Origin of the sequence: Archangium violaceum Cb vi76 (assembly GCF_000733295.1) — a bacterium.
Lineage (GTDB): Bacteria > Myxococcota > Myxococcia > Myxococcales > Myxococcaceae > Archangium > Archangium violaceum.
Genome location: NZ_JPMI01000423.1, coordinates 56,932 through 227,087 on the forward strand (window position 1 = coordinate 56,932; position 170,156 = coordinate 227,087).

Annotated in this window: 131 protein-coding genes, 2 pseudogenes and 1 riboswitch (1 of these 134 running past the window's edge); of the genes and pseudogenes, 69 read left to right on the forward strand and 64 right to left on the reverse strand. The window is 68.9% G+C overall.

What is annotated here, in order from left to right; translation table 11 throughout:
• The 3 genes from Q664_RS50035 to Q664_RS55930 all read left to right on the forward strand — a co-directional run.
• Window positions 1-2,342, forward strand: the 3' portion of a protein-coding gene (locus tag Q664_RS50035; protein ID WP_043414232.1) for a hypothetical protein. It extends 991 nt beyond the left edge of the window; 2,342 of the gene's 3,333 nt are visible here — the last part of the coding sequence; its start codon lies off the left edge, out of view; its stop codon occupies window positions 2,340-2,342.
• A 525-nt stretch (window positions 2,343-2,867) separates the two neighbouring features.
• Window positions 2,868-3,464, forward strand: coding sequence for a DUF6310 domain-containing protein (locus Q664_RS58720; RefSeq protein WP_152622826.1), 597 nt, complete (start codon window positions 2,868-2,870; stop codon window positions 3,462-3,464).
• Window position 3,465: 1 nt separating this feature from the next.
• On the forward strand, window positions 3,466-4,224 hold the full coding sequence (locus Q664_RS55930; protein ID WP_075207738.1) for a DUF5953 family protein: 759 nt from the start codon (window positions 3,466-3,468) through the stop codon (window positions 4,222-4,224).
• Between the two features lie 141 nt (window positions 4,225-4,365).
• Here the strand turns inward: Q664_RS55930 and Q664_RS55935 are convergent, their stop codons facing one another.
• The 8 genes and pseudogenes from Q664_RS55935 to Q664_RS50075 form a co-directional block, all read right to left on the reverse strand.
• Window positions 4,366-5,166: a toll/interleukin-1 receptor domain-containing protein gene (locus Q664_RS55935; protein WP_200883889.1), complete on the reverse strand. Its 801-nt coding sequence runs from the start codon at window positions 5,164-5,166 to the stop codon at window positions 4,366-4,368.
• Between the two features lie 433 nt (window positions 5,167-5,599).
• Window positions 5,600-5,779 (reverse strand): hypothetical protein, encoded by a 180-nt coding sequence (locus Q664_RS58725; RefSeq protein ID WP_152622827.1) that lies wholly within the window; start codon window positions 5,777-5,779, stop codon window positions 5,600-5,602.
• A 63-nt stretch (window positions 5,780-5,842) separates the two neighbouring features.
• Window positions 5,843-6,163, reverse strand: a complete 321-nt coding sequence (locus Q664_RS50050) for a DUF7668 domain-containing protein (protein WP_425117493.1) — start codon at window positions 6,161-6,163, stop codon at window positions 5,843-5,845.
• A 389-nt stretch (window positions 6,164-6,552) separates the two neighbouring features.
• Window positions 6,553-7,569, reverse strand: a pseudogene (gene sitA5, locus Q664_RS50055) (SitA5 family polymorphic toxin); the annotation flags it as partial.
• Window positions 7,570-7,719: 150 nt separating this feature from the next.
• Window positions 7,720-8,757 carry a serine/threonine-protein kinase gene (locus Q664_RS50060; RefSeq protein ID WP_084611005.1) on the reverse strand — a complete coding sequence of 346 codons (1,038 nt, stop codon included), beginning with the start codon at window positions 8,755-8,757 and terminating at the stop codon, window positions 7,720-7,722.
• A 27-nt stretch (window positions 8,758-8,784) separates the two neighbouring features.
• Window positions 8,785-9,972, reverse strand: coding sequence for an oxygen-binding di-iron domain-containing protein (locus tag Q664_RS50065; protein WP_052519705.1), 1,188 nt, complete (start codon window positions 9,970-9,972; stop codon window positions 8,785-8,787).
• Between the two features lie 199 nt (window positions 9,973-10,171).
• Window positions 10,172-11,401, reverse strand: a complete 1,230-nt coding sequence (locus Q664_RS50070; protein WP_235217187.1) for a hypothetical protein — start codon at window positions 11,399-11,401, stop codon at window positions 10,172-10,174.
• A 69-nt stretch (window positions 11,402-11,470) separates the two neighbouring features.
• Window positions 11,471-12,346, reverse strand: coding sequence for a hypothetical protein (locus Q664_RS50075; RefSeq protein ID WP_043414240.1), 876 nt, complete (start codon window positions 12,344-12,346; stop codon window positions 11,471-11,473).
• 313 nt (window positions 12,347-12,659) lie between these two features.
• On the opposite strand from Q664_RS50075, the gene Q664_RS50080 reads away from it, so the two are divergent.
• Together Q664_RS50080 and Q664_RS50085 are read left to right on the forward strand one after the other, a co-directional pair.
• Window positions 12,660-13,142: a TlpA family protein disulfide reductase gene (locus Q664_RS50080; protein ID WP_043414242.1), complete on the forward strand. Its 483-nt coding sequence runs from the start codon at window positions 12,660-12,662 to the stop codon at window positions 13,140-13,142.
• 22 nt (window positions 13,143-13,164) lie between these two features.
• Window positions 13,165-14,202, forward strand: coding sequence for an SDR family NAD(P)-dependent oxidoreductase (locus tag Q664_RS50085; RefSeq protein WP_043414243.1), 1,038 nt, complete (start codon window positions 13,165-13,167; stop codon window positions 14,200-14,202).
• A gap of 114 nt (window positions 14,203-14,316) precedes the next feature.
• Here the strand turns inward: Q664_RS50085 and Q664_RS50090 are convergent, their stop codons facing one another.
• The 3 genes from Q664_RS50090 to Q664_RS50100 all read right to left on the reverse strand — a co-directional run bounded on the left by Q664_RS50090 (window position 14,317) and on the right by Q664_RS50100 (window position 18,225).
• Window positions 14,317-15,402 (reverse strand): ATP-binding response regulator, encoded by a 1,086-nt coding sequence (locus tag Q664_RS50090; RefSeq protein WP_043414246.1) that lies wholly within the window; start codon window positions 15,400-15,402, stop codon window positions 14,317-14,319.
• The gene (locus Q664_RS50095; protein WP_200883891.1) at window positions 15,399-16,871 is read right to left on the reverse strand and encodes an ATPase domain-containing protein; all 1,473 of its coding nucleotides are present in this window, start codon (window positions 16,869-16,871) and stop codon (window positions 15,399-15,401) included. The genes Q664_RS50090 and Q664_RS50095 overlap by 4 nt, the downstream gene beginning before the upstream one ends.
• Before the next feature lie 241 nt (window positions 16,872-17,112).
• Complete coding sequence (locus tag Q664_RS50100; RefSeq protein ID WP_043414247.1) at window positions 17,113-18,225, reverse strand: MJ1255/VC2487 family glycosyltransferase; 1,113 nt, start codon at window positions 18,223-18,225, stop codon at window positions 17,113-17,115.
• A gap of 59 nt (window positions 18,226-18,284) precedes the next feature.
• On the opposite strand from Q664_RS50100, the gene Q664_RS50105 reads away from it, so the two are divergent.
• On the forward strand, window positions 18,285-18,599 hold the full coding sequence (locus tag Q664_RS50105; protein ID WP_235217188.1) for a hypothetical protein: 315 nt from the start codon (window positions 18,285-18,287) through the stop codon (window positions 18,597-18,599).
• A gap of 146 nt (window positions 18,600-18,745) precedes the next feature.
• Window positions 18,746-19,645, forward strand: a complete 900-nt coding sequence (locus Q664_RS50110) for a LysR family transcriptional regulator (RefSeq protein WP_043414250.1) — start codon at window positions 18,746-18,748, stop codon at window positions 19,643-19,645.
• Window positions 19,646-19,715: 70 nt separating this feature from the next.
• Here Q664_RS50110 and Q664_RS50115 read toward each other — a convergent pair whose 3' ends face one another.
• Together Q664_RS50115 and Q664_RS59845 are read right to left on the reverse strand one after the other, a co-directional pair.
• Window positions 19,716-20,474 carry an alpha/beta fold hydrolase gene (locus Q664_RS50115; protein ID WP_043414252.1) on the reverse strand — a complete coding sequence of 253 codons (759 nt, stop codon included), beginning with the start codon at window positions 20,472-20,474 and terminating at the stop codon, window positions 19,716-19,718.
• 68 nt (window positions 20,475-20,542) lie between these two features.
• Window positions 20,543-21,127 (reverse strand): TIGR02265 family protein, encoded by a 585-nt coding sequence (locus Q664_RS59845; protein WP_043414255.1) that lies wholly within the window; start codon window positions 21,125-21,127, stop codon window positions 20,543-20,545.
• A 256-nt stretch (window positions 21,128-21,383) separates the two neighbouring features.
• On the opposite strand from Q664_RS59845, the gene Q664_RS50125 reads away from it, so the two are divergent.
• A complete protein-coding gene (locus Q664_RS50125; RefSeq protein ID WP_043414256.1) occupies window positions 21,384-22,214 on the forward strand; it encodes a serine/threonine-protein kinase in 831 nt (276 codons plus the stop codon).
• A 3-nt stretch (window positions 22,215-22,217) separates the two neighbouring features.
• On the opposite strand, the gene rsmB is transcribed toward Q664_RS50125, so the two are convergent.
• The 7 genes from rsmB to Q664_RS50155 form a co-directional block, all read right to left on the reverse strand.
• Window positions 22,218-23,537 (reverse strand): 16S rRNA (cytosine(967)-C(5))-methyltransferase RsmB, encoded by a 1,320-nt coding sequence (gene rsmB, locus Q664_RS50130; RefSeq protein WP_043414258.1) that lies wholly within the window; start codon window positions 23,535-23,537, stop codon window positions 22,218-22,220.
• Window positions 23,538-23,577: 40 nt separating this feature from the next.
• Entirely contained in the window at window positions 23,578-23,700 is a 123-nt protein-coding gene (locus Q664_RS62545; RefSeq protein WP_268811470.1) for a hypothetical protein, read from the reverse strand.
• A gap of 30 nt (window positions 23,701-23,730) precedes the next feature.
• Window positions 23,731-24,396, reverse strand: coding sequence for a hypothetical protein (locus Q664_RS50135; protein WP_043414260.1), 666 nt, complete (start codon window positions 24,394-24,396; stop codon window positions 23,731-23,733).
• Window positions 24,397-24,409: 13 nt separating this feature from the next.
• Window positions 24,410-26,224, reverse strand: a complete 1,815-nt coding sequence (locus Q664_RS50140; protein WP_043414262.1) for a hypothetical protein — start codon at window positions 26,222-26,224, stop codon at window positions 24,410-24,412.
• A 322-nt stretch (window positions 26,225-26,546) separates the two neighbouring features.
• A complete protein-coding gene (locus Q664_RS62550) occupies window positions 26,547-27,587 on the reverse strand; it encodes a type II 3-dehydroquinate dehydratase (RefSeq protein ID WP_043414264.1) in 1,041 nt (346 codons plus the stop codon).
• 19 nt (window positions 27,588-27,606) lie between these two features.
• Window positions 27,607-28,542, reverse strand: coding sequence for a methionyl-tRNA formyltransferase (gene fmt / locus Q664_RS50150; RefSeq protein ID WP_043414267.1), 936 nt, complete (start codon window positions 28,540-28,542; stop codon window positions 27,607-27,609).
• 31 nt (window positions 28,543-28,573) lie between these two features.
• On the reverse strand, window positions 28,574-29,134 hold the full coding sequence (locus Q664_RS50155) for a signal protein (protein ID WP_326938821.1): 561 nt from the start codon (window positions 29,132-29,134) through the stop codon (window positions 28,574-28,576).
• Window positions 29,135-29,269: 135 nt separating this feature from the next.
• Here Q664_RS50155 and Q664_RS50160 point away from each other — a divergent pair, with 135 nt between their 5' ends.
• On the forward strand, window positions 29,270-30,865 hold the full coding sequence (locus Q664_RS50160) for a HEAT repeat domain-containing protein (protein ID WP_043414272.1): 1,596 nt from the start codon (window positions 29,270-29,272) through the stop codon (window positions 30,863-30,865).
• Between the two features lie 9 nt (window positions 30,866-30,874).
• Here the strand turns inward: Q664_RS50160 and Q664_RS50165 are convergent, their stop codons facing one another.
• From Q664_RS50165 to Q664_RS50180, 4 genes are all read right to left on the reverse strand, one after another.
• Complete coding sequence (locus Q664_RS50165; protein ID WP_043414274.1) at window positions 30,875-31,672, reverse strand: ribonuclease E inhibitor RraB; 798 nt, start codon at window positions 31,670-31,672, stop codon at window positions 30,875-30,877.
• 1 nt (window position 31,673) lies between these two features.
• Window positions 31,674-33,056 carry a SitA5 family polymorphic toxin gene (gene sitA5 / locus Q664_RS50170; protein WP_052519707.1) on the reverse strand — a complete coding sequence of 461 codons (1,383 nt, stop codon included), beginning with the start codon at window positions 33,054-33,056 and terminating at the stop codon, window positions 31,674-31,676.
• 88 nt (window positions 33,057-33,144) lie between these two features.
• A complete protein-coding gene (locus Q664_RS50175; protein ID WP_052519708.1) occupies window positions 33,145-34,548 on the reverse strand; it encodes an LETM1 domain-containing protein in 1,404 nt (467 codons plus the stop codon).
• Between the two features lie 111 nt (window positions 34,549-34,659).
• On the reverse strand, window positions 34,660-35,484 hold the full coding sequence (locus Q664_RS50180; RefSeq protein ID WP_043414278.1) for a metal-dependent hydrolase: 825 nt from the start codon (window positions 35,482-35,484) through the stop codon (window positions 34,660-34,662).
• A 186-nt stretch (window positions 35,485-35,670) separates the two neighbouring features.
• Here Q664_RS50180 and Q664_RS50185 point away from each other — a divergent pair, with 186 nt between their 5' ends.
• On the forward strand, window positions 35,671-37,500 hold the full coding sequence (locus Q664_RS50185) for an HSP90 family protein (protein ID WP_043414280.1): 1,830 nt from the start codon (window positions 35,671-35,673) through the stop codon (window positions 37,498-37,500).
• A complete protein-coding gene (locus Q664_RS50190; RefSeq protein WP_043414282.1) occupies window positions 37,500-38,627 on the forward strand; it encodes a hypothetical protein in 1,128 nt (375 codons plus the stop codon). The genes Q664_RS50185 and Q664_RS50190 overlap by 1 nt, the downstream gene beginning before the upstream one ends.
• Before the next feature lie 39 nt (window positions 38,628-38,666).
• Here Q664_RS50190 and Q664_RS53900 read toward each other — a convergent pair whose 3' ends face one another.
• The 6 genes from Q664_RS53900 to Q664_RS50220 all read right to left on the reverse strand — a co-directional run bounded on the left by Q664_RS53900 (window position 38,667) and on the right by Q664_RS50220 (window position 50,303).
• The gene (locus Q664_RS53900) at window positions 38,667-40,271 is read right to left on the reverse strand and encodes an ATP-binding response regulator (protein WP_152622831.1); all 1,605 of its coding nucleotides are present in this window, start codon (window positions 40,269-40,271) and stop codon (window positions 38,667-38,669) included.
• 8 nt (window positions 40,272-40,279) lie between these two features.
• The gene (locus Q664_RS53905) at window positions 40,280-42,421 is read right to left on the reverse strand and encodes a PAS domain-containing sensor histidine kinase (RefSeq protein ID WP_052519710.1); all 2,142 of its coding nucleotides are present in this window, start codon (window positions 42,419-42,421) and stop codon (window positions 40,280-40,282) included.
• Window positions 42,422-42,498: 77 nt separating this feature from the next.
• On the reverse strand, window positions 42,499-44,781 hold the full coding sequence (locus tag Q664_RS50205; protein ID WP_043414284.1) for a Tex family protein: 2,283 nt from the start codon (window positions 44,779-44,781) through the stop codon (window positions 42,499-42,501).
• A gap of 102 nt (window positions 44,782-44,883) precedes the next feature.
• A complete protein-coding gene (locus Q664_RS50210) occupies window positions 44,884-45,675 on the reverse strand; it encodes a hypothetical protein (RefSeq protein ID WP_043414287.1) in 792 nt (263 codons plus the stop codon).
• A gap of 23 nt (window positions 45,676-45,698) precedes the next feature.
• The gene (locus Q664_RS50215) at window positions 45,699-48,956 is read right to left on the reverse strand and encodes a TonB-dependent receptor (protein WP_043414288.1); all 3,258 of its coding nucleotides are present in this window, start codon (window positions 48,954-48,956) and stop codon (window positions 45,699-45,701) included.
• A 60-nt stretch (window positions 48,957-49,016) separates the two neighbouring features.
• A complete protein-coding gene (locus tag Q664_RS50220) occupies window positions 49,017-50,303 on the reverse strand; it encodes a M14 family metallopeptidase (protein ID WP_152622832.1) in 1,287 nt (428 codons plus the stop codon).
• 62 nt (window positions 50,304-50,365) lie between these two features.
• On the opposite strand from Q664_RS50220, the gene Q664_RS50225 reads away from it, so the two are divergent.
• From Q664_RS50225 to Q664_RS50240, 4 genes are read left to right on the forward strand one after another with little or no spacing between them, the layout of a single operon-like run.
• A complete protein-coding gene (locus Q664_RS50225; protein WP_043414293.1) occupies window positions 50,366-51,727 on the forward strand; it encodes an alanine/glycine:cation symporter family protein in 1,362 nt (453 codons plus the stop codon).
• A 32-nt stretch (window positions 51,728-51,759) separates the two neighbouring features.
• Complete coding sequence (gene sitA6, locus Q664_RS50230) at window positions 51,760-52,443, forward strand: SitA6 family polymorphic toxin lipoprotein (RefSeq protein ID WP_235217189.1); 684 nt, start codon at window positions 51,760-51,762, stop codon at window positions 52,441-52,443.
• 20 nt (window positions 52,444-52,463) lie between these two features.
• Complete coding sequence (sitI6, locus tag Q664_RS50235; protein WP_043414297.1) at window positions 52,464-53,186, forward strand: SitI6 family double-CXXCG motif immunity protein; 723 nt, start codon at window positions 52,464-52,466, stop codon at window positions 53,184-53,186.
• An 11-nt stretch (window positions 53,187-53,197) separates the two neighbouring features.
• Complete coding sequence (locus tag Q664_RS50240; RefSeq protein WP_043414299.1) at window positions 53,198-54,388, forward strand: glycosyltransferase; 1,191 nt, start codon at window positions 53,198-53,200, stop codon at window positions 54,386-54,388.
• On the opposite strand, the gene Q664_RS50245 is transcribed toward Q664_RS50240, so the two are convergent.
• Window positions 54,325-55,533: a glycosyltransferase family 4 protein gene (locus Q664_RS50245; RefSeq protein WP_043414302.1), complete on the reverse strand. Its 1,209-nt coding sequence runs from the start codon at window positions 55,531-55,533 to the stop codon at window positions 54,325-54,327. The genes Q664_RS50240 and Q664_RS50245 overlap by 64 nt on opposite strands.
• Window positions 55,534-55,638: 105 nt before the next feature.
• Between Q664_RS50245 and Q664_RS50250 the strand changes: the two genes are divergently transcribed.
• The 3 genes from Q664_RS50250 to Q664_RS50260 are packed head-to-tail and all read left to right on the forward strand — an operon-like array spanning window position 55,639 to window position 58,030.
• Entirely contained in the window at window positions 55,639-56,589 is a 951-nt protein-coding gene (locus tag Q664_RS50250; RefSeq protein ID WP_043414305.1) for a hypothetical protein, read from the forward strand.
• 34 nt (window positions 56,590-56,623) lie between these two features.
• Window positions 56,624-57,034, forward strand: coding sequence for a hypothetical protein (locus Q664_RS50255; RefSeq protein WP_152622833.1), 411 nt, complete (start codon window positions 56,624-56,626; stop codon window positions 57,032-57,034).
• A gap of 3 nt (window positions 57,035-57,037) precedes the next feature.
• Window positions 57,038-58,030 (forward strand): hypothetical protein, encoded by a 993-nt coding sequence (locus Q664_RS50260; RefSeq protein WP_043414311.1) that lies wholly within the window; start codon window positions 57,038-57,040, stop codon window positions 58,028-58,030.
• Here the strand turns inward: Q664_RS50260 and Q664_RS50265 are convergent.
• Both Q664_RS50265 and Q664_RS50270 read right to left on the reverse strand, forming a co-directional pair.
• Entirely contained in the window at window positions 58,020-59,222 is a 1,203-nt protein-coding gene (locus tag Q664_RS50265) for a DUF819 family protein (RefSeq protein ID WP_043414313.1), read from the reverse strand. The genes Q664_RS50260 and Q664_RS50265 overlap by 11 nt on opposite strands.
• The gene (locus tag Q664_RS50270) at window positions 59,219-60,244 is read right to left on the reverse strand and encodes a dipeptide epimerase (protein ID WP_043414316.1); all 1,026 of its coding nucleotides are present in this window, start codon (window positions 60,242-60,244) and stop codon (window positions 59,219-59,221) included. Before Q664_RS50270 ends, Q664_RS50265 begins: the two co-directional genes overlap by 4 nt.
• A gap of 46 nt (window positions 60,245-60,290) precedes the next feature.
• Between Q664_RS50270 and Q664_RS50275 the strand changes: the two genes are divergently transcribed.
• Together Q664_RS50275 and Q664_RS50280 are read left to right on the forward strand one after the other, a co-directional pair.
• Window positions 60,291-61,700: a M20/M25/M40 family metallo-hydrolase gene (locus Q664_RS50275; protein ID WP_043414319.1), complete on the forward strand. Its 1,410-nt coding sequence runs from the start codon at window positions 60,291-60,293 to the stop codon at window positions 61,698-61,700.
• Between the two features lie 148 nt (window positions 61,701-61,848).
• Window positions 61,849-62,997, forward strand: a complete 1,149-nt coding sequence (locus Q664_RS50280) for a peptidase C39 family protein (protein ID WP_043414322.1) — start codon at window positions 61,849-61,851, stop codon at window positions 62,995-62,997.
• A 48-nt stretch (window positions 62,998-63,045) separates the two neighbouring features.
• On the opposite strand, the gene Q664_RS50285 is transcribed toward Q664_RS50280, so the two are convergent.
• The 3 genes from Q664_RS50285 to Q664_RS50295 all read right to left on the reverse strand — a co-directional run bounded on the left by Q664_RS50285 (window position 63,046) and on the right by Q664_RS50295 (window position 67,319).
• On the reverse strand, window positions 63,046-64,476 hold the full coding sequence (locus Q664_RS50285; protein ID WP_084611011.1) for a glycosyltransferase family 39 protein: 1,431 nt from the start codon (window positions 64,474-64,476) through the stop codon (window positions 63,046-63,048).
• A 75-nt stretch (window positions 64,477-64,551) separates the two neighbouring features.
• Window positions 64,552-64,953 carry a hypothetical protein gene (locus tag Q664_RS50290; RefSeq protein ID WP_043414325.1) on the reverse strand — a complete coding sequence of 134 codons (402 nt, stop codon included), beginning with the start codon at window positions 64,951-64,953 and terminating at the stop codon, window positions 64,552-64,554.
• A 104-nt stretch (window positions 64,954-65,057) separates the two neighbouring features.
• Window positions 65,058-67,319: a di-heme oxidoreductase family protein gene (locus Q664_RS50295; protein WP_043414327.1), complete on the reverse strand. Its 2,262-nt coding sequence runs from the start codon at window positions 67,317-67,319 to the stop codon at window positions 65,058-65,060.
• A 743-nt stretch (window positions 67,320-68,062) separates the two neighbouring features.
• Between Q664_RS50295 and Q664_RS50305 the strand changes: the two genes are divergently transcribed.
• The 10 genes from Q664_RS50305 to Q664_RS50350 are packed head-to-tail and all read left to right on the forward strand — an operon-like array spanning window position 68,063 to window position 81,330.
• Window positions 68,063-69,295, forward strand: a complete 1,233-nt coding sequence (locus tag Q664_RS50305) for an ROK family transcriptional regulator (RefSeq protein ID WP_043414333.1) — start codon at window positions 68,063-68,065, stop codon at window positions 69,293-69,295.
• The gene (locus Q664_RS50310) at window positions 69,292-70,140 is read left to right on the forward strand and encodes a glycoside hydrolase family 16 protein (protein ID WP_043414335.1); all 849 of its coding nucleotides are present in this window, start codon (window positions 69,292-69,294) and stop codon (window positions 70,138-70,140) included. Before Q664_RS50305 ends, Q664_RS50310 begins: the two co-directional genes overlap by 4 nt.
• Window positions 70,137-71,804 carry an ABC transporter substrate-binding protein gene (locus Q664_RS50315; RefSeq protein WP_052519713.1) on the forward strand — a complete coding sequence of 556 codons (1,668 nt, stop codon included), beginning with the start codon at window positions 70,137-70,139 and terminating at the stop codon, window positions 71,802-71,804. The genes Q664_RS50310 and Q664_RS50315 overlap by 4 nt, the downstream gene beginning before the upstream one ends.
• A gap of 1 nt (window position 71,805) precedes the next feature.
• Window positions 71,806-72,786 (forward strand): ABC transporter permease, encoded by a 981-nt coding sequence (locus tag Q664_RS50320; protein ID WP_043414338.1) that lies wholly within the window; start codon window positions 71,806-71,808, stop codon window positions 72,784-72,786.
• Complete coding sequence (locus Q664_RS50325; RefSeq protein WP_043414340.1) at window positions 72,779-74,539, forward strand: dipeptide/oligopeptide/nickel ABC transporter permease/ATP-binding protein; 1,761 nt, start codon at window positions 72,779-72,781, stop codon at window positions 74,537-74,539. Before Q664_RS50320 ends, Q664_RS50325 begins: the two co-directional genes overlap by 8 nt.
• Window positions 74,536-75,531, forward strand: a complete 996-nt coding sequence (locus tag Q664_RS50330) for an ABC transporter ATP-binding protein (protein WP_043414343.1) — start codon at window positions 74,536-74,538, stop codon at window positions 75,529-75,531. The genes Q664_RS50325 and Q664_RS50330 overlap by 4 nt, the downstream gene beginning before the upstream one ends.
• Entirely contained in the window at window positions 75,512-76,885 is a 1,374-nt protein-coding gene (locus Q664_RS50335) for a GH1 family beta-glucosidase (RefSeq protein ID WP_043414345.1), read from the forward strand. The genes Q664_RS50330 and Q664_RS50335 overlap by 20 nt, the downstream gene beginning before the upstream one ends.
• Window positions 76,882-80,106 carry a glycoside hydrolase family 2 TIM barrel-domain containing protein gene (locus Q664_RS50340; protein WP_043414348.1) on the forward strand — a complete coding sequence of 1,075 codons (3,225 nt, stop codon included), beginning with the start codon at window positions 76,882-76,884 and terminating at the stop codon, window positions 80,104-80,106. Before Q664_RS50335 ends, Q664_RS50340 begins: the two co-directional genes overlap by 4 nt.
• A gap of 10 nt (window positions 80,107-80,116) precedes the next feature.
• The gene (locus tag Q664_RS50345) at window positions 80,117-80,671 is read left to right on the forward strand and encodes a hypothetical protein (protein WP_200883892.1); all 555 of its coding nucleotides are present in this window, start codon (window positions 80,117-80,119) and stop codon (window positions 80,669-80,671) included.
• Window positions 80,668-81,330, forward strand: coding sequence for a hypothetical protein (locus tag Q664_RS50350; protein WP_043414353.1), 663 nt, complete (start codon window positions 80,668-80,670; stop codon window positions 81,328-81,330). Before Q664_RS50345 ends, Q664_RS50350 begins: the two co-directional genes overlap by 4 nt.
• Window positions 81,331-81,351: 21 nt before the next feature.
• Here the strand turns inward: Q664_RS50350 and Q664_RS50355 are convergent, their stop codons facing one another.
• Window positions 81,352-82,596 carry a cytochrome P450 gene (locus Q664_RS50355; protein ID WP_052519714.1) on the reverse strand — a complete coding sequence of 415 codons (1,245 nt, stop codon included), beginning with the start codon at window positions 82,594-82,596 and terminating at the stop codon, window positions 81,352-81,354.
• Window positions 82,597-82,725: 129 nt separating this feature from the next.
• Between Q664_RS50355 and Q664_RS50360 the strand changes: the two genes are divergently transcribed.
• Together Q664_RS50360 and Q664_RS50365 are read left to right on the forward strand one after the other, a co-directional pair.
• The gene (locus Q664_RS50360; RefSeq protein ID WP_043414356.1) at window positions 82,726-84,681 is read left to right on the forward strand and encodes an alkaline phosphatase PhoX; all 1,956 of its coding nucleotides are present in this window, start codon (window positions 82,726-82,728) and stop codon (window positions 84,679-84,681) included.
• A 238-nt stretch (window positions 84,682-84,919) separates the two neighbouring features.
• Window positions 84,920-86,539 carry a hypothetical protein gene (locus Q664_RS50365; protein ID WP_235217190.1) on the forward strand — a complete coding sequence of 540 codons (1,620 nt, stop codon included), beginning with the start codon at window positions 84,920-84,922 and terminating at the stop codon, window positions 86,537-86,539.
• 30 nt (window positions 86,540-86,569) lie between these two features.
• On the opposite strand, the gene Q664_RS50370 is transcribed toward Q664_RS50365, so the two are convergent.
• The 6 genes from Q664_RS50370 to Q664_RS50395 all read right to left on the reverse strand — a co-directional run bounded on the left by Q664_RS50370 (window position 86,570) and on the right by Q664_RS50395 (window position 92,896).
• Window positions 86,570-87,262: a hypothetical protein gene (locus Q664_RS50370; RefSeq protein ID WP_152622834.1), complete on the reverse strand. Its 693-nt coding sequence runs from the start codon at window positions 87,260-87,262 to the stop codon at window positions 86,570-86,572.
• 205 nt (window positions 87,263-87,467) lie between these two features.
• On the reverse strand, window positions 87,468-88,619 hold the full coding sequence (locus tag Q664_RS57155) for a hypothetical protein (protein WP_052519715.1): 1,152 nt from the start codon (window positions 88,617-88,619) through the stop codon (window positions 87,468-87,470).
• Between the two features lie 2 nt (window positions 88,620-88,621).
• The gene (locus Q664_RS50380; protein ID WP_043414362.1) at window positions 88,622-89,539 is read right to left on the reverse strand and encodes a hypothetical protein; all 918 of its coding nucleotides are present in this window, start codon (window positions 89,537-89,539) and stop codon (window positions 88,622-88,624) included.
• A complete protein-coding gene (locus Q664_RS50385; RefSeq protein WP_043414367.1) occupies window positions 89,536-90,804 on the reverse strand; it encodes an AAA family ATPase in 1,269 nt (422 codons plus the stop codon). The genes Q664_RS50380 and Q664_RS50385 overlap by 4 nt, the downstream gene beginning before the upstream one ends.
• Before the next feature lie 138 nt (window positions 90,805-90,942).
• Window positions 90,943-92,034, reverse strand: a complete 1,092-nt coding sequence (gene recA / locus Q664_RS50390; RefSeq protein WP_043414369.1) for a recombinase RecA — start codon at window positions 92,032-92,034, stop codon at window positions 90,943-90,945.
• A 109-nt stretch (window positions 92,035-92,143) separates the two neighbouring features.
• The gene (locus tag Q664_RS50395; protein WP_043414371.1) at window positions 92,144-92,896 is read right to left on the reverse strand and encodes a hypothetical protein; all 753 of its coding nucleotides are present in this window, start codon (window positions 92,894-92,896) and stop codon (window positions 92,144-92,146) included.
• Between the two features lie 243 nt (window positions 92,897-93,139).
• On the opposite strand from Q664_RS50395, the gene Q664_RS50400 reads away from it, so the two are divergent.
• The 7 genes from Q664_RS50400 (at window position 93,140) to Q664_RS50430 (ending at window position 100,027) form a co-directional block, all read left to right on the forward strand.
• Window positions 93,140-93,742 carry an RNA polymerase sigma factor gene (locus Q664_RS50400; protein ID WP_235217191.1) on the forward strand — a complete coding sequence of 201 codons (603 nt, stop codon included), beginning with the start codon at window positions 93,140-93,142 and terminating at the stop codon, window positions 93,740-93,742.
• Window positions 93,739-94,209, forward strand: a complete 471-nt coding sequence (locus Q664_RS50405; RefSeq protein ID WP_043414378.1) for an anti-sigma factor family protein — start codon at window positions 93,739-93,741, stop codon at window positions 94,207-94,209. The genes Q664_RS50400 and Q664_RS50405 overlap by 4 nt, the downstream gene beginning before the upstream one ends.
• Complete coding sequence (locus Q664_RS50410) at window positions 94,209-94,733, forward strand: DUF3106 domain-containing protein (RefSeq protein ID WP_043414382.1); 525 nt, start codon at window positions 94,209-94,211, stop codon at window positions 94,731-94,733. The genes Q664_RS50405 and Q664_RS50410 overlap by 1 nt, the downstream gene beginning before the upstream one ends.
• Window positions 94,730-94,987, forward strand: a complete 258-nt coding sequence (locus Q664_RS50415; protein WP_043414385.1) for a hypothetical protein — start codon at window positions 94,730-94,732, stop codon at window positions 94,985-94,987. The genes Q664_RS50410 and Q664_RS50415 overlap by 4 nt, the downstream gene beginning before the upstream one ends.
• 20 nt (window positions 94,988-95,007) lie before the next feature.
• On the forward strand, window positions 95,008-95,973 hold the full coding sequence (locus tag Q664_RS50420) for a serine/threonine-protein kinase (protein ID WP_052519716.1): 966 nt from the start codon (window positions 95,008-95,010) through the stop codon (window positions 95,971-95,973).
• Between the two features lie 83 nt (window positions 95,974-96,056).
• Window positions 96,057-96,262: riboswitch (cobalamin riboswitch) on the forward strand.
• Window positions 96,263-96,488: 226 nt separating this feature from the next.
• A complete protein-coding gene (locus tag Q664_RS50425) occupies window positions 96,489-98,921 on the forward strand; it encodes a ribonucleoside-diphosphate reductase subunit alpha (RefSeq protein WP_152622835.1) in 2,433 nt (810 codons plus the stop codon).
• Between the two features lie 125 nt (window positions 98,922-99,046).
• Window positions 99,047-100,027, forward strand: coding sequence for a ribonucleotide-diphosphate reductase subunit beta (locus Q664_RS50430; RefSeq protein WP_052519717.1), 981 nt, complete (start codon window positions 99,047-99,049; stop codon window positions 100,025-100,027).
• A 91-nt stretch (window positions 100,028-100,118) separates the two neighbouring features.
• Here the strand turns inward: Q664_RS50430 and glmS are convergent, their stop codons facing one another.
• The 3 genes from glmS to Q664_RS50445 all read right to left on the reverse strand — a co-directional run bounded on the left by glmS (window position 100,119) and on the right by Q664_RS50445 (window position 103,734).
• Window positions 100,119-101,954: a glutamine--fructose-6-phosphate transaminase (isomerizing) gene (gene glmS, locus Q664_RS50435; protein WP_043414389.1), complete on the reverse strand. Its 1,836-nt coding sequence runs from the start codon at window positions 101,952-101,954 to the stop codon at window positions 100,119-100,121.
• A gap of 108 nt (window positions 101,955-102,062) precedes the next feature.
• Window positions 102,063-103,499: a bifunctional UDP-N-acetylglucosamine diphosphorylase/glucosamine-1-phosphate N-acetyltransferase GlmU gene (glmU, locus tag Q664_RS50440; protein ID WP_043414393.1), complete on the reverse strand. Its 1,437-nt coding sequence runs from the start codon at window positions 103,497-103,499 to the stop codon at window positions 102,063-102,065.
• 34 nt (window positions 103,500-103,533) lie between these two features.
• A complete protein-coding gene (locus Q664_RS50445; RefSeq protein WP_152622836.1) occupies window positions 103,534-103,734 on the reverse strand; it encodes a hypothetical protein in 201 nt (66 codons plus the stop codon).
• 235 nt (window positions 103,735-103,969) lie between these two features.
• Between Q664_RS50445 and ggt the strand changes: the two genes are divergently transcribed.
• Together ggt and Q664_RS50455 are read left to right on the forward strand one after the other, a co-directional pair.
• Window positions 103,970-105,685: a gamma-glutamyltransferase gene (gene ggt / locus Q664_RS50450; protein WP_235217192.1), complete on the forward strand. Its 1,716-nt coding sequence runs from the start codon at window positions 103,970-103,972 to the stop codon at window positions 105,683-105,685.
• Window positions 105,686-105,705: 20 nt separating this feature from the next.
• On the forward strand, window positions 105,706-106,488 hold the full coding sequence (locus Q664_RS50455; RefSeq protein ID WP_043414403.1) for a TatD family hydrolase: 783 nt from the start codon (window positions 105,706-105,708) through the stop codon (window positions 106,486-106,488).
• Here Q664_RS50455 and Q664_RS50460 read toward each other — a convergent pair.
• Window positions 106,485-106,754, reverse strand: a complete 270-nt coding sequence (locus Q664_RS50460) for a hypothetical protein (RefSeq protein ID WP_043414405.1) — start codon at window positions 106,752-106,754, stop codon at window positions 106,485-106,487. The two genes, Q664_RS50455 and Q664_RS50460, sit on opposite strands and share 4 nt — an antisense overlap.
• Window positions 106,755-107,129: 375 nt before the next feature.
• On the opposite strand from Q664_RS50460, the gene Q664_RS50465 reads away from it, so the two are divergent.
• The 5 genes from Q664_RS50465 to Q664_RS50485 all read left to right on the forward strand — a co-directional run bounded on the left by Q664_RS50465 (window position 107,130) and on the right by Q664_RS50485 (window position 111,383).
• Entirely contained in the window at window positions 107,130-107,366 is a 237-nt protein-coding gene (locus Q664_RS50465) for a hypothetical protein (RefSeq protein ID WP_043414407.1), read from the forward strand.
• 13 nt (window positions 107,367-107,379) lie between these two features.
• Entirely contained in the window at window positions 107,380-108,324 is a 945-nt protein-coding gene (locus Q664_RS50470; RefSeq protein WP_043414411.1) for an amidohydrolase family protein, read from the forward strand.
• Between the two features lie 96 nt (window positions 108,325-108,420).
• Entirely contained in the window at window positions 108,421-108,798 is a 378-nt protein-coding gene (locus tag Q664_RS50475; RefSeq protein WP_043414414.1) for a response regulator, read from the forward strand.
• A gap of 111 nt (window positions 108,799-108,909) precedes the next feature.
• On the forward strand, window positions 108,910-109,731 hold the full coding sequence (locus tag Q664_RS50480) for an ABC transporter ATP-binding protein (protein WP_043414417.1): 822 nt from the start codon (window positions 108,910-108,912) through the stop codon (window positions 109,729-109,731).
• Window positions 109,728-111,383: a hypothetical protein gene (locus Q664_RS50485; RefSeq protein ID WP_043414421.1), complete on the forward strand. Its 1,656-nt coding sequence runs from the start codon at window positions 109,728-109,730 to the stop codon at window positions 111,381-111,383. Before Q664_RS50480 ends, Q664_RS50485 begins: the two co-directional genes overlap by 4 nt.
• 28 nt (window positions 111,384-111,411) lie before the next feature.
• Here the strand turns inward: Q664_RS50485 and Q664_RS53915 are convergent, their stop codons facing one another.
• The gene (locus Q664_RS53915; RefSeq protein WP_052519718.1) at window positions 111,412-111,909 is read right to left on the reverse strand and encodes a hypothetical protein; all 498 of its coding nucleotides are present in this window, start codon (window positions 111,907-111,909) and stop codon (window positions 111,412-111,414) included.
• Window positions 111,910-112,179: 270 nt separating this feature from the next.
• On the opposite strand from Q664_RS53915, the gene Q664_RS62555 reads away from it, so the two are divergent.
• The 4 genes from Q664_RS62555 (at window position 112,180) to Q664_RS50505 (ending at window position 114,592) form a co-directional block, all read left to right on the forward strand.
• The gene (locus Q664_RS62555) at window positions 112,180-112,311 is read left to right on the forward strand and encodes a hypothetical protein (protein ID WP_268811471.1); all 132 of its coding nucleotides are present in this window, start codon (window positions 112,180-112,182) and stop codon (window positions 112,309-112,311) included.
• A gap of 141 nt (window positions 112,312-112,452) precedes the next feature.
• Window positions 112,453-113,196, forward strand: coding sequence for an AAA family ATPase (locus Q664_RS50495; RefSeq protein ID WP_043414423.1), 744 nt, complete (start codon window positions 112,453-112,455; stop codon window positions 113,194-113,196).
• Window positions 113,197-113,216: 20 nt separating this feature from the next.
• Window positions 113,217-114,002: an alpha/beta fold hydrolase gene (locus Q664_RS50500; RefSeq protein ID WP_043414425.1), complete on the forward strand. Its 786-nt coding sequence runs from the start codon at window positions 113,217-113,219 to the stop codon at window positions 114,000-114,002.
• A gap of 17 nt (window positions 114,003-114,019) precedes the next feature.
• Entirely contained in the window at window positions 114,020-114,592 is a 573-nt protein-coding gene (locus Q664_RS50505; RefSeq protein ID WP_043414428.1) for a hypothetical protein, read from the forward strand.
• 141 nt (window positions 114,593-114,733) lie between these two features.
• Here Q664_RS50505 and Q664_RS50510 read toward each other — a convergent pair whose 3' ends face one another.
• Entirely contained in the window at window positions 114,734-115,951 is a 1,218-nt protein-coding gene (locus tag Q664_RS50510; RefSeq protein ID WP_043414430.1) for a VWA domain-containing protein, read from the reverse strand.
• A 94-nt stretch (window positions 115,952-116,045) separates the two neighbouring features.
• On the opposite strand from Q664_RS50510, the gene Q664_RS50515 reads away from it, so the two are divergent.
• From Q664_RS50515 to Q664_RS50530, 4 genes are all read left to right on the forward strand, one after another.
• On the forward strand, window positions 116,046-116,945 hold the full coding sequence (locus Q664_RS50515) for a histone deacetylase family protein (protein ID WP_043414433.1): 900 nt from the start codon (window positions 116,046-116,048) through the stop codon (window positions 116,943-116,945).
• Between the two features lie 106 nt (window positions 116,946-117,051).
• Window positions 117,052-119,130 carry a sulfatase family protein gene (locus tag Q664_RS50520; RefSeq protein ID WP_160174678.1) on the forward strand — a complete coding sequence of 693 codons (2,079 nt, stop codon included), beginning with the start codon at window positions 117,052-117,054 and terminating at the stop codon, window positions 119,128-119,130.
• A complete protein-coding gene (locus Q664_RS50525; RefSeq protein WP_152622839.1) occupies window positions 119,127-121,361 on the forward strand; it encodes a sulfatase family protein in 2,235 nt (744 codons plus the stop codon). Before Q664_RS50520 ends, Q664_RS50525 begins: the two co-directional genes overlap by 4 nt.
• Before the next feature lie 46 nt (window positions 121,362-121,407).
• Window positions 121,408-122,202, forward strand: coding sequence for a hypothetical protein (locus Q664_RS50530; RefSeq protein WP_043414442.1), 795 nt, complete (start codon window positions 121,408-121,410; stop codon window positions 122,200-122,202).
• A gap of 79 nt (window positions 122,203-122,281) precedes the next feature.
• Here the strand turns inward: Q664_RS50530 and Q664_RS50535 are convergent, their stop codons facing one another.
• Window positions 122,282-123,691: a vWA domain-containing protein gene (locus Q664_RS50535; protein ID WP_043414445.1), complete on the reverse strand. Its 1,410-nt coding sequence runs from the start codon at window positions 123,689-123,691 to the stop codon at window positions 122,282-122,284.
• Between the two features lie 163 nt (window positions 123,692-123,854).
• Complete coding sequence (locus Q664_RS50540; protein ID WP_152622840.1) at window positions 123,855-125,186, reverse strand: hypothetical protein; 1,332 nt, start codon at window positions 125,184-125,186, stop codon at window positions 123,855-123,857.
• 425 nt (window positions 125,187-125,611) lie between these two features.
• Between Q664_RS50540 and Q664_RS53920 the strand changes: the two genes are divergently transcribed.
• From Q664_RS53920 to Q664_RS50575, 7 genes are all read left to right on the forward strand, one after another.
• A complete protein-coding gene (locus Q664_RS53920; protein WP_160174679.1) occupies window positions 125,612-127,282 on the forward strand; it encodes a B12-binding domain-containing radical SAM protein in 1,671 nt (556 codons plus the stop codon).
• Window positions 127,283-127,333: 51 nt separating this feature from the next.
• Entirely contained in the window at window positions 127,334-127,621 is a 288-nt protein-coding gene (locus Q664_RS50550; RefSeq protein ID WP_052519720.1) for a hypothetical protein, read from the forward strand.
• 102 nt (window positions 127,622-127,723) lie between these two features.
• The gene (locus Q664_RS50555) at window positions 127,724-129,586 is read left to right on the forward strand and encodes a RiPP maturation radical SAM C-methyltransferase (RefSeq protein WP_043414451.1); all 1,863 of its coding nucleotides are present in this window, start codon (window positions 127,724-127,726) and stop codon (window positions 129,584-129,586) included.
• Between the two features lie 4 nt (window positions 129,587-129,590).
• Entirely contained in the window at window positions 129,591-131,873 is a 2,283-nt protein-coding gene (locus tag Q664_RS50560; protein WP_043414453.1) for a TOMM precursor leader peptide-binding protein, read from the forward strand.
• A gap of 46 nt (window positions 131,874-131,919) precedes the next feature.
• Window positions 131,920-133,350 (forward strand): SagB/ThcOx family dehydrogenase, encoded by a 1,431-nt coding sequence (locus tag Q664_RS50565; RefSeq protein WP_043414457.1) that lies wholly within the window; start codon window positions 131,920-131,922, stop codon window positions 133,348-133,350.
• Between the two features lie 325 nt (window positions 133,351-133,675).
• Window positions 133,676-134,011 (forward strand): hypothetical protein, encoded by a 336-nt coding sequence (locus tag Q664_RS50570; RefSeq protein ID WP_043414461.1) that lies wholly within the window; start codon window positions 133,676-133,678, stop codon window positions 134,009-134,011.
• Between the two features lie 194 nt (window positions 134,012-134,205).
• Window positions 134,206-135,309, forward strand: coding sequence for a Kelch repeat-containing protein (locus Q664_RS50575; RefSeq protein WP_160174680.1), 1,104 nt, complete (start codon window positions 134,206-134,208; stop codon window positions 135,307-135,309).
• 23 nt (window positions 135,310-135,332) lie between these two features.
• On the opposite strand, the gene Q664_RS50580 is transcribed toward Q664_RS50575, so the two are convergent.
• The gene (locus Q664_RS50580) at window positions 135,333-140,999 is read right to left on the reverse strand and encodes an ATP-binding sensor histidine kinase (protein WP_043414599.1); all 5,667 of its coding nucleotides are present in this window, start codon (window positions 140,997-140,999) and stop codon (window positions 135,333-135,335) included.
• 228 nt (window positions 141,000-141,227) lie between these two features.
• Here Q664_RS50580 and Q664_RS50585 point away from each other — a divergent pair, with 228 nt between their 5' ends.
• A complete protein-coding gene (locus Q664_RS50585) occupies window positions 141,228-142,949 on the forward strand; it encodes a C1 family peptidase (protein ID WP_043414463.1) in 1,722 nt (573 codons plus the stop codon).
• Window positions 142,950-143,147: 198 nt separating this feature from the next.
• Here the strand turns inward: Q664_RS50585 and Q664_RS50590 are convergent, their stop codons facing one another.
• The 4 genes from Q664_RS50590 to Q664_RS50605 form a co-directional block, all read right to left on the reverse strand.
• The gene (locus tag Q664_RS50590) at window positions 143,148-143,996 is read right to left on the reverse strand and encodes an HNH endonuclease family protein (RefSeq protein ID WP_043414468.1); all 849 of its coding nucleotides are present in this window, start codon (window positions 143,994-143,996) and stop codon (window positions 143,148-143,150) included.
• A complete protein-coding gene (locus Q664_RS50595; RefSeq protein WP_043414470.1) occupies window positions 143,993-145,303 on the reverse strand; it encodes an AAA family ATPase in 1,311 nt (436 codons plus the stop codon). The genes Q664_RS50590 and Q664_RS50595 overlap by 4 nt, the downstream gene beginning before the upstream one ends.
• Window positions 145,304-145,706: 403 nt before the next feature.
• The gene (locus tag Q664_RS50600; RefSeq protein WP_043414474.1) at window positions 145,707-146,402 is read right to left on the reverse strand and encodes a pirin family protein; all 696 of its coding nucleotides are present in this window, start codon (window positions 146,400-146,402) and stop codon (window positions 145,707-145,709) included.
• 116 nt (window positions 146,403-146,518) lie between these two features.
• Window positions 146,519-147,067 carry a YceI family protein gene (locus Q664_RS50605; protein ID WP_043414476.1) on the reverse strand — a complete coding sequence of 183 codons (549 nt, stop codon included), beginning with the start codon at window positions 147,065-147,067 and terminating at the stop codon, window positions 146,519-146,521.
• Window positions 147,068-147,367: 300 nt separating this feature from the next.
• Here Q664_RS50605 and Q664_RS50610 point away from each other — a divergent pair, with 300 nt between their 5' ends.
• Complete coding sequence (locus tag Q664_RS50610; RefSeq protein WP_043414480.1) at window positions 147,368-147,769, forward strand: spore germination protein GerW family protein; 402 nt, start codon at window positions 147,368-147,370, stop codon at window positions 147,767-147,769.
• Window positions 147,770-147,787: 18 nt separating this feature from the next.
• Here the strand turns inward: Q664_RS50610 and Q664_RS50615 are convergent, their stop codons facing one another.
• Window positions 147,788-151,087, reverse strand: coding sequence for an RCC1 domain-containing protein (locus Q664_RS50615; protein WP_152622843.1), 3,300 nt, complete (start codon window positions 151,085-151,087; stop codon window positions 147,788-147,790).
• 326 nt (window positions 151,088-151,413) lie between these two features.
• On the opposite strand from Q664_RS50615, the gene Q664_RS50620 reads away from it, so the two are divergent.
• Together Q664_RS50620 and Q664_RS50625 are read left to right on the forward strand one after the other, a co-directional pair.
• Window positions 151,414-151,791, forward strand: coding sequence for a peptide chain release factor family protein (locus tag Q664_RS50620; protein WP_043414484.1), 378 nt, complete (start codon window positions 151,414-151,416; stop codon window positions 151,789-151,791).
• On the forward strand, window positions 151,788-152,216 hold the full coding sequence (locus Q664_RS50625) for an HD domain-containing protein (protein ID WP_043414604.1): 429 nt from the start codon (window positions 151,788-151,790) through the stop codon (window positions 152,214-152,216). Before Q664_RS50620 ends, Q664_RS50625 begins: the two co-directional genes overlap by 4 nt.
• A 21-nt stretch (window positions 152,217-152,237) precedes the next feature.
• On the opposite strand, the gene Q664_RS50630 is transcribed toward Q664_RS50625, so the two are convergent.
• From Q664_RS50630 to ligD, 4 genes are all read right to left on the reverse strand, one after another.
• Window positions 152,238-152,855 (reverse strand): DUF2378 family protein, encoded by a 618-nt coding sequence (locus Q664_RS50630; protein ID WP_043414486.1) that lies wholly within the window; start codon window positions 152,853-152,855, stop codon window positions 152,238-152,240.
• 203 nt (window positions 152,856-153,058) lie between these two features.
• The gene (acnA, locus tag Q664_RS50635) at window positions 153,059-155,791 is read right to left on the reverse strand and encodes an aconitate hydratase AcnA (protein WP_043414489.1); all 2,733 of its coding nucleotides are present in this window, start codon (window positions 155,789-155,791) and stop codon (window positions 153,059-153,061) included.
• 153 nt (window positions 155,792-155,944) lie between these two features.
• A complete protein-coding gene (locus Q664_RS50640; RefSeq protein WP_235217193.1) occupies window positions 155,945-157,102 on the reverse strand; it encodes a cyclic nucleotide-binding domain-containing protein in 1,158 nt (385 codons plus the stop codon).
• A 35-nt stretch (window positions 157,103-157,137) separates the two neighbouring features.
• Entirely contained in the window at window positions 157,138-159,753 is a 2,616-nt protein-coding gene (ligD, locus tag Q664_RS50645) for a DNA ligase D (RefSeq protein ID WP_052519722.1), read from the reverse strand.
• A 206-nt stretch (window positions 159,754-159,959) separates the two neighbouring features.
• Here ligD and Q664_RS50650 point away from each other — a divergent pair, with 206 nt between their 5' ends.
• Both Q664_RS50650 and Q664_RS50655 read left to right on the forward strand, forming a co-directional pair.
• On the forward strand, window positions 159,960-162,047 hold the full coding sequence (locus Q664_RS50650; protein ID WP_084611017.1) for a hypothetical protein: 2,088 nt from the start codon (window positions 159,960-159,962) through the stop codon (window positions 162,045-162,047).
• A 374-nt stretch (window positions 162,048-162,421) separates the two neighbouring features.
• The gene (locus Q664_RS50655) at window positions 162,422-163,408 is read left to right on the forward strand and encodes a hypothetical protein (RefSeq protein WP_326938822.1); all 987 of its coding nucleotides are present in this window, start codon (window positions 162,422-162,424) and stop codon (window positions 163,406-163,408) included.
• A 101-nt stretch (window positions 163,409-163,509) separates the two neighbouring features.
• On the opposite strand, the gene Q664_RS53925 is transcribed toward Q664_RS50655, so the two are convergent.
• Window positions 163,510-165,372: a serine/threonine protein kinase gene (locus Q664_RS53925; RefSeq protein WP_052519723.1), complete on the reverse strand. Its 1,863-nt coding sequence runs from the start codon at window positions 165,370-165,372 to the stop codon at window positions 163,510-163,512.
• On the reverse strand, window positions 165,369-166,184 hold the full coding sequence (locus Q664_RS50665) for a DUF2381 family protein (RefSeq protein ID WP_043414494.1): 816 nt from the start codon (window positions 166,182-166,184) through the stop codon (window positions 165,369-165,371). Before Q664_RS50665 ends, Q664_RS53925 begins: the two co-directional genes overlap by 4 nt.
• A gap of 137 nt (window positions 166,185-166,321) precedes the next feature.
• Between Q664_RS50665 and Q664_RS50670 the strand changes: the two genes are divergently transcribed.
• Window positions 166,322-167,374, forward strand: a complete 1,053-nt coding sequence (locus tag Q664_RS50670; protein ID WP_043414498.1) for a DUF2381 family protein — start codon at window positions 166,322-166,324, stop codon at window positions 167,372-167,374.
• 58 nt (window positions 167,375-167,432) lie between these two features.
• On the opposite strand, the gene acs is transcribed toward Q664_RS50670, so the two are convergent.
• Window positions 167,433-169,376, reverse strand: a complete 1,944-nt coding sequence (gene acs / locus Q664_RS50675; protein WP_043414501.1) for an acetate--CoA ligase — start codon at window positions 169,374-169,376, stop codon at window positions 167,433-167,435.
• A gap of 246 nt (window positions 169,377-169,622) precedes the next feature.
• Between acs and Q664_RS50680 the strand changes: the two are divergent.
• Window positions 169,623-170,156 (forward strand): annotated as a pseudogene (locus Q664_RS50680) (ABC transporter substrate-binding protein); the annotation flags it as partial.

Genomic DNA, 170,156 nt, shown 5'->3' on the forward strand with positions numbered 1-170,156 from the left:
AGGTCCTCCCCCATGAGCTACGGGACGCCGAGGCCGTGCGCCATCTCGGCCTGCGCGAGGTGCGGGAGAACCCGGAGCGGCGGCTCGCCATGCAGGCCCTGCGCACCATCGAGCACGCGCGCGAGCCCCTCCAGAAGGCGGCCTTCGCCAGCAAGGCGGAGGATCGGGCCCGGGCGCTCTCGCTGCTGGTGTCCTGCACGGGCCTGTCCCGCCGGGGCCTCGCGGAGACGCTCACGTACCTCTCCCGGCTGAAGAACGATCAGGATCCGGTGCGCCTGGAGGCCCTGACCGAGCTCTCCCGGGTGCCTCCGTCCCTCTTCGAGCCCGGGCACATCCCGGCCCTCGAGTCGCTGGTGACGTACGTCGTCGAGGCGCGGGACACCTCGCGCGGCACGCAGATGGCACTGCAGGAGCTGGCCTTCCGGCTCATCCGCGCCCACGCCACCGCGCCCGAGAATCCCCTGTTCCGCTTCGCGCTCGACACGCTGAAGCGGCTGGCCGGCCAGTCCGGCACGCTCGTCCTGCCCCCGCTGGAGCAGAATCTGCCGCGGGGCACCGAGCACCACCTCTTCGCGGCCCTGCTGCCGATGATCCGCTCGGCCGCGCAGCGCGAGAGCCATGGCCTCATCCTCACGCTCACCCAGGCCCTCGGCCGGCGTGCGTGGAACGTGGACATGCTCCAGGCGATGCTCGAGCCCCTCACCGAGGCCACACCCGACTGGGTCGCGCAGCAGGCCACCCAGCTGTGGCTCGCCCCGCCGCGCACGCGCGATGCGCGGGTGCGCAAGCTGCTCGACCGGGACGAGAGCACCATCACCCTGAGCATCGTCTTCGAGCACCTCCACCGGCGCCGGCAGGAGTGGTTGGACCCGTTCCTCCAGGGGCGGCGCCTGAAAGGACGCTTCAGCACGGGGAAGACGGGCTGGGTGCCCCCGGCCCGCCGCGGCTTCCAGCGCTGGCTGCCGCGCCAACAGCTCCGCTTCAGGGAGCTGCTGCTGCACATGGCCCGGGACACCTCTCGCAGCGCCTGGGAGCGGATGAGCGTGCTGCACATCCTCCCCCACCTGCCCGCGGTGGAAGTGGACACCCTCACGCCCTTCCTCGACTCGCCGGACGTGCCCACGGTGGAGGCCGCGCTCGGGGCGCTCGTGTGGCTGGACAGGCCGGAGCCGGCGCTCCCGATTCTGCTGGAGCACCTCGACGGAGACCGGGCCCGGGTGGCCATGTACGCGATCCCCCGCGTGGCGAAGCTCGTCTCTCCGGAGACGCTCGCCTCCACGCTGGGCGCGCTCCTCTCGCGCGAGAAGCTCAAGGTGACGGTGCACAAGGAGGCCCTGCGGCTGCTCGGCACCTTCCGCTCGGCGCGCAGCGTGGCCCTGCTGCGCCAGCAGTGGGACAGGCCCCAGTTGCACCGGGACGTGCGCATCGCCGTGGGCCACGCCGCGCGCCAGCTTCTCGACGACCCGGCGGCCTGGGAGCTGCTGGACGCCATGGCCCGGAGCCCGGACGAGTACGTGGCCACGAGCCTGCTCGACCCACATCCCTCGCAGTTGCCCCTGGAGGCGAGGCCTCGCTACGCGGCGCTCGTGATCCAGGTGTCGCGTCACCCGGAGCTCACCGTGCGCCGGAGGGCCTTCACGGTGCTCCCGGGCTGGGCGGCGGGGGTGGAGGAGCAGGTGGCCCGGGAGTCGGCCGCGAGGGTGTTGGACCTGTCCGGCGGGGCCGAGTGGCGGGAGGCGGCGTGGGCGCTGGTGGAAGTCACGCGTGAGGGCAAGGCATTCGAGCAGGTGGTGGCCTGCGCCGAGCAGCTCGCCTCCGCGCCGCTGACGCCCGATGCCACTCCCGAGCGGGACGTGCCCGCGCGCCAGCGGTTGAAGGGGCTCCACCAGACGCTGCTCGAGTTGCCACGGCCGGTGCGCCTGGGCCTGAGGGCGCGGCTCGACGAGGTGGCGCGAGTGCTCTCCCTGGATGCGTCGCTGTGGCCCGAGAGCGCCACGCTGCGGCTGGCCAGCGTGGAGTGGCGCGAAGCGCGGGCCGTCGCGGAGGTGCTGCGGGTGCTGGCGACGGAGGCACGGGAGGAGCCGCTCTTCGCCTGGAGCCTCTCGGCCGCGGTGGCCACGGAGGTGCAGGACGAGAGTGCCGGGTGGGAACCCGAGACATTGCTGGAGGTGGCGGACACGGTGGAGGCCGAATTGCCACTGACGGCGGTGGTGCTCGTCTCGGTGGCGGGGCAACGGCTGCACTGGCGGGAGGACGCGACCCGCCGGCTGAAGGCCCTACGCCAGCACCCGAGCGCTGTCGTCCGAGCGACGGCCTACAACACCGTCACCGCGAACGAGTAACCCGGGTTGACGGCACGTTCCGAGCGTCGTCGCTGTGAGAGCGTGCTGGCATACTCCAATGGACGTCAGGCCAGTCTTGACCCGCGCAGCACCCGCGCTTGACGAAAGGACGTGACGATGCGCTTCCGAACCTGGAGCGCTCTCCTGTTGCTGCTCACCGCCTGCGCGAGCGCGCCCGCCCCGCGGTCGCTCCTACGGCCCCACGCCTTGGCGTCGACTCCCACTTCGGGCCCGCGCATCCGGCTCGTTTCCGCGCCAATGGAGCCGGTGCCGGAACGGTCGTGGATTGGAAAGGCGGACCTGGACAAGGCCAGGGCACTGCTCTCTCGGGCGCGCAGGGACCTGGAGCCGCGTAAGTGGGAACAGCTGGACCGCAAGCTCACCGCAGCGGAACGGGCCTTCGATCGCTTCTCCCGCGCCGCGAGGACGAGCGGGCAAGCCGCTGGGGTGGCGAGGGGAGTCGAAGGCCTCGCTCAAGCTGGGCGCGCAAGCGAGGCCCCTTTAGCGCTCTCCAGGGTGGGCCCGATGCTCGTGACCCTCGTCCTGCTCTGGCCCTCCAGCACCGCCGGGCCGGAGTCTGACAGACGCCCGCCCTGGGTCGACGCTCAACTGGAGTTCGAGGCACGGCTGCGGGACGTCGCGGAGTCCTCGCGGCAGCTCATGGCGGAGCTTGAGGTCCAGCCTCGTCCGGCGAAAGCAGCGGCCCGGGAGCCCGCGCCGCAGAAGCAGCCTGCGTCCGCCCTCACGCAGGAAGACGACCCGAAATGCCAGCCCATCCCGGTGCCGCACCTTGGCAGTAATGGCCCACACAACAAGTGCGCCGACAGAATTCCGAACAACAGTTTCCCCGGCTGGGATGTGCTCGTCAATGGCAAGAACTTCGACGCACTGCAACTCGCCGCGCGCACGTTGTGGGAAGTCAAGACTGATGATTTCGACTTACACACCCTTCACTCCCAGAGGTTCTTTGCCAAAGTGAAACTGCCGGAAATACAGCGCGAGAAGAGACTCGCAGAAGCGTGTGGGTATAACTTTGTCGTTGGCGTGCGAAGCGCCGCACACAAAGCCGCACTGCTCGAGCTAGACCCTGAACTCACAGTCGTCGTCATGGATTGGTGCTGAAATGACAGCCGCGCCAAGGTCTCTCACCCTTACCGTTTACGCGCCCGCGCTTGTGGGCGACGATGGGCGCCCTCTCGCCATCGTCCATGGAATGGAGCGCGCGCTTCCCGGCTTGCGACTGGCGTGGACCCTTTCTGAAAAGGGAAGCTTCCTTGCATTGACTCACCGCGACGAGTGGGTTGCGGCAGACAGAACAGACGGCGGGTTTCCATTCCTTTGCAACGATGACGAAAGCCGCCCCGTGACGCTTACCGGGTGGGAAAACCCAAGCGGCCTTGCCGTAGGGAGTCCGCCGCGCTTTGAAGTCCATGCGACGCTGCCACTGGACGCAGTCGGCATCGCGGCGGCAGCGGATGTGCTGGATGCGATAGGAGAGGGCGCGCGCGCGGTTTGGGGGCATGCGTCACCGAGCGGACATGGCCAGATAGTGGCGCAGCAGTTTTGCCGCCCGGGTGATGAGCCGCATGTTCCTCCCCACGGATTGCCATCGCTCAAACTCCCTCGGTACAACCCCGCACCTGAGATTCCGCATTACCTCGGGTGGCTCAACTACTGGTCGGCCCCTGCCGCACGAGCCATCGGCTTTCCGGACCCCGCCCGCGACGCGGCTCTGCTCTCGCGCGCACGGCGTACCGCGACGAGCGGGTGGGTTGTCCGGCTCACCGATGCGCCGCTCGACCTGGACAACCCCGCCCACCTGGACGCTCTCAAGCGGGCCTACGAGCGCTTCCCGGAGATCGGCGGACGCTCCACCCATTGAGACCGGCACCGCTTGAAGTGGCCGTGCTCAAGGTTCCGCCTTCAGGTTCACCGGGAAAGTCACGTTCCCAAGGGTGACGGTGCGCGGCCCTCCTCCCACCGTGGCCGCCGTCGCGCCCTGAATGATTCGGAATGGATTTCGTCAGGTTCTATCAGCAGATCCCTGTCGAGACAGCATTTCCTCATAGGCCTCAAGCATGCGCTCTATATCGCCCCACCGATTTTCGATGCTCAAGAGAATAGCAAGTGGATGCGACCCCTCACGCTCCGACTTCGCAATGACCCACAGAGCATAATCAAGCGTAACCATAACGCTGCCAATCTGAAATGCATATGTCTTATTGATTGGCGCGTGCTGTGGGTGGTTCTTGTTTGCCTTGTTGATCGCTGCTTGGAGTTCCTTGCTCTTTGCTTTAAACGCTGCTTCTCCTGCTCGTCTCGCATCCGCCTCGTGCTGCGCTGCCAATCGTCGAGCGAGGGCGAGTTCCTTGCGGAGTTCCTTAAGCTCCTTCTCTCCGACGGGCGGGACCGCCGTAGAAGGACCAAGCGCGCGCAGAAGCAGGGCAAAAGTTTGCTCGTATGCGCTCTTGTCGCGGAAGTCTCCGTAAAGTTTCCCACGAAGGAAGCCAGGCAGCTCAACATCTTCGACAAGCAACGGTAAAACAACCACTCTCTTTTCGTCTATTTCTCTGGTTGATGCAATCTCAAGCTCCTTTTCAACCCAAGGGCTTTTTACCGAAGTAGCCGAGAGGATGGCAGCGACAAAGTCGACTTGATCCAAGCCTGCCCTGATCTTTCCGAGCAATGAATCGCCGATGTTTATCTCGGCCTCGTCTATCCACACGGAGTGGCCAGCATTCCGGAGATCGGCGGCGAGCCGCCGAGCGAAAGGCTTGTCATTATGAGAGTGGCTAAGGAACACATGGGCCATGTACGGCAGCATACCGTGATGTCTCCTCGTCCGTCATCTGTCTCGCAAGAAGCACAGGGGGATGCGGCCGGTCTGGAGGCGAGAAGGGGAGCAACGTCAGGTGATGGCTGGTGTGGCGCGGCGGACTTGGCCGGTGCCAGCGCATGGGTCACACGACGTGGGGACCAAGCATATGCCCCCGTCGAGCAGTTCGCCATCCCCAGTGCTGCCGCAGATCCGGCATCGCTCCACGCTCGTGGCGGCGGTCCTGCGGGCAAGGAAGAGCTCCCGCTCGAGCTGTGAGCGCATACCCCCGACGTCCACGCCGAGTAGCCGCGCCGATCGCCGAGGCTGGTGGCGTCCCGGTGCCGGAGGGCCCAGTCATTGTATGTGGCCTGGAGGAGCGTCGCCCGCCGCAGCTGGGCCTCAGCCGCGTCCAGTTGGGCCTGGATGGACGCCTGCTGCATCAGCCGTGAGCGCAGTGGCAAGGCAGCTCAACAATTGAGAGTTCGTTGATGGCCACATGCTGCGGACGCAAACCCGGCAACTGCGCTTGCGGCTCGTCCGGATCGGCACCACCGGCCAGCAGCGCCTTGACCCGGGATGCATCGTGCTGTTCGAGCGCCGCGAGGAGTTCTTTCGACATGGCTCACAGATCCGCCATCGGATGACCAGACGCGCAATTCTGGGCTGACGTTTGTTGGGCGTTCTAAAGAACGTGCAGATCGTCCACTTCAACGGTGTAGGCTTCGCCCTGTTTGATCGCCGTCACCGAAAGTGTCAGGTCGCTGCGGCCTTCCTCCCGGGTCCACAAAGGTACATCAAGGGTGACCGCATCCGGCTGAGATGTCTGCTCATGGATAGCTACAAGCCTCTCACCGTCAGATGGCATGGGAACAAGAGTCCGCCCATACTGCTCGACAGCAGTTCTCAACTCCGCTTCGGTCAGGCGCCCTGCTCGGCCATCCGCTGCGATCGCCGCATACCGTCCTGCCGCCAGATCCTCTATCAGGCGCCGAACCTGACCCATCAATTTCACGTCCACAGTGCAGCCTCCTACCGATTGCCGGGGATTCTGGTCGGTGTTGATGGCGTGACGCCGATCGATTTGAAGTAGTCATCGGCGCGGCCAATGAGCGTTTGTGCCTCCTCAGGAGACAGCCCTGCGCGTCGCAGGGCCTCATAGGCGATCCTGCGCTCGTCAGCGTAGGTCCCTCCCCCGGCCTGACGCTGAGCCTGAGTCGCCTCATAGTGTGCAGTGCCAACGCGCGTCGATGGACCATTCAGCTCAACGGCTGGAGCTGAACGACTGTCATATCCGGGCAGCTCTCGAACGGCGGCATCTTGAATCACATGGTGAGAGTCCTTGATGCCAGCATTCTTGAGCTCACCGTAGGTTCCTGCTCTGAATCTTCCTACGGCGCTGCTGCTCGAACTGTCGCGAGCCGCCATGGCGACTGCGTTGGGGGCCAGCGCGATGGTGACGCCCTCGGCAGTGATGGCGACCGACTCCACCTGAGCCAGCGCTGGGGCCGTGAAGCGGATGTTCATCTGCGTCTCGGCCAACACCTCAGCCTGCCCGGTCCCAGTCAACTTCGGCAGGGCCGCCGCCATCCCCGAAGCCGTGTTCCCCAGGGCCACCGTGCCCAGCATGACGAAGGCTCGTGCCGCCTTCTCCCCCATCGTGTTCCCAAACTTCTCTCCGGACGCGGAGATGCCCTCGAAAGTAGTGGCCTCATCCACTTCCTTCATAAGTACCAGCCACCCATCAATGAGGCGCCACACCGTGTCCCAGCCCAGGTAGGCCATGGCCCCCAGCGTCATCAGCGCGGCGATGCCCTTGCTCACCGGCTCGGGCAGTGCGAGCAAGATGGCGTACATCGTCAGGCCGCCCACGACCGTGGCCACCACCGCCTGGGGGTTCACCAGCCTGGCCAGTTCCTCCTTCATCGCCCTCAGTACCTCGCGGTGAGCAATCGCCATGGCCAGCGCATACCTGGCATCCCCATCCAGGAATGGCTTGTCCACCAGCAGGCGCAGGCAATCTCCACCCCCCCACGTGTGCTCACACCACAGCAGGTAGCAGCGCTTGAGTTCCTCGTCCTCGGGCAACAGGCGCAGGTTCCTGTTGTTCCCCGGCGCCGAGGCAATGAGGCGTTGGCTCCCGCCTTCGTACCGGTACCAGCCGCTGCGCTCGGGAATTCCAAACACCCGCCGAGCATTCTCCAGGGGCCGCTCGACTGAAGGCACAGCGGGGCCATGTTGCGCGACGGCCTTCTTGAACTCCTTTTCGCTCACCGCCACCGGCTCCGCGTTGCGGCGAGGCGTGTGGACAATGGGTTCGCCCAGGCCCGTGTCCAAGCGGACGACGGCCCTCGTTGAGGCGCTGCACCCCGAGAGCAACACGAACAGCAGCAGCACCCCAGAGCGCGGCATATGGAGCCTCCTGGCCAGGGCCATTACAGGGGAGCCAGGATATGCCCGTCAATCACGGGAGCTCGCGGACACCTGGCGCGGAGGGAATGGCAGCCCTTCGAGCCATCTGTCACTACCGAAGTGCAGGAGCGCCAGAAAACCGGAGCAGGCTCATCTCGACGTCGCCCTCGGTGGCAGCGCCAGGGGCCACAGCTGGGCCAGGTCACTCCGCAGCGCGGCGGCGCTCGGATAGCGCTGCTCCGGATGCTTCTGCATCAGCTTGAGCACCACGTGCTCGAAGGGCTCGGGCAGGCTCGGGGTGAGGGTGCGCGGAGGCACGGGCGGCTGTTGCACGTGCAGGAACATGAGCGGCACCGGCTGCGGGTGACGGAAGGGCAACTGCCCGGTGAGCAGCTCATACGCCACCACGCCCAGCGAATAGAGATCCGTCGCGGGTGTCACCGGGTGCGCGCCGGAGATCTGCTCGGGAGCCATGTACTCGGGAGTCCCGAGCACCGCGCCCTGCGCCGTCACTCCCGCCACGTGCGAGCTCTTCGCGAGCCCGAAGTCCATCAGCTTGAGGATGCCCGGCTTCGTGAGGAAGAGGTTGCCCGGCTTGACGTCTCGGTGCAGCACGCCGCGCCCGTGCGCATGCTCCAGCGCCGCCGCCGCGTGGGTGAGCCACCGCAGCGACTCGGCCAGCGTGGGCCGGGTGCCCATCAAGCGGCGCTTGAGATCCATCCCCACCAGCAACTCCGTGGTGAGGAAGTGCCGGTCCCCATCCATTCCCACGTCATACACCCGCACGATGTTGGGATGAGCCAACCCCCGCACGTGCTCCACCTCCTGGCGGAAGCGGGCGATCTGCGACGCGTCCGCGCCCGGCACGGCCAGCACCTTGAGCGCCAGGTGCGCTCCCGAGGTGAGCTCAATCACCTCGTGCACCATGGCGCTCCCTCCGGAGCCCAACCAACGCTCCACCTGGTAGCGCCCGGCCACCACCTGCCCCGGGATGAGCCCGCGCACCACCGGCTGCCCCTGTGGCTGCGCATCCACCGGATGCTCACTGCTACCGAGCAACAGCGTGCGCGCGGGTCCGCTCCCCCGCGACTCGCGCGAGGGCGGCGGTACGGCCACGGGAGGCGGCACCACCGCCCCCTCCTCGGGATTCAGGTACGCCACCCCGCTGTCGTGCTCCTCGTCCGTCACGGCAGCCTCCCCTCCCCTCGCGCGGCCTCAGCCCGCGAGCAGCGACACGTTGGAAGGCACGCCATTGCCCTCGATGTCCAGGTGGGGCGTGGGCAGGTTGTACTCGGCGGCGGCCGTGGTGGCCTCCATCATGATGGGACCGGCGATCTCCGGTGGCTCCCCGTGGCACAGCAGATCCACCACGTGCTCCACCGTCCAACGCCCCAGCCGCTGGATGGAGATCTGTCCGTTCTGTACCTTCGCCGTCTCGGCCAGCTCCGTGCTGCCCATCAGCTTCTCGTCCACCGACTGGCCCAGGTAGCCGCGCGCCAGCGTCATCACCCGCTCCAGCACCGCGTTCCACGCCTGCAGGTGCGAGCGATCCTGCGCCTCGTCCATGATGTCCAGGCCCACCGGCAGCTTCTCCATCCGGTCCAGGAACGTCTGGATGAGCGGCCCACGGATGAGGCGCCCGTGCTGCGGCGCGATGATCTCCACCGCCGGCTCCAGAGCGCGGATGACGGCCACCGCGCGCTGCAGTGCCAGGTTCACCGGCATATAGATTTGATGGAAGGCGCGGATGCCATTCCAATCCGACTCATCCGCCCACAGGCCCTGCGCGTTGACGTCCGTGACACCGCCGAACAGATCGCCCGTGAAGAGCACGCGGGTCTCCGGGTCGTACAGCATCACCGCGCCGCGGAAGTGGCAGAAGGGCGAGGGCACGGGCATCAGCCGGTGGCCGGTGGGCACGTTGAGCCCGTGGCTGAACTTCTCCGTGGCGATGAAGCGGCCGCGCGGCAGGTTCTGGTGGACGATGAGCCGCCAGGTGTCCTCCGAGCAGAGGATGCCGGCCTTGGGCGCGTAGCGCGCCGAGATGATGCTCGCCGACGAGCCCACGTCCGGATCCTGGTGGTTGATGAAGACGGCGCTGATCCGATCCAACCCGCCGATGAGCGACGTCACCTTGGTGGACACCTGGGCGAAGTCACTGCTCGAGCCCGGGTCGATGAGCAGGTTGAACTCGTTGGGGCGGCCCGTCTTCGGGTCCGTGCCCCGGAAGCGGCGCAGGTACGGGTTGGCGTAGAAGATGTTGCCGGGGTCGCGCTTGCCCACCCAGAAGGTGTCCGGAGCGATCTCCACGGGAACGAGCCGCAGGTCGTTGCTCTGGCTGTCGGAGGGACTGACGTTACTCGGCGGGGGATTGCGATTCGGGAACGCCTGGACGCTGCTCATACGGGCACTCGACTCGTGGGGATGTGGGGCCCCCGGGGAAGGGGCGGGAACACCCCTCCCGTAGCAAGGCGTGGGCCGCCCCGGCGTCGGAGTGCGCTGTCCTCCCGTGGACGCAACCGCTGCGCGGCCGCGCGGCACACGACCGCAAATCGTGCGCCGTCCCCATGCTCCGGGGAAACCCCTCCGAACAGTCCCGCTTCTACGGAGCCCTGGGGGCCGCCGGCTGTCCGGACAGGCCACCCAGGACCCCCTCGGCCTCGGCCACGTCCCGGGCGTACTCCTCCAGGTAGCGCCGGCGCTGCTCGCTGTCCCACTCGGCCTCGGAGAAACGCTCCAACGCGTATGGCTGGGTGGTGTGCACGGAACCGTAGAGCCCCTTCACCAGCTCGCGATCCGGATCTCCCTGCTCCCGGAGGAGGAAGCCCTCCACGTCGCGCAGCCGCAGGGGGAAGTCGGGCTTCTTGTCGTGGAGCAGCAACCCGAAGAGCTCGAAGCGCACCTCGCGGGCGCCGGCCTCCAACTCCTCGTTGAACTCCAGATAAGCCAAGGGAATGCCCGCCTCGTCATCCACGCGGCCCGCCATCACGTAGCGGCCGGGCTTGCGCACCTGCAGGCCCACGTAGAGCTGGAGCGAGCCCTTCTCGATGACCTCGCGCACCCGGCCGGTGAAGGTGGCGGGCGCGGCGGGGGTGAAGACGATGTCGAAGAAGGCGCCCCCCTCGGCACTGCCGTTGGCGCGCACGCGGAACTCGACGCGCAGCGTGCCCTCGAACATGGCGAAGCCCTGGCGCGAGGGCTGGAAGCTGCCCGTCCACATGCCGTCCCCGGCCACGTCGTCGCCATTGCGGCCGGTGTCGTTGAAGTCCAGGGGGACGGGGGTGGCCTGCCCGGCGCCCGCCATGTGCGGGGCCTCTCGGGCCACGGCGGAGTGCACCTCGCACGGCAGCGGCTGGCCGGAGCTCGCGTTCTCGCAGCCCACGAAGAAGCGCACCACCTCGTCGCCCACGACGTAGACCTTCTCCTGCTTCAACTTCAGCGCGATGTCTCCCTTGTCCTTGTCCAGGGGCTGCTTGCGCTCGGGCGACTGCGGATACACCAGGTCCGGGTGCTCCTCGATGGGCCGCGACTCATGCGGGTAGCGCGTGGACTTCCGGTAGGAGTCCAGGGTGAAGCGGGCCCGCTCCAGACGCTTCTCCCACAACTGCCGCTGCGCCTCGCGCTCGAGCTCCTCGGGCGACAGGGCGGGCTGGACAGGGCGCTGGGCGGAGACCGCGGACGGCCGTGCCGGCCCGCGCGACGGTGGCTCGGCCTGGGTACCGCTGGAGACCTCGGGACCGGGCGCGGACGAGTCCGCCGCACCCGGCCCGGGACGAATGAGCCCCACGGAGAGCAACACCCCCCCCACTCCCAGCACGAGAGGAACGAGCAAGAGGAGCCAACGGCCACGGCGGGAAGGGGGCTGATTCATGGGGATACATCCAATGCTGCCAGAAACGGCCTACTTGGCGTAGTTGACCATGTCGGTGCGCACGGGCCCGACGATGCCCGCCCAGTTGCCGGCGGCGTAGTGATCGTAGGACTCGCCGTCATCGCGCAGCTCGACCGTGTGGTAGCTCCACTTGGCCTTGCCGTTGCTGGTGGCCGTGGTGCCGGTGTTCAGCGTGCCGTCGCAGAACCAATCGCCCGGGTTGCAGAAGCCGCCGGTCGCGGAGACGCCGCCAGTGGAGTGGTACGACACGGCCTCGTCATCCTGGCCGGGGAGCACGCCGGAGTAGGCCGTGCCCCTGGCGCCGGCGAACATGTAGAACCAGATGGAGCGCGTGGTGTTGTGGTTGTACATGCCGCGCGCCGTGGAGGTGACCAGGTCGCTGGTGAGCGGCTCGCTCGTGGCCCAGTCGCCGTAGTTGGCCAGCTCGCTGCCGCCGCCGGCGCCCGAGGCCACGTCCACCCACTTGATGTTCCAGCCCACCTGGGTGCCACCGGCGTTACCGCACACGCCAGAGGAGTTGGGGACGGCGTTCTTCTTGTTGCGCGTGGAGCCGCCGTACATGGACAGCGCGTAGCCGATCTGCAGGTTGCCCGCGCTGTGCGCCGCGATGTAGCACCAGTTGCTGCCGGTGCAGAAGCAGTCGAGCGCGTCACGGACGCGGTAGTTCTCCACGGAGATCTTCTGCGTGCCGTTCCAGTTCACGGCCTTCTTGTTGATGCCGGCCGCGGTGCTGCTCGGGCCCCAGTAGCTGAAGTCGGTGTAGTTGCCCGCCTTCGTGCTGCCGCCGTTCCGGCCGTGGATCCACAGCGTGTAGTTGGTGGCCGACGCCTCCGCGCCCACCAGGGCGGTGGCGGCGATGATGGCCGTGCTCAAAAGCTTCTTCATGAGAGAGCGCCTCCTGCTCTTGCTTCCAAGGGGGTACCCGCCCGGCTGAGTGCCAGGCAGGCAAGGCCATTCTACTCGTGCATTCTCAAAAAACGAAAACCTTCCATTCCCATGAAACGAGAGATTCCTGACTCAACGAGTCAGAGCGGGATTCCTCGACACGCCGCGTCAATGAGGGAGGGGCGCCGGACAGGAGAGCGGGCGCCGTGTGTGCCGGGTGGGGAGGGGACGGGTGGGGGGGCAGGTCCGGGACGCGGGGCGCGGATGCCTAGCTTGAATCCCGTCCTCTCCACCCTTTGAGGAGGCCCTGCCCATGTCCTCGATGGATGTTCCCCTGACGCTGTTGGATCCCGAAGGCGGTTGGATCAATGCCCCCGTGCACGTGCACGACCTGAGGGGCCGGCCCACGCTGCTGTACTTCTGGTCCGAGCTGAGCAAGACGAACCAGGAGCAGTTGCCGCTGGTGAAGACGCTGCTGGACGAGTTCATCCCCAAGGGGCTCCAGGTGATTGGCGTCCACGTCCCGATGGAGGGCGAGGATCTGGGCCATGCGCTGGACACCAACGACATCGAGGCCATCGTGAAGCGGATGGGCTTCCGGCACCCGGTGGCGGTGGACGACGGCTCGATGGAGCAGGCGTACGGGGTGGAGGAAGTGCCCACGTTCCTGGTGTACGACGCCTTCGGCATCCTGCGCCTGCGGGTGGCGGGAGAGGCGGCGACGAACCCCGAGTTGAGGCGGCTGTTGGAGCGGCTCACCGGCCCCGAGGCCACCTCCGGCGCGTTCGCGCCCTGACCCCCCGCGCACGAGGAACGACATGGCAGGCCGGAACAAGAAGGAGGCCTCCCGTCTGTCGCTGGGGGCCCTGACCGCCGCGGGAATGGGGGCGGTGATGGGGCTGAGGGCGATGCTGCGGGAGAAGGTGAGCTTCGAGGGCCGCACCGTGTTGCTGACGGGCGGCTCGAGGGGCCTGGGATTGGTGATGGCCCGTCAGTTCCTGGCGGAGGGGGCGCGCGTCATCATCTGCGCCCGGGAGGAGGTGGAGCTGTCCCGGGCGCGCGACGAGCTGGAGGGCCAGGGCGGCGAGGTGCTGGCCATCCCCTGCGACGTGAGTGACCGGGTGCAGGTGGAGGCGATGGTGGCCCAGGTGCACGAGCGCTTTGGCGCGGTGGACGTGCTGGTGAACAACGCCGGTGGCATCCAGGTGGGTCCGCTCGAGTCGATGGCCGAGGAGGACTTCGTCGAGGCGATGAAGGTGCACTTCTGGGCGGCGCTCTACACGTCGCTGGCGGTGCTGCCGGAGATGAAGCGGCGGGGCTGGGGGCGCATCGTGAACGTCTCGTCCATTGGCGGGAGGGTGAGCATCCCGCACCTGGTGCCCTACAGCGCGAGCAAGTTCGCGCTGGTGGGCCTGTCGGACGGGATGAGGGCGGAGCTGGCGCAGGACGGCATCCTGGTGACAACGGTGTGCCCGGGGTTGATGCGCACGGGCAGCCCGCCCAACGCGTTCTTCAAGGGCGACCACGAGGCGGAGTACGCGTGGTTCATGCTGGGGGACTCGTTGCCGGGGATGTCGATGAAGGCGGAGAGGGCGGCGAGGAAGATCCTCGAGGCCTGCCGCCGGGGTGACGCGGAGGCGATGGTGGGCTGGCCGGCGAAGGTGGCGGCGCTGGCGAGGACGCTGGCGCCGGGCGTGACGGCGGCGGTGCTGGCCCAGGTGAACCGGATGATGCCGCAGGACGGCAGCACGGACCGGTACCGGGGCCGGGACAGCGAGACGCCGCTCACACGCTCCTGGGTGACGAAGCTGACGAGGCAGGCGGCGCAGAAGAACAACGAGGATCTGCTGCACTGAGCAGCAACCTGCCCTCCCGACCACTGCTCCACTGCTCCCCACTCTCCCCTCTCCCCTCGGGAGAGGGACGGGGTGAGGGTATCTCGGACCCCGGGTGGATACCAGGCCGTGACCCTAGGCCGGAAGGGGAAGCCGGAGGCTGAAGGTGGAGCCGTGGCCCAGCTCCGACTGCGCGGTGAGCGAGCCGCCGTGGAGCCTCGCGAGCGCCGCGGCGATGTACAGCCCCAGTCCATGCCCGTTGCCGCCCGCGCCGTCCGCGCGATGGAAGCGCTCGAAGATGTTGCGCAGCTCCGAGGCGGGGATGCCCACACCCCAGTCGCGCACCTGGACGAGGGCCAGGCCAGGCGTGCGCAAGAGCGACACCTCGACGCGCCGCTGCGCTCCGCCGTACTTCACCGCATTGGAGAGCAGGTTGTTGAGGATGTACCGCACGCGCTCGGCGTCGAAGGACAGCGCCACCCGCTGGACCGCTCCGCTCAGGGAGAAGTCCACCTGGGGCTGGAGCTCGCGCCATTCCTGGACCACCTCCTGGAGGAAGGCGGCGAGCTCGCCGGGCTCACGCCGCAGCGCCACCTTGCCCTCGGACAGGCGTGCCGCGTCGAGGATGGAGGTGACGAGTGCGTTCATCCGGTCGAGCTGACGGAGGATGGCCTCGGAGCACTTCCGCTCCTCGTCGGAGCCCCGCTCTCCCTGCTTGCGCAGCAACATCTGGGCGTTGAGCCGCGCGGAGCTCAAGGGTGTCTTGATCTCATGCGCCACCCAGTTGAGCATCTCCTCGCGCACGGCGCCGCTGGAGTGGCCCGCGCGCGCCTCCGCGGGCATGGCCTCCTCGCGTGGCTCCGGAGCAACGGGGCGCGAGCCCAGCACCTGCTGCACCGCGGCCTCGAAGGTGTCGAGGTCCACCGGCTTGGAGAGGAAGGCATCGGCCTCCTCCAATCCCTTGGGTTGCGCGGCGCTCAGCAGCAGGAAGGGGACCTTCTCGAGGCGAGGGTCGGCCCGCAGCATGCGCAGCAACTCCACGCCGGTGCGCCGGGGCATCATGTGGTCGCTCACCACCAGGTCCGGCCGCTCGGTCCGGGCCAGCATCAGGGCCTCTTCCCCGTTGTGCGCCCGCAGGGCCCTGTGCCCCAGCTCCTCCACCACCTGGGCGAAGATCTCGAGCATCGCCTCCTCGTCCTCCGCGATGAGGACGAGGCTCATTCCTCATCCCCACCGATGCGGGAACCGATGGGCTGGGCCTGGCCCGTCAGCAGTCCCACGGCCGAACGCAGGGGGTTGAGCACACGAATCCCCGAGTCGTTGATCTCGAACTCGCGCAGGTCTCCGTCGTACTTGCTGTCACGCATCTTGAGGATGGACATGACGCGGTGGATGCGCCCGCGCAGCTCCACGTAGCGCAGCAGCATCAGGTTCTCGCCGAGGATGGCGATGGGCGTGTCGTTGAAGTCCAGCTCGGTGCCGGCGACCTTCGACACCTCCTTGGTGAACAGGGACGTCACCCCCGCGGCCCGCAGGTGCACGCTGAAGGCGGCCAGGAAGGTCCGCCGCCGCTCCGGGTCCGCGATGGAGAGCTCGAGCTCCGTCAGCCCGTCGAGCACCAGCCTCCGGACGCCCAGCCGGGCCACCTCCGCCAGGATGCGGTCGGCCAGGACATCCGCCTCCCGCTCGGAGGGAGGCTGGTGCATCAACGTCAGCATCCCGCTCGCCAGCGCATCCCGCACGTCCAGACCGATGCGCTGGGCCCGGGCCAACAGCATCGAGGGAGGCTCGAAGAAGGAGACGAAGAGCGTCTTCTCCTCACGGCGGGCCCCCTCCGCCGCGAAGTGCGCGGCGAGCAGCGTCTTGCCAATCCCCATGCTGCCCGCCAGCAGGGTGGTGCTCCGCAGCGGCAGGCCTCCATCCATCAGTCCGTCGAACTCGGGCAGACCGAAGCTGGCCCGGGCAGGTGGTGGGACGAAGTCCTTGTCGGGGGGGATACGGGCCTCGAGCCGCGGGATGATCTCCACCCCCTCGGCACCAATCTGGAACAGGTGCGCCCCCGGCAGGTGGGGCCGGCCGCGCAGCTTGACGACCTCCACACGGCGATGACGGCGCCCCCCCTGCTGGCTCACCCACAGCGAGACGATGCCATCCACCGTCGTGGCCTCCGGCAGCGTCATCAGCTTCTCGATGGGGTACTCGGTGGTGAAGAGCCCGATGCAGTCCGTGGCGGACAGCCCGATGCCCAGCTCGTACAGGAACTCGCGCAGCCGGGCCTCGTCCTGCCACAGGTCACGAATGGAGCGCAGCCCGTCGAGGAAGAGCAGCTTCGCGCCGCGCTCGCGCACGGTGTGCAGGAGGGTGTCGCGCGCCTCCCTGGCGCCCTTCTTCAGCGAGGCGTAGGTGCTGACGAGGATGAGCTTGTCGCCCAACAGCTCACGGCGGAAGAAGGAGAAGCCGGAGAGCGCGTCCACCAGCTTGTCGTGAGGCTCGGAGGTGACGGTGGCGAGCACCACCGGCAACCCGCGCGAGGCGGCGAGGAAGGCCAGCTGGCTGCAGAGGATCGTCTTCCCGCTGCCGGGATTGCCCGCCACGATGAGCGTCTGGCGCCGGGGGATGCCACCGCCCAGCAGGAGATCGAAGCTCGGGATGCCGGTCGCGAACAACTTCGGGGTGTTGCGGCTGTCCATCAGGAGAAGCTCGGGCCAGAGTGAGGGGAAACCATGGACGGGCCCTGGAGAAGGCACGCCTACTGGAGAACAGGCCCCGGCCGCAGGTGCCGGAACGCGCCTCCTAACATGGGACCGCCCCCTCAGCTCGGCAGCCGGCGGAGCATTTTCCCGACGGGCTCCCGCCAGCCGCGCACTTCGATGACCAGCCAACGCTTCGCCGCCCGGCCGCCTGGTCTCCCGGCGGCCAGGGGGGCGAGGCTCACGCCTTGGAGGGCTCGGCGGGACCCCCCTCTTCCCACCAGCGGCCCTTGTACTCGGCGGCGCGGGCGAGCTGCTCGCGCAGAGCGGCGAGCATCTTCTCGTTGCCGTCCTGCTCATAGCCCTTCAGCGCCTCCTGGCAGCTGGGGACACGCTGGAGGAAGTCGCGCAGGCGCTCGAGGGTGAGCTCGGGCGCGTACATGCCGTAGCCGAGCTTCTCCAGGTAGAGGGCGTTGAGCACCTGCTCGAACTGGCCCTTCACGGGCAGGGAGAGCAGGGGCTTGTGGAGGTAGACGGCCTCGCTCATGAGCGTGTAGCCGCCACCGGCGATGACGGCGCGGGCGGTGCGCAGGTCGTCGATGAAGCCCTTCTCGCTGAAGGGGCGGTAGAGGAGGTTGCCGTCCTTCACGTCCTCGGTGATGTCGCGGCGCATGCCGTAGATGTGGCAGGGCAGCCCGCTCTGCTCGAGGATCTCCGGCAGCTGCGTGTTGGTGGTGGACGTCTGGTAGACGAGCAGGTGCTCCCCGGGCTCGGACTTCGCGGAGAGGATCTCCGGCCGCAGGATGGAGGGCAGCAGCGTGGTGCGCTCCTTGCGGACGGGCGGGTAGAAGAAGGTGGTGACGAGGTAGTGGAAGCACCCGGGCAGCTTGGACTTCACCAGGGCGCGGGTGGCCTCGAAGTCATCCTCGAAACCGGCGAGCAGCGACGCATCGTGCTTCGCGCGGTTGATGATCTGCATGTTGTCCACGCTGATGACGGGCAGGCGGTGGTTGCGGGCGAAGAGGTAGCTGAAGCTCTCGAAGTCGCTCACCACCACGTCCGGCTGGAACTCCTCCACCAGCTCGAAGTACTGGCGCACGTTCTGCGGCCAGCCCTTCACGGCCCCGGAGAGGTTCTGCAGCACCGTCTGCCACTTCTTCACCGAGTTGCCCTCGTAGGCGATGGTGAAGCCCCAGATGCCATGCACGTTCTCGAAGCGTTTGGCCAGGTAGTCCTTGGCGCGCCCCGAGACGACGATATGGACCTCGTGCTCCTTGGCCAGCTCCTCGAGGAGCACGCGGGAGCGGGTGGCGTGTCCCATGCCTTCGCCAACGACACCGTAGAGGATTCTCATGGGCTGGGAGCATACGCGGGATGTGGCGCACGAGCCCATGCGGCGGTAGCGTCCCCGTCATGCAACATGAGGGAACGGACACCAAGGCCCCGGAGAGCAAGGTCCAGAAGAGCGCGGAGGGATTGACCCGGGCGGCCCTGCTGGGGCTGTGTGGCGGCATCCTCCTGGGCGGCCTCTTCCTGTTGGGGGTGGGATTCAAGACGCGCCTGTCCCCAGCGGACTGCACCGGCCTGTCCGAGATGGAGTGCAGCTTCAAGCGGGACGCCGAGCAGGAGATGGGCCGCATGCAGGTCATCATGGGCTCCGGCCTGCTGGCACTCGGAGCGGCCGTGGTGGTGCTGATGCGCTCGCGGGTCCGCGCGGCCTCCAGCTGAGGGCCCTTCGACCTCCAAGGGTTCATCGCCTCCTCCGTCAAGCAGCCGGACGGTCGAGCGGGGTAAGCGCTTTTGCCGGTGCGGCGTAGACCGGCTAATTAGCTCTAGCCTCGACATTAGGCTTCGGTTAGGAGAGGCCCCCTCTTATGCAGCTTGAATCCCTGAAGATGTTTTGTGACGTGGTGGAGACGGGCTCCTTCTCGAGGGCCGCGCAGCTCAACCACGTGACGCAGTCCGCGGTGAGCCAGCAGATCCGCGCCCTGGAGAACCGCTACGAGCAGAAGCTCCTGTCGCGCAGCGCCCGCCAGGTGACGCCGACGCCGGCGGGCGAGCGCCTGTTCCGCGGGTGCAAGGAGATCCTCGCCCGGTTCGCCGAGGTGGAGAACGAGATCCGCGAGCAGTCCACCGAGGTGCAGGGCACCACGACGGTGTCCACCATCTACTCGGTGGGTCTGCACGAGCTGCGCAACGTGCAGAAGCAGCTCCTGAAGACGCACCCCAAGGTGAACATGCGCCTGAACTACCGGCGCAATGATCAGGTCTACGACGACGTGATCCTCGGGGCGGCGGAGATTGGAATCGTGGCGTACCCGCAGCCGCGCGCGGGCGTGGACATCCACCCGTTCCGGGACGACAAGCTGGCGGTGGTGTGCTCGCCCACCCACCCGTTCGCCACCAAGACGAAGGTGAGCCTCACGGCGCTCTCCGGCGTGCCCTTCATCGCCTTCGATCGCGAGGCACCCACGCGCAAGGCGCTGGACCGGCTCTTCCGCGAGAAGAACCTGGACCTCAACCCGGTGATGGAGATCGACAACGTCGAGACCATCAAGCGCGCGGTGGAGATGGGCATCGGCGTGGCCATCCTCCCCATGGCCACGGTGTCGGCCGAGGTGGCGCAGGGCTCGGTCGTCTCCAAGCCCTTCGCCGAGGGCCCGGTGTCGCGCCCCATCGGGCTGCTCATCCGCAAGGGCAAGTACCTGGACCGGGCGTCGGCCGCGGTGCTCGAGGCCTTCAAGCTGGCCGAGGCCACCAGCGAGGAGCACTGAGCGCGTCCCGGGTTGAAGCAGCTCCGGCCCCGTGCCACCCCGCGTGGGAGGCACGGGGTCTTTCGTTTGCTCAGGCGGCGGTCTCGACCCCCGTGGCGGGCGCCAGCGCGTGCAGCCAGGGCGTCAGCAGCCGGGCGCACTCCTCGGGGTGGGTGAAGTAGGGCACGTGGCCCGCGCCGCGCAGCAGGTGCTGCGGTGTGCCCGGAGGCAGCGAGGCCGCGAGCCGCGCCAGGGTGGACGCGGGCACCAGCACGTCCCGGTCCCCCTGGATGCACAGGCACGAGACGGGCAGTGGGCGCAGCTCGGGAGGAGGCGGCTCGCGGCGGCAGGCGAAGGCGCGGTGGAGCGTGGTCATCCGCTCCAGCGTCGTGGTGGGCACCACGTCCGCCACCCGTTCGGCCGGAACGCGCTTCCACGAGGCCACACAGGCGGTGAACGGACCGGGGCGGCCCAGGACGGCGATGGGTCCCATCAGGGGGATGAGGTGGCCGCGCAACCCCAGGTGCTCGGGCCGGGTGAAGGAGCCCATGAAGGCCACCCCGCGCACCGCACCCGCCGCCGCCAGGTGTCCGGCCACCATGCCCCCGTAGGAGCTGGCCACCACCGCGTCCATCCGCCCCGCCGCCGTCAGCACCTGACGCGCCAGCTCCCCTGCCCCACAGGCGGCGAGGCCGCCTTCCGGGTACTCGACGAGGACGGGCCGGGCCACGAAGGAGAGCCGCTCGGCCAGGGCCCGGAAGCCGGCGCCCCGCGCACCCAACCCGGGCAGCAACAGCACCCGGGGACCCGTGCCTCGACCCATCTCCGTCAGCTCAACGACCCGGCGCATGTGCCTCCTTCGCGAACGCGCTCCGAACACCGCTCGCACGCCGCTTCTGCCCGTGCCCGCCTCCCTGCCTACCAGGAGACCTCGACCTCCGTCTCGTTCAGGCTCACCTGCCGTCCGGTGGCCTTCACGTCCGCCACCCGCGCCGCCTCGAAGAGGCCCCGCACCGCGCCCACCAGGTAGTCGCACGGCAGGGTGCTGCCCTTGATGGAGACGATGCCGCTGCCCGGCCCGGTCCATTGCACCGAGCACTCGCCATGCCGAACGGACGTCCGCCACGCCGAGGGGAAGCCGTTGAGCATCCGCCTCGGCTCTCCCCCGGCCAGCATCAGCAGCACCCGCCCCGCCCCGGACTCCAGGTACTCCGGCGCCACCTGGTGCCCCAGGCGCCACATCGCGCCCTCGAAGCCTCCGTGGTGCTCGCTCAGGGCCCACGCCGCGGCGTAGAGCAACCGGTTCAGCGCCCCGACGGGATAGCTGAAGAAGGCCATGAAGCGGCTGCCTCCGGCCGCGTCGACGCAGCGCCGCAGGAGCACTTCGTCATCGAGGCCGCGCACCACATCCAGCGCGCCCGTGAAGAAGAAGCCGCGCAGGGTGTCTTCCGGCCTGCACAGCGCCAACCGTTGCTCCAATTCCTGCAGTGAGCCCTTCTCCATTACATCCCCGGCGAGCGGGGGGACTCCCGCCCGGTCCCCTGTGACAAGCCCGAGTATTGGGCCTGCCGGGATGGAATCAAGACGCGTCGCGCGAGGAGACGAACACGCGGAGAAGCCAGGGTGCGCGAGGTAATCCCAGAATGGGGAACGTATGGGATGGGGTGACCCAGGGGAGCAGCCTCGTGTTCGAGGATGGACGTCCCGTGACGGGCCCCCCTGCCGTGACAGGGGGCCATCCCGTCTACACTCTTCGTTCATGAGCGCGCTGACCGCAGGTGACATCCTCGGAGGAGAGTGGCGCATCGTCCGACCGGCCTTCGGAGACGAGCCCGGCTCGGAGTACCGGGTGGAGCCCGTCGAAGGAGGAAGTGCCCGGCGGCTCACCCTGTGCCGCACGTTGCGGTCTCCCACCTCCGCCGAGCTGAAACGCTTCGAGGAGCTCATGCACTCGGGGGAGCGGACGCAGCACCCCGCCTTCCAGCCCGTGGAGGCCGTGGGGTACGACGTGGCCCGCGAGGCCCTGTGGATGGTGCGCCCCTGGTGGAATGGCGAGTCGCTGCCCTCGATGTTGGGAGGACTCCATCCGGTGGGCCTGGAGCTGCCCTACCTGCATGCGCTGGCGGATCAACTGGCGCAGGCGCTCACCGCCGCCCAGGCCGCGGGCATCGCCCATGGCCGGCTGCGGCCCACGCGGTTGCTCGTCGCGCCCGGGGGCAAGGGAGTGAGGTTGTGCCTGCTCGATCTGGGGCTGGAGGTCTTCCGCCGCACCCACGCGGCTGGCTGGCTGCGGCCCCCCCAGGTGGGCACGGCCTACGTGGCGCCCGAGTTGGGAGAGACGGGTCCCGTGCCCACTTCGGCCGATGTCTTCTCCTTCGGGCTCATCGTCCGGGACATGCTGGCCACGCGGCGGGACGGGGCGTGGTGTGGACGCTGGGAGCACTGGGTAGAGCGGGCCACGGCCGTGGCGGGCAGGCGGTTCAGCAGCGTCACCGAGGCCCTGAGGGCCCTGCTGCCGGTGCTGAGGGCCCTGCCGGATGAGCCACCGCCCCCGCCGCCGAACTACGAGCCCGGCATCCCCAGCGCGTAGGCCTCAGTACATCTTGCGCAGGCGCGCGGCGAAGAAGCCGTCCCAGCTCTCGGGGCCCGGGAGCGTGCGCAGGTAGGCCTGGGTGAGCGGGAGTTTCACCGACTCGTGCAGCACCGGCGGCTCCGCCGTCCACTCGGGATGGCTGCGCAGGAACATCTCCACCTGATCCTGCCCCTCCTGCGGCTCCAGGGTGCACACCGCGTACACCAGCAGGCCTCCGGGCGGCACCGCCTCCTGGCAGTTCTCCAGGATGCGCCGCTGCAACACCGCCAGCCGCCCGATGTCCTCCGGCTTGCGCCGGTAGCGCAGCTCCGGGTGCCGCCGCAGCGTCCCCAGGCCCGAGCACGGCGCATCCACCACGAACGCGTGGAACTCGCCCCACTCCTCCGGCCAGGGCTGGGACGCGTCATGCGCCTCGGCCCGCAGGCGCCCGGAGAGACCCAGCCGCTTCGCCTCGGATTCGATCTTCCGCAGCTTGTTGGCGTGGAGGTCCGTGGCCACCACCTCGTGCTTCTCGGCCTGATGGCACGCCTTGCCGCCGGGCGCCGCGCACGCATCCAGCACCCGCGCCGTCTCCGGGATGTCCCCGTACACCCCCACCAATTGAGCGGCCTCGTCCTGCACCTGCCACAGGCCCTCGGCGTAGCCGTAGATGTCCTCCAGCCGTCCCACGGGCGGCAGGACGATGCCCACCGGAGACACCGCCGTGGGCCGCACCTCGAGCCCCGTCTCGCGCAGCTGCTCCAGCAGCGCGTCGCGCGTCACCTTCGAGCTGTTGGCGCGGATGACCACCGCGGGCGTCTGGTTGTTGGCGACGAGGATCGACTCGGCACGCTCACGGCCGAACTGGCGCACCCAGCGCTCCACCATCCACTTGGGGTGGCTCTCGCGGACCGACAGGTGCTCGATGGCCTCCGTCTCCGGCGGCAGCGGCGGCGAGGGCAGCGAGGACAGCTTGCGCAGGATGGCGTTGACGAAGCCCGCCGCGCGAGTCAGCCCCACCTCCTTGAGCGCCTGCACCGTCTCGGCCACGGCGGCGCGGGCCGGGACGCGGGTGTAGAAGATTTGATAGGCCCCCACGCGCAGCGCGGCCAGGACCTTGTCCTCGAGCGCGTCCAGCTTCCGGTCGGCGAAGCGGGTGATGGCGTAGTCCAGCGCGAGCTGACGGCGGGTGGTCCCGTAGGTCAGCTCGGTGATGAGCCCCGTGTCCCGGGGATCGGCCGGCGGCGACTCCGAGAGCACCGTGTCGAGGACGACATTGAGGTACGCATCCGTGGCCCGGACGCGGCTCAGAACCTGGATGGCGATGGCACGTGCGTTCATCCTTCCCTCCCCGTACCACACTTCTCCTGCCCCGCGCGCACTACCTGCCCATCACCTTGGCGGCCCAGCGGCGCGTCGAGTCATCCGCGTTCTTCATCAATGACCGTCGGCATACTTCCATCAACCGCTCCAGCCCGGACAAGGCCATGAGCTCCATTGTCATTCCTGCGCCTCCCGATCTTGTCACGGGGCGTCATCTCCCGGTCACCTTGGCGAGCCAGCGGCGTGTCGCGTTGCTTTCTTGCATGTTCTTCATCAACGACTCGAAGCGCCCTGCTCGAATCAACTCCACCAATTGCTCATCCCGTGCGAGAACTTCGGCCATATCCCAAGGGAACAAGAGTTCCCTATCACCCGACTTCTGATAGCGAGGATGTGCGGCCAGCGCTTCCAGATAGTGTGAGTAACTGTCGAAAAAACGGTCCACGTTCGATGCCACGGGCATGACGTGAGCCTCAGGCTCATAGGTATCCACCTCTACCACAGGCTGCCTTCCCAATGCATCCGCGAGGCTCGGCACGGTGGCATAGGTATAGATATCACCGCCGAAGACAATCACAGGCTCCCCCAGCCCTTCCCACCAATTCTCCCGCCACCACCTGTTGTTCTCCTTGAGTTTATGCACCTGGTCATCCGACCGATCGAGGGTCCACCCGGCTCCTATCAATTCCGTGGCAAAAGCCGCATAACCCAGGCGAGCATAGACATCCGCCAGAACCGGATCGAAGGGCAGCCCCTCCAAGGAGCATCCAGCACGCGGCGGTTCGCGAGCAGGCGGCAAGGTCTCCACACTGAGCTTCAATCGCAGGCAGACATCAAACAGCCGCTCCAATCCAGGCAGGGGCATGAGCACCTCCATCGTTCTCTCTTGTCTATTCGAGGCCAGGGAATCGGCTCCGCAACTCGCGCAACGCGGCCTCCCTCGCGTCGTCCACGGTCTTCAACATCCCTGGAGGCTCGTCGGCGCGGTGGTACCAGGGCTCGAAATGTCTATCAATGATTTCGGCTGCTCGCCTCGCTTCATCCGTTGTCGGGTTGGGGCGAGCGGTTCGAAACCTCCCCCATAGGAAATTGACTCTTTGATGGACGTGCTCTTTCAACATCACGAGGTTTTCCCCGGCATTGACGTTCTCATCCGGGAAGAGGTGCGCGTATTGAAGTGGCCGCCGATGGTGGATGGGAAGATCCTTGTTTTGCTCCTGCAGGATTTTGGCGAACCGCGGGTACAGCTTGGCGTAATATGCACGGGCATCCTTTCGAAGCTCCTTCTTCAGATCGACATCCAACGGCTCCTGGATGGCCTGCTCGAGGCGGACGAAGAGGCCTCGCAGCTTCTTGCGCTCGCTGTGGCCCAGGGCCTGCTCGCCCTCCAGCAGCACCTTCGCCCAGAGTCGCTCGAAGGCGGCCTTCTCTTCTGGAGTCAACCGTCTGAGCGCGGTGCGCAGCCACCCGGCCACCACCTCGGGCTCGCGCCCCAGCGCCTTCGTCACCCACTCCAGCCCCTCCGTGGCGAAGAAGCCCAGGCCCTTGGCGATGATTCCCAACGCGAACCACAGCGCCAGCTCCTCCACGCCCCGCTGCGCCAGCCAGGCCGTGCCCTCCACCACGCCCTCCCGCCAACGCAGCAGGGTGGCCTCGTGCATGGACAGGTACCAGCTCTGCCCCGGTTGTGGCGGCGGACGCTCCACCCGCGCGGACTCCACCCGGCCCCGCGCCCGCGCCTCTCCCGGCTGATGCTCGGCCCGCAACACCACCCGCACCGTGCGCGCGCCCAACCCCTCGGTGAAGGGCAGCAACACCTGGACGAGGCGCCCCGCCACCTCCGGTGACAGCGCGAGCGGGCTGCCTCCCGGCCCCTCTCGTGTGCGCCGCACCTCCCGCAGCTGCCCTCCGGTGAGCCGGCCGTCCTCCAGCCACACTTCGAGCTCCACCCGTGACGCGCCACCCGCCGGGACCTGCACGGCACGCATCCACTTGCCGGCCACCTCGTGGAAGGTGAGGAAGGTGCCGGCCGGCGTGCCCGGCATGCGCATCGGCAGCCTCCGGGCCTCGGGCGGCCGGGCCGCCGTGCGGGAGGCGTCGTAGTCCACCGCCCAGCGCGCCGCCTCACGCCGCAGCCGCAACACCACCTCTCCGGTCCGCCCTCCCACGTACTCGGTGAGGACGAGGCGCAGCACCCGCGTCAGCTCTGGCGCCTCCACCGGCCGCCCCTCGCTTCCGCTGCCTCGCTCCTCCTGGTAGCCCACCAGCGTCAGCGCGCCGTCTTCCACCCAGAAGGTGAAGGCCAGCACCGCTCCCACATCCTCCACCCCGCTGCACAGGCCCACCACGCGCGCCAGTGCCCTCTCCGCCTCCGCCTCCCGCGCCGCCGTCGGCTCCCTGCCTTCCCGCTGCGCCGCCCACACCAGCGCCTCCGCCCTCTCCTCTTCCAACCGGCGCGCCCGCGCCCTCACCTCCTCGGAAGTGGCCATGCCCTCCGGCCCGTGCGCCCACGCCTCCGCCGAGGTGTCCGCTGAAGCGGGCGGCACTCCCGCTCCCCTCCCGGTGGCGGAGGCCGTGGGACTGCGCGCGGGCGCCGCCGCGTTGAAGAACGGGGGGGTGGGCGGACGATGGCCCAGGCCCATCAGCGAGCCACGTCCGGGGACACCCGTGGCGCACCCGGCCTGCAACACGAACACGAGGAGCACCCATGCCACCCACAAGGGCCGAGGCCGCGCCGCGCCTGACGAGCACGCATGGCCTCGGCGAGTGGACATGGCACACATCAAAGCAAGGCGTGGAACCTGGAAACCAGGGCCCGGCACCCCGGAAGAACATGTCTGGGCACAACCCGACAGGAGGCGCCGAGGGAGAAGATCGGCCGCGCGCGGGCCTTCTTCGCGGCGTGAGCGCGTACCCGGGAGACCCTCTCACTGGTAGACGTCTACCAGTGATGTAGGCCGGTGTGTACAGCCAATGGTAGACGTCTACCACTGGAGCGCCCTGGGAGCCACTCCAGAGGGGAGCAGCTCACCTGTCCAACCGGGTCATCATGTTCACGAGCTCCGAATCCGACAGCTTGCTGGCGGGCAGGGAGGAAAGGGAGAGCAGCAGATCCTCCAGCATGTCCTCGTAGCCAGTCTCCGCCGAAGCTCCGCGCTGTACCTCCGCCCACTTCGAGCGCGCCCACGCCGCCAGCTCCGCCGCAGTCAGCCTGCCCGCCAGCCGGTCGGCGATCTTCTGCCGCACCAGGGCCCGGGACAGGACGTTCGCCGCGGGAGTCCCCTCCGCGCCCTTCACCTTGCGGCCCAGCGTCTTCGAGGACGTGCTCGGCGCGGCCGACGCCTCCACCTTGCGGCCCAGCGTCTTGCGGCTCCCGCCCGAGGGAGCCAGGGCCTTCACCGGTGCATCGGAGGCACGCGCCAGGGCCCCCGGCGGCCTCACCGCCAGGGACTTCTCCCGGGGAATGTCCTTCTCGCGGCGGCCGAGCGTCTTGCCCTTCCCCTCCGGCTCCGCGGCCTCGCCGTCCTCCCCGGACCAGGCGGCATCCACCACGCCGTCATCGTCCTCCGCGCCCGCATCCTCCACTTCGTCCTCCGCGCCCTCGTCCTCCGCCTCCTCGTCCTCTTCTTCCTCGTCCTCCTCCGTCAGCTCCCCGGTGAGGTCGCCGCTGGCGAAGCGCTCGAGCGCCTCGAGGTACGAGTGGAAGCCCTGGCCCTCGATGGTGGCGGCACAGGCCTCGGCCACCACGGACTCGCGCTCGCCGAGCCGCTCCAGGTACACCTCGATGGCGGGCACGCCCACCAGCTCGAGCGCCTCCATGAGGGGGTAGGAGCCGAAGAGCCCCGCGGGGCTCACCACCACGCCATCCAGCCGGGAACGCTCGGCATGCAGGGTGTCGAGGAGGACGCCCTCGTGGTTGGACTGCACCACCTTCAACTCCAGCCCCAGCTCCGTGGCCCGGGCCGTCAGCGCGGCATCGAGGTCCGCGAGCCGCCCGCCCTGCCCTCCCTCCCGCTCGCCCAACAGGTTCAGGTTCGGCCCGTGCAGGACCAGCAGCCTCTTGCCCATGTCGCGTGTCCTCTTCTTCCTATGTCTCGAAGGGCCGGCTGCCCGGCGCCAGTTTGCGGCCCGCGAGAAAATCCCCCGCCGTCATCACCCGCTTGCCCTCGGGCTGCACCTCCAGCAGCACCAGGGAGCCCTCGCCACACGCCACCTCCAGCCCCTGCGGCCCCGCGGACACCACCGTGCCCGGCGCCCCACTGCCCTGCCCCACCTTCGCCCGGTGCACCTTGAACAGCTTGCCCTCCAGCGTGGTGAAGGCTCCGGGCCACGGAGTGAAGGCGCGCAGACGCCGCTCCAGCTCCACCGCCGGCCGCGTGAAGTCGAGCTTCCCCTCCTCCTTCTCGATGATGGGGGCGAGCACCACGCCCTCCGAGGGCTGCGGCTTCGGCTTCAGCTCGCCGCGCAGGTACGCGGGGAGGTGCTCGCGCAGCAGCGCTCCGCCCAGCTTGGAGAGCTTGTCGTGCAGCGTCGCGCTCGTCTCGTCCGGGGCGATGGGCAGGCGCTTCTCGGCCAGCACCGGGCCGGTGTCCAGGCCCTCGTCCATCACCATCAACGCCACGCCCGTCTCCGGGTCGCCATGGGCGATGGCCCACTGGATGGGGGCGGCGCCCCGGAAGCGCGGCAGCAGCGAGGCGTGCACGTTGAGGCACCCCTTCACGGGCGTCTCCAGCACGTCCTTGGGGAGGATCTTCCCGTAGGCCGTCACCACGGCGACGTCCGGGGCGAGCTTGCGCAGCTCCTCGGAGAAGGGAGGGGTGCGCAGCTTCTGGGGCTGGAGCACGGGGACGCCGCGCTCGAGCGCGTAGGCCTTCACCGGAGAAACAGCGAGCGCCTGACCACGGCCCTTGGGCTTGTCCGGCTGGGTGACGACGGCCACCACGTCTCCGATGTCGAAGAGGGCGGCCAGGGAGGACACGGCGAACTCGGGCGTGCCCATGAAGACGATGCGGGGGCGGGTCATAGGAGAGAGCCTTCTGCTGGACTGGGAGGCTTCAGGCAACGGTCTTCAGCGCCCCCGAGGTGGGACCTTCGGTGGCCTGACGTTTCCGGGCGCGGAGGGAGCCGAGGATGCTGAGCGCGGCCTGGGTCTCCTGCGTGGTGGCCAGGGGCTGCAGGGTCTCGATGACCTCGGAGAGGAGCCGGGCCTCCTCGGCCTCGCGCTCGCGGATTCGGTCCACGGCCTCGCTGAAGCGGTCGAAGAAGCCGCGCAGCTCGTCCTTCTTGCGCAGCGGACGCATGCGCGGGTAGCGGCCGGCGGCGAGCGTCGCGATGTAGAGGCTCATCACATACACGGGGCCGGCCACGCGGTGGGTGAGCACGAGCCCCATGAGGACCATCAGCCCCGCCATGCACAGCGCGCCGAGCCCGGTGAGCCAGAGGATGGTCTCTCCACTGGTGGCCAGGTCCAGGGGAGAGGCGCCGCTGTCCACCGCGGCCCGGTGCGCCCGGTACGCCAGCACCCCCACGAGCAACACCCCGCCTCCGCCGAGCGCGGCGAGCCGGAGCATGTACCGGAGCTGGAACCCGGGATCGACCAGGTATTTCCGGCGCACGACATGAGGACGGGTGGAAGGTTGATTATCGACGGACATGGCGTTGAGCAGCGTACTCCAATCTCCCGGGTCGGTTTGCTCCTTCCGACAGGATGGGTTTACAGGAAAAGCGCCTACAACCCATTGGGGGGTCCCATGTCTCGCCTACTTGCCGCAACGAGCCTGGCGCTCGTGCTCCTTCTCTCCGGGTGCAAGGTGGACCCGACCTCCCCGGAGTACTGGGAAAAGACGCTGGGCAAGGCACGGCGCGCCCAGGACAAGGTGCGGGTGCTCGAGACGCTGCGGAGCTCGGGCCAGCTCAACGCGAGCTTCCTGCCCTTCCTGCACGGGCAGCTCGCATCGGACGAGAAGCCCGAGGTGAAGGCCGCGGTGGTGCGGGCGCTCGCCGACGTGAAGAACCCCGCCTCGGTGGAGCCCTTGGGCAACGCGGTGGACCTGACCGCGACGGACTCGGCCGGCAATCTGTTGAACAAGGAGCTGGCCTCGGCGCTGGGAGAGATTGGCGACCCCAAGGCCGTGCCCATGCTGATGAAGCTGCTGAAGGCACGGGACAACTACACGCGAATCGAGGCCGTGGAGGCGTTGGGGCAGATGCGCGTGAAGGAAGCGGTGGAGCCGCTCATGGCGCTGGCCACGGATGAGAGCGCGGAGCTCTTCCTGAACAAGAAGGCCATTGAAGCGCTGGGCCGTATCGGGGACGCGCGAGCGGTGCCGACGCTGGTGCGGATGCTGACGAAGGAGCGCCGGGGGGTGTCCTTCTACGTGGAGAGCTCGTTCTCGCTCTTCCAGCTGGGCCAGCCGGCGTCAGACGCACTGCTCGCGGTGCTGGAGGGCAAGGACACGGAGCTGTCGAGCTGGGCTCAGCGCAACGGCATCAACCCGGCGAGCTACTCCTTCAAGGCGGCGCAGTTGCTGGGAGACCTGAGGGAGCGCCGGGCGGAGGCGGCGCTGCTGAAGCAGCTCGAGTTCAAGCACGAGGATCCGCGAATCCAGGCCATCGTGCGGACACGGGCGGCGGACGCGCTGGCGAGGATGCGCTCGACGGCGGCGGTGAAACCCATCGCGGCACTGGTGTCCGAACCGGATGCGGGGGTGCGCGGGGAGTACACGCATGCACTGGCTCGGATGGGCGGACGCGACGCGCTGCCGGCGCTGGAGAAGGCGGCGGGCCAGGGGGACTGGTACGCACGCGAAGCGGCGCTCGAGGCGCTGACGATGCTGGGAGACGCGCGGGAGATGCCGGTGCTGGAGAAGCTGGCGGCGGCGGAGCCGGCGAAGACGGCGGCCGAATGCGAGGCGTTGGGAGGCGAGGGATGTGGAGACCCGGTGGCGCTGGGGAAGAAGCGGGTGGAGACGATCGCGCGGCACGGCAAGCGGCTGGAGGCGGCGAAGGCGTGCGGGACGGACACGGGCTGCTGGGTGAAGAAGCTGGAGGACGCGGACAAGGGTGTGGTGGCGCGCGCGGCGATGGAGGTGGGGCGCGGCAAGGCGGCGGCACACGTGGGGGCGCTGCTGGCACGACTGACGGAGAAGGACCCGGACACGCGGATGGCCCTCATCCTCGGGGCGGAGTGGCTGGCGGAGGACACGAAGGACGCGGCGGCGCTGGCGCGCAACGCACTGCCCACGCTGGAGAAGCAACTCACCGAGGAGAAGAGCAGCACGGAGTACGTGAGGGCGAACGAGGACCTGCGGCGGCTGGTGGCGAGGCTTCAGCGGCAGAAGACATGAGAGGGATGGTCACCCTGGAGCGGGGGTGACGTCCATCTCGTGACCGTCGTACTCCCCGGAGTGCGCCTGGGCGAGGCGCTCGAGGGTCTCACGCACGGAGTCCAGGTCCACATCCGGGCTCACCGTGTGCGTGACGAGGACGAGCCAGTTCTTCCCCTCGGCGCTCTTGCGGCGCTCCACCGTGAAGCCTTGCGCGGAGAGTTGGTCCGCCACCGACTTGCTGTCCTTCGCCTTCGGAAGGTACAGGAAGTGCCGCACACGCCGCAGGGATGAATCATCCGGAAGCTTGGGTGTCTCGGGTACCGGGGACGATTCCCTCAGCGCTGGGGGAATGCCGATGTCATGCTCGGGCCGCCATTCGTTCGTCAAAGCGGACACCAGGGAGTCATGAAGGAAAATGGAGAAGATGGGCAGGTAACGCTGCTCCTCACTGAGGTCTCGAACCAACGTCTCCTTCGAGCCCTCGCATATCCGCCAGGCTAGCACCCTGCCTTCCCGACTCCTGGCTCCCGCCCACCGGTACACGGCCGGGAACGCCTTGTCGGGTGACACTGGGTGGTGGGCAACAACCTCGACAGTGCCCTGAGAGACCGCCACTCGCGCCGGGTAGAAGGCGAAGAAGGCCTTCGGGTGATGGACCAACTCCGTGAATTCTGTCGGACGCGCGGTGAAGAAGCCGGGCAGGATGCGGATGACCTCTCGATACGGCTCCTCGGTGAAATAGGTGTAGTGAATATAAGCCAACCCACGAGGCGTGCCGACCTCCAGGACATCTCCGAGCCGTGCCCGCTTGCGCCGCTTCGTCATATCACGGCCCCGTGTAGCCGATGGATTCGAGAAGCTCCAGCCCCCGGCGCAGCGCGGCGGCATGCTTCGGGTTGGAACGGGCGATGCTGTTGATGCGGTTCATCAGCGTCCCTCCGTTCTTGCTCAACCCATGGATTTCAATCAACGCCTGCTCGACAGCCCGCGCATCCTCTCTTGACAGCCTTTCCATGAGCGCATCGATGTGGAGGCCCCTTTGTCTGAATTGCTCCGCGGAGCGCCTCGCCATCTTATCGGTAATACCCACATAATCCACCTCTTGGGTCACCTTGTCCCTGGAAATGTAAACGGATGTCTTCCCCGAAGAACCATTCCCACCACCCGGCCCCTGGGCCGACATGGCCACCGCGCCCGGCGCGAGGGCAATGGTGAAAGCGCCCTCAGCGGACACTGCCACGGAGCGCACCTCGCCCACCGCGGCCCACCGGAAGCCCGCCTGGGACTGCGCCAACACCGCCGCCCGAGAGGCGCCTGGCAGGCCCGGCCCCTTCACCGCCAGCCCCGCCGTGTTCCCCATCGCCGCCGTCGTCAGCAGGAGGAAGACTCGCGCCGCGTTCTTCCCCATCACCCGACCGAAGCGCTCGCCCGCCGCGCGCAGCTCGTCGAAGGTGGTGGCTCGTTCCACCTCCGCCACCAACAGCCTCCAGCCCTGGATGAGGCTCCAGACGGTGTCCACCCCCAGGTAGGCGATGAGCCCGGCCGTCAATGTGGCAGCCAGGCCCTTGCTTGCTGGCTCGGGCAGCAACCAGAGCGTCATGTAGAGCGCCATCCCGGATACGAGGGTGGCTCGCACCGCGTCCGGGTCGGCCATGCCCTTGAAGGCATCCATCGTCTCGTTCCACACCGTGCCGAGGGCGAACTCCATGGCCAGGGCGTACCGGCCATCCACATCGAGAATCGGTCCCTCCTTCAGCAGAGAGAGGCAGTCCCGGCAACGCTCCTGGCGCTCACACCAGCGGCCGTAGTCATGCGTCAGCGCGAGGCACTCCCGAGCCGCTCGCCGCGCCGCCTCCTCCGCAAAGTCCAACTTCGGGCGCCGCCCCGTCCACTCCAGGTAGACCTCCTCCTGCCGTGGCGAGTCGAACATCAGCCGCCGGGCGTTTTGCAGGGGGTTGGCGGCGGGCCGCACATCCCGCGCCAGTACGGCCAATGACTCCTCGAGCTCGCCCTCGCTCAGTTGCACCGGTGGCTCGCCGCCATGTGGAGTGAAGACGAGCGGCCTGTCCCGTCCCGTGTCCAGGCGCACCACATGCGTGGCCGTGCCACACCCGGCGAGTGACAGCAACAGCGCCACGAGCGCCAACACGATGATGTGAGCGACGGGACGCGCGTGGGTCAGGCGCGAGCCAACGAAACAGGTGAACAAGCCACACCTCCCCTTCGAGCCGCGCGCACTGAACGCGGAGCCATGATTCCAGGGAGGGAGGAAGGAAGACACTCACTCCGAGCCGCTGTCAACCCACCTCGCGGACCGGGGGCTCGCCGCCGCCGCCCGTGCCATCCCCCTCGGGGCCCGCGGGCTCGGGCTCATCCTGGAAGGAACTCGGCAATAGATTGAAGGGGAGCACCTTCGCCAGGGCCACCAGCAACAACATCCCTCCCGGCGCCGCGAAGATGGCGAGCGCCGGAATCGCCTTCGCCACGTCAATCAATTGCGCCCGCATCCGCTGGCGCTCCCCGGCCGTCAGCGTCTGTCCTCGCGCGGCCTTCGTGAGCAGGTGATACAGCTCGCCCGTCTCGCGGACCTCCTGCATCAACCGGTGGAAGTTCCGCTCCAGCGTGTTCTGCATGCGGGACACCATGTCCTCGCCCAGCAGATTCGCCGCGGAGGACACCGTGAACACATCCACCACCGAGCGGTTCTTCGCGTAGAACTCGGCCACCTCCAGCTCCAACTGGTGCACCGTGCTCTCCGGCACCCGGAGCGCATGCGAGAGCTGATCGATGAAGGCCCGCTCGCCCCGGGTCCGCCGGCCATCCACCAGCGAGGCCAGCAGCGTCTGCTCCAGGATGAACCGCCGCAGGTCCACGCTGCGCACGTCCTTCACCGCCATGCTCAACGAGCGGCGGCGCTCGAAGGACTGCCTCACCGCGGTCCGCAGCTCGCTCTCGAGCGCATCCGGAAGCCCCAGGTCCTCCACCTGCCGGAGAATGGCGCGGCGCGCGGAGAACGAGGGCTGCCGGTCCACGCAGGCCAGGCCCGTGAGCACCTCCACGAGCAGCGCCTTCTGCCGCGCCGCGAAGTCGATGCGCCGCCGGGCCATCTCGCGGTTCAACCCCCCGCGGGAGAAGTAGTCGAGCGCCTGCCGGCCGAACATGTGCCCATCCGCGTAGAGCGCCCCGTTGTGCAGGACGAGCCCATACGCCGGATCCCCGGACAGCGACAGGGCACGGCGCTCCAGCGCGTCCTCCACCCTGCCCCACAGCCGCTTCGGCGCCTCGTGCCCCTGCCGCAGCTTCTCCTCGATGGCCTGGGCCTCCTCGAGCTGGCCGGTGAGGACGGCGAAGAGGAGCAACAGTTGCTCGCGGCGAGGTCCCAGGGGCGCACCGGCCAGGACCGCGATGTCCAGGGCCATGCGCGCGAAGGTCCGCACCACCGCGCGGAAGAGCACCTCCTCGGGAGCCGCCGTCCCAGCGGACTCGGAGGACACCGCCTCCGAGGACACCCCACCGTCGGCGGGCGTGCCGTAGAGCAACCCACTGGCGCGCAGCATCCGGCGCAGGTACGAGCGGGCGTGGGCGCGGCCAGAGCTGGAGTCGGAGAGTCCCGGGGGCACCACCGGAGCGGGTGCACGCATGTGGGCCGCGACCGACTCCTCGAGCATCGAGGAGAGCCAACCCGCCTTGCCTAGATCCATGGGAAGTCCACCCCGGGTGCCGCGCACCAGACAGACAGCCGGGAAATACCCCACTTCCCGGCCCGGCGCCAACGGCCCTACCCCACGAGGAGGCGGGGCCGGCACAACGGACTACAGCGCGGTGGCCTTGCCGACCTCGAGCGCCTTCACCTTCGCCTTGCTCTTCGCCTTCTTCAGGTCCGCCTCCAGCTTGTCGGGCGTGCCGGCCAGCAGGGGGAACGTGCCGTAGTGCATGGGCACCACCGTGGGGTTGCCGAGCATCCGGGCGGCCTGGGCGGCGCCCGCCGGGTCCAGGGTGAAGTGACCGCCGATGGGCAGCAGGGCGTACGTGGGCTTGAAGCGCTCGCCAATCTGGCTCATCCCGCCGAACAGGCCGGTATCACCGCCGTGGTACAGCGTGGGGCCGTTGTCGATCTGGATGACGAAGCCCATGGGCGCGCCCGCGTACTGGGCGGGGCTCTTCTCGTCCGCGGCGTAGCTGCTGGAGTGCACCGCCTCCACGAAGTGGATGGTGGCGTCCTTCACCTTGAAGGTGCCGCCGACGTTGCCGCCCATCGCCTTGTCCTGGGGAATGCCCAGGAGGTTGACGAGCTCGTAGCAGCCGAACACCTGGGCGCCCGTCTTCTGCTGCAGCGCCTTGGTCTCGCCCACGTGATCGAAGTGCCCGTGGGAGACGAGGATGGCGTCCACCTGCTCCGGCCACTGGGCGCCCTGCGGGGCCTTGGGGTTGGAGAACCAGGGGTCGATGGCAATCGTGGCACCGCCGGGGGTGCGGATGACGAAGGCCGCGTGGCCCCACCAGGTGAGCTCCGCCTTGCCGGCCGTGGCCGCGGCCTCCTTCTTCGCCGGACCCTTCCCGGCGGGCGGCTGCGCGGCGGCCATACCGGACAACCCCAGGAGCGCTCCCACCGTCACTGCCATGAGCTTGTTGCGCATTGCGTACTCCTCTCGAAACGAGTCAGGTCTCCCGCGGTGCCACCCGGGCACCCCGCGGTCGAGGGGCCGCATATTCGGCGGGCGGGCAATCGTCCAGCGGCAAATCTGGCGGCTCATAGTCCGGTGGACAGCACTACCAGTGAGGGCGTACGGCTCGCGGCATACCCGCTATAGGCTGCGCCGCCCGTGGACCATCGCTTCCAGGTCAACCTCCGGGGGGTCATCGACCTCCTCTCCCACCACCTCTACAGCACGCCCGGCGTGTTCGTGCGCGAGCTGCTGCAGAACGCCACCGACGCCATCCGCGCCCGGCGGCACCTGGAGCCGGGCCACCCGGGCTCGGTGCGGATGGAGCTCATCGAGAAGCAGGACGGCGGGCCGCCCACCCTGCTCTTCAGCGACGATGGCGTGGGGCTGACGGAAGAGGAGCTGCACCGCTTCCTGGCCACCATCGGGGAGAGCTCCAAGCGCGAGACGCTGGAGGCCCGCCGCAACGACTTCATCGGCCAGTTCGGCATCGGCCTGCTGTCCTGCTTCATGGTGTGCGACGAGCTGCTGGTGGTGACGCGCTCGGCGAAGGGGGACGGGCGCACCATGGAATGGCGGGGCCGGCATGACGGCACCTACTCCGTACGGCCTTCCGAGCACCCGCTGGCGCATCCGGGCACCCAGGTGTTCCTCGTCGCCCGGACGGACGCGGCCGAGTACTTCACCGCGGAGCGGGTGCGGCAACTCGCGGTGCACTATGGGGGCCTGTTGCCCTTCCCCATCCACCTCACCGTGGAGGGCCGCGCCGTGCACCTCAACCCGGCCCCACCTCCCTGGCGCCGCGAGTACGAGAGCGCGGGAGAGCGCCGTGCGGCGCTGCTGGCCTACGGGCGCGAGGTGTTCGGCCAGGACTTCGTGGACTGCATCCCCCTGCGCGCCGAGGCGGGCCAGGTGGAGGGGGTGGCCTTCGTGCTGCCCTTCTCGCCCCACTTCAACGCGCGCCAGAAGCACCGCGTCTACCTCAAGGACATGTTGCTGTCCGAGAGCGCGGAGAACCTGCTCCCCGAGTGGGCCTTCTTCGTCAGGTGCGTGGTGAATGCCCAGGGCCTGCGCCCCACCGCCAGCCGCGAGGCCTTCTACGAGGACACCACGCTGGCGCGCGCCCGCGACTCGCTCGGCCAGTGCCTGCGCCAGTACCTCGTGGACCTGGCCCACGATGACCCTCGCACCCTGCAGCGGCTCATCGCCCTGCATGGCCTGTCGGTGAAGGCGCTCGCGCTGGACGATGACGACTTCTACCGGCTCGTCATCCACTGGCTGCCCTTCGAGACGACGCTGGGGATGATGACGCTGGGGCACTACCGTCAGTCCTTTCCCTCGGTGCGCTACGTCAACACGCTGGACGCCTTCCGGCAGGTGGCGCGCGTGGCGGCGGCGCAAGGGCTGTGCATCCTCAACGGCGCCTACACGCATGACACCGCGCTGCTGGAGAAGCTGCCGCGCGTCATGCCGGGCGCCCAGGTGGAGCTCTTCTCCGCGACGCAGCTCCCCCAGGACTTCGAGGAGCTGACGCACGAGGAGCGCGAGACGGTGGCGCGGCTGCGGCAGGTGGCCACGGAGGCGCTGGAGCCGTTCCGCTGCGAGGTGAGCATCAAGAAGTTCCTCCCGCCCGAGGTGCCCACGCTCTACGGGGACGTGGACGACGGGGCCTTCCGGCGCGACGCGCAGCGCGCCCGCGAGGAGACGGACGAGCTGTACGCCTCGGTGCTGGAGGGAGCGCTGACGGGTTCCCACGAGGAGGAGCGGCCGCAGCTGTGCTTCAACCTCCGCAACCCCGTGGTGCGGCGGCTGACGCGGGTGCGGGACACCGCGCAGCTCAAGCTGTCGGTGGAGATGCTGTACGTGCAGGCGCTGCTGCTGGGACACCGCCCGCTCAACGCGCGGGAGATGGGGTTGCTGAACCGCGGGCTGCTCGGCCTCATCGCCGCGCGGCTGGATGACGACGAAGGCACTGGGGGCATGCATTGATGGAGCGGGACTGGCGCGAGCAGGTGAAACACCTGCTCGGACGCGCGGAGAGGCTGGAGCCGGGCGAGGCCAAGGTGATGGCACTCGAGGAAGCCGCCCGGCTCGCGGACGCACACGCGGACGGACCACTCGCCTACGAGGTGCGGGACGCGCTCATCGACGCGGCCACCTTCGGGGGCTTCCCGGACCGGGCCCTGGTGGCCTTCGCCTGGTGCCGGGGCCAGCAGCAGCGCGACCCGGTGCGCTACCCGCCGGAGCCGCTGCTCTGGAAGCAGAAGTGGGTGGTGGGCCGGCTCGACGAGTTCCCCCACATCAGCCGCAAGCAGATCGCCAGCGCGCTGGACGACGTGGAGCAGTGCTTCGCGAAGGCCGGCGCGGGACGGCGCGCGGTGCTGAAGCTGCGCTACCAGGCCGCCCGGGACATGGGTGACACGGAGGTGGCGGAGGACTTCTGGACCCGGTGGGTGCGCGAGCCCCGCGACCACCTCACGGACTGCCGCGCCTGCGAGCTGGATGACGAGTTGGATCACCACATCGACCGGGGCGAGCACGCCGTGGCGCTGGAGAAGGCCCGGCCCCTGCTCGAGGGGCGCAACGCGTGCGCGGAGGTGCCCCACCTGACGCTGGGCAGCGTGCTCTACCCGCTCTTCAAGCTGGGACGGCTGGAGCAGGCCAGAGACAACCACCTGCGCGGCTATGCCCTGGTGCAGCGCAACCGCGAGTTCCTCGCCACCGTGGGCGAGCACCTGGAGTTCCTCGCGCTCACCGGCAACGTGGAGCGCGGGTTGAAGCTCTTCGAGCGCCACGTGGGGTGGGCGCTGGAGCACGCCAGCCACCGGGACCGCTTCACCTTCCACTCGGCCGCGCTCGCCCTCATGGAGCGGGCCGTGGAGGAGGGACGGGAGAAGGTGGTGCTCTCCCTGCCACGCGCCTTCGCGCTGTACTCGCCCGGGGACACCTATGAAATCCGGACGCTGCGCGGCTGGCTCTCCTCCCAGGCCGAGGGCATCGCGGTGAAGTTCGACTCGCGCAACGGCACGGACCGCTTCCACCAACTGCTCGCGCGCACGAAGCGGCTCGGCGGTGAGGTGGTCCCCTTCCCCATCGACAGCTCTCCCCCCGCGTAGGCCGTCTTCCAGGAACCGCCGGAGGGCGAGGGAGAGGGCTCAGCCCGTTGAGCGCGAGGGCACCACCGGAACCGGGACCTCGCCCTCCACGGGACGTGCCGGCAATGAAACGATGAACACGGTCCCATCCCCCGGAGCACTGCGCACGGAGATGTCTCCCCCGAGCCGGCGCACGATGTTCCGGCTGATGGACAATCCCAGTCCCGTTCCCGTCGAGCCCTTCGTGGTGAAGAAGGGCTGGAAGAGCCGGGACAGCACCTCGGCCGGGATGCCGGGCCCCGTGTCGCTGACCTCGATGACGGCCATGTCCGCCTCGCGCCGGGCGGTGACGCGAATCTCCTTGCGCGGCCCCTCCCCCGCCTCGAGCGCCTGCGCCGCGTTGACGAGCAGGTTCACGAAGACCTGAGACACCGGGCCCGGGCTCCCCTTCACCTCCAACCCTCCCGGCAGCTGCGTCTCGACGCTCGCCTGCCGCATCGTCTCGAGCCGGGCGATGCGCAGCGCCGAGCGGATGGCCTCGTCGAGCTCGAACCACCCCCCCGCCTCCGCATCCGTCTTCGCCAGCGAGCGCATGTCCCGGACGATGTCGCTGATGCGCAGCGAGCCCTCCCGCGCGTCCTGCACGGCCTGCTCCAGCTCCTCCAGGTCCACCGGCTCGCCCTGGCGCAACGCCACCACCTGCTCCTGGATGTAGCCCAGGTTGCTCAGCACGTAGGCCGTCGGGTTGTTGATCTCATGCCCGATGCCGGCCGCCACCTGCCCCAGCGTCGCCAGCCGCTCGGAGGACGCGAGCTGGCACGCCAGGCGCCAGTTCTCCAGCGCCAGCACCACATGGCTCGCCAGCATCGCCGCGCGATCCAACTCCTTCCTGCCGAACATGCGCAGCCCGTCCCTGCGCAGCAGCCCCAGCACGCCCAGCACCCGCTCCCCCACCGTCAACGGGTGGAGGATGACCGAGGCCCCCTTCCCCAACGCCTGGATGGAGCCGAGCCGCCGATCCTCCAGGCCGGGCGCCGCCAGGGCCGGCGTCCTGTCCGAGGCCAGCGTCTGCACCACCCGCTCGCCCAGCTCGCGCAGCACGCCCCCTTCCTCCTCCGAGGACAGGCCGCACGCGTGCGCCACCTGGAGCCGCCCCTGCGACTCCTGCATCAGCAGCACCACCGCGTCCGCCACCATCAGCGTCCGGCTCCCCTCCACGATGGCCTGGGGAATCCGATCGAACTCGTTCGTCTCGAAGAAGGACTGGCTGGCCCGCACCATGTCCGCCGAGGCGTTGAGCCGGTACCGGTCCAGCGCGCGCGTGACGCACGCGTACATCTCATGGATGTTGAACGGCTTGCGGATGAGATCGAACGCCCCGGCCCGCATGCACTCGATGGCCGTCTCCACCTCGGCATAGCCGGTGGCGACGATGACCTCGGTGGCGGGAAGGATCTGCTTGGCCTCGCGCAGCAGCTCGAGCCCGCTCATGAAGGGCATGCGCACGTCGGTGATGATCAACCCGGGCGAGCACTCGCGCAGCAGCTTCAGGGCGGCCTTGCCGTCGGACGCCTCGGTGACGGCGTAGCCCTCCTGCTCCAACTGGTAGCGCAGCAGCAGGCGCATGTCCCGCTCATCGTCCACGACGAGGATCTGCTCATTCATGGGGGAACTCACGCGGACACCTCCGTGGGGTGCGCCGGCGCCACCGGGAACCACAACCGCATCGTGGTGCCGGCACCGGGGGCCGTCTCCACGTCGATACGGCCACCGTACGACTCGACGATGCTGCGGGTGATGGACAGCCCCAGGCCCGTCCCCTGTCCCACCGGCTTGGTGGTGAAGAAGGGATCGAAGATGCGCTGGCGCACGTCCGGCGCCATGCCGCTCCCGGTGTCCGTCACGACCAACTCCATGCCATCGCGCGCCGGAGAGAGGTGCGCCCCGATGGACACCGTCCCCCCCGGCGGCGTCGCATCCAACGCGTTGCCCACCAGATTCAGCAACGCCGACTCCATCTCCGGCACGTTGGCCTCCAACCCGGGAAGGTCCGCCGGGGATTCGATGATCTTCAACTGAACCTGGCTCCGCTCGGCCTGGCCACTGGCCAGCTCGTACACGCGCTCGAGCATGCGCCCCACCTCGATGCGCTCGCGCACCGGACCGCTCCTGCGCGAGAAGTCCAGAAGTGTACGCACCAGCCGGGCACAGCGCTGGGTGTGCGACTCGATGCACTCGAACGCCGTGCGAGATCCGCTGTCCAGCGAGGGCCTCATCAACTGCGCCTGCGCGAAACCGAGGATGATGCCGAGCGGATTGTTCAGCTCGTGCGACAGGCCGGCCACGAGCGTGCCCACCGCCGCCATCTTCTCCGACTGCACCAGCGACTCGCGCAGCCGCTTCACCTCGCGCAGGTCCCTCGCGATGCAGACGTGCCCCAGCACCGACCCCGCCGCGTCGAGGATGCGCGACAACGTCAGCTGCACGGGAATGGTGCCCGCCTGCCGCGTGACGAGCGAGAGCTCCGCCTCCACGGGCTCGCCCCCCTTCGCGCGGTCGAACAACCCGAGGACGAGCTCGCGTGAGTCCTCGGGCACCATCCGCTCCAGGAAGGAGGCCCCCAGCATCTCCAGCCGCGGCCACCCGAAGAGCTTCTCCGCCGCCTCGTTGCACACGAGCACCCAGCCCTCTCCACCCACCATCAGGATGGCGTTGGGCGAGGAGGAGGTGATCTGCGCCTGAAGCGACAGGTGCTCCCGCGAGCGCTCCAGCTCGGCGCCCCGGTGGGCCAGCCGCTCGAGCATCAGGTTGAAGGTGCCCGCGATGGCATCCAGCTCGTCCCCGGTGCGCACCTGGATGCGCTCGCACAGGTCCCCTCCGTCGATGATGCGCCGCATGGAGCGCTGGAGCTGCTGCAGCGGACGCAACAGCAACCGGGTGCGCCAGAAGATCAGCAGGAGGAGCAGCACCGCCGTCACCACGCCGCCCTGGATGATCCGCTGGCGCAACACCTCCACCGGACCGGAGATGCGCTCGGCCGGCACGGAGAGGACCAGGGACCAGCCGAAGCCATGCTCCCGCGCGAAGCCCTCCACCGGGACCACCAGGAGGTATGTCCCGTCGATGAGGGCGGTGTTGCGCACGCCGGCGCCAGAGGACAAGGACTTCAGCGCCCCCACCACCTGGGGCGACAGGTGGCCGTCCAGCAGCCGATCCCCATCCATCAGCACCACTTCCAGCCCCTGACGCGCGGCGCCTCCGCCCACGAAGGACAGGTCGAACCGGGCCACCAGGGCGCCCTCCGTGTGCCGCTGGTAGATGACGGGAAAGGCGAAGAGCACGTGCGGCACCCCCGCCTCGGAGACGACCAGGGCCTGGGGCTGGCCATCGCGGACCTTGGACCACCAGGGCTCCTGCGCGAAGGAGCCCACGCTCGCGCTCCGGCCGTTGCGGGCGATGACACGCCCCATGAAGTCGAGCAGCCAGAGATCGCTCTCCTCGCCGCCCTTGCCCGGCAGGCTCAGCCGCTGCATGAGGGGCTCGAGGTAGTCGCTGCGGCCCAGCGTATCGATGACGCTGTTGGTCATGAACGGGTTGGAGGCGAGCGACTGCACCGCGTTCCACCGCAACTGGAGCTGCTCGTCGATGCCGTCCGAGGCGAAGCGGGCCAGCTCGAGCAGATGCTCCCGGTTCGCCGTCTCGAGCGCGTCATGCGCGCCACGAGACACGGTGGTGACGAGGACGCCCACCATGACCACGTCGATGAGCAGGAAGAAGAGGAGGAGCTTGCCTTGGAAGCTCCGGAGCAGGTTCACGATGGCGCTCCCGGAAACCCTGGGAGCCCAGGATATACGAGCCCGGCCCTCTTGTGAGCCCGGCGGTGGGACCCCTCTCAGCGCTTGAGATTGCGGAAGGGGTTGTTGAAGGGCTCGGCCGCCTTGCCCCCCCCGCTCCCTGGCTTGCTGGCCGACGGAGCAGGCTCGGGGCGCGAGGAGCGGGAGGGCCCCCCGGTCGCGCCCGAGGTGCCCTCGGTGACGGCGCGCACGGACAGGGCGAGGCGCTTGCGGGCGAGGTCCACGCTCAACACCTTCACGGTCAGCCGGTCCCCCACCTTCACCGCCTCGCTGGGGTCCTTGATGAAGCGGGTGGAGAGCTGGGACACGTGGACGAGCCCGTCCTGGTGCACGCCCACGTCCACGAAGGCCCCGAAGGCGGTGACGTTGGTGACGACGCCCTGGAGCACCATCCCCTCCTTCACGTCCTCCAGCTTCTGCAGGTCCTCGCGGTAGGAGGGCGCCGTGAAGTCACCGCGCGGATCGCGGCTGGGCTTCTCCAACTCGGCGAGGATGTCCTTGAGCGTCATCTCGCCCAGGTCCGGCCCCAGGTAGCGCTTGGGGTCGATCTTCCGCACCAGCGCGGCGTTGCCCACCAGTTGCTTCACGTCCACGCCCAGGTCCTTCGCCATGCGCTCCACGACGCCGTAGCGCTCGGGGTGCACGGCGCTCGCGTCGAGCGGCTCGGGGCCATGGACGCGCAGGAAGCCAGCGGCCTGCTCGAAGGTCTTCGGGCCCAGCCCGCTCACCTTGAGGATCTCCCGGCGCGTGGTGAAGCGGCCCTTGGCGGCGCGGTGGGAGACGATCTTCTTGGCCAGCGTGGGGCCGATGCCGGACACGTGCTCCAGCAACTGGGGGGACGCGGTGTTCACGTCCACGCCCACCGCGTTGACGCACGAGTCCACCACCTCGCCCAGCTTCTTCTTGAGCATGCCCTGGTCCACGTCGTGCTGGTACTGGCCCACGCCGATGCTCTTGGGATCGATCTTCACCAGCTCGGCGAGCGGATCCTGCAACCGGCGGCCGATGGACACCGCGCCGCGCAGCGACACGTCCAGGTCGGGGAACTCCTCGCGCGCCACCTCGGAGGCCGAGTAGATGGAGGCGCCCTGCTCGCTCACGGACACCACGGGCACCTGCGAGCCGAGCGCCTTGAGCACCTCGCGCACGAACGTCTCCGCCTCGCGGCTGCCGGTGCCGTTGCCCACGGCGATGAGCTCGGGCTTGTGCTTGAGGATGATGGCCCCGCACTGCCTGGCGGCCGCCGCGCGCTCACTGCCGCTCTTCTCCGTATAGAGCGTGGCGGTGTCCACCACCTTGCCGGTGCCATCCATCATGGCCGCCTTGACGCCGGTGCGCAGGCCCGGGTCCAGCGCGAGCACGGGCCGGCTGCCCGCGGGCGCGGTGAGCAGCAGGTGGCGCAGGTTCTGCCCGAAGACGGTGATGGCCTCGCGGTCCGCGCGCTCCTTGAGCTCGTTGCGCAGCTCGGACTCCAGCGAGGGCCCCATGAGCCGGTCCCACGAGTCCTCCACCGCCGCCCGCAGCTCGGGGGCGAACGGGGACTGGGGCTTCGTCACCACGCGCGAGGACAGCGTGCCCTTCACCTCGTCATCCGGGAGGGCCAGCTGGATGCGCAGCACCTCCTCGGCCTCGCCGCGCAGCAGCGCCAGAATCCGGTGCGAGGGCGCCTTGGACAGGTCCTCCTCGTGGTCCGCGTAGTTGTCGAACTTGGTGGCCTCGCCCTTCTTCTTGGCCACCACGGCCGAGCGCAGGCGGCCCTTCTGCACGCACATCTCCCGGGCGGTGCGGCGCAGCCCGGCGTCATCCGCCACGCGCTCGGCGCAGATGTCCCGCGCCCCGGCGAGCGCCGTCTCCAGGTCCGGCACCTCCTTGCCCGCGTCGACGAACGCGCGCGCACGGGCGGCCACGTCGTCCTTCTTCCCCGCCTCCTGCTTCCAGAGCAGATCCGCGAGCGGCTCCAGGCCCCGCTCCCGGGCGATGGCCGCGCGGGTGCGGCGCTTGGGCTTGTAGGGGAGGTACAGGTCCTCCAGCTCCGTGCGCGTCCGGGCCCGCTGGAGCGCCTGGGCCAGCTCCGGGGTCAGCTTCCCCTGCCCCTCGATGGTGCGGAGGATGGTTTCCCGGCGCGAGTCCAGCTCGGCGCGCTCGGCGGCCCGGTCCAGGATGGTCTGGATCTGCACCTCGTCCAGGCCCCCCGTGGCCTCCTTGCGGTAGCGGGCGATGAAGGGGACGGTCGCCCCCTCCTCGCTCAGCGCCAGGGTCCGATCCACCTGCTCGGGCTTGAGGCCCAGTTCCTTCGACAGTTCGACGGCGTAGGCGTGCATGGCACCAAAAACCCTACACCATCCCACATCAAAAGGCGAGTCCCCCCAGGCCCCCCGCGTCCCCACCTGTCGAGAGGAGGACGCGGAGGCACCGTTCCGCGGCTACGGGAACGCGGCGGAGGGCTCCTTCAGCACGCAGATGAGGGCGTCCGGATCGCACTTCACGTCGAAGTTCGGGTTGATGCCCGAGCCACGCAGGCGGCCCACGGAGGGATCCGCCTTCGGGTCGCACTTCGACTCATCCGGCTTCCTGTTGGTCGCGCAGGACACCACCGGCCAGATGCCCTTCACCTTGTATTGGGCCTCGCAGCCGTTCTCCGTGTAGGTCAGGTCCGCGACGAACAACGTGCCCGGGATGTCCGGCGTGTTGTAGATGCGCACGTTGGACCAGGCGTAGGTGAGGCTCAGGCCCGGCTGGCCACTCACGGTCGAGCGCAACTCCAACCGGGTCGGGTTGTCGAGCTGGGGGACCTCGCAATAGTTGTCCGGTCCCGGGGCGTCCGTCGTCAGGTCGCCCACGGCGTGGCGCTGGACCGGCGCGTCCGGATCCACCACGTACGGCCGCTCCGCCGCCACCACCGCCGGCATCGCCAACCACCAGGGCTGGGAGCGGAGGCCCACCCGGTCCTTCACGTTCGGGTCCCTGTCCCGCGCGTTCGGGTCCTGGCTGAAGTACTTCTGCAGGCCCACCACCTCCGGCTTGAGCTGCGCGCACGAGGCCGTCGCGTCCTCGCCCTGCGCCAGCGTGAAGCTGGTGGCGAACGAGCCGGTGGAGCCGTCCGACACGGCGCGCGCCACCACACACTGCGGGTCCTGCTGCAGGGGATCACAGGCGCTCAGGGTGGAGACGAGCAGCACCGCCCCGGTACCCAATCCAATCAGTCGAAGAGTCATGATGTTTCTCCCAGGAGCGTGTCTCAGAAGCTCAGCTTCATGCCGAAGCGGATGGAGCGGGGCGCCTGATACGCGATGGGCTTCTTGAAGTTGGGGTTGATGTCCGCGTTGGTGATGGCCTGCGGGCTGTCCAGCGGAGCGGTGGTGACGTAGACGCGGCAGTCGGGGCTGGGCGAGTCCGTGCGGCAGGCCTCGAGGTCCGCCGGCTTGCCATTCACCTCGATGGGGTGCACGCGCGTGGTGGTGAAGACCTGATCCCTCGCCGTCACCTCCTGGAAGTTGAAGATGTTGAAGACGTCCAGGGAGAGGCTGAGCGCGTAGTTGCCCGCGAGCTTCTTGGTGACGCCCAGGTGACCATCCGTGTTGTGGACCCAGGGCAGCCGGCCCGCGCTGCCACGCGGCAGGATGAACGTCTCCGCGCCACTGCGGCGGGGGTGGAAGCCCAGGTAGTTGAGCGGAGCACCCGAGCGGCTGCGCCAACCGCCGCCGATGTCGAGGCTCAGGTCCTTGGCCAGCCGGAACTCCTTGGCGCCGAAGATCTTGATGGCGTGCGTGCGGTCACCCGGCAGCGGACCATCGCGGTTGATGGTGAGCGACTTCAGGTCGAAGTCGCGCGTCAGGTTGGGGGAGATCTGCCCGGTGTCCGCGCGGAAGAGGCCCGAGTAGTTGCCGCGCAGCGAGGACCACGTGTAGCTGACCTGCGCCAGCCAGCCGTCCGAGAAGCTCTTGGTGTAGTAGGCGTTCACCGCGTCGTAGTCGCGGCGGGCCAGCGGGAAGTCCGTGGCGAAGCCCTTGCCCGGGTTGCCCAGGAAGAAGGTGGTGCCGTCGTCGCGGCTCATGTCCTCGATGACGTCGTTGAGGTAGCGCCGGGTGTACTGGAGGCCCACGCGCCCGAGCAGCACCTCGTACTCGGCACCCAGGACGAACTCGTCGCTGGACTGGGCGCGGATGTTCGGATCCACCGACACCCGGTCACCGCCCTCGCCGCCCCAGAACTGGTTGGGGTTCTCCGGGTTGCCGATGGCCTGACGGTTGGAGTTCACGTTGCAGTCGCCGCCCTCGACGAGGTCCGCGGGGTCGCGCGGGTCACACCGGGGCGCGTTGTACGTGGCCGTCAGCAGCTGCTGCTGGGGGAAGGACAGGTCCGCCATGTCCAGCGGGACGTTCTCGTAGAAGCGCGCGTAGTTGGCGTAGAGCTTCGAGCGGCCCTGCTGGGTGAAGTCGTAGATGACGCCGACGCGGGGCGACCACTGGTTGGGCAGGTTCAGGCCCATCTTGCCGTCCAGGCCCCAGATGGTCTGCGTGTCGTAGCGCACGCCCACGTTGACCGTCACCTTGTCCATGATGGACCAGCTGTCCTGCACGAAGCCGCCCACCGTCGCCGAGGCGGTGGTGCCCTCCTTGAAGGGCAGCGGCACGATGGTGTCCGGGCCGCTCAGGTAGCCGTACTGGTTGAGCGTGAAGAAGCACGCGCCGCTGGTGCACTCCTGCCAGGGAGCGCCGCCGGTGCGCGCGCGCTTGTTGTAGAAGCTCGCGCCCTCGGCATCGAAGCCGGCCTTGATGACGTGGTGGCCGAGCGCCTCGAGCAGGAACGTGCCCACCGCCTTGCCCTGGTAGCGGTCCAGCTCCGACATGCTGATGGTGCCGGGGCCACCGCTGGCGTACGAGGCGACGGGGCAGCGGGTCGCGGACATATCCGCGGGCATCCCCGCGGGCGAGTCACAAACGGAGGGGTCCGCGAGCTGCTCGAACTCGGTGATGCTGTGGTAGTCGCGCACCGTCCTGCCGCCGCTCACGCTGCGCGTGCGCCGCCAGGCGATGTTGGACTGCGCGGAGAGCCCCTGGCCGGTGCCGAGCCCCGAGCCGTCCGACGGAAGGATGGAGGCGTTCTGGTGGTGCCAGCCGACCGTCGCGTCCAGCAGCAGCTTCTTGTCGAAGAAGGAGGAGGTCTGCTTGGCCACGATGTCCATCGCGCCACCGGTGCGGCGGGTGGCGATGGCCTCATAGGCGCCCTGGACGTACGCGGTGCAGGACAGCCCGCTGCACACCTCGGGCGCGCCATCGCGGCTGAAGGAGTACCGGCCCTCGCCGCCCGACCAGGTGGGCGTGCCATACACGGACAGCGACAGGTTGTGGTCCGGGTTGAAGAGATAGGTGAGCTTGCCGATGTACTGCACGGTCCGCTCGTCCGCGAAGCGATCCGTCCGGGCGCCCGGGATGGGCGTGGCGACCTGGAAGCGCGTCTCCGGGTCGATGCGGGCGGCACCCACGGCGCTGCAACCGTTCGCCGCATCCACCGCGGTGCAGATGTCCAGGGTGCTGAGCTGCCGCGACACCTGGATGCGGGTGAAGGAGGGCGCCGCGCCGGCGTAGAACCACAGCTTGTCCTTGAGGATGGGGCCACCGACCTCGAAGCCGAAGTCGCCCTGGTTCCACGGCGTGCCCTGGGCGGAGATGACGCTGCCAGCCTGCTGGATGGCCGGACCGGCCGACTGCAGGAAGCCCGGGGCGAAGTTGCCGAACACCGAGCCGTGGAACTCGTTGGAGCCGGACTTGGTGACCACGTTCATCACGCCGCCCGTGGAGCGGCCGTACTCGGGCATGTAGCCACCGGTGATGACGTTGACCTCCTTGACGAACTCCACCGAGAGCGGCGTGCCGATGGTGCCCACGGCCGGGTCGTTCACCGACAGGCCATCCACCACGAACTGGTTCTCCGGCGAGGTGCCACCGTTGATGCTCACGCCGTAGGTGTCCTCCTGCGCGCCCGGCGCCATCTCGGCCAGCGACTCGAAGGAGCGCGAGGCCGAGCCCTTCGAGCCCGGCCGGCTCACCGCGAGGTTCCTCAGGATGGCGGCGTCGATGTTCAGGCCCGACGCGCTCGAGGCCACATCCACCGTGGGCGGAGCCGCCGTGACGGTGATGTCCTCGCTCAGGCCGCCCTCGGGCAGCATCTCCACGTTGAAGCGGATGGTGCGGTCGATGCGCAGCTGGATGTCACCGCGCGAATAGGGACGGAAGCCATCGGCATCCACCCGGATGGTGTAGTTGCCCGACGGCAGCTGCGGAATCCGGTACTGGCCGCTGGCGTCGGAGAGCACCGTCTGCTCGCCCTGAAGGCTCGGAGACGTGACCGTCACCACCGCGTCCTGCAGTGGCTTCTTGTCGGCCGAGTTGATGATTTTGCCGGTGATGACCGCCGTGCCCTGGGCCCATGCGCTGGACCCGAGCAGCAACAGCAGGACACACCACGCGCGAGCAAGTCGAACGTGCGAAGACAAGATGCTGACCCCTCCTGGGAAGTGGGGCGCACATTAGTCACATTTTCGAAACTTGGGAATTCAACGCTCGTATCGAATGATTCGCTCCACGCGGTAATTCCCTGGCGGCTCCACCGGCCGCAGCAGCATGAGCTCCGCGGGCAGGCCCACCCGAAGCGAGAGCTCACCGCGGGGCGGCAGGGGCAGCGTGTCCCCTACCCTCACGTCCCGGGAAGGCAGCGGCACGGCGGTGAGGCCGGTGCCATCCACCTCCTCCACGGCGCCGTAGACGCGCAGGTCGCCCAGCTCCTCGAGGGAGCCCGAGAGCACGACGGAGGCCGAGCCCTCGCGGGTGCGCACCGCCTGCGCCGCGGCCACGCCCACGTCCGCGAGGAAGGCGTCTCCCGCCTCTCCATGGATGTAGGCGCCGCGGATGACGAGGTGCAGCATGCCCTTGCTGTCATTGAGGGGGATGGACTCGTAGCGCTCGAGGTCCGCGTGCTCCACCGCCCCCGTGGAGAGGGCTTCCAGGGCGGACACCAGGGCCACGAAGTTGAGCCGGAGCAGCGGCTCGTCGGGCTCGGCCGAGGGCCAGGGGCCGGTCTCGATGAGCACGGTGGGAGTGCCCCAGCGCACCAGGTTGTCGCCGAAGGCGCGGACCTCGAAGGAGTCGTCGTAGCGGCCGATCTGCCCGGGGGCGAGCGGCTCGAGGGCGTCCCGGATGACGGCGCAGACCTTCTTGGCGAGCACCCGGCCCGGGTTGTCGCTACGCGACGCGTCGAAGGGAGGCGCGAGCAGGGAGATGGAGGCGGGCCGGCGCGAGCCATCCCCCACGGCCGTGCGCCAGCTCTGGTTGTGGAGGTTGAAGCCGAGCGACGGCTGGAGCCTGTCGCGGAGCGCCTTGAGGGTGCGGCCCTCGGGCGTCTGGAGCGCGAGCGCGTCGCGGTTGACGTCGATGCCCTGGGCGTTGCGCCGCTGGAAGCGCTCGGCGCCGTCGGGGTTGAGCATGGGCACGGCGTGCAGGGTGAGCGCGGAGAGCAACCGGGCCACGCGGGGGTGCTGGCGGTGGAGACGGAGGTACTCGAAGAGGTCCAACAGGGCGGTGGTGGCGGTGGGCTCGTCCCCGTGCATCTGGGACCAGAGGAGGATGTGGCGGGGGCCGGAGCCCACGCGGACGAGGTGGAGCGGGCGTCCTTCCACGGAGCGTCCTACCTCTTCCACAGTGAAGAGGTCCGGCGCCGACTGGGCGAGCCGGCGGAGCTGAGCCTGCACGTGGGGGTGGCGGACGAGCGCGGGGGTCGGGAGGCCCTGGAGGCGGACGTCGGCCCAGAGGGCGAAGAGCTCCTGAGGAGTGGCGGGGGCGGTCACGATGATCCTCTCTTTATCCGGTGGGTGCCCCGGAGGCGCGGATGGGATTATGACGGGACTCCATGCTGCCCGAACCCATCCGCAACGCGATCGACGTAGCCAGTAATGCCGTCTGGGGCCCCTGGACGATGGCCCTCTTGCTGGGAACTGGTGTGTTCCTGACGATCCGGCTGCGCTTCGTCCAGGTCATGCGCTTCCGGGAAGGGCTGCGGGCCATGGTGCCGGCCCAGGCGAGCGGCGCCGGGACGCTGAGCCCCTTCCAGGCCTTCATGACGGCGCTCGGCGCGTCGATTGGTACGGGCAACATCGCGGGTGTGGCCACGGCCATCGTGAGCGGCGGACCGGGCGCGCTGTTCTGGATCTGGGTGTACGGCTTCTTCGCCACGACCATCAAGTTCTGCGAGGCGGTGTTGGGCATCCAGTATCGCAAGGTGCACGGGGACCGGCTGTCGGCGGGGCCCATGCACTACCTGAAGGACGGGCTCGGCTCGCCGAAGCTGGCGTGGCTCTACGCGGTCATCGCGGGCGTGGCGGCGCTCACGACGACGCCCTTCACCCAGCCCAACTCCATCGCCGTGGTGTGGCAGAGCCAGTTCGCCATTCCGCCGTGGGCCTCGGGCGTGGCGCTCGCGATCCTCACATGGCTGGTGGTGATTGGCGGCGTGAAGAGCATTGGCCGCGCGGCCGAGAAGCTCGCGCCGCTGAAGGTGGTGCTGTACCTGGCCGGAGGGCTCATCGTCATCCTCACGCACGCCGCGCAGTTGCCGTCGGTGTTCGCGCTCATCGTGCGCGAGGCGTTCTCCATGGAGGCCGCGGGAGGCGGTGTGCTCGGGGTGGGGATGATGACGGCGATGCGGTATGGAATCGCCCGGGGCATCTACGCCAACGAGGCGGGGTACGGCACGGCGGCGGTGGCGTACGGCACGGCGCGGACGGATGCCCCGGTGAAGCAGGGGCTCCAGGCGGTGATGGAGGTATTCATCGTTTCGTGCGTCACCTCGACCATCAGCGCGCTGGTGATCCTGGCGAGCGGCGCGTGGACGTCCGGGCTCACGAGCACGGCGGTGGTGGCTCAGGCCTTCAACACGGCGATTCCCACGGTGGGTGGATGGGTGGTGGCCTTCTGCGCCTTCCTGTTCGGCTACACCACGCTGATCGGCTGGGCCTACTACGGCGAGCAGTTCCTCGAGTACGCCTTCGGCCTGCGCATCACCAAACCCTACCGGTGGATCTACTGCGGCCTGGTCGTCTTCGGGGCCATGGGCAAGGTGGAGACCATCTGGGCCTGGGGAGACCTGATGAATGGCTTGCAGGTGTTCCCCAACCTCGTGGGACTGATTGGCTTGAGCGGCGTGGCGGCCTCGGTGCTGCGCAAACCCAAGGCCGGGGAGCCCCAGGTGAGCACCCCCGCGCCCATGGCCTGAACTGGCATTCTCAAGAGAGCAGCATCGGCTAAATGAGCCTTCTGACTTCCGTGAAATGGCTGGCGCTCTTCGGGGTGCTGCTGAACGCCTGTGTTACCGCGCCCCCCGTACACGAGGACGGCGCAACGCTCGACGCTGTATCCTCGTGGGAGGAGGCCCGCGCGGACCCGAGCTGCGTGGTGCCGTTGTGTGAAGAGGAGCGCTGTGCTCTCTGGTGGTGTCAGGACGTGGTGGAGGTGGAGGACCGCCCGGTACTGCTGGCCTTCGCGCATGGCACTCTGCATCCGCCTCCCAATCCCACCCGCTGGTGGGGACGCCCGCTGGCCGCTCCCGGCGGCAAGGAGGCCATCTTCGAAATCCCCTGGCACAACTGGAACATCCGCGGCCAGTACGCGCCCAAGGCGCTGCGTGCCCCGTGCATCCCCTCTCGGGAGCCCCTCGAAAAGCATCACATCTTTCCGCAGGAGAAGTTCCTGGCCGAATGGTTTGACCGCAAGGGCATCAAAATTCATGCCTTCACCATGCGGCTCCCCAAAAGCGTTCATTCCTGGCTGCACAGCGGTGGACCCAGAGGAGGTCAATGGAATGAGGCCTGGCGGCAATTCGTGATACAGAACAAGGACACTGCCACCCAGGAAGACATCTGGCGGCATGCTTTCGAGCTCATGAACCGGTTCTATCTGAATGGTGCTCTCGCCTCCTATTACTGCGGCTGAGACAGGCAAGACGCCCACACATGCGCTATTTCAAAATCGAGGAAGACAGGGCCGCGGGATACACGGGCTACATCGACGGCACGCACAAGTGGGGGCTTCCGGGCATCATCTGCCCTGCCTGCAAGGCCATCTGGAGTTCTGGCTCCAAGGCATACCCCTCAGTGGATCTGACCCCAGTGGAATCCCTGGCTGACTTCGAGGAAGCCCGGCCCGAGCCCGTAGACGAGTATGACCGGTTGTGTGGGTTGATACGTCCCCTACTCCCTCCGGGAGCCATGCTCGAGCCCGGAGCCGGGTTTGGGCCCATCGAGGGCAAGGCCCAGGGCCGATTCGGGCAGTTCGTCTCTCCCGTTCCCTGGGTCCTGTTGATACAGCGCGAGGCGCTGGAAAAGCTCCATGCCGAGGGCCTGCGTGGGCTCAAGGGGTGTCCCACCTCCCTACGTTTCCGGCAGCGCGCATCACCCGATCTGCTCGAGTTGGAAATACTCCCCGTCGGCAAGGTGCACCCGCACTGTCTGCCCTCGAATCGCAAGCCTCCCTGCGCTCGTTGTGGCCACCACCGCGTCCCCCTGCCTGCTGAGCCCCTGCTGGACGCCTTCACGCTTCCCAGCCACCTGGACCTGTTCCGCCTGGAGGACTACTCCTCCGTCATCGTCAGCACCGAGCGCTTCGCCGACGCCTGCAAGCGCCTGGGCCTGGACGGCGTGGTCTTCCGGCCCCTGCCCACCCGAAGCCACGAATAGGATGCCGCCCCATGCCGAGCGGCCCACGCATCCTCCTCATCGCGGAACGGTTTCCTCCTGACCTGGGAGGACTCGCGCGCAGCGGCGCCCGAACAGCGGGCTCCCTGGCCCGATTGAACGCCCAGGTGGACGTCCTCACCTGGACCCGGACCCTGCCCCCCGGCGCCCTCCAGTCGCTCGACGGGGGCGAGGTCGCCGCCTCCGCGCGCGGGGCCACGCTGCACCGGCTCGGACTCTTCGGCCAGACAGACACCTCCATGCAGCACACGCTCGACGTGCTCGACCATCTGCACTCGCGGCGCCGCTACCAGCTCGTCTGGGGGCACTACCTCTCGCCCCCGGGCTTCATGGCCGTCACCTTCGCCGGGCTCGCTGGCATTCCCTCCACCGTCAGCGCCCGCGGCAACGACGTGGACCAGGCCATGTTCCCCCCGGGTGACTTCGCCCGCCTCCTCTGGACGCTCCAGCGCGCCACCGTCCTCACCGCCGCCTCGGGGGACCTCGGACGCAAGATGGCCATGCTGCTCGGGCGAGACCCGGGCGTCGAGGTCATCCCCAACGCCGTGGACACCACCGTCTTCCACCCCGGCCCGGCGGACCCCGCGCTGCGCGAGCGGCTCGGCATCCAACCCGGTGAGCTCGTGCTCTGCTTCTCCGGGGAGCTGCGCCACAAGAAGGGCGTTCCCTTCCTCCTGTCCGCCCTCACCGAGGTGCGCAAGGTGCGGCCCGCCTGTCTGCTCGTCATCGGCGAGGTGCGCTCGCGCGAGCAGGAGCACCTCACCGCCTTCCGCGCCGAGCACCCCGAGGCCGCCGCGCGCATCCTCGTCACCGGCCGGCTCGATGCGCCCGAGGACGTGGCCGCCCACCTGCGGCTGTGCGACGTCTACCTCCAGCCCTCTCTCTGGGATGGCATGCCCAACGCGATGCTCGAGGCCATGGCGTGTGCTCGCCTCGTCGTCGCCAGCGACGCGGGCGGCATCCCCGAGGCCATCGACACCGGGCACAACGGCTTCCTCGTGCCCAAGGCGCTCCTCAACCACCTGGGACAGGCGCTCGTCGACGTGCTGAGCCTGCCCGAGGAGCGAAAGGCCGCCATCGGCGCCGCGGCCCGCGCCCGCATCGAGGAGCGCTTTCAGGCTCAGGCCGAGGCCGCGGCGCTCCAGCGCGTGCTGGACCGCACCATCCCGAAGGCCTCCTCGTAGGCCACCACCAACGACTCCTGCGCCCGCGCCCAGGTGAAGTCGCGCTCGACGTGGGCCCGCCCCTGCTGACTCATGCGGAGACCGAGCGCCGGGTCCGCCCTCAACGAGCGCACCGCCTCGGCGATGGCCTTGGGCGAGCCCGGGCGCACGAGGAACGCGTGCACCCCGTGCTCCGCCACCGCGCGCACCACGGGCATGTCACTCGCCACCACCGGCGTGCCCGAGGCCATCGCCTCCAGCAGCTTCAGCGGGCAGCACCCCTGCACGAGGTTGCGATCATTGGGCGGCAGCGGCACCAGCACCACGTCACAGGCATGGTGGAGCCTGGCCAGCTCCGCCTGAGGCAGCGCGTCGAGCAGCTCCACCGCGCCCTCGCCCACCAGCTCTCCACACATGTCCAGCAGCTCGCGGCGCTGCTCCCGGCGCGTGGGACCCACCAGGGTGAGCAGTACCGGAATGTCACGGCGCAGCAGCCGGCACGCTTCGATGGCGTGGTGCACGCCCTGCCACGAGGTCATCGTCCCGCTGTAGAGCAGGCGCACGGGCCGCTCCGCCCAGGGCCGCGGCGGCTGGTACGTGAAGAGTCCGGTGTCCACTCCGTTGGGGATGACACGGATGCGGCCCGGCGCCACGCCGCGTGACTCCAGGTGGCGCGCCGTCACCGCGCTCGGAGTGAGGAGCAGGTCCGCCTTCTCCAGACACACGTCCTCCTGCGCCACCAGCTTGCGCAGCAGCTCGTCGTCCTCGGCCACCGCGGGCGCGTGGTACTTCAGCTCGATGGAGGGCAGGCCATTCACCTCGAACACCAGGTGCTCGGTGAGCTGCTCCTTGCGCCGGGCGATGGGGTAGCCCTCGAAGATGGAGCGCACGTGCACCACGGACGCCCGCTCCCGTCCGCGCCACCACGCCGCGAGCTCACCCCGGAAGCACATGGCCTGCTGGATGAGGTCCGGCCCCTGGGCCCGCATCGGATGGAAGCGGACGCCCTCGGGGGGCGGCTCTCCTGCCTCGCCTCCGATGGCCAGCAGATCCAACCCGCCAAAGGCCTGGCCGAGCGCCTCGACGAAGGCGCGGATGTGGACCGCCGCTCCCTTGGGCGCGGGAAAGCGGTCGAAGGACGCGTAAATGATTCCGGAGGAGGACACGGCCCATGCAGTATCCCGCCTGGGGAGCACGGCACCAACCCCCTGATTGACCCGTGGGAGGGTGGACTCCTACGCTCCTCCTCCCTTTCACTCCGAGAGCGGACCTTGGCCGTCGACGTCACTCAGTTCAGCAACGAGCCCATCTACCGCGCCACCGTCCCCTGCCCCCAGATCATCGAAGACCTCCAGCAGTTGAAGGAGATCGATGCCCTCAAGGAGAAGCAGCAGGCCCGGGCCACGAAAGTGGGCACCCTCATGCTGGCCGCGGGCGTGCTGTGCCTGTTCGTGGGCTTCATGATGATGGACGGTGAAGGAGCCGGAATGCCGCTGGCCTGGGCCGGAACGGCGCTGGCGATCGTGGGCATCGGCGCATTCATCGTGCGCGCCAACCACCAGCGGCTCAACCTGGAGAACCGGCGCTACGAGCTGGCCTCGCGCCTGGTGGGGCTGCTCCAGGCCGATATCGCTCCAGGCGAGCCGGTGACGCTCGAGCTCGACCTGCGCCCGGAGACGCACCCGGACAAGTACCAGAACGAGAGCCGGACCCCGAGCGGCTGGAACGTGAAGCACTACCTGGACCCGTGGCTCTCCCTGCAGGCACGGCTGCTGGATGGGACGCACGTCCGCCTGGAGATGACCGAGCGCGTCCAGTTGCGCAAACGGACGAAGCACACCGGCCGGAAGACGAAGTTCCAGAGCAAGCAGAAGTCGGATGCGTTGCTGCGCGTACGGCTTCGGGTGAAGCCCGAGCGCTACCAGCACCTCGACCGGCTCGGAGCCCAGGCCGAGGGGGCCGTGCAGCTCCTCAAGGGCACCCAGCTCAAGGGGCTCACCGTGGAGGCGGACCGCGTCGACATGACGCTCCACCTGGCCTCGCCGTGGGCCGCGAGCAACGAGCCCCCTCCGGGCCCCGAGAGCAACCCTGGCAACAGGAGCCCCGGACCCAGGCCGCTGAACGGCCAACGGGTGGTGGCGATGGCGTTGCTGAGCCTCTACCAGATCCTCAACCTGTCACGTGCCCTCGACAAGAAGGCCGTGCACGCGCGCGCGGGCTGAGCCACGCGGCGCCGCCAGGAAATCGCAAGCACCCATGTCCCCTTCCCCTCGCGAGATGCTCGGTGCCTGTCAGGAGAGAGCCGGGTTCCTCTTCGCGCATGACTGCCCCCGGCCCGCCATCCAGCGGTGCGCGCAGTGCGACAAGCCCATCTGCGCCGAGCACGGCCATCCGTGGAACGGGCAGCAGGCCTGCACCGAGTGCTTCAAGGCCACCCGCCGGGAGGAGGCCCAGTCCTCGAAGTTCCGTCGCGCCCCCGCGGGCGCGGACGACGACCCCTACCTCTATTCCAGCTACTACTACCGGGGCTACGGCTACTACGGCCACGGCCACTGGGGCCATGAGCTCTTCAACGACCCCAACGACTTCACCGAAGCCGATGGCCAGGCCCTGCGCCAACGCGCCCGGGAGCAGCGCGAGTTCGAGGAGGACATGGGCGGAAGCTGAGCCATGAGCGGGGAACGCTGGCTCCTGTACGCGCTCGGCGGAGGCATGGGGCACCTCACGCGCGCCGTGGCACTCGGGCGCGCGGCCCGGAGGCGGGGCCACCGGGTGGAAGTCGTCACGAACAGTCCCTTCGCTCCCCGGCTGCCGCTGGAGTCAGAGCTGGGCGAGGGCAATGTCCACCGGCTCGGCGCGGAGCTCGACAAGCACGCCGTGCGCGAATCCATCGAGCGGCTGCTCGACCGTGTCCGCCCCGAGGTGCTCGTCGTGGACACCTTCCCGCGCGGGCTCGGCGGGGAGCTCGCGCCGCTGCTGCCCGGGATGAAGGCGCACAAGGTGCTCGTGCACCGGGATCTGCACCCGGACTACGTCGAGCGCTTCGGGCTGGAGCGGTTCATCGACACCTTCGACCGGCTGCTCGTCCCCGGCGAGCCCGCGCCCTTCGCCCACCACCCGCGCGCGGTGAGCACACCGCCGTGGCTGCTGCTCGATGCCGGGGAGTTGCTGGATGTCCCCACCGCGCGGAGGACACTGGGCGTGCCCGCCGGAGAGGAGACGGTGCCCGTGGTGGCCGTGCTCGCCTGTGGCAGGCCCGAGGAAGTGGACGAGTCCTCGGCGCTCGCGGAGAGGCTCCAGCGTATGCCCGGCCCGCACGCCTTCGTCCGGCTGTTGTCTCCCAGCGCGCCACGAAAGCTCTGGCCCGCGCTGTCGGTCATGCGAGGCATCGACGTCCTGGTGGGCGCGGGCGGCTACAACACCGTCCAGGAGGCGCGCGCCACGGGGACACCGCTGGTGGCCATCGCCCGGCCCCGGCTCTATGACCGGCAGGCGCTGCGGCTCCGGGATTCCGAGCGGATCTCCACGCTCGACGAAGCCCTCGAGCGTGTGAGGGAGCTGCTGCGGAGCGGCTCCACGTCATGCCCCGAGCGGCCCGTGCCCACCTACGTCAACGGGACCCATGAGGCGGTGCGGCTCATCGAGACGAGTCTCAGTGGATGATCCGGTGCACCTGCTCCAGCAGCACCGCGCACACCAATCCACCGTAGGTGCCCAGCACGTAGCCGGCCACCGCCAGCATGACGCCCACCGGCGCGAGCGACGGGTGGAAGGCCGCCGCCACCACGGACGCCGAGGCTGCTCCGCCCACGTTGGCCTGTGAGCCCACGGCCGCGAAGAAGATGGGCGCTCGCAACAGCCGCCGCGTCCCCATGATGAAGGCCGCGTGGATGACCATCCACACCATGCCCACCGCCACCAGCGCGGGCGCGTCCAGCAGCCGCCGGAAATCAGCCTTGGCGCCAATGGTCATCACCAGCACGTAGAGGAACAGCATGCCCACCCGGCTGGCTCCAGCGCCCTCCAGCTTGCGCAGCGGGGTGAAGGACATCGCCACGCCCACCGTCGTCACCAGGAGCACCACCCAGGTGAAGCCCGTGATGATGGTGCCGATGTCCGGCAGGTGCTTCGCCACCGCCGTGCACGCCACCGTGGTGCCAAACCCCAGGGTGAGGATCCACACCAGATCCGTCAGGCTCGCGGGCCGCAGCACCGAGGCCTGGAAGCGCTCCACCTGCTCGCGCACCACGTCGATGGCCCGCCGGTCCGCGCCCATGCGCGTGTCCATGGCCAGCTCGCGGCCCGCGAAGTAGAGCAGCACGGCCGTCCACATGTTCGACACGCCCACGTCCACCACCACCATCATGCTCAGCGTGCTGTCCTGCGTCCCGACGCTCTTCCCGATGGCCACGAAGTTGGCGCTGCCACCAATCCAGGAGCCACTGAGCGCCGCCAGCCCCTTCCAAGCCTGCTCGCCGAGGTCCGCCGGCACCAGCCAGCCCAGCAGCAGGTAGGCAATGGGCCCCCCGAGGACGATACCCGCCGTCCCCGCCAGGAAGAGCCACACCGCGCTGCGCCCCAGCCGGGAGATGGCCGGCAGATCCATCGACAGCACCTGGAGCACCAGGCTCGTGGGCAGCAGGTACGCCGACACGAAGCCGTAGAGCTCCGACTTCGTGGGGATGAGGCCCGTGTTCGACAGCAGCGTGGGCACGAAATAGACGAACACCAGGATGGGCACGACCTTGAAGACGCGCCCCACCACCGGGTGCCGCTCGGCGTAGAAGAGCAGCGCCAGCACGGCCAGCAGCACCGCGAGCACCGCCATGGGACTCTGGATGAGCGGCTCGGTCATGGAGTGGAGCGCGGCTCCACGCCGAGTCCGGGTCCGTCACCCAGGCGGATGCGCCCGTCCACCACCGGGTGCCCCTGGAAGGGGTCCTCCGAGATGAGCAGGTTGCCGTCCAGGTCCAGCCAGTCCACCAGGGGCCCCAGGTGCGCGCCAGCGGCGATGCCCACCGACGTCTCCACCATGCACCCCAGCATGATCTTCAGCCCACAGGAGCGCGCCGTCTCGATGATGCGCAGCGCCTCGCGGATGCCGCCGCACTTCTGCAGCTTCACGTTGATGCCGTGGTAGCCCTCGGCCAGCTTCGGCACGTCCGAGGCCATCATCAACGCCTCGTCGGCCACCAGCGGCAGCGGCGAGCGCTGACGCAGCCACTTCGCGCCCTCGACATCCGCCGCCGGCAGCGGCTGCTCCACCAGCTCCACGCCCTGCGTCGCCAGCCACTCGATGTGCTTCAACGCCTCGTCCGGCTTCCACGCCTCGTTGGCATCCACCCGCACCGTCTTGGACGTGGCGGCCCGCACCGCCCCGAACATCTCGCGCACCGACTGCGCGCCGAGCTTGATCTTCAACACCGGGTACGGCTCGGCCTCACGCACCTTCTGGGCCATGGTCGCCGGGTCGTCGATGCCAATGGAGAACGACGTGATGGGCATGCGCGCCGGATCCAACCCGAGCATCCGGTAGAGCGGCACCCCGAGGCGCTTGCCCGCCAGGTCGTGCAGCGCGATATCCAGCGCCGCCTTCGCCGCGTGGTTTCCCGGCAGGGCCTCCTCGATGCGCTCGGACAGGACGCGGAAATGACGCGGGTCGCCATCGAGCGCCGGGGCGAGCTTCGCGAGCGCGGCCGTCACCGTCTCGGCGGACTCTCCGTAGCGCACGTTGGGGGCGGCCTCGCCGCGGCCTACGAGGTTACCCTCACGCAGCTCGACGATGACATTGCGCTTCGACGTGCTGGTCCCCCGCGCGATCGTCCAGGCGTGGCGGAGGGGCAGCTCGATGACTCGGACATCCATCGGAAGTGACATGCGATGAGCCTCCCAGGGCGAGCGGCCATTACCATAGACTGAGAATATGCGCCCCCTGTTCTTCGCTCTCGCCCTCCTGGCCGTGCCGGGTTGCGGCCACGCCGCCGCCCCGTCCCGAAGCGCCCCGCCCCGCGCGGCCGAGGAGATGCGCACGCTGCTCTCCGAGCTCATCGCCGTGGACACCTCCAACCCGCCGGGCAACGAGACCGCCGCCGCCCAGGTGGCCGCGCGGTGGCTGCGCGAGGCGGGCATCGAGTCCCAGCTCTTCGAACCCGTGCCCGGACGCGCCCACCTGATCGCCCGGCTGAAGGGCAGCGGCGCCGCTCGCCCCGTGCTGGTGCTCGCCCACCTGGACACGGTCCCCGCGAAACGCGAGGAGTGGGCGTCGGAGCCGTGGACGCTCACCGAGCGCGATGGCTTCCTCTATGGACGCGGCGTCCAGGACAACAAGGGCATGGCCGCGGCCAGCGTGCTGGCGTTGCGCAGGCTCAAGAGTGACAAGGTGAAGCTGAAGCGCGACGTGGTGCTGGTGCTCAGCGCGGACGAGGAGGCGGGTGGCAAGGCCGGCATCGACAAGCTGTTGGAGGCCCACCCCGAGCTGCGCGAGGCGGAGCTCGCCATCAACGAGGGCGGCCTCACGGAGCTGTCCGAGGACCGCGGCCGGGTGCGCTTCGTCAACCTCCAGGCCGCGGAGCGGGTGTCGCGCAACGTGACGCTGAAGGCCACGGGCCCTGGCGGCCACTCCTCCGTCCCGCCGGCCGCGCCCAATCCGATGGTGCGACTGGCGGCGGCGGTGGCCCGCGTCGGCTCGCTCACCTTCCCCACCCGGCTCACGCCCGTCACCCGGCTGAACGTGGAGGGCCGCGTGAAGGTGACGGGCGGCGAGCTGGGCGAGGCCCTGAAGCGGCTCGCGGCCTCGCCGGACAACCCGCCCCAGGAGGCGGTGGATGCCATTGCCCGGTTGGAGCCGGCCCTGGCCGCCGTACTGCGCACCACCTGCGTGCCCACCGTCTTCAACGCCGGCACCCGGCCCAACGTCATCCCCGCCACCGCCGAGGCCACCATCAACTGCCGGCTGCTCCCGGACGAGGACATCCAGGCGTTCCGCGCCCGGCTCGTCGAGGCGGTGGGGGACAAGGACATCCAGGTGGAGCTGAACATGACGCCGCCGGACTCGCCCGCCTCGCCGGTGGGGGACAACGCGATGTTCCGGGCCGCCACGGCCGCCGCGAAGAAGGTGTGGCCGGGCGCCCCCGTCTTCCCGCGCATGTCCACCGGCACCACCGAGTCCACCACCCTGCGCCGCGCGGGCATCCACGCCTACGGAATCGATCTGTTCGCCCTCACGCCGGACGACGCGCGCACGGCCCACGCGCCCAACGAGCGCATCCCCTCGGCCTCGCTCCAGCCCGGCGCCGAGTTCGTCTACCAACTCGTGTCCGAGCTGGCGAAGTAACCCCCCGTCCCCCTTCCCCGGCAGCATCCGAGCGAGCCTCATGACAACCCCGACGAAGACCCGGCATCCGCTGTTTCTGGTCCTATTGGCATCCACGCTGACGGCCTGCACGTGGCAGGCCCGGCCCACACCCGAGGAGCAAGGCCCGGTGGCGAAGATCTGGAGGAAGAGCGCGCAGACGCGTGACTTCGAGCGCTTCACCCGCGAGGGCACCGCGCTCACCCCGGACGGGACGCTCGAGCTCGACACGGCCACGGCCCGCTCCGAGGCCGATCCGTTCCCCAGCCACACGCCGCCCAACGCGCAGACGCCGCTGCCCGCGGGCAGCTACGTCTTCGGCAGTGCCGCCTCGGAGGAGCACACCATCACGGGCGGCTTCGACAACGTGGTGCCCTCGTTCGACGTGCTGACGCCTCCGGGCACGTGGGTGCGGCTGACGCTCGCGGCGCGCGTCGAGGGCGAGTGGACGAAGGACTACGACTTCGGCGTCTGGGCCTTCGACAACGGCACCGTGGTGCGCCACAGCAAGGACCGGCAGGAGGACGAGCGCGGCAAGGTCTTCACCGACACGCTGGTGCTCAAGAAGAAGGCGGACGGGCTGCGGATGAAGGTGTGGCTCTTCTCCTCCAAGCCCGGGGTGAGCCCGCGCGTGCGTGCGCTGACGGCGGCGATGACGGACTCGGCCCGCAGGGCCGCGGACGAGCCCTCGGACAAGCGCGCCTGGGGCACGGTGCTGGAGGTGCCGGGCCGCTCGCAGATGCTCTACCCGCCCAAGGGCGGCGTCTGGTGCTCGCCCACCTCGGTGTCGATGATTCTCGCGTACTGGGGCCAGAAGCTGGGCCGCAACGAGCTCGTGGTGCCGGTGCCCGTGGCGGCCGAGTACACGTATGACACGGTGTATGACGGCACGGGCAACTGGCCCTTCAACACCGCGTACGGCTCGGCCATCGGGGACGGAGCGCTGCACGGGCTGGTGGCACGCTTCGACTCGTTCGCGCAGCTGGAGCGGCTCATCGCCGAGGGGATTCCCGTCAGCATCAGCATCGCCTACGAGAAGGGGGAGCTGAGCGGCTCGCCCGTCCAGCGCTCGGACGGGCACCTCATCGTGGTGAAGGGCTTCACGCCGGAGGGGGATGTCATCTGCAACGACCCCGCCTTCCCCAACGACGAGCTCGTGAACGTGACGTACAAGCGCGAGGAGCTGCTGAAGGCGTGGGACCACTCCCGCCGCTCGGCGTACGTGTTGTGGCCCTCGGGCTCCAGCCTGCCCGCGGGCGCGCTCACCTTCGTGCAGTGAGACAGACCCAGGCGCTCCGTTCCCATGCTCGGAGCGCCTGCGTCACCTTCACGGCCCGGAAGGAGTCGTGAGCAGCTCCCCGGAGCCGCGCCCGGAGGGGCAGCGCTTCCAGAGCACCGCCCCGCCCCACCGCCGCAGGACGCAGAACCCGGCGGCCTCGACCTGCCGCTCCCCGAGCGCCGTTCCATTCACGAGCACGTGGGAGAACCGTGTCTCCGTGAGCGGGCCGAGCAGTTCCCCCACCTGATGCTCGGGACGCACGAGCAGGGGCACGTCGCGGTGCAGGTAGAAGCGGCCGCTGATGTTCCATTCCTGCTGGCCCGCGACGATGAGCCCGGTGAGTGAGTCATCCCGCCCGGCGAAGACGAGCGCGTCGATCTGCTCCGTGGCCAACCCCTTCGGCATCTGCACGGTGGCCGCCGCCAGCGAGGAGAGCGCATACGCCCCCACGAGTCCGCCCATAGCCCATCGGGTGCGGACCCGCTGCGAGAGGGTGCGCCAGGCCGGTCCAGCGGCGAGGAGCACGAAGAGCGGCAGCAGCGGCGCCAGGAAGCGGAGCTCCTTGTGCGCGAGCAGCGACATCACCCCGAGGTAGAAGAGGAAGGAGCCCCCGAGCAGATCCCTCCGGGCCAGCCCGCGCCCGAAGTGCCAGGCGAGCAGCAGCGGCACCATGCCCACCAGCTTGGGCAGGTACCACCACGCGGGCTGCGTGCCGAACTTCTCCGAGCCTCCGCTGAGGATGTTGAACTCGAAGTACTTCCAGAGCGTGTGCCACGGCGCGCCCCAGGTGAGCCAGTCGAGCAGGCCGAGCGCCAGGAGCACTCCGCCCACGCCCAGCGCGCCGCCCGCCAGCGAGCGCCAGCGCCGCGCCATCAGCAGGCTCACGGCGATGGGCACGCCGAACACCGCCGAGGGGTAGCGCACCACGAAGGCCAGGCCCAACAGCACACCACTCCAGAAGCCCTCGCGCAGGCCGTCCCGGGCGCGGGCGCGCCAGGCCCACAGGAGTGAGCCGAGCAATGGGGCCACGCTCAGCGAATCCGCCAGGGGCCTCGCGGCGTAGAGGAGCCACCCACCCCAGGTGACGTGGACGGCCGCCGCCAGGAGCGCGGGCTCGCGGCCATCCCGCTCCTCGACGAGCCGGAACAGCGCCACGGTGCCCCACGCCTGCGCGGCGGCACAGCAGGCCCACACCACCGCGGCCATCGCCCACGGGTGCTCGAGTCCCATCCGCCCACACACCGCGAGCACGCCCCCGAGCACCCCGGGGACGGCCCAGTTGCGCAGACCCTCCACCCACTCCCAGGCCGGGAGCCAATACCCGAAGGCCAGCCCATGGGCCGGCTCCAGGAACTGGAAGACCTCGTCCGGGTGCTGCCGGCCTCGCTTGAGCGCCACCACCGCGACGGCGAGCAGCGCGCCCAGGACGGCGATTCTCCGTTCCCACGCGACGGGCTTCGGGGTTGAAGAAGGATTCATCGGAGCGGGGGACGTCGGCACGGGCCGCGCAGATTGCCACGAAACGCCGCGTCGGGTGCTCGCCCGCTCGCCTGACTAGCCGTCCTGGACGAGGTACTTCAGCAACTCGTCCTCATCCTTCGAGATCAGCCGCTCGACGCCGTCGTGCCGGGCATGACGCTGGATCTGCATCATGCCCACGGTGCTCCGCACGAGCACACCGACCCTCCGGAAGCCGCCAACCCACAGGGGGCGGAGCCGCCCCATGGCCGCTTCGAACTGGGGATCATTCCGGCCGGGCGTGGCCCGGAGATCGGCGAGGAGCCCATACTTCGAGCGCCCCAGCTCATCCAGGACGGCACCGAGCCGGGCGAAGATGCCCTCGAGCTCCTCGAGCACATCGAGCGGCTTCTCGCTGCGAACGGTGCGGACGATGCCCGTGCGATCATCGACGAGCACGGTGAAGTACTCGTCCTGGTAGACCTGCCTGCCGCTCATGAATGCCGCCCCATGGTGCGAACCCGCGGGCCTCCCTTTAACATCTGACGAGGGGGACCGCGCCACCAGCGGCACGGTCCCCCGGACAACGCTATTCGTACCGCTTACAGCGACTGCAGGAACCGCAACAGCGCGGCGCGCTCGGCGCTGGTCATCCGGACGAAGGACTGCTGCGCGGCCTGCGCCTCACCGCCGTGCCACAGGATGGCCTCGGTCAGGTTGCGCGCGCGGCCGTCGTGCAGGTAGGCCTCGCCACCGCTGATGCCCGCCGTCAGGCCGATGCCCCACAGCGGAGGCGTGCGCCACTCGGCGCCGGAGGCCTGGCCTTCCGGCAGGTTGTCCGCGAGGCCCGTGCCCATGTCGTGCAGCAGCAGGTCCGTGTACGGGCGGATGGCCTGGTTGCGCAGCTCCGCGTTCGGGTGGTAGGCGCTCGTGGTCAGCGACTCCGTGTGGCACTTCGTGCAGCCCGCGTTGCGGAACAGCGTCTCGCCCTGGAGGGCCTGGGTGTCGCGGTAGTCACGGCGCGCCGGGACACCGAGCAGGGCGATGTAGCGGGTGATCTTGTCCAGGTCCGTGTTGTTCAGCTCCGTGCTGGTGCCCCCGCAACCCGCCTGCGACGTGCCGCAGTCCAGCGTCGTGAAGACGGGGCTGGTGACGCCCATGTCGTTGCGGAACGCATCGGCGACCTGGTGGCGCACCTTCGCCGCGCCCGCCTTCCAGCCGAAGCGGCCCAGGCGCACGGCGCCCGTCTCCGGATCCGTCACCGTCTGCATGCGGCCGGAGATGCCGTCACCGTTGCTGTCGTTGGGGTCCGCCAGGGCGGCGATGGTCGTCTCGGGCACCGCCTCCAGCAGGCCCATGCCCACCAGTTGCGGCGTGATGCGCGCCGAGTAGTTCGTGGGCGTGACGTTCAGGAAGCTGTAGGTCGGCTTGCGCAGCTGGTAGGCCGTGCCGTCGGTGAACGTGCCGCTGGTGGTGGTCCAACCCGAGATGCGCACGTCGCCCTCGGGCGTGCCGCTGGTGCTGCGCGGCTGGATGCGGAAGCCGAGAGAAGGATCCGCGGTCACCGTGGTCCCACTGACGCGGCCCACCTTCACCGTGTAGTTGGTCAGCGAGGTGTTGACGGCGGGCGGCAGGCCGCGGCCGTTCTGCTTGTGGCAGGCGATGCAGGAGCGCGCGATGTAGTTGGGCCCGAGCTTGTTCGCATGAGCCGTGAGGGCGGGGTTGCCCGGCTCGGAGTGGCTGCCATCACCGAAGTCGGTGTGGTGGATGCGGCGGCCCTCGACGAAGGGCTGCGCGTTCGTGGGCGCCATGTTCAGCGCCATCTGCAGGAAGTGGTTGTCCGCCTCGTTGGACAGGTGCTGGTTGCCGGTGGTGCGGCCGCCGCTCTGGCCAATGGCCGGCATCGGGTAGGAGTCCTGGATGGCGCCGGAGACCTCGAGCGGCACGATGCCGCCGGTGCCCACCATGTACAGCATGATGGTGGAGTAGTAGTTGAAGCGGCCGTTCACGGGCTGGCGCAGGAAGACACCGATCTCCAGCTCCATCCGGTCACCGATGCGGATGGCGCGGCCCTCCTTGGCGTTGAAGTTGACGCTGGCGGTGTGCTGATAGTCGTTCACCCGAATGAAGTCCGCGTTGTGGAAGTACTCGGCCTCCGTGTTGAGGCCGCGGAAGAACGCGCGGAAGTCCGGGCTGTCATACGGGTAGATCGAGTAGAGGTTGACGATGATCTGGCTGCCACCCTTGGCCACCTGATCCACGATCTCGATCCAGTGCGTGCGGTTCTCGAAGTAGAGCGACAGGTAGTGGTCGTACGCCTGGTACTGGTCCTCGCGCGCATGGCGGTCACGGACGCGGTCACCCACGCGGGTGACGATGGCCGAGCCCGTGTCCTGCACCGTGGCCGGCTCCAGCGCCGTGCCGCTGTTGAACAGGGGCACGATGTTGCCCGGGTTGCCGCCCGTGCCGGCGTCGGTGCCACCGCCCGTGCCGGCGTCGGTGCCACCGCCCGTACCCGCGTCCGTGCCACCGCCCGTGCCGCTGTGCGTGTAGCGCGTCCAGGCCGTGTCCACGGCGCAGTTACATGCCGTGTCCCAGTAGGTGAAGAAGTAGTCGACGAAGTGGCCCGCGGCCAGGCCCGTCACCGTGAACTCGTTGCGGCCATTGGCGACCGTCATCCGCACGTTGAGCTGGCCACCGTTGTTGACCTTGTAGTGGATGTCCGCCCACGACGTGGTGTTCACGTAGAAGATCGCCGACGAGCCCGAGGGCTGGACCCCGAAGGTGGCCGCGGCGAGGGCACCTCCCGCCAACAGCGTGGCGAACACGAGTCCCACTGCCAATCCTGCAGCTTTGTTTCGCATATGGTTTTTCTCTCCGGTCGAGTCCTCCGCACGGGAACACGAGAAACTCCACCGTCCGAAGGAAGTACCCATGTTAGACTCGAAGTCTCGGATTCCTATAGAGTTCAGTAAACCCACCTAATATTGTTGGGTTCTCAACAGAAGTTTCATTTCGTGGCTGACGGCACAGCGCGGCGCGTCATGCGCGGATGCGTGCCCTCCCCCCACCTGCAACCACCGGGATACTTGCAATGGCTAGCAAGTCGCTGGTACTTTCTTCATCACTCGAACGAACTCGGGTGCCGTGGAGAGGGGCCGGGCTGGGGGTGTTTTCCTGACGCGGAGCGTCCAGGTTGACGCGGCGCGCAATGCCAGACAGGTTTCCGGCGGCATCCCGTTTCTTCGTTGTACGGACGAAGCCATTCAGTGGCGGAGGGGCGCGATGCACCGGCACGAGCGATTCGCGTGGACATGGGCGGCGGCGGGAGCGCTCTCGGTGCTGGGGCTGTACGGGTTCGAGGTCCCCTCAGGTGCATCCCCGGTGTCTTTCTCTGCCCGGGGCGCAACGGGTGGCGAGCAGGCCACCCCGCTGGAGGGCATGGGGCCAGCCGTCGAAGGCTTCGGGCTGAAATTGGAGGAAGTCCCGCTCACGACGGAGCCGAAGCGGTACACAATCGGCGCCAGCCGCGTCTCGGACGGGAAGAGGGGGGATGGCATGGGCTGCACCCCCGCTCCCGCGCGGCCGAATGGAGCGTGAGGGTACGATGAAAGTGGGAACGGCGGATACGGCGACGACGGTCGACGCGGCGGGCATGCGCGCGCAGAACAGCAGCCTGTTGCTGAACATGATCTGGCGCGAGCAGCAGCTGTCGCGGGCGGAGATCGCCCGGCGCACGGAGCTGAGCCCGTCCACCGTGTCCGCCATCGTCGCGGACCTGGAGCACTCCGGACTGGTGCGCAACATCGGCGCCGGGGTGTCGCGGGGTGGCCGCCGCCCGACCCTCATCGGCTTCTGTGATGACGCCTTCAGCATCATCGGCGTGGAGATGGGCGCCACGCACGTGACGGTCGTGCTCACGGATCTGCGCGGGCGCGTGCGCGCGCACCGGCACTCCCCCCACGCGGTGCGCGAGGATCCCAAGGGCACGCTCCAGAAGGTGCGGGAGCTGGTGCAGGAGTGCCTGGACGCCGAGCGCGTGCCGCGCCGCTCCGTGCTGGGCATGGGCGTGGCCGTGCCGAGCCCCGTGCACCCGTCCACCCCGGGCAAGCTGTCCCCGCTCATCGTGCCGGCGTGGCGCGACTACGACGTGCAGGAGTCGCTCAAGTCCGCCTTCAACATGCCGGTGTTCGTGGACAACGACGCCAACCTGGGCGCGCTGTCGGAGCGCTACTGGGGCGCGGGCGTGGGGGGCGAGGACCTGACGTACATCAAGCTGGGCACCGGTATTGGCGCCGGCTTCATCATCCACGGCGACGTCTACCGGGGCTCGGGCGGCACCGCCGGGGAGATCAGCCACATCGCCGTGGACCCGGCCGGCCAGCAGTGCGTGTGCGGGCTGCGCGGGTGCCTCGTCACCCTCATCGGCACCGGGCCGCTGCTGGAGCGGGCGCGGGAGCTGATGGGCCCGCGGGGCCGCCGTGCGCCCACGGTGCGTGAGCTGGTGGAAGGCGCGCGCTCGGGCGAGGCGGCCGCCCGGCAGGTCATCGACAGCCTGGGGCACTACCTGGGCATCGCCGTGGCGGGCCTGCTCAACCTGCTCAACCCGGCCATCGTCGTGCTCGGCGGTGAGATCTCCTCGGTGGGTGACTTGCTGCTGGATCCGTTGCGCGCCTCGGTGCGCAAGCGGGCGCTGTCCACCTCCATGGCGGAGACGCGCATCGTCACCTCCGCGCTGGGAGACCGGGCCATCGCGGTCGGCGCGGCCACCCTCGTGCTCCAGGCGGCGCTGCGCGACCGCTCCCTCTTTCCCCTCCAACACGTCCGGAAGACAGCATGACCCGACTCCGTCTCCTCCCGTGGCTCGCCGCCCTCTGCACGCTCGCATGTGATCCGGCGGCCAACCGGAGCATCAAGCCCGACGTGCCGAACACCCCCGGGCAGCCTGGCCCGGAATGGCAGCTGGTGTGGCAGGACGAGTTCGACGGTCCGGCCGGTACCCCGCCCTCCCCCGAGCGCTGGGTGCACGACGTGGGAGGACACGGCTGGGGCAACGAGCAGCTGGAGTTCGACACGGACAGGCCGGAGAACGCCTCGCTGGACGGCACCGGCAACCTGGTCATCACCGCGCGCAAGGAGAGCTACAGCGGCCGGAACTACACGTCCGCGCGCATCAACACGAGCGGGCGCTTCGAACAGACGTACGGCCGTTTCGAGGCGCGCATCCAGCAACCGGTGGGACGCGGCATCTGGCCGGCGTTCTGGCTGCTGGGGGCGAACATCGGCGAGGTGGGCTGGCCGGAGTGCGGGGAGATCGACATCATGGAGTACCGGGGCCAGCTGCCGGCCATCACCCGCGGCTCGCTGCACGGCCCGGGCTACTCCGGCGGAGGCAACATCGGCTCCGAGTTCGTCGTGAGCGGAGGGAAGCTCAACGAGGACTTCCACGTCTACGCCGTGGAGTGGGAGCCCAACCGCATCCGCTGGCTGCTGGACGGCAAGGCCTTCTTCGAGACGACGCCCGCGCGCCTGCCCGCCGGGACGCGGTGGGTGTTCGACAAGCCGCACTTCATCATCCTCAACGTGGCGGTGGGCGGAAACTACCTGGGGCCGCCGGACAGCACCACGGTGTTCCCGCAGCAGATGAAGGTGGACTACGTCCGCGTCTACACGAGGGCCCCGTGAAACCCGCGCTCCTGCTGGTGCCCGTCCTGGTGCTGGTGGTGGTGCTGCTGGTGGCCTGTACCTCCTCCTCCTCGGAGCCCCGTCCGCGGCAGCCGGGCACGCTGTTCGTCTCCGTGGAGCAGCAGAGCGCGTGGGTGCGCAACTTCAACCCGCTCTTCACCGGGGCGGGCGCGCGCTGGCCCACGCGGGCCGGCGTCTACGAGTGCATGGAGGTGTTCCTCCCCTCCTCCGGCGAGTGGACGCCCTGGCTGGCCACGGCGCACACCTGGTCCGAGGACCACCGGACGCTGCGCTTCACCCTGCGCGAGGGCGTGCGCTGGAGCGACGGCCGGCCCTTCACGGCCGAGGACGTGGCGTACACCTTCGAGCTGCTCGAGAAGCACCCCGCGCTGGACTCGGGTGGCGCGTGGCGCTTCCTGGAGGAGGTGCGCGCGGAGGGGACGCACGCGGTGGCGTTCCGGTTCTCGCGCGTCTACATCCCCGGCTTCTCGGAGCTGGCCCACCAGCCCATCGTCCCGCGCCACGTCTGGGAGAAGGTGGCGGATCCGGTGACGTTCACCAACCCGGAGCCGGTGGGCACGGGGCCCTTCACCCAGGTGAACGTCTTCCGCAACCAGGTGTACGAGATGGGGCGCAACCCCCACTACTGGCAGCCCGGCAAGCCGGCCGTCTCCGCGTTGCGCTTCCTCGCCTTCCCCACCAATGACCAGGCCAACCTGGCCCTGGTGGAGGGCGAGGTGGACTGGGCCGGCAACTTCGTGCCCGCGGTGGACCGCACCTTCGTCTCGAAGGATCCGGAGCACCACTCGCGCTGGTTCCCGCTCTACGGCAGCACGGTCTTCCTCTACCCCAACACCACGCGGCCGCCCTTCAACGATGTGCGCGTGCGCAAGGCGCTGAGCATGGCGTTGGACCGGGAGCGGCTGGTGGACATCGCCATGTACGGCTACACGCGCCCGGCGGACGCCACGGCCCTCAATGACTCCTATACGGGCTGGCGGGACGCCGAGGCCGCCAACGGCGCGTGGGTGCGCCATGACGAGGAGGCCGCCAACCGGCTGATGGACGAGGCGGGCCTCGCGCGCGGCCCGGATGGCCTGCGGCGCATGCCGGACGGACAGCCGCTGGAGCTGGAGCTGGAAGTGGTGGGCGGCTGGTCGGACTGGGTACGCGCGGGGCAGGTGCTGGTCCGTGACCTGCGCAAGCTGGGCATCCAGGCGCACCTCAAGACGTACGAGTTCAGCGCCTGGTACGCGCGCCTGCAGAAGGGGGAGTTCCAGCTCGCCATCGCCTGGTCGCTGGACGGTCCCACGCCGTACACCTTCTACAAGTGGCTGCTGTCGCCGCGCACGGTGCGCCCGGTGGGCGAGGTGGCCGCGGCCAACTGGCACCGCTTCGGCGACGTGGAGGCGGACGCGCTGCTGACGCGCTTCGAGACGGAGAGCTCGCCCGAGAAGCAGAAGGAGCTGATGGCCGGGGTGCAGCGGCGCTTCTCCGAGCTGGCGCCGGCCATTCCCCTCTTCCCCAACCCGTCCTGGGGCGAGGCCAGCACCAGGCGCTTCACCGGTTTCCCGGACGCGCGGAATCCCTACGCGCGCCTGTCCCCCCATGCCGAGCCCGACAGCCTGCTGGTGCTGACGCGGCTCGCCCCGAGGGAGCCCTGAGATGCACTACCTCCTCCGGCGGCTCGGCTTCTACCTCATCGCCGCGTGGGCCTCGCTCACGCTGAACTTCGTCATCCCCCGGCTGGCTCCGGGCGACCCCGCCTCCGCGATGTTCGCGCGCTTCGAGGGCCGGGTGCAGCCCGAGGCCATGGAGGCCCTGCGCGCCGCCTTCGGCTTCACGGATGCCCCGCTCCACCAGCAGTACTTCACCTACCTGAAGCACCTGCTCACCGGAGACCTCGGGCTGTCCTACGCCTACTACCCGTCCCGCGTGTCGGAGGTCATCGGCACGGGGCTGGTGTGGACGCTGGGGCTGGCCGGGTGCGCGGTCATCATCAGCTTCGCGGTGGGCTGCCTGCTCGGGGTGTTCGCCGCGTGGAACCGCGGCGGGTGGCTGGACTCGGTGGCCGCGCCCGCGTTCGCCTTCCTCGGGGCCTTCCCCTACTTCTGGCTGGCCATGCTGGCCCTGTACCTCTTCGGCTTCGGGCTCGGCTGGTTCCCCCTGCGCCACGCGTACTCGCATGACCTGGAGCCGGGGCTGTCCTTCACCTTCGCGGCGGACGTGGTCCGGCACGCGGTGCTCCCGGCCGCCTCCATCGTGGTGGCCACGCTCGGCGGGTGGATGCTGGGCATGCGCAACACCATGGTGGCCACGCTGGGCACGGACACCCTCCGGCTGGCCCACGCCAAGGGACTGCCTCCGCGCCAGGTGATGTTCCGCTACGCCGCGCGCAACGCGCTGCTGCCCAACGTCACCAGCTTCGGCATGGCCCTGGGCTTCGTGCTCAGCGGCTCGCTGCTGACGGAGATCGTCTTCTCGTACCCCGGCACCGGCTACCTGCTCATCCTCGCGGTGCGCAACCAGGACTACCCGCTCATGCAGGGGCTCTTCCTGGTCATCACCCTGGCGGTGCTCGCCGCCAACTTCGCCGTGGACATGCTCTGCCTCTGGCTGGACCCGAGGACCCGCGCCCATGCTTGATTCCATCCGACGCCTGCTCCGCCACCGGAAGGCCGCGGTGGGCGGGAGCATCCTGCTGTTCTTCCTCGTCCTGGCCCTGGTGGGGCCCTGGCTGGTGATGGACCCGAGCGACCTCGTGGGCCGCCCCCACCAGCCGCCCTCCAGCGCCCACCTCTTCGGAACCACGGGCCAGGGACAGGACGTGCTCGCGCAGACGGTGGTGGGCGCGCGCGAGACGCTCGCGGTGGGCTTCGCGGTGGGCCTGCTCGTCACCCTGGTGGGCGCGCTCATCGGCGTGACGGCCGGCTACCTGGGCCGCCGGGTGGATGACGCGCTGTCGCTCACCACCAACGTGTTCCTCGTCATCCCCGGCCTGCCGCTGGCCATCGTCCTGGGCGCGTACCTGCCGTCCGGGCCGCTGCGAATGGTGGCCGTGCTGACGGTGGCGGGTTGGGCGTGGAACGCCCGCGTCTTCCGCGCCGAGGCGCTGTCCCTGCGCAACCGCGACTTCGTGGCCGCCGCGCTGGTGACGGGCGAGAGCCGGGCCCGCATCATCGCCCGGGAGCTGCTGCCCAACATGGCGTCGCTGCTCGGCTCCTCGTTCATCGGCAACACGCTCTACGCGGTGGGCGCCCAGGTGGGCCTCGAGTTCCTCGGCCTGGGCGACGTGGGCTCGGTGACGTGGGGCACCAACCTCTACTGGGCCTCCAACGACGCGGCGCTGCTGACGCGCTCGTGGTGGATCTTCGTCCCCACCGGCGTGTGCATCGCGCTGGTCGGCTTCTCGCTGACGCTGCTCAGCTCCGCCATCGACGAGCTGACCAACCCGGCGCTCAAGGCCCCTCCGGCGGTGGCTCCCATCACCCCGGTGGTGACGGCCGCGCAGGCCGAGCCCCAGGCCCCCGGTGTCCTGTTGAGCGTGCGCGAGCTGTGCATCGACTACGCGACGGAGCGCGGCCCCTCCCGCGTGGTGGACAACGTGTCGTTCGACATCGCGCCCGGCGAGGTGTTCGGTCTGGCCGGCGAGTCCGGCAGCGGCAAGTCCACCATCGGCTTCGGGCTGCTGCGCCTGCTGCCTCCCGCCGCGCGCATCAGCCAGGGACGCATCCTGTTCAACGGCACGGACGTCACGGCCCTGGACGCCAACGCGCTGCGCGCCTTCCGCTGGTCCCAGGTGTCCATGGTGTTCCAGAGCGCCATGAGCGCGCTCAACCCCGTGCTCACCCTGGGCGAGCAGTTCCACGACACGCTGGCGGCGCACGGGCGTGCCTCGCGGACGGCCTCCTACGCGCGGGCCCGGGAGCTGCTGGCCATGGTGGGGCTGTCGCCGGAGCTGGTGAATGCCTGGCCGCACCAGCTCTCGGGCGGCATGCGCCAGCGGGTGGGCATCGCGCTCGCGCTCGCGCTGGAGCCCAAGCTGGTGGTGATGGACGAGCCCACCACCGCGCTGGACGTGGTGGTGCAGAAGGAGCTGCTCCAGCGCATGCTCGAGCTGAAGGAGCGGCTGGGCTTCGCGGTGCTCTTCATCACCCATGACCTGCCGTTGCTGCTGGCCATCTCCCACCGCGTGGGCGTCCTCCAGGGCGGCAAGCTGGTGGAGGTGGACACCTCGGAGCGCCTGCGCGCGGGGGCCCGTCACCCGTACACGCGCCTGCTGCTGTCGTCCTTCCCCCATCTCAGCGCCGACGACGCGGCCGAGCCGCCGCCGGAGCTCGCGCTCGCGGCCAACGCGCCGGCCCCCGTGCGGACCGCGCTCCGTGGAGGTCACCAATGAGCCCTCCCCTGCTGGAGGTCACCGGGCTGTCGCGCAGCGTCCAGGTGGGAGGCTTCCTGTCCCGCTCCCGGCGCACGCTGCTCAACGGCGTGTCATTCACCCTGGAGCGCGGGGAGATCCTCGCGCTCGTGGGCGAGTCCGGAAGCGGCAAGAGCACGCTGGCCCGGGTGCTCGCGCGGCTGGACGCGCCGGACGGTGGGAGTCTGCGGCTGGGCGGCGAGGACATGCTCGCGGCGGAGAAGCAGGGCGCCTCGCTCGGCTACCGCGGCCGCGTGCAGATGGTGTTCCAGGATCCGTTCGCCTCGCTCAACCCCGTGCACACCGTGGGCTACCACCTGGAGCGGCCCCTGCTGCGCCACGGGCGGGCCACGCGGGCGGATCTCCAGGCGCGCGTCCACGCGCTGCTCGAGTCGGTGGGGCTGACGCCGGCGGAGTCCTTCGCCCGGCGCTTCCCGCATGAGCTGTCCGGTGGCCAGCGCCAGCGCGTGGCCGTGGCGCGGGCCCTCGCGGTGGAGCCGGACGTCATCATCGCGGACGAGCCCACCTCCATGTTGGACGTGTCCACCCGCCGCGAGGTGCTCCAGTTGCTGCGCGGCCTGACGAAGGCGCGCGGCATCGGCATCCTCTTCATCACCCATGACCTGGCGAGCGCCCGGCACCTCGCGGACCGCGTCATGGTGCTGTACGCGGGCAGCGTCGTCGAGTCGGGGCGGACCGCGGAGGTCCTCTCCGCGCCCCGGCATCCGTACACGCGGCTGCTGCGCTCGGCCGTGCCGGAGGGCGCGGACTTCCTGCGAGCCCCGCTGCCCGTGAAGGCCTCGACGGGGCCCGTGCCCCCGAATGGCTGTGCCTTCGCTCCCCGGTGCCCCCACGCGGATGCGCGTTGCCACGCCACCCGCCCTCCCGAACACGTTTCCGCCGCGGACCACCTCGTCCGCTGCCACCTCGAAGCTTCGAAAGGAGTCGTTGACGATGCGGCAGTTTCCTCCTGATTTCCTCTGGGGTGTGGCCACCTCCTCCTTCCAGATCGAAGGCGCCACCACCACCGACGGGCGCGGCGAGTCCATCTGGGACCGATTCTGCGCCACGCCGGGAAAGATCGCCGATGGCACGGACGGCAAGGTCGCGTGCGACCACTACAACCGCTGGCCGGATGACGTGGAGCTGATGCGCTGGCTGGGCGTCAAGTCCTACCGCTTCTCCATCGCGTGGCCGCGCATCCTCCCCTCGGGCCACGGCAAGGTGAACCAGGCGGGTCTGGACTTCTACTCGCGCCTGGTGGACGGCCTGCTGAAGGCGGGCATCGAGCCCTTCGTCACGCTCTACCACTGGGACCTGCCGCAGGCCCTGCAGGACAAGGGCGGCTGGCCCGCGCGTGACACGGTGAGCGCCTTCGTCGAGTACGCGGACAAGGTGAGCCAGGTGCTCGGCGACCGCGTGAATCGGTGGATCACCCACAACGAGCCCTGGTGCATCAGCTTCCTGGGCCACGCCAACGGCGAGCACGCGCCCGGGCACAAGAACCAGTGGGGCGAGATGCTCGCCACGGCGCACCACCTGCTGGTGTCGCACGGGCAGGCGGTGTCCGTCATCCGCTCCAACGTGAAGAACGCGGAGGTGGGCATCACCCTCAACCTGGTGCCCTCGCAGCCCGCCTCGCCCAGCCCCGAGGACCTCGACGCGACGCGCGCCTTCGACGGCAGCTTCAACCGCTGGTTCCTCGACCCGCTCTACGGCCGTGGCTACCCGAAGGACGTCATCGCCGACCACCTGGCCGCCGGCCGCATCTCCTCGGACACCCTGGACTTCGTCAAGGACGGGGACATGGAGGCCATCGCCACGCCCACCGACTTCCTGGGCGTCAACTACTACAACCGCGGCATCATCCGCAGCGACCGCATCCCCGAGGAGAAGAACGCCCCTCGCACCGTCCACGCGGAGCCGGAGCACACGGACATGGGCTGGGAGGTGTACGCGACCGGCCTCACCCACCTGATGACGCGGCTGCACAAGGACTACCACCCGCCGCGCATCTACATCACCGAGAACGGTTGCGCCTACGCCACCGGTCCGGACGCGGACGGGCGCGTGCGTGACACCAAGCGCGCCCACTACCTGAGCACGCACCTGGGAGCGTGCCTGGACTCCATCCGGCAGGGTGTGCCGCTCGCGGGCTACTTCGCCTGGTCCCTGCTCGACAACTTCGAGTGGGCCTTCGGCTACCAGAAGCGCTTCGGGCTCATCTTCGTGGACTACGCCACCCAGAAGCGGATTCCCAAGGACAGCGCCCACCTCTACCGCGCCGTCATCACCCAGAACAACCTGGACGTGGAGAAAGCGGCATGAGTTCCCTCACCCTTGTCACGTGTCTGGCGGTGACGCTGTCGCAGGCGCCCGCCACCGCCGAGCCGGCGGCCGACGCGCCGGTGGCATCGCCCGCCCCGTCCCTCCAGCCCACGGTGGCGCCGGCTCCCGTCTCCGCCGCTCCCTCCGCGGCCGTGCAGAACGTGCGCGTCTACCACGATGAGCGCGGCTTCAAGATCCAGGTGGACGGGCGGGACTTCCCCATCCGCGGCATGAACTGGGGCTACACGCCCATTGGCGAGAACTACCGCTACTCGCTGTGGAACCAGACGGACACCTTCATCCAGGCCGTGCTCAAGCGGGAGATGACGCTGCTGCGCGACATGGGCGTCAACGCCATCCGCCAGTTCGACGACATCCCCCCGCGCTGGGTGGAGTACATCTACGAGAACTACGGCATCTTCACCGTGGTGAACCCGCTCATGGGGCGCTACGGCACCTTCGTGGGCGGTGTCTCGGCGCCGAACACGGACTACTCCAACCCGACCCACCGCAAGGCGCTGCTCACGGACCTGGCGGAGCGGGTGGAGCGCTACCACGGCACTCCCGGCGTGCTCATGTGGATGCTGGGCAACGAGAACAACTACGGCCTGCACTGGACGGGGTATGAGATTCAGGCGCTCCCCGGCCAGGAAGACGCCGCCCGCGCCGAGCACCTCTACTCGCTCATGGGCGAGGCGGTGCGCGTCATCAAGGCCCGCGACACCCACCACCCGGTCTCCATCGCCAACGGCGACGCGCAGTACGTGGACCTCATCGCTCGCCTCGCCCCCGAGCTGGACGTCTTCGGCGCCAACGTCTACCGCGGTGCCTCCGCCCGCGACTTGTTCGACGTGGTGCTCCAGAAGCTGAACAAGCCGGTGATGTTCACCGAGTTCGGCGCGGACGCCTATGACGCGAAGGCCGGCCGCGAGGACCACCTGGCCCAGGCGGACTACCTGCGCAAGCAGTGGGAGGAGATCTACTCGCAGAGCTACGGGCACGGCCGCGCGCAGAACGCGCTCGGTGGCTTCGTGTTCCAGTGGGTGGATGGCTGGTGGAAGATGGGGCAGGAAGCCAACCTCTCCGTCCACGACACCACCGCCTCCTGGCCCAACGCTGGCTACCCGAGCGACTTCGTCGAGGGCCAGAACAACATGAACGAGGAGTGGTTCGGCATCAGCGCGCTGGGCCCCGAGGACGACGCGGGCATCGCCCGGGTGCAGCCTCGTACGGCCTACTACGTGCTGCAGGCGGCCTTCCGCCTGGATCCGTACGCCGCCACCACCACGCAAGACACCATCCGCCAGCACTTCGAGGCCATCCGCCCCACGGAGCTGTCCCGCGGCTACGAGTCCTCCGTGGCGCTGGCACGCACGGAGGAGCTGGCCGCGGTGCGCGTCGCCAACCTCCGGCTGGTGATGGACAGCTCCATGTCGCGCGGGAGCATCGCCACCACGCGGCCCAACCTGGACACGGTGGACCACACCGAGTCCATCTTCTTCGATCTGGCGATGCAGCCCACCTCCGGCGTGTACGGGCGCGCGTCGTTCAACATCGTGGGCAACGTGGCGCAGAACCGGCTCTACAACCTCTTCTACGAGAACCGGGGCACGCAGGCCACGCCGACGACGGTGAACGGCACCCCGGCCCCGGGCACGCCGCCCACCGGCGCCTCGGGTCAGCCGCTCGGACTGGAGCGCTTCGCGCTGTACCAGGCGGAGTTCAAGCTGGACCGGGAGGACTTCAACCTCGAGGGCTTCTACCGCGTGGGCCACACGCACTGGGGTGAGGAAGGCGACTTCTTCAACCTGTACCGCGAGGCGCACTACGGGCCGAACATCGACATCTACCACGGCAACGCGCCCTTCGGCGTCGTGTTCAGCGGCAAGAAGGCGCTGGACGGCTTCAAGGTGGCGGTGGGCCCGGAGCTCTTCTGGGGCGCCAACCCCTCCATTGTCGCGAAGTACCGCAAGGGCGTGGGCCCGGTGACGCTGACGCTGGTGCACCAGGAGGACCTGACCCGCGGCTCCACGCAGCAGACGGCCTCCGTCATCCGCGAGCGCGTGGCGCGCAGGACGGCGCTGGGCCTCGAGTGGCAGCGCGGCCCCATGGGCCTGGAGGTGGGTGGCATCTTCGCGGCGCCGCAGCGCATCGGCGAGGAGTTCATCTGGACGCGGCCCACGAGCGGCGCCAGCTACCTGAACAGCGGCTACGAGGTGCTCCAGGACAAGGTGCAGTTCCTGGACACGCTCGGCGCCAAGGCGCGGCTCACCTATGACCTGGGCTCGGTGCGCATGTTCGCCCAGGCCTCGTTCCGCGGACTGGTGGCGGACGGTGGCCCCGAGCAGCGCACGGTGCTGACGGGCTGGAGCCTGCGCGAGAGCGGCCGCGGCAACCACTACGGCGCCCAGGCGGGCATGACCTTCCAGATGGGGACCTTCCAGGTGGCGCCCAACGTGCTCTACCAGAAGCCCCTCATCGGGCCCAACCCCACCATCAACGACGCCTACGAGGCGGAGACGGGGCGGTACTTCCCGGGCGTCAAGCCGCGCAGCGTGCTGTCGGACACCTTCAGCGTGCTGGACAACCGCGAGATGCTCGCCGCCGAGCTGCTGTTCACCTTCGACCCGACGCCCGGCACGTGGTTCTGGTCCTGGGACCGGGACATGCGCGAGGACGCGCCCTTCGCCGCGGGCCTGGACCTGGTCTACCGGCACCAGCCCACGTCGCGTGACGCCGGCATCGCCATCCTCGCCAGCGGCGCCACCATCGCCTTCGGCAAGGCGCCCCCCGCGGCGGACGAGTGGGAGGCCACGCTGCGCATGGTGGGCAACCCCACCAAGCGCCTGAAGCTGTATGGCACCGCCATGGTGGGCAGCCTCCAGTCCCCGGGCGAGGACGCACGGCAGATCTTCCGCTACGGCGTGGACGGCACCGTGCTGCTGGACACGCTGGCGCTCTCGGCGCAGCTGCGCCTGAACGACTGGGGTCCGTATGACTACCACCGCGTGTTCAACCTCACCTACCCGCTCCAGGCCACGGGAGACCTGTCGTATGGCCTCAAGCGGCCCGTGCTCGGCGCGGTGACCACCCGCTTCGGTGTTCGCGGAATCGTCCGCATGCTGGACCAGTACTCGGAGGGCATGAGCGCGGCGGCCCTCGCCGAGGGGTTGATGGGCCGTGAATACGAGGTGGGCGCGTATGCAATCCTTTCGCTCTGAGGGAGGCCGTATGAAGACCTGGCTTGTGCTGGCCGCGGCCGTGGGCATCTCCGGATGCTACGAGCCCGCCAACTTCGTGTATGGCGAGTCGCTGGAGGATCTCACGCTCCAGCTCCACAGCCCCAACGTGGGCATCTACCCGGACAACTCCGTCCTGGAGGATCCGAACAACCCCTTCCGGCACGCCACGCCGGGCGTGGAGACGAAGTGGGACATCCAGGCCAGCGGCGCGCACGTGGCCGCGTTCTACTCGTGGGCCACGCTGCTCGCGCGGGAGCCGGGAGGCGAGGCGCAGTTCTACGTGGGCACCACCCTGCTGGCCATCTACCAGAACGGCGAGGCGAGCCAGGAGGAGCTGCCCCTGGTGAAGGCCCAGGCCATCCGCGCCTACCAGTCCGTGCTCGACAACTTCCCCGACGCCGTCACCTACGACGCCACGGGAACGTATGCCTATGACCTGGTGACGCCCGCGTACAAGGGCATCACCGAGATGGGCGGCACGGTGCAGGGCGGCTGGACGCTGGTGAAGCTGACGAACGGTCAGGACAGGGCGGTGAAGCCATGAAGAAGCTCGCTGGATACGCGGTGCTGGCCCTGCTGGCCGCGTGCAGGCCAGACCCGGGGCTGTCGGACTACGAGAACCAGGGGCCGTCCAACCCCGGCACCGGAGACCCGGACACGGACCCGGACGTGCTCCCGGGCCCGTTCCCCTACCAGACGGGGCAGCGCCGCCTGGGCGTGGGCTTCTACGAGGGGGGCCGCTCCGACGACATCGCCGTGGACAACACCACCACGCACGTCTACCTCTACGACGGCACCGTCACCCTGGAGCCCTCGAACACCCGCGTGGAGGGCAAGGCGGCGGACCTCGTCGTCCACGCGGGCAAGGCGTGGCTGGGGCTCGGTGTGCACTGGAACTCGACGCGCAACCTGAGCACCTGGAAGACGCTCCACGTGAGCCTGCGCTCGTCCGACCCCGGCTTCGCCTCGGTGAAGGTGGGGATGAACTACCTCGACGGCACCGACAAGAGCGTGCAGCTCGACGTGGAGAAGTACGGCTACAGGAATGACGGCGAGTGGCACCACCTGGCCATCCCGCTGGCGGACTTCACGGCGGGCGGCCTGAAGCTGAACGTCGTCAGCTCTCCGTTCGTGCTCATCGCCGGCGGGGGCGCGCCGGCGGACAAGCTGCTGCTCGACAACCTGTACTTCACGGCCGAGTAGCGCCGGGCTGGGGGCGGAGTCCTACCGGGCCTCCGCTCCCAGGACCACCGGCAGCGCCAGGAGCCCACGGAAGCCCGCGTTGTCCATCCAGTCCACTGTGGCCCCGGGCTCCAGCTTCAGGTGCGGGAAGCGGCGCAGCAGCGCGGCGAAGGTCTCCTGCGCCTCCATCCGCCCCAGCGCCGCGCCCAGGCAGTAGTGCGGGCCCAGGCCCAGCGTCATGTGGCGCAGCTCCTCGCGCCGCACGTCCAGCTTCTCCGGGTCCTTGAACTGCGCGGGATCCCGGTTCGCCGCCGCCATCATCAACATCACCCGATCCCCCTTCCGGATGGCCTGGCCGCCAATCTCCATGTCCACCTTGGCCTCCCGGTTCGTGAATTGCACCGGCGGGTCGTAGCGGAGGAACTCCTCCACCGCGTTGGGCAGCAGCTCCGGCGAGGTGCGCAACAGCTCCCACTGCTCCGGGTGGCGCAGCAACGCCAGCAGCCCGTTGCCAATCAGGTTGGTGGTCGTCTCATGGCCGCCGAAGAGCAGCATGGTGCAGGTGGACAGCAGTTCCTGCTCGCTCAGCAGGTTGCCCTGCTCCTCCGCGTGCACGAGCCCGCTCAGCAGATCAGTCCCCGGCTGGGTGCGCCGCTGGGCGATGAGCATCCGGAAGTAGGCCTCGAACTCGAGGATGGCGTTCAGCCCCTCCTTCACCTGCTCCGGCGTGGGACGGCCCGTGCCGATGAGGCCCGCCAGTTGATCCGACCACCGCTTGAGCCGGTGCCGATCCTCCCGGGGCAGCCCCAACATCTCGCCAATGACGATGACGGGCAGCGGGTTGGCCAGCTCGCTGATGACCTCCATCCGCTCCTTGCCCCGCGCCGCGTCCAGCAGCTCCTCCACGAGCGCCCGGATGCGCGGCCGCAACGCCTCGATCATGCGCGGCGTGAAGGCCTTGTTGATGAGCCCGCGCAGGCGCGTGTGGCTGGGCGCATCGAGGAAGAGCGCCCAGGAGGACAGGTTGCGGGCCAGCGGCTCCATCATCTTGCGGACTTCCTCGGACATGCCCGCGGAAAACTGGCCCGTCCGAGCCGACAACAGGCGCGTGTCGCGGAAACCCGCGGTCACGTCCGCGTAGCGCGCCACCAACCAGGCGCCCCACGGCTCGAAGAAATGGACGGGTGCCTCCCGGAGCATCCGCGCGTAGCCGGAATAGGGATCCTTCCGCCGCTCGGGATGCACCAGCTCAAAGGGATCGGCAACTTCCATCGGAATGGCCGTCATGTACAGCTCCTCGTGTAAGTGTTCGCCACGACCTCGGGCGGAAACGATGGACCCGGGTGGGCTGGCCCGAGCGTACGACCGACGGGGTACGATTGGATAGACTGGGGCGGACTCACACACGAGGACACAATGAGATTCAATTATTCGAGCAGGCGGCACCGGACGTGCCGCCTGCTGTGGGCGGCATTGTCCGCGCTCGCTCTCTCGGCATGCACGGGAGAGAGCGGGCCCAAGGGCGACACTGGCACCCCAGGCACGGAGGGTCCACAAGGCCCGCGGGGTCCGGCCGGCACGGGCAAGTCGCTCAGCTTCACGCCGGTCAACGCCGCACGCACCGACGCGGAGAAACGCGCCGTCTACGCCAGCCCCAAGGCGCGCGTGAACGGGCAGGAGTTCTCCATCCAGTACGAGACCGTGCTGCGCTCCGGCCAGCCCGTGGGCGAGCACATCTTCGGGCGCATGACCCAGAAGAACGGCAGCCCGGTGAAGAACACGGACGGCTCGGACTTCATCTCGCCCACCAACGACTTCTCGGCGCTCATCAAGGCGGGCAACAGGCTCTTCGAGCTCACCCAGTTCGAGATCAGCCCCGCGGCGATGTACCTCACCGAGCTGAGGCAGTCGCCCGATGGCAAGCTCACGGCCCTCAGCACCCGGCCCATCGACTTCTCGGGCGTGGAGGGCTACTGGGTCCCCTGCGCGGGCAGCGTGTCCCCCTGGAACACGAACCTGAGCAGCGAGGAGTACCCGGAGGATGCCCGCGTCTATGAGGGCGTGAGCTCGGTGGGCGCGCTCACCCAGAAGGAGCGCTCGATGCTCCGCTACTGGGGGCTGGATCCGGCCACCGCCACCCTCGAGCAGGCCAAGGCCGTCTACTCCCCGTACCGCTATGGCTACGTGGTCGAGGTCGCGGTGGACGGCTCGGGCGCCACCACCGTCACCAAGCACTACGCGGCGGGCCGGCGCGCGCTCGAGCTCGCCTATGTGATGCCGGACAAGAAGACCGTCTACCTGAGTGACGATGGCAGCAACGACGGCTTCTACATGTTCGTGGCGACGCGGCCGGGAGACCTGTCCGAGGGCCAGCTCTACGCGGCGCGCTGGTTCCAGACCACGCCGTCGGGCGCTCCCTCGGGCCGGGCGGACATGTACTGGCTGCCCCTGGGCCCGAGCGCGACGAACGCGCAGGTGAAGGCGCTGATCGACGGCGGCATCCAGTTCTCGCACATCTTCGAGACCGAGCCCCAGAACAGCGATGGCACCTGCCCGAGCGCGGCCGAGGGGTTCCGCGCCATCAACACGGAGACGGGCCGCGAGTGCCTGCGGCTCAAGCCCGGGCAGGAGCTGGCGGCCTCGCGCCTGGAGAGCCGCCGGTACGCGGCCTACGTCGGAGGCACCACCGAGTTCCGCAAGACCGAGGGCATCACGTACAACGTCGCCGCCCACCGGCTCTACGTGGCCTTCAGCGAGCTGAACCACGGCATGGTCGACGATCCGGCGGGCAAGGATCTGGGCGGGGGCAATCACGTCCAGGTCGCGCGCAACGACTGTGGCGCGGTCTACGAGATGGTCGTCTCGCCCAACGCGACGATTGGCAGTGAGTATGTCGTCGAGTCCGCCGCGCCGCTGGTCGAGGGCGTGTGGCTGAAGGCGCCCGGCGCCAGCCTCTACCCGAGCAACAGCCCCTTCTACGATCCCACCTTCACGGTCGTGGACAGCGCTGGAGTCTCCAAGCCGGCGGTCGCGAACGTCTGCGGCGTGAATGGCATCGCCAATCCCGACAACCTGTCCTTCATCAACGGGTACGACACGCTGCTCATCGGCGAGGACACCGTGGACGGCCACCAGAACGACATGGTGTGGGCCTACAACGTCGTCACGCGCGAGCTGACCCGCATCTTCTCCGCGCCCTACGGCTCGGAGACGACGGGCATCTACTTCTTCCCGGACATCAACGGCTACGCGTACATCAAGGCCCAGGTGCAACACCCCTACGGTGAGTCCGACATCGAGAAGCTGGAGGGCGATGTGAGCCAGGCGCAGTCGTACACCGGTTACATCGGCCCGTTCCCGGCGATGAACTGAGCACCGCCGTCCATCATGCAGACAGCCGTGGGGCCTTCCCGGGAGGAGACTCCCGAGAGGCTCCACGGCGTTCCTCGAGAGAGCAGAAGAAGACATGGACCGCCGGAAGGTGACAGGGATTGTCGGGACAATCGGCTTGCTGATGGCCGGAGCGGCCCTCGTGTGGCGTTCGGGAGATTCGCGGCCCCTGCCTCCGCCAACGCCCACCGTGCAGCTGCGGGAGGCCCTCACGGCCGCCATGCCGGCGACTTCGCGGGAAGCGCCCCCGCTCTCGAATCCGGCGGCCTACCTGCCCGCGCAGTGCTACGCGGTCACCCAGGAAACGCCCGGGGGCCGCACCCGCAACGGCTGTTTCGCGTGCCACCAGGCGCCTCGAGCACCCAACTACGTCGAGGACGCCGAGGTCCAGACGGTCCTCACGGTAGCGCGCTCCGCCGAGGAGAACCGCTGGACGAACCTCGTGCGGCCCCCGCCCCCTGTCGACATCTCGGACGCCGAGCTGCTGGCCTGGGTGCGCACGAGCAACTACGTGGATGAGCGCGGCGGGCTCCGGCTGGCCGCGACGCTGGTGCATCCACCCGCAGCCTGGGATGGGAACGGCAACGGCCAGTGGGAGGGTTACACCCCGGACTGCTGGTTCCAGCCGGACTCCGAGGGTTTCGATCGTTCTCCGGACGGGGCCATGACGGGCTGGAGGGCGTTCGCCTATGCGCCCTTCCCCGGCATGTTCTGGCCGACCAACGGGAGCGCGGGGGACGTGTTCATCCGCCTTCCCGCGGCGTTCCGGCGCGACCGTGATGGGCGCGAGAGCACGGCCGTGTACCGCCTCAACCTCGCCATCCTGGAGGCGTACATCCGCCGGGTGGATGTGCCACTGCCGCCCACGGACGAGCGCGAGCTCGGCTCGGATCTCGACGGGGATGGAGTGCTCGGCACGGCGAGGCGCGTGGCCTTCGTATGGCCACCGAAGGCCGGACGTCCCTTCGGCTACGTAGGGGAGGCGGCCGTGCTGGACCGGGCGAAGGACGGCTGGCCAGCCGCCGGGCTCTACCCACGAGGCACCGAGTTCCTCCACAGCCTGCGCTATCTCGACGTGGAGGGAGGGCAGGTCCGCATGGCCGCGCGGATGAAGGAACTGCGCTACATGAGGAAGACCCGCTGGCTGACGTATAGCGACCTCCAGCTGGCGGCCGAGGCGGAAGCCCGGGAGAAGGAGAAGCAACCCGACAAGCTGAAGCGCGTGCTCGCGGATGTGGAGCGCGGGGTGGGCACGGGCACCGGGTGGCTGATGCAGGGCTTCATCGAGGACGCGGGCGGCGAGTTGCGGCCGCAGAACGTCGAGGAGACCACGGCCTGCATCGGGTGCCATGGCGGCGTGGGAGCGACCACGGACAGCACCTTCAGCTTCGCGCGCAAGTTCGACGCGAGCTCGGCCTGGCAGGGAGGCTGGTACCACTGGGGCCAGCGAGGGCTGAAGGGGATTCCCGAGCCCCGGCGCGCCGATGGACAGGGTGAGTACGCCCACTGGCTCGCGCAGGTGGGGGCGGGAGACGACTACGGGAGCAACGACGAGGTGCAAGAGCGCTTCTTCCGGAAGGACGGGACACTGCGGCCCGACGCGGTGAAGGCGCTGACGAAGGACATCTCGGTGCTGCTCGTCCCGTCACCGCGCCGGGCACTGCTATTGGACCGGGCCACGCTGGCACTGGTGAAGGCCCAACGCTTCGAGCAAGGAAGAGACGTGACGGTCGGCGCGCCTCCGAAGGTGAGGGCCCGGCTGGAGCAGGACGGAGCGACAGGTATCACCGAAGCCGTGCTCCCCGGTTGGATGGGCCCGGCGAAGACCGCTTCGCGCTGACATACGAAGTGGCCGGGTCCTCGCGGGGTGTCACGGATTGCCCGTGGCGTAGGCGAACAGCTCGATGGGGGTGGCGTAGTAGATCCACCCGAAGAAGCCGCCTACGGCCGAGTGGGAGGGCGGCTCGAAGTACGCCTTGTTCCGCACGCCGAGCAGCGCCAGGAGCCCACCGAGGGTGAGGGTCCACACCACCTGGAGGGTGAAGGTAACGGCGTAGGAGGCAATCACCAGGGGGATGTAGCCGGGACCAAGCACCCGGGCCTGCAACAGGTGCATCCGCTCGTGCTGACCCGCGCCCCCCAGATTCACCGTCCCGATGGTCTGCAGGACACTGTGCCCGAAGCCACCCGAGCCTCGCGGCTGGAAGCTGATCCACGCCTGCCCCTCGGAGTCCGTGCGCGAGGGCGAGCCGAAGAAGATGTAGATGATGTTGCCGAGCACGAACCCGGCCATCGTGTTCGGCAGGCTCCACGTCAGGTCGATGAACAACTCAATCCACCCGGCGGCGGTCTCCAGGTCATAGATGCATAGGATGCCCGCCTCCAGCCCATAGAGCAGGCCAAAGCTGCCTCCGACGATGAGCGCGACCTTGGGAAGTGCCGCCACGGTCTGCGGTGAAAAGACGCCCTGCCACACCGGCAGCACACTGATGATCAGCAGTACCACGGTGGGCACGACGAGCGAGACGAGGAACGTGAGCAGGCCCTGCACGGTCTTGGACATGAAGCCCTCCTGTGGCTCCGTGGGAAGTTCCAGCGGGCGGAGGGTGACGAAGAACGGTTGTGACGGGCCGCGGGGGTACCAGAAAAGCAAGGGGCCGCCTCCCCTCTCGGGAAGACGGCCCCTGGGTACTTCAAGCTGCTGAGAAGGCCCGGACTACTTCGCGGCCTTCGCGCGCTGACGATTCTCGGTATGGGGGCCGCACGACTCAGGGCTTACGGTCCTCATCGTCCGCCCAGTCGAGCACCCGGGCGATGTCCCCTTGTGAGTAGAAGCCTGGGGCCATGTTGGGCTCGATAATGCCTTCGGCGGCGGCGGCCTGCACATGGAAGCGCGCTCGCTCGTAGCCCGGAGTGTGCAGGCGCTTGATCATCTCGACGACATGCTCCTGCGGAAGCTCTCCTCGAGAGAGGACTTCGAGGAGGTAGGTGAGCCCGTCGTGTCCCAGAAAATCATCGAGCGCCACATCGCAAACAATCGACCGATCGCGCCGATACTCCTGGTCCCCATCGTACTGGCAGCCCTGGGGTCGTGGACTGGCTGGCTGGTGATGGACGAGCCGAAACCCGCGGCCAAGACGACTGGACCCCTCTGTCCGGATGAGCCACTCCACCCAACCATCCCGGGAATGGCGGATGGACTGACCGCACGTATCGCAATACCAGCGCAGGGTGGCCGGTCCCCTTTCGAGGAGTTGAAGCGGAAGTGCCGTACCTCTGAGGGCCAGGAGCGCCTGGAGGTCCTTCGTATCATCCGCGACGACCAGGATGACGGTGACCAGGGCCTCGTAGAAGGTATCCACCAGCCGGGAAAACCGGCTTTGGAGTTGCTGCCCCATCGGGAGTGAGCGCAACGTGTCGGAGAACGCGTGCTGCCACGTGGCGTCCAGCAGCCGGGACATCTGACATTCGGCTGGCTGAAGCACATCACCCGGCCGGCTCAACCGGAAGGTCTGTGTATTCAAATCAAAGGTAACGAACGCAGTGGGGCCCTCGGAGCCAACAACCTGACGCCGGGCAGACTCCTCCTCGTTCCAGAAAACCTGTCCCAGTTCCTGGAAGAGGGCCTCCACGAGCCCGATGCCATCCATCAGATACTCACGAATCCGTGTCTCCGCGGGTTCTCGCAGGGTCACGGGCCCAATGGAGCCACGGCACTCCAGATACTGGGAGGTGCGCCACACGACGATGCTGCCGGCGGGAAGCCTGCGGTAGATGCTCTCGAAGAGCTTCAACCGCCGCTCGTCACCCCAGGGCTCGTGTGGTACCGCAGGCAGTCGCAGCTTGCCCTCGTAGACGTCGCGCAGGAGTGACGGCAGTTGCACGCTCGCGACAAGAGTTTGGACGTCATCCTCCGCCATGCTCACATCCGTTCGAAGATGCCCTGCGCGATGGTATCCAGTTCGGGGCCCTGGCCATCATTCCGCAGCCAGACCTGCTCGATGTTGAACCGCTCCTCCCGGAACAACTCGGCGATATGGTCGTTCTCGAATCTCTCCTTCATATCGACGAGATGCCTCTCGGTTGCTGGCTCCAAGGCCTCGAACGCCTGGACCATCCGGAGGAACCGGGTACCTGGTACGCCACGACGCTGGCCCGCCCAGCGGTACAGCGCCTGGGGTGGCAGGTAGTTCTCGATGCTCCGGCGCTGGAGTTGATGGTGGGGCAGCGCCGCGCTGGCACAGGTCGTCTTGAGGTCTTGTGAATCCCTGGAAGGCTGGGCGGGCTGCCGGGCGTCGCTGTCGAAGAGGACCCACACCCGCATCCGCTCGGAGGGCTCGTCCCGCAGACCCTCGACGTACTTCTTCATGTTTCCCAGTCCCCCTCCATGCTCGGCACGAATCCATCCCCGCTCGAGAGCAGTTCGCAACTCGTCACGCCGCGGCTCGGGAAGGACACACCGCAGGAAATGCTTGTCGGCCTGCCGGTCCTCGAGCACCAGCAACAGCGGAAGCGCGAGCACGCGTGCCGCATCTTCGGGAGTCAACTCGGGCGGCGTGCCTGCCCAATGAGACTCTTTCCGATCCGCCACACGGAACTGCGCCAGGGTGGTCGTGCTGTTGTAGGCGTTCAGGCTGCGGTCGAGGGCCTCCTCGGCGGCATCGCGGACGAGCGGGTCCCTCGCCGCAAGCCACTGGTTGACCACGCCCGTGCCGTTCCGCTGAAAGGAGGGGTCGGTCAGAATGATGTGCTGGCCTTCCTGGCCGTGGCGGAGGATGGACAGCAGCAGCAACGGATCCACCGGAGCCGCGAAGAGAGCCTCCTCCAGGGTGGCTATCATTTCCGCTGGCGCTCCTGCCGGGCGCGGATCAATTCACCGGCCATGTCGTTGATCTCCGTGTAGACGGTCGAGGGCCAGTTCCCCTGGAGACGGCCCTCCTCGCTCAACCGGATGGGCTCGGCCCTGCTCCGGCCGCGCTCGTCCTGGTGCACCCAATAGACCTGAACCTGGTCTGGCCGCAGCAGCCCCCTGGCCACCTGGATCTGCACGCCGAGCAGGATGTGTTGGGAGTGCGTCTCCAGGAGAACGCTCGGCGGATCCTCGCTCCCGCTCAAGGCCGAGGCGATGTGCTCGGCCAGGGCGCGCTGCAACCTCGGGTGCAGGTGGGACTCGGGCTCCTCGATGGCCAGGATGTGAGGCGCCGTGGGTGCGGGGCGTCGGCTCAGGGCAAGCGCCGCCAGCACGGGCATGACCTTCACCACGCCTTCTCCCGCGTCGAGCAGATCCACATCGAGCGTGGCCTTGGCGGTATGCCGCAAGGTCACCCGGAAGTGGCCCAGCTCTGGCACGTCACTGATCTCCACGGCGCGCTGCAGGTGCGCCTCGCACCAGGCGGACACTTCCTTGAGCACTTCCGGATGGGAAGCCAGGAGAGCCCCCAGGTCACTGCCATCCGGCCGCATCGACCAGGCGGGAGCGGTGGGCCGGGGAAAGCTCCGGGCTGACAACTGGCGCGACCCGAGCCACAGCACCGCTCGCCGCAAGCCGAGCAGCCTCTCACGCAGCAGGAGCAACAGCGACGCCGGGATGCCCTCTGATTCCGGAACGAGCCCACGGAAGAGAACAGGCTTCTCGGAGAGCACCCCCGCTGTGTTGATGGCATAGGTGAGCGCCACCGCACCCTGCTCCTCGGCACGGAAACGCCACTCCGCGGACAGCAGGGGCTGACCTCCTTGCAAGAGGCTGAAGCGTTTGACGATGAGCCGCTTCCAGGAACGCTCCCAGTCGAGAGCCATTTCGATGCGGGTGTCCCCGGCGCTGCCCTTCCAATCGAAGGTGAAGACCATCTCGGGGGGCGCGTCGTCGGCGGTGCCCCCCTTCCAGCGCAGGCCTTCGTAGGTGCTGCCACGAGCGGCGGCGCTGGCCAGATTGAGTGGCCCTCCATCATCCGTGCTCACCGAATCCGCCAGCAGTGGCAGAAGCCGTACGAGTGCGCTCTTCCCCGCGCTGTTACCACCATAGAGCAGCGTGAGCGGACGCAGTTCCAGGGACTGGAGTTCCGCGAAGGAGCGGTAATTGCGCACGTGGATGGCGCTGGGCGTCATGGCGCTCTCCCTAACACGGTGAACGACCACCGTGGCTCAACTTCCACCAGCAAGCCAGTGCCAACGAGCCAAATACAAGGGGCCGCCTCCCCTCTCGGGAAGACGGCCCCTGGGTACTTCAGGCCGAGAAGGCCCGGACTACTTCGCGGCCTTCGCGCGCTGGCGCTTCTCGGTGTGGCCCTCGGCGGGAGCCTCCTCGGTAGGAGCCGGGACGGCGGCCAGGGCCGGCTTGCCGATGCCGTACTTCTCCATCACCTGCCGCTCCACCTCCACGCGCACCTCCGGGTGGTCGCGCAGGTAGTCCTTCGCGTTCTCACGGCCCTGGCCGATCCGCTCGCCCTTGAAGGAGAACCAGCTGCCGCTCTTCTCGATGATGCCGTCGTTGGACGCCAGATCGATGAGGTCTCCCTCCTTCGAGATACCCGAGCCGTACATGATGTCGAACTCGACCTCCTTGAACGGAGGCGCCACCTTGTTCTTCACCACCTTCACGCGGGTGCGGCTGCCCACCACGTTCTCGCCATTCTTGATGGCGCCCACGCGGCGGATGTCCAGGCGCTGCGACGCGTAGAACTTCAGCGCGTTACCGCCCGTCGTCGTCTCGGGGTTGCCGAACATCACGCCAATCTTCATGCGGATCTGGTTGATGAAGATGACGCACGTCTGGCTCTTGCTGATGGTACCCGTCAGCTTGCGCAGCGCCTGGCTCATCAGACGGGCCTGCACACCCATGTGCGCATCGCCCATCTCGCCCTCGAGCTCGGCCTTGGGAACCAGCGCCGCCACCGAGTCCACCACCAGCACGTCGATGGCGCCCGAGCGCACCAACATCTCGGCGATTTCCAGCGCCTGCTCACCGGTGTCCGGCTGGCTCAGCAGCAGGTCATCGGTGCGCACGCCCAGCTTGCGCGCGTAGCCGATGTCCAGCGCGTGCTCGGCGTCGATGTAGCCGGCCACGCCGCCGCGCTTCTGCGCCTCGGCCACGATGTGAAGGCAGAGGGTCGTCTTACCGGAAGACTCCGGCCCGTAGATCTCGACGATGCGGCCCTTCGGCACGCCGCCGACGCCCAGTGCGATGTCGAGCGAGACGCTTCCCGTCGAAATGGCCTGAACATCCCGGACCAGCGGCTCCTCGTTGCCGAGCCGCATGATCGACCCCTTACCGAACTGGCGCTCCACAGCGGACATCGCCAGTTCGATCGCCTTCTCCTTCTCTGGATTCACGGCCATTTCGTCTTGCTCCTTGCGTATGCGGCGAGCCACCCCGGCCCACCTGAACTCGCGTTTAGTATCGCGTAGGGATAACCCTAGTCCATCCCTCTGACATGACCCACGGCGTTCACCGCCGAGGCAGCATGAGGAGCAACCAGGCCAACAGTCCAGCTCCCCCGCTGAGGGCCCCGTAGTAACCCCCGAAGACGCCCAGGTATAGCTGAAGGAGTGACAGGACGAGCAGGCCCAGCAGGCCCGCCCGCTGTGACGCCGAGCGTTCAGGGCCCAACAGCGCCGGGACCAGGGACAGCAGCGACAGTCCCATGAGCAGGACGAGGGGCGGCCCCGGGCCGTCCACCTCCTCTATATGGAGACCCCACTGGGCGGCGATACCCGCCACCAGGAGGGCCCCGGCCGCCGTGGGCCTCCAGGGGAAGTCCTTCGAGGCCCCCTCCTGGCCGCGCAGGAAGGCCAGGTCCTCCGGGCGGACCTCCAGCGCGTAGGGGAAGCCGAGCCGCGTCAGCGCCTCGGTGGCCGCCGCCCGGCACGCACGGCCCCCCGTGTCCTCCAGTCCCGCGAGCTGGCCGCTCTCCAGGAGCTGCTCGAGCAGGTCCGCCACCTCCCGCGAGCCTCCTCCGGCCGCCAGCGCGTCCAGTTGCTGGTTCAGCACCCCGGCCACCTGGATGCGAGCCGCATCGCTGGCCGCCATCCGCGCATCCTGGACGAGGGCGAGCACCCGCTCCGGGTCCGCCTCGAGCCCGGCGGGGCTGGCCGGCGCCTCCCAGGGGGCCAGGGAGGGCAGCTCCGCGCTCCCCTCCTCCCCGGATTCGCCTGGGCGGGAACCGGAGCCGGGCGGGCGTGTGTGGGTGGTGTCGGTCACGGCCAGGACTGTAACGACCGGGTCCCACTACCTCCAAAGCATCCCGCCCCTCCCCTACCCCGGAGCTTCCGCCACCCGACGCCAGGGCCTCCGGACGCCTCCCGGATGACAGCGCCCCACCCTCCGGGGAGACATGTGGGCATTCCGCCCACCTCCAACTCCGAGACGTCCGCGGGGGCTCCGGTAGGCTCGGGCGGAAAATCACCCCGCAACAAATGATGGGGTCCCGGGTTGGACGGAAGCGTGGAAGCGGAATCGGACTCGGACGCACAGATGATGCTGAAGGTGGCGGCGGGCGACCGGCGGGCGTTCGCGCTGCTGTTCGACCGGTACCACGTGAGCGTGGCGCGCTTCGCCCTGCGCTTCGTGGGGGACCGGGAGCGGGCCGAGGAGCTGACGCAGGACATCTTCGTGAAGCTGTACCGCAACGCGAAGAGCTACAAGCCGACGGCGAAGTTCAAGACGTTCCTCTTCCGGGTGGCCACCAACCACTGCCTCAACGAGGTGCGGCGCGGAGAGTACCGGGTGGAGCACACCTCGACGGAAGCACAGGAGGACGAGGGCGGGCTGGAGGTGGCGGGAGGGGAAGGAGACAGACCGGACCAGGCGTTGGCGGGGCGGGAGCTGGAGCGGGCGGTGGGCGAGGCGCTGAAGGCGATGAGCGAGCGGGAGCGGGCGGCCTTCACCATGTGCCGCTTCGAGGGGATGGCGTACCGGGACATCGCGGAGGCGCTGGAGGCGAGCGAGGCGGCGGTGAAGAGCCTCATCCACCGGGCGACGCTGGCGGTGGCGCGCAAGGTGGAGGAACTGCAGACGGGCTCCGTGCCCGCGAGGAGCAGGGCATGAGTTGTCCATACGAGGAAGACCTGACGGCGTACGTGGACGGGGAGCTGGCGCCCGCGCGGCGCGCCGAGGTGGAGACGCACCTGGGAGGCTGCGCGGGCTGCCAGGGGACGGAGGCGCTGCTGCGGCGCACGGTGGCGAGCATGGCCGGGCTGCCCGAGTACACGCCCTCGCCGGCCATGCGGCGCGAGGTGCTGGCGAAGCTGGACGCGCTGCCGCCGACGCTGGGCGAGCGGCTGCGGGCGCTGCTGAGGCCCTCGGTGCTGGTGCCGGCGGCGGGGCTGGCGGCGATGGCGGGGCTGGCGCTCTACACGGCCGCTCCGAGCGAGCCCGTGCTGGAGGTGGCGGACGCGGGCACGCTGGAGCTGGCGATGAACCTGGAAGTGGTCGAGGACTACGACGTCGTCGGCCTGGAGAATGGCGAAGACCTGGAGGTGATCGCGAGCCTCCATGAGTTGGAGGTGCGGTGATGATGGGCCGGAGCAACCTGGCACGAGCGGGGCTGATGATGGCGCTGCTGCTGGGCGGAGCGGGCCGTGCGGAGGAGCCCCAGCCGCCGAAGCAGGAGCGGGCGCAGCGGCCCCAGACGGCGGCCGAGCGTTTCCAGCAGCTGTCCCCCGAGCAGAAGGAGGCGATGCGGGCGAAGCTGCGCGAGCTCAAGGCGATGCCGCCGGAGGAGCGCGAGCGCATCAAGGGCAACCTGGAGCGCTGGAAGCAGATGCCGGAGGAGGAGCGGGAGCGCGTGCGGGCCAACCTGCGCGAGTTCCAGCGGCTGACGCCCGAGGAGCGCAACCAGTTGCGCGAGCGCTTCCGCGAGTTCCGCGGGATGAGCCCCGAGCGCAAGGCGGAGGTGCGCCAGCGGATGAGGACGTACCTGCGCGCGCACCCGGAGCGGCGCGAGCAGATGATGGAGAACATGCGGCGCTGGCGGCAGATGACGCCCGAGCAGCGCGAGCAGATGCGCGAGCGGATGCGTGAGAGGCGGCGGCAATGAGCTGGCGCCACGCGGTGATGCTGGCCGCCGTGCTGCTCTCGGGGACGGCCGCGGCCGCCGAGCCCCCTCCTCCCACCCGGCAGCCCCCGCCCCAGCAGCGCGCCCCGGCGCCCCGGGACACGGCGCCGGAGCTGTCCGCGGAGGACAAGGAGGTGGTGGAGAACCTCGAGCTGCTGGAGAGCCTGGACACGGTGGAGGACCTGGACCTGCTGCTGGAGCTGGCCAGGGAAGAGGAAGGCGCGAACGAGCGGTGACGAGGTAGACTGGTGGCACCGTGCAGCCCCCCGGACAGCCCAAGACCGTGGAAATCCCCTCGCGCCGCTTCGGGCGCTATGTGCTCCGCTCGCGCCTGGGCTCGGGGGGAATGGCGGAGGTCTTCCTCGCGGAGGCGAAGGACGAGAAGGGGGCACCCTTCAAGGTGGCGCTGAAGCTGATGCGCAAGGACGTCACCGCCGAGTCCTTCGCCGACGAGGCGGACCTGATGGGCCTGCTGGAGCACCCCAACCTGGTGCGCCGGCTGGAGATTGGAGAGGCCTTCGGGCGCTACTTCATCGCCATGGAGTTCCTGGTGGGTGGAGACCTGGACGGGATGCTCCGGGCGCACGAGCGGCAGGGGCAGCGCATCCCGTTGGCCGCGGGCGTCCACGTGTGCATCGAGGTGCTGCGGGCACTGGCCTACTTCCACCAGGCGCGCACGCGCACCGGCCGGCCGCTGGAGCTGGTCCACGGGGACGTGAATCCCGCCAACATCTTCTTCTCCGGGCAGTGCGAGGTGAAGCTCGGCGACTTCGGCGTGGCCAAGGCGCGCGGGTTGGACCTGGGCCCGGAGGAAGGCGTGACGGCGGGCAAGCTGCACTACCTGTCGCCGGAGCAGACGCGCGGGGACTCGGTGACGCTGGCCTCGGATCTCTTCTCCATGGGCATCGTCCTGCACGAGCTGGTGCTGGGCTTCCACCCCTTCGAGCGCGGCAGTGACGACCCCGACGTGGTGATGGCGGCCATCCGGTCGGCGAAGCTGATCCTGCCGGACACGCTGGACAAGCGGCTGGCGGCGGTGATGCGCAAGGCGCTGGCGCCGGACGTGAACCAGCGCTACCGCACGGCGGGCGAGTTCGCGGGAGCGCTCCTGACGTGGGCCCTGGACACGGGCCAGCCCTTCAGCCCGCGCGAGGTCCAGGCCGGGCTGCAACAGGCGCTCTCTCTTGCCCTCTGGGAGCGCGAGAAGGGCCACCCAAGGTAGCCCAGAAGTACGATCGCTCGAAGCAGGACACAAGGCCCGGAACGTCGGCCACTGATCCTTTGACAGCCTGGGGCACCCCCCTTACGTTGACGCGCGTCGCTGGTGCCCGGGTCTCGGCCCGGGCTTGAAAGGGAATCCGGTGTGAATCCGGAGCTGCCCCGCAGCGGTCAGCGAGAACGAACCCGTCCACACACACTGGCCGAGAGGCTGGGAAGGGGACGGTTGTAGGCGCCCGGCGATGAGCCGGATGCTCGCGAGCCCGAAGACCTGCCAGCCACCTGCCCCTGGGGAGAAATCCGGGGGTGGATCGACCTGGACGCCTCGTGGGGAGGTGGAAGGTTCCGTGCGCCACGGGTTCCCCGTGCTCGTCCGGCCCGTCCGCTCTCCTCGTGGGGTGCTCCAGTCGCCCGAGGGGGCGAGGGTCGGCCTGGCGAGTCATCGCACGTCGCAATGCGCGACACGGGCAGACCTTTTCCTCCGCGGAATTACACGGTCGCGAACGGAGGAGGAGGAGCATGCTGAACGGAACCCACATCACGTCCACGACACCGCCGCCCACCACCATGAGGGTGCGCAAGCGCAACGGGGTGCTCGAGGGCGCGGACCTGAACAAGATCGTCCGGGCGATCGGCCGCTGTTGCGATGGGCTGCGTCAGGTGGATGCCATCCGCGTGGCGACGAAGACGATCGCCGGCCTCTATGACGGTGCCTCGACGCAGGAGTTGGATCAGCTCTCCATCCAGACCGCGGCCTCGCTGACGCTGGAGGAGCCCGAGTACGCGAAGCTCGCGGCGCGGCTGCTCGCCACGTACATCGACAAGGAGGTCTCCGGGCAGGAGATCCATTCCTTCTCGCAGTCGATCGCCGCCGCGCACCGGCTCGGCCTCGTGAACGAGCGCGTGGCCCGGCTCGTCTCGACGAACGCGCGCAAGCTGAACGACACGATCGACCCCTCGCGCAACCGGCTCTTCGAGTACTTCGGGCTGCGGACGGTCTACGACCGCTACCTGCTCAAGCACCCGACGACGCGCGAGGTGCTGGAGACGCCGCAGCACTTCTTCATGCGCATCGCGGTGGCGCTCGGGGAGACGGTGCCCGAGGCGCTGGAGCTCTACCGGCTCTTCTCGATGCTCGAGTACGTGCCGAGCTCCCCCACCCTCTTCAACTCGGGCACGTGCCACGAGCAGCTGTCGTCATGCTTCCTGCTGGACTCGCCCGGGGACGAGCTGGAGAGCATCTACCAGCGGTACACGGACGTGGCGATGCTCTCGAAGTTCTCGGGCGGCATCGGGCTGGCGTACCACCGGGTGCGCTCGCGCGGCTCGCTCATTGGAAGCACGAACGGGCACAGCAACGGCATCGTCCCGTGGCTGAAGACGCTGGACGCGTCGGTGGCGGCGGTGAACCAGGGCGGGAAGCGCAAGGGCGCCTGCTGCGTGTACCTGGAGACGTGGCACGCGGACCTGGAGGAGTTCCTCGAGCTGCGTGACAACACGGGCGACGAGGCGCGGCGCACGCACAACCTGAACCTCGCGAACTGGATCCCCGACCTCTTCATGAAGCGCGTCGAGGCGGATGGGAACTGGTCCCTCTTCGACCCGAAGGGGGTGCCGCACCTCACGGACCTGTACGGCGAGGAGTTCGAGCGCGCCTACGAGCAGGCGGAGCGGCAGGGCCTGGCGGCCAGGACGCTGAAGGCGCGCGAGCTCTACGGACGCATGATGCGGACGCTGGCGCAGACCGGGAACGGCTGGATGACGTTCAAGGACAAGTCGAACCGGGCCTGCAACCAGACGGCGCTGCCGGGCCGGGTCGTCCACCTGTCGAATCTCTGCACGGAGATCCTCGAGGTGACGTCGCGGGACGAGACGGCCGTGTGCAACCTCGGCTCCATCAACCTCTCGCGGCACACGTCGGTGGACGAGAGCGGCCGGGTGTCCTTCGACTGGGAGAAGCTGGGGCGGACAGCGCGGACGGCGGTGCGGCAGTTGGATCGGGTGATCGACCTGAACTACTACACCATCCCCTCGGCGAAGAGCTCGAACCTCCGCTGGCGCCCGGTGGGCCTGGGCATCATGGGTCTGCAGGACGTGTTCTTCCAGATGCGCCTGCCCTTCGACAGCGCCGAGGCGCGGGCCATCTCGCGGAAGATCTCCGAGGAGATCTACTTCCACGCGCTCTCCGCCTCGGCGGAGCTGGCGGCCGAGCAGGGTGCCCATCCGGCCTTCTCCGAGACGCGGGCGGCGCGCGGCGAGCTCCAGTTCGACGCGTGGAACGTGGTCCCCGAGGACACGGCGCGCTGGGACGCGCTGCGCGCCCGGGTGAAGCAGGTGGGCCTGCGCAACTCGCTGATGATCGCGATCGCCCCGACGGCGACGATTGCCTCCATCGCGGGCTGCTACGAGTGCATCGAGCCGCAGGTGTCCAACCTCTTCAAGCGCGAGACGCTCTCGGGGGACTTCCTCCAGGTCAACCGCTACCTCGTCGAGGAGCTGAAGACGCTCGGCATGTGGAACGAGGACATGCGGGCCCGCATCAAGTTGGCGGAGGGCTCCATCCAGTCGCTCGAGGAGATTCCGGCGAACGTGCGAGCCATCTACCGCACGGCGTGGGAGCTGCCGATGCGCTCGCTCATCGACATGGCGGCGGACCGGGGTGCCTTCATCGATCAGAGCCAGTCGCTCAACCTGTTCATGGAGGCGCCGAACATCGGCCAGCTCAGCTCCATGTACATGTACGCGTGGAAGAAGGGGCTGAAGACGACGTACTACCTGCGCTCGCGGCCGGCCACGCGCATCGCGAAGGCCACCGTGGACGCGTCCCGGAACGGCTCGGACACGAAGCTGAACGGCACCAGCGAGATCGCGCGAGCGGAACCGAAGCCCACCGATGAGCAGGCCATCGCCTGCTCCCTCGAGAACCCCGAAGCCTGCGAGGCCTGCCAGTGAGCGCACCGACGAACGACACCTGGACTCCGATGAATCTCCCGCCCATGCGTGACACTGCCCCCGTGGTACCCAACAAGGTCTCACACGCGACGCCGAAAACGGGTGCTCGCCTGCTGGACCCGGGCATGAACCTCACGCTCCGCCCGATGCAGTATCCGGTCTTCTTCGAGATGTACCGCAACGCCATCAAGAACACCTGGACGGTGGAGGAGGTGGACTTCTCGACGGACGTGGGGGACCTGCGCTCGAAGATGACGGCGGCGGACCGTCACCTCATCCAGCGGCTGGTGGCCTTCTTCGCGACGGGCGACTCCATCGTGGCGAACAACCTCGTGCTGAACCTCTACAAGCACGTGAACGCCCCCGAGGCGCGCATGTACCTGTCGCGGCAGCTCTACGAGGAGGCGCTGCACGTGCAGTTCTACCTCACGCTGCTCGACACGTACGTGCCGGACCCGGCCGAGCGGGCCCGGGCCTTCGCGGCGATCGACACCATCCCGAGCATCCGCAAGAAGGCGGAGTTCTGCTTCAAGTGGATGGACTCCATCGGCGAGCTGGAGCGGCTGGAGACGCGGGAGCAGCGGAGGAAATTCCTCCTGAACCTCATCTGCTTCGCGGCCTGCATCGAGGGACTCTTCTTCTTCGCGGCGTTCGCGTACGTGTACTTCCTGCGCTCGCGGGGGCTGCTGCACGGGCTGGCCGCGGGGACCAACTGGGTCTTCCGGGACGAGAGCGCGCACATGGCCTTCGCCTTCGAGGTCGTGAAGACGGTGCGCCGCGAGGAGCCCGGCCTCTTCGACGCGGAGATGGAGCGCGAGGTCGCCACCATGTTGGAGGAGGCGGTGGCGTGCGAGCTCCAATTCGCCGAGGACATCCTGGGGCTCGGCGTCGCGGGGCTCTCGGTGCACGAGATGCGGCAGTACCTGGAGTTCGTCGCCGATCAGCGGCTGGTGATGTTGGATCTTCCGAAGCGCTACGGCGCGAAGAACCCGTTCGGCTTCATGGACCTGCAGGACGTACAGGAGCTGGCGAACTTCTTCGAGCGGCGCGTCTCGGCGTACCAGGTGGGCGTCGCCGGCGAGGTCACCTTCGACGCGGCCTTCTGAGCCGGCGTTCCGGCTGGAAATGAGAACGCCCGGGGGCCTCGAAGCGAGGCATCCCCGGGCGGGTTGGATCGGCGGGCCGATCCAGCGCGGACTACTCGACCGTCACGCTCTTGGCGAGGTTGCGCGGCTGATCCACGTCGTTCCCGCGCAGATCCGCCACGTGATACGCGAGCAGCTGCAGGGGGATGGTGGCCACCACCGGCGCGAGCAGCGCGCTGGCGGCGGGGATGCGGACGACGTGATCCGCGAGCGAGGCCACGTGCGCGTCATCCTCGTCGATGATCGCGATGACCTTGCCGCCGCGCGCCCGCACCTCCTCGATGTTGCCGATGATCTTCTCGTACGCCACGTGCGGCTGCTTGGGCGCGATGACCACCACCGGCATCTTCTCGTCGATGAGCGCGATGGGACCGTGCTTCATCTCGCCGCCGGCGTAGCCCTCGGCGTGGATGTAGGAGATCTCCTTGAGCTTGAGCGCGCCCTCGAGCGCCACCGGGTGCATGGGGCCGCGGCCGAGGAAGAGGAAGTCCTGGGCGCCCATGAACTCACGCGCCACGCGCTTGACCGAGGTCTCGCACTTGAGCACCTCCTCGATCATCTTGGGGATCTCGGTCAGCGAGGTCAGGTGCTCCTGCGCCGCCTTGACGGTGAGCGTGCCGCGCATGCGGCCGAGCTTCACCGCCAGCAGGTAGAGACCCACCAGCTGCGTGGTGAAGGCCTTGGTGGAGGCCACGCCAATCTCGGGGCCCGCGTTGGTGAGGATGGTGATGTCCGCCTCACGCGTCATGGCGCTGCCGATGACGTTGCACAGCGCGAGCGCCGTGGCGCCACGCGCCTTGGCCTCCTTGAAGGCCGCCAGCGTGTCCGCCGTCTCGCCCGACTGGCTGATGGCGATGGCCAGGTGCGAGGACTCCACGATGGGATCGCGGTAGCGGAACTCGCTGGCCAGCTCCACCTCCACCGGGATGCGCGCCAGGGACTCGATCATCGCCTTGCCGGCGATGCCCGAGTGCCACGAGGTGCCGCACGCGAGAATCGTCACCTTGGTGAGCGAGCGCACCTTCTCCGGGCTCAGGTTCCAGCCCTCGAAGTGCACGTCGCCCTCGGAGAGGAGCATTCGGCCGCGCAGCGTGTCCGCCACCGCGCGAGGCTGCTCCATGATCTCCTTGTGCATGAAGTGCTTGTGGCCGCCCTTCTCCGCCATCATCGGCGTCCAGTCGATGCGGCGGGTGGGCCGGTTCACCTTCTGGCCGGAGCGGCCGTAGATGTCCACGCTCGAGGCGGTGATGACGGCCAGGTCACCCTCCTCCATGTAGACGAAGTCGCGCGTGTGCTCGAGCAGCGCCGGCACGTCGCTGGCCAGGAAGTTCTGCCCCTGGCCCAGGCCGAGCACCATGGGTGAGGAGTCCTTGGTGCAGACGATCCGGTTCGGGTCGCTGGTGGTCACCACCGCCAGGGCGTAGGTGCCCTTCACCTGGGCGATGGCCGCGCGCACCGCCGCCGGCAGCTCCAGGCCGCTCTTGAGCTCATCGGAGATGAGGTGGGCGAAGACCTCGGAGTCCGTCTCGGAGGAGAAGTGGTGCCCCTTGGCACGCAGCTCCTCCTTGAGGGCGAGGTGGTTCTCGATGATGCCGTTGTGCACCACCGCCACGCCACCGTAGGTGTGCGGGTGGGCGTTCTCGTCCGAGGGACGCCCGTGCGTGGCCCAGCGCGTGTGGCCGATACCCACGGTGCCCTGCGGCACATCGGTCTGGACGCGGTTCTCCAGGTTCTTCAGCTTGCCCGTGGCCCGCACCACGTTCAGGACGTTGCGGTTCACCACCGCCACGCCAGCGGAGTCATACCCCCGGTACTCGAGCTTCTTCAGCCCAGACACCAGGATGGGAGCCGACTCCTTGTCCCCGACATACCCAACAATGCCGCACATGTTGTCCGTCCTCTCTCACGCCCGAACCCCGGATTGCAAATTCCGGGGGCATTTCCACCCACATCGGGCGACACCTATCGCCCTCGAGACAAGCAAGACGCGGGCCCACTACCCCGCGGAGGCCTTGTCCGGCTTGGAAGGGCCTGCTTCCGCGGACTTGGCCATGCGCGCCTTCTTCCTCTCCACCCAGCCTTCCATGTTGAGCTGTGGCGTACGGGACACGGCGAGGCTCCCGGGAGGCACATCTTTCGTCACCGTGGTACCCGCACCGACATACGCACCGTCCCCGACTTTCACAGGGGCCACCAGCTGCGAGTCCGAGCCGATGAAGACACCATCCCCCAGCTCGGTGACGTGCTTGTTCACCCCGTCGTAGTTGCAGGTGATGGTGCCGGCGCCCACGTTGACCTTGGCGCCGATCTTCGCGTCGCCCAGGTAGGCCAGGTGGTTGGCCTTGGAGCCGCGGCCGAGGCGGGCCTTCTTCGTCTCCACGAAGTTGCCCAGGTGCACCTCCTCGGCGAGGTCCGTGCCGGGACGCAGCCGCGAGAACGGGCCGAGGATGCAGCGCTCGCCCACCCGGGCCTCCTCCAGGACGGTGTACGGCTTGATGGTCGTCCCGTCGGCCACCGAGGAGGCGTACAGGACGCTGCCCTGCCCGATGGTGACGTTGCGGCCGACCACCGTGGCGCCCGACAGCGTCACCATGGGGGCGAGCTCCGTGTCCGAGCCGATGGCCACGCCCTCCTCGATGTACGTGGTGGCGGGGTCCGTCAGGGTGACGCCGTTGCGCATGTGCCAGGTGTTGATGCGCACCTGGAGCTCCTTGGCGCGCGCCGCCAGCTCCACCCGGTCATTCACGCCGGCCGTCTCGCCGAACTCGGCGTCGATGGAGCCCACCGGCCCCTGGGCCGCGGCCATCTCCACCAGGTCCGTCAGGTAGAACTCGCCCTGCGCGTTCGCGCTGCGGATGTTGGCCAGCGCCTTCCACAGGAAGGAGGAATCCACCAGGTAGATGCCCGCGTTGCACTCGCGCACCTGGCGCTGCTCGGGGGTGGCGTCCTTGTGCTCGACGATGCGCACCACGTTGCCCATCTCGCGGATGACGCGGCCGTAGCCGGTCGGGTCAGCCGGAGACGTGGACACCAGGGAGAGCACCCCGCCACTCTTGTCGTGCGCGGCGGACAGCGCCTCGAGCGTCTCGCGGCGCACCAGCGGCACGTCCCCGTAGAGGATGAGCACGCGCCCGTTGAAGTCCTTCAGCGCGCTTTCCGCCGAGCGCACCGCGTCCGCCGTGCCCCGCTGCTCCTTCTGGAGCGCGAAGCGCAGGGGGGCAGTGGGGAAATGAGCGCGGATGGAGCGCTCCACCTCGTCTGCCTGGTGGCCCACCACCGGCACCACGGGAGAGGCGCCCAGTTCCAACGCTCGCATGAGGGGATAAGCACAGATGGGCTTGCCGAGGATGGGGTGAAGGACCTTGGCCTTCTCCGACTTCATCCGCGTGCCCTTACCAGCGCACAACACCACCGCCGCCAGGGAAGCTGTCATAAGCGGCGATTACTAGGGATGCGAAAGCGGCGCGTCAACCGCGAGCGGGAGGCCGCGTGGGGCGGATGCCCTCCGGACGGGCCTTCACGGAGACGGACAGCGTGTTGCTCTGCACGGTGATACCGAACGTCGGTTTGAGGAAGAGCGTCGTCACCGTGACCTCTGGCGAGGCCGACGTCTGCTTCATTGTCGTCAGGTTGGCGTTCATGTTTCCCCCGGCGCGACGAACCGTCATGCACAGGATGCACTCGCCCGTGCCCCGGTCAAACTCCAGGCCGGGCATGCTGGTGTCAGCCGGACACTTCCCGATGTTGAAACGTTTCTTAGCGAGTCCGAGCGGCGGCCGGGATACTCCAGAACGCCCACTCGCGAAAGCGCCCGGTGGGGCCCCGACGGAGGCTTTTCACGTGGAGACGGTAAAGATGCGGACTCACCAGAACGGGTGGGCAGTGGCACTGATAGCACTGGTAATGGCGTGGCCCGCGTGGGCGGCGCGTCCGTACCGGGGCGGAGCGGTGGCCACGGCGCATCCGATGGCGAGCGAGGCCGCGCTGCGGATGCTGGAGAAGGGCGGCAACTCGGTGGACGCGGCGGTGGCGGCGGCCTTCACCCTGGGCGTGGTGGGCCCGTACCACTCGGGCATTGGCGGCGGTGGCTTCGCGCTGGTGCACGACGCGAAGACGGGCGGGACGCAGGTGCTGGACTTCCGCGAGGTGGCGCCCAAGGGGGCCACGCGCGACATGTACCTGAAGGACGGACAGGTGGTGCCTGGGCTTTCCACGGACGGTGCGACGAGCGTGGCGGTGCCCGGCGCGGTGGCCGGCTACCTGGAGCTGCTGGAGAAGCACGGCAAGCTGTCCCGCGCCGTGGTGCTGCAGCCGGCCATCGACGCCGCTCGCAACGGCTTCTGGGTGTCCCCCAAGTACCAGGCCATGGCCCACATGCGGCGCGACTGCCTGCGGCAGGACCCCGAGGCCTCGCGCCTCTTCCTCGCGAAGAACGACAAGGGCGAGCTGGACGTGCCGCCCGTGGGCCACCTCGTGCGCCAGCCGGAACTGGCCCGCACGCTCCAGACGCTCGCGAAGCGCGGCGCCAAGGCCTTCTACGCGGGCCCCATGGCCCAGGCCATGGTGGACACGGTGAAGGCGGGTGGCGGCACGCTCTCGCTCGAGGACCTGAAGGCCTTCAAGACACGCGCCCATGCGCCGCTGGAGGGCAGCTACCGCGGCCACCGCATCCTCACCATGCCGCCGCCGAGCGCGGGCGGACTCGCGGTGGTGCAGGTGCTCGGCGCGATGGAGCGGCTGCGCCCCCAGGGCCTGGACTTCCGCGAGCCGGAATCACTCCACCTCTACGCCGAGGCGGTGCGCCGCGTGTACGTGGACCGGGCGAAGTACCTGGGAGACCCCGCCTTCGTGAAGATCCCCATGGAGAGCCTCACCTCGTCCGGCTACATCGCGGACCTCGCGGGCAGCATCGACCCGAAGAAGGCCACGTCGAGCGCCTCGCTGCTGCCCCCCGTGGAGGGCGCCAGCGGCTCCACGCTCAAGAAGCCGGACGGCTGGTACGACCCCTCCAGCGTGCCCGAGAAGAAGAACACCACGCACATCTCCGTCATCGACAAGGACGGCAACGCGGTGGCCCTCACCACCACGGTGAACTACGCCTTCGGCTCGTGCGTCGTCGCCAAGGGCACCGGCATCCTCCTCAATGACCAGATGGACGACTTCGCCGCGCGGCCCGGCGTGCCCAACGCCTACGGGCTGGTGACGGGCGAGGCCAACGCCATCGCTCCGGGCAAGGTGCCCCTGTCCTCCATGTCCCCCACCCTCGTCTTCTCCAAGGAGGACCCCAAGAAGGTGATGCTGGCGGTGGGCAGCCCGGGCGGCTCCACCATCCCCACCACCGTCATCCAGGTCATCTCCAACATCGTGGACCAGAAGATGGACGTGGTGCGCGCGGTGGGACAGGGCCGGCTGCACCACCAGTACATGCCGGATGAGCTGTGGGTGGACCGCTATGGCCTGGAGCCCGCCACCCAGGCGGCGCTGGAGGCCAAGGGCCACAAGATTCGCAAGCAGGAGGGCTGGGGCGACGCCGAGGCCGTCTACAGCGATCCGAAGACGAACCTGCGCTACGCGGGGAGCGACCCGCGCAACGAGGGCGCTGGCCTCGGCCAGGACTGACGGACAGGACGGAACACACCGTGGCCACCCCGCTCCTCCAACTCTTCGACGCGCACCTCCACCCGGAGGCCCTCAGCGACCAGGACCTCGAGTCCATGCGCTTCTTCGGGGTGGAGCGGGCGTTGGTGGTCGCCCACCACCTGCCCGAGCCCACGCCCAAGGCCCTGCGCAAGCACTTCGACGACCTGATGCTCCGGCAACTCCCCCGCCTGGAGCGGCTGGGCATCCGCGCCTGGGCCGCGCTGGGCGTACACCCGCGCTGCATCCCCCGCCGCGGCCTGTCCGAGGTGCTCTCCAGTCTCCCCGACTACTTCCGCGGCGGACGCGTGGTGGCCCTGGGCGAGACGGGCCTGCACGCGGGCGGCATCGAGGAGGAGGAGGCCTTCCTCGAGCAGCTCGCGCTCGCGCGTCAGCTCAAGCTGAAGGTGCTGGTGCACACCCCGGTGCGCGACAAGGAGCGCCACACCCGGCGCATCCTCACCCTGCTACGCGAGTCCGGCATCCGGCCCTCCCGCGTGCTGGTGGACCACGCCAACGGCCGTACCGTGCGCAACATCCTCGGCTGTGGGCATTGGGCGGGGCTGACGTTGCACCCCGAGGCACTCAAGGCCGAACGTGCCGTGGCGCTGGTGCGCCGGCTTGGCAGCGAAAGGCTGGTACTCAACTCGGATGCCGGCGATGGCGCCGGAGATATTCTGGGGCTCGCCCGTGTGGCCAACATGCTGGCCAAGGCGAAGCTGTCGGAACGAGTGGTGAAGCGCGTGGCGCATGACAACGCCACGCGATTCTACCGGCCTCGTTAGTGAAGCGCGCTGGACTCCGACTCCGGGTGCAGCGTCAACCGCTGCGCCTCGTCCAGCCTGGCCCGCACCGGGATGCCCCGATGCCGGTACTGCGCCAGCGAGTCCGCCACTTCGTCCAGCAACAACTGGTAGCGCTCGTCCAGCTCCACGGCGATCAACATCATCGTCTCGCCCGCGTCCTCGACGCCCGGGCGGTACACCTGGCAACGCTGGAACCGCGCCCAGCGGCCATTCTCCATCTTCACAAGCTCGCCATCGTAAGCCATGCGCAGTTCCCCCTTTCGAACGTCTCGACAGGAAGTCGGGAAGTGAATGGAGGCACTGTAAGCACAAATTTTCCGCGCGTCACCCCCCCTGCTGAAAATTCGTGAAAGGCCCCTGATATTGGTCGTTTACCCGACGCTTCCCCTCGTGGTGGCTCCACCCTCCAGCCGGGCACACTCCAAGTTGTAAATTTGCTGGACTGTTAAGTTGTTGATGGCCAACGCTCCGCGCCGTCCGGATGCGTCAACGGCCCGACACTCGCGCACGAGAGGATCAGCCCGGCCCGCCCCCGAGGGAGCCCCGAGCGGCCCGGAGCGCTCGCGAAGTGCCTGTGAGTCCGGTGGCAAGAGGGCACGCCTTCCCTTAGATTGGCGGGGATGAAGTTGACCCAGTTGTTCCGCCGCGATCGGACCGTCATCAAGCGCGCGGACGCGCAGGACCAGGCCGAGAAGCTGCTGGCCGAGTCGCTCCGTCTGCTCAGCCAGGTGTGCACCAAGGTCGCCGATCTCATCGAGACGCAGCGCCTGGAGCGCGCTGGCTACTCGAACAACGCCTACCTCCAGCGGCTGGACAACCCGCCCAAGCCGGGGGACGCGGAGCGCAAGAAGGAGTAGACCTCCTCGGCGCATGCACCACCCCGACGAGTCCCCCGTCTGCCTGGGCGCCGCCTCTGGCTGGCTGGCGCCTGGAAGCCCGACACTGCCCCTGCCGGCCTTGAACGACGAGGAGGGGCCCCGGCTGCCCGAGGGGCTGCCACCCGTGGTGGATGCCCACGTCCACCTCTTCCCGGACGGCGTCTTCGAGGCCATCTGGCGGTGGTTCGACCAGTATGGCTGGCCCATCCGCTACAAGCTGCACACGCCCCAGGTGGTGTCCTTCCTGCTGTCGCGCGGGGTGCACCGGGTGGTGGCGCTGCACTACGCGCACAAGCCGGGCATGGCGCGCTTCCTCAACTCCTATGTCGCCGAGGTGGCCCGGGCCGAGCCGCGCGTGCTGGGGCTGGCCACCGTGATGCCGGGAGAAGAGGGGGCGGCCGGGATTCTCGCCGAGGCCTTCGCGGCGGGCCTCAAGGGCGTGAAGCTGCACTGCCACGTGCAGTGCTTCGCCCCGGATGCACCCGCGCTCCACGAGGTGTACGAGGCCTGCGCCCGGGCCGGACGGCCGCTGGTGATGCACGCCGGCCGCGAGCCCGCCAGCCCCCAATACAGGTGCGACGTGCACGCCCTCTGCTCGGCCGAGCGCGTGGAGCGGGTCCTCAAGGACCACCCGGGCCTCGAGCTGTGCATCCCCCACCTGGGCGCGGACGAGTTCGACGCGTACGAGCGGCTCCTGGAGCGCCACGACAACCTCTGGCTGGACACCACCATGGCGGTGGCCGGTTATTTCCCCATTCCGGTGCCCCGCCGCTTGCTGGAAGTCCGCCCCGAGCGCATTCTCTACGGCACGGACTTCCCCAACCTGCCGTACGCCTGGGACCGCGAGCTCAAGCAGTTGTTGGCCCTCAAGCTCGGGGACGAGGTGGAGGCGGGCCTCCTGGGGCAGAACGCCCTCCAGCTTTTCGAGGGATGTTGAAAACCGGGCACACCCCTTCCGGAACCGGAAAGCCATTCGCATCTTGCCCCCCATAGAATCTGCCTTCCCTGCCGGAACACGCATCGAGGCCTTGCCATGTCCTACATCCTGGTCGTCGACGACGACGCGAGCCACCGCACGCTCATCTGCGATGCCCTAGAGGAGATGGGCTATCGCACGGAGCAGGCCGGCAACGGCCGAGAGGCCCTCGACACCCTCGAGGGAGAGATACCCCAGGCCGTGCTGCTGGACTTGCGCATGCCGGTGATGAGCGGCTGGGGCCTGCTGGACGCCCTCAAGAAGATGCCGCGGGCGCGCGGGCTGCCGATCATCATCATCTCGGGCTACGGCTTCGAGTGGGAGGCGGAGCTGGTGGGCGCCGCCGGCTACATCTCCAAGCCGGTGGACCTGGACAAGGTGCGGATGACGGTGCAGCGCATCATCGGCCCGCCCGAAGTGGCCATGGTGCACTGAGCGGCACGGCCCCTCCCGCGCCACCTCCCAGGTGCCAGGCTCCTCCTATGGGCCTCGGACATCGGGGGGATTGTGGGAGGGCGGCGGAGTCGGCTCTGATCCGGCCCGCGCATGTCTCCCACCCCCACTGACCTGGCCGTCGATGCCCATGGGCTCGTGAAGCGCTTCGGCGAATTCACCGCGCTCAATGGCATGGAGCTGACCATCCCCCGCGGCTCCTTCTACGCCTTCCTCGGTCCCAACGGGGCCGGCAAGTCCACCACCATCGCCCTGCTCACCGGCGTGTACGCGCCGGACGCCGGCCGCATCTCCCTGCTGGGGGTGGACGCGGTGGCCCGGCCGCTGGAGGTCAAACGCCACATCGGCGTGGTGCCCGAGGAGCTGAGCCTCTTCGAGCGGCTCACGGGCCGTCAGTACCTCACCTTCTGCGGGCGCATGTACGGGCTGAGCGGGGACGAGGCGGCGGCGCGGGCCGCCGAGTTGCTGGAGCTCACGGAGCTGACGTACAAGGCGGGCGCGCTGGTGGCCGAGTACTCCAAGGGCATGCGGCGGCGGCTGGCCATCGCGGCGGCGCTGATCCACGCGCCGGAGCTGGTGCTGCTGGACGAGCCCTTCGAGGGCATCGACGTGCTGGCCGCGGGCGTCATCCGCGAGCTGCTGCGCGAGCTGAGCCGTCGGGGCGTGACGCTGCTGCTCACCACGCACGTGCTGGAGATAGCGGAGCGGCTGGCCACGCACGCGGGTGTCATCCGTGGCGGGAGGATGCTGGACCAGGGCACGGTGCAACAGTTGATGCAGCGCTATGACGCGCCCTCGCTGGAGGCCGTGTTCGAGAAGCTCATCTCCGTGCCGGCCGCGCGCAACGCGAAGCTGTCCTTCTACGGGGACGCACCGCCCGCCGAAGTGGTGGAGCTGCGCCGGGGGTCCGCGTGAACCGGGTAGCCGCGCCGGGCTTCTTCCGGCACCTGTGGCTGTTGTGGGGCCTGCGCCTGGACATCGGACTCAACCAGGGGCCGGGCCGGAGCCGGTGGATGGCGGTGGCCGCCTTCCTGCTCTCGAGCGCACCGGCCTGGGGCCTGGGCGTGACGTTCTATGGGTTGATGCGGCTGAAGCCCATCGCCGAGAACGGCGTGTGGCCCTTCTTCATCCTCAACCTGCTGTGCTTCGTCACGTCGGCGGTGTGGGTGACGTGGCCGCTGATGAGCGCGGGCGTGGATGACCACTCGGAGCTGAGCCGCTACGCACCCTTTCCCATCTCGCCCTTCCGGCTGCTCATCTCCTCCACGGTGGCGAGCCTCTTCGAGCCGCGCGCGCTCGTCTTCTACGCGCCGTTGACGGGAGCGGCGCTGGGCTTCGCCTCGGTGCACCCGGTGCGGGTGAAATGGTTCGCCGTGCTGCTGTACGTGCTGTTCGCGCTGCTCAACGCGGCCTGGAGCCGGGTGGGCCTGCACGCGGTGCTCAACGTGCTGCGCGAGAAGCACAGCGCCCAGTTGATGGGTGGCGGCTTCGTGCTGTTCCTCGTGGCCGCGTCCCTCATCCCGCCCATCGACACCTCATGGCTGACGGCCGTGGGCGAGGGGGGCGTGGAGAAGCTGGACATGGCCCTCATCATCGACGCGACGATTGCCCTGGGACGGGTGCCCTCGGGCTTCTTCGGGGACGCGCTGCTGGAGCTCAGCTATGGGTACAGGCGCAATGCGCTGGTGGACGGCGTGGGCATGGTCTTCTTCGCCCTGCTGGGACTGGGAATCGCCTACGCGCTGCTGCTGCGCTTCCACCGCAACGTGGGCCGCGCCGGCCCGTCCGTGAAGGAGTCCGGAGACAACGATCCATTCGCCCGGACGCGCACCACGTACACCACGCTGCTGACACGCGAGGCGTTGGACCTGTGGCGCAACCCGCGCGCGCGGCTGCTGGCGTCCGTGCCCTTCGTGCTGGCCATCCTGATGAAGCTGACGTCGGGCCGGGCCCTCTTCGAGTACCTGCTGGGCGCGAGCGTGGATGCCTGGTTGATGGGCGGCCTGTGCATCTACGGCGCGGTGGTGATGGCCTCCACGTTCTCGCAGAACACGTTCGCCTATGACGGGCACGGGCTGGCCATGCTCATCGCCGCCCCCGTGGAGCTGGGGGACGTGCTGCGGGCGAAGAACGTGGTGCAGGGCACGGCGGCCGGCGCCATGGCCCTGCTGGTGGGAGTGTTCTACCGGGTGTACTTCGGCAAGGGCTCGGCGCTGGACTTCCTGTGCGCCATGACGGCCGTGGTGGCCGTCGTCCCCGTGCTGCTCGCGGCCGGCAACTTCCTGTCCCTGTACTTCCCGGTGAAGTTCCACGCGAGCCTCAAGCGCCGGGACAAGCTGCCCCTCACCGCCTCCATGCTCGGCATCGTCGCGGCGAGCGTGGGCTGTGCCCCCTTCGTCTGGGCCCTGCGGTTCGCCGGGAAGAGCGGGCCGAGTGGCCAGACGCTGGCGATGATCGCCCTGTGCGCCGCCTTCAACCTCATTCTGTACCGCTCGCTGCTCCCCCTGGCGCTGCGACTGCTCGGACAGCGGAGGGAGCTCGTGCTGCGCGCGGTGACGAGGGAGTGAAGAGTGTTGGAGCCACCAACGCCACCGCTCAGGGAATGGATGAATCCGGTCTGAACTCCTTCTCCATCCGGATCAACTCCAAGCTGCCTTTCATGTCCTTGTACTGGGTATGTTCTGGCGAGACGGATTGAAACTGGCGCTCGGCCAGTTCCAGCATGCGTCTCGCCGCCGGCAGGTGCTCTGGATGGAACTTCGCCCATCGCGCGAACAGAATGGCAACGTGCACCCGGCGCTCGACATCCGTGTAGCCCAGCCGCCGGATTCGACGAAGGGCACGTCCGAAATCCGGCCATGGGGCATTACAACCAAAAGCGCCCAGCAGGATCTCCTCCGCGACGCGTCGGCGTGTCTCCAAGTGCTCCCAAGGAGTCTTCACCGTGGCGAGCAGCTTGCGTTGCAGTACAAGGAACTCCCGCTCGTATTGCTCGAACGGAGCGTCCAGCAGAGCGACATAGAGTTGGGAGATGGCATCAGCGCCCGCCATCCATCGCTGATGAAACGCCTCCTCACCGCGCTCCTGGCTCATGGACACAGCTTCCCATTGGCCTCGGTAGGCCATACTCCACTGTTCTGCATACAGACATCACGGCAGCCGACGCACTGACTGTGGTTGAATTTGGGCCCGCGAATGCCTTGCACCGCTGTTCCCAGGCATCGAGTAAATTCCTCGTTGCACCTTCTTTTGATTTTCTCTGGTGACCACTCCGTCGTTTCACCCTTTGAACCCTCAGAGGGCTGGTCCTTTGTCGGCGCCGCGGCTTCCGGAGGAACAGGCAACGGAGTCGTACTCACGGGAATGGGAAGAATCGCCTCCTCACCCGCCATGGCGGTGCAGTACGCCGGGTTCTGCCGGCAGGCGCTCGAAGCCGAGTCCATGCTCTGCTCCAACCGTCCCGTGGACGGTCCCGCGCCATACACCACCGGGTAGGGATAGGGGCCTCGCACGCATGCGCACATCAGGGCCAGGAACGGCACCATCCAGCGATTCATGCCGTCCGACGCTACATCGAGCGCCCGAGCCAGACAATCCGGCTCGTGTATCCTCGACCGCGAGGCACCAGCGAGGACCATGGACCCGACCTTCATCCGCACGGTGACGCTCCTGCGCGAGCAGGTGCCGGACTTCAACCGCTATCCGTTCAACCTGCCCGTGGTGCGAGAGCTGGAAGGCCTGGAGCTCCACCCGCGTGTCACCTTCTTCGCCGGGGAGAACGGCAGCGGGAAGTCCACGTTGCTCGAGGCCATCGCCACCGCCGCGGGGTTCAACCCCGAGGGAGGCACGCGCAGCTTCAACTTCTCCACCCGCAGCTCCGAATCCGAGCTGCATCGTTTCCTCCGGCTCATCCGGGGTTATCGCCGCCCCCGCACCGGCTTCTTCCTGCGCGCGGAGAGCTATTTCAACGTGGGCACCGTACTGGAACAGATGCCGGACATCCTCCAGGACGCCTATGGTGGCGTCTCGCCGCACGAGCAGTCCCACGGCGAGTCGTTCCTGATGCTCGTGCGCAACCGCTTCTGGGCCAACGGACTCTATATCCTCGACGAGCCCGAGGCCGCCCTGTCACCCCAGCACCAGCTCACCCTGCTGCGCCACATCGACGACCTGGCCCGCCGCAAGTCCTCGCAGCTCCTCATCGCCACGCACTCGCCCATCCTCCTGGCCTACCCGGACTCGCGCATCTACTGGTTGTCCAAGCAGGGTCTCGCCCCCATCGCCTACGAGGACACCGAGCACTACCGCCTGACTCGCGACTTCCTCCTCCATCGCGAGCGCTACCTCCGAGAGCTGATGGATACCCGTGACGAGGATTGAGCGCGTGCTAGAACGCGCCCATGCCCATCGCCGAACTCAACCACCAAGGCATCTATTTCGAGGACTCCGGTGGCTCCGGTCCCGCCCTCATCCTCGCTCACGGCTTCCTCATGGACAGCCGCATGTTCGACGCGCAGGTCCAGGCGCTCGCCCCCGCGTTCCGCGTCATCCGCTGGGACGCCCGCGGCTTCGGCCGCACCCGCTGGGATGGCAAGCCCTTCGACCTCTATGACTCCGCCGCCGACTGCATCGCCCTGCTCGACCACCTCGGCATCCGCCAGGCCGTCGTCGGTGGCATGTCCCAGGGCGGCTACTGCGCCCTCCGCGTCGCCCTCCGCTACCCCGACCGAGTCCGCGCCCTCGTCCTCATGAGCACCCGCGGCACCATCGACGAGCCCGAGGTCCGCGCCGGCTACCGCCAGACACGCGACCTCTGGGGCACCCCGGGCGCCACCGAGAACATCATCCAGCTCCTCGCTGGCGGCATCATCGGCGACTCCCGCTTCCACTCCCCCTGGCTCGACCGCTGGCGACAGACTCCCAAGGACCACTTCGTCGCCGCCATGAACAACCTCATCGACCGCGACGACATCCAGCCCCGGCTCGGTGACATCCGTTGCCCCGCCATCGTCTTCCACGGCACCGATGACACCGGCATTCCCCCCTCCGAGGGCGAGTTCCTCCACAAGGCCCTCCCCGGCAGCACGCGCCTCGTCCTCGTCCCCGGCGCCGCCCACGCCGCCAACATGACCCACCCCGACGCCCTCAATCCTCCCCTCGTGGAGTTCCTGCGCGCCCACGCGTGAGTCACGGAGATACGGCCATGGACCCGCACCCCATCGCTGGAGTCGTCTGGTACGCCATCGGGCGCTTCTATGAGGCCCAGGATGGGTCCCTGCAGGACCTCGGCTACTTCGCCCACCTCGGGGGCATCGAGCCCCTCTTCGCCGGCCCTCATCACGGTGAGGGCTCGGCCTTCTTCACCTTCCGCGCCGAGCCATTCACCGCCCGGAAGTTCCAGAATGGCGACCTGTCGGTGTCGCTCGACGCCACCGGCAGCTTCACGCTGTACCTCAACCGCGAGCCCTGTGGTGACTTCTCCCGCCCGGAGACCTTCTCCCGCGGCGAGCCCATCGCCACCTTCCAGCGGCTGTCCTCCGTGGTGGGGACGTCCGTGGGCCCGCTCGGCACCAACCTGTTCTCCGCGGCCCTGCGCTCCAGCACCCCGTTCCACTTCCAGGGCAGGAGCTGGAACCTCGAGCGGCTCCTCCCCCACGGCATCACCCAGCTCGGCGTGGCCAGCACCACCGCCATGACTCCCCCAACGGGTTTCAAGACCATGACTCCGTTCGTCGGCTCGGCCATGGCTGCCGGAGGGAGCGTGCGCTGGCCGTAGGGGACACGGGGCCCCAAGTGGCTCGCAACCCGAGTGCTCCAGATACCCTCACCCCGTCCCTCTCCCGAGGGGAGAGGGGTGATTGGGGCCCTCGGATGATTGGGGCACTCGGGTGATGGGGCCCTGGCGTGGACTGCTCGCTCAGTAGGTCAGGCCGTACTTCGCCGCCTTCTCCTTCACTCCCTTCATCACGTTCGCGTCGAACGAGTCGTCCTTGTCCGCCACGTTCTTCGCCCTCCAGGCGTCCCGCTCCGCCGCCAGCTTCGCCGCCTTCTCCTCCAGCGCCTTCCGCTCCCCCGCCAGTTGCTTCACCTTCGCGTCCCGCGCCGCCGCGTCCAGCCCCTTCAACTCCTGCGGCAGCTCGTCGGCCTTCACGCTCGCCAGCGCCTCCGGCTGCGCCGCCAGATCCACCGCTCCCCCCACCGCCTCCGGCGCGCTGCTCACCGACGCGGCGGCCCCCGCTCCCTTCCCCGCTCCACGCGTCGTCTTCAGGAACTGGATGCGCTCCGCCGCCGCCTCCGGCGCCAGGGTCGCCATCTGCTCCGCCCTCGCCCGGTTCGCCACCTGCGCTTCCTTCTTCCCCGCGTACAGCGTCTTGCTCGCCAGCTCCGCGTTCACCTTCGCCAGCTCCGCGTCATACGGCGTCGCCACCGCCACCATTCCTCCCGACTGCTCCAGCGACTCGTACCGCCCGTCCGTCGTCTTCGCCGCCAGCTTCCAGTGCGTCTCCGTCTCCGGGTCCCCTCCACACCGCACCGTGTTCACCACGATGTGCTTCTCCGCCGCCCGCTTCACCCAGTGCTTGAAGTTCCAGTCGTCGTTGCGCTGCGCCGGCGGCGCGTCCCCCACCAGGAAGATGAGCTTCATCGTCTCCCGGCTCTGGTCCCACGACAGCTTCGACACCGCCTCGCCCAACCCACGCCCCACGTGCTCCGGCGTGTCACCGCCTCCGTCCGCCTGCAGCTTCCGCAGATGCGTGAAGAGGCCGTCCAGGTCCTCCGTCAGCTCGTACCGCTTCGTCACGTAGGCGTCCCCCACGTCCCGGTACGCCACCAGCCCCACCCGCACCCGCGGCGTGGGCTTGCCCTGTGCGATGCGCGACGCGATGGAGAAGATCTTCTGCTTCGCCCCCTCGATCAGCCCCGACATCGAGCCCGTCGTGTCCAGCACGAACACCACGTCGATCCTCGGACGCATCTGCTGCTGCTGGGACGGCGGGGGCTGGGCCTGTGCCCCCTGCACCTGGGGCTGGGACTGGGCGGGCTTCTGGGGCGCCTCGGCGAGGGCCAGGGGAGACGCGAACGCAACGAGGGCCAGCGCGGCCCCGAGCATGGGGCGCGAAACGGACTTCAGGGTCATGGCAGGGCTCCGGGGAGAGGTAATCCGGGTCGAAATTCCAGCGCGCGCTCGCTGGTGTAACGGACGAGCCTCCCCTTGGGTCTAATGTCCCCCCGTGCGCGTCTTCCACTGCGACCAATACGCCGTCCCCCTCCCTCCCGGGCACCGCTTCCCCATGGAGAAGTACCGGCTGCTGCGCGAGCTCCTCCTGGAGCGCGGCGTGCTCTCCCCCGGCCAGCTCCAGCCCTCCGCCCCCATCTCGCGCACGGACCTGGAGCGCGTCCACACCCCGCGCTATCTCGACGCCCTCTGGACCGGCACCCTCTCCGAGGCCGAGCTCCGCCGCCTGGGCTTCCCCTGGTCCGAGAACCTGCTCGTGCGCTCGTGCGCCTCCGTGGGTGGCACCGTGGGCGCCGCCCGCGCGGCCCTCGAGGACGGCATCTCCGGCAACCTCGCCGGTGGCACCCACCACGCCTTCCCCGACCACGGCGAGGGCTACTGCGTCTTCAACGACATCGCCGTGGCCATCCGCGTCCTCCAGGCCGAGCGGCGCATCCAGCGCGCCGTCGTCGTGGACCTCGACGTCCACCAGGGCAACGGCACCGCCGCCGTCTTCCAGGGCGATGACTCCGTCTTCACCTTCTCCATCCACGGCGAGCACAACTTCCCCTTCCGCAAGCAGCGCTCCAGCCGCGACGTGGGGCTGCCCGATGGCGTGAACGACAGCGCCTACCTCGATGTGCTCGTCACCCACCTGCCCGAGGTGCTCGAGGCCGCGGGCGCCGACATCCTCTTCTACCAGGCCGGGGTGGACCCGCTCGCCGAGGACTCGCTCGGCCGGCTGTCCCTCACCCACTCCGGCATGCGCGAGCGCGACCGGTTCGTGCTGCAGGCCGCGTGGCACCGCGGTCTCCCCATCGTGCTCACCCTCGGGGGCGGCTACGCGAAGCCCATCACCGCCACCCTGGAGGCCCACGTGGGCACCTACGAGACCGCCCACTCCGTCTGCCGGTGAGGAATGACCCTCCGGGCGCCCCCCCGCCGGGACCGGGCACGGGCAGGGGAGCTTCCCGGCCGCAATTCCTTGCATGCCCCTCGGCGGATCGGGTTTCTTGCCCGGCATGAGTTCTCACCCGCCCGCTTCCCGGGTCTCGAGGGCACTGCCCTGGCTCGAGGCGGCTGGCCTGGGCGCCGGCCTCCTCCTGGCCGTGCACCTGCTCTCGCTCGGCGCCTTCCTGCTCCCCGCGTGGCGGCAACTCACCGGCCAGGTGCGGGACGAGATGTCCGCCCTCACCACCCACATCCTCGGGTTCCAGGCCGCGCTCGTCCTGGGTGTGGTGCTCGTGGGTGCCCTGTGCGGCGTGGCGGCCCGCGTCCTCCTGCTCGGGCTCGGCCTCCGTCCCTCCCGCCTCCGGGTGGCTGGTCTAGGTGCGCTGCTCGCCGCCGCCCAGGTGGCTCGGACCATCGCCCACCGCCCCGCCCTCTTCGAGGACATGCTCTGGCGCATGGGTGGCCTCCGCGCGCACTTCCAGGTGGCGCTGGTGGAGGGCCTTGGCGAGCGGAACCTGGACCTGCTCCTGCTCGGCCTCGGCGCCGCCTGGGCCGTGGCCGCGCTCGTGCGGCACCACCGGCTCCTGCTCGGACGCAAGGCCCTCTTCACCGGCGGGGCGGTGCTCCTCGTGGCCCTCGCCTCCGCGCTGCCGATGAGGAGCACCTCCCAGTCCAAGGGCAGGTCCATCATCATCCTCGCCGCCGATTCGCTCCGGCCCGACCGCTTCACCTCCGAGGGCAACCCGCGCGACACCACGCCCCACCTGGATGCCCTGCGGAGCAAGAGCCTGTGGGTGGCCAACCACTTCGTGCCCATCGCCAGCACCACCGCGTCGTGGACCTCGCTGCTCACGGGCGTCTACCCGCACCGCCACGGCATCAGGGATCTCTTCCCCCGCGCCGAGGTGTCCAACGTGCTCCTGCCCACGCTCCCCAGCGTGCTCGCCGCCCAGGGCTACAACACCGCCGTGGTGAGCGACTACGCCGGCGAGATGTTCAACCGCGTCCGCTACGGCTTCGACGTCGTCGACGCCCCGCCCGAAACGAGCGTCGAGGTCTTCGCGGACCGTGAGTCCTTCCAGCGCCTGCCCCTCGCGCTCGCCTTCTTCAGTGGCCCGCTCGGCCAGCGGCTGTTCCCCGTGGCCCGCTACCTCCCGGTGAACGCGGACCCTTCCGTCCTCACCGGGCGCGTCCTCGCCCAGCTCGAGCGGCTCGAGGCCAGCGACAAGCCCTTCCTCCTGGTGGCCTTCTACTCCGTCACCCACGCGCCCTTCGCTCCGCCCATGCCGGACGCGAACGCCTACACCCGGCCGGACTACACGGGCTCCAGCCGCTACTCCTACGAGCTCCAGCAGCTCAACGACCTCGCCCGCGTCTCCGACCGTCCGGCCGACACGGACATCGAGCAGATCCGCGCCCTCTACGACGGCAGCCTCAGGGCCTTTGATCGCGAGGTGGGCCGGCTCGTCGAGCGGCTCGAGGCCGATGGCGTCCAGGACCGGCTGCTCGTCGTGACGGGAGACCACGGGGAGAACCTCTTCGAGCCCGGCACCACCACCGAGCACGGCAAGTGGTTCGAGGGCGGTGACGCCGCCAACCGCACCGCCTTGTTGCTCCAGGGCCCCGGCATCACGCCCGGCATCCGCGAGGGGCTCGCCAGCGGGGTGGACCTGATGCCCACGCTCCTCGACGCGCTCCAGCTCGAGGTGCCCGAGGGCCTCGACGGCCGCTCCCTGCTCCAGCCGCTCCCCGAGGACCGCACCGTCTTCGCCGAGACCACCCTCTGGCTCGGCGGCCCCCGGTCTCAACCGCCCGGTGCCCTCACCTACCCGGCCCTGCTGGAGCTGCTGGAGGTCGAGCCCGGCACGCATGCGCTCGTGCTCAAGCGCTCGTGGATGGATCGGACGGTGACCGCCAAGCTCCGCGCCGCGCGGCGGGGACCCTGGGAGCTCGTCTACATGCCGACGAACGAGTCGCCCCGCTGGCGGCTGTTCGACTTGAAGGCGGATCCCCACGCGCAGCGGGACCTCTCCAGCGAGCACCCGGACGTCACCGCCTCGCTGCGAGCCGAGCTGCTGCGCTGGATGGAGCAGGATCCGTTGCGCTGGCTGGACGCGCGTGAGCACCTCGTCTACCGGGAGGAACAATGATGCGCGCGCGGATGCTCGTGCTGCTGGTGCTGCTGGCCGGCGCGCTGGGGCTGGCCTTCACCCTGAGGCCCCACGCCGCGCCCCCCACGTCCCCGCGGCTCATCGATGCCCTGGCCAACGCCCTCGAGGTCCCGGCGCCCCCCGCGGAGCCGGCGCTGCTCGAGCTGGAGCGCTTCCCGGACACCACGGGCCACGCCGCGCTCGCCGTGCCCCTCCCGGTGGAGCCCGTACGCGGCTTCGTGCTCCGCGTGCGGATGGCCCCCACCGATGGCCCCCGCCCCGCCATCACCCTGCGCAGCCTCGACGCCGCCGAGGCCGCGGCCTTCGGAGGCCAGCCCCGGCCCATCGACGGGCCCCTCCCCGGCAAGGAGCTGGGGCCCTGCCTGCGGTCCTCGCGCGCCCCCAACGGACAGTGGATGTGCCAGCGCTTCGCCCACCTGCCCTCGAACGCGGGGGCGGGCCTGCTCGTCATCTCCGGCGCGGCCAACGCCGTGCGGCGCATCGAGGTGCTGAACGCGGACATGCCGGACTGGCGCACCCCGGGCAACCCCATCCTCTCGCGCCTCATCCGCCGCGCCGCCAACGCCAGCCCGACGGGCTCCAGCTGGCGCACGGGGCTCGTGGCACGTCCCGGCGGCCGCTACACCTTCGAGGTCACCCTGCCCGAGCGCGCCGAGCTCTGGGTGGGCCTGGGCCACGAGCAGGGCTCGCGCGGAGCCCCGGTGCGCTTCATCGCCCGCCAGGATGACCGCGTGCTGCTCGACGAGGTGGTGCCTGCGGACCTGAAGTGGCACGACCAGCGGCTGCGTCTGGAGGGCGAGGCCGGCCAGCGCTCGCGCATCACCCTGGAGGCCCAGGCCGCCGGCGGCACGGGCGAGGCGCGCGGTCTCTGGTCCACCCCCCGCGTCATGAGCGCCTCGTCCGCTCCCAACATCCTGCTCATCACCGTGGACGCCCTGCGCGCCGACCACCTGGGCACCTATGGATATGGGCGCAACACCTCGCCGATGATCGATCACGTGGCGCGCTCGGGCGTCCAGTTCGACCGCGCGACCGCCCAGTCCTGCCTGACCTGGCCCTCCATCACCTCCCTGATGACCGGCCGCTACCCCCTCGGCACCGGCGTCCAGGAGCGCGGGCAGCGGCCCCCGCCCGACCTCGCCACCCTTCCCCAGCTCCTCGCCGCGCACGGCTACGACACCTTCGCGGGCACGGACCAGGCGCTCTTCCCGCCCATCGACCTGTCCGACTTCGACGACGCCGACCGCATCAACGTCTTCATCAAGCCCTCGCCGCGGAAGCAGCTCGAGCGGCTCGCCGCGCAGTTCGCCGACCACCCCACCTTCGCCTGGTTCCACCTGGAGAACGTCCACTACCCGCTCACCCCCCGGCAGCCACTCCGGTTCGACCCCGGCTACGAGGGGCGCTTCCAGAACGCCTTCACCCAGGAGGATCACAACCAGTTCATGTCCCCTGGGGACGTCACGCCCCGCGAGCAGGAGCACATCAACGCGCTCTACGACTCGGCCATCGTGGACGCGGACCAGGAGATCCAGGCGATGCTCGCCACGCTGGACCAGCACGGCGTGCTGGAGCGCACCATCGTCGTCATCACCGCGGACCATGGCGAGCGGCTCGGCGAGCACGGTGCCGTGCTCGAGCACGTCGCGCCCCACCATTCCGTCCTCCAGGTCCCGCTCATCATCGCCTGGGAGGGGAAGCTCGCCGTCGGGCAGCGCATCCCGTCCCGCGTCCAGCTCATCGATGTGTTCCCCACCCTGCTCTCGCTCGCCGGAGTGCCGCACCCGCCCGGGCTGGACGGGAGGGACCTGTCCCCCGCGCTCCGGGGCGAGCCGCTCCCCGACGTCCCCGCCTACGCCGACTGCAAGGGCTACTTCTTCGCGCGGTACCAGGGCGACGAGCTCGTCATCATCAACCCCGAGGGCAAGGAGTCCGTGCTCTCCTACGGCCTGCGCACCACCGTGAAGCCGCGCGAGCTGTATGACCTGGCGAAGGATCCATCCGGACAGCGCGACATCGCCGGAGAGGAGTCCGCCCGGGCCGAAGCGGCCTCCACCGCCCTCCGCGCGGAGCTCGAGCGGTGGAAGCGCCGGAGCACCACCGCGGAGCAGGGCCACATCGGCCAGGCCGCCATCGAGGCCCTCCAGCAGGCCGGCTACCTCCAGGGGACGCCGGACCCCGAGGTGGAGACGGCCCGGCCCCGCGAATGACCCGGGGGAGGTCCACGCGGGCCGGGCTCTCGGGTAGGCTCGGGGGATGAACCAGAACCCCCCGGTGTGGATGCGCGGAGTCCTGCTCGCCGCGTGGATGACGGGCACCCTCGCCCATGCGCACCAGACGCCTCCCGGTGAGGTCTACCCGGACGTCCGCCGCTCGGAGCAGGGCTTCGTCGTGACGTACCGCTCGTCCATCGAGGACCGCTACTTCTCCCGGCCGTACGGCCTCGATGGAAAGCCCTCGGCCGAGCCCAAGGTCATCCCCGAATCCAAGGTCCCGCCCACCATCCGGACCGTCAACCGGTGGCCCAAGGTCCCGGGCATGTCCGACGAGACCGAGCAGGCCGTCCTCGAGCGCGTCTTCCTCGGGTTCGGTACGAGCGCCGCCATCGTGAGCGATGGCAGGAACGTGGAGTGGATCCGCATCTACCGGGGAGAGGCCCTGCGGTGCATCCTGAAGATCGCCACCCTCGAGCAGCGCTGTATCCGGTTCGGGCAGATCCTCGATGGCCCCATGGGCCTCTCGCTGCTCGCCGAGCCGCTGTGGAACGGCTCCGAGCGCGGCGTCTTCTGGATCAACGAGTACTACCAACTGGTGTTCAGCACCTGGGAGGCCTATTCCCACGGACCCGTGCGGACCCGGCTCGTATGGAATGAGTTCGGCCCGGACACCTCGCTGACCTCCGCGGTGAACGGCGACGTGGCCATGGTGGCCGCCCATGTTCCCAATGAGAAGGGGCTGTTCCAGGTCGCGACGTGGACCATGCGTTGGCCCACGCGTCCCGCGGCCCCGGGCAAGGAGCCCCAGGTGACGGGCTCAACCCAGGGCCCGTGATACCCTCACCCCGTCCCTCTCCCGGAGGGCGAGGGGTTGTGACGCGGCCCTCCCTTTTGGCCCACGGCGCGCGGCGGGTTCAGCGCACCATCAACGCGGCGAGCTTGCTCGCGAGCTCCGCCTCGGTGCGCAGCGGCGCGTCGTCCAGCACCTCCGCCTCCGCGTGCATCAGGGCCGCCGTCCGGTCCGCCACCTCGCGGGCCTGCACGTGCTCGCCCTTCATCCATTTGTCACAGGCCATCCGCGCCCCCAGGATGAAGTTCGTCAGCGCCACCGTCTTGCGCACCGTGCGCTGCGAGTACCACGCCTCCGAGGACACGAGCGGCTCGCTGCCCTCGTAGCTCGCCGTGAGGGTGACCGCCGTGCCCGAGTTCCCCTCCGCCGCGTTGTAGGAGAACGCGCTCGTCACCAGCTGCTGGTTGGGTGACACCGGCCCCTGCTCCGGCCGGCTGAGCCGCGCCAGCACCGCGCCCCGGCGCCGCGAGAGGAACACCGTGGCCACGTCCATCACCGCCTCACTCGCCCCGGGCTCCACTCCGGGCAGGCCGTACACCGCCTCCACCCGGGAGCCCTCGGCCGGCGTGAGCGCCATCTTCAAGTCGTAGGCGATGGGCGTCACCAGGAAGTCGAAGTCCTCGTCGAACACCTTCCGCGTCCGCTCCGCGTCGCTCAGGTAGAAGTAGTTGGAGCCGCGCACGGCCGACATCTTCGTGACGAGCGCCTGCCCGAACGCGATGTTCACGCCGAACACCGTCGTGTCCCGGCCCTTCTGGGAGTTTTCACGCAGCAGCTCCATGAACTCGCCATCACCCGTGGCGCCCACGTTGGGCATCGCGTCCGTGAAGAGGAAGAGCCGCCGGGCCCGTGACGGATCCACCTGCCTCGTGGCGAGCTGCTTGAACCCCTCGCGCAGCCCACACTCGATGCACGTGCCGCCCGCATCCTGGATGGTGCCGATGGAGCGCTTGAGCGCCGCGCGATCCTTGACCGGGCCCTGCGACACCAGCGTGCTGACCGAGTTATCGAAGATGACCAGCGAGAGGGTGTCGTTCTGGTCCAGCTTGTCCACCAGCGTGCGCGCGGCGGCCTTCACCGCCTCCATCGGCTCGCCCTCCATGGAGCCCGAGTGGTCGATGACCAGCGCCACGTCGAGCGGCTTGCGGCGGAAGGTGGCCGGGTCCACGCCCGAGGAGAACCCCACCTGCACGAACACCTCCTGACGCCCCGTGTCGAGGGCCGGCGCGATGGCCGTCGCCGTGCTCAGACACAGCACCTGCTCGCAGGGCGGGCCCTCGAGGGGCAGGTCATGCTCCGCGAAGAGCCCCTCGGCGACGAAGTCCTCCGGCCTCGGTATCTGTCCTTGGTCGATCTTCGTGCGAGCCAGCGCGATGTCTTGCGAACCACCCGGGGCCGCGCCAAAGCCCGAGCCACCACCACAGCCCACCAACGACAAAGCCGCCCACAGCGCGGCCAGATGCTTTCGCGTCATGTCTGTCATCCTCCAGGAAAGGGGACCTCGCGCCACAGCAAGTCCCGTTCCGCACGCAAACCCTTGATTTCACGGTACGCGAGTACACGGAGGTTCCTCTCCCCTGACAGCCATGTCCTGGCTGGGAATGGAGCGGGAAAGGAGAAGACATGCGCGACAGCGCTCAAGGACTCCGAGGGCAGGGAGGACTGCTGGGGCAGCGCCCTTCGGCGTCCCGAGGCGTCGTCTGCGTGCAGCCCGCCACCCGGGCGAAGCTGTTCGTCGCCAGGAAGCCCACCGCGTCGGAGCCCTCCCATCCCCGCAGGATGCCGTGCCCCGCGCTGTCCTCGATGCGCGAGTTGGCGATGAAGGCCGCACCCGGTTGTTGGAAGACGAGAATGGCCGAGCTGACGTCGAACGAGCCGGGCAGGTAATTGCAGCCGTAGCCCGAGCATTGGCAGGCGCCACCGGCATGGCGAACCCATACGGATTCCAGCCGGCTGTCCGGGCTCAGCCCATCGAAGCGGATGCCCGCCCAGTCCCCCGCGGCGGGCGTGGCCCGGGCGGAGGTGAAGACCACCGGACGCGAGGCCGTGCCCACGGCGATGAGCGCGCTGCGAACGTCATACACCCGGAGCGTCTTCTCGGGCCGGAAGCGCAGCTCGACCCCCGCCTCCACGGTGACGGTGGCCCCGAAGCTGGAGTTGCCCACCTGCAACCCGTCCATGACGTAGGGCACGCCCAGGTCCCGCACCGTGGCATCCGCGCCGACGAAGAAGACGCTGGACGACGCCACATCCGGGCTGACGAAGACGGTGTCCGAGCGGTTGCCCGTATAGGTACCGGAGGGCAACGTGCCCAAGGCGTTGGGGTTGATGGCCAGCGGCTCCGGACGTGCCTCACTTCCCGAGCCACGAATGACCAACGCCGTGGAGCCCTCGGCGAAGCCGCTCGTGCCATTGAGCAGCACGCCCGGTCCTCGCGAGCCCTCGATGGTGACATGGTCCACGAAGAGCGGCCTCGGACCGGGGAGGTCCGCGCCCGCGCTCACGCGCACGGTGGCCTCGGCGGACGAGGGGTTTCCACCGCCCGACAGCACCGTCCACGTCAGCCGCGCGGAGCCTCCGGTGTAGATGCGGAACTGGCCCCAGGGCTGGCTCGCCTCCTGGGGCTCGAAGCGCACGGGACGCGCCTGCGTGCCCGCGGTGACGAGCGAGCCACCACTGTCCAATCCGATGGAGCGGGCCGGCCCCATGCGCACGACGGTGCAGGGCTCCACCGTCACCGTCGCGCGCACCAGCAGGTCCCCCACGACGACATGAGGGCTGGAAGCGGACCACGTCTCGGCAGCGGAGATGGTGCCCTGGTGCTCGATGGGCGCGCCCGTGGGCGTGGAGCACGCGGGCTCGGGCTGCCCCGCGTCCGGCTGCCCCGAGGGCTCTCGCGGCTCACAACCCGCCAGGGCACCCGCCATGATCCACCACGTCAGCACACTGCTTCGCGAACAAGAGTTCATTGTTCGTGCCTCCTGTAGACCACTCCTGGAGTGAAAGCCAACTCACACTCGTGGCCAATGGCCGCTCATGACCCATGCCCAGCTCCACGCCCCCGCCCGTCAACGACAGACAGGTCTTGGATGCGTTGGAACACGCGATGTTGAACATTCAACAGACGAGACAACATCAAACATTGAGTGTCCACGGGAATGCTTGAGGTCCAAAACACCTCGAAGGAGCATCACAGGACTTGTCCATGCGCATCTCGCGCCGGACCGGAAGAGCCATGAGCCAGCGGCCAGGTCCACGGAGCACGCCCATCATCAAGCCGCCGGTCCTCGCGCCTGGGTGCCCCCCGGAGGAACGTCCGCAGTGGCTGCAATCGCCGCCGGTCCGCTCACACAAGCGGTGCCTGTGGATCTCCGCGGAGGCGAGCTTTCGCGGCGTGCCGAGCACACGTCCACCCGCCCTTCCCCGCTGGAAGACATCGCTCCGCCAGTTCAAGAGCTTGTCGATGCCGCTCGGCCTGATGACCGCGATCAACTACTTTCCCCAGTCCTGGGAACACCGGCTGATCGACGAGCGCATCGGCACTCCTGTCTGTGAACAGGACCTGGAGTGGGCCGACATCGTGTTCCTCTCGGGCATGTACATCGAAGCCCGGCGAGCCAACGAGATCGCCACGCACGCGCGGCGATGGGGCGCCATCTCGGTCATCGGTGGGCCTGGAGTCATCCTCAATCCAGACCTGGCCGCGAGCTTCGATATCGTCCATATCGGCGACCTGGGTGATCGGACCTACGAGCTCGTCCAGTGGCTCGACGCCAACGAGCACCCTCCGCCGTGGCAGATCCGCTTCCAGACCGACGACACCATCCCGATGGATTTGCAGCCGCTGCCGGCGCTGGAGAAGATCGACACCCGGCACTACACGTCCGCGATGGTGCAGTTCCAGAAGGGTTGCCCCTACCTCTGCGAATTCTGCGACATCATCGAGATATTTGGCCGGGTGCCGCAGTCGAAGTCGCCCGAGCGCTACCTCCGTGAGCTCGACCTGCTCTACGACTCCGGCTGGCGCGGGCGGGTGACGTGCGTGTCCGACAACTTCCACGCCAATCCCAAGACCGCCCGCGAGATGTTGCGAGCCATCGCCGGCTGGCAACAGCGCCACGACTACCCATTCCAATTCGACACCGCCGCGACCCTGGACGTGGCGGACCGGGAGGAGCTCCTCGGCCTGTACCGCGACGCGGGCTTCAAGGTCCTCGGGATTGGGATCGAAAGCTCGGAAGTGGATACGCTGCTGCGCATCCAGAAGAAGCAGAACACCCGTCATCCGGTGGCCGAGTCGATCCGGAAGATCAACGCCCACGGCATCGAGGTCGCGGGCTCTCTCATCCTCGGGTTCGACACCGACACCCGTACGTCTGGCGCTGCCCAGGTCGCGTTCGTGGAGAGCGCGAACATCGTCCTGATCGGCATCACCATGTTGACCGCGCTGAAAGGCACGCAGCTCTATCGCCGCATGGAGCACGAAGGGCGGCTGCGGCCAGAGTGGCCGTACATGCATTACAAGCTCGGCCAGGACGTGGTGCAGCAGATGTTCACCGAGACGGTCGATGGGCTGTACGAACCCAGGAGCATGCTGCGGCGCTTGACCTACCAGGTCGAGCACGTGCGCCCCAAGCAGCGGGCCGCGAGCCGTACCGGGCTGGCACTCGCATGGCAGTCCCTGGGTGACGCGGTCTCGCGCCGACTGGGCCGGCCCGCCAGGATGACGCTCGATAGCCGTGGACGGCCTGTCCCGGTGCAGCCGCCCGCGCTCCGGCTCCCGGAGCACATCACGGGAGGACTGCTCGCCATGTGGAAGCTGGGCGTCGTCTGGGAGGATCGCTCACACTACTGGAAATACATACGAGCGTGCGCGCGGCAACGCGACCTCAAGAGCGCCTTGCTGAGTCCCATGGCGGTCGCTCGATTGCTCGACGCGGTGCGAGCGAACCGGAACGAGGCCTCCGAGCCACGGAACCCGGCCGCACAGGCCGCTGAAAACACCCCCGGGGAGACAAAATTGCCCGCGAGCCTCGAGCAGGGTTCGTTGGCGAGAACACCGTGACCCTGGGCTCCGCTGTCTCACCACGCAACACCCCACGAGAGGAGCAGCAGCATGGATTTCTGGCAGAGTCTGGGCAAGGCATGGGCGCAGATCGTCGCGAAGACCTGGACGGATGAAGCGTTCAAGAAACAGGTCGAAGCCGATCCTGTCGCGGTGCTCAAGCAGTATGGCGTCGATTGCACCGGCAAGGTCGATATCAAGTTGATGAAGAATACGGCCACCGGCATGATCGGCCTGCCGCTGCCCGCGAAGCCCGAAGGTCTGGGTGATCAGAGCTCGCGCCTGTGGGCGGAAGGCGGCACGCAGTTCTGCAGCACCTGTAGCACCTGCAGTAGCTGACCCACCCGCCGTCCCGAGTGCAACGCGAGCCTGGGTCGTGTGCTCCAGGCCTCGCGAGCACGCGCGGCGTCATCCGTGCACGAGCTGCGCCCCCGCGGAGCCATGGTCGACACCCTTCTCATCTCCCCGCCATTCTCGGCGCTCGATCGTCCGTCGCTCGCTCTGCACCTGCTCCAGGCGTGCGCGCGCGACGCTGGCTTCGACGTCCGCATCCTGTACGCGAATATGCGGTTCGCCGCGAAGATCGGCGTCAAACGCTACGATACCATCGGCTTCGCGGCGGCCACGTCGCTCGTGGGCGAGCGCATCTTCGCCGCCGCCGCCTACGGCCTGGAGCCGCTCGGACAATGTCCGGCCGACATGTTCGATCCCAACCTCCTGGTCGGCAAGAGCCGCTCGATCGCGTTCGAGCACCACTCGGGTTTCCCCATCAGCCTCGAGGAGCTGTATTCCATCGAAGCGCTGGCCGCGCCATTCGCGGATGCCATCGCCCAGATGGTGGTGGAAGCCCGGCCGAGGATCGTGGGATGCACGACCTGCTATGACGAGACCGCGGCCAGCATCGCGATCCTCAAGCGCATCAAGGCCCTGTCGCCCGACATCATCACCATCATCGGCGGCTCGAATTGTGAAGGAGCGATGGCCGAGGGCATCGCCAGCCTGTCGCCGGCCATCGATCACGTGTTCTCAGGCGAGAGCGAAGAGTCCTTCGTGCGCTTCTTGCGTGCGGTCGCGGCGGGACAGGTTCCCCGCGACCGCGTGGTGCGCGGCTCGCCGGTGCGGCGCATGGATGACCTGCCGACGCCGCGCTTCGACGACTACTACGAGCAGATGGCGGCTCACCTTCCGGACAGTGTGCACGGCAGCGCCATGGTGCTGCCCTACGAGAGCAGCCGCGGGTGCTGGTGGGGCGCGGTTCATCACTGCACCTTCTGCGGCATCAGCGAAGAGGCCATGGGGTTTCGCGAGAAGTCCCCCGAGCGCGTTCTCCAGGAGCTCGGCGAGTTGCTCCAGCACCACCCGGAGCCGAACGTGTTCATGGTCGACAACATCATGCCGCGCCGGTACTTCCAGACGTTGATTCCGAGGCTGGCGGCCGCGTTCCCGGGCTTGCGGCTGTTCTACGAGCAAAAAGCCAACCTCCGCCTCGAGCACGTCGTCGCCCTCGAGCAAGCAGGAGTCCACGAGATCCAGCCCGGTATCGAGAGTTTCTCCAGCCAACTGCTGCGGCGCATGGATAAAGGAGTCACGGGGCGGCAGAACGTCGCGCTCCTCCGCTACGCGCGGGCCGTGGACATCTCGGTGCTGTGGAATCTCTTGTGGGGGATCCCCGGAGAGACCGCCGATGAACACGCGGAGGTCGCGGCGCTCTTGCCGCTGCTCCGCCACCTGCCGCCACCCAACGGCCTGGTGCACGTCTCCATCGACCGGTTCAGCCCGTATTTCGAGCGGCCCGACAAATACGGAATCCGCCGCCTCGAGCCACTTCCTTCGTACACCTGGACCTTGCCGGAGCATGCCGACGCGCGTCAGGTCGCGTTCCACTTCTGGGGCGACTACGACAGCGCGCTCTACGAGCAGCCCACGCTGCTGCGCACCCTGTATGACGAGGTCGCGCGGTGGATCGAGGCCTGGCGCGGAGCCGCCAGACGGCCGGCCCTGACCATCCAGCCCGTGTTTGGTGACTGGTTCCTGCTGACCGACACACGGGGTCTACCCGGTCTCCCGGAGACCGAGGTCATCGAGCGCTCGAAGGCCCTGGCCGCGCTCGTGACCCAGCCGCTGGACAGCGCGCTCGAGGCCGAGTGGGCCATGGCCAGGAAGGTGGCTGTCCCGCTGGAGGGCCACCTGGTTGCCCTCGCCGTCGCGCCCGCGGCACTGTTGCAACAGTTCGAGGCCCAAAGCCGTCGCGCTCACTCGCGCCCGGAACAGGCGGGCCTGACTCTCGTGTCCGCCGAAGGATGATGGCATGTCGAATCGACCAACACTCAAGAGCTGCTACGACGCACACGTCGTGGACGAGCACCATGTCCTCCTGCTCGCCAGGAATGGCACGGAGTTGCTCACGGGCCGGGCGTATGCCTCTGTCATTCCACTGCTCGACGGCACCCGGAGCGTGGACGAGCTCCTGGACTTGCTCGCGCATCGGGTGCCGGCCGCCGAGATCTTCTTCGTGCTGGCCCGGCTCGAGAACATGGGCTTCATCCGGACGGCGCCTCCCGCGACCACACCCGCGGTTGCCGCCTTCCTGGAGACGCTCGGCACGGATGCCGACGTGGGTGCACGGCGCCTGCGCGGCGCGCACGTGCCCATTCACTCGCTTGATCCATCAGCACCACGGGAATTATTGATTTCGGCGCTGTCCAGCCTCGATATCCACGCCTGGCCAGCCAACGACGCAGTCGCGCTCACCCAGGAGCGCGGGCTCCCGGTGATCCTCGTCGACGATTATCTGAACCCCGGGCTGGAGGCCTACAATCGCGGCTTCCTCGCCCGCCAGACGCCGTTCGTGTTGGCCAAACTGCACGGCCCGAGCGCCTGGCTCGGTCCGGTGTTCCGCCCCGGGCACACGGGCTGCTGGCAGTGCCTGGCCGCACGCCTGCGGCAGAATCGCGTCATCGAGACATACCTCGAGCGCCTCCATCAGCGGCCCCTCCCCCGTCCTTATCCGCAGGCCACCGTGCCCCCGGTCGCGGCCGCCGCGGCCCATCTGCTCGCCACCGAGATCGTCAAGTGGCTCGCCCTCGATGGAAACTGCGCGCTCGATGGCAGCCTGATCTCCCTCGACTTCACCACCCTCACCACCGAGCGCCACGCCCTCGTACGCCGGCCCCAATGCATCGCCTGTGGTGGCGGCGAATCCTGGCGCGCCCGAGCCCCCGTCCCCCTGCGGCCACGCAGCCAGCCCAAGGCCTTTACCCAGGACGGCGGATACCGGGCCTGCGCTCCCGAGGTCACCCTGGCCAGGCACGCCCACCAGGTCAGCCCGATCACCGGTGTCATCGCCACACTGCACGCCGCCTCATTCGCCGATCCATCGATCGCTCCCGTCTACATCTCGGGTCAGAACACGGCCATGATGAGCGACTCGCTGTCGCTCTTGCGCACCAACTTTCGCGGACAGTGCAGTGGCAAGGGAAAGACCGATACACAGGCCAAGGCGAGCGCGCTGTGCGAGGCCATCGAGCGGCACTCAGGCGTGTTCCAGGGAGACGAGATCCGCGTCCGCCACAGCTACCGCGAGCTGGGCGGGCGAGCCATCCACCCCAATACAGCCATGTGCTTCAGTGACTCGCAATACGCCACGCGCGAGGCCTGGAACGCGAAGCAGCTCAAGATGAATCACGTTGTCCCGGCACCATTCGATGAAAACGCCACCCTGGAGTGGTGCCCGCTGTGGTCCCTGACCGAGGAGACCTTCAAGTATCTGCCGGCCTCGTACTGTTACTACGGCTACCCCGAGCCCGCCCGTTCAATGCCGTGCCTGGCGGACTCCAACGGCTGTGCGGCCGGCAACTGCATCGAGGAAGCCATCCTCCAGGGATTCATGGAGCTGGTCGAGCGCGATAGCGTTTCCCTGTGGTGGTACAACCGTGTCCGGCGCCCGCGAGTGGATCTCGACTCCTTCGACGAGCCGTACTTCGCCGAGCTGAGGACCTACTATCGCTCGCTCGGACGCGAGCTGTGGGTGTTGGATCTCACCACGGATCTCGGCATCCCGGCGTTCGCCGCCATCTCCGCCAACACGCACGCACATCCGCAAGCGATCACCCTGGGATTCGGTGCACACCTGTCGCCCAGGCTGGGCATCCTCCGAGCCATCACCGAGGCCAACCAGTTCCTGCCCCTGGTTCTCGAGCGAGACCGTGCGCCGGACAAGGCCCGCCCGAATGAGGACGAGGTCGACGCGTGGCTCCGGGACGCCACCCTCGACGCGCACGACTACCTCGTACCGGCCGCGGACCTCCCGCCTGTCCGTGCGGCCGACCATCCCACCGAGCACCGCGGCGATCTGCGCGACGACGTCGAGGCCTGTGTGCGCATGGCAGCCAGGCACGGGCTGGAGACGCTGGTCCTGGACCAGACGCGACCGGACATAGGCATGCACGTCGTCAAGGTCGTGGTGCCCGGGCTCCGGCACTTCTGGCGGCGGCTCGGTCCGGGCAGGCTTTACGATGTGCCCGTCAAGCTCGGCTGGTTGCAGCGCCCGCGCCTCGAGCATGAGCTCAACCCTGTCTCGATCTTCTTTTGATCGCTCCCATGGAGTCATGACACCCGTCACCAGGAGATCCGGAGCATTGCTCAAGCTGTTCCTTGGCCCCGGCGTTTCGGTCGTCGAGCTGGCCGAGCAGCAGCTCGCGATTCGTGGAGCAGGCTGGCAATTCGTGCTGCGCCAGGCGTCTCGCGGGCTGGGTCATGCAGTGCGCGCGCTGGCGGGCGCGGGCGCGACCCGGGAGGAGCTGGCTGATCAACTCCTCGAGCACGACGGCCCCGCGGAGCTCGCGCGGCTGTATTACCACCTCGATGAGTGGCGCTCCTCCGGCGTGCTCGGAGCCGTGGCCGCCAGCTCCACGGGCGCGCTCGCCACCCTCGCGCCACTCCCGGTACCCAACCCATCGGGCCCACTCCAGACAGGAGAGCCGGCCCCGGACATCCCCTATATCCTGTCTCCATTCGCGTATCTCAGGCGCGTGGATGACGAGCTGATGGTCGAGAGCTCGACGACCGGCGCACGCATCCTCCTCCACGATCCGCGCGCGCGGCTCCTGTGCATGGCGCTGGTCTCGGCGCACACACGCGAGGCATTGCCGCACGCGGCGTGCGGCCTGTCGCGCGACGAGGCCGACGACCTGTGCGCGGTCCTGCACCAGGCGCGAATGCTGGTCCCGGCCCGGCCAACAGGTCAGCCCCAGGACGAGCACGAAGAGCCGCTCGCGAGGTGGCAGTTCCACGATCTCCTGTTTCATACCCGGAGCCGCATGGGCCGGCACGCGGGAGGATATGGCGGCACCTTCAGGGGCGCGGCGCCCGTCCAGCCGGCGCCTGCGCTCAAGGCGCCCATGTCCTCGACCGCGGTGGACCTCTACCGGCCGGAGCTCGAGCGCCTGTGCGCTGAAGACATCTCATTCACGCGGGTGCTCGAGGACCGTCGATCCCGCCGCGAGTACGGCACGACCCCGCTCACCGAGCAGGAACTCGGCGCCTTTCTCTATCGCGTCGCGCGCGAACGGGCCACCGCCGCCGGCGAGAACGGGGTCTCGAGCGATCGCCCGTATCCCAGCGGTGGCGCCAGCTACGAGCTCGAGCTCTATCTCAGCGTTGCCTCGTGCGGACAGCTCGCGGCCGGGCTGTATCACTATCATGCGGGCGAGCATCGACTGTATTACCTCTCGCCCATGACGCCCGACGTGCGCGCATTGCTCGAGGACGCCGCCCGCGCGCTCGGCCGCCATGAACCGCCACACGTCCTGATAACCCTCGCGGCGCGGTTCCCGCGCGTCTTCTGGAAGTACGAGTCCATGGGTTACGCCCTCATCCTCCAGAACGTGGGCGCCCTGTACCAGACCATGTACCTGGTCGCGACCGCCATGGGCCTCGCTCCCTGCGCGCTCGGCGGCGGAAACCCCGACACGTTTGCCCGGGCCTCGGGACTGGGCCGCTTCACCGAGACCTCGGTGGGAGAGTTCGCGCTGGGTTCGCCTCCCCATCCCAGGCCGGCAAGCGGGTGACCCGCTCCCTGGGGGCGGAACCGAATCCAGGGGCGCCGTGTAGGCTGGCCCCATCATAAGTGGTGGAGCTGGCTCCTCACCTACCTGCTGGACTTCAGCAAGGTGGGCGTCATCCCCTCCAGCACCTCCTGCCCCTCGCAGTATCCGCTCGTCCAGATCTACCACGACGACGAGGATCGGAATAACGCCAACAGCCGCTCCGGCTGGCTGGGCGGCATCACCAGCAACAACAACACCCTGTTCCGCTTCTGCAAGGTGGACGGCCGCAACTTCATGCCGCTGGCGTACTCGGGCTCGCAGTACAACTACACCGTCCTCAACCTCAATGGTGCGTCACTTCGACAACGAGGACAGCGCCAACGCCAACTGGGGCTCGGGTCCCACCTTCCCCAACGTCAATGTGCTGGGCCGCAACTGGGTGATGAACTTCTGCGCCTTCACGGCGAACTCGGGCTCCCTCCAGATGACGGGCTTCGCCAACTACGGCTTCAGCTACGGCGTGTTCGCCCCCAGCAACATGCCCGGCCCCATCAGCCTCGGTGGCGGCGCCCTGTACAAGGATGACCAGGGCGGCCTCAACATCAACTTCTGGGTGGGCGGCTCGGACAACACGATGAATGGCGGCGGCAACACCTGGATGGGTCTGGCGCGCGTGAAGTAACACACACGTCCCTTCCCTCTCCGTGAGTCCATGCGCCTCGCGAGCCCCCTCCCGGGTGTGTTCGCGAGGCGCTCTCATTTCCAAGATTCCCATTTCATGAGAGGCCTCGCCCCGAGCGGAATGCGCAGTCCCTCCCGCTACACTGACAACGCTGCCTCCCCCCAGGCCGCATGTCCCCCATAGGGAGGGTACTCATGAAGACAACTCGTTGGTCGTTGCTGTTGGCGGGCCTCGCATCCATCGCCGGTGGATGCGGGCCCGAGGAGCCCGTGCAGGCGCCCCCCGCCGCACTGGAGTCACAGAAATCCGCGATGACCACCGGCACCTGGACGAGCAATGCGTCCTCACTGAACTCGCACCCGGGAGGCCACACCCTCACCCTGCTGCGCGGTCCGGGCGACGTGCTGGTGGCGGATGGCAATGGCGCGGAGGTGTACAACCCGTACACGAACATGTGGCGGCGCACACCGGCCATGACGAGCAGACGCTACCACCACACCGCCACGGAGCTCCCCTCGGGCAAGGTACTGGTGCTCGGTGGCCAGTCCGATAACTGGTATAACCTGCAATCGAGCGCGGAGTTGTACGACCCGGCCACCGACACGTGGAGCCCCACGAGCCCCATGGCCGCGGCCCGTGCCAACCACACCTCCGTGCTGCTCGACTCGGGCAAGGTGCTGGTAATCGGCGGCCACATGCCCATCTACCAGAGCTGGCCCACGACGGAGGTGTATGACCCGGACACGGGCACGTCGAGCATCCCCGGTGGCCAATTCTGGCCCCGAAGTGGCGTCGCCGCGACGGTGCTCTACTCGGGCAAGGTGCTGGTAACCGGTGGCCACCTGTGGTCGACCGACCCGGGGAATAGCTCCTCTGAGGCGAACCTCTACGATCCGGCGACGAACTCGTGGTCCTTCGCCGGCCTCCTGTCGCAGGCTCGCCACGGCCACTTCTCCATCCGGCTCTACTCGGGCCTCGTCCTCATCGTGGGTGGCACCGACGGCGGCAGCACGGTGGAGCTGTACAACCCGTACACCGGGCTGTTCTCCCTGGGTCCTCCCCTCTTCTTCAGCGTGACCCCCTTCTTCTCCGCGACGATGCTCTACACGGGAGAGGTCCTGGTGACGGACGGCCCCGGCAATGCGGCGTTGTATGACCCCTCGACGAACACGTGGACTCGCACGCCGGACAGGACCCATGGACGCGGCGTGCCCTCGGCCACCATGCTCCACACCGGAGAGGTGCTGTTCGTGGGCACCGACATCAACCCCAGCACCGTGGAGCGCTACACGCGCTGAGCCGCATCCCGTGAGCTGACCCGTCAGGGGCCGGGACAGGGCAACTCGACCGTGAAGGTCGCGCCTTGTCCCGGCTGGCTCTCGACCTGGATGTTGCCCCCATGCGCCTCGGCGATCCCCCGGCTGATGTACAGGCCGAGGCCCAACCCACCGTAGTGTCGCTCCGAGACGGCGCGCTCGAAGCGTCCGAAGATTCGCGCACGCTGGCTCGGCTCGATGCCGATTCCGTGATCCGTGACCGTCAAGCGGGCCCTTCCGCCCTGTTTCCCGACCCGGAGCTCGATGGGCCGGCCCGCTCCGAACTTGATGGCATTGGACAGGAGGTTGGCGACGATCTGCCCGAGCCGGGTGCGATCCCACGCCCCCACGGCGCGGGCGTCCTCCTCGATGGAGACAGGACACCGGGCCCGCGTCAGCTCCGGTGCGAAGTGCTCGACCGTCTCGCGGACGACGGCTCCAAGGTCCACGTCCCTGAGCTCCAGGGGGAGCCGCCCCGAGTGGAGCAGCGAGACGTCGAGGAGGGCGCGGTTCAACCTGCCGAGACGTGCGCCCTGCTGCAAGGCGCGCTCGAGCTGCTTCTTCAGGTCCTGTGGCTCGACGATCCGCCCCATCTGGAGAGACCGGAGCAGGGATTGAAGCGCGAGCGTGAGGGAGGTCAGCGGTGTATTGAGCTCGTGCGAGGCCACGGACAGGAACTCGTCCCGCACACGGATGGCCTCCTGGGTCTGACCATGGAGCCGCGCGTTGTCGATGGCGGTCGCGGCGCGGCGAGCCACCTCCTGAGCCAGCTCGAGCTCGGCGTTTCCATAATGGTACCCCGCCTCTCCCGAGACGAGGCTGAGCACCCCGAGCATCTGTCCACGCGCGATGATCGGGACGACCAGCGCGGTGCGGCTCCCCAGCTCCTGGATGAGCCGCTGGTGCCCCGCGTTGTGGGTCATGCGCCGGATGAGCTCATCGGTCAGGTCCGGCAGGACGAGCGGCTGGCGGTTGCGCTGAACGGCCGTTGCCGCGTGGGCTGAATCCTCATGGGGCGGATACTCCCGCCGGAGCTTCTCGATCAAGGGCTCCTTGGATGGATCCACGTGCGACCCGGCCAGGCGGCGGAGCTGCCCGTCCACCATGACGTCAATCACACACCAGTCGGCCATGGAGCGGACACACAACCGGCTGAGCCGCATGAGGGTCTCCTCATAATTGAGCGACTCCGAGAGGAGCTCTCCCGCCTCGGCGAGGAACCTCGAGCGGCGCTCCGCGAGCTCGGCCTTGGCCCGGGCCGACTGCTCCCGGGCGAGCAGCAGCGCGTTCTCCAGGGAGATGGCGGCCTGCGAGGCGAGCAGCTCCAGTGCGGCGAGCCGCTCGTGGGTGAAGGCGCCCGGGACGAGGCGGTTCTCCAGGTACATCAGTCCAACCACCTCGGCCTGCCGGAGGATGGGCAGACACACCAGGGACCTGGGCTTGACGCGGGCCAGGTACGCGTCCGAGGCGTATTTCACGGCCCCGGCGGCGTCGTCGAGAATCACCCGCTCCTTCGTTCTCACCACGTAATGGACGATCGAAACGGGGGCGAGCTCTGGCGAGAGGGGCTGGGAGCGCAACACGTGAGACACCACCCGTCGTCCCTCCACGAGGTTCGCCTCGGCCTCGAGCGAGATGGCTCCATTCCGGCACAGGAGCAGGCAGCCCCGCTGCGCTCCCCCCTGCTCGAGCACGGCCTCGAGCAGCGTGCACAGGAGCTTGTCGAGGATGATCTCCCCCGAGATGCTCTGCGACGCCTTGACCACCGAGAGCAGATCCAACTGCTCGGTGCGAGCGGAGATGGGGGTGGTCAGGGAGTCGAGGGGTTTGTGCTCCACGAGGTGGGGGTGGCGCTGATCGAGCCACCTCACCTTGCCGTCGGCGCCCCAGCGCGCATAGCGGGCGCGGGCCTCGCGCAGGTACGTGTCGGCGAACAGCTCGAACCCACGGGCCCGGTAGAACCGCGACGCGTACTCGTAGGCGAGGGCCTCGTGTTGCACGAGGCCGTTCGTCCGGGCGGACCGGAGGGCCTCCTCGTAGAGCCGCATGGCCTCCTCGCCCTGGCCCGACAGGTGGGCGACCTCCGCGGAGACGAGGGCCTGGGCGCTCTGGAAGGTCGGCGGGTAGTTCTCCGCCCACTCCCGGAGTTGCTCGCGGTGGGCGATGAGCGCGTCCAGGGTTTCCCGCCGCCGCTCGGACGGGAGCCCGGCGCACACCGCCGCCAGTGCCAGGGCGTCATGGAAATGGAAGAGGTAGACGTCGACCAGGGCGAGGCAGGAGCCCAGCAGCTCCCGGCTCCTCCGGCCCGCGGCGAGGGCCGCTTCGTAGTCGCCCGCCATGAGCAGGGCCGAGAGCCGCATCAGGTGATACAGGCCCACCACCGTCTTGTTGCGGTTCCCGGTCAGCCGGGCCTCGAACTCCGCCTCGTGGAAGTGCTCGCCGTCGAAGCTCGAGAGGTGCCGTGTCTCCCCGCGCAGGGCCTGGACGAAACGCTCGACGACGAGGAGCATGTCGTGGGCATCCTGGAACCTGGCCCGGCGGATGAAGTCGAGTCCCCGCTCGACTTCGCGATGAATCTCGGCCAGGGGAGCCCCCCGCGCGAACATCTGGGTGACGATGTGGTGCCAGGCGAAACAGCTCGCCACCAGGTCTCCGTCCTCCTTGCCGACCGTGAAGGCGGCTCGCATGTGCTCCAGGCTCGTCTCGATGGGACGGCTCCAGAACGAGACGGCCCCCATGCACGCGTACACCTTCGCCTTGTAGGCCATGAACTCGGGCCGCTTCACCAGCTCCAGGGCCACGCTGGCGAACCGGTACCCTTCCTCGTACCGGTGATAGGCGTGACACAGGCTCATGCCAAACCAGGCATAGATGGCGGGAGAGGTGGAGGCATTGCCGTAACGCAGGCCGAGGAGTACGGCGTGACAGAGGGTCAGGTTGAGGAGGTGGAGGTCCCAGGAGAATAACGGCACGCGCAGGGTGGACAGGAGGCCCATGGCGGCCTGCACGTCGGAGTCCGTCATGGGGGGCAACGAGAGGATGTCCTCGATCGGCCTGCGTCCGAGGTGACTCCAGACCGAGCGGTAGACCTGCTCCACCTCGCTCTCCGAGGGATGGAGCGGCATCTCGATTCCAAACATCCGCAGCCCCTCGAGCGCGGCCTCGATGGATGCGCCAAGCTCACCCCGGGTGAGCTCGGTGCTGATCTGGAGACAATGGACGGCGGCCTTGTCCGCACGTGTCCGGGCATGCCGCAGGAGCTCGGGGAAGAGACGCTCGGCCTCGTTGAAGTTTCCGCTCAGGAACTCACAATGTGCCCGCTCGAGGAACAGCTCGTAGGCGAGTCCGTACTCGAGCTCCCACGAGCGCCTGTCGAGCATCTCCATTCCCGTGACGAGGTAGCTCACGGCGCTCCGGTAGGCCGCGGAGGCCTTGGCCTTGCGTGCGGCACGCAGGTTCAGCTCCGCGAGATGGGTCCGTTCCCGCGGCTCCGTGACCATGGGCGCGCCCAGGTCGAGCTGGGTGACGACCTCGAAGAGCTGCTCGTCGAACTCCTCCCGAGGAGTGCGCGCCATGAGCAGGCGGCCGATCCGCAGGTGCAGCTCTCGCCGATTTCCTTCGGACAGGAGGGAGTAGGCGGCCTGTTGCACGCGGTCATGCGCGAAGGCATAGACCTCGCGCGAGTAGAGGATGAGCCCCTCCCGGACCGCGTCGATCAAATCATGGCGGGTCTCCTCCTCGGACTTCCCGCCCGCGAGCGCGAGGAGGGACATCTTCCCCTTGCTGCCGATACAGGCCGCTGTCTCCAGGACGTCCCGCACGGGGGTGGGGAGCCCCACGAGCTTGCCGAGCAGGAAGTCGACGACATTGTCCGTGTAGCCCTTCTGGCGGATCCGCTCGAGGTCCCACCGCCAGAGCATGGAGGACTCGTCGAACTCGAGCAGCCGCTCCTCGTGGAGGGTCGTCAGGAATTGGAGGATGAAGAAGGGAGTGCCGCCCGTCTTCTCATGGATGAGGGTGGCCAGCGGGCGGATTCGCTCTGGCTCCGCCTCGCGCACGGCGTCCGCCACGAGTTGAACCACGTGCTCCAGCCGCAGCGGTGTGAGGTGCAATCCATTCACGGCCGCGGAGGTCTTCTTCACCCGCTCGAGCAGCATCGTGAGCGGGTGTGAGGCGGAGAGCTCGTTGTCGCGGGAGGTCCCGATGAGGAGGAGGTGGCGCGTTCCGGGCTCGACGAGGAGCTCCTCGATGAGGCCGAGGCTGCCCGAATCGGCCCACTGAAGGTCGTCGAGGAAGAGGACGATGGGGTGCTCCCGCATCGCGAACACCCCCAGGAACTTCCGGAAGGCTCCGCGGAAGCGCCGCTCCGCCTCGGAAGGTGGAAGCTCGGGAACGGGAGGGAGCTCTCCGAGGAGCAGCTTGAGCGGGGAGAGCACGTCGAGGAGCAGCCTGTTGTTCGGGCCGAGCTCTTCCCAGAGCGCCTGTCTCGTGGCGTTCAGCCGTGTCTCGTCCTGGGCCAGCAAGTCGAGCACGAGCGCCTTGAAGGCCTGGGCCATGGTGGCATACGGGACGTTGCGCGCGTACGGGTCGAACTTGCCCGACAGGAAGTTGCCTCCCGCCCGGACGACGGTCTCCTGGAAGTCGCGCACGAGCGCGGACTTGCCGACTCCGGAGTCTCCCCCCACCAGGACGAGCTCCGGAGTGCCCCCGGACACCACGCGTTCGAAGGCGCCCTGCAAGAGGGCGAGCTCGGCCTCGCGTCCGTAGAGCCGCTGGGGAATCCGGAGCAGGGCGGTGACGTCTCGCTCTCCCAGGGGGAAGGGCGCGATCGTCCCGTGCTCACGCCATTGCACCAGGCATCGCTCCAGATCGTGGGCGAGCCCGCGGGCGCACTGGTAGCGATCGTCCACCGCCTTGGCCAGCAGCTTCATCACGATGAGCGAGAGCGTCTCGGGCACCGTGCGGACGAGCGCCGAGGGGGACGGTGGCGTGCGGGCGATATGCGAGTGCACCCACTCCAGGGGATCCCTGGCGTCGAACGGAAGCCTGCCGGTGAGCAGCTGGTAGTAGATGACGCCGAGCGAGTAGAGATCGGAGCGGTTGTCGATCGCCCGGTTCGTCCGGCCGGTCTGCTCTGGAGACATGTAGGGCAGGGAGCCCTCGATATGACGGGGGCCCCGCGGGGACACGTGCTCGCGGGGAATGCGCGAGGCAATGCCGAAGTCCGTCAGCTTCACCTCCTCCGTGGCGGCGCTGACGAGGATGCTCCGGGGCCTGAGCTCCTTGTGGACGACCTCCCGCCGGTGGAGGTCCGCGACCACCGCCGTGATGCGCAGGGCGAGGGGGAGGAACCGCCCGGCATCCATGGGCGCGCCCAGGAGGTGCTCGAGCGATTCGCCGCCAAAATCCTCCAGGACGAGAACCGGCAGACCCTCGTACGTCTCGAGAGCGAGCGGACGGGTGATACCGCGGACGTCCAGCGCCTCGCCGATCTCGAGCTCATGCTTCAAGCGCTCGAGGTCCTGGGAGCGGTCGCGCTTCGAGTCGATGACCTTGAGGAGGACCGGGTGGTGATCGGCGTTGCGGATCGCGCGAAGCAGGCGTGTTCCATGGCCTTCCCCACCCTGGAGGGTCGCGACGATGGTGTAGGGCAAGGCGTTGGGTATCGTCATGGCCGTCGAGGCCCCATCGGCCATGGAATGGCCGACCCCCGGGCCACTCTCGAAAACTCAAAAAAGCGTACGAACCCCCTCAGACTGGATCAACCCCGAGCCCTGGCGCGCCCTTGTCCGGAGAGGGAGCCAGAGAAGGAGCATCCGCTCAAACATGAATTCATGGATTTCCCTTGTTTTCGGGAGAAGATGAATGTAGGGTCAATCCCTTTCAAGGCAGGGGGGCACATGCAAAGCGCTGGCTGGCACCGGAAGTCGTCGTGGATCGTCCTCACATCCATCTTCATGGGGGTGGTGGGTTGTGAGCCGCCCGAACCGGGGGAGCCACCATCGACGCCGGTCCTCGTGCACCAGTTCCTGCGTCAAGGGAACGCCACGTTCGTCGAGCGCTCGGACGGAGTGCGGACGCCCACGGTCGATGTGTCGTACTTCCGGCCGACCCCGGAGGCCCTCGCCGGCTCCACGCCCGTGACGGAGGCGGGTTTCGGCACGCTCGCGGCCCCCACCAGCTATTCGCTGGCGGCCTGGCAGACGCCCATCCGGAACCAGGCCGATCGCGGCACCTGCGGTGTCTTCTCCTCCGCGGCGGCCATCGAGGCCCGCTACCGGCGCGACTACGGCATCTCCGTGGATCTCTCCGAGCAGTACCTGATGCACCTCGTGAAGAGCACCAGCCTCGATTACCCGCGGACGTACCAATACGAGAATCAGAGCTCGTACTGGTACGGCGCCGGCTCGCACTCCCTGTCGCTCACCCTCTCCTACGCGCTGCCGCTCGAGAGCGAGGTTCCCTACCGGAACCAGGCGGGGATGGATGCCGTGCGGCGCTCCATTCCCGCGGCGGGAGAGCTGATCTGGAGCGGAAACCCGGCGCAGAACCCCACCACCCAGGCGCAGATCGACGCGTTCGAGTACTCGCCCCTGTACATCCCGCTGTCGGCGCGGAACAACGCCCGGTATGGCGTGAGCAGCTACACCCTGCTCGACGGGGCGCAGGCGCGTGACACCGCGCTCATCGAGAACTACATCTCGTCCAACCGGGAAGTGGCCATCGATGTCTCTCTCAACTGGCGCTACAACTCCACCACGGGCATCCACGAGTACGACTCCACGGCGAACGGTGGCGGTCACTCGATGCTGATCATCGGCTACGACCGCTCGCAGCAGTACTTCCTGCTCAAGAACTCCTGGGGCGGCAGCGAGTACGTCAAGGTCAGCTACCAGTTCATCCAGAACGCGTCCTATGGGGCCGCCGTGATCAACAGCGTGAGAGATCCCAACTCGCCGGTGCGTAAGGGGCAGTGGCTGGGCACCTGGGACATGAACCACGATGGGTGGGCCGGGAAGCTGGTGGTCCGGCGCATCCCCCACCCGGCCACCGCCGCCACCCGGCTGGGGAGCTATTACTCCGGCTCGACCGGGCGCAACGTCAATGGCTACCTGGTGGATGACAACCGGGGCATCTACTTCCGGGTGGCCGACACCACGAGCGACACCGCGCCGGGCACGATGACCGGCCAGCTCTTCCAGATGTACATCCACGGGTGGGACCCGCAGGACGCCTCTGGCTATGCCTGGGACGCGGGGAACACCCGGTACGGAAGCGTGCTCAAGCGCTCGGGGCTCTCCATCCCCTATGGCAACTCCTTCACCGCGAGCCGTTGGATGGGCACGTGGAACATGAACCACGACGGGTGGCGCGGCCAGTTGCAACTCACGAGCTACAGCACCAGTGGGAGCCTGTGGGGGACGTACACCCCGAATGGCGGAACACCCGTCAATGTGACGGGGACGTTCGACACCGCGCGCCCCACCACCGCGACCTTCGCCGTCCACAACTCCGGCGGGGCGCAGTATTTCTACGTGCACCACTTCGGCTGGTCTCAGAGCTTCTTCGCCGGATGGACGTACTGGAACGGGTACCCCTACGGCGTGCAGGGAAGCAAGTAACAGAGACCTTGAGGTGAGGAGACATTCACAGAACGCTGCCTCCCGAACTCCAGGAGGGACGCTCCATGAAACGGCTCCTCATCCGGGGCGGCGCGGCGATCGCCCTGGCGGCCGCCCTGTCCGCCCCCGCCGCCTTCGCCCACGAACCGCGCCGCGCTGGCGAAATCGTTTCCGAAACCGGAACCGCCACGGCGAGCGCTACCCCGCAGCGCCCGGGAGCGGCTCCCAGGACAGCGCCTCGGGCGCCTCGGCGAAGAGCGGCTTCAACGCGGGGACCTTCTCGTGGCGTCGCTTCATCTCGACCCACACGGAGGGGTGGCTGACTCGCAGGAGCGCATCCCGCAGCAGCACGAGGCGCGCGGTGGGCGCACCGGCGCGCTTCTCCTCGCAATACTCGCGCAGCCTCGCGCGATACCCATCAAAAGCTTGTGCGCGGGCCGTTGGAAGGGGGGAACGGTTGAGTCCGAGCACCTCCAGTGTGTACTTCGCTCGGGCGGCGTCGCGCGTCCCGCTCTTCGCCGTCACGACGAAGTGGAAGGTGTTGAGGATGTCGAGCGTCAGCCACCGCGTCGCATCGTCCTCGCGCGGGTCGAAAAGCACCGGCTTTCCCGCGGCCGGCTTCTTGAGCCTGGGCGCGGGCTGGCCCTTCTTGCGCTTCGGGTGGGCGAGCGGCGTGGGGCTACGGCTCGCGCCGACGAAGACCGCGAACTGGTTGTTCTTCGGGCCGTTGCAGGGACCACACGCGTAGCAGTAGTTCTTCCAGGCGAAGACGCGCTCCGGATACAGGTCCTTCGGCCAGATGTGCTCGACCTCGTCGGCCACCGAGTCCTCGCAGTAGGAACAGCGGCGCGCGCCGGAACACATCTTCGTGAGGACCGCCTTCACGCTCGTGAAGGTCGCGCTCTTCTTCGTGTTGTACCGGGAGAAGAGCCGCCTGGCCTCCGCGACCCGGGCGGTGTAGCTGCGATGGGCGAGAACCTCGGCCTGATACTCGTCCAGCGTCTTCGCGACCTTCGTGTCGAGGCGCAGCCGGGGCAGCTGGATCATGACCGCGGCACCCGCGGCTTCGACACGTATGCGACTGTCGGAGAGGAGCGCCTGAGTTCCTCCTGCCGAGCCAGCTCCTTCTTCGTCAGTCCGTCCGTCAGTTCCTTGGCGTTCAGGGCCGCGAGCTCGTCGACACGCTCCTGCGACGTGCGCGAGCGGGTCGTCCGCAGCCCGAAGGCGCCGGTCCCGTAGGCCTCGAGCACATTGCCGAAAACGAGACGTTCCAGGTCGATGCCGGTGAGAAACCTCGTTTCCTCGTCAGAGCCCGGCACCGCGAGCTTGAACACGGTGCCGAACTCCGCGGCCTGGCAGACGAGCGGGCTGTGCGTCGTGACGATGAACTGGATGTTCGGGAAATGCTTGCAGAACCAAGGGCCAATCTCCCGCTGCCATGTCGGGTGAAGATGTGCATCGACCTCATCGATCATCACGACGCCGGGCCGAGCCACGCTCAGACCCGATTTATCGAAGAGATCGCGATCGGGGTACGCGAGCGAGAGCTGCCGGAGTAACTCGAACGTCATGCTGAGGACGGCGCGATGCCCGTCGCTCAGGTTCTCCGCGGGCACGCGCCCCTTGGATGCATTGCGGAAGACGACCTCCTGCGGCGTGACCTCGTCAATGCGCATCCCGTGGGGAAGAAACCCGGGCTGGTTCACGAACGTGCTCACTTTGTCCACGTTGACTGGCGCAAAGAGCGGCTTCATCCGCCCAACCGGCGTGTACTCGAGCAGTGCGAGATCGCGCAGCCACTTGAGGCCGGAGGTCAATGCCACCGACTCGCCGAAAATCGAGAGGTGGCGAGTCACGCGCGACTGCTCCTCGAGGAGCTTCTCCCAATCCCGGTCACCGCCGGTAAAGCGGCGGAACGGCCCATACGACGCCGCGAACCATCCGCGCGGGCTTCCCCAGACATTCGACTCGGGCGGCGCGCCTCTCGTCTTCCACCGCGTCGACCCAATGACCCGAGGCTTTGGGCGGCGCTGCACGTCGATTCCCACGCGCAGCGGACCCTTCACGGCGGACCGATCGACCGATCGGTCTTCCTTCGGGTCGGCCTCGACCAGCAAGTCGATGTCCGCCGAACCGGTTCCGAAGCGCACCCAGTCGTTCCAATTGAGGCGAAGCATTGGCGCCTCTTCCGGTCCGATGAGCGCGAGCGCCGCCGCCCGCAGGACGGAACTCTTGCCGGCTCCGTTGTCGCCGATGAGCACATGCCACCCGGCCCGCGGAGCATCGGGCGGCAGATCCCAGTCGAGCTCTTCAATGCCGCGGAAGTTCCGGATGGAGATTCGGGTCAGGTACATGAACGACAAGATACCAGCGCATGCGACGACAGCAGTGCCAGGAAACACGCGACGAGCGGCGCTGCCCGGCCGGGCGTCTCGCCATAAGGCAACACCGCATACAGGGGGGCACTTCCCTCACGCGGGAGAGAAGGTGGGACTGGGAGGAGAACTCGCCGCCCGAGGCAGCGGCAAGACGGAGCCAGAGAAGAAGCGGACGTCCCGATTGGAGCCGGCAGGGATGCCGCGCCTGGCCTCACCGGCGGCGGTGCGCCGGGGCCGCATTCTCCACCCGCGTGGGCGCCATCGCGTCCACCGGCAGCAACCGGGAGGTGGGTACTTCAACGTGTTCGGCTGGCTTCATGGTGTCTCCTCCACCTGCCTCTACGAATGAACCCACCTCCAGGTTACGCCTCTTCCCGCCTCACGCCAGGTCGAACAGCAGGGCCTCCAGCGGCGCACTCGCCGAGAGCACCAGCCGCGCCTCATCGGTCACGGCCACCCCGTCCCCGGCCTTCACCTCCACGCCGTTGAGCATCCCCGCCCCGCGCGCCACCTGCAGCCACGCGCCCCGGCCCGGCGCCAGCGCGTACTCCGCCGTCTCGCCCTTCCCCAGGAGCGTGCTGTACAGCCGCATGTCCTGGTGCACCTTCAGCGCCCCCTCCTTCCCCTCCGGCGACACCACCAGCCGGAAGCGACCCTGCCGCTCCTCCTTCGTGAAGGCCTTCTGCTCGTAGCTCGGCGTCAGGCCCTGGCGCTCGGGGAGGATCCAGATCTGCAGGAAGTGCAGCTCCTCGCCGCTCCGGTTCATCTCGCTGTGCAGCACGCCCGTGCCCGCCGTCATCCGCTGCAGCTCTCCCGCCTTCAGCACTCCCAGCGTGCCCATGCTGTCCCGGTGCTCGATCTGCCCCGAGAGCACGTACGTGATGATCTCCATGTCCCGGTGCGGGTGCGTCCCGAAGCCACTGCGCGGCGCCACGCGGTCCTCGTTGATGACGCGCAGCGAGCGGAAGCCCATGAAGCTCGGGTCGTAGTAGTCCGCGAACGAGAAGGTGTGGTGGGAATCCAGCCAGCCGTGGTTCGCATGGCCGCGTGCTTCAGAGGGTCGAACGATCAACATAGGGTACTCCTTCTCTCCAGTCTTCTTCGATGCTCGGGATGCCAGGCCCGTCACGCTGGCCAGCAACCCACCCACCACTTCACGCCGGCCCGGGCCCCGGCCAGCCATCCGCCGCCTCACGCCGCCTTCCCCACCGCCGCCGCCTTCACCACCTGCACGTCCAGCTCGATGTCGATGCGCTCGCCCACCAGCACCCCGCCCGTCTCCAGCGCCTTGTTCCACGTCAGCCCGAAGTCCTTGCGGTCGATGCTCGTGCGCGCGCTGAACGCCAGGCGCTCCGTGCCGAACGGATCCGTCACCCGGCCGAGGAACCCGGTCTCGAGCACCACCTCGCGCGTGGTGTCCTTGAGGGTCAGGTCCCCCATCACGGCGTAGCGGTCCTTGCCCACCGCCTGCACGCGCTTGCTGTGGAAGATGACGCGCGGGAAGGCCCCCACGTCGAAGAAGTCCGGCGAGCGCAGGTGGTTGTCCCGGGCCTCCACCTGGGTGTCGATGCTCGCCGCCTCGATCTTCATCTCCGCCTGCGCCTTCAGCAGGTCGCCGTTCGTGAACAGCCTCCCCTCGTAGCGGGTGAAGCGGCCGTGCACCCGCGCCACCACCATGTGCCGCACGGTGAAGCCGATGGAGGTGTGCTGGGGGTCGATGTGCCAGGTCTCGATGGCCATGGGGGTCGTCTCCTTGGGAAGTGCCTCTCTGGCCTTCCTCTAGAGCAACCCGCCTGCCAACACCCAACCCCCTGGAATCACATGAGCCGCCCCCGCCCAACGGGAGCAAGGCTCTCAAAATGAGAGTCCTCGGCTATCATCCGGAGAGCGCCTCTCCGTCCATCCGGGAGCCGCCCGCCCGGCCCTCCGGGGCCTCCCGGGCCACCGGACGGGCGCCGGGCGCGGACCCTCCGCGGGTGCTGGCTCCCTGGCGGGTGCCTACCTCATTCCAGAGAGAGGCTCGAACGCGGAGGTCGCACCATGGACGTCAACGAGGTCATCGACAGGGCCCGCGACGCATTCAGTGTCCGGCGTGTCTACGGAGACCCCATCCAACAGGGCGAGGTGACGGTCATCCCCGCCGCCCGGGTGACGGGAGGCGGCGGGGGAGGCGGCGGCGAAGGCCCCCTGGCCGAGGGAGCCCAGGGGGCGGAGAGCGCCAGTAAGGGCTACGGCAGCGGCTTCGGGTTGAACGCCCGGCCCGCCGGGGCCTTCATCCTGCGCAAGGGGAAGGTGCGCTGGATGCCGGCGGTGGACGTCAACCGCATCATCCTCGGCGCCCAGGTGCTGGTGGGCCTCGTGCTGCTGACGTTCGGCCAGAGGCTCGCCCGCTTCCTGTTCCAAGAGGGCAAGCGCCCACGCCTCAAGCGCCTGGCGCGGTGAGCGTCACTCGGATGGCCGTCACTCCAGGACCATCTCCATCACCCGGAAGCCCGCGGTGCCATCCCCCAGCTGGCCGTACGCGTTGTCGCCCGTGGCGCCGACCTTGCCGTCCGGCTTCAGCACCAGGGAGTGGGAGCCACCCGCGGCAATGGCCGTGACACCCGTGAACTCCAGCATCTGGAGCGCCAGGGGGCTGTCCGTCGTGGTGCCATCCCCGAGCTGACCGAAGGTGTTGGCGCCCCAGGCCCACACCGTCCCATCCCCCAGCAGGGCCAGCGAGTGCGCCTGGCCGGCCGCGATGGCCGTGACGTTCTCGAGGCCCGTCACCCGTACCGGCGCGGCGCTCGCGGAGGAGGTGCCGTCCCCGAGCTGCCCGGAGGTGTTGGCGCCCCAGGCCCACACCGTGCCGTCCTCGCGCAGCGCCAGCGAGTGCCGCCCCCCCGCGGCGAGGGCCGTGATGCCCGTGAGCTCCGGCGAGGGCAGCGGCACCGGAACACCGCTCGAGTAGAGGTTGCCATTGCCGAGCTGGCCGGTGGCGTTGTCCCCCCAGGCCCACACCGTACCGTCCTCGCGCAGCGCCAGCGAGTGGCCGGAGCCGCCCGCGACGGCCTTGACGCCCAGCAGGCCCTGCACCTGCACCGGGGTGGTGCGCGAGGTGGTGGTGCCGTCCCCGAGCTGGCCCGTGGTGTTGCTCCCCCAGGCCCACACGGTGCCATCGACGCGCACCGCCAGGGCATGGCCGGCGCCCGCCCAGAGGGCGATGACGTTGGAGAGTCCCTGCACCTGCATCGGGGTGGTGTGCGAGGTGGTGGTGCCGTCCCCGAGCTGGCCGGAGGTGTTGTCGCCCCAGGCCCACACCGTCCCATCGCAGCGCAGCGCCAGGGAGTAGTCGCCGCCCGCCGACACGGCCTCGACGCAGCGGGGCTCCGCCAGCTGGAAGTAGGACTCACTGAAGGAGACGTCCTCGACGCCGAGCTGCCCGTCGCCGTTGCCGCCCCAGCTCAAGACGAAGCCGTCGGTGCGCGCGTAGAGGGAGTGGCCGGAGCCCGCGGAGAGCCGCGCCGCGCCCGGAGTGCCCCGCATCCGCACGGGGAAGGGGTACGCGCTGGTGGCCCCATTGCCGAGCTGGCCATAGGTGTTGTCGCCCCAGGTCCACACCGTGCCGCCCTCGCGCAGCACGACGGACATCCGGCCACCGGCCGACGGGGCCGTGACGCGCGAGAAGCCCGGCACCCGCACCGGCGTGCTCACGGAGGTGTTGGTCCCCAGGCCGAGCTGGCCCGTCGCGTTGCGTCCCCATGTCCAGAGCTGGCCGTCGGTGCCCTGGGCCAGCACGTGGCTGCCCCGGGAGGAGAGGGCCGAGATGGGGTTGACGAGGGCGGTGACCCGGGCCGCCAGGGAGCGGGCATTCGTGGTGCCATCCCCGAGCTGGCCGTAGAAGTTGTCCCCCCACATCCACACCGTGCCATCCGACTTCAGCGCCGCCGAGTGGAAGGGCCCGGCCTCGATGGCGACGATGTTGGAGAGCCCCTGCACCTGCACGGGGGCACTGCGCGCGGTGGAGGTGCCGTCCCCGAGCTGGCCGTAGGCGTTGTCACCCCAGGCCCACACCGTCCCATCCGACTTCAGCGCCAGCGAGTGGTAGAGGCCGGCGGCCACGTGGGTGACGCCCGAGAGCGACGAGAGCTGCTGGGGCGTGGGGCGCGGGGTGAAGGAGGTGGTGCCGTCGCCGAGCTGGCCGTAGGTGTTGTCGCCCCAGGCCCATACCGAGCCATCCGACTTCCGCGCCAGCGAGTGGTAGCCCCCCGCGGCGAGGGCCGTGGCGCCCGATACCCCCGATACCTCTCCCGGCGTGGCGCGCTTGCCGCCCGAGCCGTCCCCGAGCTGGCCGAACGAGTTGTCACCCCAGGCCCACGCCGTCCCGTCCGACTTCAGCGCCAGCGAGTGGTAGCTGGACACGGAGATGGACGCCACGCCCGACAGCCCCGTCAGCTGTACCGGGAGCGGGCGCTGGGAGAAGGTGCCATCCCCCAGCTGGCCCTGGCCGTTGTCGCCCCAGGCCCACACCGTCCCATCCGGCTTCAGCGCGAGCGCGTGCACGTCCCCCGCCGCCACCGCCGAGATGCCGGAGAGGCTCTGCACCCGCTCCGGCACGGGACGCCAGCCGGCGCTGCCATTGCCCAGCTGGCCGAAGGAGTTGGAGCCCCAGGCCTGGACGGAGGCATCACTGCGCCCGACCAGCACGTGGGAGTTGCCACAGGCAATCGCCTGGACATTGACGCCGGACACCAGCACGGGGAGGCGCAGCGGGCCGGCGAGGTTCTGGCCCGCCTGGCCCTGGCTGTTGTCCCCCCACATCAGCACGGAGCCGTCGATGTGCTGGGCCATGACGTGGTGCGTCCCACTGGCGACGGACACGATGCCCGTCAGGCCGTGCACCTGCACCGGCGTGAGCGACGGCGCCGTCCCCTCGTCTCCGAGCTGGCCCCGGGAGTTGTCCCCCCAGGCCCACACCGTGCGATCGTCGCGCGCCGCCACGGAATGGGCGCCGCCTCCGGCGATGGAAACGATCTCCGTGAGGCCGGTCACCCGCACCGGCGTGGTGCGCGAGGTGGTGGTGCCATCCCCGAGCTGGCCCGAGGCGTTGTTGCCCCAGAGCCATACCGTGCCGTCCTCGAGCAGGGCCAGCGAGTGCGTGTCCCCGGCCGCGATGGCCGAGACTCCCGTCAGCCCCGACACCTGCGTCGGGACGTTGCGGCTGCTCGTCGTGCCGTCCCCCAGCTGGCCCTGGGCGTTGTTCCCCCACGCCCACACGGTGCCATCCGTCTTCAACGCCAGCGAGTGCAGGTTGCCGGCGGCGATGGCCTCGACGTCCGTGAGCCCCGGCACTTCCACGGGGCTCGTGCGCTGCGTGGTGGTGCCATCCCCCAACTGCCCCTCCCCATTGCCACCCCACGCCCACACCCGGCCCGTGTCACTCATGGCCAACGAGTGGTTGTTGCCAGCCGCCACGGCCATCATCCCCGTGAGGCCCACCACCCGCACCGGATTCAGCCGCTGGCTGGTGGTGCCATCCCCCAGCTGCCCCTGGGCGTTGTTGCCCCAGCTCCACACCGTGCCCGTCGGCAACACGTACAGCGAGTGCCCCAACCCCCCCGCCAGGCGGTAGGGCAGGCCTTGCACGCTGAGGATGGACGCACGGCGATGGGCCCGCGCCCCTTCATCCTCTCCCTCCCTCTCCCCACATCCCACCACCAGCGAGGCCATGGCCAGGAGGAGCGTCACCGGCAGGCTCCTCGACAAGGTGCTCCCCATCATGCATCCCTCTCGTTCATGCCTCGGCAACGACGGATGCGAGGCAAGGCTTGCGTTACCCACACACAGCCCCCCCGTGCTCAACCCGGGGCATGGAGCCCCAGGTCCTGACTCCGTCAGTCAGGCGCTGAGCACACCCATATGCAGACAACCCTGACTTATAAGCAACTGGGTGACACACGACTCTCCAGGTGTCCCCTGCATCCCAGGGGGTTCCCGCATAGCTGGAATGACGCGCCATCCCACCGGGAGCGACGTCAGACCCCCCTGTTCCGCTCCGTCAGGCGCGGTTGCAGCAGACACCCCGTACGACCAGGTTGGGCCCTCTCATGACCGTCGAACCCTCCCGCCGCCAGGCCGCGCTGGAAGCGCTCGCCCTGGATGACGACGCACTGCTCCGCACCTGCGAGGTGGAGTTCTTCATCGCCTCCGGCCCGGGCGGCCAGCACCGCAACACCACCGCCAGTGGTGTGCGCCTGACCCACCCGCCCACCGGGCTGTCCGTCACCGGCACCGAGCGCCGCAGCCAGTCACAGAACAAGGGCGCCGCGCTCGAGCGCCTGCGCGAGGGCCTCCAGGCCCTCACCTACGTGCCCAAGAAGCGCCACAAGACGAAGCCCACCAAGGGCTCCCAGCGGCGTCGTCTGGACACCAAGAAGCGCGAGGGCGAGAAGAAGGCCCAGCGCAGCAAGAAGGTGCAGTGGTGAGCGCCCCCACGCTGGAGGACGCCATCGCCCTGGCCGTGGAGGCCCACCGGGGCCAGCGCGACAAGTCCGGGAAGGCATACATCCTCCACCCCCTGCGGGTGATGATGCGCCTGGAGACGGACACGGAGCGCATGGTGGCCATCCTCCACGACGTGGTGGAGGACACCCCCTGGACGCTGGAGCGGCTGCGCGGGCTCGGCTACCCCGAGGAGGTGCTGGGCGCGCTGGACTGCCTGACGAAGCGCGAGGGCGAGACGTACGAGGCCTTCATCGAGCGCATCCTCCCCCACCCGCTCGCGCGCCGCGTGAAGCGGGCGGACCTGGAGGACAACATGGACGTGCGGCGGCTGCTGGCCCTCACGGACAGGGACGCGGAGCGGCTGGCCCGCTACCGCGCCGCCTGGGCCCGGCTCCAGGAGGGGTGAGCCCTCGAGACGCGAGGCGGCCTACCAGGAGACCTCGAGCGCGATGCTCAGGTCTCCCGTCTTGCGCGCGCTGATGTTCACGTTCTTCACGCCCAGCCGCTTGGCGATCGCCTGCGCCCCACCCACATGGTAGGCGAGCGGCATGAAGGTGACCTCGATGGTGAGCACGCCCCGGTTGGCTCCCGGCCAGGTCAGCGCGGGCTTCCCGTACGTGGTCAACACCCAGTAGAGCGTCTGCAGGGCGATCATGAACTGCTGGGGCGTGCTCCCCGCCTGCTGCAGCGCCGTGCGCCCCACCGGCGTCTCCATGTAGCTGGAGCCCGCCTTGAAGCCAATCTGCCGGAGCACTTCCTCGTAGCTGCCCAGCTTGCCGCTCATGGAGCGGGCCGCGGCGGAGAGCAACAGCAGGAGCGAGCGCGTGGGGTAGTTGAAGAACTCCACGAAGGACTTCTCGCCGCTGGCCGCCAGGCAGCGCTGCACCACGTCCTCGTCCCCGCCGAGCTCCCGCACCACCCGCAACAGGGAGGAGAACAGGAAGCCCCGCGTGGTGTGCTGAGGCGTCGCCAGGCCCAACCGATGCTGAAGATCCTGCTCCGCGTCCTGCGCGGTGTCGTTGCCCGGATTCAACTCAGTACCCATGCCGTGTTTCCAGCGGCCTCCGGCTCCGTGAGCGCAGCCGCGGCCCCGGATACTACAACGGTTCATTCGAGGACACTGCTTCGGCTCCAAAGCAGACGGCCCGGCGCACCGCGAAGGGCACGCCGGGCCGGCTGCACGGGGACCGAGGGGAAGAGACCCCCGCCCCTGCCCTCTCCCAGAGGGAGAGGGGAACCTACACGGGACTACGCCTTGGCCAGCTGACGCATCACGTAGAGCAGGATGCCGCCGTGGCGGTAGTAGTCGAGCTCGTTGGGCGTGTCGATGCGGCACAGCGCGGTGAACTCCTGGGTGCCGCCCTCGCCGGTGGCCTTCACGGTGAGCTTCTTCTGCGGGGCCAGGTCCGTGGAGATGCCGGTGATTTCGAACGTCTCCTGGCCGGTGAGGCCCAGGCTCTGCGCGTCCTGGCCCGCCTCGAACTGCAGGGGCAGCACGCCCATGCCGATGAGGTTGGAGCGGTGGATGCGCTCGAAGCTCTTGGCGATGACGGCCTTGATGCCCAGCATGGCCGTGCCCTTGGCGGCCCAGTCACGGCTGGAGCCCGTGCCGTACTCGGCGCCGGCGAGCACCACCAGCGCGGTGCCCTCCTGCTGGTACTTCATGGAGGCGTCGTAGATGCTCATCCGCTCGCGGCTGGGGATGTGGACGGTGACACCACCCTCCACGCCGGGCACCAGCAGGTTCTTCAGGCGGATGTTGGCGAAGGTGCCACGCACCATCACCTCGTGGTTGCCACGGCGCGCGCCGTAGGAGTTGAAGTCCTTGGGCTGCACGCCCTGGTCCATGAGGTACTTCGCCGCGGGGCTCGTCTTGGCGATGTTGCCGGCGGGGGAGATGTGGTCCGTGGTGACGGAGTCACCCAGCAGCGCGAGCACCCGGGCGGCCTTGATGTCGACGAGCGGCTTGGGCTCGGCCGGGATGTTCTCCAGGAAGGTGGGCTTGCGCACGTAGGTGGACTTGGGGTCCCACTTGAACGTGTTGCCGCCCCCGGGAGAGAGCTTCTGCCAGAGCTGGTCCCCCTCCATGGCGCGCGAGTACTGGCTGCGGAACTGCTCCGGCTTCACCGCGGAGGTGATGAAGCGCTGGATCTCCTCGGAGGAGGGCCAGATGTCCTTGAGGAACACCGGCTGGCCGTTGCGGTCGGTGCCGATGGGCTCGTTGTCCAGGTCCTTGCCCACCTCACCGGCGAGCGCGTAGGCCACCACGAGCGGCGGGGAGGCCAGGTAGTTCATGCGCACGTGCGGGTTGATGCGGCCCTCGAAGTTGCGGTTGCCGCTGAGCACCGCGGCCACCACCAGGTCACCCGAGGTGACGGCGTCGGCCACGGGGTCCGGCAGGGGGCCTGAGTTGCCGATGCAGGTGGCGCAGCCGTAGCCCACCACGTGGAAGCCGAGCGCCTCCAGGTAGGGCATGAGGCCGGCCTCCTTGAGGTAGTCCGTCACCACGCGGCTGCCCGGGGCGAGGCTCGTCTTCACCCAGGGCTTCACGTTGATGCCGCGCTCCACGGCCTTCTTGGCCAGGAGGCCCGCGCCCAGCAGCACCGCCGGGTTGGAGGTGTTGGTGCACGAGGTGATGGAGGCGATGACGACGGCGCCGTGGCCCAGCTCGTAGCTCTGGTTGCCGGCCTTCACGGTGACGGTCTGCTTGAGGCGCTCGGGAGGCACCGGGGCCGCGGGGGCCTTGGCCTTGCCGCCGCCCTCGTCGTCCTCGCCCTTGCTCTTGCCGGCGGACAGCATCTCCACGAGCGACTTCTCGTAGGCGCCCTTCATGTCCTTGAGCGTGACGCGGTCCTGCGGGCGCTTGGGGCCGGCGAGGCTGGGCACCACGGTGGACAGATCCAACTCCAGCGTGTCGCTGAAGACGGGGTCCGGGGTGTTGGCGGTGTGGAAGAGGCCCTGCTCCTTGAAGTAGGCCTCGGCCAGGGCGACGAGCTCCTCCGGGCGGCCAGTGAAGCGCAGGTAGTTGAGGCTCTCCTGGTCCACCGGGAAGAAGCCGATGGTGGCCCCGTACTCGGGCGCCATGTTGGCGATGGTGGCGCGGTCCGGCAGCGACAGGCTCTGGAGGCCGTTGCCGTAGAACTCGACGAACTTGCCCACCACGCCCTTCTTGCGGAGCATCTGCGTGACGGTGAGCACCAGGTCCGTCGCGGTGGCGCCCGCCGGCAGCTTGCCCGTCAGCTTGAAGCCCACCACCTGCGGAATCAGCATCGTAATGGGCTGGCCGAGCATGGAGGCCTCGGCCTCGATGCCGCCCACGCCCCAGCCCACCACGCCCAGGCCGTTGACCATGGTGGTGTGGGAGTCGGTGCCCACCAGCGAGTCCGGGCACACCACGTTGCCCTGACGGAAGGCCACCTGGGCCAGGTACTCCAGGTTCACCTGGTGGCAGATGCCCACGTCCGGGGGCACCACGCGGAAGTTCTTGAAGGCGTTCTGGCCCCAGCGCAGGAAGGCGTAGCGCTCCTGGTTGCGCTCGAACTCCAGCTCCGCGTTGGCGCGGAAGGCGTCCGTGGTGCCGAACACGTCCACCTGGAAGGAGTGGTCGATGACCAGGTCCGCCGGGTTGCGCGGGTTGATCTTCGCCGGATCTCCCCCCATGGCGGCGAGCGCCTCGCGCATGGCGGCCAGGTCCACCACCGCGGGCACGCCGGTGAAGTCCTGCAGCAGCACGCGCGCCGGGTGGAAGGAGATTTCGGTGTCCGGCTCGGCCTTGGGGTTCCAGGCGAGCATCTTCTCCACATGCTCGCGCTTCACCACGCGGCCATCCTCGTGGCGCAGCAGGTTCTCGAGCAGGATCTTCAGCGAGAAGGGCAGTCGGGCCACCGAGGCGTGGTCCTTGCCCACCTTCGCCAGGCTGTAGAAGTCGTACGTGGCCGAGCCGACCTTGAGCTGACTCTTGCTCTTGAAACTGTCCGTCATGTGAGTGCCGTCCTTCCTTCCGTCCGCTGAGAATCTCCGGGCGTCTTCTAGGCCCCCGGACAGCGGCTTGCAAAAGGATCTTGCGGGCACTGCCAGGGGCGGACGGTCCAGGCGGCGTTCACTGCCCGTGAGGGCCCCCGGAGGGATGCCCGGCTAACGGTCCTCGAGCATCCGGGCGGTGCGCTGGAGGCGCTCGGTGCCAATCTTCAACAGGGCGTCCCGCATGCCCGGCTGGCTGAAGATGTGGCGCTCGAAGGAGGAGCGCTCCAGGCGCAGCAGCACGCTGGGCACATCCGCCCGCACCATGGCCGTCACCGGCTTGTCCATGAGCAGGGAGATCTCCCCGAAGACGTCCCCCTCGCGCAGCACCGGGTAGGGCGTCTCCTGCCCGTCCGGGTGGACGTGGTAGGGCGTGCACCGGCCGCGCAGCAGCAGGTAGAGGGCATCCCCCATGGCGCCGGCGGTGAGCAGCGTGGTGCCCGCCGGCACCCGCTGGAGCTGGAACTCCCGGGCCAGCGCCCGCCGCTGCTCCAGGCGCAGCGGAGAGAAGATGGGGTGGGTGCGCAGCAGGTTGTCCGCGGCGCGCTTGCGGCAGAAGGCCTGGACCACGCGCTCCACCAGCGGATGCTTCTGGGAGACCTCCGCCACCCGCGCCCGCGTCAGCTCCAACACCACCGAGGACACCGACGGCATCACGGTGCACAACCGGGGCCCCTCGGTGATGAGCGCCATCTCCCCGAAGACGGCCCCGTCCAACGCCGGCCCCTCCTGCGGCCCCTTGCCCTCCAGCAACCGCCAGACCTCGCCCCGCCCCTCCACCATGAAGAACACGGAGGCGCCCGGATCCCCCTCCCGCATCACCGGCTGGCCGGAGGCGTACGTGCGCACCTCCACCGCCTCCAGCAGGGCGACGAAGGCATCCCGGCACAGCATGGAGAAGAGAGGCACCGCCACCGGATCCTCCCGCTCCGGGAGGAGCTCGAGATCGGCGGACACCTGCTCCGCCGCGCCTTCCGGGGGCTGCACCGGGTAGCGCGCGTAGAGGTTGGCGATGAAGGCCTGTGTGCGCGTGTGCTGGGGCTCCAGCCGCAGCAGCTCCTTGCACGCGACGATGGCGCGCAGCAACTGGCTGCCCTGCGCCCAGGCCCTGGCGAGGGCCTCGAAGCCCGCGGCGGCCTCCTCTCGGAGGCCCTGCTGCTCCAGCTTCCGCAGCTCCGCCAGGGCCAGGTCCACCCGCCCACCGGCGGCCAGTTGTGCGGCCAGCTCCCTCGGCCGGACAAGGTTGTCGGCTCCGTCAATCACCGTGCTCACGCTCACAGGTGGCGCACGCTACCACCGAGCCGGCCTCAAGCGGATGGAAGCGTCTGTCCGCCACCCAACGCTGGGGCGAACAGGTCTCCCACCTTGTCCAGGCGCCGTCGAACGCTGTCCAGGGTGAAGCGCGTGGGGTCCAACTTCGGCGTCACCTCGGACCAGGCCAGCGGCGTGGACACGGGCGCGTGAGGCAGGGCTCGCAGGGAGTACGGCGCCACCACCGTCTTGCCCCAGGCGTTCTGCCCCGCGTCCAGGTACAGTCGGCCCTGGCGCCGCTCCTTGGAGCGCTCGACGGTGGCCAGCCGCGGGTACTCGGCGGCGAGGGCCTCGAAGGCCCGGGTCGCGAAGGCGCCCACCTGCTCATAGGTGTGCCCAGGTGCGAGCGGCACCAACACGTGCAGGCCCCGCTTGCCGGACGTCTTCGGCACGCTGGTCAGCTCCAGCTCCTCCAGGTAGCGCCGCAGCGAGGTGGCCAGCTGGATGAGGTCTCCGAAGGCGCCCTCCCCGGGGTCGAGATCGAACACCACCCAGTCCGGCTCCTTCAGGTGCCCCACCCGGCTGGACCAGATGTGCAGGGTGAGGGCGGACTGGTTGGCGAGCCACAGCAGCGACTCGGGCCGATCCACCACCACGTGGGGCAGCGTGCGGGCCTCGTGGTGGATGACCACGGTGGTGAGCCAGTCCGGCGTGCCCTGCACCCCCTGACGGAAGAAGCCGGGCGCGTCCACGCCGCGCGGCCACTGCTGAAGCGCGAGCGGGCGGCCGGCGAGCGCGGGCACCATCAGCGGCGCCACGTCCCGGAACCAGGCGAACACGTCCGCCTTGGTGAAGCCCGTCTCCGGGAAGAGCACCCGCTCGCCATGGGTGAGCACCACGGGCGCCACCGGGCGGGGAGTCCGGGTGGACTGTTTCCGCGCCACGGCCGTCCTGCCCGCGGCCCGCTTCCCCTGACGCACCTTCTGACGCACCTTCGTCCCGGTCCGCCGGTGCGGGCCCCGCGTGGCGCGCACGGGCGTGCCGCGTGGCTTCTCCCTCACGCACTCCTCGGGACGCTTGTCATTGCGCAACCCCTGGAAGGACGGGTGACGCAGCCGGCCATCCTCCGTCCACTCGGTGAAGGCCACCTGGGCCACGAAGCGCGGCTTCACCCAGAAGGCCTCCTCGTTGTGCAGGGCGTCGCGCACGTACGGGGCGTCCTTCACGGGAGACTTCTTCACCACGTCACGGGCCAGGAGCGTGCGCAACTCACGCCGCACCTTCGTGGAATAGCCCGTGCCCACCTTGCCCGCGTAGTGCCAGGTGTTGCCCTCGCGCACCGCCACCAGCAGCGAGCCCAGCTCCGGCCGCTCGTTGGCCATGGGCGTGAAGCCCACGATGGCGACCTCCTGGTTGGCCTGCACCTTGAGCTTGAGCCAGTCCGCGCCGCGGCCCGGCGTGTACGGGCTGCCCACGCGCTTGGCCATGACGCCCTCCAGCCCGCGCCGCCTCGCCCGCGCCAGCGACTGCTTCGCGCTGCCCTTCACCTGCTCGGCGATTTCCAGCGGCGGCTTCACCCCCTCGAGCAGCTTCTCCAGCCTCGCCCGGCGCTCCTCCAACGGCAGGGCGCGGACGTCCTCCCCATCGAGCCACAGCACGTCGAAGATGACGTACCGCTCGTCGACGCCCTTGCCGAGCAGTTGGAAGCGCGAGCGGCCCTTTGGATCCAGGGCGATGAGCTCCCCGTCCACCACGGCCTCGTGCCCGCCGAGCGTCTCGAGCGCCCGGAAGATGGCGGGGAAGCGCGGGGAGAGATCATTCCCGTTGCGCGATTGCAGGGCGATGCGGCCCCCCTGGAGCGCGGCGATGGCCCGGAAGCCGTCGTACTTCACCTCGAAGCGCCAGTCGGCGTCCGCGGTGGCATCCACCTGGGCCAGGGTGGCCAGCATGGGCGGCCACACCTCGCCGAGCAGCGCCTCGGGCGTGCGGGCGCGCCCCTTCGTCCGAGAAGGGCGGGAGGCGCGCACGGGTTTCGCCGGGGCACGTGGGGCGGCGGTGCGCCGGGTGCGGCGGGCGGGCCCGCGCGTGGCGCTCTGGCCGGACTTCACGGACTCGGGGTACTCCACCGTGACGTCGTAGCCGGGGTGCTCGGTGCCATCCTTGGCCTTGAAGCACAACCACCGCGCCTTCTTGCCCACCGGGCGCGTGCGGATGAGGTGCCACCCGCCCTCGAGCTTGTGCCCATGCAGCACCACGTGCAGCCGGCCGCGCGCGAGCTGCTCGGAGGCCTGGCCCGGCGGCACGGTGTCGAAGGTGCCCTCCTCCCAGAGGAGCGAGTCGCCCGCGCCGTAGGCCCCCTCGGGGATGCGGCCCTCGAAGGTGGCATAGGCCAGGGGGTGGTCCTCGGTCTGGACGGCGAGCCGTTTGTCGGCCGGGTCGTAGCTGGGGCCCTTGGGAATGGCCCAGCTCACCAGCACGCCGTCGATCTCCAGCCGCAGGTCATAGTGCAACCGGGTGGCGTCGTGCTTGTGCACCACGAAGATGGAGCCACCTCCACCGCGCGGAGCCGGGACCTCCGGAGCGGGCTCGGAGGTGAGGGAGAAGTCACGCTTCGCGCGGTACGTCTTCAGGCGCGCACGAGCGGAAGTCTTGGTTCGTCGCGAGGTCGCCATCCCCCCAAGGGTCGGCATGCACGGCTTGTCTGGCAAAAGCCGGACCGGGGCCCGCTCCCTTGACCTTCCCCGTCAAGCGGAGGGGATGACTCGCGGAGTCGGCACGGGCGGTGTATCCGGCGGAGGAAGACACCCGCCCTCCTGATGGGTAGGCGGGCTGGTTGGCTATCCTCCAGGGCGGTTGTGATTCCAACGGAGCGCCTCTCATGACGAAGAAGAACCACACGCACTTCGATGGGAGGGCCCTCCTGGCGGTGGCGGTACTGGTGTTTCTGGGCGGGTGCACCACCGCGGGCGCCAGTGTCTCCTTCCGCCACACCGAGGGAACGCCCGGCCCTCACGAGCCATGGCACGCCGTGGGAGGCGCGGAGGCCGGCCCTGGCGAGGACAAGCCTCCGGCGGATGGCTGCGCACCACCACCTCCGGGCTGGCCCGGCCAGTCCTCCAGCGACGCCGAGGAGTTGCTCGCCCCGTTCCTCTCGTGCACCTCGCCCGCGGCCTTCGTCCAGTTGCAGCGCGGAGTGGACATGGCCTGGCTGGTGGAGCGCCTGGATGATTGGAGCGCCGTGCGGCTGGGCGCCTTGGGGCCCGTGCTTCCCGAGGCCACCGAAGTCCTCAACCGCAAGCGCGCCTCCTTCCTCATCACCGCCACCCGGGAGTACGGCCCCGCGCTCGCCGAGGTGTTCGCCCTCTTCATCATCCACTCCTCCTTCGACAAGGACCTGGAGCAGGTGCTGCGCCAACTCGCCGCGGACAAGCGGTTGGGGCAGACGCTGGGGCTGATGGCCACCGCCCGCGAGCAACTGCGGCAGAGGGGCGTGCACCTCCCGGACTACCCGGACCGGCCCGAGCGCCTCGGGGATGGCCTGCGGGGTGCTCGCGAAGGGCTGGGCGATGCCCTCTCCTCCGCCCCGCTGTTCCAGACGGGCCCGCTCCTGAGCTACGCCGCCCAGAAAGGGCAGCTGCCTCCGCCCTACCGGCAAGCCCTCGACGCGGTGGAGGACGCGCTGGCGCGGCGGGCCCTCGAGCCGGGCAACGTGCTGCTGGGCGTCCTGGACGAGATGACCTTCGGAGTGCCCCTGGGTTTCTACTCCCTGGCGGCCGGGGTGGGCCACGGCGTCCAGTCCCTGACGCAGGGCCAGTACGAGCAGGCCTCTCGCGAGCTGACTCCCGCTGTGCTCATGGTGGCCCTGTACGCGGGTGGCAAGGGCGTGCGCGCCCTCTCCCAGGGGCGGATCCAGGCACTGGAGTTGCGCCTGGAGGAGTTGAAGGCCACGGCGCAGCGGCTGCGGGAACAACTGGGAGGAGAAGGACTGCGAGAGGTGGCCCGCTACCTGCGGGCGGACCCCGAGGCGGCCCTGCTCGTCATCGACGGCGGAGAGGCCGGAGCGCTGGCCCTCCACGAGGCCCGGGGCAACGTGCCCAGGGCACAGGCCTGGTTGTCCCAGGCGAAGTCCGAGCGGCCCGGCGCCACCCGGACGCACGGCGGAGTCCCCAAGGGCCCGGGCAGCGTCGCTTCACTCGTGGACGAGGCGGCGGGGCTCTCCCGCGAGGTCCTGGACTCCAAGGTCCTGGAGCTCGAGCTCGAGCTTCCTGGCCCGCGCCTGTCCGGGGACGTGGCGGTGCTGGAGAAGCAGCTGGCGGCCCTGGAGAAGACGCCGCCGGCCGGCGCCACGGAGCACGCGCTCTGGAGCGAGTACCTCCAATACGGCAAGGGGCGCATGGCGGACCTGCGGCAGGGCGGCAAGCCGAAGAAAGGCGTGCAACTCGAGCCGCCCCTCAAGTGGGACGGCTACCAGCGGATGCGTGACTTCCTCCTCCGGGGGGTGAGGTTCGAGCGCGGCAGGGCACAGCTGCTGCGCGACGATGCGGCCCTTCCCCGGGCGCAGCGCCACTTCCTCCAGGACTTCGACTCCCCGCGTGTGGAGACCTACGTGGGCGTGAGGAAACCCGAGACCGGGCTGCGCTTCGCGGACGTGCTCGTCATCGAGCAGAAGCCACCCGCCGCACAACCTCCTCGCGTGGAGACCTTCAGTTTCAAGAGCCGTGACTTCTCGGGAATGGATTCAAAGGCCATGGAAGCACAGATGAAGGCGGATGCGAGAGAAGCCCTGGCGTACTACGGTGAGACGTTGGACATCGTCCGTCCCGGGCTCAAGCTGCGCGTGGACGTCCAGCGGGTCCGCCTCATCTACGAGGGTGGCGCACTCCAGCCCGTGAATCCAAGCTCGTTGGAGGATGCCGTGAGAGCCACCCAGGACAAGGTGCCAGGAGTGGAGGTGCTGTTCCAATGAAGACGCTGAGCGTGTACGGCTGGAAGTCGGAAGACAGCCTCTGGCTCGAGTTTGAAGGAGCCTTTGACGATCAGGCAGCCCGGCGGAGTGAGTTGGAACCCTTCCTCCAGGCGCTCGAGGAGCACGCGGACGGATGGATGCCGGATGTTGTCCAAGGCAAGCGGAACCGGAAATACTCCCGCGCCGCATTCTGGAAATCACTGGAGGAGGAGCACGACGACATCAGCATGAGCATCGGGCTCTACCGGACGAAACAGCCCGCGCTAGACCTGACACTCCGCCTCTGGTTCCGGCCACGACCTCCTCTCCTGAAATTCTCTGGTCTTGTGAAACCGCTCTCCTTATTCGCTCAGGAGGAGCGCTGCCAGCACTTCGTGGAGATGGTGCGTGCCTGGGCCTCCCGCTACCCCGTCTCCTACGCCACTGCCCACAGCGCTGACGACAGAGCATTGGCGGGCGCCCCCTACTTCGGCCGAGATCAAAGGACCGCGCACAGAGACGGCTTCGACAAAATCTACGCGGTGTGGTGGCTCAACGTCTTCGGCCCCGAGCTGGTGCGGAGCGTAGGCCGCGAGCGCATGCTCTCCACGCCCGCGCACCGGGTGGAGGAGCTGCCCAACGGCTCCATCCTCCTGGTGACGTGGCCCACCGCCGCCGACTTCTCCAGCGACGCGGCCCGCCTCGCCCAGGCCCGCGCTCACGCCCACCTCCGCCCGGACCTCGACTTCGACACCCTGCTCCACGGCCTGCGCGAGCGCAGCGCCGCCCTCGCCCCCGTGCGGCCCCACTTCCACCCGGATGCCGCCCCGCTCTTCTCCCGCGTCGTGGAACACGTCTCCAGCCACGAGCGCCCCCGCCTCACCACCGAGCTCAACTCCTGGCAGCTGCCCGAGCGCAGGCAGTGGCTGCCCGCAAGCTCCGCCCTCCCCCAGGACGTGGCCGACCCCCAGCCCTTCCTCGAGCGCTACAGTCTCCTGGCCGAGCACCTCGTGGCCATGCTCCACATCGAGGTGCCCTCCGTCCGCCAGGCCACCCCCGAGTCTCTCACCGACATCGACTTCTTCTTCTGGCGCGAGGACGTCCCCGACACCCGCTCCCGCGAGGGCCTCGACAAGCTCGCCGTTCCCGCCGTGGGCGCCTACCTGGGCCAGGTCCTGGTGCACCACCTCGACGGCCAGTGGATTCCTCGCGACAAGCTCATGGAGAACCAGGTGCTCGTCGGCGATCGCGTCTGGCTCCCCTTCATCCGCGCCTGGCACTACCTGCGCTCCCGACAGTCCCTGCTCGACTTCTCCCTCACCCAGGCCTTCCGCGAGGCCGAGCGCCACCGCGCCACCGGCCCGGGAAACCCGCCCCCCTGACGCCCCGGTTGCTCCTCATCCCGCACTCGTTGACGTCAACGAGTGATGTGGCCCAATGTGTGATGCTCATTGACGTCAACGAGTGAGTCCGGGGCCCGGCCTCAGTAGCGCTGACGCTCCGGTGGGTTCAGGAGCCGGATATCCGGGGGCTCGTTGGGATCCACCTGGCGCACGTCGGGCCGGGGCTCTCCCTCGGGTGGCATGATGGCGGTCTCGAAGCGGGGCACGTTGATGATGATGCTGCCCCCGCCGCGGTCCACCTGATCCAACGGCGCATCGGTCAAAGGGTATCCATCATACGTTGGAATCCCATACACCGACTCCCACATGCTGACGGCGGCTCCGCAGATGGGCAACCAGGAGCCGTCAGGGCGTTGGATGCGATTGATGCGGATGTAGACACGCATCGGGGTGACCTTCGCCTCGCCCTCCACGTTGAATCTCGGGCCGCCATTGAAAGGCTTCATGAAGGCCGTGACGGGCCCTGGCTTGACGTTGAGGGGTCCACCCTCCTCGCGAGGATAGGCCGAGGAGGCCGGGGTGCCTGACGTCATGTAGGTGGGGTAGAGGTATTCGGGCTCGAAACCCAGCTCGAGCGGGGTGGCGCGGGCCTCGGGTGGGCACCGCTCGAGGAAACCGGCCGAGTACGGACGCACGTCGGCGGTGGTGAGGGCACATCCGGCGAGTTGCACGAGCGACGCCCCCCACACGGCACGAATCGTGGCGCACCAGCGCGCGGAGTCCTCGGACGAGGGAGGGGTGGCGGAAGGATCCTGGCTGTTCTGGGAAGACGGCACGGGCGGTGCTCCTTGCTCGGCGAGCGCCGACGGAGCCGGCGCGGTGGACTCCACGTGAGGAGGCAAGTGAAGCAGCCACCACCCTAGCCCGAGCAGTCCCAGCACGAAGGCCCACTCCACGAGAACCACCGGCCAGCACCTCGCACGGGCCGCGCCCGCGGAATCCCCAGGCGTTCCAACGGGGCCCGGCTCCGACCGCGGGCCCGCCGCGGCCGGGGTGCTCTCGCGCTCGGAGAGCGGCACCGACGGCACCCGCCAGGACTCCAGATGCCCCTCCTCCGCCCGCAGCCGCTCCAGTTCCTCGCGCACGGCCCGGGCACTGGCGGGGCGCTGCTCGGGCTCCTTGGCCAGCAGCCGCAGGGCGAGCGCGGAGAGGGACGCGGGAACCTCGGGCGCGTGCTGCCGGGGCTCGGCGGGCGAGACGGTGACGATGGCCACCAGCAACTGCTCCAGCGGCAGCGCCGGATCGAAGGGGCGCAGACCCGTGAGCGCCTCGTAGATGAGGATGCCGATGGCGTACAGGTCCGCCGCGGGCCGGGCCTCGAAGCGCGAGCCCTTCTCGAGCACCTCCTTGCCCAACAGGAAGCGGATGGCCTCGGGGGGCTGGCAGTAGAGCGTGCCCGGCGCCAGCCCCTCCGTCAGCGGTCGCGCGCACGGCAGGTGGACGGCCCCCAGGTCGATGAGGAAGGGCCAGTCATCGCCTTCACGCACCAGGATGTTGTCGGCCTTGAGGTCACGGTGGCACACGCCTCGCTCGTGCATCACCTCCAGGGCACGCAGGATTTCGATCAGCACGCCCACCCATTGGTGGGTCGTGGCCCGCTTCTTCCAGCGCCAGTCGTGGAAGGTGCCACCTGGAACATGGTCCGTGACGAAGAAGGTGTAACCCGTCCGGGGATCCGGCCATCTCCCCAGCTCGTGAACGGGCAACAGGTTGGGGTGTGAGAGGTGCTCCAGCGAGACCGCTTCCCGGCGCATCCAGCCGTCCACGCGGTCCTCGTCCGCGTCCGAGGCCGGCTGCAACGCCATCTTCATGACGTACGAATCGCCTTCGTGCTCCACCAGGAAGAGGAGGGAGAAACCGCCAGCGCCCAGGCGGCGCACCACGAGGTACTCCCGCACCCTGTGTCCCGGACGCAGCTGGTTGGGATGCAGGGGCTTGTTCATGGCAATGCGAGAATGGTTTCCGGGAGAGACGAGCCTTTCACCCCCAGCAACAGGTGCGCGGTCCCTCCGGGAGGGGTGGCCACCACGGTGTGCCGCGAAACGGCATCTCCCGAGGACGACGGAACATGGAGCAGGGGCAGCACCAGCGTGGAGCCATCCCCCCGTGATGCCCGGAGCTGAAGCCGCTCCCAGTCCCGGACAGAGGGATTGCCATCCCAGACAGGCCGCGAGGACAGCGTGATGAAGACGTGCGGGCCAATGCGGAGGACGGATTCCACCTCCGCGTGAATCCCAGCCCGCAGGCGCACCCACGTCTTCGGCGGGGCCAGCCCGACCTGAGCCACCGATGCGGCCTGGAGGAGGCGGGCCACGTCGCTCACGCCCTCCTGGCCAGCGACGGGCGCCTGGAGCCGGACGAGCCGCACCTCCCCATCCACCTCGCCGCGGCGGGTGACGAGCGCGAGCTGGAGGGAATCGCCCGGCGGCAGCGGCACGGTGAGCACCAGGCGCTCGCCCTCCGGGAGGTCCGAGGAAGGAAGGAGGATGAAGGAGGTCGCATCCACCGGAACGAGCCGGACGCGCCCGCCCTCGTCCTGGAGCACCGGGCCTCCGATGCCGAGCGGGACGTCGGTGGTGATGACGGTGGCGCTGCCGCCCGCCACGGACAGCTCGGGGAGCGCCCCGCCGACAGCCGTGGAGGCGTGAACGGTGCGCATGCGGGACACGCGCTCGACGGGCCGCTCCCGAGCGGCGGCTGGCAAGGACGAGAAGAGGAGCGGCACGAGGAGAGCCACCCAGGAGACGGAGCGCACGCGAAACCTTCGCCGAGAGGAGGCCCACGCTAACCGTGGCGGCGCCGGGCGGGCAAGCTCCAGTCCACTTCGGCGGTCATCTCCACGAACGTGACTTCCGGAATCTCCCGAGGTATGCAGAGCCCAACCCAGGAGATATGATGAACCGCACTACCTTACGAACCCTGTTCCAGCTGTCACTGCTGCTCCTCCCCCTGGCCGCCGGAGTGGCCTCGGCCAGGAGCAGTTGGCTGCCCGAGGGCTGGCAGCCCGAGGACCGCGAGCTCAGGCTCTACGAGCGGCCTTCCGCCTCCGAGCGTGAGGTGCGGGTGACGCGCAGGTTCCTCTCGGTGGTGGAGCTGATGGATGGGCAGGTCGATCTGGAGCGGACCACGCTGGAAGGGGCCGGGGAGCGCATCCGGTTGAAGCAACAGGACGGCAACCTGCTGCTGGTGGATGTGGTGGGGGACCTGGAGCCGGGCGAGCGCCTCCCGCTCTCGGTGGCCTACCGGGACGGCCAGCGGCTGGAGCTGACGCTGGTGCGGGGCGAGCTGCGGACGGATCTCAGCGTGCGGGTTTACCAGCGGCCTCCGCCCACGAAGGAGGAGCAGGAAGCGGCACTGGCGGCGAGCCTGGCGGGCCTGACCCTGGATTACGAGGAGCATGAACATCTGCTGAAGGGGCGGATGACCTGCTCGCCCGAGGAGGTCGAGGCCCCCCGCGTGGGCGGCAGCGGCGTTCAGGAGTCGCGCTTCCGCTGCGAGCCCGTGCCACACGACTGCGGGTTCAAGCTGCCCGCGTGGCTGCACCGGCGGGAGTCGGCGGGCCGCCTCACCATCAACGGCGTGGAGGGAGGTGGAGGCAAGGTGGGCATGATGGGCAACAGCATCAGCTATTGGATGCCGTACCAGACGGTGGTGGTCCTCTCCGTCTTCAACATGGACCCCAATCGGCGCTGGAGGCCGGGTGAGTACGCGCTGAGGCGGGAGGCCACGGGAGAGACGGTGCGCCTGCTCGCCATGAAGTCGGAGGTGCCCGAGGAGGGCGTGGAGTTCGGTGAGGTGGGGTTGATGAGCTTCGTCATCGACCTGCCCAGCTCCGGCACCGAGCGCTTCGCGCTGGAGGTGCTCGAGAAGGACGGCGGCCCGCGCAGGATTCGCGTGGAGGGAATCACGTTCGAGAAGCCCGGGAAGGAAACTCCCGCCCGGTGACACGGCCGCGCCCGGGGTGAAACCGGGCGCGGGTGCCACGTCCTACCTCGGCGGCGCCTCAGCGCCCCTTCGAGCTCTCGCGCTGCTCGAGCTGGACGATCTCCTCCACCACCTGCGGCTCGGCCAGCGTGGTCGTATCACCCAGGCTGTCCATCTGGCCCTCGGCCACCTTGCGCAGAATCCGGCGCATGATCTTCCCCGAGCGCGTCTTCGGCAGGCCGCTCACCACGCGGATGCGGTCCGGCGTGGCCAGCGGTCCGATGATGCGGCGCACCTGCTCCTTCAGCGCGCCCACCAGCTGCTCGGAGCTCATGTCGCCCGGCTTCACCGTCACGTACGCGCAGATGCCCGTGCCCTTGATGTCGTGCGGGAAGCCCACCACGGCGGCCTCGGCCACCGCGTCGTGCGCCACCAGCGCGCTCTCGATCTCCGCCGTGCCCAGCCGGTGGCCCGACACGTTGAGCACGTCATCCACGCGGCCGGTAATCCAGTAGTACCCGTCCTCGTCGCGGCGGCATCCGTCACCCGTGAAGTACAGGCCCGGGTACGTGGAGAAGTACGTCTCCTTGAAGCGCCGGTGGTCTCCCCAGATGGAGCGCGCCTGGCCCGGCCACGGACGCTTCAGGCACAGGTTGCCCGAGACGTCATTGCCCTCGATGATCGTCCCCTTCTCGTCCACCAGCACCGGCTCGATGCCGAAGAACGGCAGGGTGGCGCTGCCGGGCTTGGCCGGCGTGGCTCCCGGGAGCGGGGTGATCAGGATGCCGCCCGTCTCCGTCTGCCACCACGTGTCCACCACGTCGCAGCGGCCCTCGCCCGGCACGTCGTGGTACCAGCGCCACACCTCCGGGTTGATGGGCTCGCCCACGGTGCCGAGAATCCGCAGGCTCTTGCGCGACGTCTTCTTCACCCAGTCATCGCCCTCGCGGATGAGCGAGCGCAGCGCCGTGGGCGACGTGTACAGGATGGTCGCCTTCAAGTCGTCCACCACCTGCCACATGCGGCTCGGGTCCGGATACATCGGCGTGGACTCGAAGAGGACCGTCGTCACGCCGTTCACCAGCGGGCCGTAAATCAGATAGCTGTGGCCGGTGATCCACCCCACGTCCGCGGTGCAGAAGTAGACGTCGTCCGGGCGGATGTCGAAGACGTACTCGTGCGTCATCGACGCGTAGACGGTGTAACCGGCGGTGGTGTGCATCACGCCCTTGGGCTTGCCGGTGCTGCCCGAGGTGTAGAGGATGAAGAGCGGATCCTCGCTGGACATCCACTCCACCGGACAGGTGGAGCGGTGCTTCTGCATCTCGTCCTCGAGCACCCGGTCGCGGCCCTCCTTCATGGGCACGGCCTTGTTCGTGCGGCGGCTGACGAGCACCGTCTCCACCTGGGTGAGGCCCTCGAGCGCCTGGTCTACAATCGACTTGAGCGCCACGGCCTTGGGACCGCGCGGCGCCTCGTTGGCGGTGACGACGATGCGCGCCCCCGAGTCGAGGATGCGATCCCTCAGGGACTCGGCGGAGAAGCCGGCGAACACCACCGAGTGCACCGCGCCGATGCGCGCGCACGCCAGCATGGTGTAGGCCACCATCGGCGTCATGGGCATGTAGATGCAGACGCGGTCACCCTTGCGGACGCCATATGCCTTGAGCACGTTGGCCACGCGGGCCACCTGGTGCTTGAGCTCGCGGTACGTCACGTGCTGGTACTGCCCCGGCTCGTTGGCGGCCCAGATGATGGCCGTCTTGTCCGGCTGCGTGTGCAGGTGCCGGTCCACCGCGTTGTGACAGACGTTGAGCTTGCCTCCCCCGTACCAGGAAAAGTCCACCTCCTGCATGTCCACGTCGAGCACGTTGGAGGGCGGGTGGAACCACTCGAGCCGCTTGGCCTGCTCGCTCCAGAAACCCGCGGGGTCCTCCAGACTCTGCCGGTACATCCGGCGGTACTCCTCGAGGCTCTTCACGCGGGCGCGCGCGGTGATGGGCTCCTTGGGCGCAACAAGCATGGTCTCTCTCCCCAGGGGTTGGGTTCGGGTTCCAGGTGAAGTGCCTGCCTACAACGCAAGCGCCATGCCCTGCTCGGAATTCGCGTGCTTCCGATAGGTTGCGAACTGGACGCACTGCGTCGAGGCGTCACGGGCGGAAACGGACGTTACCTTCCGTAACGTACCCGCAACCGGCGGTGCGGCCTCCCGGGGGATTTGGGGACCCCGGCGGGAGCGGGATAGCGTGTACGTCTGCACCACTCCGACATGCCGCCCCCCAAGAACCTCCATGCCTCCGTGGTCCTCGGAGGGCTCCCCTTCGCCCTCGCTCTCGGGGGACTCCAGTACCTCGTCACCGGCCACCCCCATGACGCGGCGGGCTGGGCCGTGCTGCTGCTGGGCACCCCACCGCTGCTGTGGGTGACGCGGTACGCCATCTGGTTCCTGGGCGAGTCACGGCCCGATCAGGAGCGCACCCGCTTCCTCTCCCTGCTGGCGGAGGGGGACCTCACCCACCCCGCCCACGAGCGCATGGGGGACCAGCGCGAAGTGCGCCGGCTCCTCATCTCCCTGCGCCGGGCGCTCAGCCAGGTGCAGCGGATGACGGGCAACGTGCGCCGCACCTGCCAGAGCGTGTCCGAGGAGGTGCGGGCCCTGCTGGAGGCCGCTCGCCGTCAGGGGAACGCGGTGGAGCGCTCCCGCGAGTCGACGGCCAGCATGGGCCAGAGCCTCCAGGCCGCGGGCAAGCGCGTGGCCCAGTTGGAGAACTTCACGCGCGAGACGAAGGGCTCGCTGATGGAG

What these genes read in the sequence shown, in the direction of transcription:
- Q664_RS50110 (WP_043414250.1), top strand. Translation starts at nt 18,746, where the DNA reads ATGCAGCTTGAATCCCTGAAGATGTTTTGTGACGTGGTGGAGACGGGC.
- Q664_RS50360 (WP_043414356.1), top strand. Translation starts at nt 82,726, where the DNA reads ATGAGATTCAATTATTCGAGCAGGCGGCACCGGACGTGCCGCCTGCTG.
- sitA6 (WP_235217189.1), top strand. Translation starts at nt 51,760, where the DNA reads ATGAGCCTTCTGACTTCCGTGAAATGGCTGGCGCTCTTCGGGGTGCTG.
- Q664_RS50410 (WP_043414382.1), top strand. Translation starts at nt 94,209, where the DNA reads ATGATGGGCCGGAGCAACCTGGCACGAGCGGGGCTGATGATGGCGCTG.
- Q664_RS62555 (WP_268811471.1), top strand. Translation starts at nt 112,180, where the DNA reads ATGGGAAGAATCGCCTCCTCACCCGCCATGGCGGTGCAGTACGCCGGG.
- Q664_RS50425 (WP_152622835.1), top strand. Translation starts at nt 96,489, where the DNA reads ATGCTGAACGGAACCCACATCACGTCCACGACACCGCCGCCCACCACC.
- Q664_RS50105 (WP_235217188.1), top strand. Translation starts at nt 18,285, where the DNA reads ATGCAACATGAGGGAACGGACACCAAGGCCCCGGAGAGCAAGGTCCAG.
- Q664_RS50095 (WP_200883891.1), bottom strand. Translation starts at nt 16,871, where the DNA reads ATGGACAGCCGCAACACCCCGAAGTTGTTCGCGACCGGCATCCCGAGC.
- Q664_RS50510 (WP_043414430.1), bottom strand. Translation starts at nt 115,951, where the DNA reads ATGACCCTGAAGTCCGTTTCGCGCCCCATGCTCGGGGCCGCGCTGGCC.
- Q664_RS50240 (WP_043414299.1), top strand. Translation starts at nt 53,198, where the DNA reads ATGCCGAGCGGCCCACGCATCCTCCTCATCGCGGAACGGTTTCCTCCT.
- Q664_RS50525 (WP_152622839.1), top strand. Translation starts at nt 119,127, where the DNA reads ATGATGCGCGCGCGGATGCTCGTGCTGCTGGTGCTGCTGGCCGGCGCG.
- Q664_RS50125 (WP_043414256.1), top strand. Translation starts at nt 21,384, where the DNA reads ATGAGCGCGCTGACCGCAGGTGACATCCTCGGAGGAGAGTGGCGCATC.
- Q664_RS50385 (WP_043414367.1), bottom strand. Translation starts at nt 90,804, where the DNA reads ATGACGCCCAGCGCCATCCACGTGCGCAATTACCGCTCCTTCGCGGAA.
- Q664_RS50075 (WP_043414240.1), bottom strand. Translation starts at nt 12,346, where the DNA reads ATGAAGAAGCTTTTGAGCACGGCCATCATCGCCGCCACCGCCCTGGTG.
- Q664_RS50405 (WP_043414378.1), top strand. Translation starts at nt 93,739, where the DNA reads ATGAGTTGTCCATACGAGGAAGACCTGACGGCGTACGTGGACGGGGAG.
- Q664_RS50050 (WP_425117493.1), bottom strand. Translation starts at nt 6,163, where the DNA reads ATGGGTCAGGTTCGGCGCCTGATAGAGGATCTGGCGGCAGGACGGTAT.
- Q664_RS50475 (WP_043414414.1), top strand. Translation starts at nt 108,421, where the DNA reads ATGTCCTACATCCTGGTCGTCGACGACGACGCGAGCCACCGCACGCTC.
- Q664_RS50495 (WP_043414423.1), top strand. Translation starts at nt 112,453, where the DNA reads ATGGACCCGACCTTCATCCGCACGGTGACGCTCCTGCGCGAGCAGGTG.
- Q664_RS50205 (WP_043414284.1), bottom strand. Translation starts at nt 44,781, where the DNA reads ATGCACGCCTACGCCGTCGAACTGTCGAAGGAACTGGGCCTCAAGCCC.
- Q664_RS50520 (WP_160174678.1), top strand. Translation starts at nt 117,052, where the DNA reads ATGAGTTCTCACCCGCCCGCTTCCCGGGTCTCGAGGGCACTGCCCTGG.
- Q664_RS50540 (WP_152622840.1), bottom strand. Translation starts at nt 125,186, where the DNA reads ATGAACTCTTGTTCGCGAAGCAGTGTGCTGACGTGGTGGATCATGGCG.
- Q664_RS50340 (WP_043414348.1), top strand. Translation starts at nt 76,882, where the DNA reads ATGAGTTCCCTCACCCTTGTCACGTGTCTGGCGGTGACGCTGTCGCAG.
- Q664_RS50595 (WP_043414470.1), bottom strand. Translation starts at nt 145,303, where the DNA reads ATGTACCTGACCCGAATCTCCATCCGGAACTTCCGCGGCATTGAAGAG.
- Q664_RS50460 (WP_043414405.1), bottom strand. Translation starts at nt 106,754, where the DNA reads ATGGCTTACGATGGCGAGCTTGTGAAGATGGAGAATGGCCGCTGGGCG.
- Q664_RS50350 (WP_043414353.1), top strand. Translation starts at nt 80,668, where the DNA reads ATGAAGAAGCTCGCTGGATACGCGGTGCTGGCCCTGCTGGCCGCGTGC.
- Q664_RS50555 (WP_043414451.1), top strand. Translation starts at nt 127,724, where the DNA reads ATGGTCGACACCCTTCTCATCTCCCCGCCATTCTCGGCGCTCGATCGT.
- Q664_RS50480 (WP_043414417.1), top strand. Translation starts at nt 108,910, where the DNA reads ATGTCTCCCACCCCCACTGACCTGGCCGTCGATGCCCATGGGCTCGTG.
- Q664_RS50180 (WP_043414278.1), bottom strand. Translation starts at nt 35,484, where the DNA reads ATGCGCAACAAGCTCATGGCAGTGACGGTGGGAGCGCTCCTGGGGTTG.
- Q664_RS50650 (WP_084611017.1), top strand. Translation starts at nt 159,960, where the DNA reads ATGACGAAGAAGAACCACACGCACTTCGATGGGAGGGCCCTCCTGGCG.
- Q664_RS50295 (WP_043414327.1), bottom strand. Translation starts at nt 67,319, where the DNA reads ATGCGAAACAAAGCTGCAGGATTGGCAGTGGGACTCGTGTTCGCCACG.
- Q664_RS50430 (WP_052519717.1), top strand. Translation starts at nt 99,047, where the DNA reads ATGAACCTCACGCTCCGCCCGATGCAGTATCCGGTCTTCTTCGAGATG.
- rsmB (WP_043414258.1), bottom strand. Translation starts at nt 23,537, where the DNA reads ATGAACGCACGTGCCATCGCCATCCAGGTTCTGAGCCGCGTCCGGGCC.
- Q664_RS50605 (WP_043414476.1), bottom strand. Translation starts at nt 147,067, where the DNA reads ATGGCCATCGAGACCTGGCACATCGACCCCCAGCACACCTCCATCGGC.
- Q664_RS50445 (WP_152622836.1), bottom strand. Translation starts at nt 103,734, where the DNA reads ATGACGGTTCGTCGCGCCGGGGGAAACATGAACGCCAACCTGACGACA.
- Q664_RS50210 (WP_043414287.1), bottom strand. Translation starts at nt 45,675, where the DNA reads ATGACTCTTCGACTGATTGGATTGGGTACCGGGGCGGTGCTGCTCGTC.
- acnA (WP_043414489.1), bottom strand. Translation starts at nt 155,791, where the DNA reads ATGACGGACAGTTTCAAGAGCAAGAGTCAGCTCAAGGTCGGCTCGGCC.
- Q664_RS50670 (WP_043414498.1), top strand. Translation starts at nt 166,322, where the DNA reads ATGATGAACCGCACTACCTTACGAACCCTGTTCCAGCTGTCACTGCTG.
- Q664_RS50160 (WP_043414272.1), top strand. Translation starts at nt 29,270, where the DNA reads ATGTCTCGCCTACTTGCCGCAACGAGCCTGGCGCTCGTGCTCCTTCTC.
- Q664_RS50620 (WP_043414484.1), top strand. Translation starts at nt 151,414, where the DNA reads ATGACCGTCGAACCCTCCCGCCGCCAGGCCGCGCTGGAAGCGCTCGCC.
- Q664_RS50265 (WP_043414313.1), bottom strand. Translation starts at nt 59,222, where the DNA reads ATGACCGAGCCGCTCATCCAGAGTCCCATGGCGGTGCTCGCGGTGCTG.
- Q664_RS50345 (WP_200883892.1), top strand. Translation starts at nt 80,117, where the DNA reads ATGAAGACCTGGCTTGTGCTGGCCGCGGCCGTGGGCATCTCCGGATGC.
- Q664_RS50585 (WP_043414463.1), top strand. Translation starts at nt 141,228, where the DNA reads ATGCAAAGCGCTGGCTGGCACCGGAAGTCGTCGTGGATCGTCCTCACA.
- Q664_RS55935 (WP_200883889.1), bottom strand. Translation starts at nt 5,166, where the DNA reads ATGCTGCCGTACATGGCCCATGTGTTCCTTAGCCACTCTCATAATGAC.
- Q664_RS50370 (WP_152622834.1), bottom strand. Translation starts at nt 87,262, where the DNA reads ATGTCCAAGACCGTGCAGGGCCTGCTCACGTTCCTCGTCTCGCTCGTC.
- Q664_RS50085 (WP_043414243.1), top strand. Translation starts at nt 13,165, where the DNA reads ATGGCAGGCCGGAACAAGAAGGAGGCCTCCCGTCTGTCGCTGGGGGCC.
- Q664_RS50365 (WP_235217190.1), top strand. Translation starts at nt 84,920, where the DNA reads ATGCCGGCGACTTCGCGGGAAGCGCCCCCGCTCTCGAATCCGGCGGCC.
- Q664_RS50305 (WP_043414333.1), top strand. Translation starts at nt 68,063, where the DNA reads ATGAAAGTGGGAACGGCGGATACGGCGACGACGGTCGACGCGGCGGGC.
- Q664_RS50590 (WP_043414468.1), bottom strand. Translation starts at nt 143,996, where the DNA reads ATGATCCAGCTGCCCCGGCTGCGCCTCGACACGAAGGTCGCGAAGACG.
- Q664_RS50335 (WP_043414345.1), top strand. Translation starts at nt 75,512, where the DNA reads ATGCGGCAGTTTCCTCCTGATTTCCTCTGGGGTGTGGCCACCTCCTCC.
- Q664_RS50225 (WP_043414293.1), top strand. Translation starts at nt 50,366, where the DNA reads ATGCTGCCCGAACCCATCCGCAACGCGATCGACGTAGCCAGTAATGCC.
- Q664_RS50550 (WP_052519720.1), top strand. Translation starts at nt 127,334, where the DNA reads ATGGATTTCTGGCAGAGTCTGGGCAAGGCATGGGCGCAGATCGTCGCG.
- Q664_RS58725 (WP_152622827.1), bottom strand. Translation starts at nt 5,779, where the DNA reads ATGTCGAAAGAACTCCTCGCGGCGCTCGAACAGCACGATGCATCCCGG.
- Q664_RS50080 (WP_043414242.1), top strand. Translation starts at nt 12,660, where the DNA reads ATGTCCTCGATGGATGTTCCCCTGACGCTGTTGGATCCCGAAGGCGGT.
- Q664_RS50290 (WP_043414325.1), bottom strand. Translation starts at nt 64,953, where the DNA reads ATGAGCGGCAGGCAGGTCTACCAGGACGAGTACTTCACCGTGCTCGTC.
- Q664_RS50355 (WP_052519714.1), bottom strand. Translation starts at nt 82,596, where the DNA reads ATGACGGCCATTCCGATGGAAGTTGCCGATCCCTTTGAGCTGGTGCAT.
- acs (WP_043414501.1), bottom strand. Translation starts at nt 169,376, where the DNA reads ATGCTTGTTGCGCCCAAGGAGCCCATCACCGCGCGCGCCCGCGTGAAG.
- Q664_RS50380 (WP_043414362.1), bottom strand. Translation starts at nt 89,539, where the DNA reads ATGATAGCCACCCTGGAGGAGGCTCTCTTCGCGGCTCCGGTGGATCCG.
- Q664_RS50465 (WP_043414407.1), top strand. Translation starts at nt 107,130, where the DNA reads ATGAAGTTGACCCAGTTGTTCCGCCGCGATCGGACCGTCATCAAGCGC.
- Q664_RS50325 (WP_043414340.1), top strand. Translation starts at nt 72,779, where the DNA reads ATGCTTGATTCCATCCGACGCCTGCTCCGCCACCGGAAGGCCGCGGTG.
- Q664_RS50415 (WP_043414385.1), top strand. Translation starts at nt 94,730, where the DNA reads ATGAGCTGGCGCCACGCGGTGATGCTGGCCGCCGTGCTGCTCTCGGGG.
- Q664_RS50190 (WP_043414282.1), top strand. Translation starts at nt 37,500, where the DNA reads ATGGAGCGGGACTGGCGCGAGCAGGTGAAACACCTGCTCGGACGCGCG.
- Q664_RS62550 (WP_043414264.1), bottom strand. Translation starts at nt 27,587, where the DNA reads ATGGGCAAGAGGCTGCTGGTCCTGCACGGGCCGAACCTGAACCTGTTG.
- Q664_RS50255 (WP_152622833.1), top strand. Translation starts at nt 56,624, where the DNA reads ATGTCCCCTTCCCCTCGCGAGATGCTCGGTGCCTGTCAGGAGAGAGCC.
- Q664_RS50090 (WP_043414246.1), bottom strand. Translation starts at nt 15,402, where the DNA reads ATGAGCCTCGTCCTCATCGCGGAGGACGAGGAGGCGATGCTCGAGATC.
- Q664_RS50310 (WP_043414335.1), top strand. Translation starts at nt 69,292, where the DNA reads ATGACCCGACTCCGTCTCCTCCCGTGGCTCGCCGCCCTCTGCACGCTC.
- Q664_RS50165 (WP_043414274.1), bottom strand. Translation starts at nt 31,672, where the DNA reads ATGACGAAGCGGCGCAAGCGGGCACGGCTCGGAGATGTCCTGGAGGTC.
- Q664_RS53915 (WP_052519718.1), bottom strand. Translation starts at nt 111,909, where the DNA reads ATGAGCCAGGAGCGCGGTGAGGAGGCGTTTCATCAGCGATGGATGGCG.
- Q664_RS50630 (WP_043414486.1), bottom strand. Translation starts at nt 152,855, where the DNA reads ATGGGTACTGAGTTGAATCCGGGCAACGACACCGCGCAGGACGCGGAG.
- Q664_RS57155 (WP_052519715.1), bottom strand. Translation starts at nt 88,619, where the DNA reads ATGGCGGAGGATGACGTCCAAACTCTTGTCGCGAGCGTGCAACTGCCG.
- glmU (WP_043414393.1), bottom strand. Translation starts at nt 103,499, where the DNA reads ATGACAGCTTCCCTGGCGGCGGTGGTGTTGTGCGCTGGTAAGGGCACG.
- Q664_RS50600 (WP_043414474.1), bottom strand. Translation starts at nt 146,402, where the DNA reads ATGTTGATCGTTCGACCCTCTGAAGCACGCGGCCATGCGAACCACGGC.
- Q664_RS50260 (WP_043414311.1), top strand. Translation starts at nt 57,038, where the DNA reads ATGAGCGGGGAACGCTGGCTCCTGTACGCGCTCGGCGGAGGCATGGGG.
- Q664_RS50135 (WP_043414260.1), bottom strand. Translation starts at nt 24,396, where the DNA reads ATGGAGGTGCTCATGCCCCTGCCTGGATTGGAGCGGCTGTTTGATGTC.
- Q664_RS50535 (WP_043414445.1), bottom strand. Translation starts at nt 123,691, where the DNA reads ATGACGCGAAAGCATCTGGCCGCGCTGTGGGCGGCTTTGTCGTTGGTG.
- Q664_RS62545 (WP_268811470.1), bottom strand. Translation starts at nt 23,700, where the DNA reads ATGACAATGGAGCTCATGGCCTTGTCCGGGCTGGAGCGGTTGATGGAA.
- Q664_RS50330 (WP_043414343.1), top strand. Translation starts at nt 74,536, where the DNA reads ATGAGCCCTCCCCTGCTGGAGGTCACCGGGCTGTCGCGCAGCGTCCAG.
- fmt (WP_043414267.1), bottom strand. Translation starts at nt 28,542, where the DNA reads ATGACCCGCCCCCGCATCGTCTTCATGGGCACGCCCGAGTTCGCCGTG.
- Q664_RS50275 (WP_043414319.1), top strand. Translation starts at nt 60,291, where the DNA reads ATGCGCCCCCTGTTCTTCGCTCTCGCCCTCCTGGCCGTGCCGGGTTGC.
- Q664_RS50115 (WP_043414252.1), bottom strand. Translation starts at nt 20,474, where the DNA reads ATGCGCCGGGTCGTTGAGCTGACGGAGATGGGTCGAGGCACGGGTCCC.
- Q664_RS53900 (WP_152622831.1), bottom strand. Translation starts at nt 40,271, where the DNA reads ATGAATGAGCAGATCCTCGTCGTGGACGATGAGCGGGACATGCGCCTG.
- Q664_RS58720 (WP_152622826.1), top strand. Translation starts at nt 2,868, where the DNA reads ATGCTCGTGACCCTCGTCCTGCTCTGGCCCTCCAGCACCGCCGGGCCG.
- recA (WP_043414369.1), bottom strand. Translation starts at nt 92,034, where the DNA reads ATGGCCGTGAATCCAGAGAAGGAGAAGGCGATCGAACTGGCGATGTCC.
- Q664_RS50285 (WP_084611011.1), bottom strand. Translation starts at nt 64,476, where the DNA reads ATGAATCCTTCTTCAACCCCGAAGCCCGTCGCGTGGGAACGGAGAATC.
- Q664_RS50500 (WP_043414425.1), top strand. Translation starts at nt 113,217, where the DNA reads ATGCCCATCGCCGAACTCAACCACCAAGGCATCTATTTCGAGGACTCC.
- sitI6 (WP_043414297.1), top strand. Translation starts at nt 52,464, where the DNA reads ATGCGCTATTTCAAAATCGAGGAAGACAGGGCCGCGGGATACACGGGC.
- Q664_RS50580 (WP_043414599.1), bottom strand. Translation starts at nt 140,999, where the DNA reads ATGACGATACCCAACGCCTTGCCCTACACCATCGTCGCGACCCTCCAG.
- Q664_RS50270 (WP_043414316.1), bottom strand. Translation starts at nt 60,244, where the DNA reads ATGTCACTTCCGATGGATGTCCGAGTCATCGAGCTGCCCCTCCGCCAC.
- Q664_RS50175 (WP_052519708.1), bottom strand. Translation starts at nt 34,548, where the DNA reads ATGGATCTAGGCAAGGCGGGTTGGCTCTCCTCGATGCTCGAGGAGTCG.
- Q664_RS53925 (WP_052519723.1), bottom strand. Translation starts at nt 165,372, where the DNA reads ATGAACAAGCCCCTGCATCCCAACCAGCTGCGTCCGGGACACAGGGTG.
- Q664_RS50615 (WP_152622843.1), bottom strand. Translation starts at nt 151,087, where the DNA reads ATGATGGGGAGCACCTTGTCGAGGAGCCTGCCGGTGACGCTCCTCCTG.
- Q664_RS50570 (WP_043414461.1), top strand. Translation starts at nt 133,676, where the DNA reads ATGGTGCGTCACTTCGACAACGAGGACAGCGCCAACGCCAACTGGGGC.
- Q664_RS50530 (WP_043414442.1), top strand. Translation starts at nt 121,408, where the DNA reads ATGAACCAGAACCCCCCGGTGTGGATGCGCGGAGTCCTGCTCGCCGCG.
- Q664_RS50100 (WP_043414247.1), bottom strand. Translation starts at nt 18,225, where the DNA reads ATGAGAATCCTCTACGGTGTCGTTGGCGAAGGCATGGGACACGCCACC.
- Q664_RS50575 (WP_160174680.1), top strand. Translation starts at nt 134,206, where the DNA reads ATGAAGACAACTCGTTGGTCGTTGCTGTTGGCGGGCCTCGCATCCATC.
- Q664_RS59845 (WP_043414255.1), bottom strand. Translation starts at nt 21,127, where the DNA reads ATGGAGAAGGGCTCACTGCAGGAATTGGAGCAACGGTTGGCGCTGTGC.
- Q664_RS50610 (WP_043414480.1), top strand. Translation starts at nt 147,368, where the DNA reads ATGGACGTCAACGAGGTCATCGACAGGGCCCGCGACGCATTCAGTGTC.
- Q664_RS50470 (WP_043414411.1), top strand. Translation starts at nt 107,380, where the DNA reads ATGCACCACCCCGACGAGTCCCCCGTCTGCCTGGGCGCCGCCTCTGGC.
- Q664_RS55930 (WP_075207738.1), top strand. Translation starts at nt 3,466, where the DNA reads ATGACAGCCGCGCCAAGGTCTCTCACCCTTACCGTTTACGCGCCCGCG.
- Q664_RS50560 (WP_043414453.1), top strand. Translation starts at nt 129,591, where the DNA reads ATGTCGAATCGACCAACACTCAAGAGCTGCTACGACGCACACGTCGTG.
- Q664_RS50320 (WP_043414338.1), top strand. Translation starts at nt 71,806, where the DNA reads ATGCACTACCTCCTCCGGCGGCTCGGCTTCTACCTCATCGCCGCGTGG.
- Q664_RS50505 (WP_043414428.1), top strand. Translation starts at nt 114,020, where the DNA reads ATGGACCCGCACCCCATCGCTGGAGTCGTCTGGTACGCCATCGGGCGC.
- ggt (WP_235217192.1), top strand. Translation starts at nt 103,970, where the DNA reads ATGGCGTGGCCCGCGTGGGCGGCGCGTCCGTACCGGGGCGGAGCGGTG.
- Q664_RS50065 (WP_052519705.1), bottom strand. Translation starts at nt 9,972, where the DNA reads ATGAGCAGCGTCCAGGCGTTCCCGAATCGCAATCCCCCGCCGAGTAAC.
- glmS (WP_043414389.1), bottom strand. Translation starts at nt 101,954, where the DNA reads ATGTGCGGCATTGTTGGGTATGTCGGGGACAAGGAGTCGGCTCCCATC.
- ligD (WP_052519722.1), bottom strand. Translation starts at nt 159,753, where the DNA reads ATGGCGACCTCGCGACGAACCAAGACTTCCGCTCGTGCGCGCCTGAAG.